General features: G+C 70.7%; 202 protein-coding genes, 2 tRNA genes, 4 pseudogenes and 2 riboswitches (2 of these 210 only partly in view). Of the genes and pseudogenes, 74 read left to right on the top strand and 134 right to left on the bottom strand.

Going from position 1 to position 228,990, the window contains the following annotated elements:
* Positions 1 to 321 carry the 5' portion of a DUF937 domain-containing protein gene (locus tag DRB89_RS02720; protein WP_112447116.1) on the bottom strand. It extends 285 nt beyond the left edge of the window, so only the first 321 of its 606 coding nucleotides appear in the window; its start codon is at positions 319 to 321; the stop codon falls past the left edge of the window.
* 298 nt (positions 322 to 619) lie between these two features.
* Between DRB89_RS02720 and DRB89_RS02715 the strand changes: the two genes are divergently transcribed.
* Together DRB89_RS02715 and DRB89_RS02710 are read left to right on the top strand one after the other, a co-directional pair.
* The gene (locus tag DRB89_RS02715) at positions 620 to 2,863 is read left to right on the top strand and encodes an ATP-dependent RecD-like DNA helicase (RefSeq protein WP_112447115.1); all 2,244 of its coding nucleotides are present in this window, start codon (positions 620 to 622) and stop codon (positions 2,861 to 2,863) included.
* Positions 2,864 to 3,046: 183 nt separating this feature from the next.
* Positions 3,047 to 4,336 (top strand): citrate synthase, encoded by a 1,290-nt coding sequence (locus DRB89_RS02710; protein WP_112447113.1) that lies wholly within the window; start codon positions 3,047 to 3,049, stop codon positions 4,334 to 4,336.
* Positions 4,337 to 4,756: 420 nt separating this feature from the next.
* Here DRB89_RS02710 and DRB89_RS02705 read toward each other — a convergent pair whose 3' ends face one another.
* Both DRB89_RS02705 and DRB89_RS02700 read right to left on the bottom strand, forming a co-directional pair.
* Positions 4,757 to 7,054 (bottom strand): heavy metal translocating P-type ATPase, encoded by a 2,298-nt coding sequence (locus tag DRB89_RS02705; RefSeq protein WP_112447112.1) that lies wholly within the window; start codon positions 7,052 to 7,054, stop codon positions 4,757 to 4,759.
* A 158-nt stretch (positions 7,055 to 7,212) separates the two neighbouring features.
* On the bottom strand, positions 7,213 to 7,446 hold the full coding sequence (locus tag DRB89_RS02700; RefSeq protein WP_112447110.1) for a heavy-metal-associated domain-containing protein: 234 nt from the start codon (positions 7,444 to 7,446) through the stop codon (positions 7,213 to 7,215).
* 188 nt (positions 7,447 to 7,634) lie between these two features.
* Here DRB89_RS02700 and DRB89_RS02695 point away from each other — a divergent pair, with 188 nt between their 5' ends.
* Entirely contained in the window at positions 7,635 to 8,942 is a 1,308-nt protein-coding gene (locus DRB89_RS02695) for a cation:proton antiporter (protein ID WP_112453217.1), read from the top strand.
* Here the strand turns inward: DRB89_RS02695 and DRB89_RS02690 are convergent.
* Positions 8,920 to 9,642, bottom strand: a complete 723-nt coding sequence (locus DRB89_RS02690) for a TetR/AcrR family transcriptional regulator (RefSeq protein ID WP_112447108.1) — start codon at positions 9,640 to 9,642, stop codon at positions 8,920 to 8,922. The genes DRB89_RS02695 and DRB89_RS02690 overlap by 23 nt on opposite strands.
* A gap of 131 nt (positions 9,643 to 9,773) precedes the next feature.
* Here DRB89_RS02690 and DRB89_RS02685 point away from each other — a divergent pair, with 131 nt between their 5' ends.
* Entirely contained in the window at positions 9,774 to 12,020 is a 2,247-nt protein-coding gene (locus DRB89_RS02685; protein WP_112447106.1) for an MMPL family transporter, read from the top strand.
* Between the two features lie 84 nt (positions 12,021 to 12,104).
* Here the strand turns inward: DRB89_RS02685 and DRB89_RS02680 are convergent, their stop codons facing one another.
* From DRB89_RS02680 to DRB89_RS02670, 3 genes are all read right to left on the bottom strand, one after another.
* On the bottom strand, positions 12,105 to 12,305 hold the full coding sequence (locus DRB89_RS02680) for a MerR family transcriptional regulator (RefSeq protein WP_112447104.1): 201 nt from the start codon (positions 12,303 to 12,305) through the stop codon (positions 12,105 to 12,107).
* A gap of 240 nt (positions 12,306 to 12,545) precedes the next feature.
* Positions 12,546 to 13,559 (bottom strand): Gfo/Idh/MocA family oxidoreductase, encoded by a 1,014-nt coding sequence (locus DRB89_RS02675; RefSeq protein ID WP_112447102.1) that lies wholly within the window; start codon positions 13,557 to 13,559, stop codon positions 12,546 to 12,548.
* Between the two features lie 55 nt (positions 13,560 to 13,614).
* On the bottom strand, positions 13,615 to 14,529 hold the full coding sequence (locus DRB89_RS02670) for a sugar phosphate isomerase/epimerase (protein WP_112447101.1): 915 nt from the start codon (positions 14,527 to 14,529) through the stop codon (positions 13,615 to 13,617).
* 66 nt (positions 14,530 to 14,595) lie between these two features.
* Here DRB89_RS02670 and iolC point away from each other — a divergent pair, with 66 nt between their 5' ends.
* A complete protein-coding gene (iolC, locus tag DRB89_RS02665) occupies positions 14,596 to 15,606 on the top strand; it encodes a 5-dehydro-2-deoxygluconokinase (protein WP_112447099.1) in 1,011 nt (336 codons plus the stop codon).
* Here the strand turns inward: iolC and DRB89_RS42670 are convergent.
* Both DRB89_RS42670 and rsmH read right to left on the bottom strand, forming a co-directional pair.
* Complete coding sequence (locus tag DRB89_RS42670) at positions 15,595 to 16,230, bottom strand: hypothetical protein (RefSeq protein WP_162688450.1); 636 nt, start codon at positions 16,228 to 16,230, stop codon at positions 15,595 to 15,597. The two genes, iolC and DRB89_RS42670, sit on opposite strands and share 12 nt — an antisense overlap.
* Positions 16,227 to 17,186 carry a 16S rRNA (cytosine(1402)-N(4))-methyltransferase RsmH gene (gene rsmH / locus DRB89_RS02650; protein WP_112452654.1) on the bottom strand — a complete coding sequence of 320 codons (960 nt, stop codon included), beginning with the start codon at positions 17,184 to 17,186 and terminating at the stop codon, positions 16,227 to 16,229. The genes DRB89_RS42670 and rsmH overlap by 4 nt, the downstream gene beginning before the upstream one ends.
* A 278-nt stretch (positions 17,187 to 17,464) precedes the next feature.
* Here rsmH and DRB89_RS02645 point away from each other — a divergent pair, with 278 nt between their 5' ends.
* The 4 genes from DRB89_RS02645 to DRB89_RS02630 all read left to right on the top strand — a co-directional run bounded on the left by DRB89_RS02645 (position 17,465) and on the right by DRB89_RS02630 (position 23,057).
* Positions 17,465 to 18,052 carry a carbonic anhydrase gene (locus tag DRB89_RS02645; protein WP_112452655.1) on the top strand — a complete coding sequence of 196 codons (588 nt, stop codon included), beginning with the start codon at positions 17,465 to 17,467 and terminating at the stop codon, positions 18,050 to 18,052.
* A 156-nt stretch (positions 18,053 to 18,208) separates the two neighbouring features.
* A complete protein-coding gene (locus tag DRB89_RS02640) occupies positions 18,209 to 19,219 on the top strand; it encodes a MoxR family ATPase (RefSeq protein ID WP_112452656.1) in 1,011 nt (336 codons plus the stop codon).
* Positions 19,219 to 20,628: a DUF58 domain-containing protein gene (locus DRB89_RS02635; protein ID WP_112463195.1), complete on the top strand. Its 1,410-nt coding sequence runs from the start codon at positions 19,219 to 19,221 to the stop codon at positions 20,626 to 20,628. The genes DRB89_RS02640 and DRB89_RS02635 overlap by 1 nt, the downstream gene beginning before the upstream one ends.
* Positions 20,625 to 23,057: a DUF3488 and transglutaminase-like domain-containing protein gene (locus DRB89_RS02630; RefSeq protein WP_112451248.1), complete on the top strand. Its 2,433-nt coding sequence runs from the start codon at positions 20,625 to 20,627 to the stop codon at positions 23,055 to 23,057. The genes DRB89_RS02635 and DRB89_RS02630 overlap by 4 nt, the downstream gene beginning before the upstream one ends.
* Positions 23,058 to 23,528: 471 nt before the next feature.
* On the opposite strand, the gene DRB89_RS02625 is transcribed toward DRB89_RS02630, so the two are convergent.
* Genes DRB89_RS02625 through DRB89_RS02615 form a run of 3 tightly spaced genes read right to left on the bottom strand, consistent with a single transcriptional unit; the run spans position 23,529 to position 27,060 of the window.
* Entirely contained in the window at positions 23,529 to 24,161 is a 633-nt protein-coding gene (locus DRB89_RS02625; protein WP_239515989.1) for a TetR/AcrR family transcriptional regulator, read from the bottom strand.
* A gap of 36 nt (positions 24,162 to 24,197) precedes the next feature.
* Positions 24,198 to 26,282, bottom strand: a complete 2,085-nt coding sequence (locus tag DRB89_RS02620) for a YhgE/Pip domain-containing protein (RefSeq protein WP_112451246.1) — start codon at positions 26,280 to 26,282, stop codon at positions 24,198 to 24,200.
* Positions 26,254 to 27,060: an ATP-binding cassette domain-containing protein gene (locus DRB89_RS02615; protein WP_112451245.1), complete on the bottom strand. Its 807-nt coding sequence runs from the start codon at positions 27,058 to 27,060 to the stop codon at positions 26,254 to 26,256. Before DRB89_RS02615 ends, DRB89_RS02620 begins: the two co-directional genes overlap by 29 nt.
* Positions 27,061 to 27,299: 239 nt before the next feature.
* On the opposite strand from DRB89_RS02615, the gene DRB89_RS02610 reads away from it, so the two are divergent.
* From DRB89_RS02610 to DRB89_RS02590, 5 genes are all read left to right on the top strand, one after another.
* Positions 27,300 to 27,797 (top strand): SAV_6107 family HEPN domain-containing protein, encoded by a 498-nt coding sequence (locus DRB89_RS02610; protein ID WP_112451244.1) that lies wholly within the window; start codon positions 27,300 to 27,302, stop codon positions 27,795 to 27,797.
* A 98-nt stretch (positions 27,798 to 27,895) separates the two neighbouring features.
* Positions 27,896 to 28,654, top strand: coding sequence for a methyltransferase (locus DRB89_RS02605; protein WP_112451243.1), 759 nt, complete (start codon positions 27,896 to 27,898; stop codon positions 28,652 to 28,654).
* Positions 28,655 to 28,970: 316 nt separating this feature from the next.
* A complete protein-coding gene (locus tag DRB89_RS02600) occupies positions 28,971 to 29,372 on the top strand; it encodes a DUF3040 domain-containing protein (RefSeq protein ID WP_112451242.1) in 402 nt (133 codons plus the stop codon).
* Positions 29,373 to 29,513: 141 nt separating this feature from the next.
* Positions 29,514 to 30,128, top strand: a complete 615-nt coding sequence (locus tag DRB89_RS02595) for a DUF4126 domain-containing protein (RefSeq protein WP_112451241.1) — start codon at positions 29,514 to 29,516, stop codon at positions 30,126 to 30,128.
* Between the two features lie 10 nt (positions 30,129 to 30,138).
* Positions 30,139 to 31,557, top strand: coding sequence for an NAD(P)/FAD-dependent oxidoreductase (locus DRB89_RS02590; protein ID WP_112451240.1), 1,419 nt, complete (start codon positions 30,139 to 30,141; stop codon positions 31,555 to 31,557).
* Positions 31,558 to 31,595: 38 nt separating this feature from the next.
* Here the strand turns inward: DRB89_RS02590 and DRB89_RS02585 are convergent, their stop codons facing one another.
* The 5 genes from DRB89_RS02585 to DRB89_RS02565 all read right to left on the bottom strand — a co-directional run bounded on the left by DRB89_RS02585 (position 31,596) and on the right by DRB89_RS02565 (position 36,161).
* A complete protein-coding gene (locus tag DRB89_RS02585) occupies positions 31,596 to 32,513 on the bottom strand; it encodes a hypothetical protein (protein WP_343234707.1) in 918 nt (305 codons plus the stop codon).
* 55 nt (positions 32,514 to 32,568) lie between these two features.
* Positions 32,569 to 33,483 (bottom strand): methylenetetrahydrofolate reductase [NAD(P)H], encoded by a 915-nt coding sequence (metF, locus tag DRB89_RS02580; RefSeq protein WP_112451238.1) that lies wholly within the window; start codon positions 33,481 to 33,483, stop codon positions 32,569 to 32,571.
* 122 nt (positions 33,484 to 33,605) lie between these two features.
* The gene (thiE, locus tag DRB89_RS02575; protein ID WP_112451237.1) at positions 33,606 to 34,256 is read right to left on the bottom strand and encodes a thiamine phosphate synthase; all 651 of its coding nucleotides are present in this window, start codon (positions 34,254 to 34,256) and stop codon (positions 33,606 to 33,608) included.
* Between the two features lie 113 nt (positions 34,257 to 34,369).
* Positions 34,370 to 34,735, bottom strand: a complete 366-nt coding sequence (locus DRB89_RS02570) for an Rv2175c family DNA-binding protein (RefSeq protein WP_112453836.1) — start codon at positions 34,733 to 34,735, stop codon at positions 34,370 to 34,372.
* A 142-nt stretch (positions 34,736 to 34,877) separates the two neighbouring features.
* Entirely contained in the window at positions 34,878 to 36,161 is a 1,284-nt protein-coding gene (locus DRB89_RS02565) for an FAD-dependent oxidoreductase (RefSeq protein ID WP_239515988.1), read from the bottom strand.
* 127 nt (positions 36,162 to 36,288) lie between these two features.
* A riboswitch (TPP riboswitch) is annotated at positions 36,289 to 36,401 on the top strand.
* Between DRB89_RS02565 and thiO the strand changes: the two genes are divergently transcribed.
* From thiO to DRB89_RS02540, 5 genes are all read left to right on the top strand, one after another.
* Positions 36,399 to 37,586 carry a glycine oxidase ThiO gene (thiO, locus tag DRB89_RS02560; RefSeq protein WP_112446339.1) on the top strand — a complete coding sequence of 396 codons (1,188 nt, stop codon included), beginning with the start codon at positions 36,399 to 36,401 and terminating at the stop codon, positions 37,584 to 37,586. It overlaps the preceding riboswitch by 3 nt.
* Positions 37,583 to 37,783 carry a sulfur carrier protein ThiS gene (gene thiS / locus DRB89_RS02555; protein WP_112446340.1) on the top strand — a complete coding sequence of 67 codons (201 nt, stop codon included), beginning with the start codon at positions 37,583 to 37,585 and terminating at the stop codon, positions 37,781 to 37,783. The genes thiO and thiS overlap by 4 nt, the downstream gene beginning before the upstream one ends.
* A 23-nt stretch (positions 37,784 to 37,806) precedes the next feature.
* Positions 37,807 to 38,610, top strand: a complete 804-nt coding sequence (locus DRB89_RS02550; protein ID WP_112453125.1) for a thiazole synthase — start codon at positions 37,807 to 37,809, stop codon at positions 38,608 to 38,610.
* Between the two features lie 122 nt (positions 38,611 to 38,732).
* Positions 38,733 to 40,634: a Stk1 family PASTA domain-containing Ser/Thr kinase gene (gene pknB, locus DRB89_RS02545; protein WP_112446341.1), complete on the top strand. Its 1,902-nt coding sequence runs from the start codon at positions 38,733 to 38,735 to the stop codon at positions 40,632 to 40,634.
* Positions 40,635 to 40,643: 9 nt separating this feature from the next.
* Entirely contained in the window at positions 40,644 to 41,516 is an 873-nt protein-coding gene (locus DRB89_RS02540) for a deoxyribonuclease IV (RefSeq protein WP_239515987.1), read from the top strand.
* 92 nt (positions 41,517 to 41,608) lie between these two features.
* Here DRB89_RS02540 and DRB89_RS02535 read toward each other — a convergent pair whose 3' ends face one another.
* Positions 41,609 to 42,241 carry a sulfite oxidase-like oxidoreductase gene (locus DRB89_RS02535; RefSeq protein ID WP_112446343.1) on the bottom strand — a complete coding sequence of 211 codons (633 nt, stop codon included), beginning with the start codon at positions 42,239 to 42,241 and terminating at the stop codon, positions 41,609 to 41,611.
* 173 nt (positions 42,242 to 42,414) lie between these two features.
* On the opposite strand from DRB89_RS02535, the gene bfr reads away from it, so the two are divergent.
* Positions 42,415 to 42,891 (top strand): bacterioferritin, encoded by a 477-nt coding sequence (gene bfr / locus DRB89_RS02530; RefSeq protein WP_112446344.1) that lies wholly within the window; start codon positions 42,415 to 42,417, stop codon positions 42,889 to 42,891.
* A gap of 42 nt (positions 42,892 to 42,933) precedes the next feature.
* On the opposite strand, the gene DRB89_RS02525 is transcribed toward bfr, so the two are convergent.
* The gene (locus tag DRB89_RS02525; protein WP_112446345.1) at positions 42,934 to 43,200 is read right to left on the bottom strand and encodes a (2Fe-2S)-binding protein; all 267 of its coding nucleotides are present in this window, start codon (positions 43,198 to 43,200) and stop codon (positions 42,934 to 42,936) included.
* Between the two features lie 164 nt (positions 43,201 to 43,364).
* Positions 43,365 to 44,720 (bottom strand): 3-deoxy-7-phosphoheptulonate synthase class II, encoded by a 1,356-nt coding sequence (locus tag DRB89_RS02520; protein WP_112446346.1) that lies wholly within the window; start codon positions 44,718 to 44,720, stop codon positions 43,365 to 43,367.
* A gap of 288 nt (positions 44,721 to 45,008) precedes the next feature.
* Here DRB89_RS02520 and DRB89_RS02515 point away from each other — a divergent pair, with 288 nt between their 5' ends.
* Positions 45,009 to 46,919, top strand: coding sequence for an anthranilate synthase family protein (locus DRB89_RS02515; protein ID WP_239516726.1), 1,911 nt, complete (start codon positions 45,009 to 45,011; stop codon positions 46,917 to 46,919).
* Positions 46,920 to 47,063: 144 nt separating this feature from the next.
* Here DRB89_RS02515 and DRB89_RS02510 read toward each other — a convergent pair whose 3' ends face one another.
* The 5 genes from DRB89_RS02510 to DRB89_RS02490 all read right to left on the bottom strand — a co-directional run bounded on the left by DRB89_RS02510 (position 47,064) and on the right by DRB89_RS02490 (position 52,041).
* On the bottom strand, positions 47,064 to 48,056 hold the full coding sequence (locus DRB89_RS02510) for a 2-hydroxyacid dehydrogenase (RefSeq protein ID WP_112446347.1): 993 nt from the start codon (positions 48,054 to 48,056) through the stop codon (positions 47,064 to 47,066).
* Between the two features lie 83 nt (positions 48,057 to 48,139).
* A complete protein-coding gene (locus DRB89_RS02505) occupies positions 48,140 to 49,168 on the bottom strand; it encodes a 6-phosphofructokinase (RefSeq protein WP_112446348.1) in 1,029 nt (342 codons plus the stop codon).
* A gap of 162 nt (positions 49,169 to 49,330) precedes the next feature.
* Positions 49,331 to 49,975, bottom strand: a complete 645-nt coding sequence (locus DRB89_RS02500; RefSeq protein ID WP_112453127.1) for a response regulator transcription factor — start codon at positions 49,973 to 49,975, stop codon at positions 49,331 to 49,333.
* A 50-nt stretch (positions 49,976 to 50,025) separates the two neighbouring features.
* Positions 50,026 to 51,234: a DUF5931 domain-containing protein gene (locus tag DRB89_RS02495; protein WP_112446349.1), complete on the bottom strand. Its 1,209-nt coding sequence runs from the start codon at positions 51,232 to 51,234 to the stop codon at positions 50,026 to 50,028.
* A gap of 39 nt (positions 51,235 to 51,273) precedes the next feature.
* On the bottom strand, positions 51,274 to 52,041 hold the full coding sequence (locus tag DRB89_RS02490) for a lysophospholipid acyltransferase family protein (RefSeq protein WP_112446350.1): 768 nt from the start codon (positions 52,039 to 52,041) through the stop codon (positions 51,274 to 51,276).
* A gap of 387 nt (positions 52,042 to 52,428) precedes the next feature.
* Between DRB89_RS02490 and DRB89_RS02485 the strand changes: the two genes are divergently transcribed.
* Positions 52,429 to 53,208, top strand: coding sequence for an alpha/beta fold hydrolase (locus DRB89_RS02485; RefSeq protein ID WP_204358133.1), 780 nt, complete (start codon positions 52,429 to 52,431; stop codon positions 53,206 to 53,208).
* Complete coding sequence (locus DRB89_RS02480; protein WP_112446352.1) at positions 53,201 to 53,809, top strand: hypothetical protein; 609 nt, start codon at positions 53,201 to 53,203, stop codon at positions 53,807 to 53,809. The genes DRB89_RS02485 and DRB89_RS02480 overlap by 8 nt, the downstream gene beginning before the upstream one ends.
* Positions 53,810 to 53,829: 20 nt before the next feature.
* On the opposite strand, the gene DRB89_RS02475 is transcribed toward DRB89_RS02480, so the two are convergent.
* From DRB89_RS02475 to DRB89_RS02450, 6 genes are all read right to left on the bottom strand, one after another.
* Entirely contained in the window at positions 53,830 to 54,582 is a 753-nt protein-coding gene (locus DRB89_RS02475) for an endonuclease/exonuclease/phosphatase family protein (RefSeq protein WP_112446353.1), read from the bottom strand.
* Positions 54,583 to 54,656: 74 nt separating this feature from the next.
* Positions 54,657 to 55,598 carry an ROK family glucokinase gene (locus DRB89_RS02470; protein WP_112446354.1) on the bottom strand — a complete coding sequence of 314 codons (942 nt, stop codon included), beginning with the start codon at positions 55,596 to 55,598 and terminating at the stop codon, positions 54,657 to 54,659.
* A 61-nt stretch (positions 55,599 to 55,659) separates the two neighbouring features.
* Positions 55,660 to 56,196 (bottom strand): DUF5304 domain-containing protein, encoded by a 537-nt coding sequence (locus tag DRB89_RS02465; protein ID WP_112446355.1) that lies wholly within the window; start codon positions 56,194 to 56,196, stop codon positions 55,660 to 55,662.
* 89 nt (positions 56,197 to 56,285) lie between these two features.
* Positions 56,286 to 57,425: an ArsA-related P-loop ATPase gene (locus DRB89_RS02460; RefSeq protein WP_112446356.1), complete on the bottom strand. Its 1,140-nt coding sequence runs from the start codon at positions 57,423 to 57,425 to the stop codon at positions 56,286 to 56,288.
* 119 nt (positions 57,426 to 57,544) lie between these two features.
* Positions 57,545 to 57,985 carry an SRPBCC family protein gene (locus DRB89_RS02455; protein WP_112446357.1) on the bottom strand — a complete coding sequence of 147 codons (441 nt, stop codon included), beginning with the start codon at positions 57,983 to 57,985 and terminating at the stop codon, positions 57,545 to 57,547.
* A 91-nt stretch (positions 57,986 to 58,076) separates the two neighbouring features.
* The gene (locus tag DRB89_RS02450; protein WP_112446358.1) at positions 58,077 to 58,859 is read right to left on the bottom strand and encodes a metallophosphoesterase; all 783 of its coding nucleotides are present in this window, start codon (positions 58,857 to 58,859) and stop codon (positions 58,077 to 58,079) included.
* 229 nt (positions 58,860 to 59,088) lie between these two features.
* On the opposite strand from DRB89_RS02450, the gene DRB89_RS02445 reads away from it, so the two are divergent.
* Entirely contained in the window at positions 59,089 to 60,885 is a 1,797-nt protein-coding gene (locus DRB89_RS02445) for an AMP-dependent synthetase/ligase (protein ID WP_112446359.1), read from the top strand.
* 15 nt (positions 60,886 to 60,900) lie between these two features.
* Here DRB89_RS02445 and DRB89_RS02440 read toward each other — a convergent pair whose 3' ends face one another.
* From DRB89_RS02440 to DRB89_RS02410, 7 genes are all read right to left on the bottom strand, one after another.
* Positions 60,901 to 62,517 (bottom strand): GMC oxidoreductase, encoded by a 1,617-nt coding sequence (locus DRB89_RS02440; RefSeq protein ID WP_112446360.1) that lies wholly within the window; start codon positions 62,515 to 62,517, stop codon positions 60,901 to 60,903.
* Between the two features lie 121 nt (positions 62,518 to 62,638).
* Positions 62,639 to 63,781, bottom strand: a complete 1,143-nt coding sequence (locus tag DRB89_RS02435; RefSeq protein ID WP_112446361.1) for a glycosyltransferase family 4 protein — start codon at positions 63,779 to 63,781, stop codon at positions 62,639 to 62,641.
* Positions 63,782 to 63,793: 12 nt separating this feature from the next.
* Positions 63,794 to 64,951 (bottom strand): hypothetical protein, encoded by a 1,158-nt coding sequence (locus DRB89_RS02430; RefSeq protein ID WP_112446362.1) that lies wholly within the window; start codon positions 64,949 to 64,951, stop codon positions 63,794 to 63,796.
* Positions 64,952 to 64,976: 25 nt separating this feature from the next.
* Positions 64,977 to 66,029 carry a C40 family peptidase gene (locus tag DRB89_RS02425; RefSeq protein WP_112446363.1) on the bottom strand — a complete coding sequence of 351 codons (1,053 nt, stop codon included), beginning with the start codon at positions 66,027 to 66,029 and terminating at the stop codon, positions 64,977 to 64,979.
* Between the two features lie 249 nt (positions 66,030 to 66,278).
* Positions 66,279 to 67,301 (bottom strand): C40 family peptidase, encoded by a 1,023-nt coding sequence (locus DRB89_RS02420; protein ID WP_112446364.1) that lies wholly within the window; start codon positions 67,299 to 67,301, stop codon positions 66,279 to 66,281.
* Positions 67,302 to 67,554: 253 nt separating this feature from the next.
* Positions 67,555 to 68,919, bottom strand: coding sequence for an NYN domain-containing protein (locus DRB89_RS02415; protein ID WP_112446365.1), 1,365 nt, complete (start codon positions 68,917 to 68,919; stop codon positions 67,555 to 67,557).
* Between the two features lie 40 nt (positions 68,920 to 68,959).
* Positions 68,960 to 69,199: a hypothetical protein gene (locus DRB89_RS02410; protein WP_008738811.1), complete on the bottom strand. Its 240-nt coding sequence runs from the start codon at positions 69,197 to 69,199 to the stop codon at positions 68,960 to 68,962.
* Positions 69,200 to 69,321: 122 nt separating this feature from the next.
* Between DRB89_RS02410 and DRB89_RS02405 the strand changes: the two genes are divergently transcribed.
* Together DRB89_RS02405 and DRB89_RS02400 are read left to right on the top strand one after the other, a co-directional pair.
* The gene (locus tag DRB89_RS02405; protein ID WP_112453128.1) at positions 69,322 to 70,044 is read left to right on the top strand and encodes a rhomboid family intramembrane serine protease; all 723 of its coding nucleotides are present in this window, start codon (positions 69,322 to 69,324) and stop codon (positions 70,042 to 70,044) included.
* Complete coding sequence (locus tag DRB89_RS02400; RefSeq protein WP_112446366.1) at positions 70,041 to 70,322, top strand: Lrp/AsnC ligand binding domain-containing protein; 282 nt, start codon at positions 70,041 to 70,043, stop codon at positions 70,320 to 70,322. Before DRB89_RS02405 ends, DRB89_RS02400 begins: the two co-directional genes overlap by 4 nt.
* Positions 70,323 to 70,461: 139 nt before the next feature.
* Here DRB89_RS02400 and DRB89_RS02395 read toward each other — a convergent pair whose 3' ends face one another.
* The 10 genes from DRB89_RS02395 to DRB89_RS02350 form a co-directional block, all read right to left on the bottom strand.
* On the bottom strand, positions 70,462 to 71,904 hold the full coding sequence (locus DRB89_RS02395; RefSeq protein WP_239515986.1) for an aminotransferase class V-fold PLP-dependent enzyme: 1,443 nt from the start codon (positions 71,902 to 71,904) through the stop codon (positions 70,462 to 70,464).
* Positions 71,905 to 72,132: 228 nt separating this feature from the next.
* Positions 72,133 to 72,249: riboswitch (SAM riboswitch) on the bottom strand.
* Between the two features lie 118 nt (positions 72,250 to 72,367).
* Positions 72,368 to 73,432, bottom strand: coding sequence for an anthranilate phosphoribosyltransferase (gene trpD, locus DRB89_RS02390; RefSeq protein WP_112446367.1), 1,065 nt, complete (start codon positions 73,430 to 73,432; stop codon positions 72,368 to 72,370).
* A gap of 211 nt (positions 73,433 to 73,643) precedes the next feature.
* Positions 73,644 to 75,014 (bottom strand): cytochrome P450, encoded by a 1,371-nt coding sequence (locus DRB89_RS02385; RefSeq protein ID WP_112446368.1) that lies wholly within the window; start codon positions 75,012 to 75,014, stop codon positions 73,644 to 73,646.
* Positions 75,011 to 76,414 carry a cytochrome P450 gene (locus tag DRB89_RS02380; RefSeq protein ID WP_112446369.1) on the bottom strand — a complete coding sequence of 468 codons (1,404 nt, stop codon included), beginning with the start codon at positions 76,412 to 76,414 and terminating at the stop codon, positions 75,011 to 75,013. The genes DRB89_RS02385 and DRB89_RS02380 overlap by 4 nt, the downstream gene beginning before the upstream one ends.
* A gap of 11 nt (positions 76,415 to 76,425) precedes the next feature.
* Positions 76,426 to 77,313 (bottom strand): hypothetical protein, encoded by an 888-nt coding sequence (locus tag DRB89_RS02375; protein WP_112446370.1) that lies wholly within the window; start codon positions 77,311 to 77,313, stop codon positions 76,426 to 76,428.
* Positions 77,310 to 78,356, bottom strand: coding sequence for a polyprenyl synthetase family protein (locus DRB89_RS02370; protein ID WP_112446371.1), 1,047 nt, complete (start codon positions 78,354 to 78,356; stop codon positions 77,310 to 77,312). The genes DRB89_RS02375 and DRB89_RS02370 overlap by 4 nt, the downstream gene beginning before the upstream one ends.
* 179 nt (positions 78,357 to 78,535) lie before the next feature.
* Entirely contained in the window at positions 78,536 to 80,164 is a 1,629-nt protein-coding gene (locus DRB89_RS02365) for a ubiquinol-cytochrome c reductase cytochrome b subunit (protein ID WP_112446372.1), read from the bottom strand.
* Positions 80,161 to 81,219 (bottom strand): Rieske 2Fe-2S domain-containing protein, encoded by a 1,059-nt coding sequence (locus DRB89_RS02360; protein WP_112446373.1) that lies wholly within the window; start codon positions 81,217 to 81,219, stop codon positions 80,161 to 80,163. The genes DRB89_RS02365 and DRB89_RS02360 overlap by 4 nt, the downstream gene beginning before the upstream one ends.
* Entirely contained in the window at positions 81,216 to 82,025 is an 810-nt protein-coding gene (locus tag DRB89_RS02355) for a c-type cytochrome (protein ID WP_112446374.1), read from the bottom strand. The genes DRB89_RS02360 and DRB89_RS02355 overlap by 4 nt, the downstream gene beginning before the upstream one ends.
* A 77-nt stretch (positions 82,026 to 82,102) precedes the next feature.
* The gene (locus DRB89_RS02350) at positions 82,103 to 82,723 is read right to left on the bottom strand and encodes a heme-copper oxidase subunit III (protein WP_112446375.1); all 621 of its coding nucleotides are present in this window, start codon (positions 82,721 to 82,723) and stop codon (positions 82,103 to 82,105) included.
* A 199-nt stretch (positions 82,724 to 82,922) separates the two neighbouring features.
* Here DRB89_RS02350 and DRB89_RS02345 point away from each other — a divergent pair, with 199 nt between their 5' ends.
* Positions 82,923 to 83,324, top strand: coding sequence for a hypothetical protein (locus tag DRB89_RS02345; protein WP_112446376.1), 402 nt, complete (start codon positions 82,923 to 82,925; stop codon positions 83,322 to 83,324).
* 148 nt (positions 83,325 to 83,472) lie between these two features.
* Here DRB89_RS02345 and DRB89_RS02340 read toward each other — a convergent pair whose 3' ends face one another.
* From DRB89_RS02340 to coxB, 4 genes are all read right to left on the bottom strand, one after another.
* Complete coding sequence (locus DRB89_RS02340; RefSeq protein WP_112446377.1) at positions 83,473 to 84,717, bottom strand: Ig-like domain-containing protein; 1,245 nt, start codon at positions 84,715 to 84,717, stop codon at positions 83,473 to 83,475.
* A 151-nt stretch (positions 84,718 to 84,868) separates the two neighbouring features.
* Positions 84,869 to 85,267, bottom strand: coding sequence for a cytochrome c oxidase subunit 4 (locus DRB89_RS02335; RefSeq protein WP_112446378.1), 399 nt, complete (start codon positions 85,265 to 85,267; stop codon positions 84,869 to 84,871).
* Positions 85,264 to 86,994: a cytochrome c oxidase subunit I gene (gene ctaD / locus DRB89_RS02330; RefSeq protein WP_112446379.1), complete on the bottom strand. Its 1,731-nt coding sequence runs from the start codon at positions 86,992 to 86,994 to the stop codon at positions 85,264 to 85,266. The genes DRB89_RS02335 and ctaD overlap by 4 nt, the downstream gene beginning before the upstream one ends.
* Complete coding sequence (coxB, locus tag DRB89_RS02325) at positions 86,991 to 87,965, bottom strand: cytochrome c oxidase subunit II (RefSeq protein WP_112446380.1); 975 nt, start codon at positions 87,963 to 87,965, stop codon at positions 86,991 to 86,993. The genes ctaD and coxB overlap by 4 nt, the downstream gene beginning before the upstream one ends.
* A 294-nt stretch (positions 87,966 to 88,259) precedes the next feature.
* Between coxB and DRB89_RS02320 the strand changes: the two genes are divergently transcribed.
* Positions 88,260 to 89,639: a cysteine desulfurase/sulfurtransferase TusA family protein gene (locus tag DRB89_RS02320; protein ID WP_112446381.1), complete on the top strand. Its 1,380-nt coding sequence runs from the start codon at positions 88,260 to 88,262 to the stop codon at positions 89,637 to 89,639.
* Between the two features lie 54 nt (positions 89,640 to 89,693).
* Here the strand turns inward: DRB89_RS02320 and DRB89_RS02315 are convergent, their stop codons facing one another.
* Complete coding sequence (locus tag DRB89_RS02315; RefSeq protein WP_112446382.1) at positions 89,694 to 90,671, bottom strand: carbohydrate kinase family protein; 978 nt, start codon at positions 90,669 to 90,671, stop codon at positions 89,694 to 89,696.
* Between the two features lie 131 nt (positions 90,672 to 90,802).
* Between DRB89_RS02315 and DRB89_RS02310 the strand changes: the two genes are divergently transcribed.
* Complete coding sequence (locus DRB89_RS02310; protein WP_112446383.1) at positions 90,803 to 91,015, top strand: hypothetical protein; 213 nt, start codon at positions 90,803 to 90,805, stop codon at positions 91,013 to 91,015.
* Between the two features lie 135 nt (positions 91,016 to 91,150).
* The gene (locus DRB89_RS02305) at positions 91,151 to 92,620 is read left to right on the top strand and encodes a hypothetical protein (protein WP_162688449.1); all 1,470 of its coding nucleotides are present in this window, start codon (positions 91,151 to 91,153) and stop codon (positions 92,618 to 92,620) included.
* Positions 92,621 to 92,714: 94 nt separating this feature from the next.
* Here DRB89_RS02305 and DRB89_RS02300 read toward each other — a convergent pair whose 3' ends face one another.
* Complete coding sequence (locus DRB89_RS02300) at positions 92,715 to 93,071, bottom strand: iron-sulfur cluster assembly accessory protein (protein WP_112453130.1); 357 nt, start codon at positions 93,069 to 93,071, stop codon at positions 92,715 to 92,717.
* A gap of 328 nt (positions 93,072 to 93,399) precedes the next feature.
* Here DRB89_RS02300 and nadA point away from each other — a divergent pair, with 328 nt between their 5' ends.
* Positions 93,400 to 94,587 (top strand): quinolinate synthase NadA, encoded by a 1,188-nt coding sequence (gene nadA / locus DRB89_RS02295; RefSeq protein ID WP_204357606.1) that lies wholly within the window; start codon positions 93,400 to 93,402, stop codon positions 94,585 to 94,587.
* A gap of 84 nt (positions 94,588 to 94,671) precedes the next feature.
* Here the strand turns inward: nadA and DRB89_RS02290 are convergent, their stop codons facing one another.
* The 6 genes from DRB89_RS02290 to DRB89_RS02265 form a co-directional block, all read right to left on the bottom strand.
* Entirely contained in the window at positions 94,672 to 97,803 is a 3,132-nt protein-coding gene (locus DRB89_RS02290) for an efflux RND transporter permease subunit (RefSeq protein ID WP_112446386.1), read from the bottom strand.
* A gap of 168 nt (positions 97,804 to 97,971) precedes the next feature.
* Complete coding sequence (locus tag DRB89_RS02285; protein WP_239515985.1) at positions 97,972 to 98,697, bottom strand: response regulator transcription factor; 726 nt, start codon at positions 98,695 to 98,697, stop codon at positions 97,972 to 97,974.
* A 34-nt stretch (positions 98,698 to 98,731) separates the two neighbouring features.
* Positions 98,732 to 100,552 carry a glycosyltransferase gene (locus DRB89_RS02280; RefSeq protein ID WP_112446387.1) on the bottom strand — a complete coding sequence of 607 codons (1,821 nt, stop codon included), beginning with the start codon at positions 100,550 to 100,552 and terminating at the stop codon, positions 98,732 to 98,734.
* A gap of 53 nt (positions 100,553 to 100,605) precedes the next feature.
* Positions 100,606 to 101,397, bottom strand: coding sequence for an adenosylcobinamide-GDP ribazoletransferase (locus tag DRB89_RS02275; protein WP_112463193.1), 792 nt, complete (start codon positions 101,395 to 101,397; stop codon positions 100,606 to 100,608).
* A 517-nt stretch (positions 101,398 to 101,914) separates the two neighbouring features.
* Positions 101,915 to 102,226, bottom strand: coding sequence for a (2Fe-2S)-binding protein (locus DRB89_RS02270; protein ID WP_112446227.1), 312 nt, complete (start codon positions 102,224 to 102,226; stop codon positions 101,915 to 101,917).
* Positions 102,226 to 102,432, bottom strand: a complete 207-nt coding sequence (locus tag DRB89_RS02265; protein WP_112446226.1) for a hypothetical protein — start codon at positions 102,430 to 102,432, stop codon at positions 102,226 to 102,228. Before DRB89_RS02265 ends, DRB89_RS02270 begins: the two co-directional genes overlap by 1 nt.
* Before the next feature lie 103 nt (positions 102,433 to 102,535).
* Between DRB89_RS02265 and DRB89_RS02260 the strand changes: the two genes are divergently transcribed.
* Complete coding sequence (locus DRB89_RS02260) at positions 102,536 to 103,549, top strand: helix-turn-helix transcriptional regulator (protein WP_112446225.1); 1,014 nt, start codon at positions 102,536 to 102,538, stop codon at positions 103,547 to 103,549.
* 79 nt (positions 103,550 to 103,628) lie between these two features.
* On the opposite strand, the gene DRB89_RS02255 is transcribed toward DRB89_RS02260, so the two are convergent.
* A complete protein-coding gene (locus DRB89_RS02255) occupies positions 103,629 to 106,853 on the bottom strand; it encodes a DNRLRE domain-containing protein (RefSeq protein WP_162688448.1) in 3,225 nt (1,074 codons plus the stop codon).
* Positions 106,854 to 107,224: 371 nt separating this feature from the next.
* On the opposite strand from DRB89_RS02255, the gene DRB89_RS02250 reads away from it, so the two are divergent.
* Positions 107,225 to 114,133, top strand: coding sequence for a ricin-type beta-trefoil lectin domain protein (locus DRB89_RS02250; protein WP_239515984.1), 6,909 nt, complete (start codon positions 107,225 to 107,227; stop codon positions 114,131 to 114,133).
* A 4-nt stretch (positions 114,134 to 114,137) separates the two neighbouring features.
* Entirely contained in the window at positions 114,138 to 114,389 is a 252-nt protein-coding gene (locus DRB89_RS02245; RefSeq protein ID WP_162688447.1) for a hypothetical protein, read from the top strand.
* A 121-nt stretch (positions 114,390 to 114,510) separates the two neighbouring features.
* Here the strand turns inward: DRB89_RS02245 and DRB89_RS02240 are convergent, their stop codons facing one another.
* From DRB89_RS02240 to dnaK, 4 genes are all read right to left on the bottom strand, one after another.
* A complete protein-coding gene (locus DRB89_RS02240) occupies positions 114,511 to 114,963 on the bottom strand; it encodes a helix-turn-helix domain-containing protein (RefSeq protein ID WP_112446222.1) in 453 nt (150 codons plus the stop codon).
* A gap of 1 nt (position 114,964) precedes the next feature.
* Positions 114,965 to 116,158: a molecular chaperone DnaJ gene (gene dnaJ / locus DRB89_RS02235; RefSeq protein WP_112446221.1), complete on the bottom strand. Its 1,194-nt coding sequence runs from the start codon at positions 116,156 to 116,158 to the stop codon at positions 114,965 to 114,967.
* Positions 116,159 to 116,230: 72 nt separating this feature from the next.
* Positions 116,231 to 116,911 carry a nucleotide exchange factor GrpE gene (gene grpE, locus DRB89_RS02230; protein WP_112446220.1) on the bottom strand — a complete coding sequence of 227 codons (681 nt, stop codon included), beginning with the start codon at positions 116,909 to 116,911 and terminating at the stop codon, positions 116,231 to 116,233.
* Positions 116,911 to 118,761 carry a molecular chaperone DnaK gene (gene dnaK, locus DRB89_RS02225; protein WP_112446219.1) on the bottom strand — a complete coding sequence of 617 codons (1,851 nt, stop codon included), beginning with the start codon at positions 118,759 to 118,761 and terminating at the stop codon, positions 116,911 to 116,913. Before dnaK ends, grpE begins: the two co-directional genes overlap by 1 nt.
* Positions 118,762 to 118,955: 194 nt before the next feature.
* Here dnaK and DRB89_RS02220 point away from each other — a divergent pair, with 194 nt between their 5' ends.
* Positions 118,956 to 119,477, top strand: a complete 522-nt coding sequence (locus DRB89_RS02220; RefSeq protein WP_112446218.1) for a sugar transferase — start codon at positions 118,956 to 118,958, stop codon at positions 119,475 to 119,477.
* A 139-nt stretch (positions 119,478 to 119,616) separates the two neighbouring features.
* A complete protein-coding gene (locus tag DRB89_RS02215) occupies positions 119,617 to 122,040 on the top strand; it encodes a (Fe-S)-binding protein (protein WP_239515983.1) in 2,424 nt (807 codons plus the stop codon).
* Between the two features lie 84 nt (positions 122,041 to 122,124).
* Here the strand turns inward: DRB89_RS02215 and DRB89_RS02210 are convergent, their stop codons facing one another.
* Positions 122,125 to 123,225, bottom strand: coding sequence for a hypothetical protein (locus DRB89_RS02210; protein ID WP_162688446.1), 1,101 nt, complete (start codon positions 123,223 to 123,225; stop codon positions 122,125 to 122,127).
* Positions 123,226 to 123,477: 252 nt separating this feature from the next.
* On the opposite strand from DRB89_RS02210, the gene DRB89_RS02205 reads away from it, so the two are divergent.
* The gene (locus tag DRB89_RS02205) at positions 123,478 to 124,401 is read left to right on the top strand and encodes a Yip1 family protein (RefSeq protein WP_112446216.1); all 924 of its coding nucleotides are present in this window, start codon (positions 123,478 to 123,480) and stop codon (positions 124,399 to 124,401) included.
* Between the two features lie 68 nt (positions 124,402 to 124,469).
* On the opposite strand, the gene DRB89_RS02200 is transcribed toward DRB89_RS02205, so the two are convergent.
* On the bottom strand, positions 124,470 to 124,982 hold the full coding sequence (locus DRB89_RS02200) for a phosphoribosyltransferase (protein ID WP_112446215.1): 513 nt from the start codon (positions 124,980 to 124,982) through the stop codon (positions 124,470 to 124,472).
* A complete protein-coding gene (gene dcd / locus DRB89_RS02195) occupies positions 124,979 to 125,566 on the bottom strand; it encodes a dCTP deaminase (protein WP_112446214.1) in 588 nt (195 codons plus the stop codon). The genes DRB89_RS02200 and dcd (DRB89_RS02195) overlap by 4 nt, the downstream gene beginning before the upstream one ends.
* A 467-nt stretch (positions 125,567 to 126,033) precedes the next feature.
* Here dcd (DRB89_RS02195) and DRB89_RS02185 point away from each other — a divergent pair.
* A tRNA-Gly gene (locus DRB89_RS02185) sits at positions 126,034 to 126,104 on the top strand.
* A 245-nt stretch (positions 126,105 to 126,349) separates the two neighbouring features.
* Here DRB89_RS02185 and DRB89_RS02180 read toward each other — a convergent pair.
* The 10 genes from DRB89_RS02180 to DRB89_RS02135 form a co-directional block, all read right to left on the bottom strand.
* Complete coding sequence (locus DRB89_RS02180) at positions 126,350 to 127,075, bottom strand: hypothetical protein (RefSeq protein ID WP_037793166.1); 726 nt, start codon at positions 127,073 to 127,075, stop codon at positions 126,350 to 126,352.
* Between the two features lie 110 nt (positions 127,076 to 127,185).
* Positions 127,186 to 127,623, bottom strand: coding sequence for a hypothetical protein (locus DRB89_RS02175; protein WP_112446212.1), 438 nt, complete (start codon positions 127,621 to 127,623; stop codon positions 127,186 to 127,188).
* A 142-nt stretch (positions 127,624 to 127,765) separates the two neighbouring features.
* Positions 127,766 to 128,395 carry a DUF305 domain-containing protein gene (locus DRB89_RS02170; RefSeq protein WP_112446211.1) on the bottom strand — a complete coding sequence of 210 codons (630 nt, stop codon included), beginning with the start codon at positions 128,393 to 128,395 and terminating at the stop codon, positions 127,766 to 127,768.
* Positions 128,396 to 128,482: 87 nt separating this feature from the next.
* Complete coding sequence (locus tag DRB89_RS02165) at positions 128,483 to 128,911, bottom strand: DUF6153 family protein (RefSeq protein ID WP_239515982.1); 429 nt, start codon at positions 128,909 to 128,911, stop codon at positions 128,483 to 128,485.
* A gap of 49 nt (positions 128,912 to 128,960) precedes the next feature.
* Entirely contained in the window at positions 128,961 to 131,354 is a 2,394-nt protein-coding gene (locus DRB89_RS02160; protein ID WP_239515981.1) for a heavy metal translocating P-type ATPase, read from the bottom strand.
* A gap of 254 nt (positions 131,355 to 131,608) precedes the next feature.
* A complete protein-coding gene (locus DRB89_RS02155; RefSeq protein WP_112446209.1) occupies positions 131,609 to 131,848 on the bottom strand; it encodes a DUF2933 domain-containing protein in 240 nt (79 codons plus the stop codon).
* A 52-nt stretch (positions 131,849 to 131,900) separates the two neighbouring features.
* A complete protein-coding gene (locus DRB89_RS02150; protein WP_037793232.1) occupies positions 131,901 to 132,164 on the bottom strand; it encodes a hypothetical protein in 264 nt (87 codons plus the stop codon).
* A 185-nt stretch (positions 132,165 to 132,349) separates the two neighbouring features.
* Entirely contained in the window at positions 132,350 to 133,501 is a 1,152-nt protein-coding gene (locus DRB89_RS02145; protein WP_112446208.1) for a site-specific integrase, read from the bottom strand.
* The gene (locus DRB89_RS02140; RefSeq protein WP_037793234.1) at positions 133,501 to 133,719 is read right to left on the bottom strand and encodes an excisionase family DNA-binding protein; all 219 of its coding nucleotides are present in this window, start codon (positions 133,717 to 133,719) and stop codon (positions 133,501 to 133,503) included. Before DRB89_RS02140 ends, DRB89_RS02145 begins: the two co-directional genes overlap by 1 nt.
* Before the next feature lie 202 nt (positions 133,720 to 133,921).
* Positions 133,922 to 134,413: a helix-turn-helix transcriptional regulator gene (locus DRB89_RS02135; RefSeq protein ID WP_112446207.1), complete on the bottom strand. Its 492-nt coding sequence runs from the start codon at positions 134,411 to 134,413 to the stop codon at positions 133,922 to 133,924.
* A 308-nt stretch (positions 134,414 to 134,721) separates the two neighbouring features.
* Here DRB89_RS02135 and DRB89_RS02130 point away from each other — a divergent pair, with 308 nt between their 5' ends.
* From DRB89_RS02130 to DRB89_RS02110, 5 genes are all read left to right on the top strand, one after another.
* Positions 134,722 to 136,230: a DnaB-like helicase N-terminal domain-containing protein gene (locus DRB89_RS02130; RefSeq protein WP_239516725.1), complete on the top strand. Its 1,509-nt coding sequence runs from the start codon at positions 134,722 to 134,724 to the stop codon at positions 136,228 to 136,230.
* Positions 136,231 to 136,570: 340 nt separating this feature from the next.
* Positions 136,571 to 137,368 carry a DUF2637 domain-containing protein gene (locus DRB89_RS02125; RefSeq protein WP_343234495.1) on the top strand — a complete coding sequence of 266 codons (798 nt, stop codon included), beginning with the start codon at positions 136,571 to 136,573 and terminating at the stop codon, positions 137,366 to 137,368.
* Positions 137,369 to 137,433: 65 nt separating this feature from the next.
* On the top strand, positions 137,434 to 138,033 hold the full coding sequence (locus DRB89_RS02120; protein ID WP_343234494.1) for a plasmid mobilization relaxosome protein MobC: 600 nt from the start codon (positions 137,434 to 137,436) through the stop codon (positions 138,031 to 138,033).
* The gene (locus DRB89_RS02115; protein WP_112446204.1) at positions 138,030 to 139,730 is read left to right on the top strand and encodes a relaxase/mobilization nuclease domain-containing protein; all 1,701 of its coding nucleotides are present in this window, start codon (positions 138,030 to 138,032) and stop codon (positions 139,728 to 139,730) included. Before DRB89_RS02120 ends, DRB89_RS02115 begins: the two co-directional genes overlap by 4 nt.
* 358 nt (positions 139,731 to 140,088) lie before the next feature.
* Complete coding sequence (locus tag DRB89_RS02110) at positions 140,089 to 140,469, top strand: hypothetical protein (RefSeq protein WP_112446203.1); 381 nt, start codon at positions 140,089 to 140,091, stop codon at positions 140,467 to 140,469.
* Between the two features lie 68 nt (positions 140,470 to 140,537).
* Here the strand turns inward: DRB89_RS02110 and DRB89_RS02105 are convergent, their stop codons facing one another.
* From DRB89_RS02105 to DRB89_RS02085, 6 genes are all read right to left on the bottom strand, one after another.
* Positions 140,538 to 140,975, bottom strand: a complete 438-nt coding sequence (locus DRB89_RS02105; protein WP_112446202.1) for an NUDIX domain-containing protein — start codon at positions 140,973 to 140,975, stop codon at positions 140,538 to 140,540.
* A gap of 28 nt (positions 140,976 to 141,003) precedes the next feature.
* Entirely contained in the window at positions 141,004 to 141,834 is an 831-nt protein-coding gene (locus tag DRB89_RS02100) for a hypothetical protein (RefSeq protein WP_112446201.1), read from the bottom strand.
* Positions 141,815 to 142,708, bottom strand: coding sequence for an aldo/keto reductase (locus DRB89_RS02095; RefSeq protein ID WP_112446200.1), 894 nt, complete (start codon positions 142,706 to 142,708; stop codon positions 141,815 to 141,817). Before DRB89_RS02095 ends, DRB89_RS02100 begins: the two co-directional genes overlap by 20 nt.
* Positions 142,705 to 143,889, bottom strand: a complete 1,185-nt coding sequence (locus DRB89_RS02090; protein WP_112446199.1) for a cupin domain-containing protein — start codon at positions 143,887 to 143,889, stop codon at positions 142,705 to 142,707. Before DRB89_RS02090 ends, DRB89_RS02095 begins: the two co-directional genes overlap by 4 nt.
* Positions 143,890 to 143,908: 19 nt before the next feature.
* A complete protein-coding gene (locus DRB89_RS45865) occupies positions 143,909 to 144,040 on the bottom strand; it encodes a hypothetical protein (protein ID WP_258054030.1) in 132 nt (43 codons plus the stop codon).
* A 201-nt stretch (positions 144,041 to 144,241) separates the two neighbouring features.
* Positions 144,242 to 144,469, bottom strand: a complete 228-nt coding sequence (locus DRB89_RS02085; protein ID WP_112446198.1) for a hypothetical protein — start codon at positions 144,467 to 144,469, stop codon at positions 144,242 to 144,244.
* A 237-nt stretch (positions 144,470 to 144,706) separates the two neighbouring features.
* Between DRB89_RS02085 and DRB89_RS02080 the strand changes: the two genes are divergently transcribed.
* Complete coding sequence (locus DRB89_RS02080; protein ID WP_112446197.1) at positions 144,707 to 145,990, top strand: helix-turn-helix transcriptional regulator; 1,284 nt, start codon at positions 144,707 to 144,709, stop codon at positions 145,988 to 145,990.
* Here DRB89_RS02080 and cutA read toward each other — a convergent pair.
* Positions 145,987 to 146,304, bottom strand: a complete 318-nt coding sequence (cutA, locus tag DRB89_RS02075) for a divalent-cation tolerance protein CutA (protein WP_112446196.1) — start codon at positions 146,302 to 146,304, stop codon at positions 145,987 to 145,989. The genes DRB89_RS02080 and cutA overlap by 4 nt on opposite strands.
* A 176-nt stretch (positions 146,305 to 146,480) precedes the next feature.
* Here cutA and DRB89_RS45860 point away from each other — a divergent pair, with 176 nt between their 5' ends.
* On the top strand, positions 146,481 to 146,609 hold the full coding sequence (locus tag DRB89_RS45860; RefSeq protein WP_275431876.1) for a hypothetical protein: 129 nt from the start codon (positions 146,481 to 146,483) through the stop codon (positions 146,607 to 146,609).
* Positions 146,610 to 146,664: 55 nt separating this feature from the next.
* On the opposite strand, the gene DRB89_RS02070 is transcribed toward DRB89_RS45860, so the two are convergent.
* A complete protein-coding gene (locus tag DRB89_RS02070; protein ID WP_112446195.1) occupies positions 146,665 to 147,333 on the bottom strand; it encodes a metalloregulator ArsR/SmtB family transcription factor in 669 nt (222 codons plus the stop codon).
* A 38-nt stretch (positions 147,334 to 147,371) separates the two neighbouring features.
* Here DRB89_RS02070 and DRB89_RS02065 point away from each other — a divergent pair, with 38 nt between their 5' ends.
* Entirely contained in the window at positions 147,372 to 148,784 is a 1,413-nt protein-coding gene (locus tag DRB89_RS02065; RefSeq protein ID WP_239515980.1) for an MBL fold metallo-hydrolase, read from the top strand.
* Positions 148,781 to 150,049, top strand: coding sequence for an MFS transporter (locus DRB89_RS02060; protein WP_112446193.1), 1,269 nt, complete (start codon positions 148,781 to 148,783; stop codon positions 150,047 to 150,049). The genes DRB89_RS02065 and DRB89_RS02060 overlap by 4 nt, the downstream gene beginning before the upstream one ends.
* 119 nt (positions 150,050 to 150,168) lie before the next feature.
* Here the strand turns inward: DRB89_RS02060 and DRB89_RS02055 are convergent, their stop codons facing one another.
* Entirely contained in the window at positions 150,169 to 151,416 is a 1,248-nt protein-coding gene (locus tag DRB89_RS02055; RefSeq protein ID WP_112446192.1) for an NAD(P)/FAD-dependent oxidoreductase, read from the bottom strand.
* Between the two features lie 459 nt (positions 151,417 to 151,875).
* Here DRB89_RS02055 and DRB89_RS02050 point away from each other — a divergent pair, with 459 nt between their 5' ends.
* Entirely contained in the window at positions 151,876 to 152,739 is an 864-nt protein-coding gene (locus DRB89_RS02050) for an MBL fold metallo-hydrolase (RefSeq protein WP_112446191.1), read from the top strand.
* Positions 152,740 to 153,337: 598 nt separating this feature from the next.
* On the opposite strand, the gene DRB89_RS02045 is transcribed toward DRB89_RS02050, so the two are convergent.
* On the bottom strand, positions 153,338 to 153,613 hold the full coding sequence (locus tag DRB89_RS02045) for an isoamylase early set domain-containing protein (RefSeq protein ID WP_112446190.1): 276 nt from the start codon (positions 153,611 to 153,613) through the stop codon (positions 153,338 to 153,340).
* A 206-nt stretch (positions 153,614 to 153,819) separates the two neighbouring features.
* On the opposite strand from DRB89_RS02045, the gene DRB89_RS02040 reads away from it, so the two are divergent.
* The gene (locus DRB89_RS02040; protein ID WP_112446189.1) at positions 153,820 to 154,020 is read left to right on the top strand and encodes a hypothetical protein; all 201 of its coding nucleotides are present in this window, start codon (positions 153,820 to 153,822) and stop codon (positions 154,018 to 154,020) included.
* Positions 154,021 to 154,066: 46 nt separating this feature from the next.
* On the opposite strand, the pseudogene DRB89_RS02035 reads toward DRB89_RS02040, so the two are convergent.
* Positions 154,067 to 156,141: pseudogene (locus DRB89_RS02035) on the bottom strand (SpoIIE family protein phosphatase).
* A 386-nt stretch (positions 156,142 to 156,527) separates the two neighbouring features.
* On the opposite strand from DRB89_RS02035, the gene DRB89_RS02030 reads away from it, so the two are divergent.
* The 4 genes from DRB89_RS02030 (at position 156,528) to DRB89_RS02015 (ending at position 157,984) form a co-directional block, all read left to right on the top strand.
* Positions 156,528 to 157,106 (top strand): DUF5994 family protein, encoded by a 579-nt coding sequence (locus tag DRB89_RS02030; RefSeq protein ID WP_112446188.1) that lies wholly within the window; start codon positions 156,528 to 156,530, stop codon positions 157,104 to 157,106.
* A gap of 5 nt (positions 157,107 to 157,111) precedes the next feature.
* Positions 157,112 to 157,300 (top strand): hypothetical protein, encoded by a 189-nt coding sequence (locus DRB89_RS02025; RefSeq protein ID WP_162688445.1) that lies wholly within the window; start codon positions 157,112 to 157,114, stop codon positions 157,298 to 157,300.
* 95 nt (positions 157,301 to 157,395) lie between these two features.
* On the top strand, positions 157,396 to 157,662 hold the full coding sequence (locus tag DRB89_RS02020; protein ID WP_204357598.1) for a hypothetical protein: 267 nt from the start codon (positions 157,396 to 157,398) through the stop codon (positions 157,660 to 157,662).
* Positions 157,663 to 157,711: 49 nt separating this feature from the next.
* The gene (locus DRB89_RS02015) at positions 157,712 to 157,984 is read left to right on the top strand and encodes a hypothetical protein (protein WP_112446186.1); all 273 of its coding nucleotides are present in this window, start codon (positions 157,712 to 157,714) and stop codon (positions 157,982 to 157,984) included.
* A gap of 489 nt (positions 157,985 to 158,473) precedes the next feature.
* Here DRB89_RS02015 and DRB89_RS02010 read toward each other — a convergent pair whose 3' ends face one another.
* The gene (locus DRB89_RS02010) at positions 158,474 to 159,193 is read right to left on the bottom strand and encodes a hypothetical protein (RefSeq protein WP_162688444.1); all 720 of its coding nucleotides are present in this window, start codon (positions 159,191 to 159,193) and stop codon (positions 158,474 to 158,476) included.
* Between the two features lie 1,332 nt (positions 159,194 to 160,525).
* On the opposite strand from DRB89_RS02010, the gene DRB89_RS46240 reads away from it, so the two are divergent.
* On the top strand, positions 160,526 to 160,777 hold the full coding sequence (locus DRB89_RS46240) for a creatininase family protein (RefSeq protein ID WP_112453105.1): 252 nt from the start codon (positions 160,526 to 160,528) through the stop codon (positions 160,775 to 160,777).
* Here the strand turns inward: DRB89_RS46240 and DRB89_RS02000 are convergent.
* The 3 genes from DRB89_RS02000 to DRB89_RS01990 all read right to left on the bottom strand — a co-directional run bounded on the left by DRB89_RS02000 (position 160,713) and on the right by DRB89_RS01990 (position 163,822).
* Positions 160,713 to 162,593 carry a glycoside hydrolase family 15 protein gene (locus DRB89_RS02000; protein WP_112446184.1) on the bottom strand — a complete coding sequence of 627 codons (1,881 nt, stop codon included), beginning with the start codon at positions 162,591 to 162,593 and terminating at the stop codon, positions 160,713 to 160,715. The genes DRB89_RS46240 and DRB89_RS02000 overlap by 65 nt on opposite strands.
* 92 nt (positions 162,594 to 162,685) lie before the next feature.
* Positions 162,686 to 163,366: a GAP family protein gene (locus DRB89_RS01995; RefSeq protein WP_112446183.1), complete on the bottom strand. Its 681-nt coding sequence runs from the start codon at positions 163,364 to 163,366 to the stop codon at positions 162,686 to 162,688.
* A gap of 21 nt (positions 163,367 to 163,387) precedes the next feature.
* Positions 163,388 to 163,822 (bottom strand): hypothetical protein, encoded by a 435-nt coding sequence (locus DRB89_RS01990; RefSeq protein WP_112453104.1) that lies wholly within the window; start codon positions 163,820 to 163,822, stop codon positions 163,388 to 163,390.
* Positions 163,823 to 164,256: 434 nt separating this feature from the next.
* Between DRB89_RS01990 and DRB89_RS01985 the strand changes: the two genes are divergently transcribed.
* The 3 genes from DRB89_RS01985 to DRB89_RS01975 all read left to right on the top strand — a co-directional run bounded on the left by DRB89_RS01985 (position 164,257) and on the right by DRB89_RS01975 (position 168,171).
* Positions 164,257 to 164,472, top strand: a complete 216-nt coding sequence (locus DRB89_RS01985; protein ID WP_162688443.1) for a hypothetical protein — start codon at positions 164,257 to 164,259, stop codon at positions 164,470 to 164,472.
* Positions 164,469 to 166,175: a SulP family inorganic anion transporter gene (locus DRB89_RS01980; RefSeq protein WP_112446181.1), complete on the top strand. Its 1,707-nt coding sequence runs from the start codon at positions 164,469 to 164,471 to the stop codon at positions 166,173 to 166,175. Before DRB89_RS01985 ends, DRB89_RS01980 begins: the two co-directional genes overlap by 4 nt.
* Before the next feature lie 172 nt (positions 166,176 to 166,347).
* Entirely contained in the window at positions 166,348 to 168,171 is a 1,824-nt protein-coding gene (locus DRB89_RS01975) for an alkyl sulfatase dimerization domain-containing protein (RefSeq protein WP_112446180.1), read from the top strand.
* Positions 168,172 to 168,223: 52 nt separating this feature from the next.
* Here DRB89_RS01975 and DRB89_RS01970 read toward each other — a convergent pair whose 3' ends face one another.
* The 4 genes from DRB89_RS01970 to DRB89_RS01955 all read right to left on the bottom strand — a co-directional run bounded on the left by DRB89_RS01970 (position 168,224) and on the right by DRB89_RS01955 (position 173,501).
* Positions 168,224 to 168,727: a hypothetical protein gene (locus tag DRB89_RS01970; protein WP_239515979.1), complete on the bottom strand. Its 504-nt coding sequence runs from the start codon at positions 168,725 to 168,727 to the stop codon at positions 168,224 to 168,226.
* A gap of 627 nt (positions 168,728 to 169,354) precedes the next feature.
* Positions 169,355 to 170,128: a hypothetical protein gene (locus DRB89_RS01965; RefSeq protein ID WP_112446179.1), complete on the bottom strand. Its 774-nt coding sequence runs from the start codon at positions 170,126 to 170,128 to the stop codon at positions 169,355 to 169,357.
* Between the two features lie 2 nt (positions 170,129 to 170,130).
* A complete protein-coding gene (locus DRB89_RS01960; RefSeq protein ID WP_162688442.1) occupies positions 170,131 to 170,871 on the bottom strand; it encodes a helix-turn-helix domain-containing protein in 741 nt (246 codons plus the stop codon).
* 488 nt (positions 170,872 to 171,359) lie between these two features.
* The gene (locus DRB89_RS01955; protein WP_239515978.1) at positions 171,360 to 173,501 is read right to left on the bottom strand and encodes an FUSC family protein; all 2,142 of its coding nucleotides are present in this window, start codon (positions 173,499 to 173,501) and stop codon (positions 171,360 to 171,362) included.
* Between the two features lie 99 nt (positions 173,502 to 173,600).
* Between DRB89_RS01955 and DRB89_RS01950 the strand changes: the two genes are divergently transcribed.
* Positions 173,601 to 175,286, top strand: a complete 1,686-nt coding sequence (locus DRB89_RS01950) for a peptide MFS transporter (protein ID WP_112446176.1) — start codon at positions 173,601 to 173,603, stop codon at positions 175,284 to 175,286.
* A 726-nt stretch (positions 175,287 to 176,012) separates the two neighbouring features.
* Positions 176,013 to 176,084 (top strand): annotated as a pseudogene (locus DRB89_RS44145) (deaminase); the annotation flags it as partial.
* A 58-nt stretch (positions 176,085 to 176,142) separates the two neighbouring features.
* Here the strand turns inward: DRB89_RS44145 and DRB89_RS01940 are convergent.
* Entirely contained in the window at positions 176,143 to 177,144 is a 1,002-nt protein-coding gene (locus DRB89_RS01940) for a hypothetical protein (protein ID WP_112446175.1), read from the bottom strand.
* Between the two features lie 1,012 nt (positions 177,145 to 178,156).
* Between DRB89_RS01940 and DRB89_RS01935 the strand changes: the two genes are divergently transcribed.
* On the top strand, positions 178,157 to 179,743 hold the full coding sequence (locus DRB89_RS01935) for an ice-binding family protein (RefSeq protein WP_239515977.1): 1,587 nt from the start codon (positions 178,157 to 178,159) through the stop codon (positions 179,741 to 179,743).
* 246 nt (positions 179,744 to 179,989) lie between these two features.
* On the opposite strand, the gene DRB89_RS01930 is transcribed toward DRB89_RS01935, so the two are convergent.
* The 4 genes from DRB89_RS01930 to DRB89_RS01915 form a co-directional block, all read right to left on the bottom strand.
* Positions 179,990 to 180,922: a helix-turn-helix transcriptional regulator gene (locus DRB89_RS01930; RefSeq protein ID WP_112446173.1), complete on the bottom strand. Its 933-nt coding sequence runs from the start codon at positions 180,920 to 180,922 to the stop codon at positions 179,990 to 179,992.
* 1,341 nt (positions 180,923 to 182,263) lie between these two features.
* Complete coding sequence (locus DRB89_RS01925) at positions 182,264 to 183,589, bottom strand: hypothetical protein (RefSeq protein WP_239515976.1); 1,326 nt, start codon at positions 183,587 to 183,589, stop codon at positions 182,264 to 182,266.
* Between the two features lie 467 nt (positions 183,590 to 184,056).
* Entirely contained in the window at positions 184,057 to 184,500 is a 444-nt protein-coding gene (locus tag DRB89_RS01920) for a hypothetical protein (protein ID WP_112446172.1), read from the bottom strand.
* A 197-nt stretch (positions 184,501 to 184,697) separates the two neighbouring features.
* Positions 184,698 to 185,756 (bottom strand): phosphotransferase, encoded by a 1,059-nt coding sequence (locus DRB89_RS01915; protein WP_112446171.1) that lies wholly within the window; start codon positions 185,754 to 185,756, stop codon positions 184,698 to 184,700.
* A gap of 180 nt (positions 185,757 to 185,936) precedes the next feature.
* Between DRB89_RS01915 and sigJ the strand changes: the two genes are divergently transcribed.
* Both sigJ and DRB89_RS01900 read left to right on the top strand, forming a co-directional pair.
* Positions 185,937 to 186,893: an RNA polymerase sigma factor SigJ gene (gene sigJ / locus DRB89_RS01910; protein ID WP_112446170.1), complete on the top strand. Its 957-nt coding sequence runs from the start codon at positions 185,937 to 185,939 to the stop codon at positions 186,891 to 186,893.
* A gap of 118 nt (positions 186,894 to 187,011) precedes the next feature.
* The gene (locus tag DRB89_RS01900; RefSeq protein WP_112446169.1) at positions 187,012 to 187,500 is read left to right on the top strand and encodes a DUF1772 domain-containing protein; all 489 of its coding nucleotides are present in this window, start codon (positions 187,012 to 187,014) and stop codon (positions 187,498 to 187,500) included.
* Here the strand turns inward: DRB89_RS01900 and DRB89_RS01895 are convergent.
* Both DRB89_RS01895 and DRB89_RS42665 read right to left on the bottom strand, forming a co-directional pair.
* Positions 187,484 to 188,263: an ATP-binding protein gene (locus DRB89_RS01895; protein ID WP_239515975.1), complete on the bottom strand. Its 780-nt coding sequence runs from the start codon at positions 188,261 to 188,263 to the stop codon at positions 187,484 to 187,486. The two genes, DRB89_RS01900 and DRB89_RS01895, sit on opposite strands and share 17 nt — an antisense overlap.
* The gene (locus DRB89_RS42665) at positions 188,260 to 189,342 is read right to left on the bottom strand and encodes a hypothetical protein (protein WP_112450649.1); all 1,083 of its coding nucleotides are present in this window, start codon (positions 189,340 to 189,342) and stop codon (positions 188,260 to 188,262) included. Before DRB89_RS42665 ends, DRB89_RS01895 begins: the two co-directional genes overlap by 4 nt.
* A 565-nt stretch (positions 189,343 to 189,907) precedes the next feature.
* Between DRB89_RS42665 and DRB89_RS01885 the strand changes: the two genes are divergently transcribed.
* On the top strand, positions 189,908 to 190,762 hold the full coding sequence (locus tag DRB89_RS01885) for a helix-turn-helix transcriptional regulator (RefSeq protein ID WP_112450650.1): 855 nt from the start codon (positions 189,908 to 189,910) through the stop codon (positions 190,760 to 190,762).
* Positions 190,763 to 190,800: 38 nt separating this feature from the next.
* On the opposite strand, the gene DRB89_RS01880 is transcribed toward DRB89_RS01885, so the two are convergent.
* From DRB89_RS01880 to DRB89_RS01870, 3 genes are read right to left on the bottom strand one after another with little or no spacing between them, the layout of a single operon-like run.
* Complete coding sequence (locus DRB89_RS01880; RefSeq protein ID WP_112450651.1) at positions 190,801 to 191,976, bottom strand: amidohydrolase family protein; 1,176 nt, start codon at positions 191,974 to 191,976, stop codon at positions 190,801 to 190,803.
* A 26-nt stretch (positions 191,977 to 192,002) separates the two neighbouring features.
* Complete coding sequence (locus tag DRB89_RS01875; RefSeq protein WP_112450652.1) at positions 192,003 to 193,112, bottom strand: MAB_1171c family putative transporter; 1,110 nt, start codon at positions 193,110 to 193,112, stop codon at positions 192,003 to 192,005.
* Positions 193,112 to 193,444 carry a hypothetical protein gene (locus DRB89_RS01870; RefSeq protein WP_239515974.1) on the bottom strand — a complete coding sequence of 111 codons (333 nt, stop codon included), beginning with the start codon at positions 193,442 to 193,444 and terminating at the stop codon, positions 193,112 to 193,114. The genes DRB89_RS01875 and DRB89_RS01870 overlap by 1 nt, the downstream gene beginning before the upstream one ends.
* A gap of 915 nt (positions 193,445 to 194,359) precedes the next feature.
* On the opposite strand from DRB89_RS01870, the gene DRB89_RS01865 reads away from it, so the two are divergent.
* The gene (locus DRB89_RS01865) at positions 194,360 to 194,779 is read left to right on the top strand and encodes a TIGR03618 family F420-dependent PPOX class oxidoreductase (protein WP_112450654.1); all 420 of its coding nucleotides are present in this window, start codon (positions 194,360 to 194,362) and stop codon (positions 194,777 to 194,779) included.
* A gap of 515 nt (positions 194,780 to 195,294) precedes the next feature.
* On the opposite strand, the gene DRB89_RS01860 is transcribed toward DRB89_RS01865, so the two are convergent.
* The 8 genes from DRB89_RS01860 to DRB89_RS01825 all read right to left on the bottom strand — a co-directional run bounded on the left by DRB89_RS01860 (position 195,295) and on the right by DRB89_RS01825 (position 200,865).
* A complete protein-coding gene (locus DRB89_RS01860; RefSeq protein WP_112450655.1) occupies positions 195,295 to 196,038 on the bottom strand; it encodes a hypothetical protein in 744 nt (247 codons plus the stop codon).
* A complete protein-coding gene (locus tag DRB89_RS01855; RefSeq protein WP_112450656.1) occupies positions 196,028 to 196,702 on the bottom strand; it encodes a pentapeptide repeat-containing protein in 675 nt (224 codons plus the stop codon). The genes DRB89_RS01860 and DRB89_RS01855 overlap by 11 nt, the downstream gene beginning before the upstream one ends.
* 62 nt (positions 196,703 to 196,764) lie before the next feature.
* Positions 196,765 to 196,983, bottom strand: a complete 219-nt coding sequence (gene amcA / locus DRB89_RS01850) for a multiple cyclophane-containing RiPP AmcA (protein WP_112450657.1) — start codon at positions 196,981 to 196,983, stop codon at positions 196,765 to 196,767.
* Positions 196,961 to 198,079, bottom strand: coding sequence for a cyclophane-forming radical SAM peptide maturase AmcB (gene amcB / locus DRB89_RS01845; RefSeq protein ID WP_112450658.1), 1,119 nt, complete (start codon positions 198,077 to 198,079; stop codon positions 196,961 to 196,963). Before amcB ends, amcA begins: the two co-directional genes overlap by 23 nt.
* An 88-nt stretch (positions 198,080 to 198,167) precedes the next feature.
* Complete coding sequence (locus DRB89_RS01840; RefSeq protein WP_112450659.1) at positions 198,168 to 198,377, bottom strand: hypothetical protein; 210 nt, start codon at positions 198,375 to 198,377, stop codon at positions 198,168 to 198,170.
* Positions 198,374 to 198,781 carry a hypothetical protein gene (locus DRB89_RS01835; RefSeq protein WP_162688441.1) on the bottom strand — a complete coding sequence of 136 codons (408 nt, stop codon included), beginning with the start codon at positions 198,779 to 198,781 and terminating at the stop codon, positions 198,374 to 198,376. Before DRB89_RS01835 ends, DRB89_RS01840 begins: the two co-directional genes overlap by 4 nt.
* A gap of 58 nt (positions 198,782 to 198,839) precedes the next feature.
* Positions 198,840 to 200,075, bottom strand: a complete 1,236-nt coding sequence (locus tag DRB89_RS01830; RefSeq protein WP_112450661.1) for a helix-turn-helix transcriptional regulator — start codon at positions 200,073 to 200,075, stop codon at positions 198,840 to 198,842.
* A 130-nt stretch (positions 200,076 to 200,205) separates the two neighbouring features.
* Entirely contained in the window at positions 200,206 to 200,865 is a 660-nt protein-coding gene (locus DRB89_RS01825) for a 2'-5' RNA ligase family protein (protein ID WP_112450662.1), read from the bottom strand.
* A 277-nt stretch (positions 200,866 to 201,142) separates the two neighbouring features.
* On the opposite strand from DRB89_RS01825, the gene DRB89_RS01820 reads away from it, so the two are divergent.
* Both DRB89_RS01820 and DRB89_RS01815 read left to right on the top strand, forming a co-directional pair.
* Complete coding sequence (locus tag DRB89_RS01820) at positions 201,143 to 201,718, top strand: hypothetical protein (protein WP_112450663.1); 576 nt, start codon at positions 201,143 to 201,145, stop codon at positions 201,716 to 201,718.
* A 256-nt stretch (positions 201,719 to 201,974) separates the two neighbouring features.
* Positions 201,975 to 202,886, top strand: a complete 912-nt coding sequence (locus DRB89_RS01815) for a hypothetical protein (RefSeq protein ID WP_162688440.1) — start codon at positions 201,975 to 201,977, stop codon at positions 202,884 to 202,886.
* Between the two features lie 19 nt (positions 202,887 to 202,905).
* Here DRB89_RS01815 and DRB89_RS01810 read toward each other — a convergent pair whose 3' ends face one another.
* From DRB89_RS01810 to DRB89_RS46235, 5 genes and pseudogenes are all read right to left on the bottom strand, one after another.
* A complete protein-coding gene (locus DRB89_RS01810; protein WP_112450665.1) occupies positions 202,906 to 203,727 on the bottom strand; it encodes a PIG-L family deacetylase in 822 nt (273 codons plus the stop codon).
* Positions 203,728 to 203,791: 64 nt separating this feature from the next.
* Positions 203,792 to 204,952, bottom strand: a complete 1,161-nt coding sequence (locus tag DRB89_RS45855) for a bifunctional class I SAM-dependent methyltransferase/NUDIX hydrolase (protein ID WP_112453715.1) — start codon at positions 204,950 to 204,952, stop codon at positions 203,792 to 203,794.
* 29 nt (positions 204,953 to 204,981) lie between these two features.
* Positions 204,982 to 205,566, bottom strand: a complete 585-nt coding sequence (locus DRB89_RS01800; RefSeq protein ID WP_239515973.1) for a class I SAM-dependent methyltransferase — start codon at positions 205,564 to 205,566, stop codon at positions 204,982 to 204,984.
* Positions 205,563 to 206,858 carry an MFS transporter gene (locus DRB89_RS01795; protein ID WP_112463188.1) on the bottom strand — a complete coding sequence of 432 codons (1,296 nt, stop codon included), beginning with the start codon at positions 206,856 to 206,858 and terminating at the stop codon, positions 205,563 to 205,565. Before DRB89_RS01795 ends, DRB89_RS01800 begins: the two co-directional genes overlap by 4 nt.
* Positions 206,859 to 207,039: 181 nt before the next feature.
* A pseudogene (locus DRB89_RS46235) lies at positions 207,040 to 207,192 on the bottom strand (hypothetical protein); the annotation flags it as partial.
* A 73-nt stretch (positions 207,193 to 207,265) separates the two neighbouring features.
* On the opposite strand from DRB89_RS46235, the gene DRB89_RS01785 reads away from it, so the two are divergent.
* The 5 genes and pseudogenes from DRB89_RS01785 to DRB89_RS01765 all read left to right on the top strand — a co-directional run.
* Positions 207,266 to 208,834 (top strand): site-specific integrase, encoded by a 1,569-nt coding sequence (locus DRB89_RS01785; protein ID WP_112448084.1) that lies wholly within the window; start codon positions 207,266 to 207,268, stop codon positions 208,832 to 208,834.
* Positions 208,835 to 208,926: 92 nt separating this feature from the next.
* A complete protein-coding gene (locus DRB89_RS01780; protein ID WP_239515972.1) occupies positions 208,927 to 210,726 on the top strand; it encodes a hypothetical protein in 1,800 nt (599 codons plus the stop codon).
* Positions 210,723 to 212,867, top strand: coding sequence for a site-specific integrase (locus tag DRB89_RS01775; protein ID WP_112448086.1), 2,145 nt, complete (start codon positions 210,723 to 210,725; stop codon positions 212,865 to 212,867). The genes DRB89_RS01780 and DRB89_RS01775 overlap by 4 nt, the downstream gene beginning before the upstream one ends.
* Complete coding sequence (locus DRB89_RS01770) at positions 212,864 to 213,301, top strand: hypothetical protein (protein WP_112448087.1); 438 nt, start codon at positions 212,864 to 212,866, stop codon at positions 213,299 to 213,301. Before DRB89_RS01775 ends, DRB89_RS01770 begins: the two co-directional genes overlap by 4 nt.
* A 151-nt stretch (positions 213,302 to 213,452) precedes the next feature.
* A pseudogene (locus DRB89_RS01765) lies at positions 213,453 to 213,557 on the top strand (IS5/IS1182 family transposase); the annotation flags it as partial.
* Between the two features lie 9 nt (positions 213,558 to 213,566).
* Here DRB89_RS01765 and DRB89_RS01760 read toward each other — a convergent pair.
* Positions 213,567 to 214,544 (bottom strand): winged helix-turn-helix domain-containing protein, encoded by a 978-nt coding sequence (locus DRB89_RS01760; protein WP_112448088.1) that lies wholly within the window; start codon positions 214,542 to 214,544, stop codon positions 213,567 to 213,569.
* An 89-nt stretch (positions 214,545 to 214,633) separates the two neighbouring features.
* Here DRB89_RS01760 and DRB89_RS01755 point away from each other — a divergent pair, with 89 nt between their 5' ends.
* A complete protein-coding gene (locus DRB89_RS01755) occupies positions 214,634 to 215,950 on the top strand; it encodes an MFS transporter (protein ID WP_112448089.1) in 1,317 nt (438 codons plus the stop codon).
* Positions 215,951 to 216,155: 205 nt separating this feature from the next.
* Positions 216,156 to 216,371, top strand: coding sequence for a hypothetical protein (locus DRB89_RS42660; RefSeq protein WP_162688439.1), 216 nt, complete (start codon positions 216,156 to 216,158; stop codon positions 216,369 to 216,371).
* 49 nt (positions 216,372 to 216,420) lie between these two features.
* Here the strand turns inward: DRB89_RS42660 and DRB89_RS01750 are convergent, their stop codons facing one another.
* Together DRB89_RS01750 and DRB89_RS01745 are read right to left on the bottom strand one after the other, a co-directional pair.
* Positions 216,421 to 217,008 carry a phosphotransferase gene (locus DRB89_RS01750; RefSeq protein WP_239515971.1) on the bottom strand — a complete coding sequence of 196 codons (588 nt, stop codon included), beginning with the start codon at positions 217,006 to 217,008 and terminating at the stop codon, positions 216,421 to 216,423.
* Positions 217,009 to 217,150: 142 nt separating this feature from the next.
* On the bottom strand, positions 217,151 to 219,040 hold the full coding sequence (locus tag DRB89_RS01745; RefSeq protein WP_162688438.1) for an ABC transporter ATP-binding protein: 1,890 nt from the start codon (positions 219,038 to 219,040) through the stop codon (positions 217,151 to 217,153).
* 576 nt (positions 219,041 to 219,616) lie between these two features.
* On the opposite strand from DRB89_RS01745, the gene DRB89_RS01735 reads away from it, so the two are divergent.
* Positions 219,617 to 219,997 (top strand): HIT domain-containing protein, encoded by a 381-nt coding sequence (locus DRB89_RS01735; RefSeq protein ID WP_112448091.1) that lies wholly within the window; start codon positions 219,617 to 219,619, stop codon positions 219,995 to 219,997.
* Between the two features lie 2 nt (positions 219,998 to 219,999).
* Here the strand turns inward: DRB89_RS01735 and DRB89_RS01730 are convergent, their stop codons facing one another.
* The 11 genes from DRB89_RS01730 to DRB89_RS01680 all read right to left on the bottom strand — a co-directional run.
* Positions 220,000 to 221,094: a UDP-N-acetylglucosamine--N-acetylmuramyl-(pentapeptide) pyrophosphoryl-undecaprenol N-acetylglucosamine transferase gene (locus DRB89_RS01730; RefSeq protein WP_112448092.1), complete on the bottom strand. Its 1,095-nt coding sequence runs from the start codon at positions 221,092 to 221,094 to the stop codon at positions 220,000 to 220,002.
* Between the two features lie 68 nt (positions 221,095 to 221,162).
* Positions 221,163 to 221,237, bottom strand: a tRNA-Ala gene (locus DRB89_RS01725).
* Positions 221,238 to 221,410: 173 nt separating this feature from the next.
* Positions 221,411 to 223,078, bottom strand: coding sequence for an aminoacyl--tRNA ligase-related protein (locus DRB89_RS01720; RefSeq protein ID WP_239515970.1), 1,668 nt, complete (start codon positions 223,076 to 223,078; stop codon positions 221,411 to 221,413).
* The gene (locus DRB89_RS01715) at positions 223,071 to 224,180 is read right to left on the bottom strand and encodes a glycosyltransferase family 4 protein (RefSeq protein WP_112448093.1); all 1,110 of its coding nucleotides are present in this window, start codon (positions 224,178 to 224,180) and stop codon (positions 223,071 to 223,073) included. The genes DRB89_RS01720 and DRB89_RS01715 overlap by 8 nt, the downstream gene beginning before the upstream one ends.
* Complete coding sequence (locus tag DRB89_RS01710) at positions 224,177 to 224,911, bottom strand: WbqC family protein (protein ID WP_112448094.1); 735 nt, start codon at positions 224,909 to 224,911, stop codon at positions 224,177 to 224,179. The genes DRB89_RS01715 and DRB89_RS01710 overlap by 4 nt, the downstream gene beginning before the upstream one ends.
* Positions 224,908 to 225,627 carry a PIG-L deacetylase family protein gene (locus tag DRB89_RS01705; RefSeq protein ID WP_239515969.1) on the bottom strand — a complete coding sequence of 240 codons (720 nt, stop codon included), beginning with the start codon at positions 225,625 to 225,627 and terminating at the stop codon, positions 224,908 to 224,910. Before DRB89_RS01705 ends, DRB89_RS01710 begins: the two co-directional genes overlap by 4 nt.
* A gap of 5 nt (positions 225,628 to 225,632) precedes the next feature.
* Positions 225,633 to 226,160, bottom strand: coding sequence for a dCTP deaminase (dcd, locus tag DRB89_RS01700; RefSeq protein ID WP_112448095.1), 528 nt, complete (start codon positions 226,158 to 226,160; stop codon positions 225,633 to 225,635).
* Positions 226,157 to 226,699 (bottom strand): deoxycytidine deaminase, encoded by a 543-nt coding sequence (locus DRB89_RS01695; protein WP_112448096.1) that lies wholly within the window; start codon positions 226,697 to 226,699, stop codon positions 226,157 to 226,159. Before DRB89_RS01695 ends, dcd (DRB89_RS01700) begins: the two co-directional genes overlap by 4 nt.
* On the bottom strand, positions 226,696 to 227,496 hold the full coding sequence (locus tag DRB89_RS01690) for a TauD/TfdA family dioxygenase (RefSeq protein WP_112448097.1): 801 nt from the start codon (positions 227,494 to 227,496) through the stop codon (positions 226,696 to 226,698). Before DRB89_RS01690 ends, DRB89_RS01695 begins: the two co-directional genes overlap by 4 nt.
* Entirely contained in the window at positions 227,493 to 228,671 is a 1,179-nt protein-coding gene (locus DRB89_RS01685; protein WP_112448098.1) for a metallophosphoesterase, read from the bottom strand. Before DRB89_RS01685 ends, DRB89_RS01690 begins: the two co-directional genes overlap by 4 nt.
* A 5-nt stretch (positions 228,672 to 228,676) precedes the next feature.
* Positions 228,677 to 228,990, bottom strand: the 3' portion of a protein-coding gene (locus tag DRB89_RS01680; RefSeq protein ID WP_162688437.1) for an rRNA adenine N-6-methyltransferase family protein. The gene runs 292 nt beyond the window's last position; 314 of the gene's 606 nt are visible here — the last part of the coding sequence; the start codon falls outside the window, past its right edge; its stop codon occupies positions 228,677 to 228,679.

Raw genomic sequence — 228,990 nt, 5'->3', positions numbered from 1 at the left:
GGCGTTGGCCACGGGCTTGCTGACCTTGGCGAGGACCCCGGCCATCATCCCGCCGCCGAGCATGCCGCCGAGGCCGCCGCCGAGGGTGGCCACGCCTTCCAGCGGGGCCTCGGTCACCTCGGCGAAGGCCTGGCGGACCTCGTTGCCGTCGTCGTCATCGGCGTCGGCCTTCTGCTGGAGGTCGCCGGTCATCGCACCGACGGTGGCCGTGACGGTGTCGCGGGCGCCGTTGGCGTCGGTGCCGAGGAGTCCGGCGATCTCGGTCAGCCGGTCGTCGCCGAGTTCGCTCAGCACGTCGTCCTGGAATGAAGGTTCGCTCATGCCTGAAACGCTACTTCTGTGGCGATTTACCGGCACCTTGGGTCGCGCCGGGATCACCCTTGGGTAATGGAGAGGTAAAGGTGTGCATCCGCGTGCAACCACCGGCGGGGGTCGCGGGTCGTATGGTGCGTCGGCACTTCCGGGGAGGGATCTGGGGGGATCGGGAAGTCCGACGAGGGAGGGGTAACCGTGAGGGGGTCCGGCCGGAAGGTCGGACCTCCTTTTGGTTTCCGGGGCCCGTCCGGGAGTTGTCCACAGGGGCCGCGGGCTGTCGGCGCCGGACGGTAGCTTTCGTGCCATGACTACCAACGCGGCGGTGTCGTCGGCAGTGGTCGAGGGGGTGCTCGAGCGCATCACCTACGCCAATGAGGAGAGCGGCTACACGATCGCCCGGGTCGACACCGGCCGGGGCGCGGGCGATCTGCTCACCGTCGTGGGCTCCCTGCTGGGGGCCCAGCCGGGTGAATCGCTGCGCATGGAGGGCCGTTGGGGCTCCCACCCGCAGTACGGCAGGCAGTTCACCGTCGAGAACTACACGACCCTGCTGCCCGCGACCATCCAGGGCATCCGGCGCTACCTGGGCTCCGGCCTGATCAAGGGCATCGGCCCGAAGATCGCCGACCGGATCGTGGAGCACTTCGGCACCGACACCCTGGACGTCATCGAGGAGCAGCCGAAGCGGCTGATCGAAGTGCCCGGGCTCGGCCCCAAGCGGACCAGGATGATCGGCGCCGCCTGGGAGGAGCAGAAGGCCATCAAGGAGGTCATGGTCTTCCTCCAGGGGGTCGGCGTCTCCACCTCCATCGCGGTCCGCATCTACAAGAAGTACGCCGACGCCTCCATCTCCGTGGTGAAGAACCAGCCGTACCGGCTCGCCGCCGACGTCTGGGGCATCGGCTTCCTCACCGCCGACCGGATCGCGCAGGCCGTCGGCATCCCGCACGACAGCCCCGAGCGGGTCAAGGCGGGCCTCCAGTACGCCCTGTCCCAGTCCACCGACCAGGGGCACTGCTTCCTGCCCGAGGACCGGCTCATCTCCGACGGGGTCAAGCTGCTCCAGGTGGACACCGGGCTGGTCATCGACTGCCTGGCCGAGCTCGCCGCCGATCCCGAAGGGGTCGTACGGGAATCCGTACCGGATCCGGCGGGCGGACCGGACCTCACCGCGGTGTACCTGGTGCCGTTCCACCGCGCCGAGCTGTCCCTGGTCGGCCAGGTGCGCCGGCTCCTGAACACGGAGGAGGACCGGATGCCGGCCTTCCAGGACGTGGACTGGGACAAGGCCCTGGGCTGGCTCGCCGGCCGGACCGGCGCGAAACTGGCCCCCGGGCAGCGGGACGCGGTCCGTCTCGCCCTCACCCGCCGGGTCGCGGTCCTCACGGGCGGGCCGGGCTGCGGCAAGTCCTTCACCGTCCGCTCGATCGTGGAGCTGGCCCGCGCCAAGAAGGCCAAGGTGGTGCTCGCCGCCCCCACCGGCCGCGCGGCGAAGCGGCTGGCCGAGCTCACGGGGGCCGAGGCCTCCACCGTCCACCGGCTGCTGGAACTCAAACCCGGCGGGGACGCGGCGTACGACCGGGAGCGGCCGCTCGACGCGGACCTCGTCGTCGTCGACGAGGCCTCGATGCTCGACCTGCTGCTGGCGAACAAGCTGGTCAAGGCCGTGGCACCAGGCGCCCACCTGCTGCTCGTCGGGGACGTGGACCAGCTGCCCTCGGTCGGCGCGGGGGAGGTGCTGCGCGATCTCCTCGCCGAGGGCGGGCCGGTCCCCGCCGTCCGGCTGACCACCATCTTCCGCCAGGCCCAGCAGTCCGGCGTGGTCACCAACGCCCACCGGATCAACACCGGCCTGCCGCCGATCACCGACGGGCTGCCCGACTTCTTCCTCTTCCCCGAAGAGGACACCGAAGAGGCCGGAAAGCTCGCCGTCGACGTCGCCGCACGACGTATTCCGGCCAGATTCGGGCTCGACCCGCGGCGCGACATCCAGGTCCTCGCCCCCATGCACCGGGGCCCGGCCGGCGCGGGGAACCTCAACGGCCTGCTCCAGCAGGCCATCACCCCCGCCCGGCCGAACCTGCCCGAGAAACGGTTCGGCGGCCGCGTCTTCCGGGTGGGCGACAAGGTCACCCAGATCCGCAACAACTACGACAAGGGCGCCAACGGCGTCTTCAACGGCACCGTCGGCGTGGTCACCGGCCTCGACCTGGACGAACAGCGCCTGACGGTGCGCACGGACGAAGACGAGGAAGTGGCCTACGAGTTCGGCGAGCTCGATGAGCTCGCCCACGCGTACGCCGTCACCATCCACCGCTCCCAGGGGAGCGAATACCCGGCCGTCGTGATCCCCGTCACCACCGGGGCTTGGATGATGCTCCAGCGAAATCTGCTCTACACGGCGGTGACCAGGGCGAAGAAACTGGTCGTCCTCGTCGGGTCCCGCAAAGCCCTTGCCCAGGCGGTGCGTACGGTTTCCGCAGGCAGGAGGTACACAGCCGTCGCCGCTCGGCTCTCGGGACGCATACCGGTGGGAAACATCACCTAGATGATCGATCATTTGGGGTATCCGGCACCGGTGCCGAGGGGGCAGGATGAGCAGCTTGAAGGCACTCAGTGCCGTCAAAAACACCAAACCCCGACCCCGAGTGCACTCACCTGTGCCAAATGGGGGAAGGTAGAGGCAGTCAGGGCACCTCGAAGAAGAGGCACTACGTCGGTGAGGGATGACGTGAGCGACAACTCTGTAGTACTGCGGTACGCGGACGGTGAATACACCTACCCGGTGGTCGAGAGCACCGTTGGCGACCAGGGCTTCGACATCGCGAAGCTCCGGGCTCAGACCGGGCTGGTCACCCTGGACAGCGGCTACGGAAACACCGCCGCCTATAAGTCCGCCATTACCTACCTCGACGGTGAGCGGGGCATCCTGCGCTACCGCGGGTACCCGATCGAGCAGCTGGCGGAGCGCTCGACCTTCATCGAGGTCGCCTACCTGCTGATCAACGGGGAGCTGCCGACCGTCGACCAGCTCGCGTCGTTCCGCAACGAGATCACCCAGCACACGCTGCTGCACGAGGACGTCAAGCGGTTCTACGACGGCTTCCCGCGTGACGCGCACCCGATGGCGATGCTCTCCTCCGTGGTCAGCGCGCTGTCGACGTTCTACCAGGACAGCCACAACCCGTTCGACGAGAAGCAGCGCCACCTCTCGACGATCCGGCTGCTGGCCAAGCTCCCGACGATCGCGGCGTACGCGTACAAGAAGTCGGTCGGCCACCCGGTGGTCTACCCGCGCAACGACCTCGGCTACACCGAGAACTTCCTGCGCATGGTCTTCTCCGTGCCGGCCCAGGAGTACGACCTGGACCCGGTCGTGGTCGCGGCGCTCGACAAGCTGCTGATCCTGCACGCGGACCACGAGCAGAACTGCTCGACCTCCACCGTGCGCCTGGTCGGCTCCTCGCAGGCGAACATGTTCGCCTCGATCTCCGCCGGCATCTCGGCCCTGTGGGGCCCGCTGCACGGTGGCGCCAACCAGTCCGTCCTCGAGATGCTCGAGGGCATCAAGAACGACGGCGGCGATGTCGACGCCTTCATCCGCAAGGTGAAGAACAAGGAAGACGGCGTCCGCCTCATGGGCTTCGGACACCGCGTCTACAAGAGCTTCGACCCCCGGGCGAAGATCATCAAGGCTGCGGCGCACGACGTCCTCTCGGCGCTCGGCAAGGACGACGAGCTGCTCGACATCGCGCTCAAGCTGGAAGAGCACGCGCTGGCCGACGACTACTTCGTCGAGCGCAACCTCTACCCGAACGTGGACTTCTACACCGGTCTGATCTACCGGGCCATGGGCTTCCCGACCGAGATGTTCACCGTGCTCTTCGCGATCGGCCGGCTGCCCGGCTGGATCGCCCAGTGGCACGAGATGATCAAGGAGCCCGGCTCCCGCATCGGCCGTCCGCGCCAGATCTACACCGGCGAGGTCCTGCGCGACTTCGTCCCGGTCGAGAACCGCTGACCCGAGTCTCCCCGCCGCGGCGCCCCCCCCGGCGCCGCGGGACCGCGCATCCGCGGCCTCACAAGGAAAAGCGCCCCGCCATCGATCCCCCCACGGGTCGAAGGTCGGGGCGCTTTCCTTGCCCCGGAACGGATTCCCCCCACGGGACCCGGACCGGGTGTCTGTGTGGAGCGCGCGGGGCGCGCTCCGTCGGGTGTCTGCCGGGACCCGTACGGGTCGGGAGGGCCGCTCAGAGCTTCCCCAGGGCACGCGTCCCGGCCGGCCGATGCCGCAGGCGTCCCCCAAGACCCCCGAGAACGCCCCCCAGACGTTCCTGGCATCGCCCCATTAGACCCACGGGCCTGCCCGATGGTTACGTTGCGATCGCTGTGATCTGCGTCTCGTGTGAAGGAATCGTGTGGGACCCGCGAAGGGCGCCCACTAGCGGAAGGACCGCAGCCGCAGGCTGTTGGTCACCACGAAGACCGAGGAGAAGGCCATCGCGGCCCCCGCGATCATCGGGTTGAGCAGTCCGGCGGCCGCCAGCGGCAGCGCCGCGACGTTGTAGCCGAAGGCCCAGAACAGGTTGCCCTTGATGGTGGCCAGGGTCCGGCGGGAGAGCCGGATCGCGTCCGCCGCGACCCGCAGGTCGCCCCGTACGAGGGTCAGGTCCGCGGCCTCGATCGCCGCGTCGGTCCCGGTGCCCATCGCCAGGCCCAGGTCGGCCTGGGCCAGCGCGGCCGCGTCGTTGACCCCGTCGCCGACCATGGCGACCGTACGGCCCTCGGCCTGCAAGCGGCGTACGACGTCCACCTTGTCCTGCGGGAGGACCTCGGCGATGACCTCGTCGATGCCCACCGCGCGGGCCACCGTCTCGGCGACGGCCTTGTTGTCCCCGGTCAGCAGGACCGGGGTCAGACCCAGGGCCCGCAGCCGGGACACCGCCTCGGCGCTGGTCTCCTTGACCGCGTCGGCCACGGTCAGCACCCCGCGCGCCTCCCCGTCCCAGGCGACCAGCACGGCGGTGGAGCCGGCGGCCTCGGCGGCTTCCTTGGCGTCCGCGAGGGCGGCCGGCAGGGCGATCGACCAGTCGGCCAGCAGCTTCTCGCGGCCCACCAGCACGGCATGGCCGTCGACCACGCCCTGGACGCCGAGGCCGGCGACGTTCTCGAACCCCTCGGGTACGGGCAGTTCCCCGGCCCGCCCCGCGGCTCCCGTGGCGATGGCGCGGGCGATCGGGTGCTCGGAGGCGTGCTCCAGGGCGCCGGCCAGCCGCAGCAGTTCGGTCTCGTCCACACCCTCGGCGGCGTGCACGCCCGACAGGGTCATCCGGCCCGTGGTCACGGTCCCGGTCTTGTCCAGGACGACGGTGTCCACGCGGCGGGTGGACTCCAGCACCTCGGGTCCCTTGATCAGGATGCCGAGCTGCGCGCCCCGCCCGGTGCCGACCATCAGCGCGGTCGGGGTGGCCAGGCCCAGGGCGCACGGGCAGGCGATGATCAGGACGGCCACGGCGGCGGTGAAGGCGGCCGTCGGGTCGTCCGTGAGCAGCATCCAGGTCACCCAGGTGCCCAGGGCCAGGAGGAGGACGATCGGCACGAAGACGCCGGAGATCCGGTCGGCGAGGCGCTGCACCTCGGCCTTGCCGTTCTGCGCGTCCTCGACGAGCCGGGCCATCCGGGCGAGCTGGGTGTCGGAGCCGACGCGGGTGGCCTCGACGACCAGGCGGCCCGACGTGTTCACGGTGGCGCCGGTGACGGTGTCGCCCACGGCGACCTCGACGGGGACGGACTCGCCGGTCAGCATGGAGGCGTCCACGGCGGAGCTGCCCTCGACGACGGTGCCGTCGGTGGCGATCTTCTCGCCGGGCCGGACGACGAACCGGTCGCCGACGGCGAGCGAGCCCACGGGGACGCGCACCTCGGCGCCGCCGCGCAGTACGGCCACGTCCTTGGCGCCGAGGCGCATCAGGGCCTTGAGGGCCGCGCCGGCCTTCCGCTTCGAGCGGGCCTCGAGGTAGCGGCCGAGCAGGATGAAGGCGACGACCCCGGCCGCCACCTCCAGGTAGATCGCCGAGGAGCCGTCGGCGCGCGAGCCGGTGAGGTCGAATCCGTGCCGCATGCCGGGCATCCCGGCGTGGCCGAAGAACAGGGCCCACAGCGACCAGGTGAAGGCGGCCAGCGTGCCGACGGAGACCAGGGTGTCCATGGTGGCGGCGCCGTGCCGGGCGTTGGTCCAGGCGGCCTTGTGGAAGGGCAGGGCGCCCCAGACGACCACGGGGGAGGCGAGGGTGAGCGAGAGCCACTGCCAGTTGTCGAACTGCAGGGCCGGGACCATCGCGAGCAGGACGACGGGCAGGGCGAGCGCGGCGGAGACCAGGAGCCGCTCGCGCAGCGCGGCCAGCTCGGGGTCCCGTGCCTCCCGCGACTCGGCGGCCTGCGGCTCGGGCCCGGTCTCGGGCTCCGGGGGCGGGGGCTCCTCGGCGGTGTAGCCGGTCTTGACGACGGTCGCGATGAGGTCGGAGACCTGCACTCCGCCGCCGTAGGACACCTTGGCCTTCTCGGTGGCGTAGTTCACCGAGGCGGTGACCCCGTCCATCCGGTTCAGCTTCTTCTCGATGCGGGCCGCGCAGGAGGCGCAGGTCATCCCGCCGATGGTCAGCTCGACCTCGGCGGGGCCGGCGGCCGCTGCCGCCGCTGCTCCCGCTATGGGTCCGTCGTGCACGGTGCTGCTGCTCATGATCCGGGCTCCAGGGGGTGGGCCGGGCCGTACGGAACCAGTATGAGCTGGCCGGTACGGCCCGGCGGGGCTGTGCCGAAGAGATGCGTGCCGAAGGGGCGTGGCAAGGGGACGTGCCCGAGGGGCGTGCCCGAGGGGCGTGCCGAGGGGGAAGGTGCTCAGGCCTGGTCGGCGAGCTCGTACCCGGCCTCGTCCACGGCGGCGCGCACATCGGCCTCGGCCAGCGGGGCGGCCGAGACCACGGTGACCTCGCCGGTGGCCGCGACGGCCTTGACCGAGCTGACGCCCGCCAGGGCGGAGAGCTCGGTGGTCACCGCGCCCTCGCAGTGCCCGCAGGTCATGCCCGTCACCCGGTAGACGGCGGTGGTCTGGGTGTCCGTGTCGGCGCTCATGTCGTTCTCCTCTTCAAGGGCGTTTCCGGGCGCCGGAAGGCGGCGGATCGTTCCACCGTCCTCCCGACTCTCGAAGACTATACCCCTAGGGGGTATCGAAGCGAGCACCCCGGGGATCTTTTGCCGAGACCCTCGCGCGCGGGGCTGTGGAGTGGACAATCCGGGTGAACCGTATGTAAATGGCACGCATGGCGCACTCGGGGATCACTCTCATCCTGATCATGTCGATCGCGGTGCTGGCCCCCGTGCTGGCGTACGGCATCGCGCGCTGGCTCCCCGTACCGCTGGTGATCTTCGAGATCCTGCTGGGCGTCCTGGTCGGGCCCGATGTCCTCGGCTGGGCGCAGACCGGCGAGGTGATCGACGTCCTGAGCGAGCTCGGCCTTGCCATGCTGATCTTCCTGGCCGGCTACGAGATCCAGTTCGACCAGGTCAAGGGCGACACCCTGAAACGCTCGGTGTGGGCCTGGGTGATCGCCCTCGGGCTGGGGCTCGGCGTCGGGATCCTGCTCGCGAACGGCGGGGGATTCGACCAGGGGGTCTACATCGGCACGGCGCTCACCAGCACGGCCCTGGGGACGATCCTGCCGGTCCTGCGGGACGCGGGGGACCTTAAGAGCCGGTTCGGCTCCGTGATGATGGCGGTGGGCGCGGTCGGCGAGTTCGGGCCGATCATCGCGATGGCGCTGCTGCTCAGCGGGCGGGCGCCGGGCCGCTCGGCGGCGCTGCTGATCGCCTTCGCGGTGCTGACGGCGGCGGCCGTGTTCTGGGCGCTGCGGCCCAGGGCGCCCTGGTTCTCCCGCGTCATCGCCAAGACCCTGCACAGCAGCGGACAGTTCGCGGTGCGGCTGGTGGTGCTGGTGCTCGTGGCGTTCCTGGCGCTGGCCGAGGTGCTCGGCCTCGACGTGCTGCTCGGGGCCTTCGCCGCCGGACTGATCATCCGGCTGGTGCTGAACGGGGCCGCCCCGGAGAGCAGCGGGGCCGTGCTGTCGAAGGTGGAGGCCATGGGCTTCGGGTTCCTGGTGCCGCTGTTCTTCGTGGTCACCGGGATCGAGTTCGACCTGGACGCCCTGCTCAGCGGCGGCCGGGTGCTCCTGCTGCTGCCGGTCTTCCTGTTGCTGTTCCTCCTCGTGCGAGGACTTCCCCTGTGGCTGCTGGCCCCCCGGGACCTGGGGCGCGGGGACCGGTCGGCGCTGGTCCTGTTCGGCTCCACGGCGCTGCCGCTGGTGGTCGCGATCACCACCCTGGGGGTGCAGGACGGGAAGCTGGGCTCGGGTGAGGCGGCGGCGCTGGTCGGGGCCGGGATGGTCTCCGTGCTGGTGTTCCCGCTGGTGGGGCTGAGGCTGCGGGCGGGTTCCCGTTCCGGCTCCGGCTCCGACTTCGACTCCGGCTCCGGCTCCGGCTCCGGCTCCGGCTCCGGCTCCGGCTCCGGCTCCGGCTCTGGTTCGGGCTCGGCCGGGGCCGGGGGGCGGGTCAGCGAGGAGGAGGCGTGGTGATCACCGGGTCCAGGTAGCGGAGCAGGACGGTCTTCAGCTCCGCGACGTACGCGGCCCGCTCGTCGCCCTCGCTGGCCAGGATCAGCTCGAGCGCAGTCTTGACGATGCCGAGCACCATGTGGGCGACGTGGGTGAGGTCGGCGGGGTGACCGGCCGGGGTGGCCGGACCGGCGGGGGCCCCGGCCGCGGCGGGTGTGACGCAGGCCCGCAGCACCTCCTCGACGCGGGTCAGCATCCCGGTGTGCAGCTCGTCGTGCTCCTGGGCGATCCCGGGGACGCCGGAGCCGTGCATGAGCGCCCAGAAGGCCGGGTTCTCGCAGTTGAAGGCGATGACCGGGTCCAGGACCGCGTCGAGCAGCTCGGGCAGCGGCCGGTCCAGGTTCTCGGGGAGGAAGGCCTGGCCGTGCGCCTCGTGGGCGCGCTGGAGCAGCTGGCCGCCCAGCTCGACGGCGATCGCCTCCTTGTTCGGGAAGAACTGGTAGAGCGTGCCCGGGGACACGCCGGCCTCGCGCGCGATCGCGTTGGTGCTGGCGGCGGCGTAGCCGGTACGGCAGAACACCCCGGCGGCGGCCGCCAGGAGCTGGGCGATCCGGCGCTCTCCGCGGGCCTGGCGGCGGCGCGGCGCGGGTTCGGCGGCAGCCCCTTCCGGAACCGATTCACCCGCTTTGTCCGCGCTCGTGGTCCGAGAGCTCTCCCGCATGTCCAATCCCTTGCTTCCCGTGGGTGATTGACAAACACGAGAGGTCGCTCGCATTCTTGGGTAACGCGAGCGACTGCTCGTGTTTGCCAGTCTAAGTGGCCTGGCAACCACGGTGAAGGGGACACCGAGACATGTCCGAAGTCAAAAAACCGCCGTCGCCCGTGGAGGGCGGCCGGTGGACCCGGTTCGTCACCGCACGGCCGAGGCTCTCGCTGCTCCTCGCCCTGGTGGTCACGGCACTGGCCGTCTTCGCGGGCGGCGGAGTCGCCGACCGCCTGGGCAGCGGAGGCTGGGAGGACCCCGGAGCGCGGTCCACCTACGCCACCGAGGCCCTGGAGCGCGAGTTCCCGGGGTCCCAGTCCAATCTGCTGCTCCTCGTCGACGCGGGGGCCGAGGTGGGGCCGGCCGGGGTGGACGACCCCGCCGTCGTCGCCGAGGCACAGCGGCTCGCCACGGAACTCGCCGCCGAGCAGGGAGTGATCGGCGTCGGCTCGTACTGGCAGACGCGGCTGCCCGCCCTGCGCTCCACGGATGGCAGGCAGGCGCTCGTCGTCGCCCGGGTGCCCGGTGACGACAAGGCCGTCAACGCCGTGCTCGACCGGATCGCCCCGCACTACCGGGGCGAGCACGGCCCCGTGAAGGTCTCCCTCGGCGGACCGGCCGCCGTCCAGCGCGAGGTGACGACCACCATCCAGGAGGACCTGCTGCGCGCCGAGCTGATCGCCCTGCCGGTGACGCTCGTCCTGCTCGTCCTCGTCTTCGGCAGTGCCATCGCAGCCCTGCTGCCCCTCGGCGTCGGCATCGTGGCCATCATCGGCACCAATGCCGTGCTGCGCGGCCTCACCGAGCTCACCGACGTCTCGGTCTTCGCGCAGAACCTCACCACCGCGCTCGGGCTCGGACTCGCCGTCGACTACGCCCTGTTCATCGTCCGCAGGTTCCGCGAGGAGCTGGCCGCCGGGCGCGACCCGGTGGCCGCCGTCGGGGTCACCCTGCGCACCGCCGGGCGCACGGTGCTGTTCTCGGCGCTGACCGTCGCCGTCTCCCTGTCGGCCATGCTCTTCTTCCCGATGTACTTCCTGCGCTCCTTCGCCTACGCCGGGGTCGCGGTGGTCCTGCTCGCCGCGGCGGCCGCGCTCATCCTGCTCCCCGCCGCGCTGGTGCTGCTCGGGGACCGGGTCAACTCCCTGGACCTGCGGCGGCTGTGGCAGCGCGGCCGGCCGGCCCGGGGACCCGCTTCCCCGGCCGAGGGCGGGCGGGGATGGGCCCGGCTGACGGCCCTGGTGATGCGCAGGGCCCCGCTGTTCGCGGTGGCCACCACGGCCGGACTGCTGCTCCTAGGGCTGCCGTTCCTCGGGGTGAAGTTCGGCACCGTGGACGACCGGCAGCTGCCGAAGACCGCCGAATCGCATGTGGTGCAGCAGCAGATCCGCGAGGGCTTCGCGGGCGCCCCCGGAGGCGCTCTGACCGTACTGGCCGAGGGTGCGTCCGGTCCCGCGCTCGACGGCTACATGCGGGAGGTCGGAGCCCTGCCCGGAGTGGTCCGGGTGGACGGGCCCGTGAGCTCGCCCTCCGGCGGCGCGTACGCCTACTTCTCGGTGCTCACCGAGGGCGAGGCCGTGGGGCAGGAGGCCCAGGACCTGGTCGGCCAAGTGAGGAAGGTGGAGGCGCCCTTCGAGACCGCCGTGACCGGACAGGCGGCCGTGCTCGTCGATGCCCGCAAGGCCATCGCCGATGAACTGCCCCTGGCCCTGGCCCTCGTGGTGGCGGCGACGCTGCTCCTGGTCTTCCTGCTCACCGGCAGCCTGCTGATACCGCTCCAGGCGGTCCTGCTCAACGCGCTGAGCCTGACGGCGATGTTCGGGGCCGTGGTGTGGGTCTTCCAGGAGGGGCACCTCTCCGGACCGCTCGCCTTCACCTCCACGGGAGACATCGAGACCACACTTCCCGTGCTGATGTTCTGCATCGCCTTCGGACTCTCCATGGACTACGGGGTGTTCCTCATATCCCGGATCAAGGAGGAGTACGACCGGACCGGAGACCACGAGGGCTCGGTGCGCGCCGGACTGGCCCGCACGGGCGGACTGATCACCGCGGCGGCCGTGATCCTGGCGGTGGTGATGGTCGCCATCGGCAGCTCGCGGGTGACCAACACCAAGATGCTGGGCCTGGGGATCGCGCTGGCCGTGCTCATGGACGCGATGGTCGTCCGGAGCCTGCTGGTCCCGGCGGTCATGAAGCTGACCGGGAAGGCCACCTGGTGGGCGCCGGCCCCGCTGCGCAGGGCGCACGAGCGGTTCGGGCTGAGCGAGGGGGAGCCCGCCGTGCGCGCACCGGAGGCCGAGGAGCCGGAGCGGATACCCGCGGCCAGCCACTAGCCGCCGGCTGCGGGCTGCGGGCCGCACGGAGCCTGTGCGGACGGGGCCCGGGAGGGTCCCGTCCGTGGCCCGCGAACGCCGGGGTCAGTCCTCGCGGCGTCCCCGGTTGCCGGGCCGACGGGCCACCCAGGTCCGGATGGTGTCGGCGTACCAGTAGGGCTTGCCGCCCTCCACATGGTCGGGCGGCGGCAGCAGCCCGTGCTTGCGGTAGGAGCGCACGGTGTCCGGCTGTACCCGGATGTGGGCGGCGATCTCCTTGTACGACCACAGCTGTCGGTCGCTCATCCTCGACACCTCCTTGTCCACGCCGCGGGGGCCGGCCGGGAGGCCGTCGGGGGAGCCGGCGCGTGGACACTGACGATCACTCAGGTTGTGCCCGGAGAACGACGCACGGTGAGGGCAGGGGAGGGCCTGTCGACCGGCTGTGACGGAAAACCCGCGTAATGGGGACATGCGTGACAGAAGGGGGATCCCTGTGACACGCACGGCACACAAGGCACATGCGGCACACGCGGCGCGTGCGGCTCAGCGGTAGAGGGCCGGGCGCTCCACCTGCTCCACGAGGGTCCGTACGCCGCTGCGCGCCGCGGCCAGGCCCGCCTCGGAGACGGCCGCCGCCGCGTAACCGTCCCACGCGTCGGGGCCGTCCACCCGGCCCCGCGCGGCCGCGGTCACCCAGTGCCTGAGCTGGCGGTCGTAGGCGTCGGAGAACCGCACCGTGAAGTCCTGGTCGATCTCCCCGCCCCACCGGCCCGCCGCCTGGACGATCATCGCGTGGCCGTCGCCGATCCGGGCACTGCCGGACTCACCGACCGCCTCGCACTGCACCTGGTAGCCGAAACCGCAGTTGACGAAGATCTCCACGTCCACGACGGCGCCGCCCGAGGTCTCCATGAGGACGAGGCGCGGATCGCGCAGCCCCTCGGGGGCGGCGGAGGTGGGCGTCGGGGAGAGCACGGTCACGGCGGTGATCTCCTGCCCGAGCAGCCAGCGGGCCGCGTCCACCTCGTGCACGACCGAGTCGCTGATCAGCATGTCGCTCGTGAAGAAGGACGGTGAGGCGGCGTTGCGGTGCCGGCAGTGCAGGAAGAGCGGCCGCCCGATGCCGCCCGCGTCGAGCAGCTCCTTGAGCCGCGCGTACTCGGCGTCGTAGCGCCGCATGAAGCCGACCTGGACGAGCCGGCGGCCCAGCCGCGCCTCGGCCTCCATGATCCGCAGGGCGCCCGCCGGATCCGGGGTCAGCGGCTTCTCGCAGAGCACCGGCAACTGCCGTTCCAGCGCGTGCAGGATCGCTTCCTCGTGGGCGGGCCCGGGCGAGGCGATCAGTACGGCGTCCACCCCAGGCGCGGCTATCGCGGCCGCCGGATCGGTGTGCGCGCCCGCCCCCTCCAGCCCGGCCGCGACCTCCTTGACCCGGTCCCCGTCGGGGTCGGCCACGGCCACCACCCGGGCCCCGCCCACCGTCCGTCCGAAGCGGCGGACGTGGTCGGACCCCATCTTCCCGGTGCCGATGACGGCGATGCCGAGCGTGCTGGTCATGTCGTGTTCCTCCGTGGGGGATCTGGTCGGCGCGGGTTCGGTCAGCGGGGTTCGGTCAGCGGGCGCCGCAGGAGCGCAGATGGGCGCGGGTGCGGCGGGCGATCGGCAGCGGGCGGTCGGGCGGGCACGGGTACATGTCCTGCTCCACGATCGCGAACAGGTCCACGCCGAGCCGCTGGGCGGCCGCCAGCACCGGCTCCAGCGCGGGCACCCCGGCGGGCGGCTCGCACATCACCCCGCGGGCCACGGCCGGCCCGAAGGGCACCTCGTCCGCGATGACTTCGGCGAGGATCCGGGGATCCACCTGCTTGAGGTGGAGGTAGCCGATCCGCTCCCCGAAGGCCTCGATGGCCTGGACGCTGTCGCCGCCGCAGTACGCGTAGTGCCCGGTGTCCAGGCACAGGGAGACCAGCTCCGGATCCGTCGCGTCGAGGAAGCGGGCCACGTTCCCGGGGGTGTCGATGTGCGTGTCGGCGTGCGGGTGGACGACGATCTTCAGCCCGTAGCGGTCCTGGACAAGCCGCCCCAGCCGCTCCGTCTGCGTGGTGAGTTCACGCCAGCCGGCGGGGGTGAGCGTGCGGTCCTCCAGCACCTCGCCGGTCTTGTCGTCCCGCCAGAAGGACGGGATCACGACGAGGTGCGCCGCGCCCATGGCGCGGGTGAGCTCCGCGATCCGCGACACGTGCTCCCAGGTGTCCTCCCACACGGCGGGCCCGTGATGGAGTCCGGTGAAGACGGTTCCGGCCGAAACCCGCAGGCCGCGCTTGGCCACCTCGTCGGCGAGCCGGGCGGGATCGGTCGGGAGGTAGCCGTACGGCCCGAGTTCGATCCACTCGTACCCGGCGTCGGAGACCTCGTCGAGGAACCGCTCCCACGGGGTCTGCGCGGGATCGTCGGGGAACCAGACACCCCAGGAATCCGGAGCCGAACCGATGCGGATACGGGTCAACGCGGGCGGTGAGGACGTCATGCGGCCACCTTAAAGTGCGAGGCTCGGAGGAACGGGGAGCGTGCGGTCGGCAGGAAGGGTGTGGTGATGGCTGGGGACGCGGCGGCTTTCGACCTGATCACGATGGGACGGATCGGGGTGGATCTCTACCCGCTGAAGACGGGCGTACCGCTGGGGGAGGCGGACACCTTCGGGAAGTTCCTGGGAGGTTCGCCCACCAACGTGGCGGTCGCGGCCGCCCGGCTGGGGCGGCGGACGGCGGTGATCACCCGGACCGGTGCGGATCCCTTCGGGGCGTACCTCCGCGCGGAGCTGCGCGGGTTCGGGGTGGACGACCGTTGGGTGGGGGAGGTGCCGGCCTACCCGACGCCGGTGACCTTCTGCGAGATCTTCCCGCCGGACGATTTCCCGCTGTACTTCTACCGCTACCCGAAGGCCCCCGATCTGGAGATCGGCGCGGCGGAGCTGGACCTGGAGGCGGTCCGGGCGGCGCGCGTGTTCTGGATGACCGGTACGGGGCTCAGCGCGGAGCCGAGCCGCACGGCCACGCTGGCCGCGCTGGAGGCGCGCGCGAAGGCCGGCACCACGGTGTTCGACCTGGACTGGCGGCCGATGCTGTGGCCCGCCGGGGCCGGGTCCGGGTCCGGGTCCGGGTCCGGTGACGGGGCCGGGAGCGGGGACGCGCAGCCGGGGGAGTGGTACCGGCGGGCGCTCGGGCTCGCAACGGTGGCCGTGGGCAACGCCGAGGAGTGCGCGATCGCCACCGGCGAAAGCGAGCCGTACGCGGCCGCGCGGGCCCTGCTCGCGGCCGGGGTGGAGCTGGCGGTGGTGAAACGGGGCCCGCGGGGCGTGCTCGCCGTCCACCGCGACGGGACGGTGGTGGAGGCCGCGCCGGTGCCGGTGACGGTCGTCAACGGGCTCGGGGCCGGAGACGCCTTCGGCGGCGCCCTGTGCCACGGACTGCTCGCGGGATGGGAGTTGGAGCGGACGGTCCGCTTCGCGAACGCGGCCGGGGCGATCGTGGCCTCGCGGCTGGCCTGTTCGACGGCGATGCCGTTCGAGGGAGAAGTGGAGGAGGTGCTGTCGTCATGCCGGTGACCGCTTCGCACGCGATGGAGTGGACGAGGCTGCTCGTGCTCGACCTCGCGCCGGGGGAGGCGTACGCGCACGCGTGCGGGGACGCGGAATGGATCGTGCTCCCCCTGGCCGGCGCCTGCGAGGTCCGCTGCGCGGAGCCTTCCCCCCGCCTCGACCGTGCGGTCGTACTCGGGCCCGAGCTGATCCCGAAGGGGCCGGCGCCGGGGAGCCGGCCGGGCTGGGTACGGCTCCGGCCGGTGCGGACGAGGCCGGCGGAGCGGACGGCGGGGGCGGCTCCGCCGCGGGGGACGCGGCGCCGGCGACCTTGCCGTCCGGGCCGATGAAGACCGGGCTGCCCCCGGGCACCAGGCCCAGCTCGTGCGCCCGCCGCTGCAGCGCGTCCGGCGCCGAGTAGCCGTCCACGTCCCGCTGCAGCGCCTGCTCCTCGTCCGTGAGCACGGTGGTCTCCTTGCGCAGCTTGCTCAGCTGGAAGGAGCCCTGGTTCAGTGCCGAGTTCAGCAGCAGCAGGCTGATCAGCCCGCCGCCGAGCAGCGCGACCACCAGCAGGACGAACGGCGTGCGCGCCGCCTGTCCGGCCGGGCTCCCGGCCAGGACCCGCCCGAAGCGTCCCCCGCGTGGACTCACAGCCGCGCCTCCCGGATCCGTTCCACCCCGCGGAAGCGGGCCGGCGCGGCACGCCGGTTCTCCGCGATCTCCTCCTCCGTCGGCAGTTCCGCGCCGCGCGTGAGGAGCTTCAGCTTCGGCTGGTACTTCTCCGGTACGACCGGCAGCCCGGGCGGGGCCGTGTTGGCCGCGCCGGCCGCGAAGACCTGCTTGACGAGGCGGTCCTCCAGCGAGTGGTAGGAGAGCACCGCGATCCGCCCGCCGACCGCGATCCGGTCCACCGCGGCCGGGATGGCCCGCTCCAGTCCGGACAGCTCGCCGTTGACCTCGATGCGCAGCGCCTGGAAGGTGCGCTTGGCGGGGTTGCCGCCGGTCCGCTTCGCCGCCTGCGGGAGGGAGTCGCGGATCAGTTCGACCAGGCGCGCGCTGTTGGTGAAGGGGTTTTTGTCCCGCTCGCGCACGACGGCGGACACGATCCGCTTGGCCTGCTTCTCCTCGCCGTACTGGCGCAGGATGCGGACCAGCTCGCCGGGCGCGTAGGTGTTGAGCACCTCGGCCGCGCTGATGCCGGTCGTCTGGTCCATCCGCATGTCCAGCGGCGCGTCCTGCGCGTAGGCGAAGCCGCGGTCGGCCTCGTCCAACTGCATGGAGGAGACGCCGAGGTCGAAGAGGATGCCCTGGACGGCGGGGATGCGCAGGCCGTCCAGTACGTCGGCCAGGTCCGCGTAGATGGCGTGGACGAGGGTGGCCCGGTCGCCGAAGGGCGCCAGGCGCTCCCCGGAGAGGCGCAGGGCCTCCTTGTCGCGGTCCAGGCCGATCAGGTGGGCCTCGGGGAACCGGGTCAGCAGGGCCTCGCTGTGGCCGCCGAGGCCGAGGGTGCAGTCGACGACGACGGCCCCGGGCCTCTCCAGTGCCGGGGCCAACAGGTCCAGGCACCGCTGGAGCATCACCGGGACGTGTCGGGACTCGCTAGTCAAAGCGCCCTCTCAGATAACGGCGCGGCAGGCATACGCCGCGCCGCGCACGCGGAGTCTTACCAAAGTGGCCGGGCGGCCGCTTTCGGGCCGGGCTCCGGCCGGTTTCGCGTCACTTTAGTGCAACGGTCGCCGCGGTCAACGAACCGCCCCGCGCGCCGTGCGCCGCTCTCCCGACGAACCGGCGAACGCCCCGAATCACCCGGATGGGCGCCTGCCCCTCACCCCTGTGGGTTAGCTCACAACAAGGCGTCGTGACCTTCTTTGTCCACCCTCACTCAATGCCCGGACGTGCTGTGACCACTAACGTCGTACCCATGACGACTTCCGTACCCGTGCCCGCCGAGTCCGCCGTCAAGGTCACCGGCGACCGTTCCGTCACCGACCGGCTGGTGGCATCGAACCGCGACTACGCCGCGGAATTCACCGATCCCGGCATGGACGCCCGCCCCGTCCTCCACGTGGCCGTCGTGGCCTGTATGGACGCCCGCCTCGACCTGCACGCCGCCCTCGGCCTGGAGCTTGGTGACTGTCACACGATCCGCAACGCCGGCGGCGTGGTCACCGACGACACCATCCGCTCCCTCACCATCAGCCAGCGGGCGCTGGGCACCCGCACGGTGATACTCATCCACCACACCGGCTGTGGCCTCGAAAGCCTGACCGAGGACTTCCGCCACGAGCTGGAGGACGAGGTCGGGCAGCGCCCCGCCTGGGCCGTCGAGGCCTTCCGGGACGTGGACCAGGACGTCCGCCAGTCCATGCAGCGGGTCCGCACGAACCCCTTCCTCCCCCACAAGGACGATGTGCGAGGCTTCGTCTTCGACGTGCACACCGGGCTCCTGAGGGAGATCGATCCCACCTCGTGAGTGACACGGGACCGCAACGCCGTCAAGAATGCGGGGAGACGTCACCCGGAGGACCTCCGGGCCGGTGTCCGCACTCTCGCTTTTCTGAGGTGTTTCGGGGTGGGCCGGTCCGTGCCATGCGCGCGTCGGCCCTGGGATTGGGTCGAGGAGAACCAGGTGACCACGTATGACGACCGAGCGAGCCTCGCGGATCTGACGAGCACGGCGCAGCGGGTGCGGGATTCGGTCGAGAGCGTGATCGAGGGCAAGCCCGAAGTGGTCCGCCTCGCGCTGACCGTCCTGCTCGCCGAGGGCCACCTGCTGATCGAGGACGTGCCGGGCGTCGGCAAGACCATGCTGGCCAAGGCGCTCGCCAAGTCCATCGACTGCTCGGTGCAGCGCATCCAGTTCACGCCGGACCTGCTGCCCTCGGACATCACCGGCGTCAGCATCTACGACCAGCAGCGCCGGGAGTTCGAGTTCAAGCCGGGCGCGATCTTCGCGCAGATCGTCATCGGCGACGAGATCAACCGCGCCTCCCCCAAGACCCAGTCCGCGCTGCTGGAGTCGATGGAGGAGCGCCAGGTCACCATCGACGGCACCACCTACACGCTGCCGACCCCCTTCATGGTCGTCGCCACGCAGAACCCGGTGGAGATGGAGGGCACCTACCCGCTGCCCGAGGCCCAGCGCGACCGCTTCATGGCCCGGGTCTCCGTCGGCTACCCCAGCCCCGACGCCGAGCTGCGGATGCTCGACGTGCACGGCGGGCTCTCCCCGCTGGAGGACCTGACCTCGGTCGCGCACGCCCACGACATCGTCAAGCTCATCGAGGCCGTCCGCGAGGTGTACGTGGCCGCGCCGGTCCGGCGGTACGTCGTCGACCTGGTCTCCGCCACCCGCAGCCACCCGGACCTGCGCCTGGGCGCCTCGCCCCGCGCCACCCTGCACCTGCTGCGCGCCGTGAAGGCCTCCGCCGCCCTGGCCGGCCGGGACTACGTCCTGCCCGACGACGTCCAGGCGCTGGCCGGTCCGGTCCTCGCGCACCGGCTGCTGCCGACCGCGCAGGCCCAGCTGAGCCGGCGCACCGCCGAGCAGGTCGTCTCCGACATCCTGCAGCGCACCCCCGTGCCGGCCGCGCCCGCGCGCGGCGAGATGCCGCCCGGCGCGGGCATCCGGGGCTTCTGATGAGCGCCGGTGCCCCGCACGGCGCCGGCGGCCCGGACGCGCGGGAAGGCGGCGGGTTCCGCGCGTCGCTGGCCGGGCTGACCACCCGCGGCCGCTCCTTCCTGGCCGCCGGGGTCGCGGCCGCGCTGTGCGCGTACGTCCTGGGCCAGTCGGAGCTGCTCCGGGTCGGCCTGCTGCTCGCCGTACTGCCGCTGATCTGTGTCCTGGCCCTGCACCGCACCCGCCACCGGGTCTCCGGCAGCCGCCGGCTGAACCCGATGCGGGTGCCCGCCGGTGCCGAGGCCCGGGTGCAGCTGCGCGTGGACAACACCTCCCGGATGCCCACCGGCCTGCTGATGCTCCAGGACCGGGTGCCCTACGTGCTCGGCCCGCGGCCCCGCTTCGTCCTGGACCGGGTGGAGCCGGGCGGCCGCCGCGAGGTGTCCTACCGGGTCCGCTCCGACCTGCGCGGGTGCTATCCGCTGGGCCCCCTGCAACTGCGCCTCTCCGACCCCTTCGGGCTGGTCGAGCTGACCCGCTCCTTCTCCGCCTACGACACCCTCACGGTCATCCCGCGCACCGAGGCGCTGCCGGTGGTCCGCTTCACCGGCGAGTCCTCCGGCTACGGCGACGGCAGCCGCCGCTCGCTGGCCCTGGCCGGCGAGGACGACGTGATCCCGCGCGGCTACCGGCGCGGCGACGACCTGCGCCGGGTGCACTGGCGCTCCACGGCCCGCTACGGCGAGCTGATGGTGCGCCGCGAGGAGCAGCCGCAGCGCAGCCGGGCCACCGTGCTGCTGGACACCCGGCGCCTCGCCTTCGAGGGCGCCGGCCCCGACTCGGCCTTCGAGTGGGCCGTCTCGGGCACCGCTTCGGCCCTGGTGCACCTGTTGGAGCAGGGCTTCTCGGTGCGGCTGCTGACCGACACCGGGGACTGCGTGCCCCGCGAGGGCGGCGGCTTCACCTCCGGCGGGCAGGAGTCCGCGGAGGCCGCGGGGCTGATGATGGACACCCTCGCGGTGGTCTCCCACTCCGACGGCGCCGGGCTGTCCCGCGCGTACGACGCGGTCCGGGGCAGCGGGACGGGCAGCGGTTTCGGCGGAGCCGGCGGTGACGGGCTCCTCATCGCCTTCTTCGGAGACCTGGACGACGTACAGACGGAACTGGCGGCCAAGATGTGCCGCCGCAGCGGAGGGGCCGTGGCGTTCGTACTGGACTCCGCGGACTGGTCCGGGCGGCCGCCCGGGCTGGCCTCAGTGATGGCGCAGGGGCTGCCTCCGCTCCAGGAGCGCCTCGGCAGGCTGCGGGACGCGGGCTGGACCGCGCTGGCCGCCCCGCCCGGGGTGGCCTTCGGGGAGCTGTGGCGCCAGGCCGGCCACGCCCCGATCGGGACGGGCGGCGGTTCGGGTTCGGCGGGGGGCTGGGGATGAGCGGGCGGGCGAGACTGACGGTCTTCGCGGCTCTGGCGACGCTGTTCACCGCCTGGTCGCTGAATCCGCTGGTGGAGGCGGGCAGCTGGCTGCCGCAGTCGGCGGCGCTGCTGGCGCTGCAGAGCGGCGTGGGCGCCGGGGCGCGGCGGGTGCCGCTGGCCCGGTCGCTGACCGTGGCGGCGCAGCTGCTCGTATCGCTGCTGGCGCTCATGCTGCTGTTCGGCGGGAAGGCGCGGACCTCGTCCGGCGACGGGCTGCTGTCCTACCTGGTGACGGACTTCGGAGCCCTGTTCGAGCAGGGCTTCCGGGACGTGAACGAGTTCGCGATCCCGGCGCCGCTGACGGACGGGATCCGGCTGCTGCTGGTGTGCGGGGTGCTGCTGATCGGGCTGCTCGTGGACCTGCTGGCGGTGACGCTGCGGATGGCCGCGGCGGCCGGGCTGCCGCTGCTCGCCCTGTACTCGGTGGCGGCGGGCCTGTCGGGCGCGGCCTCGGCCTCCGGGGGCGCCTCCTGGTTCACGTTCCTGCTGGCGGGCTGCGGCTACCTGCTGCTGTTGCTGGCCGAGGGCCGCGACCGGCTCGCGCAGTGGGGCCGGGTCTTCGGCGCGGCTGCGCCGTCGTCACGCGGCAAGGTCGCGGCGGGTTACTCGAGCGGCGGGCAGGCGCTCGCGCCCGTGCGGACCGGGCGCCGGATCGGCGCGCTCGCGCTGGGTCTGGCGCTGGCGGTGCCGGCGGTGCTGCCCGCGCTGGGCGGGGGCGTGCTGGGCACGGGCGGTACGGGCGAGGGCGAGGGGACGGGGGTCGGTCCCTCGATCCAGGCGGTCAATCCGCTGGTCTCGCTGCAGTCCAGCCTGAACGCCCAGGACAACCGGGTGGTGCTGAAGTACCGCACGAACAGCCCGCAGCTGAGCGAGCAGTACCTGCGGATCCTTGCGCTCGACGAGTTCAACGGCGTCAAGTGGGAGGCCTCGGGGCGGGCCCTGACGGACGTTCCGAAGCGGATGCCGAACCCGCCGGGGGTGAGCGGCCCGGTGCTGGCGGACGCGACCGAGGTGGTCACCAGCGTCTCCTCGGCGCAGACGTACGCGCAGCGCTACCTGCCGATGCCGTACCCGGCGACGCAGGTGGACATCGGCGGCAAGTGGCGGTTCGAGCCGGTCGGGCGGACGCTCGTCGGGGACCAGCTGGGCAAGGACAACTTCCAAAACGCCCAGGGCGCGCAGTACACCGTGCGGAGCCTGCTGCTGAAGCCGACTTCGGACCAGCTGCGCAAGGCGCCCGCACCGAACCCGGCGATCAAGGCCGAGTACACGAAGCTGCCGGACAACCTGCCGGAGATCGTCGTCAAGACGGCCCGCGAGGTCACGCGGGGCGCGCCGGACGACTACACGGCGGCGGTCAAGCTCCAGGACTACTTCGCGGTCTCCGGCGGCTTCCGCTACGACACGAAGGTGTCCTCGGGCACGGGTTCGCAGGCCATCGCGCGGTTCCTCGCCGACAAGGAGGGCTTCTGCGTCCACTTCGCCTTCTCGATGGCCTCGATGGCGCGCTCGGTCGGCATCCCGGCGCGGGTCGCGGTCGGGTTCACGCCCGGCGAGAAGCAGTCGGACGGCAGCATCAACGTCTCCATGCGGGACGCGCACGCCTGGCCGGAGCTGTACTTCGAGGGCGTGGGCTGGACCCGCTTCGAGCCGACGCCCCGCTCGGGCATCACGGTGCCGGACTACAGCCGGCCCGAGGCCCCGCAGAACGAGCCGTCGGCGCCGGCGCCGGCGCCGTCCGCGAGTGCGGCGCAGCCCTCGGCCGGGCCGTCGAAGGAGGAGGACTGCCCGCCGGACCAGAAGAAGCTGGGCGAGTGCGGTCCGGCCGCGCCGGGCCAGAACGCGGGCGCGGGCGGCGACGGCCCGTCCGCGGGCACCGTCCTGGGCTGGACCGCCGCCGGTCTGCTCGTCCTGGCGCTACCGCTGCTCCCGTTCGTGTGGCGGGGGCGGCTGCGGGCGCGGCGGCTCGGCGCGGGCGACGTCCTGGCCGCCTGGCACGAGCTCGGGGACGCGGCCTGGGACGTGGGGATCCCGCCGGACGAGGCGCTGTCCCCGCGGGGTGCGGCGGACCGGCTGGTGGAGCTGGGCCGGCTGGAGCCGGAGGCGGCCGCTGCCGTACGCCGCCTCGCGGGCGCGGTGGAGCACGCGCTGTACGCCCCGCCGGGCGCGGAGCCCTCGTACGGGGCCGCGGGGCCGGACGTGCTGCTGGCGCGGGCGGGCCTGCTCGCCGGCGTCTCCCGCACGACCCGGCTGCGGGCGCTGTTCCTCCCCCGCTCGGGAGCCCGTGTGCGCTGGGCCGCCTCGGCCCGCTGGACGTCCTTGACGGGGCGGGCCGCATCCTGGGCGACCCGGACCAGGGCCCGCCTTCCCCTGCGGGACCGAGGCTGACGGCGGGGCTGGATTTTCAGCCCCGCCGGCGATGGAGGCGCGGGGGTCCGGGGGCCGGCCCCCGGCAACGGCGCCGCACACGGTAACGACGGCATGGCAGGCCGGGCCTCGTACCCCGAACGAAGAAGCGGCCAGCGCCGGGGCTCGATCCCCCCGAGCCCCGGCGCCCGCCGTGTTCCCACCCCACCGGTCAGAGAGACCCGGTCCGCACCTGCCGCCCCGTGCCGGCGGTGCGAACCGGGTCCCTGTCCGTCGCCCCCAGTCTGTCGTCCCGCAGGTCGGGGCCCATCCGCGCGCGTACTCATTTCCGCGCCTAGGTACGGATACTCAGCCGGCCCACCGGTTCGCCGCACCGGTTCGCCGCACCGGTTCGCCCCACCGGTTCGCCCCACCGGTTCGCCCCACCCTTTCGCACCACCCTTTCTACGCGGCCGCCGCGTCCCGGCGGCACCGCCGATCGGGTCTCACCCGTCAGCGGTTCCCGCTCACCCGCCCCCGCAGCAGCAGCGACAGCGCCGAGTGCACGTCGTCCAGCGACCGCTCGCTCTGGAACGACTGCCAGTCCAGCGCCGCGACCAGCACCATGCCCACCAGGGCGGCGGCGGTCAGCGGGACGTCGATCTCCGCGCTCAGCTCGCCCCGCTCCACGCCTTCGCGCAGCACCGTCTCCACGACGGCGACCGCCTCGCGCCGGACGACCATCAGGGTGGACTGCCAGGTGCGGTTGGTCCGCCACAGCTCGGCGACGTAGAGCTGGGTGAAGGCGGGGTACCGGTCGATGAACACCAGTCCGGCCCGGATCATCGCGTCGAGCGCCTCGACCCGGGTCCCGCCCCGCTCCTCGGTGGATTCCGCCGCGGTCCGCAGGGACTCGGTGAGCAGCCCGACCCCGTGCCGCAGCAGCTCCTCGAAGAGGTCGTTCTTGCTGGCGAAGTTGTAGTAGACGGTGCCCTTCGCCACGCCCGCCCGTTCGGCGATCTCGTCGACCGTGGTCGCCGAGAACCCCTGCTCCGCGATGAGGGTGACGGCTGCTTCGTAGAGCTTCTGCCGTGTGGCCTGGCGGCGGCCGCCGCCCGCGGCCGTACCGGTGTTGCTGCTTTCCATGGCGCTGATTCTCACAGGTCGGCCGCTCTTCACCGGCTACAGGCTCAGTTCCGGATGCAGCCGGTCCATCGTCCACACCTGCTTGCCGCGGGCGGCGAGCGCGGTGAGGGCGAGGGCGCCGACCGTGAAGGCCGTCAGGACGGCGCAGCCCTGCCAGACCGGGGCGAGGTCGCCGCCGGTGATGAGCCGGCGCAGGCTCTCGACCACGTACGACATCGGCAGGTAGGGGTGGATGGCGTTGAAGAACTCCGGGCTGGTCTGGACGGGGTAGGTGCCGCCGGCCGAGGTCAGCTGGAGCATCAGGACGGCCAGCACCAGGATCCGCCCGGCGGCGCCGAACTTGGCGTTGAGCCACTGGACGATCGCGGCGAAGCAGCCGGTGACCAGCATCAGGAAGGCCACGGTGAGCGCCGGGCGGGCCATCTCCAGGCCGAGCCCCCAGTGGAGTACGGACATCAGCGCGGCCACCTGCGCGGCGCCGAGCCCGGCCACGGGCAGCCAGCCGGCGAGGGCGATCCGCCAGGGGGAGGCGCCCGCGGCGAGCGCCCGCCGGTTCAGCGGGGCGATCAGCATGTAGGCGACCATCGCGCCGACCCACAGGGAGAGCGGGATGAAGTACGGGGCGAAGCCGGTGCCGTAGTTGGGTGCCTTGTGCAGGGACTGGTTGGCGAGGCGGACCGGGTCGGCCATCACCTCGGTGCGGGTGTCGCGCTGCTGCTGGTCGTAGTCGGGGATCCGGCCGGCGCCGTCGTGCAGGCCGCCGGCGAGCTCGCCGTTGCCGTCCACGAGCTTGACCAGGCCGCCGTCGAGGCTGTGGGCGCCGTCGCCGAGCTTGCCGACGCCCTCACCGAGGGCGCCGGAGCCGTCCGTGGCGGTGCCGATGCCGGTGTGCAGCTTGGCCATGCCGGTGGCGACCTTGTGGGCGCCGTCGTTGAGGGCGTTGACCTGGGTGACGGCCGCTTCGAGGTCGGCGGAGAGGGCAGGGGCCTTGGCGGCGACCTTGCGGGCCTCGCGCTCGAGGTCGGCGAGCTGCTTGCGGAGCGTGCCGAGGTCGCCGCCGGTGTCCTTGACGAGCGTGTTGACGTCGCCCGCGAGCTCGGCTGCCTCGGCGGCGTCGTCCTTGAGCTTCTTGAGCTGAGGGCAGGTGGCGGGCACCGGCGTGGCGCCGGGGGTGCAGGTCTTCGCGTAGACGTCGGCGGCTCCGGTGGAGACGCGCTGGGTGACGGTGGCGGCGGCGGGGGCCGCCTTGGCGAAGGTGTCGAGGTGGTTGCCGACGACCTTGGCGGTGTCGGCGACGAGTTCGGCGCTGTCCGCGAGCTGCTTGGGGTCCTTGAGGAAGGGGCGGGCCGTGTCGGCGACGCCGCCCACCTTGTCGGCGAGCCGCTGGGTGCCCGACGCGATGTCCTTCGTACCGGTCTCGAGCTGTCCGGCGGCGCCGTTCAGCTTCTTCAGGCCGCCGGTGATCTCGCCGTTCTTCTCCTTCGCCGTGTCCAGGCCGTCGGCGAGGTCCTTGGCGCCCTGCTGTGCCTTGCCGGCGCCGTCGGTGAGCTTGTCGGCGCCGTCGGCCGCCTCGGCGGTCTTGTCGTGGAGGTCGGAGAAGTTGACGAAGATCTTGTCGAGGAACCCGCGGGAGGCGTTGGTGGACGCCGCCGAGCGGACCTCGGAGAACACGGTGCGCGAGATCGAGCCGACGATGTAGTTGTTCGCGTCGTTCGTGCGGACCTGGAGGGCTCCGGTGGCGGGGTCCTCGCCGCCGCTGGAGGCGATCTTCGTGCTGAAGTCGGCGGGCATGGTGAGGGAGAGGTAGTAGGTGCCGTTCTCCAGCCCCTTCGCCGCTTCCTCGGCGCTCACCTCGCGCCAGTCGAAGGTCTTGCTGTCGTGCAGTTTGCGGGTGATCTCGTCGCCCGCCTCCACCCGCTTGCCGTCGACGGTCGCGCCCTGGTCGGAGTTGACGAGGGCGACGGGCACCTTGTCGAGGCGGCTGTAGGGGTCCCAGAAGGACCACAGGTACAGCGCCCCGTAGAGCAGCGGCAGGAGCAGCAGCGCGACGAGGGCGGCCCGGGGCAGCTTCCCCCGCCCGAACCGCTTCAGCTCAAGCGCGGCCAGCTTCGGCGAGCGCATCGTCGTCCCCCTTCGTGTGGTCGTTCTTCTCTTCGTCGTGGGGCCGGGGCACGGTGACGGGCTCCGCCGCCGGATCGGCGGTGGCCGGGACGGTCCGCAGGACCGTCGCGTCGGCGGGTGCCTCGCCGCACACGGCGAGGACGGTGGTCCCGCGGGCGGCGAGGGAACGGAGCAGGTCCCAGGCCTCGGCGCGCTCGGCGCCCGAGAGCTTGAGGTCGAGGTCGTCCACGGCCAGCAGGCGCGGCGAGCCGAGCAGCGCGAGGGCCACCGACAGCCGTACGGACTCCAGCCGTTCCAGGTCGCGCACGGAGGTGCGCGGGCCCTTGGGCAGGGTCGCGACGTCCAGTCCGGCGGCGGCCAGGGCGCCCTCGATCCGGGCCGCGGCGGAGGCGCGGCGCTCGCCGCGCGGGCGGAGCAGGGCGCGGACGGGGCCCTCGTAGCGGCGCTGGAGGAGCGCGCCCTCGCGCAGCTGCTCGGCGACGGTGAGGGCCTGGTCGAGGTCGTTGACCCCGGGCACCGGGCCGAGGGCGGCGACGCGGCGGACCGCGGCCATCCTCTTCGGCAGCCGGTGGCGGCCGATCTCGGCGTGGCCCTCGGTGGCCTTCATCCGGCCGGTGAGGGCGAGGAGCAGACAGGTGCGGCCGCTTCCGGAGGGGCCTTGGACCGCGATGAGCGAGCCGGGCGCCGCGTCGATCCCGATGCCCCGGAACACCCAGCCGCGCGGGCCCTTGAGTCCGAAGTCCTCGGCTTTGACGGCCGCGCCGTGCGGGCTGTCCACACCGTCCTCCTTCTTTTGAACTGACCAGTCAGTTCAAAAACTAGCATCTTCGGTGACATCCGGTGTGCGGTGGGGGGCAGTTGCCCGCCCGACCCCCGGATACGGGGGCGAAAGCCCAGGTCAGAGCGATTGTCAGTGGCTGCCGTCACGATGGGGACACGTACAGAGGCAAGACGGCACAGACCGCACGGAGCCACACCAGGCAGCGCAAAAGCGCACGCAACGACAGGAGGTTCGTCATGGCCACACCGTCCCCGTCCCCTGTCCACCCCGTCCCGCGGAAGTCGGCGGCACCCCCCGCCGCTCTCGATCTGCTCGTCAAGGCCCACGAGGGCCTGGCCGAAGCCGCCCGGCTGACCCGGTCCAACGAGCGGTACGCCACCGCCCATCTCGCCGCGCTGCGCGCCGCCGCGGCCGTGCTCGCCGCGCGCGGGCGGCCCGAGCCGGTGAACCCGCGGCGCAGGCCCCGGATCCGCAGCGCGTGGGAGGTGCTCCCGGAGATAGCGCCCGAACTGACCGAGTGGAGCGCCCTCTTCGCCTCCGGCGCGGCCCGCCGCGCGCGGGCCGAGGCGGGGATAGCGGGCGCGGCCACCGGCCGGGACGCGGATGATCTGGTGCGTGCGGTGGAGATGTTCCTGCGCCTGGTGGAGCGGATGCTCTCGCTCCGGCCGGTCTCGCCCGCGGGCCCCCCGCAGGGCCTGCCGCTGCCGCGCACGGAGCGTCCTGACGCGGGATGACCTGCCCGGCAGCCGGAGGCCATAGGGTGGGCACGGACCGCTCACCCTCCCCCGGCTGCCGCCGGGAGGTGCCCCCCTACGCCGAGGAGCCATCAGCCGTGTCGGACACTTCCCGCCCCCGCGCCTCCCTCCGCACCGCCGTGGTGTGGGAGGTCCTCAAGGAGGCGCTCGACCGCCGGGTGAAGGCGACCGGGCGGGACGTGCTGGACGTGCTGGACACGGGCGGCGGCACCGGCAAGTTCGCCGTGCCGGTGGCCCGCCTCGGCCACCGGGTCACCGTGGTCGACCCCAGCCCGAACGCACTGTTCGGGCTGGAGCGCCGGGTCGCCGAAGCCGGCGTGGCCGACCTGGTCCGCGGTGTGCAGGGCGACGCCCAGGGCCTGCTCGATGTCGTCGATCCGGGCGCGTACGACGTGGTGGTCTGCCACGGCGTACTGGAGTACGTGGACGATCCGGCCGAAGGCGTGGCCAACGCGGTGGCGGCCCTGCGCCCCGGCGGCATCCTCAGCCTCCTGGGCGCCGGGCTCGGCGGGGCCGTCCTGGCCCGCGCGCTCGCCGGGCACTTCACCGAGGCCCGTACGGCCCTCACCGACCCGGCCGGCCGGTGGGGAGCGGGCGACCCGGTGCCGCGCCGCTTCACCGCCGAGCAGCTCTCCGCACTCGTGGGCGACGCCGGTCTGACGGTCGGCGCGGTCCACGGCGTCCGGATCTTCGCGGACCTGGTCCCGGGCGTTCTGGTGGACACCGAGCCCGGCGCCGTCGAGGCCCTGCTGCGCCTCGAAGAGGCCGCCGCCGAGCTGCCCGCCTTCCACGCGGTGGCCACCCAGCTGCACGTCCTGGGTGAGAAGCCCGCCTGATCTGCGAACCTTCCGTGAACGCGGTGCGCCACTCACCCTACGAATCGGCGCCGTGACCCGTATGATCGGGGTCAGCGACCGGCATGCCGAGCGGACCTCCGGGGAATAACGCCCTCAAGGACCGCTCGCAGGGCGGTACGGCTTCGCGCAACACAGGCTTCAAGAGGGCACTGCGCTTTCCTCAGGCAGTACTTTTTAAGGGCAGTGTTTTTAGAACGTGGCGTAGAGGGCGGGTATCACGGGGGCGATTCCCCGCCTATCCTGAAGGGGACCCCTGGTCGCTACCCCCCGCGACCGACGGATGAGGAGGACTCCCGTGCCGCTCTCGGAGCACGAGCAGCGAATGCTCGAGCAGATGGAGCGAGCGCTGTACGCCGAAGATCCCAAATTCGCTACAGCGCTTGAGGGAAGCGGACTGCGCACGTACACCCGGCGACGGGTCTACCAGGCAGTCGCAGGCATCGTGGTGGGTATCGCGCTCCTCATGACCGGTGTGATCGTGCCGAACGTGCTCTGGATCAGCGTGGTGGGGTTCCTCGTCATGCTGGGCTGTACGGTTCTCGTGGTCACCGGTTGGCGCAAGGCACCCAGGCCTGGTGAGCAGCCCGCCTCCGGTAGTGCAGGCGGTTCGGCCCAAGGCCAGAACCGGCAGCGTCGGTCGATGATGACCCGGATCGAGGAACGGTGGCAGCGCCGCCGTGACGAACAGGGGCAGTAGGCCCCGGTGAACAGACTCGGGTGAGGGGACGGCCGCCGGAAGGCGGCCGTCCCCTCACCGCTGTCCGCGCCGCCCCGCACCGCGCCCCGGCCCTCCTCCTGCTTCCGGCCGCCGGGCGCCCCCGTGCGGCATGATGACCGGGTGAGTGTCCTCCCCCTGGTCTTCACCAGCGGCTGGGCCAGCGGGGTCAACGCCTACGCGGTGGTCCTCCTGCTCGGCATCTTCGGCGCGACCGGCCTGACCGACGAGGTCCCCGCCTCCCTGCAGCGCACCGACGTGCTGATCGTCGCGGCGGTGCTCTTCCTCTGTGAGGCGGTGGCCGACAAGATCCCGTACGTGGACTCCGTCTGGGACGCGGTCCACACCGTGATCCGCCCGGTGGCCGGAGCGGTGGTCGGCGCCCTGCTGGCCGGGCAGAGCGGCTCGCTCTCCGACATCACCGCCGGCGCGGTCGGCGGCACCACCGCGCTGGCCAGCCATTTCGTCAAAGCCGGCACCCGCATGGCGATCAACACCTCGCCCGAGCCGTTCAGCAACGTCGTCATGAGCACCGCCGAGGACCTCGGCGTGGGCGGGATCATCACCTTCGCGATGTTCAATCCGCAGGCCGCCGCGATCATCTGCGCCGTCCTGCTGGTCACCGGACTCGCCCTGCTGATCTACCTCTGGGCCCGGATCCGCCGCTTCCTGCGCCGCCGGGCCCAGCGCCGCGAGGAGAAGCGACTCGCTTCCGAAGTGGCCCGCGTCGCTCGATAGGCTCACCCGCATGGCAGGAATTGCGGTGATCGGCGCCGGGATGGGCGCGATGGCTACGGCGGCCCGGCTGGCCGTGGCGGGGCATCAGGTGACGGTGTACGAGCGCGGGGCGACCTACGGCGGCGCCGTCGGACGCCACGAGCGCGACGGCTTCGTCTTCGACACCGGCCCCGGGCTGCTGCACCTGCCCGCCGTCTACCGGGATCTGTTCGTCAAGACCGGCAAGCGGCCGCTGGAGGAGTGCGCCGAGCTGGTCCAGGTCGACCCGGCCGTCCGGCACGTGCTCCCGGACGGCCGTACCGTCACCCTTCCGGGCGCCTCGCACGGCGGCGCCGCGGCCGTCCTCGACGAGGCCTTCGGCCCGGGCGCGGGCGAGCGCTGGAGCGCGGTCCTGGGCCGGGCCCGGGACGCCTGGGACGCCACCCGCCGCCCGCTGCTGGAGGAGCCGCTGCTCCCCGACCCGCGGGCACTGGGCCGCGACCCCTATCCCGCGCTCCGCGGCAGCGGGCTGCTGCGCCGCCGGCCTCCCACCCTGGCCGAGGTCGCCGCGCGCGAGCTCGGCGGTGACGGCCTCGGCGGACTGCTCGCCGAGCGGGTGCGCGCGTACGGGATCGACCCGCGGACCGCGCCCGCCTCCGCGGCGGTGCTGCCCTACATGGAGCAGACCTTCGGCAGCTGGTACGTGCGCGGCGGGATGCGGGAGCTGGCCACCGCCGTGTACGAGCGGTGCCTGGAGCGCAAGGTCGGCTTCGTCTTCGGCGCCGAGGTCCGGGAGGTGCTCGTACGCGAGGACCGCGCGGCCGGGCTGCTGCTCGCCGACGGCGGCGCGGTGGAAGCCGACCGCGTGGTCTGCGCGGTCGACCCGGGGCCGCTGCGGATCCCCCTCGGCCCGGGCGCCGCGCCCGGCCGTCCGGCCGGATCCGCCCGCTGGTACACCCTGTTCGCCGGGCTGCGCGGGGCCCGCGAGGACGGGGCCGCGCACCGGACGATGCCGGCCGGTCCGCAGCCCGACCGGACGGTGACCGTGCTGCGCCCCGACGACCCCGCCACCCGGCCCGACGCGGACCACGAGGCGGTCACCGTGCACGCCGTGGTGACCGGCGGGGGGCCCGCCCCGTCCGCCGAGGAGCTGCTGGACGCGGCCGCCCGCGCCGTCCCCGGGCTGCGGGAGCGGCTGCTGTGGCACGAGCTGCGCACCCCGGCCGACATCGAGGCGGCCACCGGGGCCGCGGCGGGCGCCGTACCCGCCCCTTCCCTGGCCGGGGCCGGGGGCCGGCTGCTCCACCCCGCGAACACCACCGCCGTGCCGGGGCTCTACCTCGCCGGCGGCTGGGCGCACCCCGGCGGCGGGCTGGCGCACGCGGGCATGACGGGGGCCCTGGTGGCCGGACTGATCGTGGAGGGCGCGGAGTTCCGCGGCTCCCGCTAATGCTGTGACGGGGGCCCCGGCAGGGGCCCTTGCGGGGTCTAGTAGCGGTACTGCTCGTACTCGCCGGTGCCCTGGTACGGGTACTGCTGCTGCTCGTCCTGCGGGTAGGGCTGGCCGGCCCCGTCGGTGGAGCGCTGCTGCGGGACCCAGACCCCGCCGGGCGGGGTGTCCATGGAGTACTGCTGATCCTGCTGCTGGGAGGCCGCGTACGGGTCCGGGGCGTAGCCGCCGTACGGGGTCTGGTCGCCGTACGGCGGCTGGGGGGCGACGGCCCCGCCGGTGCCGATGTACGGGTCCGAGTAGGCGGCGTAGACCTGCTGCTCGCCGGGGGCCGGATAGCCGGTGGTGTAGTCGTAGCCGCCCTGGCCCTGCGGGTCGTAGTAGGCCGCGTACTGGTGGGCGTCCTGCTCGGCCGTGGTGAACGGCGAGGCGAAGGCGGCGGTGCTCTGGACGCTCTGGATCCCGTACGAGCCGGTCTCCTCGGGCACCGGCTGCGTGGCGTAGAACTCCTGGGCCCCGGCGCCTTCGGAACCGGCGCCGGACGCGGCGGCGGACTCGGCGAACTCCGCGTACCGCTCGGGGTCGCCGTCCCCGTCGGCCGCCGTCTCGGGGCCGTACTCCAGCGCGGTCACCTGGAGCGCGGGCTCCTTGCGCGGTCCGCCCGCGGCCCGCCGGCGCCGGTTCTGCGGCGCGGCGGCCGCGGGCTTGTCCCGGCGCAGTGCCCAGCCGGCGACGAAGCCCTTGCGGAAGGAGAGGGTCACCAGGGTCTGGCCGATCGCGAACGCGACCGCGCCGGCGCCGATGACGAGCACGGACGGCAGGACGACGCCGGCCACGACGCAGACGAAGCCGGCGAAGGCGAGCAGGCGCCAGCGCAGTCGGGCCTTGTACTGCATCAGGACCTCGGCAAGCAGCCACAGCGCGACGAAACCGAACGCGATGTAGAGGACCGTCATTCCCACGCGGGGCCCCTCTCGGTGCGGCCGACCACCCAGGAACGGGGTCGGCCGATCAGGCCCGCTGGTGCAGGCCCAGGTTCTCGTAGATCTCGAGAGTCGCCGTGGAGTTGTTCAGCGTGATGAAGTGCAGCCCCGGGACACCCTCGGACAGCAGCCGCGCGCAGAACTCCGTGGCGAACTCGATGCCAATGGAGCGTACAGCGGCCGGATCGTCCTTGACGGCGAGCATGCGCTCTTTCACGGCTGCGGGGAAGACCGCGGTACTGAGTTGCGGAAGCCGGTCGAGCTGCTTGATGCCCACAACAGGCATGACCTCGGGGATGATCGGGGTCTCGCAGCCCGCCTTCTCGACGCTGTCGCGCAGCCGCAGATAATTCTCCGGGTGGAAGAACATCTGGGTGATCGCGTAGTCGGCGCCCGCGCGGCACTTGTCCACGAAGTGCCGGATGTCCGTGTCCCAGTCCGTGGAGCGGGGGTGCATCTCGGGAAAGGCCGCGACGCCGACGCAGAAGTCGCCGGACTCCTTGACCAGCCGGACCAGGTCGGCCGCGTAGTGCACCCCTTCCGGGTGCGCCACCCACTCGCCCATGGGGTTGCCCGGCGGGTCTCCGCGCACGACGAGCATGTTCCGGATGCCCGCGTCGGCGAACTGCCCGATGACGTTGCGCAGCTCGGCGATCGAGTGGTCGACGGCGGTGAGGTGCGCGACCGGGGTCAGGGTGGTGTCCGCGGCGATCTGCTCGGTGGCCCGGACGGTGCCGCCGCGGGTGGACCCGCCGGCCCCGTAGGTGACGGAGACGAAGCTCGGGGCCACCGCCTCGACCCGGCGCAGCGCGTTCCAGAGGTTGCGCTCGCCCTTCTCCGTCTTGGGGGCCCAGAACTCGAAGGAGTACGAGCGCCCGGACGCGAGGAGGTCTCGGACCGTGTGCGCACGATCCGACCAGCTGGAAGCGGTACCAAGGGCCATACCGGCAGGTTAGACGCGGTCATGTGGACGCCGAAGCGGTGTCCACGCTTTGGACACGAAAATGAGACGGCCGCTCGGTGAAGTGGCCGGAGTGACGTCTTGAGGGGGACCTGGAGGGGGACCTAGGCGAGCCGGGCGCGGACCCGCTTGGCCAGGTCGGCGGCGGCGCCGCCGGGGTCGGAGGCCTCGGTCAGGGCGCGTACGACCACGACGCGGGAGGCTCCGGCGTCGAGCACCTCGTCCAGGTTCGCCGCGTCGATCCCGCCGATGGCGAACCACGGCCGGGCCTGCGCGAGCGAGGCCGCGTGGCGCACGAGGCCGAGTCCGGGGGCGTGGCGGCCGGGCTTCGTGGGGGTGGGCCAGCAGGGGCCGGTGCAGAAGTAGTCGACGCCGGGCTCGGCGGCGGCCGCGTCGACCTCGGCCTCGGAGTGGCAGGAGCGGCCGATGAGGACCTCGCCGCCGAGGATGGCGCGGGCGGCGGGCACGGGGATGTCGCCCTGCCCGAGGTGCAGCACGTCGGAGCCGATGGCGTGCGCGACGTCGGCGCGGTCGTTGACGGCGAGCAGCCTGCCGTGGCGGCGGGCCGCGTCGGCGAAGACCTGGAGGTGCTCCAGCTCCTCGCCCGCCTCCATGCCCTTGTCGCGGAGCTGGACGATGTCGACGCCGCCGGCGAGCACGGCGTCGAGGAACTGGGGGAGGTCGCCCTGCCGCTTGCGGGCGTCCGTGCACAGGTAGAGCCGGGCATCGGACAACTGGGCGGCGATGGCGGACATGGGTACCCCCGGGTGGTGTGTCGTACGAACGCGGTGCGCGGACCCGGTGGGGGCCCGCGCACCGCGCGTGGCGTCGTGCCGCGTGTACGGCTGCTGGTTGCTGCGGAATCAGGTCAGATGGCGAGCGCCTGAGCGCGACGCTTCACCTCCGTGCCGCGATTCTCGCTCAGCGCCTGCACCGGGGTGCCGGGCAGGGTGTCGTCGACGGTGAACAGCCACTCCAGGATCTCCGTGTCGGTGAACCGGTCGTCGCGGAGCACGGTCAGCAGGCCGACCAGGCCCTTGACGATCTTGTCCCCGTCGATGAAGGCGGCGGGTACCTGGAGGGAGCGGTTCTCGCCGCGGCGCACCGCGAGCAGCTGACCTTCCTTGACCAGCTGGCGAACCTTGGTCACTTCGATGTCGAGCATCTCCGCGATGTCGGGGAGGTACAGCCAGGCGGGAACAAGGGCATCGATCTTTGCGTCAATCTCGGTCACGGGCACAAGCCTGCCATCTCGGACTCGCTGCCGGTACCCGGGCGGCCCCGTCCGGGGGTCCGCCGGGGGTCCGCCCGGGTCCGCCGGGGGGCCGGCGCCCCTTTCCCCGCCCGCTCCCCGGCACCCCGCCCGCCCGTTTCCGCTACGGCTGGAGCACCGTCGACTTCAGCGCGACCGCCGGGTCGGCGACCTTCGCCGGGTCCACCCGCGCGCCCGACTCGACGAGGCGGCGGCCCTGGGCCAGGTCGCGGGGGCGGCCCACCGCGAGGACGGCGACCAGCCGGCCCTCGCGCAGCCAGCACACGGACCAGGTGGCGGCGGCCGGGTCGCCGCGCCACAGCAGCGTGTCCGCGGCGCCGTGGTGGCCGGCGTACTGCACGAACCGGCCGAACTGCTCGGACCAGAAGTACGGCACCGGGTCGTAGCTCTGCTCGCCGGCCGGCGGCTCGGCCGGGTCCGCACCGGCCGGGTCCGCACCGGCGGGGGCCGCGGCCATGATGTTCGCCGCCACCGCCCGCGGCCCCTGCAGCGCGTTGTCCCAGTGGTGCACGAGCAGCCGCTCCCCGTACCGCCCGGAGGGGAACGACGCGCAGTCCCCCACGGCGTACACCCCGGGCACCGAGGTGCGCAGGTGCTCGTCGGCGACGACCGCCCCGTCCGGGCCCAGCTCGACCCCCGAACCCGCCAGCCAGTCCGTCGCGGGCCGGGCGCCGATGCCCACCACGACCGCGCCGGCCGGCAGTTCCCGCCCGTCCGCCAGCAGCACGCGGCCCGCCTCGACGGAGGCCACCCGCGCGCCCGTCAGCAGCGCGGCGCCCGCCTCGGCGTACCAGCGGCCCATCGGCTCGGCGACCTCCGCCGGCAGCGCGCCCGCCAGGACCCGCTCGGCCGCCTCGACCACGGTCACCTCGCAGCCGGCCTCGCGGGCGGCCGTGGCGAACTCCGCGCCGATCCAGCCCGCGCCGACCACCACCACGGCGGAACCCGCCGCGAGCACGGGCCGCAGCCTGGCCGCGTCGTCCAGGGTGCGCAGCAGGTGCACGCCCGGGACGCCCTCCGCTCCGGGCAGGGTCAGCGGCCGCGCGCCCGTCGCCAGTACGAGGGCCCCGTACGGGACCGGGCCCGCGCCGGTGTCCACCTCGTGCGCGGCGGCCCGCAGGCCGGTGACCTCGACGCCGAGGCGCAGCTCGATGTCCAGCCCTTCGAAGTCGACGTCGAAGGCCGAGTCCTCGGCCTTGCCGAGGAGCACCGCCTTGGACAGCGGCGGCCGGTCGTAGGGCTGGTGGGGTTCGGCGCCCAGCAGGGTGACGGGGCCGGTCCAGCCCTGTTCCCGGAGGGCGACCGCGGTCTGGACGCCGGCCATGCCGGCGCCTACGACGACGACGCCGCGTCGCACGTGTTCCGTCTGTTGCGTCTGCTCGCTCACACGGCCCAGCCTAATCATCTGACGGTCCGTCAGGAATAGGGGGCGGGGACCGGGTGCGGACGGACCGCCCGCCCCGGCAGCGGGGAGGCAGCCTTACCCGCCGTCGGGCTCGGCGTTACTCTGGCACCGAACCTATCGCGGGAGTCCGGGCGCACCGGGCTGAGAGGGAGGCTGGCCGGCCTCCGACCGTACGAACCTGATCCGGGTCATGCCGGCGAAGGGAGGGGCTGGACGCCCATGCATTCATCCAGGAAGAGCCGGAGTCCCGGCTACGACGTCCTCGTCATCGGGGGCGGCATCATCGGCCTGGTCACCGCCTGGCGGGCGGCCCGGAGCGGGCTGCGCACCGCACTGGCCGATCCGGCGCCCGGCGGCGGCGCCGCCCGGGTCGCGGCGGGCATGCTCGCCGCCGTCACCGAGCTGCACTACGGCGAGGAGACGCTGCTCGGGCTGAACGTGGCCTCCGCCGCGCGCTACCCGGATTTCGCCGCCGAACTCGCCGAGGCCAGCGGCGGCATGGACATCGGCTACCGGGCCTGCGGCACCCTCGCCGTGGCCCTCGACGCCGACGACCGCCTCCACCTGCGCGAACTGCACGCCCTCCAGCGCCGCTGCGGCCTGGAGTCGCAGTGGCTGACCGGCCGGGAGTGCCGCCGCCTGGAGCCGATGCTGGCCCCGGGCGTACGCGGCGGCCTGCGCGTGGACGGCGACCACCAGGTCGACCCGCGCCGCCTCGCGGCCGCGCTGCTGGCCGCGTGCGAGCGGGCCGGGGTCGCGATCCACCGGGCGAACGCGGCACGGCTGCTGACCGCCGCCGACCGGGCCTCGGGCGCGGTCCTCGACGACGCCGGAGCCACGGAGCTGCTCGCCGACCAGGTGGTGCTGGCCGCGGGCTCGCTCAGCGGGCGCCTGGACGGCGTACCGCCCGAGGTCGTGGCGCCCGTACGGCCGGTGAAGGGCCAGGTGCTGCGGCTCGCGGTACCGCCGGCGTACGCGCCGTTCCTGTCCCGGACGGTACGGGCCGTCGTGCGCGGCAGCCACGTCTACCTGGTGCCGCGCGAGAACGGCGAGCTCGTCGTCGGCGCCACCAGCGAGGAGCTCGGCTGGGACACCACCGTCACCGCGGGCGGGGTCTACGAGCTGCTGCGCGACGCCCACGAGCTGGTCCCCGGCATCACCGAGCTCCCGCTGGTGGAGACCCGGGCGGGGCTGCGGCCCGGCTCGCCGGACAACGCCCCGCTGCTCGGCCCGACCGAGCTGCCGGGCCTGCACCTGGCCACCGGGCACTACCGCAACGGGGTCCTGCTGACCCCGCTGACCGGGGACGTCATGGCGGAACTGCTGACCACCGGCGAACTCCCCGAGATCGCCCGCCCCTTCACCCCCCGTCGTTTCGCCCGCACGCGGCAGGAGTCGTACGCATGACCATTTCCGTCAACGGCGAGCAGCGCGAGATCGCGGCCGGAACCACCCTCGGAGCGGTGGTCGCCACCCTGACCCAGGCCACGAAGGGGGTCGCGGCGGCCCTGAACGAGACCGTGGTGCCGCGCGGCCAGTGGTCCCTCACCTCGGTGCGCGACGGCGACCGCGTCGAGGTCCTCACCGCGGTCCAGGGAGGCTGAGCCCGATGGCCTACCTGCCCGACATGCCCGATGCGCCCGACGACGCCTTCACCCTGGCCGGCCGGACCTTCTCCTCGCGCCTGATCATGGGCACGGGAGGGGCGCCGAGCCTGGACATCCTGGAACGGGCGCTGGTGGCCTCCGGCACCGAGCTCACGACGGTGGCGATGCGCCGGCTGGACCCGACGGTGCAGGGCTCCGTCCTGTCCGTCCTGAACCGGCTCGGGATCGCCGTACTGCCGAACACGGCGGGCTGCTTCACGGCGGGCGAGGCGGTGCTCACCGCCCGGCTGGCCCGCGAGGCCCTCGGCACGGACTGGATCAAGCTGGAGGTCGTCGCGGACGAGCGGACGCTCCTGCCGGACGGGGTGGAACTGCTCGACGCCGCCGAAGTGCTGGTGGACGAGGGCTTCACGGTCCTGCCCTACACGAACGACGACCCGGTGCTCGCGCGCAAGCTGGAGGACGTGGGCTGTGCGGCGATCATGCCGCTGGGGTCTCCGATCGGCTCCGGGATGGGCATCCGCAACCCGCACAACTTCGAGCTGATCGCGGAGCGGGCCGGGGTTCCGGTGATCCTGGACGCGGGGGCCGGGACGGCCTCGGACGTGGCCCTGGCCATGGAACTGGGCTGCTCGGCGGTGATGCTCGCCTCCGCGGTGACCCGTGCGCAGCTGCCCGTGCTGATGGCGGCGGCGATGCGGGACGCCGTGACGGCGGGCCGCCTGGCGCACCGCGCGGGACGGATCCCGGAGCGACGCTTCGCGGAGGCCTCCTCCCCGGTGGAGGGCCGCGCCGCCCTCGACCCCGAGCGCCCGGCGTTCTGAACCGGTGCCGCGGGCCGGGACGGCGCCCGGCGCCGGCTCGGCCCCGGCGCCCACGTCACAGCTGCGCTGCAACGGACGGGGACCCTGGTCCGACCCGGGCGGGGCCCTCGTAGAATCGCCGGGTGGACACGACCCTGGATGACCCGCTCGTCGGGCAGACGCTCGACGGCCGCTACCGCGTGGACGCCCGTATCGCGGCCGGCGGCATGGCCACGGTCTACCGGGCCGTCGACACCCGCCTCGACCGGGTGCTCGCGCTGAAGGTGATGCATCCGGCGCTCGCCGCCGACGGCTCCTTCGTCGACCGGTTCATCCGGGAGGCGAAGTCCGTGGCGCGCCTCGCCCACCCCAACGTGGTGGCCGTCTTCGACCAGGGCACGCACGGCCCGTACACGTACCTCGCCATGGAGTACGTCTCCGGCTGCACCCTGCGCGACGTGCTGCGCGAGCGCGGCGCGCTGCAGCCGCGCGCGGCCCTCGACATTCTGGAGCCGGTCCTCGCCGCCCTGGGCGCCGCGCACCGGGCCGGCTTCGTGCACCGCGACATGAAGCCCGAGAACGTGCTGATCGGCGATGACGGCCGGGTCAAGGTGGCCGACTTCGGGCTGGTCCGATCGGTCGGCTCCGTCACGAACACCACCGGCTCCGTCCTCGGCACCGTCTCCTACCTCGCGCCCGAGCAGATCGAGAACGGCGTCACCGACACCCGCGTGGACGTCTACGCCTGCGGTGTCGTGCTCTACGAGATGCTCACCGGCTCGAAGCCGCACACCGGCGACAGTCCCGCGCAGGTGCTCTACCGGCACCTGGGCGAGGACGTCCCGCCCCCGTCGGCGGCCGTCCCCGGGCTGCCGGCCGCGCTGGACGAGCTCGTCGCGTACGCCACCGCGCGCAATCCCGAGCTGCGGCCCCACGACGCCGCCGCCCTCCTCGGGCTGGTCCTGGAGGCCCGCGCGCAGCTCGGCGAGGCCGAGCTGGACGCCGTGCCCCCGCAGGCGCGCACCCAGGAGCGGACCGCCGCCGAGGACCGCACCAGCGTGATCCCGCGGCCGGTCGCATCGCACTCCGAGCCCCTGTCCCACACCTCCCGGCTGGCGTCCCCGCCGCTGCCCCCGGCCCCCTCGCGGCGGCGGCCCCGTCGGCGCGGGCTGCTGCTCGCGGTGGTCGGCGTCCTGCTCTGCCTGGGTCTCGGCACGGGCGTCTGGTACATCAGTTCCGGCCAGTTCACCCAGGTCCCGAATCTGCTCGGCAAGACCGAGGCGGACGCCAGGTCCCGGCTGTCGGACGCCGGTCTCGGTGTGAAGCGGGTGGACCGCAAGTTCAGCGACTCCTTCGCCAAGGGGACGGTGATGAACACCGATCCCCCGGGCGGCAAGCGCGTCCGCGGCAACGGCGCGGTGTCGCTCACCATCTCGCGCGGGCCCGAGGTCGTCGCCGTGCCCGACCTGAAGGGCAAGCCCCTGGAGGCGGCGAAGGCGGAGCTGACCTCGGCCGGCCTGGCCGTCGGGGCGCTCACGCAGGCCTTCAGCCAGGACGTCGCCCAGGGCTCGGTGATCAGCACGGACCCGCCGGACGGCCAGAAGCGGCCCCTGGACACGGAGGTCAAGCTCCTGGTCAGCAAGGGCCGACCGGTGCCGGTGCCCAGTGTGGCGGGCAAGCCCGTCGACCAGGCCCGCTCCCTCCTGGAGGACCTCGGGCTGAAGGTGGCGACGGCCCCCGAGCAGGTCAACTCCCCCTCCCCCGCCGGTGCGGTCGCCAACCAGTCGGTCGCCGCCGGGAGCCAGGCCGCGACCGGTGACACGGTCACGCTCACCGTCTCCAAGGGCCCGCGCCAGATCCCGGTGCCGGACGTCACCGGCCAGGAAGTGGACGCGGCCCGCAAGACCCTGGAGGGGCTGGGCTTCAAGGTGAGGGTCGAGAAGCCCTTCCTCTCCTTCAGCAGCACCATCGACGCCCAGTCGGTGCCCGCCGGCCAGAACGCCGCCGAGGGCAGCACCATCACCATCAGGACCAAGGGGCTGTAACACCACGCCATGAGCAATTCGATGAGCCGCAATCCCGTGGGCGGGCACGTCCCCGTCGCCGGCGGGCTCGCCTCGGTCGGGCTGGCCTACGCCCGCGAGATGGGCGCGGAGGCCGTGCAGGTCTTCGTCGCCAATCCGCGCGGCTGGGCCACCCCGCTCGGCAATCCGGCGCAGGACCAGCTGTTCCGCGAGGCGTGTGCCGCCGAGGGGATCCCGGCGTACGTCCACGCGCCGTACCTGATCAACTTCGGCTCGCACACCGAGGCGACCGTCGAGAAGTCGGTGGAGTCGCTGCGGCACTCGCTGCGCCGGGCCCGCGCGATCGGCGCGCTCGGGGTGGTCGTGCACACCGGCTCGGCGACCGGGGGCCGCCCGCGCGAGGCGGCGTACGCGCAGGTCAGGGAGCACATGCTGCCGCTGCTGGACGAGCTGACGCACGATGACGACCCGTTCCTGCTGCTGGAGTCCACGGCCGGGCAGGGCTCCTCGCTGTGTTCGACCGCCGAGGAGTTCGGCCCGTATTTCGACGCCCTCGACCGCCATCCGATGCTCGGGATCTGCCTGGACACGTGCCACATCTTCGCGGCCGGACACGACCTCGCGGAGCCGGGCGGCACGAAGCAGACGCTGGACCTGCTGGTGGACACGGTGGGCGAGGGCCGGCTGAAGCTGGTGCACGCCAACGACTCCAAGGAGGGCGTGGGCGCCCACAAGGACCGGCACGAGAACATCGGGCAGGGCCACATCGGCCGGGACGCCTTCGCCGAGCTGTTCACGCATCCGGCGATGGAGGGCGTGCCGCTGATCACGGAGACGCCCGGCGGCAAGGAGGGCCACGCGGCGGACGTGGCACTGCTCAAGGAGCTCCGCGGGCCCGCCTGACGCGTTGGGGATCCGCGCGGCCGGCGTGGACCTCCGTACGGCCGTCCGGATGCGGCCGGCGGCGGACGCGGTCGTCCACCCGCACCACCGGGCTACAGCTCGGGGCCGTCCCCCGGCTCCTCCTGGTAGGAGTAGCGCTGCTCCCGCCAGGGGTCGCCGATGTTGTGGTAGCCGCGCTCCTCCCAGAAGCCGCGGCGGTCGGCGGTCATGTACTCGATGCCGCGGACCCACTTGGGGCCCTTCCAGGCGTACAGGTGCGGCACGACGAGCCGCAGCGGGAAACCGTGCTCGGCGGTGAGCAGCTCACCGCCCTCGTGGGTGGCGAAGACGGCCCGCCCGGAGGCGAAGTCGGCGAGGCGCATGTTGGAGCTGAAGCCGTACTCGGCCCACACCATCACGTGCGTGACCTGCGGGGACGGCGGGGCGAGGTCGAGGACGGTGCGCGTGAGCACGCCGCCCCACTCGGCGCCGGGCATGCTGAACTTCGTCACGCAGTGCAGGTCCGCCACGACGGACTCGAACGGCAGCGCCGCGAACTCCTCGTGGTTCCAGCAGTGCTTGTCACCGTCGGCCGTCGCGCCGAAGACGCGGAACTCCCAGCGGTCCGGCTTGAACTTGGGAACGGGCCCGTAGTGGGTGACCGGCCAGCCGCGCTGCAGCCTCTGCCCCGGGGGAAGCTCCAGTTGTTCTGATCCCGGAGATTCCCGGCTTTCCGGCTGACCCATACCTCCATGGTGACAGACTTGGCAGGGTGGTCATGACCAGGTACGGCCCGATTCGGGCAAGTCACGGCAACTCCCACTAAGGAGGCACTTACTGGACGGCTTCCTGCGGCGGTGCAAGGATGCGCGCACCTGCCCCGTCACATTGCTGACATTGCCTGGAAGGAGCCTCTGCGATGCAGGGCGACCCCGAGGTCCTTGAGTTTCTCAACGAGCAGCTGACCGGCGAGCTTACGGCCATCAACCAGTACTGGCTCCACTACCGGATCCAGGACAACAAGGGCTGGACGAAGCTCGCCAAGTACACGCGTGAAGAGTCCATCGATGAGATGAAGCACGCGGACAAGATCACCGAGCGCATCCTGATGCTCGACGGTCTCCCGAACTACCAGCGCCTCTTCCACGTGCGCGTGGGCCAGACGCTGACGGAGATGTTCCAGGCGGACCGACAGGTCGAGGTCGAGGCGATCGACCGCCTCAAGCGCGGCATCGAGGTCATGCGCGGCAAGGGTGACGTCACCTCGGCGCGGCTCTTCGAGGAGATCCTGGAGGACGAGGAGCACCACATCGACTACCTCGACACCCAGCTGGAGCTCATCGAGTCCATCGGCGAGGCGCTCTACATCGCGCAGCTCATCGAGCAGCCCAGCTAGCAGCCCGGCCGGCGGGCGCGGGCCGCGCGGTACGCGAGGGCCCTACGCGGCTTCGGCGAGCTCCGCACCGACCGGTACCAGCGGGTCGGCGGCGAGCACGGTGGCCACCTCGCCCTTCTCCAGCAGCTCCCGGCGGGGGCACGCACCGCGTCCGAGAAGACCCTGGATGGTGCGCACGCAGGAGCCGCAGTCGGTGCCGGCCTTGGTGGCCGAGGCGATCTGGCGGGGCGTGCAGGCCCCGGCGGCCGCGTGGTCCTTGACCTGCCTGTCGGTGATCCCGAAGCAAGAGCAGACGTACACGCGGTTCACCTCCCTGGCGAGGAATGGTTCGGCCAGCCATCCCCTATTCGGTGAGGCTTACCTAACCATACCCAAACTTAGGGTCCCCTAAAAGGGCCGGATACGACGATGGGGCGCGGATCACATTCGATCCGCGCCCCACCGTCATGAGGTGCTCACAGCGAGCTGTCCGCCTACTGGTCCCGGTACATCTCCGCGACCAAGAACGCCAGGTCCAGGGACTGGCTGCGGTTCAGGCGCGGGTCACAGGCCGTCTCGTAGCGCTGGTGGAGGTCGTCGACGAAGATCTCGTCGCCGCCGCCCACGCACTCGGTGACGTCGTCACCGGTGAGCTCGACGTGGATGCCGCCCGGGTGGGTGCCGAGGCCCTTGTGGACCTCGAAGAAGCCCTTGACCTCGTCGAGCACGTCGTCGAAACGGCGCGTCTTGTGGCCGGAAGCCGCCTCGAAGGTGTTGCCGTGCATCGGGTCGGTGACCCACGCGACGGTCGCGCCGGAGGCGGTGACCTTCTCGACCAGCTCGGGGAGCTTGTCGCGGACCTTGTCGGCGCCCATGCGGACGACGAAGGTCAGCCGGCCCGGCTCGCGCTCGGGGTCCAGGCGGTCGATGTAGGTCAGCGCCTCGTCCACCGTGGTGGTGGGGCCGAGCTTGATGCCGATCGGGTTGGCGATCTGCGAGCAGAACTCGATGTGCGCGTGGTCCAGCTGGCGGGTGCGCTCACCGATCCAGACCATGTGGCCCGAGGTGTCGTACAGCCGGCCGGTGCGGGAGTCCGTACGGGTGAGGGCGCCCTCGTAGTCGAGGAGCAGCGCCTCGTGGGAGGCGTAGAACTCGACGGCCTTGAACTCGGCCGGGTCGGTGCCGCACGCCTTCATGAAGTTCAGCGCGTTGTCGATCTCCCGCGCGAGCTGCTCGTAGCGCTGCCCGGACGGGGAGGACTTCACGAAGTCCTGGTTCCAGGCGTGCACCTGGCGCAGGTCGGCGTAGCCGCCGGTGGTGAAGGCGCGCACCAGGTTCAGCGTCGAGGCGGAGGCGTGGTACATCCGCTTCAGCCGCTCGGGGTCCGGGATCCGGGCCTCTTCGGTGAAGGGGAAGCCGTTGACGGAGTCGCCGCGGTAGGTCGGCAGGGTGATGCCGTCGCGGGTCTCGGTGTCCTTGGAGCGCGGCTTGGAGTACTGGCCCGCGATGCGGCCGACCTTGACGACCGGCACGGAGGCCGCGTACGTCAGGACGGCACTCATCTGGAGCAGCGTCTTCAGCTTGGCGCGGATGTGGTCGGCGGAGACGGCATCGAAGGCCTCGGCGCAGTCGCCGCCCTGCAGCAGGAACGCCTCGCCCTTGGCGACGGCTCCCAGACGGGCGCGCAGCTGGTCGCACTCACCCGCGAAAACGAGCGGAGGATACGACTCGAGGTCCGCGACGACAGCGCGCAGGGCCTCGGCATCGGGGTACGAAGGCTGCTGCGCCGCGGGAAGGTCTCGCCAGGTCGCCTTGAAGGCGGGGGCTTGGGTTTCAGCGTTCACGGTCACCCCACACACATTACGGCGTCACACGGCACGCCCGGCCCGACGACCACTACGTGAGACGGATGTCTCTCACTGTGTTACCCACCCGTTCACCCGCACCAGTGGGCTAGGGTTCACGCCATGTACGCGCACTCGAACAAGAACTGGTGGTGGCCCGCTCCCGGCGGCCCACTTCTCGCGCGTACCTGAAGACACGAGCGAAGCGAAGGCCGCCCCGAGGGGCGGCCTTCGCTGTTTTCGCGGAGCCCCGGCCGTCCCTCCACCACCCGGAAGGACGCCCCCTCCATGTCGATGCCCATGGACCCCAGCCGACTGCTCGACCTGCACGCGCTGCTGGACGACTCGGCCCCGCCGTTCGCCCTGCTGCGCCGCCGCACCCCCGGCCGCGACCACGACACCGTCGAGGTCCTGATCGGCCCGGTCCACGAGGCCGAGCACCTCGCCGACCTCCCCGTCGGCGAGCGGCCCGCGCTGGCCCTCGTCCCCTTCCGCCAGATGCGGGAGCGCGGGTTCGACGTGCGCGACGACGGCACGCCGCTGAGCGTGCTGGTCGCGGACGAGGCGTACGAGATCCCGCTCGCCGAGGCGCTGGCCGCCCTCCCGGACCACGAGGTGCGGGTCGACGGAGGCGGCTTCGACGTCCCCGACGAGGAGTACGCGGCCACCGTCCGGCGCGTCATCGAGGACGAGATCGGGCGGGGCGAAGGCGCGAACTTCGTCATCCGGCGCACCTACGGGGGCCGGATCGAGGGCTTCGGCCGCGCCGACGCGCTCGCGCTGTTCCGGCGGCTGCTGGAGGGCGAGCGGGGCGCGTACTGGACCTACGTGGTCCACACCGGGGACCGCACCCTCGTCGGGGCCAGCCCCGAGGTGCACGTGCGGATGTCCGGCGGCACCGTCGTGATGAACCCGATCAGCGGTACGTACCGGTATCCGGCCGAGGGCCCCTCCGTGGAGTCCGTGCTGTCCTTCCTCGGGGACCGCAAGGAGACCGAGGAGCTGTCCATGGTCGTCGACGAGGAACTGAAGATGATGTGCACGGTCGGCGACATGGGCGGGGTCGTCGTCGGGCCCCGGCTCAAGGAGATGGCGCACCTCGCGCACACCGAGTACGAACTGCGCGGCCGGTCCTCACTGGACGTGCGGGAGGTCCTGAAGGAGACCATGTTCGCGGCCACGGTGACCGGGTCGCCGGTCCAGAACGCCTGCCGGGTCATCGAGCGGTACGAGACCGGGGGCCGGGCCTACTACGCGGGCGCGCTGGCCCTGCTGGGCCTCGACGCCGCCGGCGCGCAGACGCTGGACTCGCCGATCCTGATCCGCACGGCGGACATCGCCGCGGACGGCGCGCTGCGGGTGCCGGTCGGGGCCACGCTGGTCCGGCACTCCGACCCGGCGGGCGAGGTCGCCGAGACCCACGCGAAGGCGGCGGGCGTGCTCGCGGCGCTGGGGGTGCGCCCGGCGGCGGTCCGGCCCTCCTTCGCGGGGGCCCGGCTGGCCGACGACCCCCGGGTCCAGGCGGCACTGGCGGCTCGCCGCGAGGACCTGGCGCCGTTCTGGCTCCGGATGCAGGAGCGGCCGGCCGCGGTGACGGGCCACGCACTGGTGGTGGACGGCGAGGACACCTTCACCTCGATGCTGGGGCACGTGCTGCGGGTGGCCGGGCTGGAGGTGACCGTACGCCGCTACGACGATCCGGGTCTGCGCGCGGCGGCCCTGGCCTGGGACGGGCCGATCGTGCTCGGCCCCGGCCCGGGCGACCCGGCGGACTTCGGGGATCCGAAGATCCGCACGATGCGCGAGCTGACCGCGGAGCTGCTGGCCGGGCACCGGGGCGGGCTGCTCGGGGTCTGCCTGAGCCACCAGCTGCTGGCCGCCGAGCTCGGGCTGCCGCTCGTCCGCAAGGCCGAGCCCGCGCAGGGGGCGCAGACGCGGATCCCGTACTTCGGCGGGGCGCAGGAGGTCGTCGGGTTCTACAACACGTACGCGGCGCACTGCTCCGCGGAGCGGGAGCGGTCCCTGGCCCTTCGGGGCATCGAGGTCTCCCGGGACCCCGCCACGGGCGAGGTCCACGCGCTGCGCTCCGCGGCGGGGGGCTTCGCGGGGGTCCAGTTCCACCCGGAGTCGGTCCTGACCCTCCGCGGCGCGGAGCTGGTCCGCGACCTGATCGCGGGCCTCCGCGTGGCCGCTGCCCGCGGATAGCCCCGGACCCGCTGCCCGGACCCGCTGCCCGGACCCGTCCCCCGGGGCTCCGCCGGACGGAGTCCGGCGCAGCGCCGCGAAGCCGGAGAGGCCCCCCGGGGCCGAACCGCGCGAGCGGCGCGTCAAGAGGGAGAGTGCGGCGCGTCAAGAAGGAGAGAGGGTGTTCTCCGAGCGGCGGCCCGCCAGGTAGTCCGCGACGTTGGCGACCGTGGTGTCGATGATCTGGCCCACCGCGTCGCGGGTGTAGTACGCCTGGTGGGAGGTGACGACCACGTTCGGGAAGGTGATCAGCCGCGCCAGGGTGTCGTCCTCGACCACCACCAGGGACTTGTCCAGGAAGAAGAGCCCCGCCTCCGCCTCGTACACGTCCAGACCGACCCCGGCGAAGCGTCCGGACCGCAGCTCCGTGACCAGCGCGTCCGTGTCCACCAGGCCGCCCCGGCTGGAGTTCACCAGGATCGCGTCGTCCTTCATCGTCTTCAGCGCCTCGGGGCCGATGATGTGGTGCGTGGACTCCAGCAGCGGGACGTGCAGGCTGATCAGGTCCGAGGACGCGAACAGCTCGTCCTTGTCCACGTACTTCATGCCCAGCTCCACGCACGCCGGGTTCTGCGCCACGTCCCAGCCCAGCAGGTTCATCCCGAAGCCGTGCGCGATCCGGGTGAACGCCTCGCCGATCTTGCCGGTTCCGAGGACGCCCACGGTGCGGCCGCGCATGTCGCGGCCCATCAGGCCGTTGAGGCGGAAGTCGAAGTCCCGCGTCCGGTTCGAGGCGCGGACGATCCGCCGGTTCACGGCCATGGCCAGGGTCCACGCGAACTCGGCCACCGAGTACGGGGAGTAGTACGACACCCGGCTGACCGTCAGGCCGAGCCGGCGCGCGACCTCCAGGTCGATGTTGTTGAAGCCGGTGGAGCGCTGGGCGATCATCTTGGTGCCGCCCGCCGCCAGGGTCTGCAGCACCCGGCCGTTCAGGTCGGCGTTCACGCTCGAGGACACGATCTCGTACCCGGCCGCGATGGGGGCGGTGTCCTCGCTCAGGAAGACGTCCAGGCAGCGCACCTCGTGCTGTCCCGCGAAGGCCTTCTCGATGAGCGGCTTCTCGTCCCCTTGCACCCCGAATGCCAGGATTTCCACGTTCGCTCCCGTGCTGCGCCAAAATGCTCGGACCATGGGTCGTCTGTCACCATACGACCCACGGTCCGCCTTCGCGCTCCGGCTCAGCCGAAGAACACTCCGGCCTCCTTGTACAGCGCCGGGTCCACCGTCTTGAGCTTCGCCGTGGCCTCGGCGATCGGCACGCGCACGATGTCCGTCCCCTTCAGCGCGACCATCTTGCCGAAGTCCCCGTCGCGCACGGCGTCGATCGCGTGCAGCCCGAACCGGGTCGCGAGCCACCGGTCGAACGCGCTCGGCGTGCCGCCCCGCTGGACGTGCCCGAGCACCGTCGTACGGGCCTCCTTGCCGGTCCGCGCCTCGATCTCCTTGGCCAGCCACTCGCCCACGCCCGACAGCCGGACGTGCCCGAAGGAGTCCTTCGTCCCGTCCTTGAGCACCATCTCGCCGTCCTTGGGCATCGCACCCTCGGCGACGCACACGATCGGCGCGTAGCTCGCCTTGAACCGCGAGGTCACCCAGGCGCACACCTGGTCCACGTCGAAGCGCTGCTCGGGGATGAGGATGACGTTGGCGCCGCCCGCGAGCCCCGAGTGCAGGGCGATCCAGCCGGCGTGCCGGCCCATCACCTCGACGACCAGGACGCGCATGTGCGATTCGGCGGTGGTGTGCAGCCGGTCGATGGCCTCGGTGGCGATGCCGACCGCGGTGTCGAAGCCGAAGGTGTAGTCGGTGGCCGACAGGTCGTTGTCGATGGTCTTCGGGACCCCGACGCACGGGATTCCGTACTCCTCGTACAGTTTCGCGGCCACGCCCAGGGTGTCTTCGCCGCCGATCGCGACGAGCGCGTCGACCTCGTACTTGGCGAGGTTCTCCTTGATCAGGCGGACGCCGTCGTCCAGCTTGAACGGGTTGGTGCGCGAGGAGCCGAGGATGGTGCCGCCGCGCGGCAGGATCCCGCGGACGGCGGGGATGTCGAGCGGGACGGTGCGGCCCTCGACCGCGCCGCGCCAGCCGTCCCGGAACCCGACGAACTCGTAGGCGTACTCCTGCACGCCCTTGCGCACGACGCTGCGGATCACCGCGTTGAGTCCGGGGCAGTCCCCGCCGCCCGTCAGCACTCCGACCTTCATGGAATTTCCCTTCGCCACAGGGCCCGCTGAGGCCGCAGGGCCCGCATGACGGTCACGCTAGTGGTGACTCAGGTCACAGCAAGACCTGAGAAAGGGTCAATTCCGGTGGAATTACGGGATGTTGCGTACGCCTGTTCACTCGTACGAGGAATTGTTCACCCCTTACGCGTCGTCGAGGCCCCGCTCGATCGCGTAGCGGACGAGCTCCACCCGGTTGTGCAGCTGGAGCTTGCCCAGGGTGTTCTGCACGTGGTTCTGCACCGTGCGGTGGGAGATGACGAGGCGCTCCGCGATCTGCTTGTACGAGAGTCCCTTGGCCACCAGCCGCAGCACCTCGGTCTCGCGGTCGGTCAGCTGCGGGGCCTTCGGCTCGTCGGCGGCGGCCGGCGCGGGGTCGGTGGCCAGGCGCCGGTACTCGCCGAGGACCAGGCCGGCCAGGCCCGGGGTGAAGACGGGGTCGCCGGCCGCCGTGCGGCGGACGGCGTCGATGAGCTCCTGGGCCCCGGCCGACTTCAGCAGGTAGCCGGTCGCGCCGGACTTCACCGCCTCCAGTACGTCGGCGTGCTCGCCGCTCGCGGACAGGACCAGGACCCGCAGCGCCGGGTCGGCGCCGACCAGCTCCTTGCAGACCTGGACCCCGGGCATGCCCGGCAGGTTGAGGTCGAGGACGAGCACGTGCGGGGCGGCGGCGCGGGCCCGGCGCAGCGCCTCCGGGCCGTCGCCCGCGGTGGCCACCAGGTCGAAGCCGGCGGCGGCCAGGTCGCGGGCGACCGCGTCCCGCCACATCGGGTGGTCGTCGACGACCATGACCTTGATGCCGGCGTTGTCGCCGCCCCGGCCGGTCTCGCTGTGCTCGATCACTGGGTGCTCCCCCTCGGTACTTTCAGTTCCACTTCGGTGCCCTGTCCGGGGACGGACACCAGCTCGGCGCTGCCGCCGAGGTCCCGCAGCCGGCCCCGGATGGACAGGGCCACGCCCATCCGGCCCTCGCCCTCGGCCTGGTCGAGCCGGCCCGCCGGGATGCCCGGGCCGTCGTCGCGGACGGTCACGATCACCTCGTCGCCCCAGTCCTCGACCAGGATCCAGGCGCTGGCCCCCTCGCCGGCGTGCTTGCGCACGTTGTCCAGGGCCGCCCCGACCGCCGCGGCCAGCTCCTTCGCCGCGGGCACCGGCAGCGGCACCGGGGCGCCCGGCTCCGCGAAGCTCACCCGGGAGCCGGCGTGCGGGGCGAGGAGCGTCCGCAGGTCCAGCTCGCCCTCGTCGGCGCCGGGTTCCTCCACCTCGTACGCGGCCACGAGCGCGCCGAGCGACTCGTCGCCGGAGATCCTGGAGGGCCGCGCCAGCCCGCTGGAGACCAAGGTGCGCAGCGCGACCTCCTGGTCCCCCGCCATCCGGCCGAGCTCCGCGGCCTCCCCGCCCAGTTCGGTGCCCCGCCGCTGGACCATGGCGAGGACCTGGAGGACCCCGTCGTGGATGTCGCGGGCGAGGCGTTCGCGCTCGCGGGTGGCGGCCTCGATCTCCAGGGCACGGGCGAGCGTGGCCTCACTGGCCCGGGCGACCTCGACGACGTAGCCGATGGCGACGGAGGCGACCCAGACCAGCAGCACGTTGTGCAGGGTGTCCCGGGTGGGCTCGCCCCGCTGGACCAGGTTGGCGGCGGCGACGAAGGTGGAGGCGAAACAGGCCCAGCGCCAGCCGCCCTTGATGGCGAAGGCCAGGACGGCGCCCGCCGTCCATATGGACGGCAGGGTGGGTCCGCCGGCCGCGATCCGCTCGTGGGTGTCCGCGAGCGGGGTGAGCAGGATGCCCACGCAGGCGACGGTGAGGTCGGCGCACAGGAACCGCTTGGTGCAGCTGGCGGCGTTCGCCACCTTGGGGGAGGTGAGCAGGGTCCAGCCGGCGAGGACGGCGAGATAGCAGACCGCGATCCAGGGGCGGTCGAACTTGTTGTGGGCGAAGGCGAACAGCAGTACCGCGTAGACCATGGTGAGCAGCCGGTAGGCCGTCAGGGCACGCCACAGCGGCTGTTCGACCGACATGCGTACGACGCGCTCGCGCTTCGCCATCTCCCCCACCCCGTACGGGCGGTGCGCGCCCGCGTGCTGTTACTTGTCGGTGTCCGCGGCCTTGTCGGCCGCGTGCGCCTTCTCCGCCTTCTCGGCCTTCTCGCTCTTGGCCACGGCCTTCTCCGCGTCGGCGATCTGCCGCTTCGCGGCCGTCGCGTAGATGTCCACGTACTCCTGGCCGGAGAGCTTCATGATCTCGTACATGACCTCGTCGGTCACCGAGCGGAGGATGAAGCGGTCCCCGTCCATGCCCTGGTAGCGGCTGAAGTCCAGCGGCTTTCCGATCCGGATACCCGGACGCATCAGCTTCGGAACCACCTTGCCGGGCGGCTGGATCTTCTCCGTGTCGATCATCGCGACGGGGATGACGGGCGCACCGGTGGCCAGCGCCACCCGGGCGAGCCCGCCGGGCTTGCCGCGGTAGAGCCTGCCGTCGGGTGAACGCGTCCCCTCGGGGTAGATGCCGAACAGCTCCCCGCGCTCGATGACGTCGATGCCGCTCTTGATCGCGGCCTCGCCGGCCCCGCGCGCGCCGGAGCGGTCCACGGGCAGCTGGCCGACGCCCTTGAAGAAGGCCGCCGTCAGCCTGCCCTTGACCCCCGGGGAGGTGAAGTACTCCGCCTTCGCGATGAAGGTCACCTTCCGGTCCAGCACGGCCGGGAGGAAGAAGGAGTCGGAGAAGGACAGGTGGTTGCTCGCGAGGATCGCCGGCCCCTCCGCGGGAATGTTCTCGAGGCCCTCCACCCACGGCCTGAAGGCGAGCTTCAGGGAACCGCCGATCGAGAACTTCATTGCGCCGTAGATCAACTCGAAAGCCTTCCTGTGTCTGTCGAACAGACCTTAACCGTTCCTGGCGATGTCGGCCGCTGCCGGTCGAGTCGCCGCAAGCCGGGCCGGGCCGGCCGTCTCCCCGCGAGCCGGCGACCGCCGACGGCGATCGCCGGACGCCCGGCCTCGATCCGTCGCTCCACTCCGGCCGGACGCGCGGTCGAGGATCTGCAACCGGCACTGCTTCCGAGCACGTTCGGCCCGGCTCGGGCATCCCCGTACACCACCCGCCCGACGGCCGCGGGGCACGGATGCCCGGGCCCGCGCCCGCAGCGGCCCGACGACCCTGGTCGGTGCCACCCCTGTCGCGTACGGTGAAGTCACACAGCGCTACGCACCCCCCACCCCCCTTCGAAGGAGACCCTGGTGCCCGTCCTCCCTGGAGCCGAGCCGTTCCGCCACGAGGGCGGAAAGGTCGGCGTCCTCCTCTGCCACGGCTTCACCGGTTCCCCGCAGTCGATGCGCCCCTGGGCGGACCATCTGGCCGCGCGAGGTCTGACGGTGTCGCTGCCCCTGCTGCCCGGGCACGGGACGCGCTGGCAGGACATGCAGCTCACGGGATGGCAGGACTGGTACGCCGAGGTGGACCGCGCGCTGCGGGAGCTGCTGGAGAGCTGCGAGCAGGTGTTCGTCTTCGGGCTGTCCATGGGCGGCGCGCTGACGCTGCGGCTGGCGGCGAAGCACGGGGACTCGATCAGCGGGATCGTTCTCGTCAACCCGGTCAACAAGGTCCACGACCCGCTGGCCGTCGCCCTTCCGGTGGTCAAGCACTTCGTGCGGTCGACGCCGGGCATCGCGAGCGACATCGCCAAGCAGGGCTCGGAGGAGGTCGGCTACGACCGGATCCCGACCCGGGCCGCGCACTCGCTGCGCAAGTTCCTGCAGATGCTGGACACCGAGCTGCCGCAGGTGACGCAGCCGCTGCTGCTCCTGCACAGCCCGCAGGACCACGTCGTACGCCCGGCCGACTCGGCGCGGATCCTGGCGCGGGTCTCCTCCACCGACGTCACCGAGACCCTGCTGGAACAGAGCTACCACGTCGCGACGTTGGACCATGACGCGGAGCGCATCTTCGCGGACAGTTACGCGTTCGTCGGTCGACTGGCGGAGAGCGTGGGCAGGGAGGGGGCGGCCAGCGGTGGCTGAACACGAGGAGTCCGCCGGGGGCGTACCCCCGCTGGACGAGGAGGCGGCGTGGGCGGCGATCGTCGCCGGGTACGGACAGGAGCCCGCGGACCCGCCGGGCTCGAGACCGTTCCGGCCGATCGAGAACCTGCTCCTGCCGGAGGATGACGTGGCACCGCTCGAAGCCGGGAGCCCCGGCGAGCCGAAGGGTCCGGAAGTCCAGGAGGCCGAGGAAGCCCCCGACCCCCCAGAGGCCCCGGCGGCCCCGGCGGCCGCCCTGGGCAGTTCCGTGGTGTTCGCCCCGGGCGTCGGAATGGCCGGGCCGCGGGACCACTCGCTGGCCGACCCGGACGACCTGCCCGACTCCGCCAAGGACGAGGGCCACTTCGTGCCCCCGGAGCCGGACCTGCCGGAGGCCGACGCGACCTCGAAGTTCGCCTGGCTCGCGGTGGTGGGCGGACCGGTGCTGCTGCTCCTGGCGGTGCTGCTCCAGTGGGACATGACGTGGTGGCTGACCACTCTGGGCATCGGCGGCTTCCTGGGCGGCTTCGCGACGCTGGTGGCGCGCATGTCCCAGGGTGACGACGAGGACGACGACCCGGGCCGCGGCGCGGTCGTCTAGTCAGGGACGGAGGAGCCGGCCTACACCGCCGGGAGGCGGAGGGCGGCCAGGACCGGGAGGTGGTCCGTGGCCGCCAGCAGGTCCGCGGACGTGACTCCCGGCAGGCCGGCCGGGACACCGCAGGCCAGTACCTGGACCCCCCGCGTGGCGAAGACCGCGTCGATCCGCCGCGACGGCGCCCCCGGCGGGAACGTGGCCGCGCCGCCCCACGGCGCCACCGCCCGGCAGTCCTGGAGCGCCTGCGCCAGCCGCCCGAACGCGGCGCCGTCCGGGCCCTCGTTCAGGTCGCCCGCCGCGATCGCGTACGGGGTGTCCATCGAGGCGACCCGGTCCAGCAGCAGACCCGCCTGGGCCTGCCTCTCCCGCCTCTCCAGCGACAGGTGGGCGCTGACCACGCCCACCCGGGCCGCCCCGAAGCGGACCACGGCGGTCGCGAAGCCCCTGCGGTGGCGCCCCGGCGTCAGGGGCAGCAGCACGTCCTCGGTCCGCTCCACGAAGGCCCGCAGCGAGCACAGGAGCAGCGGCCCCGCCGCCGTCGCGCCGCCCGACAGGACCACGAGGCCGCTCTTCTTGGCGAGCCGCGCGGCGTGCTTGCGCCACCGGAAGAACCGCGGCGCCTCCTGTACGCACACCAGGTCGGGCGCGCAGGCGCGGATCACCCGGGCCAGCGCGTCCTCGTCGTCGCGCAGCGAGCGGACGTTGTAGGAGAGCACCCGGATCACGGCGGAACCATCGGCTTCGGTACGGGAGTTGGGCAGCTCGGCGAGTTCCATACCGGGAAACATAACCAGACTGCCCGCCGCACCCGGGAGGGCACGGCGGGCAGCGGGGCGAATCGGGACGGGGGTCAGCCCTGGCGGGCCAGGTCCGCCGCGCCGACCAGGCCGGCTCGGCCGCCCAGCTGCGCCGCGAGCACCTGGGCGTGCGGCCGCCAGGCGCCGCCGATCAGCCAGCGCTTGAAGGACTTGCGGATCGGGTCGAGGACCAGGTCGCCCTCGTCGGAGACGCCGCCGCCGACGATGAACGCCGAGGGGTCGAAGAGCGAGGCCAGGTCCGCGAGGCCGGCGCCGGCCCAGCGGGCGAGTTCGCGGAAGGAGTCGACGGCCACCAGGTCGCCCTGGCGGGCGGCCTCGCTGATGTGCTTGCCCTCGATGCCCTCGGGGGTGCCGTCGCCGAGTGCGAGCAGGACCGTCGCGTTCTCGGGGGTCGCGTTGGCGCGCTGCTTCGCGTACCGGACGAGCGCCCGCCCGGAGGCGTACTGCTCCCAGCAGCCCTGGCTGCCGCAGCCGCACAGCAGGCCGTCCGGGACGACCCGGATGTGGCCGAATTCGGCGGCGACGCCGAAGCGTCCGCGCCGGAGCTTGTTGCCGATGATGATGCCGCCGCCCAGGCCCGTGCCGAGCGTGATGCAGATGACGTCCTCGTGGCCCTGGCCGGCGCCGAAGCGGTACTCGCCCCAGGCCGCGCAGTTTGCGTCGTTCTCGACGACCACGGGCAGGCCGATGCGCTGCTCGACCTTGTCCTTGAGCGGCTCGTGGCGCCAGTTGATGTTCGGCGCGAAGAGCACGGTCGCGCGCTTGTCGTCGACGTATCCGGCGGCGCCGATGCCCACCGCGTCGATGGTGTGGTTGCTGCTGACCTCGGACACTGCGGCGCAGATCGCGTCCGTCACTCCGTCCGGTGTCGGCGGGGTGGGCACCTTGTACGTCTCAAGGATGGTGCCGTCTTCGTCGACCACGCCGGCCGCGATCTTCGTGCCGCCGATGTCGACGCCGATGGTGAGTCCCATTAGTCCCTCGGTTTCCGGTCAAACCCCGCCGCCGCCAACGGTACCCGAGTGGGGAAGAGGATCAGTCGAGATCGATGCGCTCGGCGGGGGCGCCGCCGCCCTCGCCCTCGTCCTTGCCCTCGTCCTTGCCGCGGGGCCGCTCGCCGGACGGATTGCCCGACGGATTGCCTGGGTGGTCGCCGGAGGGCTTGCCCGGCCGGTCGCGGGGCTCCTCGCGCGTCCAGCGGCGCTCGTGGCCCTCGACCGCCGAGCGGTAGGCGGCGAGCAGCTCCGAACCGGCGGCCGCGAGGTGGTCGAAGACCTCGGGGTTGCGCTCGATGACGGGCTTGGCGGCGGTCTTCGCCTGGTTGACGAACTGCCGGACGGCGCCCTGGGCGGCGACGCCGAGGAGCGGGTTGTTCAGCGCCGAGACCTTGTCGGCGACGGCCTCGAACAGCTTGAAGAGCTCTTCGGCGGCGGTCCCGTTCCCGGCCCCGGATCCGGCGCCCTGCTCCGACCTGCGGCGTTCCTTCTCCGCGGCGAGGTCCTCGGCGCAGGCCTCCGCCCAGGCGTTCTCGTCGGCGGAGGCGTCGGTGGGTCGGTCGGTGGCCTCGCTCATGGCGGACTCTCCTGCGGCGGCGGCTGGGCGTGCGGGTGCGTACTACCTTCGACGGTACCCGAACGGCGGTACGGGGCCGCGTGCCGGTGTCAGCCCGTCCGCGGCCACAGGCCGGGGTCCGGGGTGAAGCGGATGCGGAGCTCGCCGGCGGTGAGGGCGGCGCCGGAGACCGTGCAGCGGCGCAGCACCGCGGGCAGCGGAACGATCCTGCGGTACGGGCCCACCGTGAGCAGCAGCTCGTCGCCGCGCCGGATCAGGTCGAGCTCGGGCTTCTCGGCCCGGGGCAGGGGGATGCTCCAGAGCAGCACCCCGTCCTCGGCGAGCCGGTCCTCGACGGCCCAGTCGGGGCGCGGCGCCGTGGCGGCGGCCGGGGCGGGGGCCAGGGCCGCCAGGTCCTCGGGGCCCCGCGGGTCCCGCCCGAGGTGGGGTACGCGCAGCACCGGGAGGCCTTCCTCGCCGGCCCACCGGGCGGCGTACTCCTCCTGCTGGGCGGCGAGTCCCGCGAGCCAGGGGTCGGCTGACCCGCCGGGCAGCATCCGGTTGGCCACGAGCGCGGAGACGGGCAGCTGCTGCAGCGCGAGTCCGAGCCGGCCGAGGCGCAGCGCGGCGTCGGCGGCGGGTCCGGGCTCCGCGACGAGCCGGACCGAGGTGGTGGGCGCCTCCACGACGGCCTGGACGGCCGCCAGCTCCTCGTCCCAGCGGGCGGCGGCCTCGTACAGCCACTGCGCGGGCATGGGCACCCCGGCGAGCTGGGCCAGTACGGGGCGCAGGGCGCGGGCGGCCTGGCGCTCGGCGGGGAGCAGCCGGGCGAGGTAGCGGCGCAGCTGGGCGGGGAGGGCGAGGGTGGCCACCGCCTGGTGCAGCGGGGGCATGTCGACGACGACGAGGTCGGTGCCGGGCTCGGCGGCGGCCCGGCGCAGGGCGCGGAGCAGGGCGAACTGTTCGGCGCCGGGCAGTTCGGTGAGCTCGTCGGCGCCGAGCGGGCGGGCGCCGAGCATCCCGAGGAGCGCGGAGCCGCGCTCTTGCAGCGAGACGAGCTCCTGGCGGAACTCCTCGCCGGAGTCGACGCGGGCGACGCGCAGGCTGCCCTGGGGGGCGGCGGGCGGGTCGCCCGGGTCGGCGCTGAGCAGCAGCACGCGGTGCCCTTGCCGTGCGGCGGCGAGCGCGGTGGCGGCCGCGACGGTGCTCCGCCCCGCCCCTCCGGGGCCGGTGACGAGGAGGGTGTGCATGGTGCTCCTAGTGCTGTGGCCGGGGGGCCGGCCCGGACCCGCGCCTCGAGCGCCGGCGGGGCTGTGTTTCAGCCCGTCCGGCGTGTGAGGACCGGGTCCGGGCAGCGCCCGGGGAGGTGCTACGCGGCCTCGACCCGCTTCTTCAGGCCGGCCAGCGCCCGGTCGATGATGACCTTCTCCGCCTTGCGCTTGATCATGCCCAGCATCGGGATCTTGACGTCCACGGTCAGCTGGTAGGTGACCTCGGTCCGCGTCCCGTCGCCCAGCGGCGCCAGCAGGTACGAGCCGTCCAGCTGCCGCAGCATCTGGGACTTGTCCAGCGTCCAGCTGACCACGTTCTCGGCCGGCCAGGTGTACGCCAGCGTGTGGTCGTCCTTGATCGCGCCCGCGTCGAGCAGCAGCCTGACCTTCTGGGCCCGGCCCTCGGCGTCGGTGCCCAGCACCTCGGCCTCCTTCACCTCGCCGGTCCACTCGGGGTAGCGGGCGAAGTCGGCGATCACGGCCATGACGTCGGCAGGTGACGCCTCGATCGTGATGCTCGAGCTGGTGTGTTCCGCCATCGCGGTCGCTCCTCCGGGGAGTGTTCGAGGAAGTGTGCGGACGGCCCCAGGGGCCCAGGCCGCCGCGTGAAGGCTATCGCGCGGCCGGGCTTCACCACTCCAGGGCCCACGGCCTTCCCGTGGCCGCGAAGTGGCCGACGTTCACGCACTCGGTGGAGCCGATCCGCATCCGCCGGGCCAGCGGCTGGTGGACGTGGCCGAAGAGGGCGTACCGCGGCCGCATCCGGCGGATCGCGGCGAGCAGCGCGCCGCTCCCCCGCTCGAAGCGCCGGGCCACCGTGTCGTAGCAGAGCTCCGGGACCTCCGGCGGGATGTGCGAGCACAGCACGTCGACGTCGCCCAGGGCCTCCACCTTGGCGGCGTACTCCTCCTCGGGCACCTCGTACGGCGTGCGCATCGGGGAGGGCAGCCCGCCGCCGACGAAGCCGAAGACCCGCCCGCCGATCTCGGCGCGCTGCCCGTCGAGCACGGTCAGGCCGGGGCCCGCGTACTCGGCCCACAGGGCGGGGATGTCGACGTTGCCGTAGGTGGCGTAGGTGGGCCGGGGGAAGGCGGCGAACATCTCCGCGTACTGGCGCCGCACCGCGCCCTCGACCAGCCGTTCCCGGTCCAGCCCGGCCCACAGCCCGCGGGCGAACTCGCGGGCCTCCTCGAAGCGGCGCGCGGTGCGCAGTTCGACGATGCGGTCGGCGTTCTCGACGCCGAAGAGGTCGGGGAAGATGCCGCGCGAGTGGTCGGCGTAGTCGAGGAAGAGGACGAGGTCGCCGAGGCAGATCAGCGCGTCGGCGCCTTCCCCGGCCCGGGCGAGCGCCTCGGTGTTGCCGTGGACGTCGCTGACCACATGGATCCTTGTCCCGCTCTTCGTGCCACCCATGCCCGCCACCCTAGGGGCGCTTGGGCGCGGCTGGTGGCGAATCGGGCCAGGCGGCCGGACCTGCGGTTACTTCCGAGTCGCAAACGGGGTCGACTACTGTCGGCAGGACACGGCCGCGGCATGTGACGGAGGGAACATCTGGCCGGTTCCCTCTATCCGGAACCCACTACCGGTGGGTAACGTCCGGTCGGTCCACATGGTGGCGATGGCGCCCAGAGGAGCAGCAGTCTTGCGCGAGTTCAGCCTTCCGGCCCTGTACGAGGTCCCGTCGGACGGGAACCTGACGGATCTCATCCGCCGCAACGCCGCTCAGCATCCCGACACCGCCGTCATGGCGCGCAAGGTCGACGGCAAGTGGCAGGACGTCTCGGCGACGCAGTTCCTCGCCGAGGTCCGCGCCGCGGCGAAGGGTCTGATCGCGGCCGGCATCCGGCCCGGCGACCGCGTCGCCCTGATCTCCCGCACCCGCTACGAGTGGGTGCTGGTCGACTTCGCGATCTGGAGCGCGGGCGCCGTCACCGTCCCCGTGTACGAGACCAGCTCCCCCGAGCAGATCCAGTGGATCCTCGGCGACTCCGGCGCGGTCGCCGCGATCGTCGAGAGCCCCGGGCACAGCGCGGCCGTGGAAGCGCTGCGCGACCGGCTGCCGGAGCTGCGCGAGGTCTGGGAGATCGAGCGCGGCGCGCTGGCGACGCTGGAGAACGCGGGCGTCGGGGTCACCGACGCCGAGGTCGACGAGCGCAGCGGCCTGGCCAATGCCGACGACCCGGCCACCATCGTCTACACCTCGGGCACCACCGGCCGCCCCAAGGGCTGCGTGCTGACCCACCGCAACTTCTTCGCCGAGTGCGGCAACGCCGTGGAGCGACTGAAGCCGCTGTTCAAGACCGGCGAGTGCTCGGTGCTGCTCTTCCTTCCGGCCGCGCACGTCTTCGGGCGCCTGGTGGAGGTGGCGGCCGTGCTGGCGCCGATCCGGCTGGGCTGCGTACCGGACATCAAGAACCTCACGGACGAGCTGCAGTCCTTCAGGCCGACGCTGATCCTCGGTGTGCCGCGGGTCTTCGAGAAGGTCTACAACTCGGCGCGCGCCAAGGCGCAGGCCGACGGCAAGGGCAAGATCTTCGACGCGGCGGCCGAGACGGCGATCGCGTACAGCCGCGCGCTGGACACCCCGCGCGGGCCGTCCTTCGGGCTGAAGCTCAAGCACAAGGTCTTCACGAAGCTGGTCTACAGCAAGCTGCACGCGGTCCTCGGCGGGCGCGGCGAGTACGCGATCTCCGGCGGGGCCCCGCTGGGCGAGCGGCTCGGGCACTTCTTCCGGGGCATCGGCTTCACGGTGCTGGAGGGCTACGGCCTGACGGAGTCCTGCGCGGCCACCACCTTCAACCCGTGGGACAAGCAGAAGATCGGTACGGTCGGCCAGCCCATGCCGGGCTCCGTGGTGCGCATCGCGGACGACGGCGAGGTGCTGCTGCACGGCGAGCAGATCTTCCAGGGGTACTGGAAGAACGAGACGGCCACCGCCGACGCGCTGACCGACGGCTGGTTCCACACGGGCGACGTCGGCACGCTCGACGAGGACGGCTACCTCACGATCACCGGGCGCAAGAAGGAGCTCATCGTCACTGCGGGCGGCAAGAACGTGGCGCCCGCGGTGATCGAGGACCGGATCCGGGCGCACGCGCTGGTCGCGGAGTGCATGGTGGTCGGCGACGCGCGGCCGTTCGTGGCCGCGCTGGTCACCATCGACGAGGAGTTCCTCGGCCGGTGGGCGGCGGAGCACGGCAAGCCGGCCGGTGTGACGGCGGCGGAGCTGCGGGAGGACGCGGACCTCATCGCCGCCGTCCAGAAGGCCGTGGACGACGGCAACGCGGCGGTTTCCAAGGCGGAATCGGTGCGGAAATTCCGCATTCTTCCCTCCCAGTTCACGGAGGAGTCCGGGCACGTCACGCCTTCGCTGAAGCTGAAGCGGAATGTCGTGGCGAAGGACTTCGCGGACGAGATCGAAGCGCTCTACCGGGGCTGACGGCCCGGCGGGGGCTTAGCGCGGGTCCTCGGCGAGGACCCGCGCCATGTTCCGTTCCGCAAGCGCGGTGACGGTCACGAAGGGGTTCACGCCGAGCGATCCGGGGATCAGCGAGCTGTCGGTGGCGTAGAGGCCCTGGTAGCCCTTGACGCGGCCGAAGTCGTCGGTCGCGTCACCGAGGACGCAGCCGCCCAGCGGGTGGTAGGTGAAGTCGTCGGCGAAGTTCTTGTTGTCGCCGAACAGGTCGTAGCGGTAGATGGTGAAGTTGGCCCGGTTGATCCGGTCGAAGAGTCGCTTGGCGGCCTGGACCGACGGGGTGTTCTGGTCCCGGGTCCACTGGAGCTTCGCCGAGTCGCTGGCCGCGTCGTAGGTGAAGCGCCCGCGCTCCGGGTTCTTGGTGATGGCCAGGTACATCGAGATCCAGTGCTCGAACCCCATCGGGAGCGGGGCGATCTCGGCGAAGACCGGGTTCGAGGCGTTGTCCCAGTCGTCGATGCCGAGGGCGGGCATGGTGGCCTGGTTGGCGCCGACCGTGTCCCACAGGTGGTTGGCGCGGGCGGTCATGACGTTGCCGTTGGGGCCCCAGCCGAGGCCCACCTTGTCGTTCAGGGCGGGCAGCGTGCCGGTCTCGCGGGCGCGCAGCAGGATCTCGGTGGTGCCGAGGCTGCCGGCGCCGAGGAAGAGCTGCTTGCAGCCGAGTTCGCGGACCTGGGTGACGCGGCCGGTGAGGTCGCTGGTCTGGACGGTGAGGACGTAGCCTCCGGCCGGGTCCTGCCGTACGCCGACCACGCGCTGCATGGTCTCGATGGTGACGTTGCCGGTGCCGAGGGCGGCGGCGAGGTAGGTCTTGTCGACGCTCTTCTTGCCGTGGTTGTTTCCGTAGATGACCTCGCCGGCGAGCGCGGACTTCGCGGCGGTGCCGGCGGCCTCGCGCTTCATGTACGCGAAGTCGTAGACGTTGGGGACGAAGGTGGTCCGCAGACCGGCCTTCTGGGCGTGCTTGCGGGAGATCCGGGCGAAGCGGTACCACTCGGTGGACTCGAACCAGGCCGGGTCGATGTCGTTGACCCCGAGCATGGCGCGGGCGCGGGGGTAGTACGTGCCGTACATCTCGTCGGCGTCCACCCGGGGCATGACCTCGGTGAAGTACGAGCGCTTCGGCGTGGGCGCCATGCCGCCGTTGACGAGGGAGCCGCCGCCGACGCCGCGGCCCACGTACACCGACATGTCCCCGTAGTTCACGCGGTCCAGGACGCCGGGGTACGGGCTGATGTTGCGGTTGACCACGTCCAGCCAGAGGAACTGGGCGAGCGGGGCCTCGGTGCGGTTGCGGAACCACATGGAGCGCTGGTCGGGGGCGGAGGTGGAGGGGAAGACCTTCCCGTCGGGCCCGGGGGTGTCCCAGAGCCGTCCCATCTCCAGCACGACGGTCCGCACCCCGGCCTGCCCGAGGCGCAGCGCGGCGACGGCCGAACCGTAGCCGGAGCCGACGACGATGGCGGGGGCGTAGTGCGCGGCCGCGGGTTCGGCGGCGGCCGCGGACTGCAGGCCGATGCGGGTGAAGCCGAGGGCCGCCGCCGTCTGCAGGGCGCCGATCCCCAGAAGATGACGGCGCGTCAGTTTGGGTGTCATGGCGGCATGATGGGGCGGATGCCCCGATACCCCCAGAGTCCGTGCTGACATATATCTGAGTGACGGTCAGCCATGGCCGGTCCTCACCCCTTCTGCTACCGGAAGGGCCCTGGGCGGGCTCTCAGAGCAGCTCGCGCAGCCGGTCCGCCAGCAGGTCCCAGCGCCACTTCTCCTCGACCCAGGCCCGGCCGCGCTCGCCCATGCGGCGGCGCAGGTCGGGGTCCCGGAGCAGGGCCACGACGCGGTCCGCCGCGTCCGCCGGGGCGCCGCCGGGCACCACCCAGCCCGTCTCCCCGTCCAGCACCGCGTCCGGGGCCCCGCCCGAGTCGCCCGCGACCACGGGCAGGCCCGTCGCGGAGGCTTCGAGGTAGACGATGCCCAGGCCCTCCACGTCCAGCCCGCCCCGCCGGGTGCGGCACGGCATCGCGAAGACGTCGCCCGCGCCGTAGTGGGCGGGCAGTTCCGACCACGGGACCGCGCCCGTGAAGACCACCGAGGAGGCGACCCCCGTGGCGGCGGCCAGCTTGCGCAGGTCCGCCCCGTACGGGCCGCCGCCCACGACGAGCAGCACCGCGTCGGGCACCGCCGCCAGGATCCGCGGCATCGCCTCGATCAGGGTGTCCTGGCCCTTGCGGGGGACGAGGCGCGAGACGCACACCACGACCGGCCGGTCCGACAGCCCGAGCCGGGCCCGGACCGCGTCCCCGCCCGACCCGGGGTGGAAGGTCTTCTCGTCGACTCCGGGCGGGAGCTGCGCCATCCGCGCCGCCGCCCGGTCCGTCACGGCCGAGGCGATCCGCGAACGCGTGTACTCGCCCAGGTAGGTCAGCGTGTCCGTGCCCTCGCCGATGCGCCGCAGCAGCTGCCTGGCGCCCGGCAGCTGGGCCCAGCCCGCCTCGTGCCCGTGCGTGGTCGCCACGATCCGCCGGGCGCCGGCCCGGCGCAGCGCGGGGCCCATCAGGCCGAGCGGGGCCGCGGCCCCGAACCACACGGACTCGCAGCCGTGTTCGCGCAGCAGGCCCACCGCCCGCCGGGTCACCCTCGGGGTGGGCAGCAGCATCGTCGTCCGGTCGCGCACGACCTGGAAGGGCTGCTCCGCGTCGAAGGCGGCGGTGGCTTCCCGGCCCTCGGCGGAGTGCTTCCAGGTGGAGGCGTAGACGACGACGCGGTCGGGGTCCAGCCGCAGCGCCATGTTGTGGAGGAAGGCCTGGATGCCCCCCGGCCGCGGCGGGAAGTCGTTGGTCACGATCAGCGTCTTGTGCATCGCTTCGCGACCCTACCGGAGCTCGCGGGCGAGCTCGCGGCGCCAGGCTCCGGCCAGCCCGTCGGCGTCCGTCCCGAGGACCTCCTCCAAGGCCGCGGGCAGCGGCTCGCTCCCGGCCTTCGCGTACAGGTCGACGAGCGCGGCGTCGCCCCACGTGCCCGCGATGAGCCGGCAGGCCATCCAGGAGCCCTCGTACGCCCTCGCCAGCGCCTCCGCGTCCCCTCCGAAGGCGAAGGCCCCGTCGGCGGGGAGCGCGCCCGGCAGGTCCCCGCGCCGCACCGCCCGGGCGAGCGCCGGGGCGGCCTCGGCGGGGGTCCGCTGTCCGCCCCGGTACGCCGCCCAGTCCGCGAAGCCCTCGGAGAGCCACAGCGGGGTCCGCCCCGTGGTCGCGGCGCGGGTGGCGACGTGGGTGGTCTCGTGGGTCAGGATGACCTGGCGGCCCTCCGCCGTGAGCTGGGCGTACCCCTCCGGGTTGACGACGACCCGGTCGGCGGGGGCCGGCCCGGGGCCGGTCCGCCCGGTGGTGACGGCGCCCAGGCCCCGGTACTCGGCGGCCGGCCGGCCCAGCAGCGCCGCCATCGCGTCGAGGGTGCCGGGGACGAGCACCACGACCCGGCCGGCCCACGGCCGCGGCCAGGCGGCGCTCGCGGCGGGCACCGCCACGTCGGCCTCCCGCGCGATCGCGGACAGGGCGGCGGAGCTCTGGCCGGCCCCGCCGAGCACCAGGGCGTACGTCCCGCGCTCCACGGTCACCGGACCCTGGTCCCACAGCTGGGGCGCGGCGCCCGGGGCGGGCCGGTCGGCCACCACCTTCCAGGAGTCCGCGTCCCGGGCGAGCTCGACCTCGCGGTCCGATCCGGCGGGGGCCGCGGTGTCGTAGCCGGTGAGCCGGTAGCCCAGCCGGGCCCGCGCGAAGGCCCGTACGCCTTCCTCCCGGACCGAGGTGACCTCGTAGGACCAGTCCTCCAGCGGGACCGCCGCGAGCCGCTCGGGCGGGGCCGCCGACCAGGCGGCGACGGCGCCGCGCACCGCCCGCTCCGTGGCGCCCGCCGGACGGGAAGCGGAACCGGAAGCGGAACCGGAGTCGCAGCCGGCGAGCGGCACGCACAGCAGGAGCAGCGGCAGTGCGCGCGGAAGGAGGCGGCACAGCCGGCCAAGGCCCGGGAACATCACCCGATCGTACGCAGGAGGACCCTCAGGGCCGCGTCACCGAGGACACCGGCATCATCCCGACCGGGTCGTAGCGCACCCGCGCTCCCGGGTACGGGGCGTGCACCACCTGGCCGTTGCCCACGTACATGCCGACGTGGCTGGCGTCCGAGCGGTACGTCACGAGGTCGCCCGGGCGCGCCTCCGAGAGGGAGACCCGCTGCCCGGCGTGCCGCTGCGCCTGCGAGGTGCGCGGCAGTGCGACGCCCGCCTGGCGGTAGGACCACACCATCAGCCCGGAGCAGTCGAATCCGGTGGGGCCGGTGGAACCCCACACGTAGGGCCGGCCGACGGCGGAGCGGGCCGCCATCACGGCGGTGGCGGCGCGGCCGGAGGAGGGGCCCTGGGAGGCGGCGCCGGGCAGGTCCGGCAGGCCCTCGGGACGGCCGCCGGAGCGCGAGGCGCGCTCGAAGTCGGCGCGCTCCTCGGTGGGCATCGCGTTGAGCAGCCGGCGGGCGGCGGCGAGCTTGGCGGTGACGGCGCGCTTCTCCTTCGCCACCTCGGCGCGCAGGGCGTCGAGTTCGGCGAGTTTGCGGGAGGCGTCCTGGCGCTCCTGGCCGAGCCGGCGCTGCTCGGAGCGCAGTTCGTCCAGCCGGCGGGCCTGGCGGCCGGTCAGCCGGTCGAGGGCGGAGGCCTTGGCGAGGTACTCGTCGGGGTCGTCGGAGAGCATCAGCTCGACCGCGGGGTCGATGCCGCCCGCCCGGTACTGGGCTCCGGCGTAGGCGCCGAGCACCCCGCGCATGGTGTTGATGCGGTCCTGGCCGCGGGCCACCGCGTCCTGGACCCGGCCGACTTCGGTGCGCAGCCCGTCGGCCTTCTCGCCCGCCTGGTTGAAGCGCTCGGTGGCCTGCTCGGCCTCCTCGAAGAGCCGGTCGACCTGGGCGCGGGCGCCGGCCGGGGGCTCGAGCGGGAGGCCCGGGGCCGCACTCGCGGGTGCGCCCGTCATGGCGACCGCCGCTCCTGCCGCGGCGGCGGTGAGGACGGTGACCTTCGTGTTCCGGTCGAGGACGCTGGGCCCGGACCGGCGATGGGACGCCACGTGAGAACCGCTCCCTTCCGCTGCGCGGGACCGGGTCCGCCCCCCGTGGACGGCCGTGTGCCGGGTTCCGCGGTGGCAGACAGTAGCGGCGCCGGAGGGTGCCGGCCAACGTCCTCGACGGGCACGCACAGTGACGCCCCGCCGGAGACGCAGGTCACCGGCGGGGCGTGTGGTCAGATCGGGGCTCCGTAATTCGCCCGGATGGGCGGTGTGCGGCGCGTCCCCCGCGGACCGGGGGCGGGGCGGGCGTCAGCTGCCGACGCGGACCCCGTACGCGAATCCGCTGAGGGATCCGTACAGGACGCCGGCGCTGGGGTTGGCGGCGTGGAAGACCTTGCCGTTGCCCGCGTACAGCCCGACGTGCTGGAGGTTCGAGTAGAAGACCAGGTCTCCGGGCTGGAGCTCGCTCAGGCTGATCTTCGGGCCTTCCTTGACCTGGTCGAAGGTGGTGCGGCCGATGGTGATGCCGGCCTGCTTGTAGGCCCACTGCGTGAGGCCGGAGCAGTCGAACGCGTTCGGGCCGGTGCCGCCGCGGACGTAGGCCTTGCCGTTCTTGGTCACGGCGGCCCGCAGCGCGTCCGCCGCCCGTCCCGAGCCCTTCACGTTGCTGAGCTCGGCCTGCTCGGCCGCGCTGCCGCTCTCCTTCTTGGCCTCCTCCTTGAGCTGCGCGCGCTCCTGCGCGGTCAGCGAGTTGAGGAGGGCCTGGGCCTCGGCGAGCTTGTCCGTCGAGACCTTCTTCTTCTCGGCCAGCTCCTTGCGGGTGGCGTCGAGGTCGGCGAGCTTGCCGGCGGCCTCCTGGCGCTGCTGCGCGAGGCTGCGCTGCTTGGCCTGGATCTTCTGGACCGACTCGACCTGCTTGCCGCTCAGCTGCTCCAGCGTGGAGGCCTTGTCGAGGTAGTTGTCCGGGTCGGCGGAGAGGAACAGCGCGAGGGACTGGTCTATGCCACCGGTGCGGTACTGGGCGTTGGCCATCGAACCTATGGTGCCGCGCAGGGTGTTGAGCTCGCCCTGGCCGCGGGCGACCTGGTCCTGGAGCTGCCCGATCTCCTTCTCGAGGGCGTCCTGGCGCGTCTGGGCGCCGTTGAACTTCTCGGTCGCCTGCTCCGCCTCTTCGTAGAGGGCGTCGACTTTGGTCTTGACCTCGTCCTTGCTCGGCTTCGCCGGGGCGGCGTTGGCGGCCTGGCCGGAGAGGACCACGGCGGCGGCGGCGGTGACGGTGAGCACGGTCGCGCGAGTGCGGGTCGGCTGCTTGGGTCGACGGTGGGACGCCACGAAGGCGAGCTCCTTCTTCCTCGAGCCGCCGAAGAACGCAAGCTCGGCGACACCTTCGCTGTCACCCCGAATGAGTGAACTACCGCACGAAGGTTTGAGGTGACCCTAGTGACCCTTCTGTGATCAGTTCAAATCCTGCCGGGAAAAATTTCGCCCTCCGACCAGCTTCTTTACCAAGAGCGCACGCTCTGTGCCGACGACTTGACGGTCCGTCCCCCCGATCACATGCCAATTCCGGCATCAGGGCCACCCGTTACGAAACGCGCGAAAGCCGCTTCAGCAACAAGGCGGACGTCACCGGCCGCGCACCCGCCTTGGCCACCCCGTCGGCGACCTCCCGGTCCGTGGAGACCACGACCACCGGCCGGCCGGGCGGCTCGGCACGCACCAGCTGGCGGATCAGCTCGTCCGCGGTCACCCCGGCCTTGGAGAACAGCACCCGCACCCCGCGCGGCGGCGCGAGCAGCACCGGGGCCGCCAGCTCCGCCCCGTCGAAGACACAGGTCATCTCGGCGCCCGTCTGCGCGGCGAGCATCGACAGCCCGCCCAGCAGCCGCAGCCGCTGCTTCTCCAGCGGCATCGTCGGGTAGCCGGTCTTGGTGACGTTGTAGCCGTCGATCACCAGGTGCGCCTGGGGCAGCGCCAACAGCTGGTCCAGCAGCGCCGGGTCGGTCTCCGACAGGGCGCGCGCCGCGATGTCCTTGGGGGTCATCCGGCCCGGCTCCACCGCCTCCACCGTGTCGGCGGGCCGGGTGGACACCGGCGGCAGTGCGAGCTCCCGGCGCAGCCCCGCGGCCGCGTCCAGCACGGTGTCCAGCAGCAGCCGCAGCCGCATGTCCTCGATGCTGCGCCCCTCGCGGGTGGCCCGGCGCGAGGTCTCCAGCGCCGTCTCCACCTCCGCGAGGCGGGACTTGAGCCGCCGGCTCTCGCTCTCGGCGGTGATCACCTGCGCGGCCGCCTCGGCACGGATGCCGTCGATCTCGGCGTTGAGCTTGCGCAGGGCCGCGTCGCCCCGCTTGACGTCGCTCAGGGCGCTGCGCAGCTTGCGCTGAAGCGATTCCGCTTCCTTGCGCGCCGCGTCCAGATCGGCCCGCACCTGGTCGCCGCCCGCGCGCTGCGACTCCCGTACGTGGGCCAGCTCCTCGCGGAGCCGGTCCATCTCCCGGCGCGCCTCCTCGTCGACCCGCTCGGCGTCGGCGCGCTGCGCCTCCTCGCCGGCGGCGGCCACGAGCTTGGCCCAGCCGGCCGGCCGCAGGACGTAGGCGGCGGCCGCCACGTCCAGCGGGTCGGCGGCGGCGGGCGGGGCGCCCGACTCCAGCGCCCCGGCCAGCTCGGCCTGCGCCTCGCGGAGCTTCTCGGCGACCCGGCCGCGGAAGACGGGGTCGCTCTCCACGGCCGTGGCCATGGCATTGCCCGCGAACTTGGCGCGCCGGGTCGGGGTGAACCGCGCGTACTGGCGCAGTTGCGCCGGGAGGTCGGCGACCGTCAGACCGCCGAAGGCGTCCGAGACGAGCGCGACGACCCGGCGCCGCACGCCTTCCGGCAGCGGGCGGTCGAGCACCTCGGCGGCGTCGCCGGCCGCGTCGGCCGGCTCAGCGCCGCTTGCTGGCTCCACAATCCGTCACCCCTACCGTCATTCACCTGAGGGCGGGGCTCCGTCAGGAGTCCGCGCCCGGCCTGTCCACGAGCTCGATCTGGTCCACCGCGTTGCACCAACGGCAGCGCACCGACTCGATGGTCTCATTGACCACCTCGCGCTCCTCGACCTTGGGCTCCCCGGCGAGGTCCAGGTGGACGTACTCGACGACCTTCGACGAACGGGTGACGTCGAAGCGCGTGAGGTTGCCGCACAGGGTGCAGCGCCACCGGGTGGTGTCGGTCGGCAGGGGAACCGTCATCAGGCCGTTCTCTCCTTCGGTTCGCGCACACGGCCGCGCCGTGTGCGCGCGTGCGTGCGTAGCTCGTAACCCTACGGCCTGCCGCGCTCGCGGGCGGGCCCGGCTGGGTCATGCTCGGTCGCATGATCGTAAGGTGGCGGGCCGTACGCGAGGCCGCGCGGGGACCGGTGGTCACCCACGCGCTGATCGCCGGCTGCTGTGTGGTGTTCGTGCTGAGCCCGGCGTCGGGGCTCAATCCGGTCTACGGGACGGATGATGAGCTGCTGGCGACGGGGACGGCGTACTTCCGGCGCTGGGGCGTGGTCCCGGACGAGCTGTTCGCGGGCGGCGGCAGGGCGCTGCTGACCCCGCTGACGGCCCTGTTCGTGCACGGCAGCTGGCTCCACCTGCTGGGCAACATGCTCTTCCTCTTCGTCTTCGGGGCGATGACGGAGCAGCGCATGGGCCGGGCGGGGTTCCTCTGCTTCTACGTCTGTACGGGCTACCTGGCCCTGGCCGCGTACGCGGCGGCGAACGCCTCCTCCGACCAGACCCTCGTCGGGGCCTCCGGGGCGATCTCAGCGGTGCTGGGGGCCTTCCTGTGCCTGTTCCCCGGGGCGCGCGTGACGAGCCTGTTCCCGTTCCTCTTCTTCGTGCCGCTGCGGTTCCCCGCGTGGATCGTCCTACTGTTCTGGTTCGCCCTGCAGTGGCTGGCGGCGCACCGGGCGGGAAGCGGTCCGGGCGTGGCCTATCTGGCCCACGTGGTGGGCTTCTCGGTGGGCTTCCTCTACGCGTGGGTGCGCTACAGGCGTGGGGCTAGAGTGAGGCGGACAGTGCCCGCAGGCGAGGGAGACAGCCAACCGTGATCACCGCACTCGTGCTCATCAAGACCAGCGTGGACCGGATCCCCGAGATCGCCGAGGCCATCGCCGCGCTGGAGAACGTCAGCGAGGTCTACTCCGTGACGGGCACCTACGACCTGATCGCGCTGGTCCGCGTGGCCCGCCACGAGGCCCTGGCGGACGTCATCCCGGGCCGCATCAGCAAGATCCCGGGCGTCGAGGCCACGGACACGCACGTCGCGTTCCGCACGTACTCCCAGCACGACCTGGAAGCGGCCTTCGCGATCGGCCTGGACGCGTAGCGGTTCGCCGTCCGGCGGCTCACAGTTCCGGCAGGGACCAGGCCCTGCTCACGAGGTCGCCCGCCACAGGGGCAGCGGCTCGCCGACGGAAGCCCGCAGGGTCGGTATCGGGTCCCAGTACGTCATGCCCGGCAGCCTGTCAGACGGCCGGGACGCAGCGGCCCTCTTCGGTGCGGTACTGCCACTTCGCGCCGTCCGCGACGAGCTCCTTGACCGCGCGGACGAAGCGCTCCACGTGCTCGTCGGGGGTGCCGGCGCCGAAGCTGACGCGGATCGCGTTCAGCGAGCGCTCCCCCGGGGCCGCCTCCGGGGCGCCGCACTCGCCCGGCTCCTGCGGCTCGCTGCCGAGCAGGGTGCGGACCAGCGGGTGGGCGCAGAACAGACCGTCGCGCACGCCGATCCCGTACTCGGCGGAGAGCGCGGCGGCGAAGTGGGAGCTGTTCCAGCCGTCCACCACGAAGGAGATGACGCCGACGCGGGGGGCGTCGTCGCCGAAGAGGGACAGGACGCGGACCGCCGGGACCTCGGCCAGGCCGTCCCGGACCTTGGCGATGAGGTGCCGCTCGCGGGCGACAAGGCTGTCGAAGCCCGCCTCGTTCAGCGCCTTGCAGGCGGCGGCGATGGAGTAGACGCCGATGACGTTCGGGGAGCCGGCCTCGTGGCGGGCGGCGGTGGTGTGCCACTCGACGTCGACGCCGCCGGCATCCTCCCCGCTGACGCGTCGCGTCACCTTGCGGGAGGCGCCGCCGCCGGCCAGGTACGGCTCGGCCTGCTGGAGCCAGTCCGCGCGGCCGGCGAGCACGCCCGAGCCGAAGGGCGCGTAGAGCTTGTGCCCGGAGAAGGCGACCCAGTCGACGTCGAGGTCCTGGACCGAGACGGGGTGGTGCGGGGCCAGCTGGGCGGCGTCCAGGACGATGCGGGCGCCGTGGGCGTGGGCGACGGCGGCGAGCTCCTTGACGGGCCACAGCTCGCCGGTGACGTTGGAGGCGCCGGTGACGCAGACCAGGGCGGGGCCGTGGCCCCCTTCAATTGATGCGGTGCGGTCGGCGAGCGCCCGCTCCAGGGTGGCGACGGCCTCGTCCGGGGTGCGGGGGGCGTTGAGGTAGGTGACCTGCGCGTTCGTCCAGGGCAGCAGCGAGGCGTGGTGCTCGGTCTCGAAGACGAAGACCTGGCAGTCGGCGGGCACGACGGCGGCGAGCAGGTTGAGGGAGTCGGTGGTGGACCGGGTGAAGATCACCTGGTCGGTGGGGCGGCAGTCCAGGAACTCGGCGACGGTGACGCGGCTCTGCTCGAACAGGTCGGTGGAGAGCTGCGAGAGGTACCCGGCGCCGCGGTGCACGCTGCCGTAGTACGGGGCGTAGGCGGCCACGTCGTCCCAGACGCGCTGCAGGGCGGGGGCGCTGGCCGCGTAGTCGAGGGCGGCGTAGGTGACTTCGCCGCCGGTGACGAGCGGCACGGTGACGTCGCGGCCGAGGACCGGAAGCGGCTCGGCACAGGCGGGGTCGACGGTGACGGCGGTGGTGACGGCGGCGGCGGCGGTCGCGATGGTGCTGGTCGCGGCGGCGTTCAGGGTCGCGGACATGGCGGTATCTCCCGGCAGGCAGGGGTGAATGGCTTCGAAAATGCCCGTACGCGGGTACGGCGCTGCGGCCGTCCGGGGGTACGGGAGTGCCTCGGAGTCGGGTGGCGTACTCGGGGTACGCAAAAGTGACCCTGTTCCGAGGGTTTAAGAAGGGGCTGAGTCGCCCTATCGCATTCGCTTGCTCACGGAAAACGCTCCTCGAGAGACCAGGACCCCTGGTGTTCGAGGGATCCGCGCTTGCCGTAGACCTCACTGCCCACGACCTGGTCATCACCCGGGGCACCCCGCCACGGAAGGAGGGTTGCCGGACAGCAAGCCGGGGCCAAAACGCTGTCACTCGTGACCTGCTGAGCATCCTGCCACAAGATCCCGCCGACGCAAGACCCCGGTCCACATGGCGGACCGGGGTCTCCTGTTCCACGCCGTGCTCGGAGCGCGAACCCGCGAACCCCGCGCCGGCCGCTCAGGCGTTGCTCGCCGCCACCCAGCGCGCCAGCGACTCGCGGGCCGCGCCCGAGTCGATCGCCCCGGCCGCCCGCGCGACGCCCGCCGCGAGCTGCTCCTCCAGCGTGCCCGTGCCCGGGTCGAGGGCGACCAGGGCAGCCGCCGAGTTCAGCAGGACCGCGTCGCGGACCGGGCCGGGCTCGCCGGCCAGCAGGCGGCGGGCGACGTCCGCGTTGTACGAGGCGTCCTCGCCGCGGAGCGCGGAGACGTCGACCAGTTGGATGCCGATGTCGCGCGGGTCGAAGGACTGCTCCGTGACCCCGCCGTCGCGGACCCACCAGACCCGCGAGGTAGCCGTGGTGGTGAGCTCGTCGAGGCCGTCGTCGCCGCGGAAGACCAGCGCCGAGGAGCCGCGCTCCGCCAGCACGCCCGCCACGATCGGGGCGATCCGGGCGTCGGCGACACCGGTGGCCTGCGCCCGCACCTTGGCCGGGTTCGTCAGCGGGCCGAGGAAGTTGAAGGTCGTCCGGATGCCCAGCTCCTTGCGGGCCGCGGCCACGTGCCGCAGCGCGGGGTGGAACTTGACCGCGAAGCAGAAGGTGATCCCGGCCTCCTCGACGACCTCGGCGACCCGCGCCGGGGTCAGGTCGAGGTTGACGCCCAGCTTCTCCAGGACGTCCGAGGACCCGCTGGCCGAGGAGGAGGCCCGGTTGCCGTGCTTGACCACCTTGGCGCCCGTACCGGCCACGACGATCGCCGACATGGTGGAGATGTTGACCGTCTTGGCGCCGTCGCCGCCGGTGCCGACGATGTCCACCGTCCGGCCCGGCACCTCGATCAGGTTCGCGTGCGCGTACATCGCCCGGACGAGGCCGGTGATCTCCGCGACCGTCTCCCCCTTGGCCCGCAGCGCGACCGCGAAACCGGCGATCTGGGCGTCGGTGGCCTCTCCCCGCATGATCCGGTCCATGGCCCAGGCCGAGTCGTCGGCGCCGAGGTCCCGGCCGGACAGCAGGGCTTCGAGCACACCCGGCCAGCCGCGGGCCGCCACGCTGTCGCCGCCTGCCGGGGTCACCACGTTCATGGTCCGCTCCTGCTGCTGGTCTGGATGCCCAGTCGAATGGGAAGGCCTTCAGCCTATCCAGCCCCGGAGACCGCAATGAGCCCCGTCCCGAAGGGCGGACACGCGGGACCGGAACTCGGCCACCGCGCACGCGCGCGAGCCGGGCCCCGTTCTCCGGGGCCCGGCTCGCCTTCGCACACCGCGGTCAGCCCGGTCAGTGCGGCCAGTGCGGTCAGCGCGGTTCCACCCGCATGGGCAGGGGCCCGGTGGACAGGCTCATGTGCGGCCTCGGCTTGACGCGCGTGCCGGGCACGGGGCGCAGCCGCCACTTGGACGCGATGGCCGCCAGCGCCAGCGTGGCCTCGGTGATGCCGAAGACGTCGCCGATGCACTTGCGGCTGCCCGCGCCGAACGGCACGTAGGCGCCGCGGGCCACGTCCTTGGCCCGGTCGGGGAGCCAGCGGTCCGGATCGAAGTGCTCCGGCCGGGGGAACAGCCCGGGGATCCGGTGCACCACGTACGGGCTGATGATGATGTCGTCGCCCGGCATGAGCGGGACACCCCCCAGCTCGGTGGCCGTGGTCGTGGTCCGGGTGTAGATCCAGGCCGGCGGGTACAGCCGCAGGGTCTCGGTGAAGACCCGCTGCGTGTACCGCAGCTCGGGGATGTCCTTGAACTCGGGGAACCGCTCCCCCGGACCCCCCAGCACGTGGTCCAGCTCGGCGTGCAGCCGCGACTCCGCCTCCGGGTTCTGCGCGAGCAGGTGCAGCGCCCAGGTCAGGGCGGAGGCCGTGGTCTCGATGCCGGCCAGCAGCAGGGTCATGACCTGGTCGTGGACCTCCTGGTCGGAGAGCTTCTCGCCGCTCTCCGGGTCCTCGGCCGCGAGCAGGGCCGACACCAGGTCGCCGCGGTCCCGGTCCGAGGTGCGGTAGTCCTCGACGATCCCGTCGATCAGCTCGTGCATCTGCTCCAGCGCCCGCGCGAACTCCCGGTTGGCCGGGGTCGGCAGCTTGCCCAGCAGGCCCGTCGGATCCACCGCGTTGCGGTAGGCGCCGCGGACGATGACCGGCAGGCAGTGCTGGATGACCGCGACCGCGTGCGGGGCGATGTCGAGGGCGAACAGGGCCCGCGCCGTGATCCGGGCGGTCAGCGCCTGGGTCACCTCGTTGACGTCGACGACCTGGCCGGCCGTCCACGTGCCGGCCTGCGCCTCCACCTCCTCCTGCATCACGTGCGCGTACGTGGCGATGCGGGCCGGGTGGAAGGCCGGCTGCACCAGCCGGCGCTGGCGCTTGTGGTCGGCCCAGTCCGAGGTGATCAGGCCGTTGCCGAGGATCGGCCGGGCCTTCTCCTTCATCGGACCGCCCGTGTCGAAGACGCGGGCGTTCAGCAGCACCTGCTGGATGAGCTCCGGGTGGCAGGGCAGGAAGGTGCGCTTGCCGCCGATCCGCAGTTCGACCAGGTCTCCGTGGCGCGGCAGCGAGGACAGGAACCGGACGGGGTCCCTGCCCATGGACAGCGCGTTGCCGAGCAGCGGGAGCGCGCCCGGTGCCCGGGCCACCCGCCACTCGCGGGTCGCCGTCTTGTCCCGCAGCGTCTTCATCCGTCGGTGTCCTTCGTCGTGCGGCGGCGCGGTTCGCACCTCATGGGCAGGGGCCCGGGCTCCAGCGTGGCCTTGGGCTGCGGGCGCAGTTCCGTACCGGGTACGGGCCTCAGGCGCCAGCCGTTCGCGATGGTGCTGACGATGAGCGTGGTCTCGGCCAGCGCCAGGACGTCCCCGATGCACTTGTGGGCGCCGTGGCCGAAGGGCACGAGCGCACCCCGGGGGACCTCCGCGAGGCGGGGCGGGAGCCAGCGCTCGGGGTCGAAGCGCTCCGGGTCGGGGAACAGCTCCGCGTTGTGGTGCAGCGCGTAGGAGCTGTACATGATCATCGTTCCCTCGGCGATCCGGTGGCCGCCGATCTCCACGTCCTGCGCGGCCACCCGCATCGACAGCCAGGACGGCGGGTAGAGCCGCAGGGCCTCGGTGATGACCCCCTTGGTGTACGGGAGGTCCGGCAGGTCGTCGAAGAGCGCCGGGCGGCCGTCGAGCACCCGGTCGATCTCGTCCTGCATCCGGCGCTCCGCCTCGGGGTGGCGGCCCAGCAGGTGGAAGACGAAGGCGAGGGTGGAGGCGGTCGTCTCGCTGCCCGCGACGAGGAAGGTGACCACCTGGTCGAGGATCTGGGCCTCGCTCAGGCGCTCCCCGGTCTGCGGGTGCTCCACGTTCAGCAGGATGGAGAGCAGGTCCTCGTCCCCGCCCTCGTGGCCCCGCCGCGCCTTGATCATCTCGTCGACGATCTCCCGGAGCCTGCGGTTGGACTCGTCGTAGCGCCGGTTGCCGGGCGTGGGCAGTTTCTCCATGACGCCGACGGGCGCGACGGTCCGCTTGTAGATGCCCTGGGACACGGTGCGCAGGCACTCGCGGGCCTCGTCCGTGGTGGCGTCGTCCAGCCCGGCGGAGAACAGGGTCCGCGCGGCGACGCGCATCAGCAGGACGTGCATCGCGTCGGAGACGTCCAGGACCTGCCCGGGCTCCCACGACTCGATGGTCCGGGCCGTGTCCGCGGCCACCGAGTTCGTGTACGCGGCGAGCCTGGCCGGCTGGAACGCGGGCTGGATCAGGCGGCGCTGGCGGCGGTGCTCCTCGCCGCGGGAGACCGAGAGGCTGTTGCCGAGCAGCTGCCTGGCCTTGTCGAACACGCCTCCCTTGTCGTACGTGCGGGGGCTGAGCAGGATGTGCCGGACCAGGTCCGGGTGGCAGGCGAGGTAGGCCCGCTTGGGCCCGAGCCTGAGCTCCACCAGGTCGCCGTGGGCCGGCAGGGACGCGAGGAAGCCGAGCGGGTCCTTCCAGAGCGCGAGGGTGTGCCCGAGCAGGGGGACGGCGCCGGGCGCCTTGGCCACGGTCCAGTCGCGCGTGTCCGCGGCGGGCGCGTGGGAGACCGAGGGGGCCGGGGCCGGCATCTGGACGCCTTTCACTGGATCCGCGAGTTGACGTCGTTGACGGCCGCCTTGTAGCGCTTGTTGCTGGTCGTCCAGATGAAGTTGCCGTAGATGAGGTCGAGCATCACGTCGCGGGAGACCGGGTCGAACTCCTTGATGCACCGGACGTCCTCCTCGATGTCCGCGAGGCGGGCGTCGAAGAACTCCTTGAACGCGCGCTCGTCGGCGACGTCGCAGAGCCGGAAGCAGTTGGTGACCTGCCCGAGGGCGATCTCCCTGTCGTAGGAGTAGAAGTCGTTGACGATCGCCAGTCCGCGCGTGGTCATCCGGGCGGCGAGCCCGCTCTTGGCGTGCTCGGAGAAGTCCGCGTGGCGGTAGATCTGGTAGGACATCTTCATCCAGAAGTCCACGCCGACGTCGGTCACCCGGAACCGGAAGTACTGCTCGGGGGAGGTCTCGCACAGGACCCGTTTGATGTCCGAGTCCCGGAACATGTTGTCGCTCACGACGAAGGCGCGGGCCGCCTCGTAGGCGAACCAGACCTCGTCCGGCTCGTAGTAGTGCTCGCAGATCTTGCGGATCTCCGGCAGGAAGGCGTCGAAGTCGTGCAGGGCCGGGTCCATGTCGTCCCACACGAAGGTCACGCAGTTGAGGATGCAGACCGCCTTGAAGGCTTCGACGTCCTGCACGTGGCGGGCGCTCTGGGACCAGCGGACCACGTCCATGTACGAGATCCAGCGCTCGTCCGAGATGTTCTTCCCGAGCGGCGCCACCGCGCGGTTGCACGCGTCGATGACCTCCCGCAGCTGTGCCCCGTCGAGCTCGACCATGGTGGGCCGGTGGTCGAAGTCGCGGGCGAAGAGGTCGCGGAAGCGCTCGGTGCTCTCCGCCCAGTAACGCATCATGCTGGTGGTCGTCATGAGTTCCTCGCAGTGGCCGTACCGGCGATGTCCGTCAGGTCGCGGATCGCCTCCTGGGTGAACGGAGATCCTTCGAGGGCGGCGACCGCACGGGCGCGGCGCTCCTCGATCATCTGCTCGACGCCCTCGCGGGCACCGGTCGCGGCGAAGAGCGCGCGCGCTTCCTCCGCGTCCGCCTCGTCGAGCAGCGGGTTGCCGATGAGCGCCCGCAGCCGGGCCTCCTGCTCCGCGTCCGCGGCGCCCAGCGCGAGGGCGACGAGCGTGGTGCGCTTGCCCTCGCGGAGGTCGTCGAGCCGGGACTTGCCGGTCAGCCGCGGGTCGCCGTACACGCCGAGGAGGTCGTCGCGCAGTTGGAAGGCCTCGCCCAGCGGCAGGGCGTAACGGGTGAAGGCCTCCATGGCCGCGGCGTCCGCGCCGGCCAGGGCCGCGCCGATGTGCAGGGGGCGCTCGATGGTGTACTTCGCCGTCTTGAACCGGTTGACCAGCAGCGTCGCCTCGACGTCGGTGCTGAGTTCACCGGTGGCCCGCAGGTCGAGGTACTGGCCGAGCATGACCTCGGTGCGCATCTCGGCGACGACCCGCAGCACGGGCAGGAGCCGGTCCTCGGCCGCCGCGCCCTTGAAGAGCAGTTCGTCCGACCAGATCAGGGCGAGGTCGCCGACGAGGATCGCGGCGTTCTCCCCGAGCCGGTCGCGCCGGCCCGGTTCCCGGTCGCCGTGGCCGGAAGCCAGGGCCTGGTGGATGGTGGGGCGTCCCCGGCGGGTGTCGCTCTGGTCCATCACGTCGTCGTGGATCAGTGTGAAGGCGTGGAACATCTCCAGAGAGGCCGCGACGCGGAACAGTGCTTCCGTGCCGGCACCGCCTCCGACAGCCTTCCAGCCGATCGCGCAGAGCAGCGGGCGCAGGCGCTTGCCCTCGGAGGTGAAGTCCCGGAGCAGCTCCGCCAGGCTGCGCAGTTCCGGTCTGTCGTTGGCGTTGCCCTTGGCGGTGAGGAAGTCCTCCAGGACTGCGCCCACCGCCGTGCGGACCGTGTCCGCGCTCATGGGCGTGTCGGTGGCTATCGGAACAGTGATGGGACTGCCCCCTCTCGTGTCTCTTGGCAGGTTCTGGTGCCGTGAGAAGCCTGGGGGCAGGCGCTAAAGCGGTGACGAAGCCATGGAAAAACACGCGTGCCCCGCTGGAAACCAGCGGGGCACGCGTGCGTCTGTGGCGACTGGGGAGGTCAGTGGTGGCCGTGGCCGCTCTGGATCTCCTTGTACTCCTCCACGGTGGGCTTCTGGATCTGGCTGCCCTCCGCGTAGAACCCCTTGCTCAGCTTCGCCTTGAGCTTCTCGAGCGGCTTCACCTTGCGCTCGACACCGTTCTCGTCGACCGTCGGGCCGAGCTCGATCGGCGCGTACTGCTCGTGCGCGGTCAGCTGGTGCAGCTTGCCCTGCGAGAGCGGCTCGTGGATCTCGACGAACTCACCGTGCGGCAGGCGCTTGATGACGCCGGTCTCGCGACCGTGCAGCACCTTGTCGTGGTCCCGGCGCTGGAGGCCGAGGCAGATCCGCTTGGTGACGATGAAGGCGAGGACCGGGACGACGAAGAAGCCGATCCGGACGAACCAGGTGATCGAGTTGATCGACAGGTGGAAGTACTGGGCGAACAGGTCGTTGCCGCCGCCGATGAGGAGCACGATGTACTCCGCGATCCAGGCGACACCGAAGGCCGTACGGGTCGGGACGTTGCGCGGGCGGTCCAGGATGTGGTGCTCGCGCTTGTCCCCGGTGACCCACGACTCGATGAACGGCCAGACGGCGATGGCGCCGAGCACCAGCGGGAAGAGCAGCAGTGGGATGAACACGCCCAGGACGAGCGTGTGGCCCCACAGGTTGATCTCCCAGCCCGGCATGGCACGGATCAGGCCTTCGGGCATGCCCATGTACCAGTCGGGCTGCGCACCGGTGGACACGTGGTCCGGGCGGTACGGGCCGATGGCCCAGATCGGGTTGATCGACGCGATCGCCGAGACGGCCGCGATGATGCCGAAGTTCAGGAAGAAGAAGCCTCCGGCCTTGGCCGCGTAGACCGGCAGCAGCGGCAGGCCGACGACGTTCTTCTCGGTCTTGCCCGGACCCGCGAACTGGGTGTGCTTGTGGTACACGACGAGGATCAGGTGGGCCACCAGCAGGCCCATCATGATGCCCGGCAGCAGCAGGATGTGGACCGAGTAGAACCGGGAGACGAAGTCGCCGCCCGGGAACTCGCCGCCGAAGAGGAAGAACGAGATGTACGTGCCGACGACCGGCACGGACAGGATCGCGCCCTGCATGAAGCGGACACCGGTGCCCGAGAGCAGGTCGTCCGGCAGGGAGTAACCGGTGAAACCGGTGAACATGCCGAGGACCAGCAGGAGGAAGCCGAAGATCCAGTTGATCTCGCGCGGCTTGCGGAACGCGCCGGTGAAGAACACGCGCATCATGTGCACGAGCATCGCCGCGACGAAGATCAGCGCCGCCCAGTGGTGGATCTGGCGCATGAGCAGACCACCGCGGACGTCGAAGCTGATGTCCAGCGTCGAGGCGAAGGCCTCGGACATCGTGACGCCCTGCATGGGGACGTACGAGCCGTGGTAGACGACCTCGTTCATGCTCGGGTGGAAGAACAGCGTCAGGTACACACCCGTGAGGATGATGATGATGAAGCTGAACAGGCAGATCTCACCGAGCATGAAGGACCAGTGGTCCGGGAAGATCTTGCGCAGGCCGGCCTTGCCCAGGCTGTGAATGCCCATCCGGCCGTCGATCCAGTCGGTGACACGTTCACCGGCCGGAGCCTTGCGCTCGTTGGTTTCTGTGGCAGTGCTCATCCGCGCTCCCAGAATGCAGGACCGACGGGCTCTTCGAAGTCGCTGAGCGCCTCGAGGAAACCTTCGTCATTGACGCCGATCCGCAGCTGCGGGAGCGCGTGACCAGCCGGGCCGAAGATGACTCGGGCGCCGTCGGAGAGGTCGAAGGTGGACTGGTGGCACGGGCAGAGCACGTGGTGCGTCTGCTGCTCGTACAGGCTGATGGGGCAGCCGACGTGGGTGCAGATCTTGGAGTAGGCCACGATGCCGTCGTGGGACCACTCCAGTTCCTGCTTGTCCTTGATGTCCTCCGGCTTGATGCGGACGATCATCAGGGCGGCCTTGGCGATCTGCACCTGGAAGTCGTGCGCGTCCTCCTCCAGGCCTTCCGGCATGGCGAAGGTCAGCGAACCGACGAGCACGTCCTCGGGACGCAGCGGCTCCATCGTGTTCTGGTTGATGAGCAGCTTGCCCTTGGCCCAGATCGTCTTGCGGAGCTTGTCCTCGGGCAGCGGGCCCAGGTCGCGCAGGATCACGACGGCGGAGAGCGGCAGCATGGCCAGCGCACCGAGCAGCGTGTTGCGGATCAGCGGCCGACGGCCGATGCCCGACTCGCGGGCGCCGTCCTTGAAGTTCTGCTTGGCCTTGGCGCGCGCCTCGGGCGTGGCCGCGATGTTGTGGCGCTCTTCGGCGATCTCCACGTCGGACATCAGGGTGCGGGCCCAGTGGACCGCACCCGCGCCGATGCAGAAGAGCGCCGTGCCCAGGGTCATGCCCAGGGCGAAGTTGAGCGCGCTCACCTTCCCGATGGGGAAGATGTAAACGATCTTGTCGACCGGGAGGATCACGAACGAGGCGATGAACCCGATCGTGGCCAGCATCGACAGGGTGAACAGCATGGCCACCGTGCGCTCGGAGCGCTTCGCGGCCCGCTCGTCGATGTCCTGGATGCGCGGCCTGTGAACCGGCAGACCCGGGTCCGCGAACGGATCGTCCGCCACTGCCACGCCACCGTGGTGCGCGTCGCCCTGCTCGCTCGGCAGGTGCTTCTCTTCGGGAATGTCTTGGCTACTCATGACTTCTTGGCCTTAGCGGTGTGGGCCGCGACCCAGACGGCGACAGCGATCAGCGCACCCAGAGCGAAGACCCAGCCGAACAGGCCCTCGGAGACGGGGCCGAGGCCACCGAGCTTGAGGCCGCCGGGGTTGGTCGACTTTTCGCCGTTGACGTTCTGGAGGTACGCGATGATGTCCTTCTTCTGCTTCTCCGGCATGGTGCTGTCCGGGAAGGAGGGCATGTTCTGCGGGCCGGTGAGCATGGCCTCGTAGATGTGCTTCGGCTCGACGCCATCGAGGTTCGGGGCGTACTTGCCGTTCGTCAGCGCGCCGCCCTCACCGGTGAAGTTGTGACACTGCGCGCAGTTGTTGCGGAACAGCTCACCACCCTTGGCGATGTCGGCGCCGGCCGGGTCGTACTGCTTCTCGTGCGGCGTGATCGGACCGGCACCGAGGGACGCGATGTACGCGGCCAGCTGGTCGGTCTGCGCCTGCGTGTAGATGACGGGCTTCTTCGGCACCTGGGCGCCGGGCTGCTGGGCGGGCATGCGGCCCGTGCTCACCTGGAAGTCGACGGCTGCGGAGCCGACGCCGACCAGGCTCGGGCCGTCAGAGGAACCCTGACCGCCGGTTCCGTGGCAGCTTGCGCAGCCGACGGCGTAGAGCTTCTGGCCCTCCTCGATGGCGAGGGACTGGGCGGTTTCGTCGGCCTGCGCATTGCCCGCGGGCGCGAAGGCGGCGTACAGCCCCCCAGTGACCGCCAGCGCGAAGAGTAGAACGACGACCGCCGCCAGCGGATGGCGTCGTCGTGCGGAGAGCTTTTTCACGGATTACCCCGGGTGTCAGGATCTTCTGCGTCGGTGTTTCTGGATGGAGTGCCGGGTCGGGCCCGGCGACGTTCTCGCTACTTGATCAGGTAGATCGTCGCGAAGAGGCCGATCCAGACGACATCGACGAAGTGCCAGTAGTAGGACACGACGATGGCCGACGTGGCCTGTTCGTGGGTGAACCTCTTGGCCGCGTACGTCCGGCCGAGGACCAGCAGGAAGGCGATGAGACCGCCCGTCACGTGCAGCCCGTGGAACCCGGTGGTCAGGTAGAACACCGATCCGTACGGTCCGGACGAGAGGCTCATGCCCTCGTGCTTGACCAGCTCGGTGTACTCGAACACCTGGCCGCCAATGAAGATCGCACCCATGACGAACGTGATGATGAACCACGTCCTGAGCTTCTTCACGTCACCCCGCTCGGCGGCGAACACGCCGAGCTGGCAGGTGAGCGAAGACAGCACCAGGATCGTCGTGTTCGTCGCCGAGAACGGAAGGTTCAGGAAGTCAGCCTGTTCCTTCCAGTACTCGGGTCCTGTCACGGATCGCAGGGTGAAGTACATCGCGAAGAGGGCCGCGAAGAACATCAGCTCGGAACTCAACCAGATGATGGTTCCGACGCTGACGAGGTTCGGCCTGTTGACCGTCGGGTGCGCGTGCCCGGTATCTACTGTCGTTGCTGTCGCCACGACCGACATTATGTCGGTCCCTTATCCCGCCCTCACCCCGGGGGGTGCCGTTCGGAGTGTCAGGGCCGTGTGCAAGGCCCGAACGGCCCATCAGATCGCCCCCGAACGTCTGATCACAAGGGTGTGCGAACCGATGTTGACCGCGGGTCGGACGGAGTAGCATCCCGCGCAACATCAGCGTTTTTCACGGGACACGTGGAGGAACGAAATGCGGGCGACTGCGCGGGTTCTGGTCTACAGCGACGACGCGGGCACCCGGGAGCAGGTGCGGCTGGCGGCCGGGCGCAGGCCGGCCTCCGACCTGCCGCCGGTGGAGTTCCTGGAGTGCGCGACCCTTCCGGCCGTCCTCAAGGAGTTGGACGCGGGCGGCATCGACGTGTGCGTCCTGGACGGCGAGGCGGTTCCGGCCGGGGGCATGGGCGTGTGCCGGCAGATCAAGGACGAGATCTTCCGGTGTCCGCCGGTGCTGCTCCTGATGGGCCGTCCGCAGGACGCCTGGCTGGCCACGTGGAGCCGTGCGGACGCCGCCGTCACCCTTCCGGTGGATCCGGTGGACTTCGCGCAGGCCCTGGCGGGTCTGCTGCGCGCGCGGCTGTCTCCGGCGGCTTAGGCCGTCCCTTTCGGATCTCGCAGGGCCCGCGGGCCCTGCGGGCCCCACAGGGGCCGTACGGGCGCAGGACGGGGCGCGGGAGCCCGTACGGTCCGTACGGGCTCCCGCGCCCCGGTGGCGGACCCTGGGGGCCCTCCCGCCCCGGTGGTTACACCTGGGGGCGCAGCCGGGCGTGGTCGATCGGGCTGCGGCCCTCCTGGGTGCCCTTGAGGAGGGCGCTGCCCTGGCGCCAGTCCTTCCAGTCGACGTTCCAGTCGCCGAAGCCGTTGCCGAAGTTGTCCATGTCGTCGCCGATGCTGTTGATCACCTTGACGATGTCGCCCTCGGTGATGTTCTCGTAGAACCAGGCGGCGTTGCCCGTGCTCATGCCGGTGCAGCCGTGGCTGACGTTCTCGTAGCCCTGGGAGCCGACGGACCACGGCGCGGCGTGGACGTATTCACCACTCCAGGTGACGCGAGTCGCGTAGTAGACGGGCAGGTTGTAGTACTCGCTGCCGCCGATGCCGACCGTGTCGCCGCGCATCTGGACGTAGTACTGCTTGCCGAGCACCACCTTGACGCCGTTGCGGGTGGAGAAGCCCGGCTTTCCGGTGGTCACCGGAATGGTGTTGATCACTTCTCCGTTGCGCCTGAACGTGAGGTAGTGCGAGGAGGCGTCCGTGGTGACCTCGACGCGGTCGCCGATCTCCAGCTTCAGCGGCTTGGCCGCGGCCCCGTGGAAGTCGTCGGAGATCTTGACGCCCTCCAGATTGCTCCGTACGGACACCGTGGTGTTGGCGGGCCAGTACTCCTTGGGCCGGTAGTGGACCGTCTTGTCGTCCACCCAGTACCAGGCGCCCTCGACGCCGGAGGGCGCGTCGACGACCAGGCCCCGCTCGATGATCGCGCGGGCGGCCTTGTCCTTCACGGGTTCGTCGAGCGTGGCCGTCAGGGGCTGTCCGACGCCGTACTTGCCCTCGTCCGGGCCGAACTCGACCTTGAGGACCTTCTTGGCCGGAGTGGTGTCGAAGGTGAGCGTGCGCTGCCCCGGGGCTCCCCGGTCGTCCTCCGTGCTCACGAGGACGGTGTAGCGGACGCCCGCGGCCATCGGGACGGTGCTGTGCCACCGGTCTCCCGAGGCGGACAACTCCCCCGCCAGGCGGCGGCCGTGGGTGTCCACGGCGCTCACGTCGGTGATCCGGCCGTCGCCGCTCTTGGCGGTGACCTCCAGGGGCCGGTCGGGGTCGACGGGCCGACCGCCCGAGGACTGGTTGAAGGCGACCAGATCGCCCGCGTCGTGAGGGCGGGCGGACAGCGGGTTGTCATCGGACCCGCATGCGGTGGCGCCGGCCCCGAGGGACGCGACCAGCAGGGAGCAGCCGATGACCGTCCAAAGACGCGGTGATTGCTTCATGGGTCCAACGCTATGAAGATATGACAATTACGGCGCGCGGGGTGACTGCAAACGAGGGGCCCGGACTCCTCCGTTAGAGGTGTCCGGGCCCCACGTGTCAGGCTGCGGTCTCACGTCGCGCCGGCGCGGTGGGCGGCGGACGCGGGTGCGGCTACTGGTTCTGGTTCTCGCCGCGGTAGTACTCGTACACCCAGCCCCACAGGCCGATCAGGATGATCGGGGCCGAGAAGTACATGAGCCACCATCCGAAGATGACGCCCATGAAGGCGAGCGCTCCGCCGATGCCCAGGGAGAGCGGCTGCCAGCTGTGCGGGGCGAAGAACCCCAGCTCGCCGGCCTCGTCGGCGACGTCGGCCTCCAGGTTGTCCTGGGCCATCTCGTCCACGCGCTTGGCCGTGAAGGCCAGGTAGTAGCCGATCATGACCGTCAGACCGAAGGTCAGGAACAGTGCGGTGGTGCCGACGGGCTCCTTCGACCACACGCCGTACACGACGGCCATGATCAGAACGAAGAAGGAGAGCCAGAGGAACATCTTGCCCTGGATCTTCACTTGCCGGCCTCCTTGCCGCCGGTGACTGCCTTGGTGCCGGCGTCGTGGTCCGCGAGGTGGTCGAGGGCCGCGATCTCCGGGTGGTGCAGGTCGAACGCCGGGGACTCGGAACGGATCCGCGGCAGGGTGAGGAAGTTGTGCCGCGGCGGCGGGCAGGACGTCGCCCACTCGAGCGAACGGCCGTAACCCCACGGGTCGTCGACCTCGATCTTCTTGCCGTACTTCGCCGTCTTCCAGACGTTGTACATGAACGGCAGCATCGACAGGCCCAGCAGGAACGAGCTGATCGTGGAGATCGTGTTCAGCGCGGTGAAGCCGTCGGCCGCGAGGTAGTCCGCGTAACGACGCGGCATGCCCTCGACACCCAGCCAGTGCTGCACCAGGAAGGTGCCGTGGAAGCCGACGAACAGCGTCCAGAAAGTGATCTTGCCGAGGCGCTCGTCCAGCATCTTGCCCGTGAACTTCGGCCACCAGAAGTGGAAGCCGGAGAACATCGCGAAGACCACGGTGCCGAAGATGACGTAGTGGAAGTGCGCGACGACGAAGTACGAGTCGGAGACGTGGAAGTCCATCGGGGGCGAGGCCAGGATGACGCCGGTCAGACCACCGAAGGTGAAGGTGATCAGGAAGCCGACGGCCCAGAGCATCGGGGTCTCGAAGGACAGCGAGCCCTTCCACATGGTGCCGATCCAGTTGAAGAACTTCACACCGGTCGGTACCGCGATCAGGAAGGTCATGAAGGAGAAGAACGGCAGCAGCACACCGCCGGTGACGTACATGTGGTGGGCCCACACCGTCACCGAGAGGCCGGCGATCGAGATCGTCGCGGCGATCAGGCCGATGTAACCGAACATCGGCTTGCGCGAGAAGACCGGGATGACCTCGGAGATGATGCCGAAGAACGGCAGCGCGATGATGTACACCTCTGGGTGTCCGAAGAACCAGAAGAGGTGTTGCCACAGCAAGGCGCCGCCATTGGCCGGGTCGAAGATGTGCGCACCGAACTTCCGGTCGGCCTCCAGCGCGAAGAGCGCGGCGGCCAGCACCGGGAAGGCGAGCAGGACCAGGACACCGGTCAGGAGCACGTTCCAGGTGAAGATCGGCATGCGGAACATCGTCATGCCGGGGGCGCGCATGCAGATGATCGTGGTGATGAAGTTGACCGAGCCGAGGATCGTGCCGAAGCCCGAGAAGGCCAGACCCATGATCCACATGTCGGCGCCGATGCCCGGCGAGCGGACCGCGTCCGACAGCGGGGAGTAGGCGAACCAGCCGAAGTCGGCGGCACCCGAGGGGGTGACGAAGCCGGCCACCGCGATGGTCGAGCCGAAGAGGTACAGCCAGTACGCGAACATGTTCAGCCGCGGGAACGCCACGTCGGGCGCGCCGATCTGCAGCGGCATGATCCAGTTCGCGAAGCCCGCGAAGAGCGGGGTGGCGAACATCAGCAGCATGATCGTGCCATGCATGGTGAACGCCTGGTTGAACTGCTCGTTCGACATGATCTGCGTGCCCGGACGGGCCAGCTCGGCGCGCATGAAGAGCGCCATGATCCCGCCGATGATGAAGAACACGAACGACGTGATCAGGTACATCGTGCCGATGGTCTTGTGGTCGGTCGTGGTCATCCACTTCACGACGACATTGCCCGGCTGCTTGCGCCGTACCGGCAGCTCGTTCTCATACGAGTCGGCGGCGGCACCCTGGGATTCGTTGAGGATGCTCACAGTTTGTTCACTTCCGCATTCCGGGCCGGGTCGGTCTGCTGGATGCCGGCCGGGAGGTAGCCGGTCTGACCCTTCTCGGCCAGCTCCTTCAGGTGCGCCTTGTACGCCTCCGGGGAGACGACCTTGACGTTGAAGAGCATCCGGGAGTGGTCGACGCCGCAGAGCTCGGCGCACTTGCCCATGAAGGTGCCCTCTTGGGACGGGGTGACCTCGAAGACGTTGGTGTGGCCCGGGATGACGTCCTGCTTGAACAGGAAGGGGACCACCCAGAAGGAGTGGATGACGTCGTTCGACGACAGGATGAAGCGGACCTTCTCGCCCACGGGCAGCCAGAGGGTCGGCCCCGGGTTGTTGGTCTCCGGGTTCCGGTCGCTGGGGACGCCCTTGGTGTAGACGCCTTCGGCGCCCGCGGGGAAGTCCTTGGTGAAGCGGTCCGGGATGGAGGCGAGTTCCTTCGGAACCTCGCCCGCCTTCGGGGTCGCCGGGTCGCCGTCGACGTCCTCGACGTAGTTGAAGCCCCAGCTCCACTGGTAGCCGACCACGTTGATCGTGTGGTCCGGCTTGGCGGAGAGGGAGAGCAGCTTCGACTCGTCACGCGCGGTGAAGTAGAAGAGCACCGAGACGATGATGAGCGGGACCACGGTGTACAGCGCCTCGATGGGCATGTTGTACCGGGTCTGCGCGGGGACCTCGATCTTCGTCCGGCTGCGCCGGTGGAAGATGACGGACCACATGATCAGGCCCCACACCAGGATGCCCGTGATCAGCGCGGCCGCCCAGGAGCCCTGCCAGAGGGAGAGGATGCGCGGCGCCTCCTCGGTGACCGGAGTGGGCATTCCGAGGCGGGGGAAGCTTTTCCAGTTGTACGAGCAACCAGTGGCGGTCGCCAGAACCGCGCCCGCAGTCAGCGCCTGCAGCAGCTTCCGCCGCATCGGGCGCCGCGGCGAGCGGTCGGAGCCGTAGGGACTCACGTAGCGCCTTCCCGAGAGTCTCGGCCCGCGCGGCCGGCCGCGGCCGTGTTCAGGTCGGTCGCCGGCCCTGACGCAGGCAGGGGTTTGGATGTTTATGCGGACCAAACCCTACTGGACGCTATTTGGGGTCGCGCGGGGAGGGTGCCCAACGCGCCGTTACTGACCCCGAAGGGATGGATCCGCCGTACGGGGGACGGCCCAACCGGCCCCGAATGGCGGCCTCCCGAGGACAACTGACGCCCCCTGACCTCGGCCGACGGCCGGGCCGGCGCGGCCGCCGGTTAGCGTGGCCGGATGCCGTACTTCGACACCGCGTCCGCCGCCCCGCTGCACCCCGTGGCACGCCAGGCCCTCCAGGCCTCCCTTGACGAGGGCTGGGCCGATCCGGCCCGGCTGTACCGCGAAGGGCGGCGGGCCAGGCTGCTGCTGGACGCCGCGCGGGAGGCGGCGGCGGAAGCGGTGGGATGCCGCCCCGACGAGCTCTCGTTCACTCCTTCGGGGACGCACGCGGTTCACTCGGGCGTGGCGGGGGTGCTCGCGGGACGCCGGCGCGTCGGCGGGCATCTGGTCGTATCGGCGGTCGAACACAGTTCTGTACTGCACGCGGCGGAGGTTCACGCGGCGGGCGGCGGGACGGTCGACGAGGTCCCGGTGGACCGGCTCGGCCGGGTGGCCGCGGCCGGCTACGGGCAACTCCTGGGCCCGTCCACGGCGCTGGCCTGCCTCCAGTCGGCCAACCACGAGGTGGGCACGGTCCAGCCGGTGGCCGAGGTCGCCGAGGTCTGCGCCGCCGCCGGGGTCCCGCTGCTCGTGGACGCGGCGCAGTCGCTGGGGTGGGGGCCGGTTCCGGCGGGCTGGTCCGTCCTGTGCGCGAGCGCCCACAAATGGGGCGGCCCGCCCGGGGTGGGGCTGCTGGCGGTCCGCAAGGGTGTCCGGTTCTCGCCCCAAGGCCCGCTCGACGAAAGGGAGTCGGGGCGCTCCCCCGGCTTCGTCAACCTTCCGGCGGTCGTCGCGGCGGCCGCCTCCCTGCGGGCGGTGCGCGCCGAGGCGGACGCGGAGGCGGCCCGCCTGCGGGTGCTGGTGGACCGGTTGCGCCGGCGGGTCGCCCGCCTGGTGCCGGACGTGGAGGTGGCGGGCCACCCCGACCTGCGCCTCCCGCACCTGGTCACCTTCTCGTGCCTGTACGTCGACGGCGAGACGCTGCTCCACGAGTTGGACCGCGCGGGCTACTCCGTCTCCTCCGGCTCCTCGTGCACCAGCTCGACCCTGACCCCGTCCCACGTCCTGCGGGCGATGGGGGTGCTGTCGGAGGGGAACGTACGGGTGTCCCTGCCGCCCGGTACGACGGCGGCCGAGGTCAACGGCTTCCTGGAGGTCCTGCCGGGGCTCGTGGCGGGGGTCCGCAGCCGGCTCGGCGCCGTGGAGGAGGCGCCGGCCGCGCCGGACGCGCAGTCGCTGGAGCTGGACGCGCTCGGGCTGCGGTGCCCGCAGCCCGTCATCGAACTGGCGCGGGCGATCGGCCGGGTGCCGGTGGGGGGCACGGTGACGGTGCTGTCGGACGACGAGGTCGCCCGGCTGGACATCCCGGCGTGGTGTTCGATGCGGGGTCAGGTCTACGTGGGCGAGAGCGCCCGCGAGCGGGGCGTCGCGTACACGGTCCGTCGGGCGGTGTGACCGCGGGCGGGGCCGGAAGCATCCGGCCCCGCCCGCAGCACTAGGCGTGCGGGGCTACGCGGCGAGGTGCGCCTGGACCTCCGCCGCGGCGGAGTCCCCGTAGGCCTTCGTGAAGCGCTCCATGAAGTGCGCCCGGGCCAGGGTGTACTCCTGCGTGCCCAGGGTCTCGATGACGAGCGTGGCCAGCATGCAGCCGACCTGCGCCGCGCGCTCCAGGCCGACGCCCCAGCCCAGGCCGGTCAGGAAGCCCGCGCGGAACGCGTCGCCGACGCCCGTCGGGTCCACCTTCGCGGTCTCCTCCGGGCAGCCCACGACGATCGGGTCGTGGCCGACCCGCTCGATCCGGACGCCGTTCGAGCCCAGCGTGGTGACCCGGGTGCCGACCTTGGCGAGGATCTCCGCGTCCGTCCAGCCGGACTTCGACTCGATGAGGCCCTTCTCGTACTCGTTCGAGAAGAGGTACGTCGCGCCCTCCATCAGGGTGCGGATGTTCGCGCCGTCCATGCGGGCGATCTGCTGCGAGAAGTCCGCGGCGAAGGGGATGCCGCGCGTGCGGCACTCCTCCGTGTGGCGCAGCATCGCCTCGGGGTCGTCCGCGCCGATCAGGACGAGGTCCAGGCCCCCGACCCGGTCGGCGACCGCCTTCAGCTCGATCAGGCGGGCCTCGCTCATCGCGCCCGTGTAGAAGGAGCCGATCTGGTTGTGGTCGGAGTCCGTGGTGCACACGAAGCGCGCGGTGTGCAGCACCTCGGAGATCCGGACCGACGCGGTGTCGACGCCGTGCCGGTCCAGCCAGGCGCGGTACTCGTCGAAGTCGTAGCCGGCCGCGCCGACGAGGACCGGGCGGGTGCCGAGCTGCCCCATGCCGAAGCAGATGTTCGGGCCGACGCCGCCCCGCCGTACGTCGAGGTTGTCGACGAGGAAGGAGAGGGAGACCGTGTGCAGCTGGTCCGCGACCAGCTGGTCGGCGAAGCGGCCGGGGAAGGTCATGAGGTGGTCGGTGGCGATGGAGCCGGTGACTGCGATGCGCACGGCGTGGATGCTCCTGCGGAGGACGGCGAGGGGACATTCAAAACTACCCGGTCGGCGGCGTGCGGCCGACCGGCAGAAACTACCCCGTAGTAGGCCTTTCTTCGCCCGCCGTGCCGTGCCTACCGTGCCCCATGACCTACACCGATGGCTTCGGGTACGCCGATCTCGCCGACGCGCGCCCCGGTTTCGCCCGGCTGCTGGGCGACTGCGCCCGGATGGCCCCGCACTGGCGGGTCTCCGCGGACCCCCGCCCCGCCCGGGTGGCGCCCTCCCAGATCCACGGGATCCGCGTCCCGGCGGCCTCGGCGCGCCTGATCGCCTCCACGGCGGCCTACGGCGACTGAGCCGGGCCCGAGCCCGGATTTTGGAGCCGGATTCGGAGTCCGGAGCCCGGAGTCCGGGGCTCCGGTGGAACCGGATCCGCGCCTGTTCCGTCACACCCGCATCACCCACGGCGGGACGGGCAAAGGAGCGATGCGGTGACCAGCGAACAACCCGGCACATCCGGCACACCCGACACGACACGCGCCACACCACGGCGGCCGGCCTGGGTGGTCGGCTCGATCGCCGCGGCCGTCCTGCTCACCGGCGGCGGCACGGCGTACTGGGCGTCGACCGCGCACGGGGACGGGCGCAAGGGGGACAGCGCGGCCTCGGCGCCCCGCGACGCGGCCGCTCCGACCGGGCCCGGCATCGCACCCGGCGAGCCCGACCCCGCCGGTGACGGGGTCACCTACACGGCCGACGTCACACTGCCCGACGGCCCGGGGACCGCTCCGGCCTTCGCCGCGCGCGGCGAGGTGGCCTCGGCCGAGGTGGCCCGGCTCGCCGCGGCCCTCGGGCTCTCCGGCGCGCCCCGGCTGACCGGTGAGCTCTGGCAGGTCGGGGAGGGCGCCGACGGGTCCGGGCCCCTGCTCACGGTGAACCGCAAGGCTCCCGGAACCTGGAACTTCTCCCGCTTCCAGGTGGGCGGGACCGGGGACGACTGCGTGCGCGGCAAGGACACCTGCGGCCCGGCCACGCTCCCCCAGGGCGGGGCCGCGGACTCCCCCGGCGCCGCGGGCTCCCCCGGCTCCGCCGCGGGCAGCCCGGTCTCCGAGGAGGCCGCCAAGGCCGCCGCCGCGCCCGTGCTGGCGGCGGCCGGCCAGGGCGGGGCCAGGCTCGACGCGCGGCTCGTCCAGGGCTCGGTGCGGGTGGTGAGCGCCGACCCGGTGGTCGGCGGACTGCCCACGCAGGGCTGGTCCACCCGGATCGGCGTCGGGGCGGACTCCAAGGTGGTGACGGGCAGCGGCGAGCTGACGGCCCCCGTACGGGCCGCCGAGCAGCCGGTGACCGGCGCGGTCGACGCACTGGCCCGGCTGAACGACAAGGGCAGGGGGGCCGACGGCACCGGCCCCGGCCCCAGCGCGTGCGCCACGAGCGTGCCGCTGGCTCCGGACACCCCGGTCGGCGCCACGGACACGCTGCCCTGCAACCCGGAGCCGCGGCCGATGAAGCCGCCGCGGACGGAGTCGGTGCGGGGCGCCGAGCTCGGGCTGGTGGCGGGCACGGTCGACGGGGGCCGGGGGCTGGTCCCGGCCTGGCTGTTCGAGGTGGCGGGCAAGGACGGCGGTCCGGGCCGCACGGTGGCCCAGCCGGCGGCCGTGGCCGAGGATCCCCCGGCGTCGGCACCGCCCGCGGCGGGGCGGACCGTACCGGGATTCTCGTACTCCGAGGCCGACCGGACGCTGACGGTGAACTTCTGGGGCGGGGTGTGCAGCACGTACGCCCTGGAGGTCCGGGAGCAGCCGGAGACGGTGATGACCAGGATCACGGACACCCCGAACAAGCCCGGCCAGTCCTGCATCATGATCGCGCAGGAGATGACGGTGACGGCGAAGCTCCAGCAGCCACTCGGGGACCGCAAGGTGATCGACGCGACCACGGGCAAGCCGCTGGCCCGGCAGTAGCCCGCGGACGCCGGCGCCGCAGCCACGGCACGCACGAGAGGGGCCCGCCGCCGGATGTCTCCGGCGGCGGGCCCCTCTCGCGGTCCCGTCAGGCTTAGCTGAAGGAGTCGCCGCAGGCGCAGGAGCCCGTGGCGTTCGGGTTGTCGATCGTGAAGCCCTGCTTCTCGATGGTGTCGACGAAGTCGATCGACGCACCGTGGAGGTAGGGGGAGCTCATCCGGTCGGTGACGACCTTGACGCCGTCGAAGTCCTTCACGACGTCGCCGTCGAGGGAGCGCTCGTCGAAGAAGAGCTGGTAGCGCAGGCCCGAGCAGCCACCGGGCTGGACGGCTACGCGCAGGGCCAGGTCTTCACGGCCTTCCTGCCCCAGCAGGGTCCTGACCTTCTCGGCGGCGGCGTCGGACAGGAGGATGCCGTCGCTCACGGTGGTCTTTTCGTCCTGTACGGACATCTGCATTCACTCCCGAAGTGGGCGGCTCCCCGCGCGGCGGCGGGGAAACGTCGGACTCTTGCCGTCGGTGGCAACGAGCGGGACCTCGGATTCATTCCGGGGCCCGACGCTTGTCTCAGATATTCCATGCTCGCACACCGCCGCGCGGCGGGGACCCCTATCGCGGGCGAGTGCCCCCCACCCCCGGCGGGCGAATTCGTCACATCGACACTATCGGCATCGTCAAAGTGACGTGAAGCGGTTATGATAGATAACGTCAAATAGACGAGAAGTCGCAGTGATGTCGAACGCGATGTCTTCAGAAGTCCCTTGTCGCAGAACAGAAAGGGTGCGTGTCGTGACCACCGCCCAGCCTTTGGACGTCCAGCCGACGCCCCTCGCCTTGCTGCTGCTCGGCCGCGAAGCCGACCCCAAGAGCGAGCGCGGGGTGGAGTGCCCCGGCGATCTGCCTTCGCCGTCCGACCCGGACCTGGTGGCGCGCGCCCGCGCCGCCAAGGAGAAGCTCGGGGACAAGGTCTTCATCCTCGGCCACCACTACCAGCGTGACGAGGTCATCGAGTTCGCCGACGTCACCGGCGACTCCTTCAAGCTCGCCAAGGACGCGGCCGCCAGGCCGGAGGCCGAGTACATCGTCTTCTGCGGCGTCCACTTCATGGCCGAGTCCGCGGACATCCTCACCTCGGACGACCAGAAGGTCGTCCTGCCCGACCTCGCGGCCGGCTGCTCGATGGCCGACATGGCCACCGCCGAGCAGGTCGCGGAGTGCTGGGACGTGCTGACCGAGGCCGGCGTCGCCGGCAGCACGGTCCCCGTCTCGTACATGAACTCCTCGGCCGACATCAAGGCCTTCACCGGCAAGCACGGCGGCACGATCTGTACGTCGTCCAACGCCAAGAAGGCCCTGGAGTGGGCGTTCGAGCAGGGCGAGAAGATCCTCTTCCTCCCGGACCAGCACCTGGGCCGCAACACCGCCGTCCGCGACATGGGCCTGTCGCTGGACGACTGCGTGCTCTACAACCCGCACAAGCCGAACGGCGGCCTGACCGCCGAGCAGCTGCGGAACGCCAAGATGATCCTGTGGCGCGGGCACTGCTCCGTGCACGGCCGCTTCTCGGTCGACTCGGTGAACGACGTGCGCGCCCGCATCCCCGGCGTGAACGTGCTGGTCCACCCGGAGTGCAAGCACGAGGTCGTGGCGGCCGCGGACTACGTCGGCTCCACCGAGTACATCATCAAGGCGCTGGAGGCGGCCCCGGCCGGCTCCAAGTGGGCCATCGGCACCGAGCTGAACCTCGTACAGCGCCTGGCGAACCGTTTCGCCACGGAGGACAAGGAGGTCGTCTTCCTCGACAAGACGGTCTGCTTCTGCTCGACGATGAACCGCATCGACCTCCCCCACCTGGTGTGGACCCTGGAGTCCCTGGCCGAGGGCAACCTCGTCAACCAGATCCAGGTCGACAAGGAGACCGAGAGCTTCGCGAAGCTCGCCCTGGAGCGGATGCTCGCGCTTCCGTAGCCCGCGGCCCGCACGCCGTGACGCCCGAAGGGCCGCCCCTCCGCGGAGGGGCGGCCCTTCGGCGTGTACGGGTTCCCGCGCGGGTCAGACCTTGACGGGGCTCTCGTCCTCCGAGGAGGCGGACGGGGCCGGGACCACGGTCAGCCGGGCCGTCTTCTTCGCGCTGCGGCGCTCCTTGCGGAGCTCCAGCATCGTGTAGAGGGTGGGCACCAGGAGCAGCGTCAGCAGGGTGGAGCTGATCAGGCCGCCGATGACGACCACCGCGAGCGGCTGCGAGATGAAGCCGCCCTCGCCGGTGATGCCCAGCGCCATCGGGAGCAGCGCGAAGATCGTCGCCAGTGCCGTCATCAGGATCGGGCGCAGTCGGTGCCGGCCGCCCTCGACGACCGCCTCGACCACGCCGTAGCCCTGGGCCCGGTACTGGTTGACCAGGTCGATCAGGACGATCGCGTTGGTCACCACGATGCCGATGAGCATCAGCATGCCGATCATCGCCGGGACGCCCAGCGGGGTGCCGGTGATCAGGAGCAGGCCGAGCGCGCCGGTGGCCGCGAACGGGATGGAGACCAGCAGGATCAGCGGCTGCACCAGCGAGCGGAAGGTCGCGACCAGCAGCATGAACACGATCGCGATGGCCGCGAGCATGGCCAGGCCCAGCTGCCCGAAGGCCTCGCTCTGGTCCTGTCCGACGCCGCCGATGGAGGCGGTGGTGCCCGCGGGCAGGTCCAGGGCGTCGATCTTCGACTGCAGGGCGGCGCTGATGGCGCCGGTGTTGTCGCCGACCGGCTTCGCGGTGATGGTGGCGGCGCGGGCGCCGTCGATCCGGGTCATCGCGACCGGGCCGGGGACCTCCTTGACCTCGGCGATGTCGCCGAGCTTGACCGGGCCGACGGGCAGCGCCTGCAGCTGGGCCAGGGTGGCGGCCGGCTGCGCGGACTTGATGACGATGTCCCGCTCGGTGTCGTCCAGTACTGCCTTGCCCGCCGGGTTGCCCCGTACGGCCTGGCCGACGATGGCGCCGAGCGCGGCCTGGTTCAGGCCGAGTTCCGCGGCCTTGGGGGTCGCGGTGACCGAGATCCGGGGCACGGACTGGGACAGGTCGCTCTGGACGTCGGTGACGTCGTCGAGCTCGGCCACCTCGGCGCGGACCTGCTCGGCCGCCTGGGCCAGGACGGCCCCGTCACCGGCCTTGACGACGACGCTGAGGTTCTGGCTGCCGAAGCCGTCACCGGCCGCGATGGTGGTGTCGCCGATGCCGTCGAGCCCCTTGAGGGCGGTCTCGATGTGCTTCTTGGCGGCGTCGGCGTCCTCCGCGCTGTCGAGCGTGACCTGGTAGGAGGCCTGGTTGGAGCCCGTACCGCCGCCGAAGGCGGCCATGAAGCCGGAGGAGCCCACGGTGACCTGGTAGTCCTTGACCCCGTCGGTCTCGGAGAGGACCTGCTCCACCTTGCGGCTCGCCTCGTCGGCGGCGGCCAGCGAGGTGCCCGGGGGCAGCTGCTGCTTGATGCTCAGGACTTCCTGCTCGCCCTGGTCGAAGAAGTTGGTCTTGAGCAGCGGGGTCATGCCCAGCGTCGCGACGAGGACCACGACGGCGACGGCCAGGGTGGCGAGCCGGCGGCGGGTGACCAGGCCCAGCGCCCGTACGTAGAACTGCTGGAGCTTGCTGCGGGACTCCTTCTCCTCGGCCTCGCGGCGGGCCTTGTCGATGCTCGCGGCGTCCCCCTCGGTGACGCCCTTGGGCGCGCGCAGGAACCAGTACGAGAGCACCGGCACGACCGTGAGGGAGACGATCAGCGAGGCCAGCAGGGCCGCGGTGACGGTGATCGAGAACGGGCCGAAGAACTGGCCGACCATGCCGCCCACGAAGGCGATGGGCAGGAAGACGGCCACGGTGGTGAGCGTGGAGGAGGTGACCGCGCCGGCCACCTCCTTGACCGCGGTGATGATCGCGCTCTGTCGCTCCTCGCCGTAGCCGAGGTGGCGCTTGATGTTCTCCAGGACCACGATCGAGTCGTCGACGACGCGGCCGATGGCGATGGTCAGCGCGCCGAGCGTCAGCATGTTGAGGGACAGGTCGCGGGTCCACAGCACGATCAGCGCGAGGACGACGGACAGCGGGATGGAGACCGCGGTGACCAGCGTCGAGCGCAGCGAGCCGAGGAAGACCAGGATCACGATGACCGCGAAGACCAGGCCGAGCAGGCCCTCGGTGGTCAGACCCGAGATGGACTTGGCGACGGGCGGGCCCTGGTCGCTGACCACGGTCAGGTCGGCGCCGGAGCCGAGGGTGGAGCGGAGCTCGGGCAGCTTGTCCTTGACCGAGTCCGAGATGGCGACGGCGCTGCCGTCCTTGTCCATGGTCAGGACCAGGGCGAGGCTGGGCTTGCCGTTGGTGCGGGTGATGGAGTCGGCCTTGGCCGGCTCCTGCTTCACGCTCGCCACGTCGCCGAGGCGGACGGCCGGCTTGCCGGGTCCGGGGGTGAGGCGCAGGTCTTCGAGCTGGGCGAGCGAGGTGTAGCCGGAACCGACGCGCACGGTGCGGTTCTTGCCCGCCTCGTCGAAGGAGCCGGCGGGGACGGTGGCGCCGCCCGCCTGGAGGCCCTGGGCCAGGGCCGAGCCGTCGAGGCCGGCGGCGGCGAGCTTGGCGTCGTCCGGGGTGACGGTGACCTGGAGGTCCTGGACGCCGTTGACGGTGACCTGGCCGACGCCCGCGATGTCCTCCAGGACGGGGATGACGGACTTGTTCAGCTGGTCGGCGAGCGCCTGCTGGTCCTTGTCGGAGGTGACGGCGAGGACCACGGTCGGCATGTCGTCGGTGGAGCCGGCGATCACCTGCGGGTCCACGGCGGCGGGCAGCCGGACGCGGGCCCGGTTGACGGCCTGCTGCACGTCGGCGACGAGCTGCTTGGTGCCGTCGTCGCCGTACTCGAAGGTCGCCATGATGACGGCGTTGCCCTCGCTGGCGGTGGAGGTGATGCCGGTGATGCCGTCGACGCCCTTGAGCATGGCTTCGATCGGTTCGACGACCTGCTTCTCCACCACGTCGGGCGAGGCGCCCTGGTAGGGCGCGAGCACGGACACCATCGGCAGGTCGATGGAGGGCAGCAGCTGCTGCTTGAGCTGCGGGATGGCTATGGCGCCGAAGAGGAGCGCGACGAGCGACACGAGGCCGATCAGCGCCCTTTGGGCCAGGCTGAAGCGGGACAGCCGGAACATGGGTATGGGGATCTCTCTGCAGTGACGTGGGTGACGTCTGTGAAGTCATGCCGTCGGGCACACTCGAAGCCCCCTCAGCTTTTCGTGTGCGCGGGCACCACAGCGTCGGCCCCAGGTCCCGTCCTTACCCGGGGCATACCGCGTCCGCAGTAGGCGGGGCTACTGCGACTACTCAGCCCTGGGCCGGACTAGTCCCGATTCGTACGCGATGACCACCAATTGGGCACGGTCGCGGGCGCCCAGTTTCGCCATGGCCCGGTTCACGTGCGTCTTGACGGTGAGCGGGCTGACCTCCAGCCGGCCGGCGATCTCGTCGTTGGACAGGCCCGCCGCGACGAGGACCAGGACCTCGCGCTCGCGTCCGGTCAGCGCGGCCAGCCGCTTCGCGTGCGCGGCGGTGGCGATCGTGTCGGCGGCGCCGCCGCCCTGGGCGAGGAAGGTGGCGATGAGCCCCTTGGTGGCGGCCGGGGAGAGCAGTGCGTCGCCGGCGGCCGCGACGCGGATGGCGTTGAGCAGCTCATCGGGCTCGGCGCCCTTGCCGAGGAAGCCGGAGGCGCCCGCCCGCAGGGCCGCCACGACGTACTCGTCGACCTCGAAGGTCGTCAGCATCACCACGCGTACGGCGGCCAGTTCGGGATCGGCGCTGATCAGGCGGGTGGCGGCGAGGCCGTCGGTGCCGGGCATCCGGATGTCCATGAGCACGACGTCGGGCTGCAGCCCGCGCGCCAGCTCGAAGGCCTGCGCGCCGTCGGAGGCCTCTCCGACGACGCACATGTCGGGCTCGGAGTCGACGAGCACCTTGAACGCGCTGCGCAGCAGTGCCTGGTCGTCGGCGAGCAGCACCGTGATGGGCGCCAGGTCCGGGGCTGGGGTCGGGGGCGGGGTCTCTTCCACGCCCCGACCCTACGTCGTCCCCGCGCGGCCGGGCTCAGCCCAACCGGGTCGGAGCCTGCCCGGGGAGGTGGCCGGCGCCCTGCGCCGGGACGTAGCCCATGGCCGGCTCCGGGACGTAGCCGGCGGTCAGCGCGGGGGCGTGGCCCATGGCCGACACGGGGGCGTAACCGGCGGTCTGCGCGGCGACGTAGCCCATGGCCGGCTCCGGGACGTAGCCGGCGGTCCGTCCCGGGGCGGAGACGGCCACCGGTACCGCGGGCGCGGTCTCGGCGGGGGACGCGGCGGGCAGCGGGAGCCTGCGGACCACCTCGACGCTGACGTTCTCGAACTTCGCGGTGAAGAACACGGTCGCGGCCAGTTCGGTCCCCGAAGCCTGGCCCTGGGCGACCACCCTCGGCCGGCGCGCCGTACGGTCCACCCCGGGCACCGAGTTGCGGCCGAACCGGACCGAACGCATCACGCCGTCGGCCCGGATGTTCAGGAAGAGGTCCCAGGTGCCGGGGAGGATCGGCCCTCCGTCGATGGCCGCGAAGTCCACGCCCACCTCGAAGCCGCCCGGGGCGGCGCCCGAGGTGGCGCCCGGCTCGGACGCGGGGAGCGCGGTGACCGGAACCAGGTGCTCCAGGCCGGTCTCGCGCTGCCTCAGCACCAGTTCGGTGCCCATCTGCCCGGTCCCGATGGGGGCGATGCGCCCGTGGCCTGTGAGGTGGAGCCGGCTGCCCTTCCACGCCACGGAGTCGAGCCGGTGCACCACCTTGAGGGTGTCGGTGATGTCGTAGAGGGCATCCGGGAGCCCTACGGCGGCGTCGCGGAAGAGCGGGAAGAGGCGGTACACGCGGTCGTTCTCGGCGAGGTGCCGCGGCGGGTTCTTCTCCGGGTTGTGGGCGGCGAGGTGCTCGAAGGCCTCCATCGCCCCGTACAGGAAGCAGTACATCCGGATCCGGTCGATGTGCGGGAGCTCCGCGTACATGTCGGGGGTCCAGTACGCGTCGCACATCGCCTTGCAGCGCCAGTACACCTCGGCGGCGAAGTCGGGCCGGGCCGCGCGCGCCCGTGCGGCCGCCGCCATCGGCCTGCGGACCAGGGCGCGGAAGTGGCGCCCCAGCATCCTGCGGCGTCCCACCGGATCCTGCACCGCGTCCGAGACCATCCGCATCGCGCGATCGATGTACTCGACGGTCTCCCACGCGGTCCGGGGCCTCGCGGAGATGTTGCCGCCGTCCGGGCGCTTGCGCAGGAAGTAGCAGTCATAGTCCCCGACCACCGATATCTTGCGCGCGGCGAGGAACGCGGCGGTCATGAAGATCTGGTCCTCGCCGTACCAGAGGTCCTCCGGGTAGCGGATCCGGCCGCGCTCCAGGACCTCGCGCCGGATGAGCTTGAAGGTCCGCAGGTCCCGGTACACCTCCGAGGTGTACAGGTCCGCGCTGTCGGTGTGCCGGTACGCCTTCTCCGAGACGGCCCGGCCCAGTCCGACGTGCCGGCCCACGACCACGTCGCTGTCCTGGCGGTCGGCCGTGGCCACCATGCGCTCCAGCGCCTCCGTGCCGAGGTAGTCGTCGGCGTCGACCACGTGGACGTAGCGGCCGCGGGCCATGCCGAGGGCCCGGTTGCGGGGCGCGCTCGCGCCGCCCGAGTTCGCCTGGTGCACGACCTGGATCTGCGGATGGCGGGCGGCGTAGCGGTCCAGCTCGGCACCGCTGCCGTCCGTGGAGCCGTCGTCGACGACGATCAATTCGATGCGTTCGAGGCCGATGCTCTGGGTCACGACCGATTCGAGGCACTCCCCGAGGTACGGCATCGCGTTGTAGACGGCGATGATCACGGATACGTCGGGGGTGAACTCTCGGTGCATATTGAAGGACTATAAACGACCAATAAGGTTCACCTACGGGTACCCCAAGGGCTTCACCCCAGGGCCAGGACCACCAGGGCCGTCGTGGCCGACAGCTCGGCCAGGGCTCCGAAGACGTCGCCCGTGACCCCGTCGAAGCGGCGTACGCAGCGGCGGAGCAGGAGCTCGGCCGCCAGCAGGGCCGCGAGGACCGCCGCCGCGTACTGGCCGGCGTGCGGCAGGCCCAGCGGGAGCGCGGCCGCGGCGGCCAGCACCACCGTGACCGCGGCGATCGCGGCGGCCGCGGCGCGCGGGACCGCGCCGGCGACGGCCGCGCCGAGCCCGCCGGGGCGGGCCGGCGGGACTCCGTCGCGGGAGGCCAAGGTCATGGCGAGGCGGGCCGTGACGGCGGCGACCACGGCGGCGAGGGCGCCCCGGACCCAGCTGTCGGCGTAGACGTTCGACAGCGCCGCGACCTGCACCAGCAGGACGAACACCAGGGCCACCACCCCGAAGGGCCCGATGTCGGACTGCTTCATGATGCGCAGCGCCGCCTCGGCCGGCTTGGCGCTGCCCAGTCCGTCGACCGTGTCGGCGAGGCCGTCCAGGTGCAGGGCGCGGGTCAGGGCCGCCGGCACGGCGACGGTGACGGCCGCGGCCAGCAGCGGGCCGCCGCCGCACAGCAGCAGGAGCACGCCGGGCACGGCGGCGAGGAGTCCCACGACGAGCCCGGCCAACGGGGCGCAGGCCATGCCGGTGCGGGCGGCCGGGCGGTCCCAGCGGGTGATGCGGGCGGGCAGCACGGTGAGCGTCCCGAAGGCGAAGCGCACCCCGTCGAGCAGGGAGGCCCGGTCCGGGGGAGGCATGGGAGGGGACACTGCGTGATTCGTCGGAGACCTAGGAGTTAATAGACAGAAGATTGGAGTAGGCGCGCCACAACCCGGGCACCGACCTCGACGAGGCCGTCGGCGCCCCCGCCCGGCACCCCGAGGGCAACCTGACCCGGGACGTCCCGCGGCGCTACGGCGACCCGGAGGCCACCGGCGAGGTCGTCGTCGAGGGCCTCTACCGCATCGGCCGGCAGAACCCCGCGGCCGGCGCCTTCCCCGACGTGGAGTCGATGCGGGGCATGCGGCCCCGCGCCGTGGAGTGGGGGCGCGGGTGGGACGCGCGGGTCGGCGGGGGGCGGGGGCGAGAGGCGGTGGGCCACGAAGGCGGGGGTGCCGGGCCGGGCGGCCGGCGGCGGGCATCACGGCCCGCGCGACCTTGTCCGGTTCAACCACTGGACACGGACATCACAACGACGCCATCGTGGTCAGGTCCACGATGGCGTCGCTGTGTGGGGGTAGCGCCTGAGCGATCTGCGACGACGGGGGAATCGCTTCAGGCACTGCGGGGGGTGGCTGCGGATTCGGGCTCGAATAGCTGATGATCACGCTGGTCCAGATTGACGAAGACCATGCCGTACCGGATTTCGCAGCGGACGGGCTGCGGGGCGCCGCGCGGGCGACGCAGACACCGGTAGGCCCGGACGTCCTCGTCTTCCTCTCGCACGACGATGATCGGCTGACCGAAGAGGGTGACCTTCAACGAGTCACCGGCATAGGGAATGGCACTGGTGAGATCGATGAACTGCCAGCCTGAGCGGTACGCTGAGGCCATCTCGCGGCGGAAGCCGCTGTCGTCGGGGGTCATCAGTCCCAGCCAAGGTCGTGGGTGGATGCGGCGGAGGCCGTACCGAGCTCGTGGGGAGTGGTGTCCCAGCCGAGATCGGGCCTGCCTATCGTCCCCGCTGTCGTCTCGGTGCCCCCCACGTCCCCGCCGACGGCGCTGACTGCCCCAAAGACCGCAACGGCGGAGAACCCAATGGCAAGTACCGAGCGAAGCATTCTCTTGTACATGGTCGGCTTCGTCCTCACTTGATGGAAATCTTCTCCCCCGCGTGTCAGACGATGGCTCATTCGGGCACGTCACTGCCACAGGGACGATGCATCATGTTCTTGCATGTTCAGGACCCTGGGGGGTGGAGATTTGCCCAGAAGCGACACAAAACCGACACATCCCCACCCCGTCACGTCCATGTGCGCCGAGGGGACGCGGCTCTACACGGCGGCGCTGAGCACCGGCCGGGTGGCTCGGACCGAGGTGGAGCACGCCCCCTGCCTGCTCGAATTCGCTCTCCTGAGACCCGACCCGGATGACGCGAACCAGCTGCGCGCGGTTCCCCCGTCCGTCGCACTCGCACAACGACTGCACCCGCTCGAACGGGAAATTCAGGACCGGCGCCGGGACACCATAGATCTCACCGACGCATTCGAGCCGTTTCTGACCATCAGCGCCCAGAGCCCCTCGAACACCCACGCCATCACCGTGCTGGAGGGTTTCGACCAGATCCACGCCGCCCTGGACCTGGCCACCGCCGAGTGCCACACCGAGGTGCTGACCGTGCAACCGGGCGGGGCCCGGTCCACGTCCGTCCTCACCGAGGCACTGGAGCGCGCCGCCCCCCTGGTCAACCGCGGGGTCCGGATCCGGACGCTCTACCAGCACACGGTGCGGCACAGCCAGGGCACGCTCGCGTACGTGGACCGGATCTCCGCCGGGAAGGTGGAGATCCGCACGCTCGAAGAACTGATAGAGCGTCTCATGATCTTCGACCGCACGGTGGCCTTCATCCCGACGAGCGACGACCGCCGCACGGCCCTGGAGCTGCGCCACCCGGGGCTGGTCGACTACCTCATCAAGGTGTTCGAGCAGCTGTGGCACCGCGCCGTGCCCCTGACGGCGGAGGTGACGTACCGGCACACCCCCGGTGGCATCTCCGGCGTGCAGCGCTCCATCGCCCAGCTCCTCATCGAGGGGCACGTGGACGAGGCCATCGCGCGCCGGCTGGGGATGAACGTACGGACCTGCCGGGCCCACATCGCCAAACTGGCGGCCTCCCTGGGCAGCGGCAGCCGGGCCCAGCTCGGCTTCCTCATCGCCCAGTCCGGAATCCTGGAGGACCACGACCTCTGAGGAACGCGAGCGGCGCCCCGCCCCGGCTTCTCGGCCGGGGCGGGGCGCCGCTTCGTGGTGCGGTCGTCTTCGGCTCCCGCTATCCGATGCCGAGGAAGGTGTGCCAGTTGTCCTCGTCCCGGCCGGCCGGTCCGCCGACGACGGCCGCCCCGCCCTGGATGAGCCACTGGTTGCCGGTGGTGCCGACGCCCCAGATGTCGGCGATCCCGTCACCGTTGGCGTCGGGGCTGCCCAGGACGCGCGGGTACTCGGCGCGGCCCCATCCGGTGGTGGCGTACGTGTGGTCCACGCCGCCCTCGGCGTTCGCCGCGAACTGCAGCGAGGTCAGATCGGCCCCGCCGTTGACGCCCGCCTTGCCCTTGCGCAGCGCCAGACCGCGGTTGGCGTTGGCGTTGTCGCGGAAGAGCAGGTCGGGGATCTTGTCGCCCGACACGTCGCGGACGCCGACGATGTCACGGGCCGCCCAGCCGGTGGCCATCTTCCGGTACGAGGCGAAGCTCGACCCGGTGTAGCCGGAGAACGCCCAGAAGCCGTCCGCGTCCAGGGCGAACAGGTCGCCCAGGCCGTCGCCGTCGATGTCCTCGGTGACGACGATCTGCCGGAAGGTGGCCGGATCGGGCGCGCTGATGGGGAGCTGCATCTCCTGGCGGCGGCCCACGTCGAACTGGCCGGTGCCGGTCCCCGGGTAGATGTACATCTTCCCGTCGGGCATCACCGCGATCAGGTCGGTCAGGCCGTCGCCCGGGTGCCAGTCGGTGGCGTGCCCGATCAGCGCGGCCTTGCCGGTGGCCGCGTCCTTCCAGTAGCCGGGCGCGACCGGCTTGCCGTTCTCCACGGCGCCCGGGATGAAGGCGTCGGTGTCGCCCTGCTTGTCACCGGCGTAGGTGCGCAGGTTGCCGTCCTTGTCGATGGCCAGCAGGTCGGGCGAGCCGTCACCGGTCACGTCGCCGGGGGTGTCGGTACCGGGGCGGGCCTGGACGTAGAAGAGGTACTCGGTCGGCACGGAGATGTTGCCGGCCTTGTTGACGGTGCGGACGTACAGGACGTTCGGTCCGGCGGTGTCGACCTGGAGCTTGATGGAGGCCAGGTCGTTCTGCCACGGCGTGACCTTGTTCTCCCAGGTGGGGTGGTTCAGGCTCCACTGGTACTCGCGGATGTCCGCGGCCGCGGTGCCGTTGCCGAGGACCTCGATCAACTGGTCGGGAGTGCTCGCCGGGTTCAGGCTCCACTCGGCTCCGTCGGGTCCCGGCGCGGGGAAGTGGGAGGAGCGGACGGCCGGGTTGGCGGGCGCCGTGTGGTCGATGGTGAAGGTGCACCAGCCCGGGGAGCCGGAGTCGGCCGGACCGGAGCCCGGCGACCACCATCCGTCCGCGTCCTGGGCGCGCGCCAGCCAGTAGTACTTGCGGCCCGAGGTGAACTTGGCGAAGGGCACGCTGCGGGTGACCACGCCTGAGCTGTTCACCTGCATCCACTCGTTCCAGACGTTCGCGCCGCTGACCGCGTCCCAGACCTCCAGCTGCAGCAGCTTGAGGTTGCCGTCGCGGTCGCTGCCCTTGATCTGGAACGACACGTCCGTCTTGCCGATGCTCGTCCCCGTGCCGCTCGTCAGGCACGGGCCACCGGGCGAGGTGCTCATGTTCGTCGCCACCGGGGTGTCCGGCCGGGAGTTGTACGTGATCTCGATGTACGGGGCGCTCTCACCGTTGGCGAGGATCTTCTTCCAGTAGTACGAGTCCGACTCGTTCGGCGCCTTGAAGCCGAGCGCCAGCTGCGTCCAGCCGCTGCTCGCCGCCTGCGTCACCAGGCCCTTGATGTCCGGGGCCACCCAGTTGTCCGGGCACGAGGAGTTGTAGCCGTAACCCGCGTCCTCTTCCGCGACCTTGTTCCCCCACCAGCCGGTGGTGTTGTTCCAGTTCGACGACGAGGTGACCAGGTGCGTCGAGTAGATGTCCATCTTCTTGCGCGAGCACGACCACGAATAGGTCTGCAAGGCGCGCACGGTGGCCGTCTGGATACCGGCGCCGTGCAGCTCATTGCCGAAGGCGAAGTTGAAGATCGAACGAGAAGTGCCGCCGGAGTCCGCCTCGTATCCGACACGGGCCTCGTTCGTGCCCGACGCGTTGTAGTTCTGTCCGTTGTAGAAACTGGTGCTTCCCGCCGTCTTGTAGAGCAGCGACCAGGCGTTCTTGCGCCCCTTGAACGAGGGGTCGACGAACACCGGGAACACGGTGTCCGCGGCGTTCAGCAGCGTCGTATCGGGCTTCAGCGACAGCGTGCCCTCCGCGAAGGAGGCCGCGGCGACCGAGAGGTGCGCGCCCTCCGCGCCCGCCAGGCCGGGCAGGCCCAGGGTGGGGTGGTCCTTCGCGGCCGCCGGGGCCTTCCACGCCGGGACGTCGTCCGTGGTGCGGACCTTGCCGGAGGAGTCCCACATGAGCGGGGACGGCGAACCGGCGACCTCTTCGCCCTTGTCGTCGCGCGCCGAGAGCGAGCCGGACTCCGCGTCGAGCTGGAACGACAGGTCGGGCGAGGCGAGCCGGTAGTTCAGCTCGGCCAGCAGCGGGTCCGCGGCCGCCTGCTTGTCCTTGACCACGAGGAGGTGCGAGTAGCCGCCGTCCTGGGCGGTCATCAGCAGGTCGATGCCGGGGCGCACGTTCTCGTACAGGGCGCGCGGGCCGTCGACGACCGGCTCGGGCAGCACGCCCGGCCAGCTCACCGTCATCTCGTGCCCGTCCACGCCCAGGCGCACCAGCTCCGTCCACACCTGGCCGGGCGCGTCCACCGTCAGGGCCGATCGCACGACGCCGCGCGAGGCCCGGTCGTCGCCGGCCGCGGCGCCGGCGGTCCCGGCCGTCCCGGCGGTCCCGGCGCTGAAGACGACGCTCCCGTTGACGGCTTTGGCGGCGTAACCGGCCGCGGTCTTGCCGAGGTTGGTGTCGATGGACTTCCACTGGTCGCCCACCTTGGCGCGCACCGCGGAGCTGGAGATGTTCTTCCTGAACACGCCGTCGGGCTGCGCCCAGGTCGTCGTGTTGGAGCTCCGGTCCGCCGTGACCTCGACGTCCTTGCCGCTCTCCGCGGCCCGCTCGCGCGCCTCGGACGCCGTGACCGGGGCACCGGCCCCCCGGGCGGCGGGCTTCTTCCCCCGGTCGCCGTCCCCGCCCACCTGCACGCCGACCGGTACGGCCACCGCCAGCGCGAGCAGCGCGGCCATTCCGCCCATATTCCGGCGGCGCCGGAACCACCGGGGTTTCGGTGGTTCGTCGGCCACGACCGCCACCTCGGTCTCGGAATCGCTGACAAGCATTTCTACTTCTCCCCCTCGGGCGCCAAATCGAACGCACGCATTCCACTTTGCCGTTTGATGACAAAAGTGCGACCCGATCATGGACTATCCATCGGCGCAAAACACCCCCCAACTGGCCGACTTCCAGAGGCCGGTGACACTGAATCACCCGGTTTTCACCAACATATGAATCTCATTGAGTGATTAAGGCCACTCCAACCCCGGTTGCGGTGGACTTCGGCCGACCAATCCCTCCAAGATCTGCTGGCAATTTGTCAATCCTTTGCCGTCCGGGTGTCCGATAACCGGACGGCAGCGGTATGGGGGGAAACATGTCGCCCTTTGCGGCGCGTAATTTGCGCCTGCCCGGAAACGGGAAGGCGCGCAAACACATGGCACGCACCGGAGTCACGCTCTCCGTGGTGCTGCTGGCCACTCTGCTGCCGGCGCAGGCCTGGGCGGCGACGCCCGGCCCACGCTCGGGAGTCCAGCTGCCCGACCTTCAGGCCGATCTGAAGGCCAAGCTGGACAAGGTCGAGGCCGCGAAACTGGAGGGCTGGGCGGGCGCCCCCGGGCAGCCCCCGGCGGGGTACGAACCTTCCAAGGTGACGCCTCCGGCGGCCGGTTCGGCCGACGTCGCGCTCAGCGCCGGCAGCGGAACCGCCCTGGTGAAGGCGGGCACGCTGCCCATCAGCATCGGCAAGGCCTCGCCCACGGAGAGCAACCCGACCCCGCCCGCCCCATCGGGCACCTGGGCGGTGTCCGTCGAAGCCCGCACGGCCACGGAGGCCGCCGGCCTCGACGGCGCGATCATCAAGGTCACGCCGCCGGCCGAAGGCTCGACCCCGGTCGACGTGCAGCTGGACTACAAGCAGTTCGAGGACCTCTACGGCACCGAGTGGTCCACGCGTCTGGAGCTCAAGCAGCTCCCCGCGTGCTTCCTGACGACGCCTCTGGTTCCCGAGTGCAGCGCCGCAAAGCACATCCCCAGCACCAACGACCCCGCCACGGGCACCGTCCGCGCGACCGTCGATCCGGCCACCGCGCCGGGCCAGGGCATGCGCACCATGGCCGTCGGCGGCGGCGGTCCCACCGTGCTGGCCGCCACGGACTCCGCTTCCGGCGCGGGCGGCACGTACAAGGCCACCTCCCTCTCCCCGTCCGGCACTTGGACGGCCGGCGGCAGCGGCGGCGGTTTCTCCTGGAGCTACCCCCTCGGTGTCCCGGCGCCCCCGGCGGGCCCGGAGCCGAAGATCTCCCTGTCCTACGGCTCCCAGGCGGTGGACGGCAAGACCTCCGTCGCCAACGGCCAGGCCTCGTGGATCGGTGACGGCTGGGACTACCACCCGGGCTTCGTCGAGCGGCGCTACCGCTCCTGCTCGGCCGACCTGAAGAACGCGCCGAACAACGACAACAGCACGGACAAGAAGAAGAACGACCTGTGCTGGGCCGGCGACAACATGGTGATGTCGCTCGGCGGCAGCAGCACCGAGCTGGTCCACGACACGGCCACCGGCGCCTGGATCCCCGCCAACGACGACGGCTCCAAGGTCGAGCGCAAGACCGACGCGAACGTCGCCAACGGCGCGAAGGACGGCGAGTACTGGCAGGTCACCGCTCGCGACGGCACCAAGTACTTCTTCGGCCGCCACGACGTGGACGGCGCCGGCACCCGGGCCGTCACGGACTCGGTCTTCAACGTCCCCGTGTTCGGCAACCACACCGGCGAGCCCTGCCACGCGACCGCGTTCGCGGACTCCTCCTGCAAGCAGGCCTGGCGCTGGAACCTCGACTACGTCGAGGACGTCCACGGCAACGCCCTGATCATCGACTGGAAGCGGGAAGAGAACCGCTACTCCAAGAACGAGAAGGTCAAGGAGAAGAACAAGGACCAGGTCGGCTACATCCGCGGCGGCTACCCCTCGCAGATCTCCTACGGCCTGCGCTCGGACAACCTCTCCGGCCCCCCGGCCGCCAAGGTCGAGTTCACCGTGGCCGAGCGCTGCAAGGCGGAGGGCGCCACGAAGTGCGAGGACGCCGAGTTCACCTCGAAGAACTACGAGCTCAAGCAGCCCTGGTGGGACACCCCGTCCACGCTGAACTGCACGTTCACCGATGAGACCTGCTACGTCTCGGTCCCCAGCTTCTGGACCCGCAAGCGCCTGACCGGCATCACCACCTACGGCCAGCGCACCGAGGGCACCACCGACCTGTCCAAGGTCGACACGTGGACGCTGGACCAGTCGTTCCCCAAGCAGCGCACCGACACCCACCCGCCGCTGTGGCTGGAGTCGATCACGCGCACCGGCTACGGCACGAAGAAGGACGAGAACGGCAACCAGCTCAGCGCCTCGCTGCCGGCCGTCTCCTTCCTCGCCAACGTCCAGGACATGCCCAACCGCGTCGCGAAGAGCGCCAACGACGCCACCCCGGACTACGACCGCCTCCGTGTGGAGACCATCCGCAACGAGACCGGCGGCGAGGTCTACGTCGACTACTCCGCCCCGTGCGCGGTCGGCACGACCCACCCGAAGCCCGAGGAGAACACCACCCGCTGCTTCCCCAACCACTGGTCCCCGGACGGTGAGCTGGAGACTCCGCCGCTGGAGTGGTTCAACAAGTACCTCGTCGACAGCGTCACCGAGAAGGACCGCGTCGCCCGGCAGCCCGACGTCACCACCAGCTACACCTACGAGGGCGCCGCCGCCTGGGCCAAGGACGACGACGAGTTCACCAAGCCCGAACTGCGCACCTACAACCAGTGGCGCGGCTACGCCTCGGTCGTCACGACCAAGGGCGTCACCGCGAACGCGGGCATGGCGGACGCCACCGAGCAGTCCCAGTCCCGGAGCCGCTACTTCCGCGGCATGTCCGGCGACGCGGGCCGCGCGGTGATCACCGTCAAGGACTCCACCAACACCGAGACCCTCGGTGAGGACCTGTCCCAGTACCAGGGCAAGGTCGCGGAGACCATCACGTACACCAAGGCGGGGGCGGGCGCCACGGTCGCCGGCCGCGACCTGACCTGGTACGAGTTCAAGAAGACGGGCTCGCGGCCGCGGGACGGCACCACCCCCCTCGAAGCCTTCCGCGTCGACACCTCGCGGACCGACGGGTACGAGGCGATCAGCAACGGCGGGATGCGCCTGACGCGTGCCACCGACACCTTCGAGCCCACCTACGGCCTGAAGACCACCGCGCAGACCGAAGTCATGACCTCGAACGGCTCCGGCGGCTGGACGGTGAACGACCAGAGCTGCACCACCACCGAATACGTCCACAACACGGCCAAGCACCTGATCGGCCTGCCGCAGAAGGTCCGCGCCACGTCCGGCACCTGTGCGCAGGCGGCCACGGGCACCGTCCTGTCCAACACCCGCACCTCGTACGACGCCCTGAACGCCTTCGGCACCGCTCCGGTCAAGGGCCTGCCCTTCCAGACGGACACCCAGGACGGAGCGGGCACCGGCTGGATCAACACGGGGCGCTTCGAGTACGACGCCCTCGGCCGCGTGGTCAAGTCCTACGACCCCGCCGGCAACGCGCTCAGCACGACGTTCACCCCGGCGACCGGTCCGGTCTTCACCCAGACCTCAACCAACACGCTGACCCACAAGTCGTCCACGAAGTTCGACCCGGGCCGCAGTGCGGTCCTGGAGGTCACGGACCAGAACAACCGCAAGGTCACCACTCAGTACGACCCCCTGGGCCGTACCTCCGCGGTGTGGACGCCGTCCCAGAACCCGGCCATCGACAAGGCCCGGCAGACCTTCGAGTACCAGATCACCGAGCACGACCCCCCGGCCGTGACCTCTCGCACCCTGCGGGACAACGGCACCTACGAGAGCTCCATCGAGATCTACGACGGCCTGCTGCGCCCGCGTCAGACCCAGACGGAAGCCATCGGCGGCGGCCGCGTGGTCAGCGACAAACTGTTCGGCGAGAACGGCACCGTCCGCCGGGCAAACAACGGCTACTACGCGGTGGGGGAGCCGGACAAGAACATCTTCGTCCCGGAGACGGACTTCCACGTCCCCAACGCCACCGTGACCGCCTATGACGGTCAGGGCCGCCCGGTACTCAACACCACGCTGTACGAGGGCACTGCGCACCACTCCGACGTCATCACGCACGGCGGTGACTGGACCATCACACGCAGCGGGATGTCCGCCAACGGTTCCGCTCCGCTGGCGGGCAGCCAGGCCACCAAGACCTGGACCGACGTGCTGAACCGCACGACGCTGGTCCAGAAGTACACGGCCACCGATCTGACCACCTGGAACGACACCGCGTACGCGTACGACGTGCGCGGCAACCTGAGCAAGGTCAGCGACTCGGTCGGCAACGACTGGACGTACTCGCACGACGCCCGTGGCCGCTTGGTCGCATCCACCGACCCGGACATGGGCAGTGCCTCGTTCGGCTACAACGACCTCGACCAGGAGATCTGGGCCGAGAACGCGGCCGGCAAGCGGACCTACAGCACCTACGACAAGCTCGGTCGCAAGACCGAGTCGCGCGAGGACACCGCGACCGGACTCCTGACGGCATCGTGGACCTACGACACCCTGACCGGAGGAAAGGGCAAGCCCGTCTCGGCCACGTCGCACGTCAACGGGGCGGCGTACAAGACCGAGACCACCGGCTACGACAGCGAGTACCGCCCCACCGGGACGAAGCTCACCATCCCCGACACCGCCGCCACCAAGGGACTGGCCGGCACCTACGCCTACACCAGCACCTACACCCCCACGGGCCGGCTGCAGTCGACGACTCTTCCCTCAACCCCGGGTGGCCTCGCGGCCGAGAAGCTGATCACCCGGTACAACGCCGACGGCCTGCCCGAGACCATGTCGGGCCTGTCCTGGTACACGGCGGACACGGTCTACAGCCCCTTCGCCGAGGTCCTGCGCACCGCGTCGGGCAAGGCCCCTAACCGGGTGTGGACGACCAATCTGCACGACCCGAACACCGGTCGCGTCACACAGTCGATCTCCGACCGCGAGACGCCGGGCGATCACCGGCTCTCGGCACTGTCATACACCTATGACGTGGTGGGCAACCCGACCTCGATCACGGACACCCGGCCGGGTGGCTTGATCGACCGGCAGTGCTTCTCCTACAGCCCGATGGGCCAGCTCACCAAAGCCTGGACCGGCAAGACCGCCGCGTGCACGGGGCCCTCGCTCAGCGACGTCACCGCCGGCCCGGACGGTGACGGGTACTGGCAGGAGTACGAGTTCGACAAGATCGGCAACCGCACCAAGCTGGTGAACCGCAACCTCACCAACTCGGCACTGGACCAGACGTCGACGTACACCTACGGCGTCGATCCCCCCGGCGGCAGCCAGCTCCTGTCCAAGACCCGGCCCCACGCCCTCACCAAGGTGGAGAGGAAGCAGGGCACCACGCTGCTCTCCCAGTCCACCTACGAGTACGACGCCACCGGAAACACCAAGACCCGGAAGATCGACGCGGACACCCAGACCCTGAACTGGGACCGCAGCAACAAGCTCACCTCGGCCACCAGCCCGGGCATCGGGGCCGTCTCCGTCACCGGCCTGGCCGGCAAATGCCTCGACGTGGCCGAAGGCTCCAACGCGGACGGCACCGCCGTCCAGCTGTACCCGTGCAACGAGACCCGCGCCCAGCAGTGGCGCCTGACCGGCGACACCGTTCGCGCGCTCGACAAGTGCCTCACCGCGGACGGCCTCTACGCCCGCCTGTCCACCTGTGACGGGAGCCCCAAGCAGAAGTTCACGTACCGCGCCGGCGACAAGTCGCTCTACAACGCGGCGGCCAACGCCTGTATCACCGTCCCCAACGACAACCCGGTCGACGGCAACGACCTGCACGTCTTCACCTGCACCGCGAACGCCGCCGCCCAGCAGTGGACCTTCACCGACAGCACCACCACCTACATCTACGGCGCGGACGGAAACCGCATCATCGAGGAGACCGGCAGCAGCCGCACCCTCTACCTCGGCGAGACCGAGGTCACCGTCAACAAGGCCGGCGAGGCGGTCGACGCCGTCCGCTACTACGGCAGCGCCGGCGCCCCGACCACGGTGCGCCAGACCCGCGGCAGTGCCACCGCCCACAAACTGACGGTCCTGCTGGCCGACCACCACAACACCGCCACCATCTCGGTCGAGCAGAAGACCGGGCAGCCGGTGACCCGGCGCAAGTCCGACCCGTACGGCAACCAGCGTGGTGCGATGGCCACCAACTGGTCCGGCAGCCGCACCTTCCTCGGCACCGGTGTCGAGGACAGCACCACGGGCCTGACCCACATCGGCGCCCGCGAGTACGAACCGACCACCGGACGCTTCATCTCCGTCGACCCGGTCATCGACATCACCAACCCGCTCCAGATGAACGGGTACAACTACGCCAACAACAACCCCGTCTCGCAGATGGACCCGACCGGGCTCGAAAGCTGCTACGGACACGGGTACTGCGGGGGCGGCGGCGGAACCAACGGAGGGTACTACGAGGACGAGCCCGACGATCCAGAGGACGTCGAGCCCGTGGAAGCCGCCGTCACTGTCACCGTCGACAGCTACGGCGACACCCACCTCAACGGTGGGCGCCTCCCGTCCGCGAAGGAACTGGCAGTCCGCTACGCGGGGGACAAGAAGACCTACCAGGAGCGGCTGAAGTTCTGGCTGAGCACATCGCGGTGCTTCAACATCGACAGCCAGGACTCCTTCTGCGACGGCGCTGCGGCTCTCGGCCTGTTCTCGTACGAGAGGTCCCCCGGGGCGGCTCTCGTCGGCGACTTCCTCCTGCTCGTCATCGCCCCCGACGCGGCCGCTTGGGTGGCCTGTGCCACCCTGTCCGCGAAGGGCTGCTTGACCGCTGCGATGGACCTGCCTTGGGCGAAGTGGGCCAAGGCGATCAAGATCATCGGTGAGGCGAGGAGGATGGACAAGGCGATCGCCTTGGACAAGGCCGGCCCGCCGAAGCCACGAGCCGCCGCTGCCGGAGCGGAGGACTTCATCAAGCTCAAGATCATTGCCAAGCGCTACGGCGGAAAGAGCCTTGACGATGCCTTCGGCAAGGGAAAGCTGTGGGGCAACAACAAGAAGAGGACTAGCCCCGACGGGGTGCCGGGCAACGAGGACCTCATGAACCCGGAGCAGCTCGCGAAGGTCAAGAAAAACTACCTTCGCCGGGACATCGAGGCTGTCCGCGACGGCTACCGAAAGATCGCGAAGGACTCCAAGGATGCCGGCCGCGAAAACCCGAGCGCCAAACCCCGGGCGGACTTGATGGACTACTACCTGGAGAACTGGTGACCAAGTGCCGACTGTGAAATTCATCGTCCAAGCCGGACCGAACACCCCGCTCACGGTCCAGTTCGAACCCCAGGGAACGGAATTCGAACTCGCTCCCGGTGACTACCTCACCGTCGAATGGCCCGTTCCCGGGAAGGGCGGGCTGCTGGGTGGAGTGACCCACGAGCCGGACCGCCTGACACTCAGCGAGCCCGAGGGCGGCACGGCGCGGCTCTGGAACTCTCGCGGCAAGGAACTCCCGGTCTTCGGCTACTAGCCGAGGCCCAGCGGAGGGCCCCGAGTCCGCATGGCAGTCCCGTAAGCGAGAAGGCCCCGCCCGGATCATCCGGGCGGGGCCTTCTTCGTGCGTGCTGCGCGCGCGTGCGGGCGGGCCGCGCTCAGTCCAGGGGGCGCTTCGGGGTCGGGCGCCAGACCACCAGGGCGCTGCCCGGTGCCGGGGCCTGGTACGGGACCAGGTCGCGGCGGTACGAGGCGTGGACCTGGGCCTCGCGCTGCTGCAGGACGGCGGCCGCGCCGTCGACCGCGCTGGAGAGTTCGGCCACGCGCTGCTGGAGCGCGGCGACCTGGTTCTCCAGCTCGATGATCCGCTTGATGCCAGCCAGGTTGATGCCCTCGTCCTGCGACAGGGCCTGCACCGTGCGGAGCAGTTCGATGTCGCGGGCCGAATAGCGCCGGCCGCGCCCGGCCGTGCGGTCCGGCGAGACCAGGCCGAGGCGGTCGTACTGGCGCAGGGTCTGCGGATGCAGGCCCGAGAGCTGGGCGGCCACCGAGATCACGTAGACCGGGGTCTCGTCCGTGAGCTGGTAGTGGCTCCTGCGGCGGCCGTCCATGTCATGCTCCCTTCGCGGACTCGAACAGCGCGGAGCGCGGGTCGTGCGACGCCGTCGCCTCGCGGTACAGCTCCAGGGCCTCGCGGGCCTTGTCGTTGAGCTCGGCCTCGGCCGGGACCGCGACCTCCACCGTGACGAGCAGGTCGCCGCGGGTGCCGTCCTTGCGGACCGCTCCCTTGCCGCGGGCCCGCATCGTACGGCCGCCCGGGGTGCCCGGGGGCAGCTTCAGCGTCACCGAGGGGCCGTTCAAGGTCGGAACCTTGATCTCGGCTCCCAGCGCCGCTTCCGCGAACGTCACCGGGACGGTCACCGTCAGGTTGTCGTCCTTGCGGCCGAAGACCGGGTGCGCGTCGACGTGCACGACGACGTAGAGGTCGCCGGAGGGGCCGCCGCGCTCGCCCGGAGCGCCCTTGCCGCGCAGCCGGATCCGCTGGGAGTCGGAGACCCCCGCCGGGATCCGGACCTGCATGGTCCGGGAGGACCGGGCCCGGCCGCTGCCCTTGCAGACCTCGCAGGGGTGCTCGGCGATGAGCCCGCGGCCCTTGCAGTCCGCGCAGGGGTCGGTCAGCGAGAAGCCGCCGCCGCTGCCGCGCGAGACCTGGCCGGTGCCGACGCAGGTCGGGCACACGCGGGGCGTGCCGTTCTTGTCGCCGGTGCCCGAGCAGGCCTTGCAGGGCGACTGCGAGGACATCCGGAGCGGGACCGTGGCCCCGTCCACCGCCTCCGTGAAGGAGAGGGTGACCTCCGACTCGATGTCCTGGCCGCGCCGCGGCTGGACGCGGGTCCCCGCGCCGGCGCTCGCGCCGCCGCGGTTGAAGAGCCCGCCGAAGACGTCGCCCAGGCCGCCGCCGAAGCCGCCGCCCGCGCCGCCCGGCTGCTGGCCTCCGAAGAGGTCGCCGAGGTCGAAGTTGAACGAGCCGCCGCCGGCCCCGCCGGGGCCGGGGCGGAAGCCGCCGTTCCCGAAGAGGGCGCGGGCCTCGTCGTACTCCTTGCGCTTCTTGGCGTCGCCGAGGATGTCGTTCGCCTCGGAGATCTCCTTGAAGCGCTCCTCGGCCGAGGCGTCGCCCTTGTTGGCGTCCGGGTGGAACTCGCGGGCGAGCTTCCGGTACGCCTTCTTGATCTCGGCCTCGGTGGCGTCCTTCGGGACACCGAGGACCTTGTAGTAGTCCTTCTCGACGAAGTCCTTCGTGCTCATCCCCGGTGTCCCTCCTCTCGTGCCTCTTGTCCTACTGGTCCTGCTGGTCCTGCTGGTCCCACGTGTTCAGCGTCAGCCCTCGTCGGGGGCATCCGCGTCCTTGGCCGACAGGTCCGACGGGTCCGACGGGGCCTGGGCCTCCGCCGCCTCGGACTTCGGCGCCGTGCCCGGCTGGGGCTCGGCCACCGCGACCCGCGCGGGGCGGATCGTGCGCTCGCCGATCCGGTAGCCCGGCTGCAGGATCGCCACGCAGGTGTCCTCGGTGACGTCCGGCGCGTACGAGTGCATCAGGGCCTCGTGGATCGTCGGGTCGAAGGGCTCGCCCTCCTTGCCGAACTGCTGCAGGCCCATCTTGGCCGCGGCGGTCTCCAGCGATTCGGCCACCGACTTGAAGCCGCCGACCAGCTCGCCATGTTCCCGCGCCCGGCCGATGTCGTCCAGGGTCGGGAGCAGTTCCGTCAGGAGGGACGCGACCGCGATCTCCTTGACGGCGATCCGGTCCCGCTCCACGCGACGGCGGTAGTTCTGGTACTCCGCCTGGAGCCGCTGCAGGTCCGCGGTGCGCTCACCGAGCGCGGTGCGGGCCTGGTCCAGCTGGGCGAGCAGTGCCACATCCGCGCTTACGTCCCCGGCCGGAGCCGCCGACTTCTCCTTCGAGGAGTCGGCGGTCTTCGGCTCGGCGGCCGCGTCGTCCGCGCCCGCGCCGGTGGGGACTTCGGGCTTCTCGTCGAAGCCCGGGGTCTCCTCCGACATCAGGCAGCGCCGCCCTTCGGCTTCTCGTCGTCGACGATCTCGGCGTCGACGACGTCGTCGTCGGCGGCCTTGGACTCGCCCGCGTCACCGGCGCCGCCGGCCGCGCCCTGGGCGGCCTGCGCGTCGGCGTAGATCGCCTGGCCCAGCTTCTGGCTGACCGCTCCGAGCTTCTCGGTCGCGGTGCGGATCTCGGCGGTGTCCTCGCCCTTGAGCTTTTCCTTCAGCTCGTCGATGGACGCCTGGACCTCGTCCTTGACCTCGGCCGGGACCTTGTCCTCGTTGTCCTTGACGAACTTCTCCGTCTGGTAGACGAGCTGCTCGCCCTGGTTGCGGGACTCGGCCGCCTCCTTGCGGCGGGAGTCCTCGTCCGCGTACTGCTCGGCCTCCTGGCGCATGCGGTCGACCTCGTCCTTGGCGAGCGAGGAGCCGCCGGTGACGGTCATCTTCTGCTCCTTGCCCGTGCCGAGGTCCTTCGCGGTCACGTGCATGATGCCGTTCGCGTCGATGTCGAAGGAGACCTCGATCTGCGGGACGCCACGCGGGGCCGGCGGCAGGCCGGTCAGCTCGAACATGCCGAGCTTCTTGTTGTACGCCGCGATCTCGCGCTCGCCCTGGTAGACCTGGATCTGCACGGACGGCTGGTTGTCCTCGGCCGTCGTGAAGATCTCGGACCGCTTGGTCGGGATCGTGGTGTTGCGCTCGATGAGCTTGGTCATGATGCCGCCCTTGGTTTCGATACCGAGGGACAGCGGGGTCACGTCGAGGAGCAGGACGTCCTTGACCTCACCCTTGAGAACGCCCGCCTGGAGGGTCGCGCCGAGGGCGACGACCTCGTCCGGGTTGACGCCCTTGTTGGCGTCCTGACCGCCGGTGAGCTCCTTGACGAGCTCGGCGACGGCCGGCATGCGGGTGGAGCCGCCGACCAGGACCACGTGGTCGATCTCGGACAGGTTGATGCCCGCGTCCTTGATGACGTTGTGGAACGGGTTCTTGCAGCGGTCGAGCAGGTCCGCGGTCAGCTGCTGGAACTGGGCGCGCGTGAGCTTCTCGTCCAGGTGCAGCGGGCCCTCGGCCGAAGCCGTGATGTAGGGCAGGTTGATCGAGGTCTCCGTGGAGGAGGACAGCTCGATCTTCGCCTTCTCGGCGGCCTCGCGCAGACGCTGGAGCGCCATCTTGTCCTTGGCCAGGTCGACGCCGTGGCCGTTCTGGAACTGCTTCACCAGGTAGTCGACGACGCGCTGGTCCCAGTCGTCGCCACCGAGGTGGTTGTCACCGTTGGTGGCCTTCACCTCGACGACGCCGTCGCCGATCTCGAGGAGCGAGACGTCGAAGGTGCCGCCACCGAGGTCGAAGACGAGAATGGTCTGGTCGTCCTTGTCGAGGCCGTACGCCAGGGCGGCGGCGGTCGGCTCGTTGACGATGCGAAGGACGTTCAGACCCGCGATCTCGCCGGCCTCCTTCGTCGCCTGGCGCTCGGAGTCGTTGAAGTAGGCCGGGACGGTGATGACCGCGTCCGTGACCTTCTCGCCCAGGTACGCCTCGGCGTCGCGCTTCAGCTTCTGCAGGATGAAGGCGCTCATCTGCTGCGGGTTGAAGTCCTTGCCATCCAGGTTGATCTTCCAGTCAGTGCCCATGTGGCGCTTGACGGAGCGGATGGTCCGGTCCACGTTCGTGACCGCCTGGCGCTTGGCCACCTCGCCGACGAGGACCTCGCCGTTCTTGGCGAAGGCGACGACGGACGGCGTGGTCCTGGCGCCCTCGGCGTTGGTGATGACGGTGGGCTCGCCGCCTTCCAGAACGCTGACGACGGAGTTAGTGGTGCCCAGGTCGATGCCGACCGCACGTGCCATTTTGATTCCTCCAGCTGACTTGAGTGGAACAGGCTCAAGAATGCACCAACCCGGACCGCCCGTCAACAGAGCTGAGTCGAGGGGGCTCAACCTTTAGGCGTTCCTTACGCGCAAGGCGGCCGAGCGGGGGACCCTCGCGGAACCGCGCAGCGCGGCGCACCGGCTTCCCCCGGCCCGTGGGGCACGGTGCCCCCATGCACCTGCCGATCGCCGTGCCCGTCTGGCGGGCCCCCTCCGCCAAGCGCACCCTCGACCTGGCCGGCGCGCTCCTCCTGCTGGCGCTGCTCGCGGTGCCGCTGACCCTGCTCGCCGGCCTGCTGTACGCGGCCCAGGGCGCGCGGGTCCTCGTACGCGAACCGGCGGCCGGGCTGGGCGGGCGGCCGTACCGGACCTGGCGGTTCCGGGTCGGCAAGGGCCGGGCCGGGGCGGCGCTGGAACGCTGCGCGCTGGACGGGCTGCCCCAGCTGATCAACGTGGCGCGCGGGGAGATGTCGCTGGTCGGGCCGCGCCCCGGGAACAGCGCGTCGGACCGGCCCGACCGGCTCCTCGTACGGCCCGGGATGACCGGGCTGTGGCAGGTGAGCGCGCGTTCGGACCTGCCGTGGGAGGAGATGGACCTGCTGGACCGGCACTATGTGGAGAACCACTGGCTGGGGATGGACCTGGAGATCCTCGCGCAGACCCCGCGGGCGGCCTGGCGGCACAGGCGGGCCTGAGACCCGGGGAGTGCCCGAGGTGCGGGCGAGCGACGCAGATCACCGCGCGCTCGGCTACATTGCGGCGTCGGGACTGGGTAACCTCAAGCCTTGACTGGATAAGTTACCGCTTAGTAAGTGCCGCCCGAGGAGCCCTTCCATGCAACTCGCCGCGATCATCGTGTCGCTGGTCCTGACCGTGGTCGGTGTCGCGCTGCTCGCCCGAGCCGTGGCGCAGATCTACCGCTTCGTGAAGCTCGGACAACCCGTACCGGCCGGCAGCCGTACGGACGATCCGAAGGCACGAACGCTCACCCTGGTCCGGGAGTTCCTCGGCCACAGCCGGATGAACCGCTGGGGCCTCGTCGGCTTCGCGCACTGGTTCGTCGCGATCGGCTTCCTGACCCTGCCGCCCACCCTGGTCCAGGCGTTCGGACAGCTCTTCCAGGCGGACTGGCTGCTGCCGATCGTCGGCGACTTCCTGCCCTTCGAGCTCTACACCGAGTTCATCGGCCTGATGACGGTCGTGGGCATCCTCGTGCTGATGGCGATCCGACTGCTGTCGCTGCCCTCCCGGGCCGGCCGCAAGTCGCGCTTCGCCGGCTCGAAGTCCTGGCAGGCGTACTTCGTCGAGTACGTCATCCTCACCATCGGCCTCGCCATCCTGTGCCTGCGCGGCCTCGAGGGCGCGATCCACCACGTCGAGGGCTACGAGCCCGCCTACTTCGCCTCGTACCCGCTGGTGCTGGCCTTCAAGGGCCTCACCTTCAGCGGACTGCAGCACGCGATCTACATCACCGCGATGATCAAGATCGGCGTCTCCATGATCTGGATGATCGTGGTCTCGCTGAACACCAACATGGGCGTGGCCTGGCACCGCTTCCTCGGCTTCCCGAACATCTGGTTCAAGCGCAACGCGGACGGCGCCGTGGCGCTCGGCGCGCTGCAGCCGATGACCAGCGGCGGCAAGGTCATCGACTTCGAAGACCCGGGCGAGGACGACGTCTTCGGCGTCTCGCAGGTCGAGCAGTTCTCGTGGAAGGGCATCCTCGACTTCTCCACGTGCACCGAGTGCGGTCGCTGCCAGTCGCAGTGCCCGGCCTGGAACACGGGCAAGCCGCTGTCCCCGAAGCTCCTGATCATGTCGCTGCGCGACCACGCGCACGCCAAGGCCCCGTACCTGCTGGCCGGCGGCGGCAAGGACATGGAGGGCAACGAGAAGGCCACGGCGGAGCAGCTGAAGGACGTCCCCGCGGCCGCCCTCGCCGAGGCCGAGCGCCCGCTGATCGGCACGGCCGAGGAGAACGGCGTCATCGACCCGGACGTGCTGTGGTCCTGCACCACGTGCGGCGCGTGCGTCGAGCAGTGCCCGGTCGACATCGAGCACATCGACCACATCGTCGACATGCGGCGCTACCAGGTGATGATCGAGAGCGCGTTCCCGTCGGAGGCGGGCACGATGCTCAAGAACCTGGAGAAGAAGGGCAACCCCTGGGGCCTCGCGAAGAAGCAGCGCGTCGAGTGGACCAAGGAGGTGGACTTCGAGGTCCCGATCATCGGCAAGGACGCGGAGGACCTCTCCGAGTTCGACTACCTCTACTGGGTCGGCTGCGCCGGCGCGCTGGAGGACCGGGCGAAGAAGACCACGAAGGCCTTCGCGGAGCTGCTGAACATCGCGGGCGTCAAGTTCGCGATCATGGGCGGCGACGAGAAGTGCACGGGTGACTCCCCGCGCCGCCTGGGCAACGAGCCGCTGTTCCAGCAGCTCGCGCAGGAGAACGTCGCGATGCTGAACATGGCGTTCGGCGAGGATGACGAGGACCCGGAGACGAAGAAGCCGAAGTCGGCGAAGCGCATCGTCTCCACCTGCCCGCACTGCTTCAACACCATCGCGAACGAGTACCCGCAGCTGGGCGGCGAGTACGAGGTCATCCACCACACGCAGCTGCTCCAGCACCTGATCGACGAGGGCCGCCTCACCCCGGTCACCCCGGTCGACGGGCTCATCACGTACCACGACCCCTGCTACCTGGGCCGGCACAACAAGGTCTACACGCCGCCGCGCGAGATCATGTCGGCCGTGCCGGGCCTGCGGCAGCAGGAGATGCACCGCCACAAGGAGCGGGGCTTCTGCTGCGGCGCCGGTGGCGCGCGGATGTGGATGGAGGAGCGGATCGGCAAGCGCATCAACAACGAGCGCGTCGACGAGGCCCTGTCCCTGAACCCGGACATCGTGTCGACGGCGTGCCCGTTCTGCCTGGTGATGCTGACCGACTCGGTGAACGGCAAGAAGAACGACGGCCAGGCGAAGGAGCACGTCCAGGTCGTGGACGTGGCGCAGCTGCTGCTGGAATCGGTGAAGATCCCGGAGCCGGTGGAAGAGCCGGAGCCGGTGGCGGAACCGGTGGCTGCGGAGGCGGTTGCTGCGGAGCCGGTGGCCGAGGCGCCTGCGGCTGCGGCTGCGGCTACGGCTGCGGAGCCCGTGGCAGAGGCGGAGCCGGAGCCTGCGGCGAAGCCCGAGGCGGCTGCGAAGCCCGTCGCGGAGGCCCCGGCCGAGCCGGGGACCGAAGCCGGGGCGAAGTAGCCCGCGCGGCGACGTACAGCGGAACGGCCCGCCCCCTGTGGGGGCGGGCCGTTCCGCTGTACGGGGTCCGGGGTCCGGGGCGGATCAGGACCGGTCGCTCCGGCTGCGGCGCAGCATCGCGAAGCCCAGGCCCGCGGCACCGAGCGCGGCCATGCCGCCGCCGGCGGCGAGGAGCAGCGAGTCGTCACCGGCGGCGGCCACCGGCATGACACCCTCCGCACCGGCCTTCACGCCGCCCTTGGGCACGACCCGGTCGCCGGCCTTCGCCGTGTCGGCCGCCGCGTCCGTCACCACGGGCTGGACGACGGGCTTGACCACGGGCTGAACCACGGGCTGGACCGCAGGCCGCTTGGCGGGCTGCTTCCCGTCCTTGGCGACCTCGTACCTCTCGATCAGCTTGCCGGTGGCGAAGTCGTACACCCAGCTGTTCCCGCCGTTGTTGCCGTCGATGACGACGAACTTCACGCGCTTCCCGTCCTGGACGAGCTTGTACGTCCAGCCGTCGTTCACCGCGTTCGGGTGCTTCAGATCGATCGTCCCGAGGAGGTTCCCGTTCGGCATCGAGATCTCGACGCGCTTGCCGTTCGGACTGTCGATCAGCCTCGCGTTCCGCCCGTCGGGCATGGCGACCTGTACCGAGTTCTCCACCTTCTCCACCGGCTTCGGCTTCGGCTTCGGCTTCGGCTTCGGCTTGGGCGTCGCACCCTCGACCCACGAGGTGACGGTGCCGTTCGGCTGGAGGACCACGTGCAGGCCGTTGTTCTGGCCGTACGCCGCCGCGCCGCCCTTGCTGACCAGGGTGTCGAGCTTGACGTCGCCGGAGAAGACGTCGGCCTCGAAGTGGCCGTCGCCGAACTTGTACACCTTGGCGACCGACCCGTCGGCCAGCTTCACGGTCGTGACGTACGCCCGGACCGACGGCGTCACGGTCGGCGTGGTGGGCGGGACGCTCGGGTCCACCTGCGGGTCCACCTGCGGATCGACCTGCGGGTCCACCCGCGGCTGGTCGGCGCCGGCGCCGGGCACGGCCTGGGGCTCCGGGGCGGCCGGAGAGTCCGCGAAGGCGGATCCGACCGGAAGGGCCAGGACGACGGCCGCACCGGCGACGACGGCGGCGGTACGGAGGGTGGTGCGGCGGCGGGGGCTGCGCATTTCGGGGCTCTTCTCATGCTCGTACGTGCTCATACGCACCCATACGCACTCATACGCACTCGTGCGTGCTTCGCGGGCTGCGGCGACACCAACGAAGCTACGGGCCCGGTATGTCCGTATTCCATCGAGCGTGTAACGGGGATCAACAGACTGCCGCGCAGCCGCGTAACCCACCCTGAGAAGCCTCTCCAGGACCCCCTAGGGGATGTCACAGGTCAGCCGCAAAGGGGGCCACTTCCGGCACCTCGGCCACCGGGCCGCTCCGGAGCGGGTACTTTCGATCACGTGGCTGGATTCAGGATCGGACGCGGCCGGGACAACAACCGCACCCCGCAACAACCCCCGCGGCAGCAGCCGTACGGTCAGCAGCAGGCGCCCCACCAGGCGCCCCAGCAGCCCGCACCGTACGGCCAGCAGCCCTACGCCCCCCAGCAGTGGCCGCAGCAGGCCGCCCCCGGGGGCCACGGCGAGCCCGAGTACTTCGACCCGCACGCGGGTCCCGGCCCGGGACCCGGCTACGGCCAGGACCCCGGGTACGGGCACGGCGGCGGAAACCCGGGCGACGCCCCGGGGCACACCCGCGCCTTCGTCTTCGGCGAGGACCCGTACCCGTACAACCAGGGCGGGACCTACCAGGCCGGCGCGGCCCAGGCCGCCGCCCCCACCGGTCCGCGGCTGCCGTGGAAGGAACTGCTGCGCGGCATCGTGACGCGGCCGGGGCCGACCTTCCTCCAGATGCGTGACTACGCCGTCTGGGGGCCGGCGCTGATCGTGACCTTCCTCTACGGGCTGCTCGCGGTCTTCGGCCTCGACGACACCCGCAAGGACGTCCTCAACGCGACCCTGCCGAACGCCATCCCGATCGTGCTGTCGGCGGGCGTGGCCTTCGTGATCTGCGGCCTGATCCTCGGCACCGTCACCCACACGCTGGCCCGCCAGCTGGGCGGCGACGGGGCGTGGCAGCCGACGGTGGGCCTGTCGATGCTGGTCATGAGCCTCACCGACGTGCCTCGCCTGCTGTTCGCGATGTTCCTGAGCGGCGACAACATGCTCGTCCAGGTGCTGGGCTGGGCCACCTGGGTGGCGGCCGGCGCGCTCTTCACCTCGCTCGTCGCCAAATCGCACGACCTGCCGTGGCCGAAGGCGCTGGGCGCGTCCGCGATCCAGCTGGTGGCCCTGCTGTCGATCATCAAGCTGGGCACGATCTGACGTGACCGTGACGAAGGGGCCCGCCACGCTTTCCGGCGCGGCGGGCCCCTTCGCACGAACATCAACCCTCAGGCGTCGAGAACCTGACCCTCACGCTTCACGACGGGCGGTTCGACCGACCAGGGGAAGTTGATCCACTCGTCGGTCTTCTTCCACACGTACTCGCACTTCACGAGCGAGTGGGACTTCTCGTAGATGACGGCCGACCGGACCTCGGCGACGTGCCCGAGGCAGAAGTCGTGGACCAGCTTCAGCGTCTTGCCGGTGTCGGCGACGTCGTCGGCGATCAGCACCTTCTTGTCGGTGAAGTCGATCGCCTCGGGCACGGGCGCGAGCATGACCGGCATCTCCAGGGTGGTGCCGACGCCGGTGTAGAACTCCACGTTCACCAGGTGGATGTTCTTGCAGTCCAGCGCGTACGCCAGCCCGCCGGCGACGAACACCCCGCCCCGGGCGATGCTCAGGATGATGTCGGGCTCGTAGCCGTCGTCGGCGATGGTCTGCGCCAGCTCGCGCACGGCCCGCCCGAATCCCTCGTAGTCAAGGTTCTCGCGCACTGCGCCACTCACTCCGTCACTCATGCCTCGTGCCTCACCTGGGTCCGGTGGAAGTTCTGGAAGGACCGCGAGGCCGTCGGGCCGCGCTGGCCCTGGTACCGCGATCCGTACCGCTCGCTCCCGTACGGGAACTCCGCGGGCGAGCTGAGCCGGAACAGGCACAGCTGCCCGATCTTCATACCCGGCCAGAGCTTGATCGGCAGCGTGGCGAGGTTCGACAGCTCGAGGGTCACGTGGCCGGAGAACCCGGGGTCGATGAAGCCGGCGGTCGAATGCGTCACCAGACCGAGGCGGCCCAGGCTGGACTTCCCCTCCAGTCTGGAGGCGATGTCGTCGGGCAGCGAGATGACCTCGTAGGTCGAGGCGAGTACGAACTCACCCGGGTGGAGGATGAACGCCTCGTCCCCGTCCGGCTCGACCATCCGGGTCAGATCCGCCTGCTCGGTGGCGGGGTCGATGTGGGCGTAGCGGTGGTTCTCGAAGACCCGGAAGAACCGGTCGAGACGTACATCGATGCTGGAGGGCTGCACCATCGACTCGTCGAAGGGGTCGATGCGAACCCGTCCGCAGTCGATCTCGGCCCGGATGTCTTTATCAGAGAGAAGCACGTCCCGAGGATACGCAGAGCGCGCGGGCCGCCCCAATCGAGGCGGACCCCCGCGCGCCGGTGTCTACCGCTTCGCCGCCGCTCCCACGGGCACGGCGTGCCGCAGGCGCGCGCAGCGCGGACACCGCAGCAGCCGACCCGGCCCGATCCGGCCGGCACCGAGGTGCTGCAGCGGGAACGAAGCGGTGCTGAATACGTGCCCTTCGGCACAACGGACGACGGTGTGCTCCATCGAGTCCCTTTCCCCAACCAGCCGTACTGCGACGAATCGCCACATTAGGGGATGAACGAGACCCACTCCAGCCGCCACTCCAGCGGTCGCCGCGCACGCATACGGTACGCCCCAACTCCCGCCCCCACGACCCTCCGTGCACCCCACACGCGAAGGCGACCCCGCGGTGAATTCACCGGGGGCCGATCATGGGGTAGGGTGAGGAACGATACGGCTCCGGACAACTGGACCGATATGCGGATGTAGTTTAATGGTAGAACATGAGCTTCCCAAGCTTATAGCGCGGGTTCGATTCCCGTCATCCGCTCTTACAAGAAGGCCCAGGTCAGCGACCTGGGCCTTCTTCGTTGTCTAGACCTCTCAGCCCTTGCCGTGCCCTCCGCGTGCCCCAACTCGCGGGAATCGCCTGCTCGGAGGGGTCGCGGCGCACCACATCGGCCACCTCAAGCCCAGGTCGTCTCGAATCGCGAGACGCCTTTCGTGTGACCTGCACCACACTCGGGCGGCTTTGTGTGAATTCGCTTCCACAAAGCCGCCGTTGGCGGCAAGTCCCTAGTGGGCATGCCCGTCGTTGTGGGTCGGTGCAGGCGAAGAGGGCTTCGGCGTGGGAGAGGCGCCCTGGGCAGGGGTAGTCGGTACGGGTGCGGTCGGTTCGGGGGCGGAGCCGTGGCTGTCTGCCGGTTCCCCTTCGGTTCCATGGCTGTGCCCGCCGCCCGGGGCGCCTTCCATCGAGGCGGCGACCTCGCGCAGGCCGAAGAGGGCGAGGGCCGCCACGGCGAGGACGGCGAGTCCCACAAGGCCGAAGATCCGGTGCCAGGGCGTGTCTGCGTCCTTGATGACGTAGGCGACGAAGGAGACGACCAGACCGGCGGGGACGAGGACGGCGCCGCGGGCAGGGAAGTCGTCGAAGTGCTGGAGGCCGCCGCTCAGCATGCCGATGCCGAACGAGAGCAGCAGCGAGGAGCCGATCACGGCCAGCATGCGCGGGAGCCCGGGACGCTCCCGGGTAAGGAGGAACTCGTTGAGGACCGTCGCCGCGAGGAAGACGAGGGCGCCGTAGACGGCGATTCGGGTGTAGCGGTCGGGGTCGAGCGGGTGGTGGACGACCGCGCCGCTGATGAGGCCGGCGCCGACGAAGTAGCCGACGTATCCGAGGTAGCGGGCGGCGAACGACCGCTTGCGGGAGGAGTGCTGCTTGCGCCGGGCGGCCCGCCCCACGGCGGGAGGGGCGGGCGCGGCGTCTGGGGTCCGGGCGCCGAGGAGCTGGGTGGAGGTCATGTGCGAGTTCCTTGGGTGCTGCGGGCGGGGCTCATCGCTGACGAACCCGCTGTGGGGCGGGCCGGGGTCGACAACGAGAGTCAGGGCAGATCAGGGCAAAGCGCCCAGATCTATACCTGTTGCACCACTGAGCCGAGGGAACTGTGCAAGGAAGGAAGGCTTGCCGGGAAGGTCCGGCACCAGGACTGCGGCGTCGTCCCGGCGTCGGCGGGAGCCAGCTCCGCGAGGGGGACCAGTGGCGGGCCGGGCAGGTCGCAGCCCTGCTGCAGGTGGATGGTGGCGCACGCCGCGGCGGGGTGGGAGTGCCCGCTGTCGTGGTCGCGCCCGTCGGACGTCTCGTCGTGGTCGGGCCGGGCACCTTCGGTCTCCGCGAGCGCCGGGTGGGGCACTGCGACGCCGCCACCGGTGACATGCGCGGAGGCGCTTTCGGCTCCGGCGGCGTGCGTGTAGAGGAAGGCGAACAGCAGGGCGGCCAGCCACAGCAGCCGCAGCGGGCCCGCCGGGCGGCGGGTCCGCCTCGTGCTGAAAGCAGCCCGGGCCGTGACCATGCCGGGACCCTATCCGGCTGTCATCTCCCACTGTCCGGCAGCCCCGTTGTTGATCACACGAATTGGGGATCTTGTCCGGTTCAGGGAACCGCGGTGCTCGGCCCTGATGGAGCAGGGCGGCGAGGTCGCCGCCCTGCCGCTGTCAGCCTGTCTTGAGCATGGTGCGCATCTGGGCGATCTCGGCGGTCTGGGAGGTGATGATGTCGTCGGCCAGGGCCTTGGCGGGGTTGTAGGCGCCCTGTTGCTTCTCCGTCTTGGCCATGTCGATGGCGCCTTCGTGGTGCTCGATCATCATGGTCAGGAACATGGTGTCGAAGGCGTTGCCCTTGGCGTTGCCGAGCTGGTTCATGTCCTGGTCGTTCATCATCCCGGGCATGCCGGAGTCGCCGTGGCCCATGCCGTCCATGCTGGTGCCGGTGGGGACCTTCTCGCCCCACTCCTTGAGCCAGCCGGACATGGTCTCGATCTCCGGGGCCTGGGCCTTCTTGATTTTCTCCGCGAGTGTCTTGACGTCGGCGGAGGCGCCGTGGGTGGCGACCATGTCGGACATCAGGATGGCCTGACGGTGGTGGGGGATCATCCCCTGCGCGAAGGTGACGTCCGCCTGGTTGTGCCGGTCGGCCTCCGTCGACGCCGGGGCGGTCGTGGTCGCGGGAGTGGTTCCGGCCGTGTTCGCGCTGTTGTCGCTGCCGCACGCGGCCAGGACCAGGCCGGCGGCGACCGCGGTGGCCGCCAGGGCCGCGCGGTGCGGCAGGGATCGGTTCGTGTTCATTTCGTTGGGCTCCAGTGATCGGATGCGGGAAGGAAGGGCTGGGCCGTCCGTGGCCTGCGCCTCGGGCGCGTGCCACAGGAGGAGCCCCTATATCCGCAGGATCTGGAGTTCGGCGAGCATGGGTGGCGCCCGCCCGCCAGCGGGCTCGTAGGCCGGCGCGAGCGGCAGCGCGGCCGAGGCGTCGGCGATGCCGCTCGGCATGCCGGTGAGGGGCGCGGTGTCCGGCGCGGCGATGCCGGGGGATCCGGGCAGGGCCGCGGATGCGCACATCTGGTCCGCGTGTCCGCCGTGGCGGGTCGGGCCCGGGTCATCGTCGGGGCACAGGTACTGCGGGCCGGCCTGCGCCGCCGCCACGTGGTGGGACATGTGCTCGGTGCCGCCCGTCGACGGCAGCGCGGCGGCAGTGCCCAGAGCGTGCATGCCGAGCAGCCCGAGGGTGAGTCCGAGAACGAGCAGCAGCCTGAGCCGCGGCATCGGCTGGGGCTGCGGCGGGGTGCGGGGCTCGCGGACGGTCACATTTCCCACCGTAGGCCGCACTCGTACCCGGCGCGCGACCTGGGCCAGGTCACCGGCCATTGCCATCACCTCCATCCGCCGGGGCCGTAGGGGCCGGGCGTGGCAGGTGGAGGCGTTTGAGGGCGAGGGCGTTGACGGCGACGATGATGCTGGATCCGGACATGGACAGTGCCGCGATCTCGGGGCGCAGGATCAGGCCGGTGGCGGGTTCGAAGACGCCTGCGGCGATGGGCAGGGCGATGGCGTTGTAGCCGATGGCCCAGCCGAGGTTCTGGCGCATCTTGCGCAGGGTGCCCCTGCCGATGCGCAGGGCGGTGGGGACGTCGAGGGGGTCGGAGCGCATCAGGACGAGGTCTGCGGTCTCGATGGCGACGTCGGTGCCGGCGCCGATGGCGATGCCGAGGTCGGCCTGGGCGAGGGCGGGTGCGTCGTTGACGCCGTCGCCGACCATGGCGACCTTGCGGCCGCCGTGCTGGAGCTCGGCGATGGTGGCGGCCTTGTCGCCGGGCAGGACCTCGGCGATGACGGTGTCGATGCCCAGGCGCTGCGCGATCCGTTCGGCGGTGGCCTGGTTGTCGCCGGTGAGCATGACGACCTCGATGCCGAGGGCGTGCAGTTCGCGTACGGCAGCCTGGGAGGTCTCCCGGGGTGCGTCGGCGATGCCGATGAGGGCGGCGGCCTGGCCGTCGACAGCGGCGATGACGACGGTGCGGCCGGTGGCCGCGAGGTCGTCCCGCCGGGCGGCCAGAGGACCGAGGTCCACGCCTTCGCGTTCGGCCAGCCGGCGGTTGCCCACGGCGACCCGGTGGCCGTCCACCACGGCGGTCGCCCCGTGGCCGGGAACGTTCTCGAAGTGCCGGGCCTGCGCCGGCCCGACGCCGCGCGACTCGGCGTGGCGTACGACCGCCTCGGCCAGCGGGTGCTCGGACTCCCGCTCGACCGCCGCGACCAGCCGCAGGATCTCGTCCTCGTCTCGGCCGGGTGCGGTGATCACCTCGGTGACCTCGGGTTCGCCCTTGGTGAGGGTGCCGGTCTTGTCCATCACCACGGTCTGGATCCCGGCGGACGTCTCCAGGGCCATCGCGTTCTTGAACAGAACTCCCCGCTTGGCCCCCAGGCCGGTGCCGACCATGATCGCGGTGGGAGTGGCCAGGCCCAGCGCGTCCGGACAGGTGATGACGACCACCGTGATCGCGAAGAGCATCGCGCTGCTGAAGGGGCGGTCGGTGGCCAGCAGCCAGACGGCGAGGGTGAGCGCACCGCCGATGAGGGCGACGAAGACCAGCCAGAATGCGGCTCGGTCGGCGAGCCGCTGGCCCGGCGCCTTCGAATTCTGGGCCTCCTGGACCAGCTTGACGATCTGGGCCAGTGCCGTGTCCGCGCCCACCCTGGTCGCCCGTACCCGCAGGGTGCCGTTGGCGTTGAGGGTCGCACCGACCACGGCGGAGCCCGGCGCCTTGTGCACCGGCAGGCTCTCCCCCGTCACCGTCGACTCGTCGACCTCGCTCTCGCCCTCCTCCACGACCCCGTCCGCGGCGATCTTCGTTCCGGGGCGTACGAGCAGCAGGTCACCGACGGCCACCTCGGCGGTGGCGACCTCGACAGGTTCGCCGTCCCGCAGGACGACGGCCTTGGGCGGGGCGAGGTCCAGCAGGGCGCGGATCGCGTCGTTGGCGCCTCCGCGGGCGCGCATCTCGAACCAGTGGCCGAGCAGGACGAAGGACGCCAGCACGGTGGCGGCCTCGTAGAAGACGTCCCCGCCGCCGGTGAGCGTGACGATGAGGGAGTACAGCCAGCCCGCGCCGACGGCGACCGCCACCAGCACCATCATGTCCAGCGTCCGGGCGCGCAGCGCCCGTACGGCGCCGACGAAGAAGATCGAGCACGAGTAGAAGATCACCGGCAGGCTCAGCAGGAGCGCCCACACGTCCTGGCGGAGCCCGAACGGCACGGGCACGTGCCAGCCGAAGACCTCCTCGCCGATCGGGGACCAGATCACGATCGGAATGGAGAAGATCACCGCGACGAGGAAGCGGTTGCGCATGTCGGCGGCCATCGCCGCCATCGACATCCCCGCATGGCCGCCATGACCGTGATGGCCGTCATCCTCCACCGTCGCCTCGTGGGGCGAGTGCATGACCTCTGGCTCGTGCCCCACGTGCGCGGGCCGCACGGCTTCGGGCGCTCGCGCGGGGCCGGGCGGGTCAGGCTCGTCCATCGGGTCGCAGATGTGCGACGGCACCGACTGGCCGGCGCAGTGGTAGCCGCACTCGGTCACCCAGCCGCGCAGCTCGGCCAGTGAGGTCCGCGTCGGGTCGAAGACGACGGTGGCCGACTGCGCCACGGGGTTGACCTCGACGTCCAGGACCCCCGGCCGGCGGCCCAGAACAGCGGCGACGGTGTTCTGCTGACTGGCACGCACCATGCCCCGCACGTCCAGCACCGCCGTGCTCCGATCCTTTCGCGGATCGCTTGGTCCAAGTCCTGGCGGGTGCCTCATGCGCGTTCAGCTCCTGGGCGCGTACGTGCTCATCCATGTAAACGGTTCGCCTGCCAGCAGCCTGCGGCGGTCGCAGCCGCGCCGCAACGGCTGATACGGCACGCGGGCGCATGACGGCGCGGAAGGGGAGCAGGGCGACGTTCCCGTGACAGCGGTGTCAGTCGGGACGTGCCCGCCTCCCGCCCCCTGCCAGGCGGTCACTTCCGTCGGGGCCTGGGATGGTCGTCGTGCCTGCGGTCCATGTCCTCCATTTCCTGCATGTCGTGGCCGTCCCTGTTGTCGCGCATGCCTCGCATCATGAAGAACATCATCAGCGGGCACATGGCAATGATCGCGATCCAGGCCAGGGCCGCCAGCGGGATTCCCAGTGCGAGGGCTCCGACCAGAACGATCGCCGCGGCGATGGCGTATAGGCCGTAATTGCGGTTGGTGTTCACGGCGTCTCGCTTTCCTCGGGGGAGGGCGGGAGCGTGCTGTGCCCGCGCGTCCTCATGGTTGAGGGTCGGGACCGGCCCGGCGCAGGGCGCCGAGGCGGCGACGGTAGTCGTCCTCGTCGATCTCGCCACGAGCGAGCCGGGCGGCAAGGACCTGCTCGGGACTCGGCGTCGCAGGCACGTGGGTGTGCTCGTGGGGGCGGGCGATAGCCCGGAAGAGCAGCACCGCAACGGTGATGATCAGCGCCCAGAACAGGATCATGCCGACCGACATCGCGAACCAGCCCCAGCCGCTGACGTCGTGGTTGTACCAGAACATCACGACCGATCACCTCCCGACGGCCACGAAAGCCTTCACTCACATCGTCCAGCGCCGCCCCGCTCCTGGCATGGGCCGAATGGTCCCTGACGACGGGCCACGCAGTCCCTTGAATGGGTTCCGATGCCGAGTGGCCTCGCCGACGCACGGGGCGGAGGCAATTCCCTTGCCTCCGCCCCTGCCGGTCATGCTTCCCGCGCGAGCTGCGGCTTCGGCGGCGCCTTCTGGCGGGCGGCGCGGACCCGTGCGTCGATGCCTCCGGCGACCTCCTGCTGACGTTCGTCGTCGGAGTGCTGGTAGATCATCGCGGCCTTCTCCGAGGACTGGCCGGCGCGGACCATCGTGTCCTTGAGGGTCGCGCCGGACTGCGTGGAGAGGGTGTGGCCGGTGTGGCGCAGGTCGTAGAAGCGGAAGTCCTTCGGCAGTCCGACCTTCGCGCGGGCCTTGGCCCACTTGCGGCCGAAGGACGTGCGCCGGAACGGTGCTCCCTTCTCCCCCACGAACAGCAGGCCGTCGGGCTCCTTCTCCGCGAACCAGTCCAGGTGCCGCTTGACCTCCATGTAGAGGAAGGCCGGCAGGTGGATGGTGCGGACGCCCGCCGCCGACTTGGTGTCGCCCTCGACGCGGCGGCCGGTGTTCAGCTCCGGGGCCGCCTCCGTGATCCGTACGGCGAGGGGGTCCAGGGTGACCGAGGTCCGGCGCAGGGCCGCCTGCTCCTCTGGGCGCATCGGGCCGTAGGCGCAGAAGTAGACCATCAGCCGCCAGCGCGGGCCCATGGCCTCGGCGAGGGCGTCGACCTGGGCGACGGTCGCGGTCGAGCGCTCCTTGGCCTGTTCGCTGCCCGCGCCCCTGATGCGGCACGGGTTGCGGCGGATCAGCTCGTCGTCGGTCGCCGTCTCCATGATGGCCCTCAGTAGCCGGTAGCACTTGGCCACCGTCGTGGCGCCGGTGACGGTCAGGCGCTCGGCCCGCCAAGTTCGCACGGTCGGCGGGGTGATCTCGTCCAGGTCGAGGTCACCGAAGCCGGGGAGGACGTGCAGGCGCAGGAGCCGGCGGTAGAGCTCGTCCGTGGTGGCGGCGAGGCCCCGCTCGTCCACCCACTTGAGCGCGTACTCCTCGAAGTTGACCTTGCCCACGTCGGGGTCGGTCCAGTGGTTGCGCTGGATGTCCGCCTTGGTGAGGGTCAGCCAGTCCTGCGCGTCCGTCTTCGTCGCGAAGGTCTCCGGAGCCGTGCGCCGACTACCGTCGGGCGCCCAGTACCGGGCCTGCCAACGGCCGGACGGGAGCTGGCGGGTGGTGCCGAATTCGCGCCGCCGCTGCGGCTTGCGGGCCGCCATCAGGCCGCCTTCCCGAAGCGGGAACGGGCGTCGCGGAGGGTGGGGACGGTGCTCGCGTCGATGTACGCGGACAGGACGCTGTCGGCGATGCGGACGTGCTTGCCGAACTTGGCGTAGCCGATGCGGCGTTCCTGGATGAGGCGCCGGATGAAGCGCACACCGGTGCCGAGGCGTTCGGCGGCCTGCTCCACGGTGAGGAAGGTGTCGGGGGTGGTCACCTCCTTCGCGGTGCGCGGGCGCTGGGTGGAGGTGTGGGGTATCGCCTGGTGGCGCAAGCAGTGCTCCGGTTTCTGGCCGGGCTGGGCGGGGGCGGCAACCCCCTGAGCCGGCCGGTGTGTCGTTCAGGGATGGGATGGGCGGTACTACGGCTGCGACCTGGGGGTTTGCGGGCCCAGGGCAGCGGAGTGGAGAGGGGTGCGGCTACGCGCCGGGAGGTGGCCCGTACCGCTCCGTGTTGATCTTCACCAGCTCGGCGGCGATGGCGTTGGAGACCATCGCGTCGGCCTCGGCGCTGATCTCCGGATGGTCGGCCAGGTATGCGGAGAGCTCGTCCCGAGCCTTAGTGGCTTCGGAGCTGGCGCGCGCGGAGGCCCGATAGGTGGCCACCACGTTGTCGATGAGCTCCATGGCGCGGCCCATGGCCGCCAGGCTCGGCGGCCCGACGAAGTTGCTGAGCGGGACGCCGAAGATCTCGGCGAAGCCGATGGCCTCGTCGAGGTTGATCCGGCGCTTGCGGTTCTCGATGCGCCAGACCGCGGACGGATTCATGTCGAAACCCGACTCGTTGAGCAGGTCGGACAGCGCGGTGGTGCTCCAACCGCGCTTCTCTCGCTCCAGCTTGATCCGCACGGCGGCGTTCTCCTCGCCGCTGAGCAGCACCCCCTCGGGGGCGTCGCTCTCGTCGTCCGGCATCACCCCTCCTTCCTGTTGCTGCGGCGGCCACAGTTTCGCGGCATGCCAAAACCATACATCACCTTCTGCGGTTCGCATAGATCTCTGCGAACCGCATAATCTGTGGTACGATTCGATCATCCCCAGAAGACCGCAGCGATCCCCTGGAGCCCGCCATCCCGTAGCCAGACATGCAAAAAGCCCCCCGGTGGTCCAACACCGAGGGGCCCAAAGCGCAAACCTCACGCCGCCCATCCCTGAACGACTGACCTGCGAGGCCGGGATTGCCGTCCCATGTGGCCCGCACGTAGAGGAGCTTCTTGTCCAGTATGGACGACCCCGCGCCGAACCCGCCACACCTCGCCGCGACCGACATGACCGCCGTGCCGCCGTACGACTCGGACGCGGAGGCCGCGGTCTTGGGCGCCTGCATGTTCAGCGCCGACATCATCGACGCGGTCCGCAACCTCCTTGAGGGGCCGGACTTCTACCGCCCCGCGCACGAGACTGTGTGGCGGGCGATCCTGGCCCTGCGCAGCGAGGACAAGCCGACCGACCCGATCGTGCTCGCCGACCGGCTGCGGGAGCAGGACGACCTGAATCGCATCGGAGGCGCGTCCTACCTCCACCAACTCGCGCAGGCCACACCTTCGGTCGGCGGCGCGATCCACTACGCCGGGATCGTGCGGAGGAAGGCGGACCTGCGGCGCCTGCGCGCCTCCGGCATGCGCACCGTGCAGCGGACTATGGAGCCGGGCGCCGACCCCGACTCGATCCGCAGCGAGGTCGCGGCCGAGGTCCGCGCCGAGGGCGAGCGCGCCCTGGCGTCCGGACAGGGACGGCTATCCCGGTTCATAACCGACGGGTGGAGCTTCGTCACCGAATCCGGTGCCGACACCGACCCGCTGTGGGGCACCCGCGAGCAGACCGCCTGGTCCTCCGGGGAGAGCCTGATGATCGTCGGCGCTCCCGGCGTCGGCAAGACGACCCTCGCGCACCAGGTGATCTTCGCCCGCCTGGGCCTGGCCGACAGCGTCCTGGACATGCCGGTCGCACCGGGCAAGCGGGTGCTGTACCTGGCGCTGGACCGGTACAAGCAGATCGCCCGCGCCCTGGCCCGCCGCATCAAGCCCGAGCACGAGACGCGGTTGCGCGACGGGCTGGCCGTCTGGCAGGGCCCGCTGCCCGCGACGCTCGACAAGGAGCCCGACCTCCTTGCCGACCTCGCCAATGCCCACGGGGCCGACACGATCGTGATCGACAGCCTGAAGGACGCGGTGAGCACCCTGGTCGACGACGCCCTCGGCGTCGCGTACAACAACGCCCGCCAACGGGCCATGCGCGAAGGGGTCGAGGTCCTGGAACTGCACCACCAGCGCAAGGCCGGCGAGGGCACACCGCGCGCCCAGAAGCCCACCCTGGACCGGGTGTACGGCTCCACGCACATCGTCTCCGGCGCGGGCAGCGTCCTGTACGTGGGCGGAGAGGCCGGCGACCTCGCCGTCACGCTCCACCACCTCAAGACCCCCACCGGGGAGATAGGCCCGCTCCAGGTCATCCACGACCACGAGCGCGGCACCACCAGGGTCGACCCCGCGCTGGATCCCGTCGAGATCCTCCGGGGGCGCCCCGACGGACTGACCGTCCGCGAACTCGCCCTCATCCAGAGCGGCGAGAACAACCCCGACCGCGCCGCCACCGAGAAGGCCCGTCGCACCCTGGACCGCCTCGTCAAGACCGGACTCGCGGTCAAGGCCGAAGGCGCCGCAGGCGGCAGCGGAGGCGGCCAGCAGGCCCGCTACCGCGCCTCCGTCAGGCACATCGGCGCCGTCTCCTAGCTCCGCGGTCGGGGCCTGCGAACCGTGCACGGGGGCGTACACGCGCCCCCGGGGCACGCCCCCGCCCACACGGTTTCGCCGACGTACACGATTCACACAAACCCGCAGGTCAGACGATCACGCACGCGTACGCCGTACACGTGCCAGAGCGTTCACGCGCGAGCCCCCCTTTAGAAGGGGGCTCGCGTGTACGCCCCCTCCGTGAACGCCGTGATCGCCTCCGCAGAAACCCACACGGAGCACCCTTCTGAGCACCAACAACGCCCCCGTCTCCCACCCCCGCTCCAGCACCCAGGCTGCCGGGAAGTACGTCCTCGTCGTAGCGGGAGCATTCATCCTCGTGCTGACCGCTGCCGCGTTCTGGCTCTCGTACGCGCACCTGGCCGAGGTCGCCGGACGCCACGGCCTGGCGGTCTCCCCCATACGCCAGTGGGCCTGGCCGGCGACCCTGGACACCTTCATCGTCATCGGCGAGCTGCTCATGCTCCATGCCGGCCTTCGCCGGGAGCCGGACGGCTGGGCGATCGCGCTGACCGCTGCCGGGTCGGTGGGCTCCATCGCGCTCAACGTGGCCGGGGTCAGCGGCAGCGGGGACACCCCGGTCCCCGTCCTCGACTACGTGGTCGCCGCCGTCCCGCCGACTGCTGCGCTGCTCGCCTTCGGCGTCCTGATGCGTCAGGTGCACCGCCTCGTCGCAATGCCGGATCCGGGTGCCAGCAGCCCGCCCGAGGTCTCCCTCCCCGACGCCACAAACTCTGTGGTCAACCGCGACAACCCCTTGGTGGACTCCGGAACCGCCCCCCTACCCGAGTCCCCCTCGTCCGCTCCCAGCGGCCTCCGCCACGGTGAGAGCACTCCCACGGAACAAGCGGCCGTCAGCACAGTGGCGCAAGGCGTCGAGCAAGTGGCGGAATCCCGGACCCCGCCGAAAAAGCGCGCCGGTCGCAAAGCCACCGTCCCGCTCGACGAGCTCCTCGTCATCGCGCGCAACGCCCCGACCGGACGCAATGGCCGCGCCTCCAGCCGCCACATCGAGAAAGCCGTACGCGCACACGGACTGCCCATCGGCCGGGACCGCCGGGACGAACTCACCCTTCAGGTACAGGCCGAGCTCGACGAGGCAACCAGCACCACCTGAGGCATACCCGACTGGCCCCGAACCAGCCGGTCCGACCACCTCCACGACAGGAGCAGCACCCGCACATGCACGACTACGAGAAGCCCCCACTCATCGGCCAGCAGCCGACCCCCACCCCAGCAAACAGCGCAGCAAGTTGGAGGTTCGGACACTCCCCCGTCGGGGGCGCGTCCGAACCGGAGCCCGCCCCGGGGGTGGCGGGCTCCGTCCCGCGCCAGGGGGCACGGGACGGAAAGGCGGCGGCCGAGGGCGGACCGCAGCCTGCCAAGCGCCGGGGCAAGCCCCGGCCCCGAGCCAGCGAGCAGCGCCTCGCACGAAGCGTCCGCCTCAGCGAGCCAGAGCTCGCGCTCGCCTCCGCCGGCGCAGCGGCCGTCGGCATGACCCTGGCCGGCTTCCTCGCGCACAGCACACTCGCCGCTGCCCGCGACCTGAGCCGCACCGCTGCCGTCATCGCCACCGAGCAGGACGTCCTCACCACCCTGTTCGCACTGCGCCGCCAGCTCGGCATCGCGAACAACAACCTCAACCAGACGGCCAAAGCCCTGCACCTGGGCATCGCCCCCGAAGGACTCGACGACACCATCGCCGCCGTCCGCCGCGCCGTCGAGGACATCCGCCAGCTGACGACCCGCATGATCAACCCCGAAGGAACCCAGACCGCTTGATCCCCTCCATCCACAAGCAGGGCGGCGACACCGCCGGTCTGCTCGCCTACCTCTTTGGCGCCGGCCGGACCGAGGAGCACGTCGACCCTCACCTGGTCGCCTCCTTCGACGGCCTCGCCCCTGACCCCGGCCGCGACCTCGGCGCCACCGAGGAGGATCTCCAGCAGCTCCTCGACGAACCCCTCCACCTGCTCCCTGCGGGCACCCGACCGGACAAGCACGTCTGGCACGCCTCCGTCAGAAGCGCCCCCGGCGACCGCACGCTCACCGACGCCGAGTGGGCGGACATCGCCCGCCGCGTCATCGCCGCCACCGGCATCGACCCTGGCGACGGTGCGGGCTGCCGTTGGGCGGCCATCCGCCACGCCGACGACCACGTCCACCTCATCGCCACCCTCGTACGCGAAGACGGCCGCAAGCCTGACCACCACCGCTCCGGCAAGCGCGCCCAGGCGGAATGCCGTCGCATCGAGGCCGACTACGACCTCTACCGTGTGGCGCCCGGGGACGGGACCGCAGCCAAGCGCCCCACCAGCGCCGAACGCCACAAAGCCCAGCGACAGGGCCGGGACCGTACCGCCCGCGAGGAACTGCGCGAGACCGTCCGCCGCGCTGCAGCGGGTACCGGGTCGGAGGCGGAGTTCTTCGACCGCGTCGCCTCCGCCGGCCTCCTCGTCAAGCGCCGGATAGCCCCCTCCGGCGACACCCTCGGCTACACCGTCGCCCTGCCCGAGGACCGCAACAAGGACGGTGCGCCCGTCCACTACTCGGGGTCCAAGCTCGCGCCCGACCTCTCCCTGCCCCGCCTCCGCGAACGCTGGACGGGCGCACAGGCCCGGCCTACGCCCGCCCAGGCAAGCCGTCCCGCATCCGCTCGTCGCCGCGCCACGGGAGCTGTCTGGCAGGCGGTGCTCCTCATCGATCACGGTGACGACGGAACCGTGGCCGCCCAGCTCGCCGCCGCCGGCGAAGTCCTCGACGCCCTCGCCAAGACCTCCGCCGCCCACACCCGCACCCAGCTGCGGCATGCGGCCACGGCCTTCGAGCGGGCGGCCCGCTCCCACGTGCGCGCCGAACGCGGCCAGGACGAGGCCCTGCGCCAAGCTGCCCGCGATCTCGTGCACAGCGGTCCGGCCCTGGGGCGGGGCCAGGACGGTGCCACGGGCGCGATGCTGATCGACATGGCGTTCTTCCTCGCCGTAGCGGCCTCCGCCTGGCACGCCAAGAAGAACCACGCCCAGCAGGCCGTCGCCGCCCTCCAGGCAGCCGACCACCTCCGGGCCGCCTACGAAGCCGCCGCGGCCCAGCCCATGACCCTCCTCCAGCAGCGGGGCCGCCACATGTCCCGGCCCCTGCAAGACCGGCAAGCAGCGGCCCTGCGCCACGCCATCCCCGACCTGGCGGAACAGATCCTGGCCGAACCCGGCTGGCCCGGCCTGGCGGCCACCCTCGCCTACGCCCAGGCCGCTGGCCACAGCCCCGCCGACCTGCTCGCCGAAGCAGCCCAGCAGAGGGAGTTGGGCAGCGCCACCTCTATCAGCGAAGTCCTCGTCTGGCGGCTTCGGCACCTTGCGCAGCTACCCGCCGACCCCGTCACCGCGCCCTCCGGCATCGCGCGCACCGGCAGCGTCCAGGCCCCGCCGTCCACCACACGGACGACCGTCAAGGCCGCCGGCGACAACGCTCGCCGTCGCTGAGCCGACCCATCGCGGCGCCGCTTATATCCGACGATCCAGGATTATCGAATTCCCGGATCCTGCGGAGCATTGAAGGCACCACCAGCAATCGCCCCGCAAGGAATCCTCGTATGCCCAAACCAAATTCCGACCCGGAATCATCGTGCCCGAAGCGCGGCACGAGCATCCAGGCTCACCCCGCTGCTCCCACCTGGCCTCTCGGCACAGGGCGGCCGACCGCCCAGGCTGCACACCGCTTCCGTCACCGCTGACCGGAGCGCGCGGCGCAACATAGCCGACGATCCCCGGTCAGCCAAACCGGGGAATCTCCAGACACTTGAAACAACGCCCTTCCCGCACACTTTCGAGGAGCACTCGCATGCCTGAAACCGAAATCCGACCCGCCGTCGTCGCCCTCCTCTGCGACTCGGACTTCAAATACCGGCGCGACACCAAAACCTGGTCCCACATAGACGGCCGCCCCTTCACCAAGGAGGAGCAGACCACCGCCTTGCACGCCACGCGCGACGAGTTCGAAGAGTTCGCCGCGCAGCACACTCGCTACATGGAGTACCTGCGGACGACGGAGGAAGCCCCGGAAGCCCTCCAGCGGTTCCTCGCCCCGTTCATGGATCAACTCACGAAGAAGACCCTCGGCAATGCCGTCGAGCTCACGGGTGAGGCCGAAAGGGCCCAGCTGGACCAGCTGCTTGGCCGAATGACCGAGCCCCCTCGCCGCTTCACCGCGTACACCTTCTGACCAACACCACCCACCGGGGCCAACGCGATTCCGCGTTGGCCCCGGTGGCATGTCCGCATGGCGTACGGCTAGGCCACGACCCCAGCTCCGAGCGTGCCGGCGCCGATGGCGCCCCGTAGGACGCGGGCGATCTCCTCGGGCTTGAGGTCGATGCCGTCGAGCCCCTCCACGGTCAGCGGGATCTCCTCCAGCGCGTACTCGCCACGGCCCTCGGCGGTGAACTCGGGGCCGGTCCGGTCCTCGAAGGACCATGTCGCGATGCGGGCGAGGTAGAAGAGCTGACGCTCGGTGTCGGACTCCGTCGTGTGCAGGAGGCGGACGATGTCGGCCTTCCCCGCGATCTCTTCGTGGATCTCCCGGTGGAGGGCGGCCTCCCGGGACTCGTCGCTCTCCTCGACCCCGCCGCCGGGGAGCACCCAGTACATGGGGATTCCGGGCTTGGTGCGGCGGATGACCAGCATCGTGTCGGCCGCGGTGACGAGGACGGCTCGGACTCGTTCGATCATGTTGGTCTGTCTCCTTGGTTGTTGACGCTCAGCGAGGAAGGATGCCCGTCACTTCCTCCGCGCGCTGGCGCAACAGTGGAGCCAGCTCCCTGTACCAGCCGCGGCCGACGGCCTGGAGCATTTCGGCGAGGGCGACCTGTTCGCCGATCCGGCCGGCGGGTGTGTCCAGGACGTCGGCGAACTCGGTGCGGATGCGTGCGGCGACGGCGGGGACGCGGAGGCTGTTGACGTAGAGCATGGCCGGGTCGTAGCCGACAGGAACGGCGCCCCAGCGTTCCCAGTCGAGGATGACTAGGGGGTGGTGGGTGAGGTTGGCCCACTGGAGATCGGCGTGCCCGGTGACGCGTTCGGTGATGGTCGGCGCGGGGATGCCGAGGAACTCGGGGAACACGCGGTCCGCCCAGGACTGACGGATGGTCTCGCGGGGCGGCTCGGCAGCGCTGAGGGCGTCCAGGCTCTCCCGCAGCGTCGCCCACCAGGAGCCCGGGAGACCTGGGTCCTCCGTGAGGTCGGGGGTTTCCGGGGAGATGACGGGCTGGGCGATGTAGTCGATCAGCTCGGCCTCGAAGACGTACTCCCCACCCTCCCATCGGTACAGGTCGTGAAGGTGGGGGCGGGACACCTTGTCCGAAACCCGTTCCTCGGCGAGCGCGATGCCCTCGTTCCGGGTGGTGGGGGTCTTGGCAGCTTCGCCGCAGTGGACGCGGAGCCAGTGGCCGTTCTCGGTGCGGGAGCCGACGGTCCGGCCGAGCCATCCCCAGGACAGCGGGCCCGTCGGAGCGGTGGCCAGATGTGAGGATGCGGTGGCGAGGGCGTCCTCCATGCGGGCCCTGGTGATCTCATCCTTGGGCGAGTACATCGATGACCCTCCTGAGCTGGTCCGGTTCGAGCGGCGAGGCGATGGCCTCCTTGGCGGCCTTCCAGTGCTGCGGCGTACTGGCGGACAGCAGTACCACGTCCAGGCTCGGGCAGGACGCCGCAGTCAGGAGGCAGGCGGCGGCCGTGCTGGTGCCGGGTCGGATGAACTCGGCGAGTTCGGGTGTGGCCAAGTCGAGGAGTTCGCCGCCATGCAGGGGTGAGGAGCCGAATGTGAGCAGGCCGGCGGCGCGAGCCTGGACGAGCGGGCCCCGCCCGCCGAGGGCGAGCGCGATCGGGCGGACCATGACGAGGCTGACCGGCTGCTGGATCGCGCCGAGGTGGTGTTCACCCGATCCGGCGGCCTCTTTGGCCAGGCCGAGGAGTTCGGGGACGGTGAATGCCTCGTGCTGGAAGCCGGACCAGGTGGCCACTCCGTATCCGGCGATGCGGCCTTCGGCGGCGTACTCCTCCAGCTCGCAGAACACGTCGCGCAGCCGGGCGTGCAGCACCCCACGGTCCTGGTGGGCGTGCTCGGGGTTGTGGACGAACACGATGTCGGCGCGGCCCAGGGTCGCGAGGGAGCGATCGGTCTGCCAGCGGGCGAAGCCGGGGTGGAGGCTGTGGCCGACTGCGGCTTCCCCGGGTGGGAGGACTCCGGCCGCCACTGCGGCCTCGCCTTCCTGCTGGGTGAAGAAGCCAGTCTTCGTCGCGATCATGGCGCGGGGGTGGTCGGCGATGACCGGGCCGAGTGCCTGGTGGGCCGTGGCGTAGTTGGGTGCGGTGTCCAGCCACACCAGCCCGTCGGAACACGCCGCGCGCGCCGGCTCCTCGACAGCGCGCACCCGGTACGTCCCGAGGCCGAGGGCGGCGGTCACCTGGGTGCCCCGATCACGGCGGCGGCCTGTCCGCCGACCAGAGCCGAGACGATCTCAGCGCTCTGGGCGACGGTGAGGCCGGATGCGGCGGCGAGGTCCCCGAGCGTGACCGGCGGCCCGCCGGCCAGGCGGTGCAGCAGCGGTGCGGCGCGCAGTGCGAAGGTCCACTCGCGCCCGGCGCCGGAGAAGGTCACCGCCTCGGCGTCCTGGTCCACCCGGGCGCGGGGCACGGTGACCTGGACGGTGATCCCGGGCTCGGGCGGAACGGTCGCCAGGTGCGGCAGGGAAAGGCGCGGGTGCCCCGGGTGTGTGGTGTCCAGCGACCTCTCCCACCGGTCCAGAACCGCCGGGTCCTCCAGAGCGGACAGCACCTCCTTGCGTACGGCGCCCAGGTAGTCCGCCCGCTTTTCGGGCGTGCCGAAGCGGGGGACGTCGGAGCGGACGGTTGCGCTGGTCCGGAGGTCGTCGCACAGCCATCCCAGGAACTCCGCACCGGTCTGCGTGGCCAGCCCGAAGGTGAGGTGGAGCGATGCGGTGCCCTGGTCGGCGCTCACCGCGTGCCACCAGCCGCGCGGGAGGTAGAGGAGATCGCCGGGCGTCAGGACGATGTCCGCGATCGGCTCGCCCGTCGGGGCCTCGGGAGCTTCGACGTCGCGCCAGGCGGGGGCCTGCCGGGTGGGTCCGTAGATCTTCCACCGCTTGGAGCCTTCGAGTTGGAGGACCACGACGTCGTGGTCGTCCCAGTGGGTACCGAAGCCCTCTTCGGACGTCCAGGAGGCGTACGCGTTGGCCTGGACGGGGGTCCGGAAGAACCGTTCGAGGCCGGCGGCGGCTGCCCGGACGGGCGGGTGGATCTGGTCGATCGCGTCGATGACGAGGGACGCCCCCTCGGCGAGGCGCGCGTGGAACTCCGTCGGCTGAGGCTGGTACCAGGACACCCCGCGCCGGTTCGTGCGCAGGACGGAGTACGCCGTCGCGGGGACGGCCTCCCCCGCGCGGGAGAGTCGCATGCGGGGCGGCTCCAGCCGGTGCGCGGCGACGATCTCGTTGATGTCGTCCCAGGTCAACAGGGTGGGAACGGCGGCGCCGGCTGAACGGATCACTGCGTGGGCGCGGAAACACGTCTGGGCGAGGAACGTGTCCCCGCCCAGACGCTGCGCCCACGATGCGGAATCAATCACCGTGGGTCTCCTCGGTCGATCAGGTGTCGTTCATGTCCGACTTGCCACCGGTGTTGTCCGAAGCCTCTTCGGCGCGCGACCGCGCCGCGTTGATCCGGCGGACACCGATCAGCAGACCACTGGCCTGCTCGGTGGGAGCGTTCTCGTTCATCCCGTACTCCTTCCTGATCCTTGATGTGGCCCGCAGGGGTTCCTGCGGGAAATCTGGGGGCGGGGATGGTGCTGCGCGTGCACCCGCGGTGTCAGGGCGCGGTGTCGCCGGCGAGGGCGAGAGTGACCACCAGGACGCAGGTGGCCGCGATGTAGATCAGGACTGCGAGCTGCTGGCGCCATCCCCGCAGGGCCCTGCGGTTCAGCCTCGCTCCAGGCTGGAGGGGTCCTTGACGATCCACTCCGAGCCTCCGCCCTCGGGCCGGGCGAAGACCGCGTTCGCGTACGAGACGCGGGTGGCCGGGTCTTCGTACTCGCCGATGAACTGGACGATGCCCCGCCGGTTCTCCAGCGGGTCGAAGACCGGCGTTCCTTCGCTGACCCAGCCGGGCATGGTCTGACGCTGGCGCGGACGGATCTGAGGGGCCACGGCTCTCTCCTTGGGCTCGGGCTGGCTCTTCGCTCCGGGGGACGCAGCGGGCCGCAGGTGCGACATGGGGTACGGCCTTGCGGCCCGCTGCGAGGGGGAGGCCGCCTTTCCCGGGCGGCTGTGACCAGTCAACTGCCGTACGCGTTTGGATGGATGGGCCAGAAGGCATGGCCATTCCGGGGACATGGCCAGGTTTTATGGCCAGGCTGGGATCAGGGCTCTGCCGACGGTCGGGGGATGGCGATGATGACCACGAACGAGGGCGACGGTGTGGAGCCGATCGGGCCGCTGCTGCGGCGCCTGCGCATGGCCGGCGGACGCACGCAGGAGGGTCTGGCGGCCGATCTCTCCGTGCGCCGGGGGTACCCGCTGGAGCAGGGCGCGGTCTCCAGGTGGGAGACCCACGAGCGGCTGCCCGACCCGGCTTCACGGGCGCTGCTGGCCGCGGAGTTCGGCGTACCGGAGGAGGAGCTCCGTCGGGCTGTCGCTCTCGCCCGACGCCTTCGCCGACAGGAGCAGAAGGACCAGACCGACCAGGAGAACGAAGTGTTCGACCGCCGCGGATTCATGACGGCTTCGGCCGGCGCCGGGATCGCCGTCATACAGCCCTCTTCTCTGCTCTCATCAGGACGGAGGATCGGAGCAGACGTCCCACGGCAGTTGAGCCAGCGCACCGCCCGGCTCCGGCGCCTCGACGACTTCGTGGGCGGTGGCGACACCTACCAGATGTACGTCCGCGAGCTGGCGACCACGACCCGTCTGGCCGACGAGGGGGTCTACAGCGAGGCGACCGGCAGGGGACTGCGGGGAATCATCGCCGAACAGGCCCAACTCGCAGGCTGGGCGGCATACGACGCGGGCCAGTACGAGGAGGCCCGCGGGCACTACATGACCGCCCTGGCCGCATCACGCACGGCCCAGGACAGCTCCCTGGAAGGCAACTCGCTGGCCTTCCTCGCGTACCTGGAATGGACCGTGGGCGGCGACTCCGGGATCCGCTTCGCCACGGCCGCGTACGAGGCGCTCGGTCCGGGGACGGCACCCGTCGTACGGGCACTGCTGGCCGACCGACTGGCCTGGCAGCACGCGACCTCGGGGAACGCCCGGGAAGCGGACTACGCCCTGGGCCTCGCCGAGGAGGCGATCCACGAGCCCGGCGACGAGCCGGGCCCCGACTGGGCGTACTGGGTGGACCACGACGAGATCGCGATCATGACGGGCAGGTGCTGGTCGGAGCTGCACCGGCCCCTGCGGGCGATCCCGGCCCTGGAGGACGCCCTGGGCCGGTACGACGACTCCCGGTCCCGAGACAAGGCGCTCTACCTGTCGTGGCTGGCGGCGGCCTACCTGGACGCCGGCGAGATCGAGCACGCGACCGTGATCACGACCCGGGTGTTCGACCTCTCCGAGGGACTCGCGTCGATCCGGCCGATGGTGCGGGCCCGCCTGATGGTCAAGCGACTGGAGCCCCACCGGTCCATCGCCCCGGTCGGTGCGCTGCTGGAACGGGCCAAGGGCTAGCGGGTGGCCCGCGTGATCCAGTCCAGGTACTCGGCACGGCCGGCGTCGATGGTGAAGGCGATGACCTCGGGCGAGTCGTAGGGATGGTTGTCCGCCAGGTGCTTCTCCAGCGCTTCGCGCCGGTCACCGGCCGTACGGAAGGTCACCTGGAACTCAGTCCCCTCGGAGACCTGTCCGAGGTGCCGGTACGTCGTCTCGATGGGCCCGGTCACCTGCCCGGAAGCGGCCAGATTCGCCTCCACTGCTGAGCGCGACAGCTTCCGCGCGGCGTCCTGATTGTCCACGGTCGTGATCACGATCAAGAAGTCAGCCATGGGGGCAACGTACCTGGCCTGACGCTGCGTTGGCTTGCACAGGCCATTGATTCCGGCGAGATCGACGAGAACCGATCACGCCGGGCGCCCCGCACGACCCCAGCACCTTTACGCGCTCCTGGCCAAACGGGTGACGCGAGCCTTTACCGCGCCTGCCGGAACCCTACTTTCGGAGCATGTACCTGAAGAACGGGAAGAACGATCACCGCATGACCAACCCCGGCATCGACCTCGACGCACTCCCTCCGGACACCCTCGTCACCCAGAAGGCCTGGCCAGTTCCCGCCTCGACTGCGACGCCATGAGCCGGTACAGCCCCCAGCGGAGCGCGTGACTCGTGGGACGGGTGCAGGCAAAGGATCAGGCGGCGGCCTCCGCCTCGACAGGCAGGTCGGCCAGACGCCATTCCAGCATGCCGTCGGTGAGTCGCAGGGCCTTGCGGCCGTGCTGGTGGAGCAGGCGTACGGCGTCGTGGGCGAGGACGCAGTAGGCGCCGCGGCAGTACGCGACGACCTCGACGTCGTCCGGTAGTTCGGCGATGCGCTCGGCGAGTTCCTCGACCGGGATGGAGATCGCGCCGGGAATGTGGCCTGCGGCGTATTCCTCGGCCGGGCGGACGTCGAGGACGACGACTTCGCCCGCTTGGGCGCGGGCCCGTAGTTCCTCTCGGTCGACCTCTTCCGCTGCGTCCGTGCCGAGGTATGCGGTGCGAGCCGGTTCGACGGCGGCCTGGTGGGTTTGGGCGACCTGGCGCAGGAGGGCGTAGAGGGCAGCGACGTCGTCGCCGGCGAGGCGGTAGTGGATCCGTACCCCCTCTCGGCGGGTGGCGACGAGTCCGGCCTGCTTGAGGGTCTGCAGGTGCGCCGAGGCCGTGGTCAGGTTCAGTCCGGCCGCCTTGGCGAGCGCGTCCACCGTGCGCTCGCCCTGCGCCAGCAGGTCGAGCAGTTCCAAGCGCTTCCCGCTGCTCAGTGCCTTGCCCGTGAGGGCGAAAGCGTCGTACAGGGCCGACTTGCGTACGGCATCTCCCATGGCATCCTCCATAGATCCATGGAATATTGTATCCGTGGATGGGCGCTGGAACCACCGAGCCCCTACCGTGTCACCTGGAGGACCTGATGGGCTTCGCCGACGATCAATTGATACCGCTGGTCGACGAGGGGCTGGGAAACAGCTCCTACCTCGTCGACCTCGGTGACGGACGCGCCCTCGCGGTGGACGCGAGCCGGGACCTGCGCGCACTGCGGGCCGCTGCCGGACGGCGGCGGCTGCGGGTGGCGTACGCGGCCGACACCCACCTGCACGCCGATTTCCTCTCCGGCGCCGTCCAGCTCGCGCACGACGACGACGCGACGGTCCTGGCCTCGGCAGCCGGCCACCGCGCCTTCCCGCACACGCCCCTCGCCGACGGCGACGAGACCGACCTCGGCGGCCTGACCCTCCGCGCGCTGGCCACCCCCGGCCACACCGACGAACACCTCTCCTTCCTGCTCCTGGACGGCACCCGCGAGCTGGGCGTCTTCACCGGGGGTTCGCTGATCGTCGGCTCAGCCGCGCGCACCGACCTCCTCGGCGCCGACCGCGCCGAGGAGCTGGCCCGTGCCCAGTACCGGTCGTTGGGGCGCCTGGCCGAGCTGCCGGACAGCACGGCGGTCTGGCCCACCCACGGCGCGGGCTCGTTCTGCTCCGCCCCTCCCGGCGCCGAGCGCACCACAACCATCGGTGACCAGCGTCGGGCCAACCCGCTGCTCGCTGCGCCGGACGAGGACGCCTTCGTGCGGCAGCTGCTGGGGAGTCTCGGTTCCTACCCGGCGTACTTCGACCGGCTCGGTGAGGTGAACCGGCGCGGGCCCGCGGTCCTAGGGTCCGCGCCCACGCTCGCCCCGCTCACGGTGGCCGAGGTCCGCGGCCTCCTCGGCCAGGGCGCTCAGCTCGTCGACGTCCGCTCCGTCGCCGATTTCGCCGCAGGCCACATACCCGGCGCGATCTCCAACCCGCTACGCGGGCAGTTCGCCACCTGGCTCGGCTGGCTGCTGCCCGACGACAGCCCGCTCGTGTTCGTCACCTCCCCCGGTCAGGACCTCGCGGAGCTCACCTGGCAGGCCCTGAAGATCGGATACGAGCGGCTGGCCGGGCACCTCGAAGGCGGCATGGACGCCTGGACCACCGCCGGGGGACAGCGCCAGAGCATCGAACTGCTCACCGCCGACCGCATCGGGGGCCGGCCCGTACTGGACATCCGCCAGCGTGCGGAACACACCGCGGGGCACATCGCTGACGCGGTCCACATCGAACTCGGCGATCTCGCAGCCCGCTCAGGCGAGGCTCCGGCCGGCGCCGTGGTGGCCTGCGGTCACGGCGAGCGCGCCATGACGGCCGCCAGCCTCCTGCAGCGCGCCGGGCAGCGGGATCTCGCCGTCCTCGACGGCGGCCCGGGTGACTGGGCCAAGGCCACCGGCCGCCCCCTGCAGGAGGGGGCGTGAGCATCCACGCAAGCGGCGATTCCAGTACCGGCATACGGCTCGGACTGCGGGCCAACCTCCCCCAGTTCGCCCTGCTCGTCGCGGTCAACGCGCTCGTCGGCGGGATGCTCGGCCAGGAACGCACCGTCCTGCCACTGCTCGCCGACGACGTCTTCCACCTCTCCGCCTACACCGCCGCCCTCACCTACATCGTGGCGTTCGGCGCGACGAAGGCCGTCACCAACTTCTTCGCCGGGACCTGGTCGGACCGGTACGGCCGCAAACCGGTCCTGATCGCCGGATGGCTGATCGCCCTGCCCGTGCCCGCGATGCTGGCCTGGGGCCCGTCCTGGGGCTGGATCATCGCCGCGAACATCCTGCTCGGCATCAACCAGGGCCTGACCTGGTCCACCACCGTCATCATGAAGATCGACCTGGCCGGCCCCGAACGCCGGGGACTCGCCATGGGCTTCAACGAAGCCGCCGGATACGGCGCCGTCGCCGCGACCGCCATGGCCACCGGCGCCATCGCCGAACACGCCGGACTACGCCCAGCACCGTTCCTGCTCGGGGCCGCCTACGTCGTCCTGGCTCTGGGCCTGTCCGTCTTCGCCGTACGCGAGACCCGCGACCACGCCCGCCTCGAGGCCGACCGCCACACCAACCCCACGGGCGGCGGCCACGACGGGGAACTCACCACCGGGCAAATCGCCCGCCTGACCAGCCTCCGCGACAAAGCCCTTTCGGCCGCAAGCCAGGCCGGCCTCGTCAACAACCTCAACGACGCCCTCGCCTGGGGCATCTTCCCCCTGCTCTTCGCCGCCCACGGCCTGTCCATCGCCCAGATCGGCATCCTCGCCGCCCTCTACCCCGCCGTCTGGGGCGCAGGACAGATGCTCACCGGCTGGTGGTCCGACCACATCGGCCGCAAACACCTCATCACCGCGGGCATGCTGCTCCAGGCCGCCGCCATCGCCCTCGTCGCCGCCGGCACCACCTTCGGCGTCTGGGCCACCGCGCAAATCCTGCTGGGCATCGGCACCGCCCTGGTCTACCCCACCCTGCTCGCCATCATCGGCGACGTCGCCCACCCCGCGTGGCGAGCCCGCGCCGTCGGCGTCTACCGGCTCTGGCGGGACGGCGGCTTCGCCGTCGGCGCCCTCCTCGCCGGCGTCCTCGCCGACGCCTACGGCCTGACCACCGCCATCTACGCCATCGCCGCCCTCACCGCCGCCTCCGGCCTCCTCGTCGCCGTCCGCATGTACGAAACACACCCCCGCACCTGACCACCACACCGTCGAGGTTCCCCAGCCACACGAGGCGCCGGGGCACCTGTCGGCGTCGCCGCACCTCCCGGTGACGACACGCTACGCCGGGGCGCGTGCCACTACGCCGGTCAAGGCGGTCAGGCCGCGTTCCCCGTATGGCCGCTCATCCGTTCCTCCATGTGTCCGAAGAACACCTCGGGCGGCGTCACTCCAGCCGTCACCCTGGCGAACTCGTCCTGCGCCGACGGGCTCTGGGACACCGCGAGGAGCAGCTGCTCCATCTCGGGAGGCGGCGGCTCCAACGTTGCGAACTCCGCCGTGAATTCGTACATGCTCATGACCTGGGCATCCCTCGCCTCCTGGGTCGCCCGCATGGCTTCGTCGAAGGGCTGCCGTCCGTCGAGTGTGTCGCCCAGTGCCCGGGCGCACCGCTCCGCATCCCGGAAGGCGTCCTGGATGCCCTGGGCGGTGATGGGGTCCTTCAGGTATCCGGCATCGCCGACCAGCACCCAGCCTGGGCCGTAGGGCTTGCGGAAGTAGTTGGGGATGGCCATGCCCAGGAACCGCTCGGCCCGGGTGGCGGCCGAGACCCGCTCGGCGAAGGCCGGCGCCAGGGCCAGCGTCGCACGGTAATTGCCTTCGACGTCCGCACGGTTGGCCTCGAAGTCACGCATCGGCCAGGCGCAGATGAGCAGTGTCAGATCGTCGTTGGTGGGCCAGGCGGCGAAGGCCCGGTCCCCGCGGTCGTACGCCTCGAACGTCCCGCGCATCGGAAGCCCGGACCAGTAGGTGTAGTAGTAGGCGTTGATCTTCGGTTTCTCCGCGTAGCCGACGGCGCCCACCGCCTTCGCGACCGACGAGTGGAGTCCGTCCGCGCCCACGACGAACCGGGCGTACTCGGTGACGGTCCTCCCGTCCTTGCCGTGGCCCTTGATACCGGTCACCGTGTCCCCGTCGGTCAAGATCTCCTCGACGGTGAACCCCTGGCGCACCTCGGCACCGGACTCCGCCGCAGCGTCGATGAGGATCTCGTCCAGGACGGTGCGTCGCGGTGCGTACGAGGCGTCGAAGCCCTCTCCGGCCGGCGAACCCGTGATGGTGAAGGGGCCGAGGTCAAACGCGTAGGTGTCGATGGGCGGGCAACCGGTCTCGACCACCCGATCCAGCAACCCCCAACGCTCCAGCGCGGCGAGGCCCGGCGGGTGGATCAGATGGGTGGAGATCGTGTCGCTCGGAAACGTCGCCCGGTCGACCAGGAGGACCCTGTGTCCGAGGCGGGCGAGAAGCATGGCGGTCGGTGCCCCTGCGCAGCGTCCACCGACGACGATCACGTCGTGGTCGCGGGTGCCGGTGTCGGTGCCAGTCGCGCCGGCTGCACTGGACATGGCCCCACCTGCCCATCGGTCGGCACCGCCCTCCCGGCTCCTGATCCGGTCGATCAGGAGCCGGGAGGCCCACCCGTCGTCGCGATGCGGTTTCGGCCCCCTTCCACGCTAGACCAGGCTCGGCTTCGGGGCCCGCCGGAGCACGTCGAGGAGGTTGCGGAGACCTTCACCGCGATCCCGTCAGTGGTGTCCCGGAAACACGGGAGCTACGCGGACGAGCAGCCCGCATCGAGGGCTGAACACGCCGGCCTGTGCCTACGTGACCGGTGACAGGCCTGGACGCCGGACGGCGGCGGGCTGGTGGTCGTGTTGCGGATCGGATGCGAGCCCGCAGGATGGGTCTTGGAAGTCGGGTCGGCAGCTCGTCGAGTCCCGGCCCTGGGTCCGAGGCCAACCTGGCGCCCGACCAAGCCGGATGTGTTGGCCTGGATCTCGACGAGAGTGGAAGGTAGCCACTACATGCCGGAAGCCACATCAGCGCTGCGGTACGAGACGTTGTGCTTGCGCCGGTCAGGTCTGACCCGCGACCTGCCGGCCGGCACTCCGCCAGAGCTCCAGTGGGTGGTCAACACCGCGACACTGATCCTCGGTGAGCGTGACGCCGCGCTGGTCGACACGTTCCTCACCGTCGAACAGAACCAGCAGCTCGTCGACTGGGTGAAGGCCCACGACCGCAACCTGGCCTACGTCTACATCACGCATGGCCATGGCGACCACGGCTTCGGCGTGAAGCAGCTCCTCGAGGCATTTCCCGAGGCCAAGGCGATCTCGACCGCCGCAGCCGTGGCCAAGGCGAGGTTCGAGGGCACACCGCCCTACGTCGACACCTTCTGGACCTCGCGTTTCCCTGGGCAGGTCCCGCTGCCCCAGGTCTTCCCGGAAGTCCTTGAAGGCGACACCTTCACCCTCGAAGGCCATGAGCTACGGGCAGTGGAGACCGGCTTCACCGACTGCGAGGGCAGCACCGCGCTGTGGGCGGCGGACCTGCGGCTGGTCGTCGCCGGCGATGTCGCCTACAACGGCATCCACCAGTACCTGGGCGAGACCACCACCGCGTCACGCGAGGAGTGGATGCGCGCCACCGACACGCTCGCCGCACTCGACCCCGCCTACGTCGTCGCCGGCCACAAGAACCCCGACCTGCCCGACGACCCGAAGATCCTGGCCGAGACCAAGCAGTACCTGGCGGACTTCAACCGGCTCGACGCCGAGACCAAGACTGCGGCCGAACTGTACGAGGCGATGCTCGCCCTGTACCCGACCCGGGCGAACCCGGGCTCACTCTGGGGTGGAGCAAAGCGGGCCAAGGCGTCATCGCAGTAACGTCACGCCCGGCCAACGACAGACTGCCGACGCTCAGACTCGCCTGCCGGGGCCACTCGGGAGCCGAAGCCCCTGACCCAGAGACCAGCCCTCGGCATCGCACAGGTCGAGCCGCCCAGCGAAGCAGCGATTGCGCTTGCAAGGTCCCCTCTCGGGCATGCCGTCGTTGGGCCTCGGCATCGCCGGTATCGCCACCTGGGTCGAACCCTCGCCGGGCGTGTGCCGGGTACATGCCCCAACCGTGCCCTTAAGGACGGTCAGCAGCGGTCAGAAGGGGATCGCGGAGGGGCTCTACGAAGAACACCCCAGGAACTGTTTGTGCAGGTCAGGTGCCATCTCCACACGCTCCGCGCAGTAGATTCCCAAGCTTATAGCGCGGGTTCGATTCCCGTCATCCGCTCCACAGCAAAGCCCCAGGTCAGCGACCTGGGGCTTGTTTGTTGCCCAGATTCTGTTGGGCTCTTACCATCAGTGCCCTCGCGGGACGTCAGGTTGGGCCCCAAGGACCTACTCGATGTCGAGTGGCTGCCGTCAGTCGTCTTCCACAGGGAGGCCGACGTGCCGCGCCAGCCGGTGTCAGGTCACGCCGCTGGGTCCATCAGGTGTGCAGACGGCTGTTGGGTCCGTCCTGGTCGCCGGCGCTCTCGTCGTTGAACCAGTAGTCACCGGCGGCCAGGTACCGGAAGGAATGCGTGCTCTTGCTCGGCAGTTCGACCGTGACGGCCCGTTTTCCGTCTTTGCGCGGCCGCAGGGTGTGGGTACCGGGCTGCCAGTCGTTGAAGTCGCCCACCACGCTGACCGGGCCGGGCGGGGTGTCGGCGGGCAGGACGAAGGTGACCTCCGTGCGGTCCTTGCGCAGCGTGCGCTCCAGCATGAGACGGGCTCCTGACAGCAGGGGGCGGGTGGGAATCGCGCCCATCCTCGGCGCCGAAGGGACGGCCCGCCTTCCGACGCCGCCACACCGAGGACGGGTGTCACCCGTAAGCCACACCAGGTAGGCGAGATGATGCAGATTGTCACTATGCGTGTCAGCGTGATCCGCGAGGAATCCAACCCCACGGATCTGGAGGAGTCTCTGTCATGGGCGATTCACAGGACAGGCATCAGGAGCCGGGCAAGGGCCGCGAGGCGCAGGAGCATCATCGCCCCGGTGACCCCGCGCACCCCCAGCCGGGCAAGGCGTCCCGCGAGCAGGGACAGAAGCAGGGCCGGAAGGAGACTTCGCGCCGCCGCGAGGACGACCTGTTGCGCGAGGAAGACCTGCACGACGAGTCGCTCTGACCAGAGCACCACTCACCCACACACCCAGAGCCCGGCCGCGGGAGTGTCAGGGCTGGACCCGGGCGATGAGCAGGGCGACGTTGTCGTGGTCGCCGGGGCGACGCAGGGCGTGGAGGAGCATGTCGCAGGTCTCCTCCAGGGATCGCGGCGGCGTTGCGAGGAGGGCGAGGAGGGCGTTCAGGCGTTCGTCGATGGCCTGGTCGCGGGTTTCGACCAGGCCATCGGTGTAGAGGACCAGTTGGTCGCCCGGGTACAGATCGAACGTGGTGGTGTGGAAGAGGATCCCGCCGACACCGAGAGGGACCGCGGTGGGCAGTTCCAGTAGTTTGGGCGGCCGTCCGCGACGCATCAACACGGGGGGCATGTGCCCCGCGTTGGAGATGAGGCAGCGGGTGTGGCGGGGGTCGTAGACCGCGTAGACGCAGGTCGTGATGGTCTGCCCCATGGGTTCGGTCAGGCGGTCGAGGTGACGCAGTACCTGCGCGGGGTCGAGGTCGAGTTCGGCCAGTGTGCGGGTCGCGGTGCGGAGCTGACCCATGGTTGCGGCGGCGCTGATGCCGCTGCCCATGACGTCGCCGACGACGAGGGCGGTCTTGTCGCCCGTCAGGGGGATGACGTCGAACCAGTCGCCGCCGACCTCGTCCGCCGCTTGGGCGGGCTTATAGCGGTAGGCGATGTCCAGGCCGGGCGGGTCCGGCGGCTCCTGAAGGAGGAGGCTGCGCTGGAGGGTGAGGGCGGTTTTGCGTGCCTGCTGGTACCAGCGTGCGTTGTCGATGCACACGGCGGCCCGCGCGGCCAGCTCGCCGGCCAGGACCTCGTCGTCGGCCGTGAACGGTTCCGGATTGCGCAGGCGCTTGAGGTCGAGGGCACCGAGGACTTCGCCGCGGGCGATGAGCGGCACGGCCAGGTAGGAGTGGAGGCCTGCGGCGGCCAGCATGCCGACGGCTTCGGGACTGCGGGCGATGCGGATCAGGTCATCGGCGTCCACGCGCGGCACGCGGACCGGGCGGCCGGTGTTCACGCACCGGGTGACCAGCCGGTCGGCGTCGTAGCGTGCCACCTCACCCGGCGGATCGGCCGCGCGCACCGCGTCGGTGGGGTACGCGGCAGCCACGGCCAGGGCCCTGAACACCGCTGACCCTTCGTGTACGGCAACGGCTGCCCGGCTGTGCAGGATGCTGTCGAGCACGTCCACCGCGGCCACGTCGGCCAGCTCCGGCACGGAGACCTCGGCGAATTCGCGGGCGGTCTGGTCGAGATCGAGCGTGGTCCCGATGCGCAGGGAGGCATCGGCTACGAGCGCGAGGCGCTGCCGGGCCCGGGCGGCCTCGGCTTTGTCGCGATGCCGCTCACTGACGTCGACGACGGACGTCGCGACGCCGAGCACCTTCCCGTTGGAAGCCTCCAGCCGGTAGAAGGACACCGACCACACGTGCTCACGGTCGGGGTCGGCCGGGGTGCGCAGCTTTGGACTCGCGGTCAAGGATCGGGATTCCGTCGGCCAGAACGTCACGCATCGCGGACTCGATGGCCTCGGCGTCCAAGAAGGGCAATGCCTCGCGGACGTTCCGGCCGACGTGCTCGGCAGCCGGCAGACCGTTGATACGTTCCAGCGCCGGATTGACGGTCACGTACCGCAGATCGGTGTCTATCACCGCCAGCCCGATCGGGGACTGCGAAATCAGCCGGGTGGACAGCGCCAGATCCCGCTCCACCCGCCGCAACGTCGCCTGGTCGGTGGCCAGGCCCAGGGCATAGACGCCTTTCCGGCCGTCCTCCAGCCGCATGTTCCGAACTCCACCAGCCGCGTGCCGCCATCCTTGTGCCGCACGGGAAACACGCCCGCCCAGCTCCCCCCGCCCGCCATGACCCGAGCGAACAGGTCGACCACCAGCTCCAGGTGCTGCTCGTGGACCGTAGCCGGCCCGCGAACCGGCCGAGAGCCTCAGCAGAGGTGTATCCGAACAGCTCCTCGGCCTGCGGGCTCCACAAGGTGATCCGCCCGTCCGCGTCGAGCACCACGGCCGCCACCTTCAGGACATCCAGTAGCCCACCGGGCTCGGGGGAATCACCATCCGACGGCTGGCCGGGGTAGGCCGGGAAGGGTTCGGTTGCGCGCATCCCGGGACTCCTTCCACCCGCTGCCCGCGACTCCCATCCTCCCTCCCCCACAGCCGACCCCGCACCTCTGTACGAGCAGCGAGGCGGAGTCAGCCATCTGAGTCCGCCCGTTCACGGGGTGCAGCCGCACCTCACCGCTGTTCGGTGCCGATGCCGACGCCGGTGCCCGGTCGGCGAGCTGCGCGAGCCCGCCGTTTCGCGAAACTCCGGCCGCCCGGTGCACCGCCCGCCGGAAAATGGCTGGTCACGCCGGTCAGACTCCACCGAACGGGCGTACAGTGAAAGCACTGGGAGTACTTCGCGCACCGGCTTTCACGCGGGTGTCGTTCCTGGCGATCGCCTAATGTCCGGGCTGCCGACGGGCAGTCCGGAGGCAGGTCCGCATCATGACCAAGACCCTCGACCGGACCGCGCCCCGCAACCTCGCCACAGAGCTCCCGGCCCGCTTGTCCCTCGCACCGAAGACCATGCTCGCCGGCCAGCTGGACGGGGCCTGGTGGCCCCACTCCCGCGACCTCACGACCGAGCTCCCCGCGCTGGCCGCCGCCCTGGAGGAACCCTGGGGACGCATCACCCGCGTCACCGTGAACCCCGTCCACTGGGCTGCGGTACCGCACACGGTGCCCGCTGACGGGCGCACGCTGCACGTGGGCTGGTTCACCGAACAGGACCCCGACAAACTGATCCTGCTCTCCTACACCGTCGGGCGCTGGGACCTCCTCGTCATCCCGCCCGAGACCGAGCCCGCCGCCGCGGCCCGGCTCATGACCGCCGCCGCGATCCCCGGCAGCGACCTCACCGCGAGCGTCCTGATGGCCAACGAAGCCGCCATCGGGCGCGGTATCCGCGACGACGCCCGGCGCCAGGAAGCCGGCTGGGAGAGCGAAGGCGGAGCCTGCATGTCCCCCTTCGGAAATCCGATCGACCGCCGCACCCTCCCACTGCCCGGGAACGGCTGGAGGTGAGCTCCGTGGAGACCCTCGTCCTCATCGCCGTGACCATCCTCGCGGCCGGCATCGGAATGCGCCTGATCCACCTGCTCAACGCCCAGCACGACGCCCGGATCGAGGCCTACAACTTCAGCGACCCCCTGCCGAGGCCTCCCGGCCTGCCGGACGACACCAGTCGTCGAGCCCACCACACGGATGCCGACCGGTGAGGAACAGACTTTCCTCCGACCAGGGGCAGCGGACGGGGGCGCCACGGCGCCCCCACCCGCCGGCTCCTCGCCCACCACGAAGGGAACACGCCCACGTGAAGTACATCGAGACCCAGACACTGCCGTCGCTCGGGCACGCCGAGGTACGGATCATCGCGCACGCGCCCGAAGCCGCCCGAGCGGTCGCAGAAGCACTGCGCGGCTGCTTCGCCGGCGCGGAACAGCGCAGCTATCCCGGCCTCGACGGCAACACCCGCCTCCACCTCACCGTGGACACGGCAAGACCCGCCGGCCCCGCCCGCTCCTGGCTGGCCGCCAGCCGGACCCCCGTCTGCACCGGCACCCACTCCGACGAGACCTGAGAACCCCACGGACCCCGGAGTCCACCCCCGCACACGAGAGGACGCGGTCATGGCCACACTGCGCGAACGCAAGACCTACCGCGACCAGGTGCTCCGGGTCCTGTACGAAGCCGTCGAAGGCAACCGCCTCCTCGGCATCACCGGAGCACAGCTACGGCGCGACCTCCACGTACCGGAACAGGACCTGGCCGCCGCCTGCACCTACCTGGCGGGCGAAGGCCTGATCACCGTCGACTGGGAACCGGGCAACACCCCCTCGATGGTCACCCTCACCCACGAAGGAATCCGACACATGGAATCCGAGGAGGAAGAGCACGGCTGAACCCCTCGCACACGTGAAGAGGGTCTGGCGCCTGGGTACGGGAACTTCAGTTCCGCGTCCCCCTCACAGCCGGAAGGTTCCACGGCATCAAGCCGACGGATACGTGCCCCATCCGTGCCCTTCGGAGGGGTGAACAACGGTCACCACGGGGCAGGACGGACCCTCGCCACAGGTCGCTCATCAGGGTGTTTTCGCAGCTCAGAGCCCTACAGATGCGCTGCGCATCATAGATTCCCAAGCTTATAGCGCGGGTTCGATTCCCGTCATCCGCTCCAGGACAAAGCCCCAGGTCAGCGACCTGGGGCTTTGTCGTGCACAGACCTGTCTAGCCTCGCTGGGCTTGCTCATGACCCCGCTCCTGCACATGCCCGAAGACCTGGCCAACTGGGCCGCCTGTACGCATGGTTCGGAGCCACCGCCCACCCGCCGGCCCGAGCACGGTCGCCGGCAGCCCCCTCCGGCCTGCATGACGGCGAAGAGCGTGCATGCTCAGCTTGTGGGGAGCGGGAGCCTCAGCCGGATCGGGGGACCTTCACGGGTCGGATCGTCCAGGACGAGTACAACGGCGGTCGGTCGGCGGTCCGCGGTGGCGGTGACGGCACGGTATTCATCGAAGTGCGGGGGTGTGCCGCTTCCTCCGCCGGAGATTTCCTCGGGGTCGTCCGTGTCGGGAGCGTGCTCGAAGAGAAGTCTCAGGGGCTGCCGCGGCCAGGGATCGGGGAAGTCGGATGCGCCCGGGCGGCGCGTGGCGTGGGCGGCGACGTGGCAGCCTCCGGGGGAGGACACGACCCCGCTGTGCCGAACGGTCCACTCGGCGTCCTCGTGCACGACAGCCCCCGGGAGCAGGAGGCGCAGGCAGGCGCCCGGTTCGGTGTCGGGTTCGGCGAGCCCGTTGAGTGCGTACTGCTCGTCTCGGTCGGGGAGCAGGATGCGGGCGGCGCTTCCGGGAGTGTCCGGGAGGATGAGCTGGGACAGACGGGCCCGCGGTGGGCCGAGGAGGGTCAGCTCGTCGGCCGCGATCGGGGCCGCGTCCGGGACGGGTACGAAGCAGACGGGCTCCGGGGCCCGGTCAGGATCGGCGGCCACTACGGATCCGACGAGGAGTTCCGTCCCTGAGGGCGTCTGCTCGGCGAACAACCAGACGGCGCCGTCCGCCCCGTCGGCCGGCGGCCGGAGCCACCCCAGCCCCTCAGATGTGGGCGTCGTCAATTCGAGCACCCCAGCTTCGCCGGAGATGACTTGCCGCCCCCATGGAAGGCACCGTTCTGGACGTAGGCCCTTGCCTCCGTCACGTACCACCGAGCAGCGGAACTCTTCTTGCAGGGCGTTGCGAACCAGATACGGGAGACCCTCCAGTTGTCCTCCTTACGGTCGCTTCGGCGCCAGACGGTCACCTCACGGTCCGCACACCGCTCGCAAGCCCGGCTCAGGAGGCGGACCTCCAGCCACTTCGGGGCCCAGTCAGGGCGTGAGTCGCACGTGTGATCCGCATAGCCGTGGATCCGCCCCTCGGCATCCAGCGTCGGAGCGTACTCGTTGACTTGGCAGATGAACTTGCCCGCACGGGGCTCAGGGGGTGACGGTTCCGCGTGGACGGTCCCACTCAGGGACGAGACGAGCAGGACTGTGGTGGCGAGGGCCAAAACGCGTCGCATGGGCAGTGCGTCCTCATCATCGAGAAGCCGATTCCCGGACCCTAGCGTCGCTTCGAGACGAAAAAGTAGGAATCTACCCGGATGGCCCCGTACGTGCTGCTCGGCATCTCGGCAGGACCGTGCCACAACGTGCCAGCAGGAGCGGCAACCAGCGGTCAGCAAGGGCTACACCGGAAGCAGTCACACCAGACAGAAGATGGGCGTTCGCGCAGGTCACGGGGTTGGCCGGGGCCAAGTGTCGGGTGATTCCCAAACTTATAGCGCGGGTTCGATTCCCGTCATCCGCTCTTGCAAGAGGGCCCAGGTCGGCGACCTGGCCCTCTTCGCTGTCTAGACCTATCCGGCCTCGCCGCACCCTCCGCATGCCATAAGTGCCCTCACAGGACGTCAGATTGGACCCCGAGCCGCCACTGAGTGCGGCGGGGGGCCGAAGAGTCCCGAATGCCGGGACGGAGATTCATGCGACTTGGGCCACACGTCGAGGCTGCGGTCCCGGGCGCCTACCCGTGGTCGGCCTCGGCAGCGCGCAGCCAATAGCACGATTCATTCGTAAACGGGGAGTTCCCGCGATTCCCCTCCCCGCAGGTGAGCGGGCCAGGGAGAGTCCTGAGCCATAATCGATCTTGCAGGACCTACGGAAGAGCCTTCAACTGCGCAGGATCAGCCCGTGGCCGCTGCTGCACTCCGCGCTCCGCAGGGACACGGGCGCACTGGCCCGCCCGTGGCTGGAGCGGCCCGCCTGGCTTCTGTCGCCTTCCGCTGGGGCCCCGTCTCACCCCGACGTCGCGGATGCCGCCCTGGTGGCCGACGTACGCGGCGCGGTCGCCTGCATCATCGGCCAGGAGATCGTCAACGCCACCCCGTGCACTTGCTCCCGCCGATCACGATGTCATGCAGCCACGAGCACGCCGCGCTCCCCGGCACCGCCAGCATCAGCCCGAAGACCCTCTACGCCGTGATCGACAAAATCCGGGCGTCCCTCGCCCGCTCCGGCATCACCAAGCTCGTGATCACCAATGGCCACAGATTGGGGCTCGACGCCGGCGAAAAGGTGGCGGATCTAGATCATTTCGTTACGAATTCTGAGTGCGGCTTGTGGCCTGGTCGATCTCGGTATCGAGTGCCAAGGCGGCCGTGATGAGGGCGAGGTGGGTGAAGGCCTGGGGAAAGTTGCCGAGCTGTTCGCCCGTGGGGCCGATCTCCTCGGCGAACAGGCCGACGTGGTTGGCGTAGGTGAGCATCTTGTCGAAGGCGTACCGGGCCTCTTCGAGTCGTCCCGCCCTGGCGAGGGCATAGACGAACAGGAAGCTGCACAGGGAGAAGGTGCCTTCGGAACCTCGCAGGCCGTCGGGCGAGGCGGCTGGGTCATAGCGGTAGACGAGGCTGTCGGAGACGAGTTCGGTGGCCATGGCGTCAAGGGTGGAGAGCCAGCGCGGATCCGTCGGTGCGATGAAGCCGACGAGCGGCATCAGCAGCAGAGAGGCGTCCAGGACGGTGCTGCCGTAATGCTGGACGAACGCCCGGCGTTCCTCGCTCCAGCCACGGGTCATGATCTGGTCCATGATCGTGTCGCGTGCCGTCGTCCAGCGGATCAGGTCCGCGGGCCGGGCGTTGGCCGTGGCCTGGCGGATGCCGCGGTCGAAGGCGACCCAGCACATGAGGCGGCTGTAGGTGAAGTCCTTCTGGCCGCCGCGGGTCTCCCAGATGCCCTCGTCGGGGCGGTCCCAGTTCTCGCAGAGCCAGTCCAGCAGGCCTGCGAAGCGCTGCCAGCCGTCGTAGCCGACGACGTCGGAGACCTGACCGGCCTGGGCGAGGGCGTAGACGGCCTCGCCGTAGATGTCTAGCTGGAGTTGGCCGACGGCGCCATTGCCCGCGCGGACGGGGGCCGAGGCACGCCAGCCTTCGAGGTGGTGGAGGACCTCCTCGTCCAGGTACGGGTCTCCGTCGAGGCGGTACATGATCTGCAGGGGTTCGCCGTTGGGGGCGGGGCCGTCCTTGAGCCGCTGTCCGAGCCAGCTGCGGAAGGCGTTCGCTTCTTCGGTGAAGCCGAGGTCGCGCATGGCACGGACCGAGAGGGAGGCGTCGCGGACCCAGGTGTAGCGGTAGTCCCAGTTGCGCTCGCCGCCCTCCTGCTCGGGCAGCCCCATGGTGGCGGCGGCGATCGGTGCGCTGGTAGGAGCGTAGGTGAGGAGCTTGAGGGTGATGGCGGAGCGGTTGACCATCTGCTGCCACCGGCCCCCGTAGCGGCTGCGTCCGATCCAGCCGTGCCAGAAGCGGCGCACGGCTGTGAACTTCTCCACCATGTCGGCCATGGTTACCAGCGGTGGGGCTGCACTTCGAGTGTCACAGACCGTCAGGGTGACGGCTGCGTGCTCGCCGGCTTTCAGGGTGATGGTGGCGCGCACATCGTCGCCGTCGGCCTCCAGCGGCACGGGCCCGACGGCCTGCAGGTGCGCGGTGGTACCCGGTCCCTCGAAGTGCGCGGTGGCCCCGTCCAAGGCCAGGCCGTGCGCTTGCCGTCCGTAGTCGAAGCGCGGGCGGCACTCCAGCGTGAAGCGTACGGTCCCTCGTACGACCCGCAGGAAGCGCACGACCTGGTGGCGGTCGGTGACGGTGTGCGGTTCGTGCACCGGCATGAAGTCGACGACCTCGCCTACGCCCTCGGGGGTGAGGAAACGCGTGATCAGGACGGCGGTGTCGGCCAGGTAGAGCTGGCGGGTGGTGACGCCGGGCTGAGCGGACGCGTTGCCGGGGTCGTCGCCGGTGAGGGCAGGGGCGTCCGCGGTGATGGCGAAGTATCCTCCGCGGGCGTGGTCGAGCAGGCCGGCGAAGATGCTGGGCGAGTCGAAGCGCGGCGAGCAGAACCAGTTGAGTACGCCCGAGGAGGAGACGAGAGCGCAGGTCTGAAGGTCTCCGATGAGGCCGTGCTCGGCAATCGGCGGGTAGTGGCGCATCGGCTCTCCAAGGCTGACAGGGGCTGCCCGGCCGGGCAGCGGCGGGAGTGGGGTCGGGCACGCGGTGGCGAGGATGACGAGGGAGAGCGCGGCTATGCGCTGAGCCCGCTGAGGGCGTCGCCTGTGTACTTGGTGCCGAGGATGACCAGCACGGTGGTCATGATGGCGGTGTTGTGCCGGGCCATCCCTTGCTTCCAGTCGGCGAGTATCCGCGTGGCCTTGTCTCCGCCGAGGAGGTAGACGGCCACGGGCAAGGTGGTGCACACGGACGCGATGAGCACCATCAGGACGGCCGCGACGGCCTTGCCACCGCTGTCGGCGGTGCTGGAGGCGACGGACACGGCGCCGCCGACGGCGAGGACGAGGTTCTTCGGGTTGGCCACGGCGAGTGCGGCGGCGAGACCGGCGGATTTACCGGGTGTGAACCGGTCGATCGTCTTCATCCAGCCGGGCGGTTCGGCTTCGTGGCCTTCCCGGGGCCGCTTCCTCCACTGCTTGAGGCCCATGAGGAGGAAGAGCAGACCCAGGGCGAGCTTCAGCCACAGGGTCCAGGTCGCGGCCCCGCCGCCGGCTCGCACGGACTTGGCGCCTACCGACGCCAGCACGATCGCGGTGACCAGTACCGCGAGGGAGAAGGTCCATCCAGCGGCGAACGCGACGCCGTTGAGGCGGCCCCGCGGTGTGGTGAGCATGAGGATGACGGCGATCAGCGGCAGGGGCGAGATGGCGATGCCGACGGCGGAGGTCAGCATCTGCCCGATGGCGTCACCCACGGCGGGCTCCTTCTCCTTCGGTCAGACTGCGCGGGAGCCGGGGCGGCTGCTGTCGGTACACAGGGCCCAGATGACGAAGACGCCGATGGCGATTGAGACGATGGCCCAGATCGGCGTGTAGGGCAGCCACATGAAGTTCACGACCACGCTGAAGGCGGCCAGCGCCACGCCCATCGCGCGTGCCCAGCCAGCACCCTTGAGGAGGCCGGCACCGACGATGACCAGGACGACGCCGAGGATGAGGTGGATCCAGCCCCATGCCGTCACGTCGAACTTGAAGACGTAGTCGCCCAGGCGGGAGTAGACGTCGTCCTCGGCGATCCCGGCGATCCCCTTGATCACACCGAGGACACCGTCCACGAGAAGGAGGACAGCGGCGAACACCGTTCCGCCTGCCGCCCAGACGCTCTGACTGTCGTAGGGCCGGTTGGAGGCGGGGCTGGGGGGCTGGGGGATCGTCTGCTGGGCCACGGGAAGCTCCTTGGCCTGAGGGAACGCCAGTTCAGGCGCAACCTCATCCTCCAGGGTGGGTGGGGGAGGTGATACCGAGGCGCGGCCGTTCGGGTGAATTTTCCCCCAGTGCGGCAGTTCCTGATTCCGTGGGGCTGGCTGTCACGCATTGGGCCCACCCCGGGGTGAGTGCCCACCGTCGGGCGTAGCTCACAGGGCGCGCCGAGGCGACGCAGCCTCGATCGTGACGCCAAAACCACCAAACCGGGCATATTCGTGTGAATCGGGTTCTACTGGATGAGCGGTCGGGCGCCATCGCCGGGGCGGGAAGAGGGCTGCGGGACGACTTCGCGGCCCGACCAAGGAGGAGCAGACAGGTGGACGTACCCACCAGGGAACACCCCCCTCCCATCCCCAACTCCCCTGCCGGTCCTCCACCCGTGCTGCGAGCGGTGGCCCGGTGGAGCGCTGTGCTGCCGCTCGTCGCCGGGCTCGTGGCCGCCACCGTCGTAGTCGCCGCACTGTTGCGCTCAGCCGTGGTCCCCCTACTCCTCGCTGCCCTGATCACAGCGCGACTTGAGCCCGCCGACCGCTTCCTGCGCCGGGCCGGCCTCGCCCCGGGGATCCCGAGACGACAGGAGCTGGTCGACAGATGAAGGGCACGCCGACCCCCGCGGCGCGGCCGGTCGCCTCCTGGCTGCCGGGCTACCGCAAGAAGTGGCTGCGAGGCGACACCCTGGGGGCGCTGACGGCGTGGGCGCTGATCGTCCCCGAGTGCGTGGCGTATGCCCAGATCGCGGGAGTGCCGCCGCAGAACGCCTTCTACGCCGCCCCTGTCGCCCTGCTCGTCTATGCCCTCGTGGGGCGGTCCAATTTCCTCGTCGTCGGGGCGACCTCGGCGGCCGCGGTCCTGTCCGCGGCGACGGTCGCCGAGATCAGCGCCGATCCGGCTGACGCCGTCGGCCTGTCTGCCGCGCTCGCGGTCATCGTCGGCGCCGTGCTGCTGGTCGCGGGGCTCGCCAGACTGGGCTTCATCACCAATTTCCTCGCCGAGCCGGCCCTGGTGGGCTTCCTGTTCGGGATGGCCCTGACGATCGTCGTGCGCCAGGCCGCGAAGCTCACGGGCGTCTCCAGCGGGGACGGGAACTTCTTCGAACGCCTGTGGACCGTTCTGCGCCAGGCCCCGAAATGGTCACTGACAACCCTGGCGGTCGCGATCGTGGCCCTGGTGCTGCTGTTCCTGCTGGAGCGCTGGTTGCCCCGGCTGCCGGCCGCCTTGATCGTACTGATCCTGGGGCTGGCAGCGTCGTCCCTGCTGCGGCTGGACGACCACGGGGTGGAGACGGTCGGGAAGATCCCCGCGGCCGTTCCCGTGCCGCACCTGCCCGGAGTTCCGGCCGAGGACTGGATCGCCCTGGCCGGCGGGGCACTCGGCGTCGCCCTGGTGGTCTTCGCCGAAGCCTTCAGCATCGCCAACCGCTTCGCCCGTGAGCACGGTCAGGAAGTCGATGCCAACCGCGAAATGGCCGCCGTGGGCCTCAGCAACATCGCCGTCGGCTTCGTACGCGGCTTCGTCGTCTCGGGCAGCGCCTCGCGCAGCGCCGCGGCTGCGGGGGCCGGCGGCCGCACGCCCATGGTGTCGGTCATCGCGGCCGCCCTGATCCTACTGACCGGCGCCTTCCTCACCCCGCTCTTCACCGACCTGCCCGAACCCGTACTGGGCGCCATCGTCATCGTCGCGGTCCGAGGATTCCTGAAGACCTCGGAACTGCGACGCTACGCACGCCTGGACCGGCCCAGCCTCTGGGTTGCCCTCACAGCCCTCCTCGGAGTCCTCCTCTTCGACCTCCTCCCCGGCCTCCTCCTGGCAGTCGCACTCTCACTGATCCTGTTCATCGCCGCCGCCAGCCGCCGCAACCTCGCGGTCCTCGGCACGCTGCCCGGAAGCACGCTGTACGTGGACACCGCCGAACACCCCGACGCGACGACCGTTCCCGGAGTGCTCGTCGTCCGCCCGGACGGCAGCCTCTTCTTCGGCAACGTCAACCGCGTCCGCCTCGCCGTCAGGGACCAGCTGGGGGAGGCGGACCCCGCTCCTCGCGCCGTCGTACTGGACCTGTCGGGCAGCTTCCAGCTCGGCATCCCCGTCCTGGACACCCTCGACGAACTGCGCGAGGAACTGGAACGGCAAGGCGCCGGCCTGCACGTGGCGCACCTGCGTGCCCGCGCCGCCCAGGAGTTCTCCCGGCATCCCCTCCACGACCATCTGGGACCCGGGCGCATCCACCGCACCGTGGACGACGCCGTCACGGCTGCCGGCGGACCGCAACAACGGGGGACCGGTCCGCCCGGTCCGTAGCACCCGAGAAGGCGTCCGGTTCCGCGGCCACCGTGACCGCAAAGCCGCCTGAGCACGTGCGAACACATTCGCGGCATGTCAGTTTTGTGGAGAAAAGATCCATCGCGCCGATCATTTCGAGCTCAAAGCCGACAGCGCCAACCGGAGACCTCCCGAAGAACGGAAACGACGCATGAGCACCCTGCCCTTCGAGGACATGACGGACTTCGACAACGCAGACCGGGGCTTCATCGCCTCCCTGACCCCAGCCGTTGTCACCGCGGCCGACGGCCGTGTCGTCTACGACAACGACGCTTACGCCTTCCTCAAGGGCGACTGCCCCGACACGGCGAACCCCAGTCTTTGGCGTCAGGCCCAGCTCTGTGCGAAGCAAGGCCTCTACCGGGTCACCGAACGCGTCTACCAGGTCCGGGGACTCGACCTCTCCAACATGACGATCGTCGAGGGTGAACGTGGCGTCATCGTCATCGATCCCCTGATCTCCGCCGAAACAGCCGCCGCGGCCCTCGCCCTCTACCGTGAACACCGCGGCGACCGCCCCGTCACCGGCCTCATCTACACGCACTCCCACGGCGACCACTTCGGTGGCAGCCGCGGCGTCCTTCCGGCCGGACTCGAAGAAGGGGTCCCCATCCTCGCCCCCGCCGGCTTCCTCGAACACGCGGTCAGCGAGAACGTCTACGCCGGCAACGCCATGACCCGCCGCGCCGTCTTCATGTACGGCGACCGCCTGCCCAAGGCGCCCGACGGCCAGATCAGCGCCGGCCTGGGCATGACCACCTCCACCGGCACCATGACCCTCATCCCGCCCACACGCGACATCACCCGGACTGGCCAGGAAGAATCGGTCGACGGCGTCCGGATCGTCTTCCAACTCACCCCCGGTACCGAAGCACCGGCGGAAATGAACTTCCTCTTCCCCGACCTGCGCGCCCTGTGCCTGGCAGAGAACGCCACCCACAACATGCACAACATCCTGACGCTGCGGGGCGCTGTGGTCCGCGACGCCCGGATCTGGGCCCGCTACCTGGACGAGGCGATGGACTACTTCGAGGGCCGCTACGACGTCGCCTTCGCCTCGCACCACTGGCCCACCTGGGGCCAGGCGAACGTCGAGGCATTCCTCACCGCCCAGCGCGACCTGTACGCCTACCTGCACGACCAGACCCTGCGCATGCTCAACTCCGGCCTCACCGGACCGGAAATCGCAGAAGAGATGAAGCTCCCACCGGCCCTCGAGAACGCCTGGCACGCGCGCGGGTATTACGGGTCCCTCTCCCACAACGTCAAGGCCATCTACCAGCGCTACCTCGGCTGGTTCGACGGCAACGCCGCCCACCTCTGGGAACACCCGCCCGTCGAACTCGCCAAGCGCTACGTCGACATCGCGGGCGGCCCGGAACAGGCACTGGCAAAGGCCCGTGCCTACGTGGAAGCCGGGGACCTGCGCTTCGCGGCCACCCTCCTCAACCACATCGTCTTCGCTGACGCCACCAACAGCGACGCGAAGGACCTGCTGGCCGGGGTCTACGACACGCTCGGTCAGGGTGCCGAGAACGGTACCTGGCGCAACTTCTACCTCACCGCCGCACTCGAACTGCGCCAGGGCGAGAGCCCCATCCTGCTGGACATGTCGAACCCCGAAATGGCGGTCGCGCTCACCACCGACATGCTCCTGGACTCCCTCGCCGTCCGCATCTACGGCCCGAGCGCCTGGGAGGAGGACCTCACCATCGACCTCGCCCTCACCGACGAGGGCAACCGCCACCGCCTCACCCTCCACAACGGCGCCCTGACCCACCGCAGCGCCCCGCTCGGTGATTCCCCCAAGAGCCCCGCGGCCCTCACCCTGACCCTCACCAAGCCCGAGCTCCTCGGCATCCTCGCAGGCAGGGGTCTCGCCGGGGGCGGGACGACAGGAGACCCGGCAGTCCTGGAGCGGCTCTTCTCCCACCTCACGGAACCGGACAGGTCCTTCCCCGTCGTCACGCCGTGACCACGGCGAGCACCCGGACCGCCCCGTGCGGTCCGGGTGCTCGTGCCCCGCCTCAGTAGCGAAGCGCCGTACCCGTCTCCGCCACGACCGTGCCGGACAGCTTGTGTGTACTGCGCGCGGACGCCTGCGCCACGCCGTTCCCGGGCACATCCGAGACCGTCACCACGACCGTGTCGAGCAGGTTTCCGCTCTCGTCCTTCATGTTCACCTGCACTGCGAACGACTTCGTCGAACCGTCCGTGTTCTGCACGGAGACGGGGACCGTGGCGTAACCCTCCCCGTCCGTCGAGGGCGCACCCAAAGTCACCTCCTCCTTCGCGTCCACACCGTCTTTGATCTGCCCGAGCTTGTCCTTCGCCACGGCGGCGGCGGACGCCGCCGCGTCCGAAGCCTCGGACGCGGCGGAGGAGACCACACCCCCGGCGGACGCCACAGCCGATGCCGCCTTCGACGCCGCACTGCCCGGATCGCTGTTCTCACCCGAGCATCCCGCCGCACCAAATGCCAGCGTCGCCACGACCACACCGGTCAGGCCACGCATCCAGACAATCGTCATCAAGCCTCCCAAGCTCTTCGTCCAGCCCAGTCAAGGCTCTGACCGCCCCGATGCGGGGTACTACATGCGAGGCATCCGAGTGACGGCGCACTGACGCGGCGGGATCCGGCCGAATCGAGGCGGCCGCACTTGTGCGGCATGGTGCAGCTCTCTGACCAGGCGTTGCCGGACCTCGGCGGACCGAGCGGGATGGCCCGGCACGATCTTGCCTGGACTATTTATCCGCCGGTTGTCCGACCGCTTGCGGACGCAACTCGAAAGCCGGTCCGCTGGTCGGGGCTGTTCCTTGGCGGTTTTCGGCTCAGGTGAGACGACGCTATGGCCGTACGGTCAGGGCCGTGCCCCAGTCGTGCCCTTAGGGGCGGTCAGCAGCGGTCAAAGCCGGTTGCCAGAGGCTCCCCCGGCGGGACCCTTCAGGATAGGAAATCGCAGGTCAGAGACCATGTGAGCCAGCCGCGCGCCATAGATTCCCAAGCTTATAGCGCGGGTTCGATTCCCGTCATCCGCTCCATGACAAAGCCCCAGGTCAGTGACCTGGGGCTTTTGTGTTGCCTAGACCTATTCAGGAGTCCCGCACCACTTGTGCACCACCTTGACGGCGACGAGGTCGCGGGCCTTCGGCTGTTCTCACGTCGTCGCAGGCGGAGACAAGAACGCGTACATGGCCTGGCCGTCCGCCCGGGCGCCCTCGTCGGCCAGTTGACGCCAAGCTGCATGCTGCGGCTCGCTCAAGGCCTTCGCGAACGCGAGCTTCTTACGGTCGCCCTTGTCGAGTTGATCTCTGAGTTGCAGCGGATTGGCGGGCAACGAGAGCAAGAACGCCAGATCGCGGTAGTGCCGCTCCGGTGAAGCGGTCTTGATGCTCACCGCTGCAGCCTTCGCCACGATCGCCCCCAACAGGCTGGGGCGACGGATCCGGCCGGTCCGCGGCCCCAGTTGCACACTCACAGCCTCGGTTCTCCGCGCAGCCTGACGGCCCCCTGGCACCTCCAGCGTGCGACCGGGCGGCGTCGTTGTGAGGTCTGCACGGGGGCCGAGGTTGTCAGGCGCCAGCAGATCCACCACCAACCGCTGTGGCTCCACACCGCGCTGATAGCGGTGCAACAGATTGCCCTGCGGCGACATGCCGGCGGGGGAGAATCCGAGCCGTTCCAGCGCCGCAACCAAACGGCGCAAGCTCTGCTGGTCCGACTGCACGTCAGCCAGGACATCCAGGTCGGCGCTCGCCGCCGGTGGGGTCCGACCGTGCTCCAGGCCGTGCAGGAGCACCATCTGCCCACCGATCAGCGACCAGGCGTCCGGCACCTGCTCCGCAAGGTCGAACAGCACGCCCCACAACTCCACCAGCGGGCTGGTGAACAGGTCCGACTCCAGTCGTACGTCGGGCAGATCAGCCGCCATGATCACACCTTCCGAGGCTGCGCGTAGCGAGCCAGCAGAGACTCAAGCAACCCGGCTGCGGCAGCGTCGGCTCGGCCCTCATGGCGGTCCAGCAAGTCGGCCGCCACCACTGAGGCGGGGACGTCACGGCCCTGCCCGGGCGTTTCAGACCTTGAGGTCAGGAACGGCCACATCTCCGCCGGGGGGATTCGGACCGAGACATTGCCCCGCTCTTCGTCACGGACCATGCCGAACTCGGCTTCCAGCTTGTCAAGCCTGTCGGGATGTACGTAGATCTCCGCACGCCCGAGAGCGACGTAGTCCGCCCCCGCCTGCGCCGCGGCGCTCGCTCCCCCCCTCACCACATCCTGAGCGGCGAGCAGAACCGGCAGTACGCCTGAATGAACGCGGTACGAGCGAACCTCGGCGCGGGCGGCAAGAAGCTCCTGGAGCAGGTCCGGAGCCAGTTGCCCGTGGGCAAGGAGATTCCGCAACCGCATCCGCACCCGGGACTTCTCGGCATCGGACAGACTCACCGGCTGATGGCCGTCCAGCACCGCCAGAACGCCCCAGGCATTGCGGGCCGACAGCGGTCTCCGCGAACGAGGGCCACGGTCCTTGCGATCCCGGACGCTGTCCCCTGCGACCAGCCAACGACCACCGACTCGTTGCCCTTGGAGCTTTCCGTCATGCAGCAACTGACGAACACGGGAGTCGTCCACCCCGAGCAGGGCCGCAGCCTGTTTCACCGACAGCAATTCCATGACCACCTCCTTGCGCCTCCTCTCACGGACCAAGGAGAGAACACGCAACCAGTCTCTCGCCCCGGTCCCCTTGCGTCAACTCTCACGGTTTCGGGAGGCAAGGCGCAATCACCGACGCGGCGACGCACGATCTACCTCTGTGGCACGTGGCCCTCAGCAGCACCGCACTCCCCGATTGCGGGCGTGACGTGGGCCCCGCCGCGAAGTGTCGAACCCTTGGCGATTCGCCTACCGAGTGGGGGAAGTGCCCCATCCCGCCAATCCGGCAGACACGTGCCCCATCCGTGCCCTGCGGAGCGGTGAACAGCGGTCCATACGGGCACGCGCAGACCCTCGCGGCAGCTCGCTCAGCGGGCTGTTTTCGCAGGTCAGGCGCCTTACAGATAGCCCGCCCGCCATAGATTCCCAAGCCTATAGCGCGGGTTCGATTCCCGTCATCCGCTCTTGCAAGAAGGCCCAGGTCAGTGACCTGGGCCTTCTTCGTTGTCTCAATCCTTCAGGCCTCGCCCCGGAGTCCGGGTGGCCCAACTCCCGGGAAGGCCCGGGCCGTTTGCCGGGCGACGGGGTTGGGCCAAGGCGTGGGACAGGTCGTTGAGGTGGTCGAGGGCGAGGCCGGCTCCCTGGCGGGCGGGCTGGTCAGGTGGTTCCTCGGTGTCCCAGGCGGCGAGGGCCTGTTCCAGGTCCTGCCACTGGGGGACCCGGTGCGCGAGGAGTGCTGCGCGGCCCTGTTGCGTGGTGTGGCGGAGGGCTTCGGCGAGGTGGGCGGCGGCCGGTACGGGGTGTTCGGGGAGCTGGGCTTCGATGAGCATGGCGGTGCGGCCGAGGCGGCGCAGGGCGTGGGTGGCCTCGTCGGCCGCCGCGTCGGACAGGCCGCGGTGGCGTACCGGTTCGAAGGTGGCCTTGGCGAGGGCGTCCCGCCAGGCGGCCCAGGCCGTGCGGACGTCGAGCAGGGCCCGGGTGAGCTCGGCAGGGGGGCGTCGGGGGTCGGCGTGGTGGTCGAGCGCGGCGGCGGCGTACCGGCCGGCGGCGTCGAGCCAGTCCGCGAGGCGGGCGTGCAGTGCGGGGGTCTCCCAGGCCGGGTAGAGGGCGTAGGCGGCCATGGCGAGCGCGCCGCCGAGCACGGTGAGCAGGACGCGGTCCGGGACTGTCTGGGTCCAGGGCTCGCCGGCCATGGCGAGCAGGAAGACGACGTAGCCGGAGGCGCAGGCGAGTACGAGGCCGTACCCGGAGTACATGAACAGGTAGACGAGGCCGGCGCAGATGACTGTCAGGATCGCGCAGGCCGCGGTGCCGGGATGGGTGAGCTGCACGATGCCGGTGGCCAGTGCGGCCCCGACGAGCGTGCCGCCGATGCGTCCGATGGCGCGGGAGTAGGTGAGCGAGAACTCCGGGCGCATCACCATGAGGGAGGCCAGCGGGGCCCAGTAGTTGTGGCCGAGCGGGAGTTGGGCGCTGATGACGTAGCAGAGCGTCACGACGGTGCAGAGGCGGATCGCGTGGCGGAGGACCGGTGACGCGGGGCGCCGGAACTGGTCGCGCATCTGGCGCAGGGCGGCCGGGACGCGGCGGTGCAGGGCGGGGCGCAGTAGCGGTTCCTCCGCCCCGGCGGTGTGCCGGCTGTCGGTGGTCTCGACGAGGTCGGTGAGGAGGGCGACGAGGCGGGCGGCGGTGCGGCGGGCTGCTCCGGGGAGCGGATCGTCGGCGGTGTCCGGGCTCGTGAGGGCGGTCCGCGCGGCGGGCGGGACGCGGACGGGGCCGCTCCGGCGGACGGCACGGGCGGCGGCGTCCAGTACGAGGCCTGCTCCATCGAGGAGTTCGCGGATCCGGTCGCGTGCGGCTCCCCGCCCGGGTACGCCCGGGGCCGGGTCCGCCAGTGCGGCGAGGACCGGGCGGAGGCGTTCGGCGAGGGCCAGGGTGCCGTGGAGTTCGGCGGGCCCGCGGCGTGCCTCCCGGGGGGTGACGGCGACGGCGAGCCGGGCGGTCATGAGCGGCTGCGGGTCGTTGAGGGCTACGGGGTCCTCGCGCAGCCGTCGGGCGTAGTCGGCCTCGGAGGCCAGCGCGTCGGCGAGCGCGTCGCGGCGGGCGCCCCAGCGGCGTACCGGGAGCAGGAGGGTCAGCAGGACGGGGACCATCCCGCCCAGCGCGGTCATCGCGGCCTGGCCGGTGGCGTGGGCGAGCGAGCCGGCCAGGGTGGCGGGGACCAGCATGACCGCGACGGTCGGCGTGGCGATCCCGCCGACCGTGGGCCCTGCGGCCCAGGACAGGCCGGCCAGGAACGTCCACACCGCCAGGACCAGCGGGAACAGCGGTGACTCGGCTCCGACGAGATGGCCGAGGAACACGGCGGCGGCCAGCGAGATCCCGGAGGCCAGGGCCAGCACGGGACTGGGCCGCCAGCTGCGCTGATAGGTGGCGATGGAGCCCAGGAACGTACCGAGTCCGGCGCTCAGCGCGACGGCCTGGTCGAAGAGAGCGAGGCTGACGGCCATGACGGCTGCCAGCCCGGCGGCGTCACGCAGGACGCGGACGGGTTCGAGGCGCCTCCGCTCGGCCCGCAGGCCCGTATGGGCGGTCGCCTTCAGCGCGCGCAACCAGTGCGGGGAGCCGGGGCTGTCCTCGATACCGGGCAAGGCGACCTCTCGGACGGACGGCCGACGTGGGTTGAGCAGTACGGCCAGTTGAGTACGGCCAGTTGAGTACGGCCGGGCAGCTTCTTCGTTCGGTTTCGGATGATACCTGTGCATTTACGCATCACCCGGACGTCGCGGCGCCGCACATGCCTCCCGCGTGAGTGGCGCACCACCCGCCGGAGCACGGCCTCGGGGGCGTCCAGCCCTGCCGTCCGGCCCACGAAGTCAGGACTTGAGGCTAAACGAAAACGGTTTCCAATAGTGTTGAGTGGTGAGGTGAGCCAAGCCAAAGATGCGCAGCATGCCGGCCGCCGCCGTCACCCCCGCGGCCTCGCGACCCTTGCCATGACCGAGATGTGGGAGCGATTCAGCCTGTGCGGCACGGTCGCGATCCTCGTCCACTTCCTCTCCGCCTCCGCTTCGCACGGCGGCATGGGGCTCGCCGAGGGGACCTCCGAGGCCGTCGAGGGCGTCTACCTGGCGATGATCGCCCTGCTCGCCCTGCCCGGCGGCTGGATCGCAGACCGGCTCCTCGGCGCCCGTCGCGCGGTCCTGTGGGGCGGCCTCGTCATCATGGCCGGGCACCTTTCCCTGGCCGTCCCCGGCCGCGCCTTCGTCTGGCCGGGCCTGGCCCTGATCGCCATCGGCACGGGCCTGCTCAAGGCGAACATCTCCACCATGGTCGGCCGCCTCTACGCACGGGAGGACGACCAGCGCCGCGACGCCGGCTACGCGCTCTTCTACATGGGCATCAACGTCGGCGCGGTCATCGCGCCGCTGGTCGTGGGATACCTCGGCGAGGAGGTCAACTGGCACCTGGGCTTCGGCGCCGCCGCCGTCGGCATGGCGTTCGGCCTCGCCCAGTACGTCATCGGCGGACGCAAGGTGCCCGCACTGCGGGACGAGCCCGTCGACCAACTCACGCCGGCCGAGCGCCGCAAACTCGTACGCGGCGTCGCCTACGGTCTCACGGGTGCGGGCATCCTCTTCGGGACCCTGGTCCTCCTGCACGCCTGCAGCATCGACAACGTCACGTTCCTGCTCACGGTGCTCGCCGTGGCCGTCCCGGCGGGCTACATCTTCTCGATGCTCCGCAGCCCGAAGATCACCGCCGCCGAGCGGATCCGGTTCAAGGGGTACATCTGGCTGTTCGTCGCGGCGGCGCTGTTCTGGGCGGTCTACGTACAGATAGGCAACGAGCTGAACCTGTTCGCCGCCAAGAAGACCGACCTCAGCCTCTTCGGCTGGCGCATGCCGGCGAGTTGGACCCAGTCGCTCCCCTACCTGTTCGTGATCCTGCTCGCCCCGCTCTTCGCCTCCTTCTGGGTGCGCAGGGGCCGGCGGATGAGCACGCCGCTGAAGTTCGCCGTCGCGCTGATCCTGGCGGGCATCTCGTTCGTGGTGATGTCCGCGGCCTCCTCGATCGCCTCCGGCGGGGTGCGGGTATCGCTGATGTGGCTGGTGGGCGTGTACGTCATCCAGGTCACGGGCGAGATGTGCCTGAGCCCGGTCGGCCTCTCGGTGACGCCGAAGCTGGCACCGAAGGCCTACGCCAACCAGATGATGGGCGTGTGGCTGCTCGCCATGGCGAGCGGCCAGGCCATCGGCGGCCAACTGCCGCGCCTCGCACACTCGGTGATGAGCCAGAGCGCGAACTTCCTCTGGCAGGGCGGCCTGCTGGTCGTGGCGGGCGCCACGATGTCGCTGTTCACCCGCCGCCTGAAGCAGCAGATGGGCGAGAACCCCCCGGCTGCCGGAGCCGCCCCACTGACGGCAGCGGCCTGACGGCCGGGGACCCGGCCCGACTCCTTGCCGCAGCAATCCCGGGCGCAGCCGCGTACGGCCGATGGCACCTCGCAGACGGTCCGGCGGCTCAGATCCCTTCACGGGGGCCACCGTGAAGGACGTGCCCCAACCGTGCCCTTAGGGGCGGCCAACAGCGGTCAAGACCGGAGCACGGATAGGCCCCGATGGAAACCCAGCAGGGCCGATTTTCGCAGGTCAGGAGCCGTACGAGAACGTTCCGCGCATGGATTCCCAAGCTTATAGCGCGGGTTCGATTCCCGTCATCCGCTCTTGCAAGAAGGCCCAGGTCAGCGACCTGGGCCTTCTTCGTTGTCTGGACCTCTCCCGGCCCGCGTGCCATTCGCGTGCCATAACTGCCCTGACGGCGCTCCAGATTGCTCGCCGAGTCGCTGCCGGCCGGAACCGACCGGGCGGACCGGGCCTCTCCGACTGGCACCTCCCGCCGTCCTACGGCGCCGCCGAAACCGGGTCGGCGCTTGCCCCGCACCGTGCCGGCCGCACCGCCACCCCGGCGCTCCTGGATTCCCGGCGCGCCGACGGCGGCCTGCTGGAATTCCACCCCGGACACCCTGGCCTCGACGACCTGGACAGCGCAGTCTCCCGGCGCGCACACCACCGTCGGGGCGAGGACTACCCGAGTGACACTCCAGCCGACCGCCCGGGGGCGTGCCCCATCCCTGCCTTCAGAGCGGTGAACATGCCGAGGGTGATGAGCCGCCGTTGCACTCCCCGGTGTTCGTCATGACCCACCACCGGCGTCCTTCGTTCACACTGAACCGCAGTTGTTCCGGCGGGCCGGAGGCCAGCTCAGGGAGCGGTCTGTGCACGACCGCACCTAGCTCGCGAGCGCCTTGAACAGGCCGCGGATCTCGTCCTCGTCCGCGATCACCGGCAGGGTGTCGAAGTAGAGCTCCCACTCGCCCTTCGGGCCGATGCGCTCGACGATCCCGAAGGGGATGTCGGTGCCCTTGGGGTCGGTGCCCTTGGGGTCGGTCATCGTGCCGTGCCACTCGATGTAGGTGGTGGTGCGGCCGAAGGCGACCTGGCCCGCCTTGAACTCGACGTCGGCGTTCTCGAACAGTCGCTGCAGGTAGGCGGTCTTGCCCTCCCGGGTGGTCAGCGACCGGTCCAGGCCGGGCCCGGCCAGCTTGGCGTTGCCGGTACGGGCGGCCAGCGCGGCAGCGTCCCCGCTGTTCCAGGCGGCGAGGCGGGCGGGGATTTCCTGGGCGTGGAACCGGTCGGGGGCCGCTCCGCGCGGGCCGGGGCCGGCCGGGTCGGCGATGCCGGCGAAGAGGGGGCGGGGCCGCTGAGACTCGGGCAAGACCTGGAACAGCTCGTAGCGGTCGTAGTAGCGGCGGGCCTGGATGGTCTTGCCGTCATCGCCGAGGACGTTGCGGGCGATCTGCGGGTAGCTGACCTTGTGGCCCTTGAGGGTGACCGTGTTCTGCTGGCCGAACATCATCACGGCGCCGTCGGCGACCACGTTCGTGCCGCGGTAGCGGAGGTCCGGCACAAGGCGGAGTGAGTTGCTGATCGAGGCGCCGATCACTTCGTGGCCGCGCTGGGGCTTGCCGCCGGCCTCCCAGAGGCTGGCCTCCTCGTCGAAGATGTCCAGGTAGGTCTGGAGGCTGGGGGCCTCGCCGAAGACGATCTGCCGCTTCATGAATGCGCAGGCGTTCGGGGTGATCCGCCCTTCGAGCCGGTCTACCTTCTCGCGGACCTCGGCGCACTCGCCGCCCTCGGCGGTGGCGGTGGCCGGCGCGGCACCGATGGTGAGGCCTGCGAGGAGAGTGGCCGCCGCGAACACTCCGGTGCGCGTGTACCGCCGCATGTTCATGTCGTTCCCCGTTCGTGATCGCTTGATCGCTTCGATGGACCAAGCTTCTTCGAGGGCGCCAGAGAGAACGATTACCTCAGGGGTAATGACGGGCAGTTGACAGTGCGGATGACGACCGACCACGGATGACAGGCACGGGCACGGACCAGGTTCCGGTAGGTGCGTCCAGGCCGAGCCGACCCGCCGACCCGCCGACCCGCCGACCCGCCGACCCGCCGCCACCGGATACCGGCATACGACACCGGAGGTGGCGGCCTTCGCCTGCCCCGGCGGCCCCGCCATGGACATCCACGGCCTCGACCGCCGCCGCACCCTCGCCAGCACACCTTTTGGTGGGCCTCACTTGACGACAGGCGACCCGCACAGCTTCTGGTGGAGGCCGAGGCCGGCCAGGCCTTCTGGCTGCGCGGACTCGGTGACCAAGAAGGCTGGGACCCCATGGCCCGGTCGCAGCGACTCCCTACGGAGCGCCACCTGCGCCCGCGTCACGGGCTTCCGGATGCGAAGCCGCCGATCCCACAATCCCGTCCAAGCAGTTCGGGCCCGGCCCGACGCGCCCTGTCCGCTTTGACGGCGCGACAGATTCGCATGTGCGTGCGAGACGTTTCCACCTTCCTGACATTCCGTCACCCATGCAGACCTATTTTTCTGATATACGGCCTATTGCTCTGAAATATGCGTGAGTACTACCGGGTAACGGCGTATCACTACCTCTGGCAGGGAGCCGCTCGGCGGCCCCTGCTCAGGGTGAGCCTTCGCGAGGGATCGCAGGTAGGGGGCCCTCCGCCCTGGCCAGTGATCGTCACGAGCGGCCGTGGTTCTCCTTCGGGAGGACTGAGGCGCCAAGCAACAGAAAGGTCCTGCTATGGCATTGGATGCCATTCGGTCGGATCCGCCCGACCGAACGCCTCAACGCAGAGTGCTCAAACGGGGAGCCATCTTCCTGCTGCCCACCGCGCTCTTTGCGGCGGCCACCCTGGTCCCGAGCTTCGCTCACGCCGCGGAAGCTCCCGTGGGGCTGGGGACCGCCACCAACTACGCGGTTCTGGCCGGTTCGACGGTCACCAACACGAACACCCCCACCATCATCAACGGCGACCTGGGACTCTATCCGGGCACATCGGTGACCGGCTTTCCGCCCGGCATCGTCAACGGAGTGCAGCGCATCGCCCCCAACGCCGCCGCCCTTCAGGCGAAGAACGACCTCGTCACCGCCTACAACGACGCGGCAGGCCGGGGACCAGGGAACGTGCTCGCTTCGGCCGAGATCGGCGGACTCACGCTGGCGCCCGGCGTCTACACAGCCCCGTCGACCGTGGGCATCACCGGCACGGTCACTCTCGACGGCCAGAACGACCCCGCCTCCGTCTTCATCTTCCGGATCCCCTCGACCCTGATCACGGCTCCGGCGAGTGTCGTGGCCTTCATCAACGGAGCGAACGCCTGCAACGTGTTCTGGCAGGTGGGCAGCTCCGCCACCATCGACACGACCTCCCAGTTCAAGGGCAACATCCTGGCCCTGGAGTCCATCTCGGTGAACACCGGCGCCGTGATCGAAGGCCGCGCCCTCGCGCGCAACGGCGCGGTCACGCTGGACAACAACACCATTACGAGGGCGGCTTGCGCCGTTGGCCCGCCGGGGCCTCCCGGACCGACAGGTTCGCCCGGCCCCACGGGTTCGCCCGGCCCCACGGGTTCGCCCGGTCCCACGGGTTCGCCCGGACCGACCGGCGCTCCTGGCCCTGACGGCTCGCCCGGTCCGACCGGCTCGCCCGGCCCTGACGGCTCGCCCGGCCCGACCGGCCCGCCCGGCCCTGACGGCTCGCCCGGCCCGACCGGCTCGCCCGGCGCCCCTGGCCCGACCGGCAGCCCTGGCCCGATCGGCAGTCCCGGCCCGACCGGCAGCCCCGGTCCGACCGGCAGTCCCGGCCCTGACGGCTCGCCCGGTGCCCCCGGCAGCCCCGGCCCGACCGGCGCTCCCGGCCCCACCGGCAGCCCCGGACCGGCCGGCTCGCCCGGCCCGGTCGGCAGCTCCGGACCCGTCGGCGCACCCGGACCCGCAGGACCCGCTGGGCCCGCCGGACCCGCCGGACCCGCGGGACCCGCAGGACCCGCCGGACCTGCAGGGCCCAAGGGGCCGCGCGGCGACAAGGGTGGAAAGGGTGACCACGGCGAGCACGGCCACGGGCACCACGACCACGACCACGACGAGGGCGGACCGGGCCACGGTCACGACGACGAGGACGAGGACGACGGCGAGCACGGCCACGGCCACGACGGGCCCGACGACGGCGGACCCGGCCACGGTCACGGTCACGGCAACCACGGCAAGCCTCCAGGGGCCGGCTTCCTGCCGGGCAACCTCGACGGTGTTCTGGGCCCCATGGGTGCCGGCCACACGGCCAAGAGCGTCAACTTCGCCCACGTGAGCGCCGCTACCCGCCAGCAGCCGGAGGGAGCATCGCCCGTACTCGCCGCGAACCACGCGAGCAGCGGGCTCGGCATCTTGCCCGTCTCCGCAGCCGCCCTCGCCTTCCTCGGAGTCTCGGTCCTCTTCACCATGAAGAGAGTCCGACGTACGGCGACTCGACAGGACTAGCCCATCGCGGACGTGACCACCTCACGCCCTGAGCCATCGGAGGCCTGGGCTGACGCTCGGTCACGCGCACGCGGCGCCCTGTCAGCCGTTCGGCGGCTGAGCCCCTGGACTCGTCGTCCAGGGGCTCGGTGACCCTCGGGGGACCCAGGTCCGGACCCAGGTCCGGCGGCTCAGAACAACCCGCGCAGGGAGAGGAGTTGGAGGTGAGGAATCATCCGGCGGCCGGATTCACGGACGGACTGGCCGTCAGGACATCGAGGGGCAGGGTGCCTGCACGCACTGAACTCCCTGCCCTGGCCGGCGGGGGTCAGGCCGGAATTCCGTATGGCCGTACGTCGTGACGACTGCGGCGACGAAATGCCGCGTACGGTCCGGGCCCAGCGCCTGGGCCTGCAAGTGCGCATACATATCGCTGTAGAGCCGCACGTCGGATCGTTTCTCCAGATAGAGGTCGCTGGTGAACCTTTCCAGATACACCACGCTCACATCGGTGGCGTCGGCAAATTCGAGCAGCGCGAACTGTCCCGAGACACCCGGATGCGCACCCACATCGTGAGGGAGGACCTGCAGGGTGATGTGCGGCTGGGCGCTGAGGTTGATCAAATGGTCCAGCTGTTCGCGCATGACCTCACGACTGCCCACGACGCGCCGCAGCGCCGATTCGTCCAGTACGGCCCATAAGCGCAGCGGGTTGCGCAGGGCATCCAGCCGGCTCTGACGCCGCAGCCGCACCTGGAGACGCGTGGCGGCCTGTTCGGCCGTGGCGTGAGGGATCGTTCCTGCGATGACCGCCTGGGCGTAGGCGGGAGTCTGCAGCAGGCCGGGGATCACCATGGGCTCGTAGACACGGATCGCGGCCGCCTCGGCCTCCAGGCCGATGTAGGCGCCGTACGAGATATCGCCGTAGGAGTTCCACCAGCCCTGCTGACCCGATTCCTTGGCCAGTTGCATCAGGTGGTCAACGCGCCGCTGGTCCTGGACTCCGTACAGCCCGCAGAGATCGCGCACGTCGCGCGGCTTGATGAGTCGGCGGCCGTTCTCCAGCAGGCTGATCTTGGGCTGGGAGATCAGCAGGCGTTCCGCCACCTGCTGCGTCGTCATTCCGCTGATCTCCCGAAGCCGGCGCAGCTCCGACCCCAGTCGGCGTCTGCTGACGGTGGGATTCACAGTGACGCCCACGGGACGCGTACCTCCGCTCCAAAAAACCTTGCACTGGCGAACAGACTGCCACGGCCGGGGCCGCCGGATCCGCCTTGGCTCCGTGTCGTACACGGTGATTCACGTCGAGCGAAGAACGACCATAATTCTCATTCTCCGCACCCGGCCGGCCATATTTTCCGGTTCAAATTAACAGGAATCCGAATACCGTCTCGAGGCGACCCGGATAATCGAAAATCCCCCCGAATCGGCCGCACCCCGATGCAGCTTTCTGCGCAATATGCCAGCGGCAGAGAGCCCGCCCCGCATGATCGCGGCCCACTCACGGGAGTTGGCACCTCGATCACGCCAAATGTCACCGCTGCCCAGGCCGACGCGGCCGCACCGCACGACATCAGGGCCGTGGCCGTGGCCAGCTCCAAGCACGGCGCCCCGTATTCCTACGCGCCGGGACCCGAGCGCTTCGACGGCTCCGGCCTGCCGCTCTACGCCTTCCGGTACACCGGCCAAGGCTGCCTCGTCCGCAGTCATCGCGGAAGCGTCCGCTACGGGGCGCTGCCTGATCTCGCCGGCTTCGGCGAACCCGCTTCGGCGTTGCCCTTGTCACGATCGCCGTCACGCCCATGTCCCTGATGCCGGAAGTTCGCCACAGGCATAGCCTGATAGATGGGTCATTGCACTCTCACGTGCCGCGGCCCGGAAGGGCGGCCCCGGCGTGTGAATGTGCCGGGGCCGTTGTGTCACCGTCGCCGCGCCACAGGGAGCACCGGCCGCGACGTTCTGCAACCGTGCCCCATGCATGCCCTTCGGAGCGGTGAACAGCGGTCAATTCGGGTATGGATGGACCCTGGCGACACACCTCTCGCCCAGGTCAGCGACCTGGGCCTTCTCCGTTGTCCAGACCCATTCAGGAGTCCCGCACCACTTGCGCCCCACTTGACGCCTGACCGGCCTGGTCAACGACCTTCCGCCGAGCGGCCCGCACCATCCCATCCAGCCCACCGGTGACCTCCCTCTGACGCTCGTGGTCCGAGTGTTGGTGGATTCGGCGCGGCCTTCTCCGAGGACTGCGACGTGGCAACCGTGGTCGGCGTATTCGGCGCCGCCGGATGGTGGGATCGCCACTCACGGATGTGGGGCGGAGTGAGCTGGTCAAGGTTCCAGCTCCCCCGGGAACAGCACCAGGTGCAGTCGGCAGTAGCCGCGGTGCAACTCCTCCGTGAGCAAGCCGACTCTGGGTTCGGCAACGCGCTTCGTTACGTACTCCTCGGAGGTGACCGCTCCGGGTCCGGGTCCCGCCGGGCGCCCCGGCGTCAGGTCTGCCTCGGCCTGGGAGAGAGCCACGCCTCTGCGACGCCTGCGTCAGTGGGCGGGATGGCCGATGGTGGGGCGTTGTTCGAGGGTGATGTCCAGGCCGCGGACGCTGTAGTGGTCGGCCGGGGCGAAGCCGGCGCGCTTGAGGAGCTGTTCTTGGACGGCAGTGGTCTGGATGGCGGCTTGGCGGGCGTCGGCGGAGAGGTGGTTGCAGGTGATGCGCCAGACGCGGGAGGTGTGGGCCAGTCGCCGTTGCAGGACGGCCGGGTCGGCGGGGAGGTGGTTCAGGGCTCCGAGTTCGGCGGCTGTCCGAGTCGTGCCCAGGTCGGGGTGGCCCGTGAACGCCTCCTTGAAGGCGATGCCGATCAGCCCGCACCGGCCTCCGCTGAAGAGGACGGCGTCGCCGGGGGTGTCGTGCGTGCGCAGGGTGCTGATCACGGCGTGGCTGTCCCAGGGGCGGCTGCCCTCCTGGCGGATGGCGAGGTGGGACGCGGCGAGGGGGACCGCTGCGAGGAGCGCGAACAGCAGTCGTAGGCGGGAGGGGGCGACGGCGAAGGCCGTCGCGAGCAGGAGTGCCAGGGCCGGCAGGCAGAACAGCAAGTAGCGGTAGGAGAAGAGGGGGTGGCCGAGGGAGACGGCCGCGAGGAGCAGCGGGGGCACGACCAGCCAGGGCACGCCGACGGCGAGGGCCAGGGGCGGGGCGTTGCGCCGGCGGACCACGAGGAGGATCAGGGCCGTGAGGGCGGTGCAGGTGAGCAGGAGCTTCAGTGCGGAGGGGAGGGTGTCCTGGCCGGGGGTGAGGAGCCAGGTGAAGTAGTTGAACGGGGTCCCGGCGGTGACCGGCGCGGCTTCGCCGACGGCGGAGCGCTGGGCGGAGGCGAGGATCAACAACGGGACGACGGCGGCGATGCCCGCGGCCTGGGCCAGCAGGAAGCGTACGACGCTGCGGCGGCCGGGGCGCCGCAGGGCGATGGTGGCCGCGTGGGCGGCCACCAGCAGCAGTCCCAGCACGTTCAACCAGCCGAGCAGGGCGATCAGCACGGCATAGCCGGCCGGCCGACGGACCCGCGAGTCACTGGACAGGGCCTTCACCAGGGCACCCGTGGCCAGTACCGCCACGGCCATGACGAAAGCGAAGGAGCGGGCCTCCTGCGCGTACCGCGACGCGGTGGGCAGTACGGCGAGCAGCAGCCCCGCGCAGAGTCCGAGGTGGGGGCCGCCGAGCAGCCGTCCCAGCCACGAAAGGCCCGCTGCCGCGACGGCCACCGCCACCGCGGAAGGCAGCCGCATCGTGAACTCGCTGACCCCGGCCACCTGCCCGACCAGGTACATCAGCACGTAGTGCAGGCCGTGCACCGCATCGACGTGCCCCATCAGCTCCATCAGTTGCGGCCAAGTCCGCCGCGCCACATCGATGGTGACGATTTCATCGGTCCACGCGGAGGGGTCCGTGTTCCCCCATGCCCGAGGCCGAGCCCGACGACCGGGGGCGCCCACCCGGCCGCGCGCATCCAGAAGGCACGGCCGGCGGACGCGCCGGGTATGACGGGCATGGCGGGTTGGGGCGAGGTGGCTGTCACGGTGACGCTTTCGTCGCTGGTACACCCGCACCCGGCGGTGCTGGGACGGGCGGCGAACAGCGTCACGTGTGACACCGGGCAGGATGCACCCCCACAGGCGGTACATTATGTGCAAAACGGATCTTACGGCCAAAATGGCAGTGGGGTGCGCCCCTCGCCCCCGGGGACCGGCTCTGGAACGTCCCCGTGCGGTCCGGGGCGTAGACGCCCGTGCCCGGTCAGCTGCCGGAGTACGTTTTCGCAGGTCAGGCGCCAGATGACCTAGATGTTGGCACGCCGCCGCGCCACGTAGCGGAGCAGGGACCAGATCGCCGCGGCGTTGGCCAGGGCGCTGACCAGGATCACGGCGCAGAAGCCGAGTCCGACCCACATCGAGGGGTCGTCGGCCATGGAGGTGTCCGGGGCCACCCAGTCCGCGGGGAGCGGGTCCGACTCCGAGGGGAAGTCCGTGGGCAGCTTCGCGGGCGGCTCGGAGCCCTCGTACTGGGGGTCGAAGGGCGTGTCCGAGTCCGGGGCGTCCGGCGCGGGTACGAGGAACGAGAGCAGCAGGAGGCTGACCGGCGCCGTGGCCAGGATCGGGAAGACCCCGAACATCCCGCTGTCCCCGTTCCACTGGCCGATCGCGAAGTAGACCAGCAGCGCGGCCACCAGTGCCAGGTACGCACCGGGCACCCACATCTCAGCCTTCGACCAGCGCCGCACCATGACGTTCCCCGTTCCCGTTCCACGTTCCGCTTCGTTCGTTCTGTTGCCAGTCTCGAAGCTGCCGGGTCCCGCCACCTGAGTACGCCTACTCATCCTGATCGGCCCTGAGTACCTGGTCAGAGCCGTGCACGGAGCGGGCCGCCACGCCGGGGACGCCGCGCACCGCATGTCCTTCCGAGCGCGCCCTAGTACCAGCCCTAGTACCAAGGGCGGGCGTCGGGGGTGGGCAGCGGGCGGAGGTTCGTCCAGCGTGCGAGCAGGCGGTCGGCCAGGGCGGAGCTGAGGCGGCCGACGGCGTGCAGGTGGTCGTGGTCGCGGGTCATGTCGGCGACCACGCCCAGGCGGTGGACGAGCCGCTCGCGGGCGGAGACGTAGCCCCACTTGAAGTCCTCGGCGGGGACCCGGGCGAGCTGGTCGGCCGTTCCGCGGTGGGCCCGCTCGACGAGCGCGTCGCCCTGGATCAGCCAGCCCGCGCACGCGTCGGCGAGGTCACCCGGCACGTCCTTCCCGGTGAGGCCGCGCCAGGTGGTCCGGTAGACGTCCTCGACCTCCGTGAGGGGGGCCGCGGTGACCGACATGGCACACCAGCAGGTGGGGAAGCCGATGCGGAAGTAGGCGAGTTCGATCAGGCCGTTGCCGAGCGAGGCCCGCTCGAAGTCGACGAATCGGACGCCGTCGGCGGTGCGCAGATCATTGCCGGGGCAGGGGTCGCCGTGCAGCAGCGCATGGTGTGGTGCGGGGTCCAACCGCTCCAGGAGACCGCCGAGTTCATCGGGAACCGTGGACGGTACGGGTACGTCGAGCGCCCCGACCAGGGCGAGGAAGGACTCCGCGTCGGTGGCCGTGGGCCCCGACGAGACCGGTAGCGCGCCCGCGTCGGCGGGTCCGGTCAGGGCGTGCAGCCGGGCGAGCGACTCGGCGTACCCCGGCATCCAGTCGGCCGTCTTGCCGAGGTCGTCCAAGTGCTCGAGGACCATGACCCGCGAGGACGGGTCCGTGGCGAGGACCGCGGGGGCCACGGCGGGCCCGGCGGCCCGACCCGCCAGGCGAAGCCCGGCGAGCTCCCGCGCGAAGCGCGTGTTCGCGTCGGCGCCCGTGTCCCCGCCGTCGGTGATCTGCTTGACGATCACCAGCCGCTGGTCGGCCAGCCGCACCCGCCACACCCGTGACCGCGGACTGCTGTCCAGGAGCTTGGCCTGCTCGGGGGTGCCCACGGTGGAGCGCAGCGCCTCGTTGAACGGAAGACGGTTCGGCATGCCGACGAGCGTAGCCGCAGCTTCGCACGCGCGAGCGGGCGCGCGGCGGAGGGCGGGCGGCGGAGCGCGGGCGCCGGTCGGCCCTCCGGGGGACTCACAATCCGGTGCGGTGTTTCGTCGAAGTTCCGAGGGCCGGAGCGGGCCAGGGGAACCAGGGGGAACCAGGGGGCGGTCGCAGCCATGAGCAGCACATCCGGGGCAGGGCACGACGGGGCCGATCCGGACCTGAGCGCGGTCGTCGAGGAGCGGCGCCGGCTGATCAACCTCGGCTACCGGCTGCTCGGTTCGCTGGCCGAGGCCGAGGACGCCGTGCAGGAGACGTACGCGCGCTGGTACGCCATGTCGCGCCGGCAGCAGGAGGCCGTCGAGTCGCCCGGAGCCTGGCTCACGACGGTGGCCGGCCGCATCTGCCTGGACGTGCTCGGCTCGGCGCGGGTCCGGCGCGAGCGCTACGTCGGCTCGTGGATCCCCGAGCCGCTGCCCGACCGTACGGAATGGTTCAGCGGGCGGGCCGGTGGCGGCGGCAGGGGCGAGCAGGCCGATCCCGCCGACCACGTCACCCTGGACGAGTCGGTGGGCATGGCCTTCCTCGTCGTACTGGAGTCGATGACGCCCGCCGAACGCGTGGCGTTCGTCCTGCACGACGTCTTCCGGTACCCCTTCGCCGAGATCGCCGGGATCGTCGGCCGCACTCCGGCGGCCTGCCGGCAGCTGGCGTCCTCGGCCCGCCGGCGCGTGCGCGCCGCACGGGCTCCGGCGGCCGCGACGGCCGGACAGGCCGTCGTGGTACGGCACTTCAAGGAGGCGTGGGAGGCCAAGGACATCGAGGCCCTCGTCAGCCTCCTCGACCCCGACGCCACGATGACCTCCGACGGCGGCGGCCTGGCCGGCACCGTCCTGCACCCGGTCGAGGGCAGCGAGCGCATCGCCGAGTACCTGATCCACATCGCCGAGAAGGCGCCCGGGCTGACGCTCCTGGAGCGGACGGTCAACGGCGGGCCGGGCCTGGTGGCCCAGCACGCCGGGGTCACCGTGACCGTGGCGGCGTTCAGCCTCGCCGGCGACCGCGTCACCCGCATCTGGGCGGTCCGCAACCCGGAGAAGCTCCGCCCGTGGACCGGGAACGGACAGAGCTGACGTTCGGCGCCGACTCCCCCGTTCATGCCCCCCGTTCATGCCCCCTGCCCACGTCCGCCGCCACGTCCGCCTCCACGTTCGCCGCCACCTTCACGTCCACGTATGGGAGCCATCGCACATGCGCATACGACTTCTCCAGGGGCTCGCCCTGCTCGCCACCGGCCTGCTCGCCGGCGCGTTCGGCTACGGCGCGGCCAACCTCGTCCCCACCTTCAACGCGGTGCCGCTCGACATGCGCCTGTCGTTCCACGCCGAACTGATGAAGATGAACGGCATCACCATGCAGGCGGCGATGGCCGTGTCGACGCTGAGCTCCCTCGCCCTCGCGACCCTGACACGGGGCCGCCCCCGGCTGATCGCGGGGGCGGCAGGTCTGCTGACCCTCTCGTCCTTCCTGATCACCCGGTTCGGCAACGTGCCGATCAACGGCCGGATCAAGGAATGGGCCCGCACCTCGGCACCGGCCGATCACGCGGAAACCCTGCGGCTCTGGGAACTCTTCAACAACCTGCGTACGTTGACCGCGCTCACGGCGTTCGTCCTGCTGATCGCCCTCGCCCTGTGGCAGTCACCGACGGCCCGGCCCGGGATCAGCCGCTGCCCATGACGGGGGTCTCACGTGATCGGTTGCGGCCGATCGCGCAGGTGCGGGAGCCGAGCCGGCCACTTCGGCGCTGCCCGCGCTGCCCGCGCTGCGGCGAACCGCTCACCATCGTCGGTTGCGCCGTCACCCCCGCCCCGGGTACGGGCGCGAGGTTGGTGGTGACCAGGGTGGGGAGGTGGTGCTCACCGCGCCAGGCCAGCAGCCGGAAGGTGATTTCCTCGTTCCACTCGGACGACTTGCCGGCGCCGAGGTCGTCCAGGAGCAGCAGCGGCACCCGGGCGATGTCGCGCAGGAGCCATTCGACGTCCACGCCACTGCGCTGGCGCATCTGTCCGAAGAGATCGACGGCCTTGATGGCGTGCCAGCGGACCGCGCACCCCGCGGCGGTGAGCGAGCGGATCGCCCCGTATGCCTGGCGGGTCTTGCCCGCGCCGGTGTTGCCCCACAGCAGCAGCGAAGGCCCGCCGGCGATCACACGGCGCCCGCCGCTGCCCCAGTGGGGGTTGTGATCATCGGCGTTCGGCGCGGTCGCCCTCTCGGCGATGGTCCGCACCCAGGTCATGACCGCCGGGTGGTCTGCGAATGCGTCCCGGTAGTCGGCCGGGATCCGCCGCTGCGCTGCCTCCAGAGCCGGGATCGGCTCCGGGGTGTCCGGTAGGGCCGGAGTGGTGGCATCGATGCCGCGGGCGGCGAGTTGGGCGGCGAGTCGGGCCTGCAGGCGGTCGGAGACGGCGGGCTGCGGGTCGGCGAGACGGTAGCGGCTCACAGGCTTCCTCCGAACGTGGTGGGCGCGGGCGCCGGGTTGAAGTAGGGCCTGTAGGCGGATCCGGTGCTGGCCCATGGCCCCGCGCCGGAGGCGGACGATGACGGAGAGCCTGCGTGCTGCGGTGAGGCGTTGACGACCTGGTTCACCAGGCTGGGCAGCACGCTGGGATGCAGGCCCTTGTCACGCAGCAGGCCCATGGCGGCGCGGATGTCGCTGGGCGCGAAGTCCTCGTCGAGGAGCATCTTGATCTTCCGGCCGAGCAGTCCTCGTATGTCACTCGGAGGCTTCTGCCGGCAGTCCTTTACGTACTCGGCCACCAGGTCCTTGGCGGACACCTTCTCCGAGACGCTGCCAGCCGCTGGCGCCTGGCGCCCCGTAGGTACAGATCCAGGATCCAAGATCCTAGATCCAGACGACGAGCCCTCGCGCATTTGTGTCGAGCCCTCGTCGAAACCCGCCTGACCTGCGGTTTTACCGGAGAGGTCGGAAAGCGTCTCCTGCCGGGGCTCCGGAGCGGATCGCGGTGCGGTGCCGACGCCGGCGGGTGCGGGGTCTGGCTCCGCCGCAGGCGCGGAATCGGGCGAAACCGGCTGATCGAGTACTCGACGAGTATTCGTCGAATCCTGCGAGGCGCTACCGGAAAGCCCGGCGGCCGTGGTCGGCGCCGACGCCCTGGCGGGCGAGGGGGAGGCAGGGCAGGCCGCGCTGCCGCACTCGCTGCACAGCCGGTCGGCCTGGTGCACGGGGCATCGGGGCATGCGCGACGCGGAGGGCCGGTCGATCTTCTGGTGCTTCTCCCACTTCACGAAGTGCAGGTAGTCCTTGTCGTCGCACCCGGTGTAGCGGCAGATGATGCCGGCGGCGGCCAGCTGGTCGAGGTCCCTGGCCACATGGGCAGGCGTGTGCTCGATACGCAGTGCCCACACGAATCCGGCGATGATCGCCGGATGGGCGAGGAACCGTCCGCTGTCATCGGCCTGGGTGAGCAGTCCGGCGAAGGTCACCATCGCGGTGACATCGCACGAAGCGAGGTCTTCCGACCAGAACATCTCGGGCTTGATAGTTCGGATGCGGGCCATCAGGCAGCACCCCCCTGCTGGCGGGTTGCGGGGTCGGCCGTATGCTCCGGTCTTTTGCGCGCGGCGGTCGCCATGCGACACTCTCCTCTGGTGTGACCCGCCGTACCGGTGTGCCCGTGAGAAGGTCCGGTTCGGCGATGTTGGGTGGCTGTCCGCTCATTCGTGGGCGGTCGTGCTGCCAGAAGCGTCCGGCGTCTGAGAGTTCCCGCTCTCGGGCGCCGTCGCTGTTTCTGGGCTCAGCCAGCCCGTAAGGTCCATCCGCTGCGCATCCAGTCCCCCCTCCAAGTCCTCTGCCGGGCCTGGTGACCGGCGAGCGACGACGAACATACGTAGAACCAGCCGGAATACCTAGACATTGCTCTAGAACTCCTCACAGGTCACGACATGCATCCTGACCAGCGCCGATCTCCCGGATGACAAGACAGTCACGGGACTAGGCGACCTGGCCGGCGGCCGGTACCGTTCGTTGAGTCGAAGTTATCCGCGTTCGGCGAACCGCACAAGTGGCTAAAACTAGGTTTCCTGAATACAGTGAACCCAGGACGGGATCGAAGGGAGGAGGGGCATGCCGGCACGTATCTTCGATGGACAGCGTGTACGCGCGCTCCGTCGCTCTGCCGAGCTGACGCAGGAGGCTTTGGCGACCGTGGTGGGAGTCCAGGGAACCAGCGTGACCGCGTGGGAGAGGGGTACGAGTCATCCGGATCCGGAGAGGCTCCCCGCTCTCGCTCGTGCGCTGGGCCAGCCGCTCGGAGACCTGTTCCCGCGTGATGGCCTGCCGACCTTGGCGGACCTGAGGGCCGATGCCGGGTTCTTCCAGAACGAGGTGCCGGGGCTCCTGGGCACCAAGTCCGCTGGCCCTGTGGCGAACGCGGAGCGGGCCAAGCGGCGGCTCTCGGGTGTCTTTGTTGAACCGCTGGCCAAGGCGTACGGCGTGAGTGTCGAGCAGCTGATGGCAGCGCAGGAGCGCTCGTTCGGGATCGAGGTGCCGGAGCCTCACCCCGAGGTTCCCACGAGCCTGGCCGAGAAGATGCGGTATCTCCTGGAGAACCCGGACGACGGCAGCACGCCACCCTCGGATGCGCAGATCGCGCGCGCGGTCAACGCCTACGTGGGAGCCCAGGTGCTCTCTGCGGCCGGAGTTGCGGACCTGCGGAACGGCGTGGTGACCGAGGCGTCCCCACCGGTGCTGGAGGGACTGTCGGCTGCCTTCGGAGTCAGCGCCCTCTTCTTCCGGAGCCGCGATGTGGTCAAGAGGCAGGTCGCCGAAGGGCTGACCCTGCTCGCGAACGTGCAGGCCGGCAAGATCCGCGGTTTGAAGGGGCGACAGATGGGGCCCGAGGGGCTGCCCACCGAAGTCATGGCCCTGATCAACAACATCGTCGCGGAAATCGAAGAGCGGGGCCTGCCCAGCGCCTGACGGCGCCGGGCAAAGCCCCGCTTGGTAGTTCCCTGCGTCTAAGCGGCCTGGTGCTGGCGGCCGTTGGTGAAGACGGCACGTACCGCGCTCAGGGCGGACAGCTCTTCGAGCGGGTTGCCGTCGACCAGGAGGAGGTCGGCGCTGTAGCCGGGGGCGATGCGGCCGGTCTGGTCACCTACGCCGAGGGCCGCCGCAGCCTCGGTGGTGGCCATGGCCAGGATTCGGTCGCGGGAGACGCCGAGGTGCTCGTAAAACCCGAGGGCGCCCACGATCCCGTCGAATCCGGCGCGCTGGACGCCGGCGTCGGTGCCAGCGATCAGACGGGCTCCTGCCTCGGCCATCCGCTGCACGAGCGCGAACATGGCGGCGGCCTTCTCCTCGCCGAAGAAGCGGGGGAGCATCCGCCAGTGCGGGCTCACGGCCGGGCAGACGTAGATCCCCTTCTCGACGATCTGTGCCAGGACGTCCTCGCGGAGGTCGAAGCCGTCCTCGGTCATCCAGGTGCAGTGCTCGATGGTGTCGACACCGGAGGCCACCGCGTCGGTGATGGCATCGGTGCCGTGCGCGTGCGCGGCCACCTTCAGGCCAGCCTGGTGGGCCTCTTCGACTACGACGGCGAGCTCGTCTGCGCCGAACTGGCTCTTCCAGCTGGGGGCCCCGCCCTTGGTGAGTCCGCCGCCACCGGCCATGACCTTGACGACCTTGGCACCGTCGGCGACGTTGCGGCGCACGAGGGCGCGGGCCTCGTCGGCGTTGGAGACCTCGCCTCCGAGGAACCAGCAGTGTCCTCCGGGCGGAGTGACGGGGGCACCGGCTCCGATGATGCGGGGACCCGTCGCGGTGCCGGCGGCGATTTCCTGGGCGAGGCGCAGCGCGAGGCCTCCGCGGTCGCCGAGGTCGCGGGCCGTGGTGACGCCGGTGGCCAGCAGCTGGTCGGCGCGCTTGCGCATCCCCTCCAGCAGGTCCTCGTCGCTGGCTTCCTGCATGGTGGCCACGGGGTCCGCGCCGGCGTCGAAGACCAAGTGGACGTGGGCGTCGATGAGGCCGGGCAGCAGGGTGGAGTCCGGGAAGTCCTGGCGCGGCTCGTCGCTGCCTGCCTGGGCTTCGATGTCGGCGCGCAGGCCGACGGCCGTGATGATGCCGTCCCGGACGAGTACAGCGCCGTCGGTTACGTCGGCGTCTCCGGTGAGGATGCGGCCAGCTGTGATCAGCATCGGGATTCTCTTTCCGTGAAGGGTGGTCAGGCGGCGCGGAGGGCGTCGGAGAGGGCGAACAGGTGGGCGGCGTCAGCACCGGCGCTGTCGATCTCGGGCACGGCCAGCGGAATCACCGGCTGGGCTTCCTCGGACCCGTGGACGTCTGCGGCCGCTGCCGAGCGGAGCCGGTTGGCCAGGATGGTCGCGTCCATGGCCAGGAGGTCCTCCGTCGTCAGGTCGCCCATGAGGGGGCTGATACGGACCAGCCCGTCTCGACACTCGACCACGCGGCGGTGGTAGAGGCGGTGCACGCCACGCACACCCCAGGTTTCGAGCACAGTCGCCCGCGAGCCGAGGACGGTCTCGGGGAACCGGTCGGACAAGAGCACCCAGAGGGGTTCGAGGCGCCGGTACCCGCGGCGGTGCTGCCGCCACACCCGCAGAGCCGACAGGCGGCTGCGGGCGCCGGAGTACGAAACGCCGACGACGAAGAGGAGGATGGACAGGACCAGCAGCATCGCGACGACGGACATCAGTCCCTTCGGCACGGTGCCGCCCTGCCACCGGGTTGCCACGAAGACCGCGCGGACAGCACAGGCCGCGGCCATGGCCAGCAGCCCGACCGCGGTGATCCAGAGGCCGGTGGAGTGCGGACGCGGTGAAAGCCGGGCGTAGCGGACCGTCCAGATGCCTGCGGCGCCCAGGGCGTAGGTCAAGTACAGGCCGGCGACGCCGTAGAACGCGGCGAGCTGGGTGATCGTCATGTCCGCGGTCGAGAAGGATCCGGCGAACACCTCGTGGGGCACCGTCGTGGCCGAGATGATGAGAACGGCCGCGACCCCGAGTACGAGGAGCGCCTCGCGACGTGCCCGACGCCTACTCGTTGTCCGGTCGGCCGATGAGTAGAGGTAGAAGCACATCAGGAAGTACACCGTGCCGAGCAGCAGGATGTTCTGGATGAGCTTGGCCGCGCCGTGGCCGGCGACGGTGTCCACGCCACTGGCTCCGCCCGGCATCGCCACCGGATAGGACAGGGCCGCGCACACGAGGCACAGGGTGACGGAGCGTAGGGCGCCATCCCGGGGTGCCTTCGTGAGCTGGTAGACCTTCCACGCAACGGCGGCGGTGAGGACGAGGAGGAACAGGATCGTCATCACAGCCACCCCTGCCGGTCACCCAGGGCCAGGTTCACGCTGCGCACGGCCGGATCGGCGGCCGGCGGAGGACCGACCTGCTCCAGGACGGACGCCCACTCCATGATGATCGTGGCCGCCTTCTCCACCTGACACTCCTCCTTGTCGAGGTACGAGCACCGCCCGCCCTCCAGTCCAAACCCTGGGGTGAGGTCTCCCCAGGGGGAGGCCTGTGGTCCGTCGGCCTTTAGGTGACACAGCTCGTGCAGGATGATGTGGTCCTGGTGGAGCTGGGTCGTGCGCTCCTGGACGACGATGACGTCGGCGTCCGGGAGGTCGAGCCAGAACCCCACGGGCCCCGGCATCGGTAGCGGAACGCGTCGAATCAGAATGGGTCGATCGCGCTGGGCTGCCAGCGCGCTCCGAAGCTCGTCGATGCGCAGCGGGGGCTGCACGCCGAGCTCTTGGAGCTCCAGGCGGATCCGCTTACGAAGCTGCCTGTCCGCCACGCGGTCCGCTCGCCCTGCAAGGGTGAAGGCCCCTGGTCGGCGCAGAGGCCAGGGCCGCACCTGGCGATCGGTGTTGCTGTGGGGACGTGTGTCCCCGGTTCGCCACCACATAGGTCCCTCGTCAGCCAGTGGTCGTCCGCCACACCCGCAGGCGTGGCGATCGACACCGGTGCTATCGCTTGTATGTTCGATATCCGAGGCGGACGCCACAGCAGTGGGGGTACGGCTCGGTTTTGTCCTGCTGTCTGAGGGGCGGGGTTCGCCGCCGGTCAAGCGGTACCCCTGCGCCCTGCGAGCCTCTCCACCCAGCGACTCCGCTGGGCTCGTGCTCGGGGTTCTGCGGAAGACGCATCTCCGCATGGCCTGGCCGGTGGAGGTCACGGAAGAAGGCCCTGCTGAACCCGTGATTCCACCTGCTTGATCGAACCGTACGTCATCTCTGGAGTGGATTGATCACCGGCTTCGGGGAGGGCAATAGGACCCGAAAAGCCAGGCAAGATCGAAAACGCCTATTCGATCATCGAATCCCATGGAGCATGCCGTAGTGAAACCTATCTGACCTGCCGTTATTTGACGGATGGCTTGGCAGGTTCGCGGAAAGTGTGCACCAGTGGATTCGTTATGAATCCGAAACAGGGCACTCCCGGGGCCTGCTGTTGAAACGGTGCGATTCGGGCATAGTGGAACCTTTGTGGTGATCTCGAATTGCGTGACACAGGTCGCATCCACATGAATGTGGAAGTGAATTAACCTGACGTCATGGCTACCGCGATCACCGAAACCGAAGCCTTCGCTGGCTTCTGGTCTGAATACCACTTGGCCACGCTGACCACGTTGCGTTCTGATGGAACTCCGCATGTAGTGCCCGTTGGTGTGACTTACGACCACGACGCGGGCGTCGCGCGTGTCATCACGCGAAAGAGCAGCGTGAAAATCGCCAACATCCTTGCCGCGCTTCCGGGAGAGGCGAGAGTCGCGATATCGCAGGTAGCGGGTCCGAGATGGCTGACCATCGAGGGTGTAGCCGAAGTTCGAACTGCAGAAGATGAGGTTGCGAACGCTGTCGATCGCTATGCGGATCGATACGGTCGCCGCCCCGCTCCAGACCCTGAGCGCGTGCTGGTAGAGATAACCCCTGTGCGCGCCATGGGGCTGCTGGAGATTCCATCCCGTCCGTGAGGCCCGCGTCGCTTCCCCCTACGTGGAGGTGGCGTTCCCCCCCATTTTCCTGGCGGGATTTCTTGGATCTCCGGTCGTGCGGCGCTGCTTGAGATTTGCGACAGGGGTCGATTCGTGGGGGCGATCTGTGGAATCCGCGGTTTCTAGGGCTACTTGGTCACGCAATCAGCTCAAGATTCCTGATGCGAAGTCGAGATGCAGGCAGTTCGCGATCCCCTTGCGGCGGGTGGGTGTTCGCCGCGTCCGCCCCGGTCGGTCTGGTGCTACCTCAGTCGGCGTAGGCCAGCGGATGTCCGATGGGTACGTGCACGTTCCCGTCCTTCGCCGAAGCGTTCCACGGTATCGACAGCCCCGCCGAGACAACGCCGGGTCAACATTCAACACCTGTTCGAGTGAGGTGTATTGGCGCTGTAGTCGTCAGCCCGGAGCGAACCCGCACCGGGAGGGATGCCTACCTCCGGCGCCCCACATCCGCCCGGTCTGCACGGCGGTACGTCCCTCCTGGTCACCCAGGGTCAGGCCAGCGATGGCAGGATGCCGCAGGGCCACCGTCCGAGCCAGAACGCGGCGGCCGAGGGATGGTTCTCGGCTTCGGTGGAGCCGTCGTGCAGCAGGTACTCGGTGGGGGCCACATAGCCCTCGCCGGGAGCGAGGCGGATCCGGAAGACGCGAATGGACCGGCCGCTTGCGACGTAGGAGCGGTAGTCGTCCGTGTGGGGATAGCGTTGGGTGGAATCGGCCGGGTGAACGGCCCGGCACACTGCTTGAGCGTCGATGTTGCCGAGGATGATGTATCGAGTGCCGGGGCCAAGGTTGAGACAGAGCCTCCGGCGCCCGGTGTGCTTCTCGGCGTACGGGAGTTTGTCCCAGTTGTCGAGGTGGAGCCCGAGCAGCCGACCGGTCGCGTAGTTCTCGGTGGTAGTGATCATGTCGGGCTTGGCGAGGGCCTGGCCGAGGTACACCGCGTCCGGATCGCCCAGGGAGCGAGGCAGGTCTTCGAGCGGGAGTCCTCCCCGGTACGAGGGCTGGACGATCTCCACCAGGGTGCTGTCCAGGGGTCGGCGCGGCGCGGTGACTGCCCTGATGTCTGCATCGGCCATGGGGCGCCACTGCCCGGTGGGGACGACCGCACCAGGTTCGTGGCTGGTCTCCTCGGGGCGGGTGGTGCGGACGGTGGAGACCTCGCAGCGGGCACGGAGCGCGGCTGGGTCGCGGAAGGCGATGTGCAGGGGCACGGGGTCCTCCCGGTCAGTCGTCACCGATGGTGATGTCGAGTTCGTTCACGAGGGCCTCGGCGAGGTGGGTCTGCTGACCGGCGTCGATGCGTACCTTCGCGAGGTTGGCGACGCCGCGGATCTGGGAGAGGTCGTTCTCGCGCAGGTCAGCGCCTCGGTAGCGGCCGGCTCGGAACTCGGTGAGCCTGAACTGGCAGTCGGAGAACACGACGTCGGACAGGTCGCAGTCGGTGAACGTGGCCTCGGTGAGGACGCAGCCGATGAAGGCGACGGGGCCGGTGGCGCGCACCCTGTCGAAGGTGGCGTAGTCGAACTTGCAGCCTTCGAACAGGACGTCATCGAGGACTAGGCCGTCCAGGGCGGCGCCCATCAGCTTGGTGTCGCGGACGTGGACGCGGGTCAGCTTGCTCTCGGCCCAGCGTGCCGAGCCGAGGTCGCTCCCGGTGATCTCGACGCCGTGGAGGTTGACCGACTCCAGCTCGGTGCGCTGTGCGTGGATGCCGGTGATCCGACCGGTGATGAGGTGGGTCTCCGCGAGGTCGAGTGAGCGCAGGCTGGCGGCGCCGTAGGCGAAGTCCTGGACGGTGCCGCGGGTGCTGTTGAGGCTGTCGACGTTGCTCAGGTAGAGGCCGGGCTCGTCCAGCTCGGGCAGGGTGATCGTGGTGCGGCCGAAGGCGCGGGTGGCCATGGTGCTCCTTGTCGTTGGGGCGGCCCCGCGCTGTGGCAGGACCGCCCCGGTACGTGGTGGGGCTACTTGCTCTTGCTCCAGTCGTCCCAGGTGGGCCGGTTGTCGAAGGCCGGGGTTGGGTTGTCCCAGGTGGGGCGGTTGTCGAACGTGGCGAGGGGCAGGGCGGGGGTGTTCTCCCAGCGGGCGACGGCCGAGGTGCCGGCGGCCTCCAGGAGGGATTCGAATCCCTCCGCCAAGTCCATCACGAGCGAGGCGGCGTCAGTGGGCGTGTGTACGGACATGTCGCGTGACTCCTTCGAGTAGGGCGATTTTGGCGGTGGTGCAGTACTGGGTCCTGGTCCCGTCGAACCGGCCGTCGTGCTCGAAGTACCGGTTCGCGGCATGGGCGCCCCCGCAGAAGGCAAAGGAGGGACAGGCGGCGCGGCACGCGTCCACGCCCTGCCAGAACTCGGTGATCCAGGGCGTGCGTGCTTCGGCCTCGGCCACGAGGACGTCCAGGCCGTCTTTCAGGACGTTGCCGGTGGTGAAGTCACCGAACCGGGTGTCGGTGAAGCCGGCCAGCTCGGGAGAGAGCAGGACCACCCCGCCGTCATAGGCGATGGTGGGCATCGGATCCCAGGGGGCTGAAGCCGGCGTGGGGGGCGTGGCGTGGCCGCCGAGGACGGCGCCGGCGAAGTTGAGGACCCGCTGGATCTCCCGTAGCCGGATTGCCGGGTTGGCCCGCCAGGCGTCTGCGAGGGCGGCCCAGAACTCGGTCGCGCGCACGGGGTCGGGGCCCTTGGCCCCGCGGTTGACTCCCTCTTCCTCTTCGACGTTGACGCCGAGGGTGGTGACGCCCAGGTCGGCGAAGAACTCGTAGAAGCGGGCCGCGTTCTCGGGGTCGGGGTCGGAGACAACCGCGATGGCGGAGACCGGGATGCCGTGGTGGCGCAGGCGCTCGATGCCCCGCATGGTGACGCGGAACCCGGGGTGGCCGGCAAGGGTGACCCGGTGGGTGTTCATGTCCTCGGGCCCATCGATGCTGACGCCGACGCGCACCTGGTGCTCCAGCAGGAACTCGCACCACGCGTCATCCACCAACGCCGCGTTCGTCTGGACGCTGTGCTTGACGCCCTTGAAAGGGGCCATGAGTGCGGCCAGGTGGGTGCGGCCCGTGGCGAGGGGCTCTCCGCCGTGCCAGACGACCTCGAAGGCCGGATCGTCGGCCGCCCAGGCGTTGACCGGCTTGGCCACCGCCTCCGCGACCTCGACCGGCATCAGGTGACTCATCTTGCGGAACGGCAGGTAGCAGTACGTGCAGTCCATGGGGAGGCATTTCGTCGTCGGCTGCATGATCACGGACCGGGGTCGGGTCGCGAGCCGTAACGCACTGTGCATGGTGCTCCTCTCGATCGGGTTCGAGTGGTGCGGCCCCGCCCGGAGGGATCGTGCAGGCCGGGGTTCCGGGCGGGCAGTCACGCGAGCTTCAGCGGGCGTCGGCCTGACGGAGGGCCTGGTGGTCGGTGACGACCCACTCGGCGCCGCCCCCTTCGGGCCGCAGGAACACGGCGTCGGGGACGATGCGATGGGTCCGGGGGTCGTTCCACTCGCCGACGAACTGCACGACCGCTTCGCAGTCCTTGGAGGGGTCGTAGATCCGGGCGCCCTCGAAGAGCCATGCCGGGCGCCGGCTCACGCCGTGCCGTCCGCGGCGGCGTCCCGCAGGAACCGCTCCAGGCCGCGCTCGGCGCGGGCTTGCAGGGAGGGGCTGGGGTCGGGGATGTCGAACGGGTCGTCCCACGGCGCGTACTCGGGCTGGTGCCGCACCGCGCTGTCCGTCGTCCCGGCGGAGAGCCGGGCGGGCACGTCCTCGGCTGGCATGAGGGTGGTGAGCGAGGCGGTCCAGCCGTCCTCGCCTCCGCCCTCGGGGCACAGGCGGTAGACCGTGGTTCCCGTGTCCTCAGGGACGTCTATGACCACGCCCGTGCGAGAGGTGGCGGTGTCGTACGCGAGGTCTCCGCGCAGGGGCCAGCGAGGGTCGGGATCGTCAGGCTGCTGTCGTCGTACGCGGTCATGGTCAGTGCGACGCGTAGAGGTCATGTTGCGGACCGTAGGTGGCCCGCTACAGGTGAATATGATTCCGTGGAATACCCGCAGGTCAGTCCAGGGAAAAGCGGCTGGTCATGCCGCGTAGCCGCTGGCGGGTAGCTACCCGCTCGGCATAGATGATCTTACGCAACGTTGCCCGCGCGACGGGATGGTTGCGGACCAGCTGCGGGGCGATGCGCTCAGCGGCCTCCAGCTCGGTCAGGGCCTGATCGCGGTTGCCGTCCCAGAGCCACGCGCGGGCGAGGTCCATGTGGTGGTGGCCGAGGCGGGAGTTGGGAAGGACCGCGATGTGTGCGGGGTCTGCCTCCCGGTTCAGGCGAAGGGCCTTCGTCTGGTCGCTCATCTCCAGGGCCGCGCTGACACTGTGGATGATCACGTTGCCGAGGCTGAACGTCACCGAGTGCCGGTCGTGGATCTCCGGCCCGACGTAGGCATTGACCCGCTCGCCCGCCGTACGCGCCAGGGCCAGGCGCTCGTCGGATCCGGCCACGTTCCCGCCGCGCGCGTACGAGATCGCGGCCCGCAAGTGCAGGGCGCCCCACATCCGCAGAGCGAGAGGGTCGCCGGCCTCGTACTCGGCCTCGATGCCGGCGAGGGCCTTGTCCCCGAGGGCGAGCGCGTCGTTCCAGTCGGCGGAGGCCCAGGTGTCCCACATCCGCATCCACAGAGCCATGGCGGGCATCACCGGGTCTCCGGAGAGCTGCGCGGACCACGTGGCCCGCTCGCAGGCCATCGCGACCAACTCAGGATGGCCGAGAGCGTGGGCGGCGGTGTGGGCGAACTTGCAGGCCACCGCGTAGATCGCGTAGGCCTCTTCGCGCTCGTGGCCGGTGGACGCCTCGGCGAGGGCGCGGGCTTCCCGCAGCATGTCCGGGAGCTCGCTCAGCACTGCACCGTTCGCCGCGGCGTCGCGCAGGCGGAGCAGGCGCTTCATGTCGTGCCACAGCACCTCGGAGGGGCGCGGGGTCCCGTCGAAGACGGGCGCCAGGTCGTACCGGCGCAGCTCGCGCAGGATGGAGGCGGCGGACACCTGCCACTTCGTCTCGGCCCCGCCCCCCGTGTACGGTCGCTCGATCAGAGTGTTCGGATGGCAGTGCAGTGCGGCGGCCACGGCGTTGATCAGCCCGGCCCGGTCCAGCTCGATCCGGCCCTTCTCCAGCTTCGATACCCAGCCCTGCGTCCGGCCGAGCGCGGCTGCGAGATCGGCCTGGGTCATCCCGACGGAAAGCCTCTGACGCCGGACCCGCTGCCCGATCCGCTCCTGCTCCTCGATGTACCCGCTCACACCCACCACCCCGATCTGCGACCGCCTCTGACGCGAAGGTACCGCCGAGACACGGTACGAGGCGGCCTTTGGCCAAGGGATCCCACACCGCGAGAAGCTGTATCGGGATGCGCAGAACACCCGTTTGGTGTCAGCCGGCGAGCGGGATCTCCGCGAGGGACTCCCAGGTCATGCGCCAGCCTCCGGTATCCGGTGCGATGTCGTAGCGGACGTTCAGCAGGTGGACGGCATCGACTCGCAGCGAGGCGCGACGGGGGGTGATGGTGTTGCGGAGAGTGCTGTTGAGGGTGTCGGAGTCGGCGGAGTCGTAGGAGTAGCCGAGGGACATGTGTGGCCGCCCGCCGTTGTGCTGCAAGGCCGCGGCTCCCCGGGTAGTGCGGATCGCGGAACGTACGCGTTCCGTCAAGGCGATGAATTCCTCGTCGGGCCACACGTCGAGTACCGCGCCAGCGACGTTGCCGATGGGCGGTCCCACCTCGGTGTCGAAGGGAGCCACCGTGGCGAGTTCCTTGCGCAGGGCAGCGATTAGGTCCCGCCGCCCGGCTGCGCTGATGCCGGCGGAGGCCGTGTCGGCGATCATCTCCACGGTGAGGTGCAGGGTTCCGGGGTCACCGGCCTGAGCCGGGCAGGCAGGATCGATGGGGTGGTCCATCAGCACGGGGCGGCAGGCGTGGGCCAGGGCCAGCAGGTCCTCGTCCATGCCGGAGCGAGGCAGTACGTAGACGTGGAGGACTCCCATCCCTTCGACCCACTGCTCCCCGCCACCGAACTTGGGCGTGAACCGGCGCATGAGACCTCCAGCTACTTCGTGGCTTGCACTCCCCAACAGGGAACCTATCGGCCGCCGTGCCCGGTGCGGTGGCTCCTGCCGTAATGGCCGGAATCACCCACGTGGGTATCGACCTGGTGCGCCAGACCCCGGCACGACCAAGGGGCCAAGCCCGAAGGTGGAGCACTGCTTGGGGGTGCGGGCCGACGGCTCGCTGAGACGCGCCGCCTTCTCCAGCAAGGCGGTCACCGATCAGCGAAGATGATCGACTGTCAGTGCCGGCTGCGACGCTGGTGGCATGCCACGCATGCAGAGAAAGGGCTTCCACGACGCCCTCATGGCGCAGTGGGCCGAGGGAACTGACACCGAGGCGGCACGCGCCAAGGCCATAGCCGATCTGCGGGCCGGCGCCGTGCCGCCGTGGGGGCACAAACACGAGGAAATCGTCCTGACGTCCTACCTGGTCAGGGAGCGGCTGCGCAGGGAGCTGCCAGACCCGGAGCGCGAGGGCGGCCGACTTTACGTCCTGGGATTCCAAGGCCTCCGCCCTGTGGTGAAGGTCGGAACCACCAGCAACCCCGAGCGGCAGTTCAACGCGTACGAGATCCAGGCGCGCAACCTCGGCTTCGCTCTCGTTGACGGGTGGGTCTCGGAGCCCCTGGGAACGAGGAAGGAGGTCTTCGGGCAGGAGGCGTACATCCTTGAGAGCCTGCACTTCGTCCTGAACGGACACCTCATCGGCGGCCGCATCTTCGAGTGGTTCCATGGCCACGACTTCCAACGGATCAAGGAACTCGTACAGGAACCGGACCAGCTCGTCATGGAGCGCTTCGGAGCACCAGCCAAGCCCACGGCACCGGGGCCCGGTGAGTGAACGATCGGTGACCTAGCCCCCGGAGGGCTACGGGGGTATTGGCTTCGCACAGCTGCGAGTCAGATGAAGCGCGCTGCTGGAGACTCGTGGACCGATTTCCCCTCTTGCGGTTCCGTCGGCGAAGGGCTTCTCGCGGTCGCCACGGAAATCCGGGCGATGAGGTCGAAGAAGCTCTCTATCTGATCATTCCTCGCAGTTGGGCCGGATGTTTGTGGATGCCTGCGGCCCACACCGGGGGCCCGGCAAGATGAGGCCCATGTCTGACAACGCGAGTCCCTGCCTTGACCTGGAGATGAGCCTCCTGCTCCCTTCCTCGGCGCCGGCCACCTGGGGGGCTGCGGTCCACGAAGCAGCGCGACTTTTGGTCGGAATCAACTATCCAATTCATCAAGGCAGTTGGGACCTGCGTGCTCTGTCCTTCGTCCTGTACTCCCGAACGTACGCTGGACGGCCTCCCCAGGAGGTGGCCCTCAGTGATCTTCGCGCGGCGTTCTCCGGCCCCGCCGACCGTGAGCCGGGGATCATTGGGGAGATCGACGAGGCGCTCACGGCGACGGGGCAGGGCTACGACACTCGCGCCCACAAGAGCATGCCGCTATGGAGCATCTTCCGAGAGATCTGTGACCGGTACGGCGACCGCATCCGCGGGAGCGCGCTGGCCGACGATATCGAGCCCCCAGTGCCCGGTCCGTCCCCGATGCGTGCCGCCGCCCAGCGCCTTGCCGAGGTCTTCGCCGAATACCCGGCGAAGGCCCGCGACGCGGCTACTGTCCCGGAGATCGCCTCTGCCCCCCTCCTCCTGGAGTCCCAGCGGATCCAGGTCGTGACGGGCAGCAGCGTCAGACGCCTCTCCTGCGCCCAGGGCTGCGAGATCGTCGCTCTGCGTGTGGACGGCCCCGAGGCGATCCAGGTGTGCAGCCAGGGGCACGAGTCGAGAGATTGGGAGCTGGACGCCGTCCGGGCACGGTTGGCGTTTGCACGCACCACTGGTGCCCTCCCATCCGCAGCTGGCACCTTCCAGGTTCAAGAGCTGCGGATCGCGTCTACGACGCTGCCCCGGGACAGCGACCCGGAGGAGATCAACGTGTTCCTCCGTCCCCAGCCCGAGCTCTTCGGACGTGAAGGCGTCCTCGATCGGCTGCGGCGCCTGGTGGATCGCCCCTCATGATCCCTCGGCCCGACCTGACTCAGAGGGGCCGGTGGTGCACCACCGGCCAGTCCTCGGCGCCCAGGCTCGGCTCGCGCTGGCCGAGATGCGGAGGGTAGGCGCTCAGACGGATGTAGTACTCCGTGGAGATGATCGACTCCCGTACGTCTGCGGGGAGGCGGGCGAGGATCCCGGGCAGAGGGCGCTCGCGGGCCACCTCGCTGCGGTGGGAGAGAATGGCCGCCCACTTTTCGGTGAGGAAGCCGCTCACATCGACGGTTGCCGTGATGTGTCCGTCCGGTACCGACAGCACCTCCTTCCCGACCCGCGACAACAGCGCGCCCAGCTCGCCCACCCCCGAGTCGGGGTGGGTGGCCGCGTACAGGGCGGCAGGCTGCCACGGGGCGCCCGCCTCCGGGTACTGGTGTTCCAGGCCTGCTGCGTGGAAGGCCAGGACGGCCGCTTGATGGGTGCGGATGTGGTCGGGGTGGCCGGTCAACTGGCCGTAGGCGTCATGGGTCAACACCAGCTGTGGCCTTACGGCGCGGATGTGTCCGACGAGCATCCCCACGACCTCGTCGATGGGGGCGTCACACAGCCTCGGCCGGCCGGGTGCGGAGTCGGGGATGCGGGCGTCGGCGTAGCCGAGCATCCGGGGCTCGCCGGCGCCCAGAACCTTCAGTGCGTCGGCGAGTTCGGCGGCCCGGTGACTGTCCGGGGACCAGGTCGCGGTGACGACCGCGGTGTCGGCACCGGCTGCGGCGTGCTGCGCGAGCACGCCGCCGGCGAGGAGTGACTCGTCGTCGGGGTGGGCGAAGACCCCGAGGAGGGACGGCTGCCACAGGGCGGGCGGTGAGTTCATGGGCGTAGAACCCTTCTGGAACGTGTGACTCGGCGTGGGTCTGACACGGGCGGGAAGAATCCGGTTATGCAGTCCCGGGGCCGGAGGGGTGGAAGGCGGCCGCGGCTGGATGGTCGAGCGGGAGGCTCGGATTCCACGCGGTCAGGCACTGAGCGCTCGGCACGAACAGAGGCTGCGGCAGCGCGTCCCGGGGCCAGAACCTCCAGGCTCCGATGGTCTCTTCGCGCTGCAGCGGTACGCCGGACCACCGGGTGACCAGGACGGGCACTGTCACCCGGACGATGTCACCCACCCGGTCCAGGAGGGTGCCCAGCACGACGGTGTCGGCGACATCGGCCACGAGGCCGGCCTCCTCGTGGAGTTCGCGTACGGCGGCCTCGGCGAAGGTCTCGCCGGGCTCAACGGATCCACCCGGCATTTCGAAGGTCCCACCCTGGTGTTGGCCTAGGAGGACACCATCCGGACCGTGGATGATCACGCCGACCCCCACGACCGCGCGCGGAGGCGGTGGAGTGCTGGTGCGCTGGCGGCTCGGCACCCTCTGTGGCCGCCGGGCCTCGTACAGCCGGTAGGAGGCCTGGTTGTCCGGCTGCGGCGCGTCGATCGCCGTGGCCTTCTCCAGGGTGAGGCCGTGCTCGACCAGGAGGTCTTCCCACAGCTGGGTGGTCAGGACCCACATGTGGACGGGGTGGGTCTGGTCGGTGCCGGGCAGTCGCAGGATCTCTGGGCGTGGGGTGGCGGCCGTGGAGGGTCCGGCCCCAGCGGAGTTGGTGTGCAGTGCAGAGAACAGGAGGCGCCCACCGGGCTTCAGGGCATTGCCCAGCGCGGGCAAGAGCCGGTTGGGGTCCAGGAAGGGCAGGCCGTTGACGGAGTAGATGAGGTCGTACGGGGCTGCGTCCCGTAGGTGGGCGACGGCGTCGGCGCACACGAAGCGGAGCCCGGGAGTGGTCGGGTACCGGGTGACGGCGCGCTCGTGCTGGGTGGGGGAGGCGTCCACGCCGGTGACGTCGGCGCCCAGGGCGGCCAGGCGGGCGGCGTGCCGGCCCACTCCGCTGCCGAGGTCGAGGATGCGGAGCCCTGCCACGTCCCCGAGGCTCTCGATGCCGGGCCCGGTGTCGGTGACGCCCCAGTCCCACCGCTCGATCTCCGGCAGGTCCGGGCGGACGGTGAGCTGGTGCGCCCCGTAGGTGGTCCAGGTTTCGACGGTCTGGTTCTCGATGTCCATCAGCATGTCCTCCAGCAGGGTGGGGTGGGTCAGGGGTGCAGGGCGTAGCAGCGGAGTACGTCAAGGTCGTGTGTGCGGACGACGGACCAGCCCGCGGTGAGGATCTCGGCCTCGGCCGGGCTGATGCCGAGGCTTTGGAGCGGGTCGTTGTTCTCCCGGCGGCCGGTGATCTCGGCGACGACCCAGAAGGTTCCGCCGGGTACCAGGAGGCGGCGGACTCGGTTGACGAAGGCGGCCTTGTCGTCGAGCCACCGGTAGACCAGGCGGCAGGTGATGACCGCGTACGCGGGATCCGGCAGACAGGTCAGGTCGTCCGCCCCGACGTCGACGCATCTCCACAGCGGTCCGGGCATCTCCGGGGAGTCCTGGGCAGCGGCGAGGGCGAGGGCACTGGGGGAGCAGTCGATCCCGGTGGTCTGATAGCCCCGCTGGTGGTGGAGGTGGCGGGTCAGGGTGCCGTCGCCGCAGCCGATGTCGAGGGCCGGTCGCCCCCGGCCGGGTCCCAGGCGCTGGTCCATCAGCCGGGTCTCGGCGTCGTCGAGCTGTCGGTAGCGGCGGCCTTGGGCCCAGTGGGGGTCCCAGTACGCGGCGGTCGAGGTCGAGGTCGTTGTCACGGACATCCTTCGCGGGCGGAGGGCAGGGCTGGGCGCGGGGGCGGGGCGGGCATGTCCCGCATGGTGCGGACAGGGGAGAGGAGCAGGATGGCGACGGGGACGAGTTGGAAGAGCGCGCCGATCGTGAGGGTCGTGCGTACGCCGAGGTAGAGGGCCAGGGCGCCGGCGGCCGCGGCGGCGAGCGGGCGGATGCCGGCGGTCATCGTGGTGCTGGCGGCTTGCATCCGCCCTTGGAAGCCGGGCTCGCAAATGGTCTGCCGGAGGGAACGTTGACTCGTTCCGGACGCGGTGGCCCAGAAGAGCTGGACGGCTAGGACCAGGGCGAGGGCGGTCTGCCAGCGCAGGCCGGGCCCGGCGAGCAGGAGGGGTACTTGTGCCAGGGGGCTGACGGCGAATCCGATGATGATCGTCGGCCCGATGCCGATGCGGGAGGCGATCTTCGGGGCGAGGAGCGCTCCGGCCAGACTGCCGACCCCTCCAATGCCCATGATCACGCCGAACGCCGTCGGGGTGACGGCGAGGACGGCGAGCAGGTAGTACGCCCAGTAGGTGTTCATGATCGCCAGCCCGAAGCTGAGCGTGGACAGCGCTGTGATCACCGTGCGGATGGTCGGCTGCCCGGCCACGTAGTGCAGTCCCTCACGGATGTCCCGTGCGAGGCTGCGCCGGCCCTGGGGCCGCGCGGTGGCGGGCTCGGGGGTGCGGATGCGCCAGACCAGGAAGGCCGAGACGAGGTGGGACAGGGCATCGACGATCACCGAGCGGGCCGCGCCGACGGCGGCGATCAGCGCGGCGCCCAGGTTGTTCCCAATGCTGTCGGCGACCGACGAGGCAGCGCCTAGGCGGGAGTTCGCGCGCTGGAGGAGGTGGGGTTCGACGAGGACGGGCAGGTAGCTGATCGAAGCCGCGCCGTGCACGATCTTGGCGATGCCGAGGACGACGGCGACCGCGTACAGCTGCCCGATGGTGAGCATTCCGGACACGGCGGCGGCCGGGATGGTCGCGAGGGCCAGCGCGGCCGTGATGTCGGCGCCGATCATCTGGGGGCGCTTGCGGTGGCGGTCGGAGAGCGCGCCGGCCGGGAGCGCGACGATCGCGTTCGGCAGCTGGCCGAGGAAGGCGAGGACGGCGATCTGGAGGGTGGAGGCGTGCAGCACGAGCACGGCCAGGGTGGGGATCGCGACGGCGCTGACCGCCGATCCCGACAAGCTCGCGCATTCGCTCGCGACCAGCAGCCGCAGGGCCGGCGAAGTCCACCGCGGGGCCTTCACCATCTGGGCGGGGGTCGTCACCGGCCTCCACCGTCCCGGAGGCTTTGGGGAGCCTTGCTCATGATCCGCTCTCCCTCATCAGCCGGTCCAGGGTCCGCCGGCCCCGGGCCGTGACGAGCTCGTCACCGTTGTCCGGGCCCCAGGCCAGGCAGTTGACCGCGTCCAGCACGGTCAGGCAGCGCAGGGCGTGCCGCTCGCCGTCGGTGAGGGCGCGCCCGTAGGACGAGAGGAACGCCCGCTCGCGGTCCGGATGGTCGACCCACTGGGTGACCGCCAGGATGGCCAGGTCCTGGACACGGGCGGCAGGCCGGGTCCTTTCGAAGTCGATGAGGACCAGACCGGATGGGGACCACAGCCAGTTCCTGGGCTTTCACTAGGCTTCCCAGAGTTGTCGGGTAATCGGCTCATGGCTCGCCCTTGGAGAAGTGATGTGGGATCGCTGGAGTGTCGAGTTCTACGACTTTCTGAAGCCGCCGCCGTCCTTGGGTGAGGGCATGCTCGGAGGATTCGGTGATCTGCACGACCGGGCGGCGAGGAACGGAGCTCAGCATGGCACGCCGGTCCTGTTCACTGTCTCGGGCTTTGCCGATCCAGGCGTGAATCTGTTCTTTCGCGTCTCGCCGATGAAGGGGCGCGGGGCCCGGACTTGGAAGCGGTACGCGTACACGCTGGTCGTGTGGTTGAACTTCCTGCAGGTGTTCGGAAAGGGCTGGCGGGAGGCGACAGCGCGGGACGTGGAGGCGTTCAAGGACTGGCGCCTGACCGATGTACGCAATGACGACCGGATCAAGGCGGCCAGCTTCGACACGGACCGTGCCGCTCTGAACACCTTCTACACCTGGGCGTTCGGGAAGTACGGGGTCCAGAACCCGGTGTCCGGGGTCGCCCTGGCATCGAACTCCGGCGGCCGTTCTGGACAGGGGGTCGGTCCTGGAGGAGAGCGGCGCGATGGGCTCCGGCCAGCGGGTTCACGTGGTCGGCAGGTGAAGTGGATGCTGCGTGCGCCCTTCGAGCAGTGGCGGGACATCGGTCTGCGCGGCTACGGCTTCGACGGGTTGCGCAGAGCTGGCTGGTCGGGACCGAACGAGGACCGGGATGCGGTCTTCATCGACGGGTTGTACGGCACGGGGCTGCGCCTTCAGGAGTGGGGAAGCGTCCTGGACGTAGAGATGCCATGTTCCGCTGGAGGCCGTCTTGCGCGGGCCTGGTTGGCGGCGGCGTGCGTGAAGGGCGCCAAGGAGGGGCGGTGGTACCGAATACCGAGGGCGGTGCTGCGGGAGATCGAGGGCTACGCCGACCCGTTGGAGGGTTCCCGGACGCAGGCGATACGCCGAGCCCAACGGCGAGGGACCTACGAGAAGATCCCGTATAAGCGGGTGGTCCGTGGCTACAACGCCCGAAGCCGGCTGCTGTATCTGGAGAGCGAGGGATCGCTCTCGGTAGACGTGCTGGGCCCCGACGAGCGCCGTCTGCTGTTCCGGCGCACCGCGTCTGGGCTGGAGCCGTTGGCACTGTGGCTGTCGCCGAACGGGATGCCGAAGAAGTTCGAGGGCTGGGAGGACACGTTCACGGCTGCCAACGAACGGATTCAGCGGGTCTGGGCGCAGGCGGGGGGTGAGGGGCTCGTTCCGTTGTGGTGCCGACCGCACATGTGCCGGCACTCCTTCGCCCTCAAGTGGTATTCGCTGCTCTCGACGGTGTGGCAGCCCCAGCTGGACGGGTTCACCGAGCAGGAACTTCTCGACATCCGGGAGATGTTCGGCGGCGTGTGGTACGCGCTGTCCCTCATGTTGGGGCACGCAGACCCGTCCACAACGCGGGACACGTACCTGGAGCCGTTCACCGCGCTGCAGGTCGACTACTTGATGGAGTTGCTGGACAGCGAGGAGACCCAAGCGGTCGAGGCGCTGATCCGCACCGTGGCGGAGCAGGGTGGACGGACGCTGACCAGCGTCGCTCGTCCGGCCGCCCACGTTCAGACGGGGGGCCGGGCGTGAGCGGGGGAGGGCGCGGCGGGCGCCAGGCGGGCATGCCGCCGAGCGACTGGCGGCCTCCGGAGCGGCTGCTGGAGGCATCGGGGGGTACTGCGGTGCGCGTCATCGAGGAGTCCGGCGCCCGGTCGCGGGTCTTCGACTTCGCCAACATCCAGGACCCCAAGGGGAAGCGAGTCGTGATTGATGAGGGCCTGCAGCGCTGGTTCGCCTCCGCCTTTGCGGAACGTACTTCGCCGCGTTCGGGCGTGAAGCGGGTGAGAGGGGCCGAGAGCCTCTACTCGGTACTGTCCTGGCTCGCCCGCTACTTCTCCGTCCAGAGTCCGACCGTCCGGGGGCCGGGCGACGTCACTGAGGCGCACGTGCTGGAGCTGTGGACGCACACGGAAGGACGAAACGCCGCCTCGCAGTGCACCCACCTTCATCGGCTCCGGCAGCTGTGGCGCGATGACGAGAAGCTGTCGAAGGAGGTGCGAGACGCGCTGTACAAGGAGCGGATGCCGGAGGTGACGGAGCTTTCCGACGTCCCGGAATATGACGACGACGCCATGCAGCGGATCATGGTCGCCCTGCGGCACGACATTCGGGTGGCGCGGGACCGCATTCGGGCTGGCCAGGATCTCCTGGCCCGTTACCGAGCCGGACAGGTCGGATCAGGGCATCCAGACCACGAGCTCGGCATGCTGCTGGACGTCTTCGAGCGCACTGGTGATCTTCCACGCGCGCCTGGAGGCACGATGGTGAGGGTGGTGTGGAAGCTGGGAGGAACCCAGGAGATCACTCGGCGGTTGTGCCTTTCCTCAAGGGAGTTGACGGCGTTCGGCCTGTTGCTGACGGCCTTGACCGCGGAGAACTTCGGCACGGTGGCGGCTTGGCCCGCCGCGCACTACCGTCCAGATGGTGGAGTCGAGGGAGTTCCCCAGATCGCGCTGATCGAGGCATCCAAGCCCCGGCGAGGCCCGGAGCGCGAGCACATGGTGACACCCGTGGAAGATGTGCCGGAAGAACTGGCCGTTCTGCTGGTCGCCGATGATCCAGAGCCCCGACTGTTTCGTTCCCCGCTTCGGGTCTACCAGCTGCTGTTGGACCTGACTCAGCTCGCCAGGCGTCACGGCGGCCACAGCTCGGCCTTCGCCGGATTCCGGACGCAGACATCCGGAGCGAAACGCTGGACGCGTGGGGCCGACGCCAAGAACATCGCCCGATGGTCCGTTCAGCACGGATTTCCTACCAAGGAGCCCACGAAGGACGGAGTCGAGCCGGTGGAGGCGCGGCGGCTGCGGCAGACCGGCATCGAGCGCAAGCGGCGCCCGGTGGCCCACACCCGGTCCACCATGAACGACCTCTACCTCGCCCGCAGCAAGGATGTCGCCACCCAGTCCCGCGTCGTCGTCGCGGACGCACTGCGCTCCCAAGTCGCCGCTGCCCGCAAGCGACGCAGTATCGCCGTACTGCCGGCCGCGCTGGTTGCCCGGGCGGCCTCCGATCTGGAGGGCGCTGCCCGGGACGCCGGGCTGGATCCTACGGTCCTTCAACGTCTGGTCTCCGGTGAACAGGACACCGTCCTGGCGGGGTGCACCGATCACCTCAACAGCCCTGGGGCCCCTCCGGGCGAACCCTGCGCGGAATCGTTCCTGGCTTGCCTGGGATGCGAGAACGCCCGCGCGCTGCCCCACCAACTCCCCTTGCAAATAGCCGCTCTGGACCAAATGAGCATCCTGAAGGTTCACACCGATGTGGCGACGTGGAACGCGCGACACGCGGTGCACCATGAGCGACTCGAGGACCTGGTGGGGCAGTACCACCAGTCCGAGCAGGACCAGGCACGCCGGCGGCTCACCGGGCGCCAGTCGGAAATGATCAACGACCTGATGGCCGGACGGATGGACCTGCGATGACCACGGCCAATGACGGTGCCGCTACCTTGCCGTCGCTACTGAGCGAGCTTGCGGACAGGGAAGTGCTCCATACCCGGTCTCTGCGGCACGGAACCGACCGCGCGGCACTGTCGAGGGTCGGGGATCGCGTCTGGTCGCTGGCGGAAGCGCAGCCGGACCAGCACACCCAATCGATCACGCTCCATTGGTCGACGTACCCGAACCTGCTGGAATACGACTTCCGGGTCTTCATCCTGGCGACCCTCGACAGCCCGTACCCGCCCGCTCTGGGCAGGTTCACGGGGATCGACCAGGCGAGCGTCTCCACGGTGAGCAATTGGTTCAAGCGCCTGCGCGTCTTTGCGACCTGGCTGCGGCATCGTGGCATCGATCGGCTCTACGAAGTGAACGACCGTGATCTCGACCTGTATCTGGATCATGTCCGGTCCATCCAGGCCAGCACGGGCACGCGCCGTCAGCTCTTCAGTGCGGTTCGGGCCGTGTGGGCCTATGCGCCGTATTTGCCTCCGGAATGCCGTATGTCCGTCGCGGAGCCGTGGCAGGGGCGCTCTCCGGGCGAGCTCGCGGAGGACATCCAGACCGGCCGCGGCAACAAGACCGCGAGGATCGCGGTGGACACGATGATCCCCCTGCTGGACTGGGCCCTGCGGATCGTCGAAGACATCGGCCCGGATGTCCGTGACGCCTGGCGAGAGTTCCGTCAGCTGTACACCGGAACCCATCCCGGGCAGGCGCGGTTCGCCGGGCTGCCGCGCACCGAGCGCATGAACCTCTTCCTCCGAGATGCGCACCGCACGGGTGTCGCACTGCCAGGAGAGCCCGAGGACCCCGGCGCGATCGACTACAAGTACCTGGCCTGCCTCCTCGGGCTTCCCGTGCTGTCCAATTCCCTCGGCCTCGGGCCACGTTCGATCGCCGAAGCCTCCGGGATTCCGGTGGCCGGGGGCTTCTTCGTCGGTAGTGTCACTGGTCAGGTCGACGGGCGCCCGTGGAGGGACAAACCGATCACCGCGTCCGAACTCCCCGAGCTCGTCTGGGTGGTGACGGCGGCATGCTTCGTCATCGTGTCCTATCTGTCGGGTATGCGCCCCGGGGAAGTGTCCAATCTCCGCCGCGGCTGCCGTGCGGAGGATCCCGATTCCGGGGAGCTGCTGGTGCTCGGGCACCGCGGCAAGGGCCACAACCGCACCGCGGCCGAGTCACACAGACCGGCCAGCCGCCCCTGGGCCGTCGTCCGCCCCGTACACCAGGCCATCGACCTGCTGGAGACGCTCCACGCAACCGACCTGATCTTCCCGACCCGCCTGCCCGGCAGCAGCGGCCGCAAGAGTCGTCGAATGGGCACCCTGACGTGGGGCTCCAGCAAGACCATCCGTGAACTGCAGAGGCTCCAGGACTGGGTGAACTCCACCTTCACCCCCGCCGATGGCACAGCGGCAATTCCTCCAGATCCCATCAAGCACCTGCACGGGTCGCGCTTCCGCCGCACCCTCGCGTACTTCATCGTCCGCCGACCCCGCGGCCTCATCGCCGCCGCCCTGCAGTACGGCCATCTCAAGACGAAAGTCACTCTGAACTACGCTGCCACCGGCGACGATTCCTGGCTGGACGACGTCGCTGTGGAGCGACTGGAGATGGTCCTCGAACAGTCCGAGGACGACTGGACCCGTCTGGATGAGGACAACGAGCACGTCAGCGGTCCGGCCGCAGCCGAGTACCGGCGCCGCACCGCTGGCGCAGCGACCTTCCTCGGCCGCACCGTACGCGCGCAGGCGAGCGTCAAGCGGCTCCTTGAACAGAGCGACACCGACATTCATCACGGCGAAGCCATGACGTGCGTTCATCGTGCCGAAACCGCCGAGTGCCGCAAGGAGAAGCTGCTGCTGGGCCTGCCCGCCGACGATGGGCCCGACGAATCGCTGTGTCACAGCACCTGCGCCAACCTTGCCTACACCGACCGGGACATCGCCGATCACCGCAGGCGACTGCCCGTCCTGGAAGCCGAGGCTCATGACCCGATGACGCCACGTCCGCGCCGGGACCGAGCTGCCGCAAAAGCGGCGCAGATCTGCGCGGTGATCGAGCGGCACGAGACGTCACGTCCGGAAGTTACGCACATGGAAGGCGGTCGGGTCGCATGACGCGGAAGAACCGAGACCGGGAAGCCGAACGTCAGGAAATACGCGCCGCCGCAGAACGCCTTCTGGCTGGGACGCCCCTGCGCTCGCCCGTCGGAAAGCTCACGGGGACAGAGCTGATCGCCGAGTGCGGGCTCCGGCGCGACGTCGTCTACGGCGATCACAAGGAGCTCGTGGACGAGTTCCGGGCACGGGCCAAAGCGCAGAACTTCACTCCGCAGGTTGTCCAGAGCATGGCCGACGAGAACATCGTGCTGCGCGAAGCCCTGGCGAAGATCAAGGCGGAACTCGCAGCGGAGCGAGAACGGGTTCACGCCCTGGTACGCGCTGCCACCGAGCTGTCCCTGGAGCTGGAGCAGACCCGCGAAGAGCTCGCAGCGGTGCAACAGGTCACCCGGCTTCCGGGTCCGCGAGGAACTGGACGAATTCCCGGCTGAAGCTCGGCACATTCCACGGTGCGGTCAGGTTGGGCAGCGTCGGGCCACGGCGTCGGGGACCTCGCGGGTATTCGGGCTTGGTACATCGGTACAGCGGCTATCGGTGAGATTGATCACGGTCCGGGCGGCCTTCGCGCTTCTGCGCTGGTTGCGTCGGCTGCGTATCCGCTGGGACATCCGCGCCGACATCCACCAGGCCTTCCTCACCCTCGGCTGCGCAATCATCTGCTGGCGGCGCCTCAGAAAACAGTGCTGATCTGAGCCCTCAGCCCGAACCAGCGACCAGTGCCTCGCCGAGCGGGGTGCGCCGGTAGAGCACCGACCGTCCGGACCGGGCGCGAACGAGCAGCCCCGCGCCTCGCAGGATGGCGAGGTGGTCTCCTACCGCGCCGGGTGCCATGGCGAGGCTTCGGGCGAGATGGCTGGTACTGGCCGGGGCGTCCAGCGCCAACAGCAGCCGGGCTCGGGCCCGGCCGACCAGAGCGGTCAGCGCGTCCGGTTGGGGGACGCTCTCCTGTTCGCCCCACAGGGCGGCGGTGCCGCGGGCACGGTAGACCAAGGTCCTGGGCCAGGGGTCTTCCATTTGGGCGGCGATATGCCCGACGATGGCCGAAGGGATCAGCAGGAGCCCGTCGCCGGCGAGGCGGACTGTTCCGCCTCGGAAGAAGCCGATCTCGATACCGCCGGCGCGCCAGGCGACGCCCGAGTGCAGGCTCTCGATGGCCGCGGCCCATCCGTGTTCGCCGATCACACCCACCCGGTGCACGACATCGCGCTCACAGATCGCGCGCAGCTGCGGCCAGTCCGCGGCGAGCAGCTCGTGCCACGCCTGGTCCATCGCCTCGGCGATCCTGGAGACGGCATCCGCCGAGTCCAGCACTGCGCGTACGCGGGGATCACGGGCGGACGGGCCGGTCGCGGTGGCGGCGAATTCGTGGCGGGCCGCTTCCAGCGGTGTGGCCCGGATCACGGCCAGGTCGTCAGCCCAGGTCTGGATGAGGCCGCGCGGGGGCGGGGCGACGAAGTTCGGTCCGCCTTGCGGGGCCTGCAGCGCGAGGGCGGCGTCCAGTTCGGTCTCGCGGCGAAGCCGTTCAAAGGCCGGCATGAGCCGGGCGGCCCAGGCTCGCGGCAGCGGCTGGCCTTGGCCGGCGAGCGAGCGCAGCAGCAAACAGAGGTCCAGTGCAGGCGACAGCGCGAAGCGGCTGCGCAGCAGGTCCTCGACGGAGACTTCGAAGCGCAGCACCCTGCGACGCTACCGCAGGACGTCCGTTCCGATTCGTCGAGCGACGAATCATTGTTGGGTGGGGTGGGCGCACGGCGAGGCTGGGCGTCATGACCCCAACCGCCGAGCCCGCGCAGGGCAACCACCGTGCCACCTACCGGGAGGTGCTGGCCGAGCCGCGATTCCGGCTGCTCTTCTCAACCCGCACCGTCGCGATCACTGCGGACGCGCTGCGTATCACCACGTTCTCGGTGCTGGTCTTCTCGGCCACCGGCTCTGCGCTGCTGAGCGCACTGGCCTTCGGCATCGGCTTCATCCCGCAGCTGTTCGGCTCGCTGCTGCTGGGCTCACTGGCCGACCGACTGCCGCCCCGCGCGCTCATCACCGGCGGCTACGCCTTGACGTGCGCCGCCGCCCTGCTGCTCGCCCTCGTGCGGATGCCGATCGCGGCAAGCCTCGGTGTCGTGGCGCTGGTCGCCCTCGCCACACCGGTGTTTCACGGCGCGTCGAGTCGGCTGGTCGCGCAGTCGCTGGAGGGCGACGCCTATGTACTGGGCCGCTCACTGAACAACATCGCCTCCTCCGGCGCGCAATTGTTCGGTCTGGCGCTGGGAGGCGCGGCCGTTGCGGTACTCGGCCCACACCGGGCACTCGCGGTAAGCGCCGCCCTCTACCTCGGTTGCGCGCTCGCTATCCGCATCCGGCTACCCCGGCTGCAGCCGGGAGAGTTCGGCGTCACACCCGGCAGCGCTCGGGGCGACGGCGGGGCCGTCCGGGCAAGCCTGCACGGTGCCGGCCGGCTGCTGCGCGGACGCACGGTGCGACGACTGATGCTGGCCCAGTGGCTACCGACCGGCTTCGTAGCGGGCGCGGAAGGTCTGATCGTCGCCTACGCAGGAGGACGCCACTTCGCGCCCGGCTGGTACGCGGTGCTGATGGGCTGTCTGCCGGTCGGCATGCTTGTCGGCGACCTGCTGGTGGGCCGACTCCTCCGGCCACTCACCCGGGAGCGACTGGTAGTCCCGTTGATTGCGCTGATGGGACTGCCGCTGGTCGGCTTCGCTGCCGAGCCCGGAGTGGGCGTCTCGTCCTGTCTGCTGCTGCTCTGCGGCTTCGGATTCGCCTATGGTCTCGGCTTGCAACGGCCGTTCCTGGATGCCCTGCCGCAGGATGGTCAGGGCCAGGCCTTCGGTCTGCTCGGCTCCGGCGGCATGACGCTACAGGGCGTCGGGCCGGCGTGCTTCGGGTTGGTGGCCGCAGGCATCGGAACAGGCGGCGCAATCGCCCTGGCAGGTGGCGCGGCGGCGCTTACCGCCGGCTGGATTCTCACCTGGCACCCGCCCACCTCCCCGGTCCCCGTCCCGAACTACTCAACGGGATCGGAGAACGGCACCGAACAGCATGCGTGTAGTTCTCCTGCGCAGTAACCGCCGCAGGTCGAGTCACCACCACACCCGTCGGTCACGCCCAGGCCCTCAGCCTGATCACCGCCCCCGAACTGCGCCAGAGCCTGTACGACGTCCACGCCCACGCACTCACCCTGTATCCACCCCGAGCTCTGCGGCCTAGCGCATCTCGCTGCTACCCCGCCAACCGACGACACCAGCCGTACGGGCGTGCGAGGCTCGCACCATGACGACGGAGAGCAGCCAGGAGTACGGGAAGCACAAGAAGTTCCGCCAGTTTGTCGACTGCCCGCGCTGCGGCTACACCGACTTTCCTCCCGGCCAACTCAATGAGGAACAAACGATTGAGACCCGGACGTGCGAGGACTGCGGCACGGAGGTAGAAACAGAACCATTCTTTACCGCGCCTCCAGGCGAAGCCACCCACACCTTCGATAGCTGAGATCCCTGGGCCAAAGTCCCGACAACTTCGAACCCGACAGTCGACTTGCCTAATGAAGGTACTGGTTGTCGCCGTGGATGTATCCGACGGGAACCGGCCCGACGTGGCGCAGCTGGGCGGCGTGGTCGCGGACCAGCTGCTGCTCGCCGTCGGTGAGTCTGTCTCCGGCGCGGGTCAGGTACTTCTCCGCCCCGTCGGCGGCGGCCTCCAGAGAGGCTTCGGCTTCCACCCGATCGGCACGGCAGAGCTCCCCGGCCTCGTGCAGCCGGGCACACAGCGCCCCAGCTTGCTGGTGGACGGCCCGCCAGTCGCCGGCGGACAGGCTGAGCGCCTTCGCCGGGGTACCGGGGACCGCGGTGAGCAGCAGGGCCAGGTCCTCGGCCCGGCTGTCGATGAGGCTGGGTGCCCGGCTGTGCCCGAGGGCGGGGACGACATGCCTGTATGCGCGGGTCTCACGGGTGAAGAACTTCTCGCTCGGCGAGACCTTCACGTACCGGTGCACGCCGTCAGCGCCCTCCACCTCCCACACTCGGGAGCGGTCCCAGTCGTGCGAGGCGTCGCGTACGGAGACGATGGACCCGATCCGCTGCTCCGCCCACCCCCGCACCGCCGGCGGCAGTAGCTTCGGCTGCCTCATCGGACGGACCTCCTACTGGGGCGCTCGGATCCCGAAGGGCCGCATGCAGGGCCGTCGGATGTGGTGAGGTGGGGGAGCAACGAGTTCTCCTTGCTGGGTCGGCCACGACGGACGACGGTGGGTCGGGCGGGGGTGGAGCCGGTCAGCGGTCCTGGGAGAGGGCGAGGAGCTCGGCGAAGGTCCCGCCGCCGTGGACAAGATCGTCGTAGCGGCCCTGTTCGGAGATCCGACCGTCTTCCAGCACGATGATGTGGTCCGCGATCTTCGTGTTTTCCAGCCGGTGGGTGACCATGATCGTGATCCGGTCGGCGGCGATGGCCTTGATCTGCTCGAAGATCAGATGCTCACCACGCGGGTCCATCTGAGAAGTCGGCTCGTCCAAGATCAACAACTCGGGCTTGCGGTACAGGGCCCGGGCGCACGCCTCGCGCTGCCACTCCCCGCCGGAGAAAGTGATGCCTCCCCAGATATCGCGGGCCTGGAGGGTGTTCAGCCCGTTGGGGAGGTCTTCGACGGCTTTGCGCAGGCCGACCGCGTCGATGGCCTCCCATACGGGTCCGTCGTCGTGGGTGTGCGGCTGGCCGAGGGTGATGTTCTCGCGAACCGGCCACGGCCACTTGGCGAACTCCTGCGGCACCAGGCCGGTACGTGCCCAGACGCTGGCCGGGTCGGTGTCAGCGAGGTCGCTACCGTTCCAGGTGACCCTGCCCTTGTCGCAGAGGTAGATACCGGTGATCAGGCGCGACAGGGTCGACTTCCCGGAGCCGTTCGCTCCGACGATTGCGAGGATCTGGCCGCGCTCCAGGGTGAGGGAGACGCCGTCGACCGCAGGCTTGTCCTTCCCGGGGTACTGGTAGGAGACCTCTTCGAGCCGGATCTGCTGGACCGAGCCGGTGATCTCGCCCGGTCCGCGCTGGGGCGTAAGGGCGGCGGCCTCGTCGAGGAAGGACTGCATGTCGGTGAGATAGAGGCTGGTGTGGAAGATGGCGGCGCCGTTGATGACAACCTGGGACAGGGCGGCGAGTGCGGTCTGGACGGCGATGACGGCCGTGGCGGCGATGGCGGGTTCGATCCGGCCGGTCACGGCGAGCCAGGCGAGCGCCCCCCACGTTGCGAGGAGGAAGACGCCGCCGGCCAGCGCGGAGAGCAGGGAGATCCGCAAGGTCCGCGGTGCGGCGGCCAGGTTCCGCCGGTCGCACCGGTCGGACAGGGCCCGGTACCAGTAGACGAGGTAGTCGGTCATCGAGTTGGCACGAACCTCGTCCCCATACTGGGATGCGGTGGCCCACCAGCGCATCATCCCGCGCACGTTGCGGTCGGAGATGTTCGAGTAGTGGATCTCGTAGTCGACACGGGCGGTCAGCACAGCTCCGATGCCGGCGGGGAGTACGGCGAGGAGCAGCAGGGGCAACATCATGACGTTGAGCAGGGACAGGACGCTGCCGGCGGTGACCAGGCGGATCAGGGAGGACATGAAGCGCTGGGCGTCGGTGACCATCACGTGGGTGCGGACCACCCCCATCTCGGCCGCCTCCTGCCGGTCGGAGAAGCCGTCCCCGGCGTAGGCCGAGGCCTCGACCCGGCAGACCGCCTCGACCAGGGCGCTGTCCGTCTCCGAGGTGAGCAGCGGGGTGATCCGTCGGGCGGCGTAGGTGGCCACGGCCCCTGCGACGCGGTTCATCGTGGCGGCGAGCGCGACCACGAGCAGCGCGGGCAACGCTCCGTGAAGACGGTCGCCGGCACTGCCGGCGCCGAGTACGGGCCCCATCGCGCGGGCGGTGGCGGCCAGCAGCACCGCGGCGGATACGCCCGTGATGACCTGGCACCCGATCAGGAGCCGTACGGCCTGCCGGTCGGTCTGCCACGACAGCCGGCCGATGCGGGCCAGGACCGACGGGAGCGTGGCGCACAGCTTCTGGAAGGAGACCTCGGCGAGTGGGTTGACGGAATACTGCCCGCTGTAGGTGATCTCCGCCGGAGGCGGCGGAGGCGGAGCACCGGCCGGTTTGCTGTGTGCTTCGGACGTGGTCATCGGGTCCCCCTGGATCGCCGGTCGGACGCTGTCGGAAGCTCAACGACAGCCTCCATTTTTCGAACACACGTTTTTCGGTCGGCCCCGAACTCCCGGAATAGAGCGCCGGGCGGACCGTGGGAACTACACCGATCCGCTCCCGACAACGGCGCTGCCACCAAAGGTGGTTGGCCGAATCGCCGACGTTTCCAAGCGCCGCAAGGCCACGGGTGAGTTGGAGCGGATCGGGCTGGGCTCGCTTGTAGGGTGCAGGGCCTCTCGACGGCCACGGCCCCCTGGGGAGCTGACTGCTCGCCCGAGCGGGCGCGGCGTTGGGCTTCCGATTCGCCCGCTCACCCATTTGGGGTATCGCTCGGAAATGGTTCTGCATGACGGAAAGCGAGTTGTCGGGGTGCGGAATGACGCTGCGGTCGGCAATGCGCTGACGTGAGTACCGGCTTCGGTCGGGGTGCCGTGGCCGCCCAGCTCTGCACGCAACGGATAGGGGAGAGGCGAGAGCCGTGAAGTGAACCAGGGGACATTTCCAAGCCTGTACTCTGACGCCCAATCTCCCCCTGACAACAAAGGTGACGCACTGTGAAGACCGAAGCGCCGGTGAGCGACTTCTACTGCAACAAGGTCCTCAGCGGGCTGGTGGAAATCCAGCCGGTGGTCGAGACGGAGCGGGTGCTCGCCTTCCACCACACCAACCCGTCGTATCCAGTGCACATCGTGGTGATTCCGAAGGCGCACGTTCCCTCGCTCACGGACCTCGGCGACGCGGACCCCGGCTTGGTATACGAAGTGGTCGAGGTGGTCCGTGAAGTCGCGGCCATGGTGGAGAAGGAGCACGGTTCGTGTTCCGTCAACACGAACCTGGGGCTCTACCAGGAGTCGAAGCACATGCACTGGCACGTGTACTACCGCGGGGAGAGCGAGAGCGAGATCCTCGGCATGTACGGCCACCACGACCGCTGACCTCAGCGCCGTACAGCGGCTGGCCTTGCAGCGGCCAGGGTCAGCCGGGCAACCGCGGAGGCGGCTTCACGGGCATGGCGTGCCATGTCGTCCGGGTCCGCCCCGCGCGCGGTTCCCCGGAGCTTGCCGCAGGCCTGTACGAGAGGCTGCCCGTCGGCCAGGGCCTCGTCGGCTACGACGACGCAACGGGCCGGATTCCGTTCGGCGTACGCGGCGGCGTTTTCGATCTGGTCGCCGCGGCTGACGGACGTGGGCAGCGGCACGAGCACGGCCGGGATGGCGAGAGCTTCGAGTTCGGCGAGGGTGGTTGCGCCGGCGCGGCCGATGACGGTGTCGGCCAGGTGCAGGGCGTCGTTCATGTCCTGGTGCAGGTATTCGAACTGCCAGTACCCGGCCCGTCCTTCGAGGCTGGGGTTCAGGTTGCCCTTGCCGCAGATGTGAAGGACCGCGTACTGGTCGCGCAGGGCGTCGAGTTGGGCGCGGACGGCCTTGTTGACGCGCTGGGAGCCGCTGCTGCCGCAGAAGACGAGCAGCACCCGGGTGCTCCCGGGTACCCCGAGGCGGTTGCGGAGGCCGGCGGGGTCTGCCGTGGTGAGGTCCGATCGGAGCGGGAGCCCGGTGATCTCCGCCTTGGCGGATAGCCAGCGCGGGGTTTCGGGGGCCGGCGTCGTGCTGAAGCAGACGGTGTCGGCGAGGCGCGCGAGAATGCGGTTGGCGAGTCCGAGGGAGCGGTCGGACTCGTGGATCACGATGGGGACCTTGCACAGCCAGGCGGCCACGCCGACCGGGACCGACACGTACGAGCCCTTGGAGAACAGGGCGTCGGGGCGCTCCGAGCGCATCACGCGCCAGGCGGCGGCCACCCCGCGTGCGACGGTGAGGGGCATGAGGAGGTTGCTCCACGAGCGGTGGCGCTTCAGCCCGGCGGCGGGCACTGCCCGAAAGGGCAGGCCGGCGCGCTCGGCGTACTCGCTTTCGATGCTGCCGCTGCGGCCGATGAACACGAGCTGGGCTCCGGAGGCGGCGAGCTGGTCGGCCACGGCCAGGGCGGGGACGACGTGGCCGGCGCTCGCGCCACCGGTGATAGCGATCTTCACAGTATTCCCATTCGAGTTCTGTGCGGCACGCTGCAGCCGCACCCACCGGCAGAATTGAATTGTGTGTCTGGTCGGGTCGACTGGATTCGAACCAGTTCCTCGACAACGCTTTTGCCGTGCTCCACCAGTTGAGCTACGACCCGTTTGAGTTGCAACGATGGCGACTATATGGCTGGCTATCTCGGCACGTCAACGGTGGGATGGGAATTGACTGGCGTGAATGTCGGAGGGTCCTGATAATTCGAGGCAGCCCGAATTGGCGTCGCTCGTAATCGGAATTCGAGCGACGCCACGTTCGGTTAGTGGCCTGTTTGCTCTATTGGCGTGTGCTGCAGATTTGGTGAACGGTGCTGGGTTCGGTGGTTGTGGTGCGACCGGTCCAGCGGTTGGTGATCTCGACTTCGTCGTCGTTGTGTCGGGGGGAGATCAGGGCGTGGTGCGGCAGGCCCAGGAGTCGGGCGTAGCGGAGCTTGTCGCCGGCGGGCAGGTGCCGGTCGTCGATGAGCAAGCTCACTCCGTGGGTGCGGAGTTGGCGGACGAGCTGGTCGGTGCGTTCGCGCATGGCGGGGAGGTCGGCGCGCAGGACGGTGAGGTGCAGGTCGGCGGGTCCGGTGCCGGCCTTCCAGCGCAGGCCGTGGTGGTCTCGGTGGATTTCGGCGGTGGTCTGGAGGCAGCGGGTGATGCCGATGCCGGAGCAGGCCATCCAGGGCGTCTGGGCGGCGCCGTGCTCGTCGGTGAAGGCCAGGTTCATGGGGGCGGAGTACTGGCGGCCGAGTTCGAAGACATGGGCGACTTCGACCGCGTGGGTGTCGCTGTACTGGCCCTGGTGGCAGCGCACGCAGGTGGATCCGGGCGTGGCCTGGTGGAGGTCGGTGCCCGAGGGCGTGATGGCCAGCAGGCCGCGCCCGCCGTCCCAGGACATGGAGGTGCGCAGTCCGTCGGCCCCGTCGGAGATGGCGAACTTCTCCAGGGTGCTGACGGAGGTGTCGAAGAGGAGGACGGTGCCCGGGGCTCGGGCGGCGGTCCAGGGGGTGAGGGTGCCGGCCGGGGTGCCGTACAGCTCCGGAAGTAGGTCGGGGTCCAGGAGGGTGACGTGGGTGGCGCCGGTGGCTTCGGCGAGTTTGCGGGCGCTGACCTGGAGGTCGGAGCGGATGGCGACGGCGGTGGGCCGGCGACTGCCGTCGGGGCCGGTCGCGGCGAAGACGATGACGTTGACGACGGGTTCCCCCGTGTGGGGTGCGGGCTTGGAGCTGAGGACGGCGGCGTCTCCTCGGTTGCCGCAGTGCCTGCAGGCCAGGATGGTGCTCTGCCCGCTGTCGCCGAGGAGGAGGTGCTCGGTACTGGGGCCGGCGGAGATGCTGCCCCCGTCGGCGGGGGCTTGGAAAGTGCCGGTCAGGCCCATTCCGGTGAGGGCGGCCGCGCACGCGTCGTTGAGGAAGCGGGTCGAAGTCCGCATCGCCTCGGGGCTGGCATCGAAGGTGTAGCAGTCGGCCATCGTGAACTCGCGGGAGCGCATGAGGCCGCCGCGGGGGGAGAGCTCGTCGCGGAACTTGGTGGTGCTGAGGAAGAGGCGGGCGGGCAGATCCCGGAAGGACCGCAGGCGGTCGCGGACCGTGGCGGTGGCGATCTCCTCGGAGGTCGGCGCCAGGCACATGTCCTCGCCGCTGCGGCTGCGGGAGGTCAGGAGGGCTCCCTCCCGCTGGTAGGCGTCCCAGCGCCCTGTCTCCTTCCACAGCCTGCTGCTCTGCAGGGTGGGGAAGGAGACCGTGTGGGCGCCGCGTTCCTCGAAGGCCCGGCGGGCGATGGAGGACAGGCGGTCGTGAACCCTTAGTCCGAGGGGCAGGAGGGTGAAGACACCGCTGGCGGCTGTGGCGGAGACGAGGCCGAGGGAGTCGAGGAGCTCCATCGTGGTGGATCCGGGGTCGGCGGCGCGGGGGCGGACCGGAGGCCACAGGGTGCTGGTGTAGAGGGGGGTGTCATGCACGGGTTGCTCCGATCACCGTGTCGGACAGGGCGCCGAGGCGGTCGGCGGTGGCGGCGATGTCGTGCTGGCGGCTGTTGTCGGCGGCGGACTGGCGGAGGATCGGGCGCAGGTGCGGGTTGGCGGCCACACAGTCGATGACCGCGGCCAGTGCATGGCTGTCACCCGGCGGGTAGGACAGGCCGCCGTGGCCGAGGGTGGCGCCGAGGCCCGGTACGTCGCTGTAGAGGATCGGGAGGCCGTGGGCCTGGGCTTCGATCGCTACGAGCCCGTACGCCTCCAGGGTGCGGGTCGTGAACACGAAGGCGTCGAAGGCCCGGAAGCGGGCCCACAGGTCGGCGCGGGGGGCGAAGGGTTCGAACGTGACCCGGTGTGCGAGGCCGTGGTGCTGCACGCGGGCCTGGAGCGCGGGCAGTTCGGGTCCGCTGCCGATGACGGTGAGGTGGTGCGGCTCCCGGGTGGCGGCGAGCGCGTCGATGGCGGTGATGGTCGACTTGTTGTCGTCCAGGCGCCCGGCGTGCAGGAGCCGCAGGACGCTGCCGGTGGTGGGCTCCGTGGTGGGGGCCGCAGGGAGCGGGATGCCCCACGGGACGGTGACCAGCCGGTCCGCGTACAGGTTCCCGGTCAGGGTGTTCACCTGGTCGGCCATGGCCTGGTTGGGGACGGCGACCGCCGTGCTGGCGGCGACGATCTCGTGGAGCACCGTGCGGGCCTGGCCAATCTCGGTGGCCACGATGATGTCCGTGCCGTGCGCGATCGAGATCAGGGGGATGGCGCCGGCCGCGCGGGCGAAGGCCAGGGCCAGGCCGAAGCCGAGGTGCTGGGCGTGGATGAGGTCCGGCTCCGCCCGGGTGAGGAGCTGGGCCACCTCGCTGGTCAGGGAGTCGGCGTACCGCTCGAAGCCGGGGCCGTACGGTGCCTTCTGGGAGGCGAGGGGGACGGTCTCTTCGAAGCGGTGCTTCCAGGTGCCGGAGCCGGGCAACGCGGCGAACGTGGTGTGGAAGCGGTCACTGAGGCGCGGATAGGTGTCGTTGCACCAGATAGTCGAGCCGCAGGAGGGCTCCAGCGGCAGGTCGATGCCGGTGAGGATGCGGTGTCGGCTCACGCGCTCGCTCCGGTGGATGCGGTCGGGAGGTAGGTGTCCAGTCCGGTGCGCAGCATCGCGGCCAGCCCGGCCCAGCCGGTCGCCGCTACCGCGTCGATGAACGAGAGGCAGGGGATGAAGCCCTGCTGGGGCCATGCCTGTCCGTACTGGGGGTGCCGGTCTGCGAACTCGTTCCAGACCACGGAGATGCCGTGCCCGGCCAGGGCGTCGGTGTCGAGGTAGCCGCGGGTGCCCGAACCGGCCCACAGCACGTGCTCGTCGGCCTGGGCGGCGATCTGGGCCAGCCGCACCGACTTGCCGCTGTCGGCCGTCGTGTCCATGTCGGAGGTGAGCCGCAGGCGGGCGTGGGAGCCGAGCGCGGTCGCGATCTGGTTGATGAGGTCGACGTTCAGGTCCAGGAGCCAGCGGTGGCCGCCGCCGAGGGCGGGACCAAGGACGTTCAGCGCCTCCTCGACGTACGGGGTGCGCGCGTAGGCTAGGCGGACGCGGCGCAGCAGGCTGTCGGGGTCGAAACTGTCGGCAAGGCGGGTGTCGCGGATCAGCTGGCCCGAGGCGCGGACGACGGGGACCGTGAGCCAGGCCGGCCCGTCGGGGGTCTTGATGCGGTTGCGGTTGAGGAACCCGCCCTCGGTGTACTGCACGTCGTCGAACAGGGCGACGGTGGTGCAGCCGAGGAGGGCTTCGCAGAAACCCAGCCACGGGGCGAACCCGGGCTGCTCGATGTAGATCACGAAAGCTCCAATCCGAGGGCCGGGTGGGAGAGGGTGAGCAGCGGTGTCTCGAACGCCTCGAAGGAACGGCCCGCCGCAGCGGCGGCCGGGCGCAGCCGCCACCCGGCGTCGGCGGCGCGGTGGCGGGTGTACTCCTCGCCGAGGTACCAGCGTCCGGCCTGGCTCTGATGCGCTTGCAGGGCCTTGATCTTGTCGTCGAGGACATCGGTGATGTCGACGAGGACGGTCGGCGCGAACTGGGATCGCGGTGCGTGGGGTTCGCCGTACAGGACGGTGCGGCACGTGCTGACCCGGGTGGCCGCGTTCGAGGCCGCCACAGCTACCGCGAGGTGGTCTTGGTGGTCGTTGGCCACCCGTGGGCTGTGGGTGATCAGCGTGGTGCAGCCGGATCGGACGAGCTCCCCTTCTAGGAGGGAGATCATGTGCCGGTCCGCGGTCAGGGCCCCGTCTTCCAGGCCGAGGCCGGACAGCTCGATACCGGTACCCGCCCATGCCGCAGCGGATTCGACGGCGCGGTCCTCCGGCCTCAGCCGCCGTCCCGCCTCGCTGTCCGCGACCGAGACGCCGTTCGCGCCGTGGGTGGCGGTCAGGATGCTGACGCGGGCGCCGGCCTGGCGGAGCCGAAGGAGGGTTCCACCACAGAGCAGTTCCGCGTCGTCGGGGTGGGCCACGACGGCGACCACGTGCTCGCGCGCATCGCCTTGGGGCCCGGGCACGGCGGTCACCGGTCCTCGAAGTCGCGGTAGGACTGGGAGGGCATGGGCCCGGTGCTGTTCTGGTACTTGCCGTCGTAGAGGACGATCTCGCCGGTGGTCTCCCAGAAGGTGACCTGGCCGATCGGCATGCCGGGATAGATCAGGACCGGGGCTCCCGAGCAGTGCAGTTGGAGGGTCAGCTGACCGTAGGACCCGAGATCGATCAGGTCCGCGGTCACATGGACGAACAGTCCCAGGCGCGCGATGGAGGATTTGGCGCGGATGATGGGGACCACGGTGTCGCTGCCGATCCGCTCCAGCGTCGGTGCGAGGTAGATGCGGTCCGGGGACAGCACCATTCCGTCCGTGGGGATCGGGTGTACTTCGAAGGCGTTCTCCCTGGCGCAGTCGAGGACTTCGGCGGTGTACCAGCCGATGGTGTCCCCGAGGTGGAAGTCCAGGCTGTTGGGCTGGATGAGGGTGGGGTCGTAGGGCGAGACCTTGATCTCGCCGCGTTCGATGCGGGCATGGATCTCGGGGCCGGTGAGGATCACGCGGCGACCTCCCGTACGTGGGTGCCGGCGGCTGCGTGGGGCGAACAGGGGGAAGGCTCGCTGAGGGACCCGTAATAGCCGCCATAGGGCACGATCCGGCCCCGAGGCCGCCAGAAACTGACCTGCCCGATCCGCATGCCCGCGTACACGCGCAGCGGCTGCACGACGACGATCTCCAGGGTCCACTGGTGGATGGCGCCGAGCTGGCCGAGGTCCGCGGAGACCTGGAGGTAGGTGCCGAGCCGCCCTATCGAGGAACGGCCGATCAGACTCGTCACGAACTCGGCGCTGCCGATCCGCTCCACCGTCACGCCCAGGTAGAGGGTGCGGGGCTGCAGGACGTAGCCGCCGGGGCCGATCTCGATGCTCTCGGTCTCAGCTTCGCGGCGCGGGTCTACGGGGCTGCCGACCAGGGTCTTCAGCGTGCTGCCGAGGCGGTAGTTGTAGCTGTTGGGGTTCAGGAGAGCCGGGTCGAACGGATCGATGGTGATCGCCCCCGACGCGACCGCGTCCCGGACCGCGGGACCGGTGAGGATCACAGGACGCCTCCGACATAGGTCTGCTGCAGGAGCCGCCTCTCGTCCGGGGCGACCGTCTCCTGGCCCAGGCCGAGCGGCATGCGGCCGTGGGCGTAGCGGTGCTGGTCGAAGACGAGCAGCTGGCCGGGCAGCAGGCGCACCGCGATGCGCTGGTGCTCGACACAGGCGACGAGTCGGCCGAAGGCATCCGCAATGCGCCGCTGGTCGGCGTCGTTCGCCAGGAGTTCGCCCCGTTCCAGATGCGGCTGCATCTTCGCGGTGAACCGGACCGGCCCTTCCCCGCCGGCCGGAGGAAGGACCGCGAACCGCTCCAGGCTGGATCCGACTCCGTGTACGCCCTCGTCGGTGAAGTACGAGTAGACCGGCTCGGACAGCAGCCTGCGGTCAACGTCGGTGAGGCTCTCGACGGCCGCCCACATGTCGGCCAGGGCCGATGCGCCGCCGCCACGCGGGTCCGAGCGCACGCAGTACAGGGCGATATAGCGGGGCATCAGGGTCCGGTCGACGAGGTCGACGTGGAGCCGGTTCTCACCCACACCGTGCGTGCGCCCCGGGTCGGCGTCGGTGCGAACGCTCAGCGTGCTCCAGCATCCGTCCTGCGGGTACACCGCCAGAACCGGGCCCAGGGCGGAGAGCAGGCTGAGCCCCAGCTCCATGTTGAGGGCGTGTGCGGCCGGGTCCTCGAAGGCGATCAGGGCCCGGCCGTTCCCGGCCCCGGACAGGTGATCGGTGAAGTCCCGCGGAGCCGTCGCGCCCCGCGTCAGGTCTCGGCTCGGAAGAGGGCTGAAGTCGTTCATGGGGACGTCTCCTCGGTGAGGCGGGTGAGGATGCCGCGCAGGGTGCACGGCGGGTCGGCCGGCCGGTATGACAGGCCCAGCCGGTCGGCGAGGTAGCGGGTGGTGGAGACGACGGCCGGTTCTGCCGGCGGCGTCTCGGGGGCGCTCGTCACGTCCTCACCGAGCACGGAGGCCAGGTTGGCCAGAGCCCGCGCGTCCTGCAGGCCGTCGAGGACGACGATGTCGCTGTCGAAGGGCGCGCAGTTCAGCAGGTCGATACGCAGGACGTCCGCGGGCAGGCCGGTGCGCAGGCTGAAGGTGTTGACGAGGAAGGCGCCGGCCTTGGTTTCGCCCACGGCTTGTCGCGCGAGGGCACGAGCGGCGTGCTCGCGGTCCGGCAGCGGCATGGGCAGCGTGCCGACGCGGTCCGACCCCCAGCGGAGGAAGGCGTCGACATCCTCCGCGAGCCCTTCGGCCGGCTCGGTGCCGGAGCTGAACGTGTCGATCGTGACGCGGTGGGAGCCCACCTTGTCCAGGCCCAGGCGCAGCAGCCCCATGCCGGTCTCCGGCGCCTTGGCGACGTGCCGGCCGCGGGAGCACCAGTGGGAGGACGGGCTGTGGCAGTGGCCGGCGATGACCACCGTGAGGGGCCAGTCCTGGTCCTGGTCGGTGATGTCGTGCGCGAACCCGGAGTGGCTGACGCCGACGACGAGGTCCGCACCGGCCTCCAGGAGCCGGTCCCGCTCTGCCGCGATCAGCTCGGCGGTCGGCTCCGCGTAGGTGAATCCGGACCGCTCCGAGCGCGGGACCGCGTTGAAGGCCTGCCGGCCGAGGTAGCCGACGATGCCGATGGCCAGCTCGCGGCCGCGCAGCACCAGACCGCTCTCCCACCTCCCACGGAAAGACGCCGGCGGGCGCAGGTTCGCACAGACCAGGGGAGGGAACAGGTCAGGGCGGTCCAGGCTCATCAGGTCGGCGAGGTCGTGGTTCCCGGGCACGACCGCGTCGTAGTGCTCACGGAGGATCCGCTCTTCGACCCGGCCCCCGGAGAACTCGTGGAAGGCGTTGCCACCGAAGAAGTCGCCGGCGTCCACGACCAGGGCCCCGGCCTGCCTCCGCTCACGCAGGGCGGCCAGCATCTCGGCGCCGTCGGGAACGGAGGAGTGGAAGCAGCCGGTCGCGATCAGCTCTTGCATGTTCCTCAGCCCCGCTCGATCGCCACGACACGAAGAACGGACGGCGCCGACGGCCAGAAGTCGGAGCGGGAAATGCCATCGACCTCCTCCAGCCGAAGGCCGCCGCCTTCCTCGTCGAGCTGCGCCATGGTCTGCCGGGTGATCACGACCAGCCCCCGCTCCACCCGCAGCGACGTGAAGACGTGCCGGATCAGAGCTGTGGAGAGGTCGGCGTCGAAGGGCATGATCGCCAGGAGGTGCGTCCCGGCAGCCAGGCCCCCGTCCAGGTCGACGGCCCGGACATCGGCGATGGTCACTCGCGTGCCCTCGCCGAAGCCGG

The sequence above is a fragment of the Streptomyces sp. ICC4 genome (assembly GCF_003287915.1).
GTDB classification, from domain to species: Bacteria; Actinomycetota; Actinomycetes; order Streptomycetales; family Streptomycetaceae; genus Streptomyces; species Streptomyces tritrimontium.
Note: the sequence above shows the minus strand (reverse complement) of the source record. Positions and strands in the feature narration are given on the sequence as shown.

Coding starts and splice junctions, on each gene's coding strand:
- DRB89_RS02690 (WP_112447108.1), bottom strand. CDS start 9,642: ATGCGGGAGAGCTCTCGGACCACGAGCGCGGACAAAGCGGGTGAATCG.
- DRB89_RS02105 (WP_112446202.1), bottom strand. CDS start 140,975: ATGATCGAACGAGTCCGAGCCGTCCTCGTCACCGCGGCCGACACGATG.
- DRB89_RS01970 (WP_239515979.1), bottom strand. CDS start 168,727: ATGACGATTGTCTGGATGCGTGGCCTGACCGGTGTGGTCGTGGCGACG.
- DRB89_RS02120 (WP_343234494.1), top strand. CDS start 137,434: ATGCACGACTACGAGAAGCCCCCACTCATCGGCCAGCAGCCGACCCCC.
- DRB89_RS02045 (WP_112446190.1), bottom strand. CDS start 153,613: ATGCTGGAGCGCACGCTGCGCAAGGACCGCACGGAGGTCACCTTCGTC.
- DRB89_RS02200 (WP_112446215.1), bottom strand. CDS start 124,982: ATGAGTGACGGAGTGAGTGGCGCAGTGCGCGAGAACCTTGACTACGAG.
- DRB89_RS02280 (WP_112446387.1), bottom strand. CDS start 100,552: ATGCACCGAGAGTTCACCCCCGACGTATCCGTGATCATCGCCGTCTAC.
- DRB89_RS02620 (WP_112451246.1), bottom strand. CDS start 26,282: ATGCGCTCGCCGAAGCTGGCCGCGCTTGAGCTGAAGCGGTTCGGGCGG.
- DRB89_RS01775 (WP_112448086.1), top strand. CDS start 210,723: ATGACCACGGCCAATGACGGTGCCGCTACCTTGCCGTCGCTACTGAGC.
- DRB89_RS02145 (WP_112446208.1), bottom strand. CDS start 133,501: ATGGCGGCCCGCAAGCCGCAGCGGCGGCGCGAATTCGGCACCACCCGC.
- DRB89_RS02150 (WP_037793232.1), bottom strand. CDS start 132,164: ATGTTCTGGTACAACCACGACGTCAGCGGCTGGGGCTGGTTCGCGATG.
- DRB89_RS45865 (WP_258054030.1), bottom strand. CDS start 144,040: ATGAACGAGAACGCTCCCACCGAGCAGGCCAGTGGTCTGCTGATCGGT.
- DRB89_RS01900 (WP_112446169.1), top strand. CDS start 187,012: ATGCGCATACGACTTCTCCAGGGGCTCGCCCTGCTCGCCACCGGCCTG.
- DRB89_RS45860 (WP_275431876.1), top strand. CDS start 146,481: ATGTACCTGAAGAACGGGAAGAACGATCACCGCATGACCAACCCCGGC.
- DRB89_RS01965 (WP_112446179.1), bottom strand. CDS start 170,128: ATGGCGGCTGATCTGCCCGACGTACGACTGGAGTCGGACCTGTTCACC.
- DRB89_RS02470 (WP_112446354.1), bottom strand. CDS start 55,598: ATGGGACTCACCATCGGCGTCGACATCGGCGGCACGAAGATCGCGGCC.
- DRB89_RS01770 (WP_112448087.1), top strand. CDS start 212,864: ATGACGCGGAAGAACCGAGACCGGGAAGCCGAACGTCAGGAAATACGC.
- DRB89_RS02645 (WP_112452655.1), top strand. CDS start 17,465: ATGCCCGGACGTGCTGTGACCACTAACGTCGTACCCATGACGACTTCC.
- DRB89_RS01685 (WP_112448098.1), bottom strand. CDS start 228,671: ATGCAAGAGCTGATCGCGACCGGCTGCTTCCACTCCTCCGTTCCCGAC.
- metF (WP_112451238.1), bottom strand. CDS start 33,483: ATGGCCCTTGGTACCGCTTCCAGCTGGTCGGATCGTGCGCACACGGTC.
- DRB89_RS02000 (WP_112446184.1), bottom strand. CDS start 162,593: ATGCGCCACTACCCGCCGATTGCCGAGCACGGCCTCATCGGAGACCTT.
- DRB89_RS02240 (WP_112446222.1), bottom strand. CDS start 114,963: ATGGACGGCCGCCGCAGGAGCCACTACCAGCTCACGGACGAGACCCCG.
- DRB89_RS01810 (WP_112450665.1), bottom strand. CDS start 203,727: ATGAACTCACCGCCCGCCCTGTGGCAGCCGTCCCTCCTCGGGGTCTTC.
- DRB89_RS02130 (WP_239516725.1), top strand. CDS start 134,722: ATGGACGACCCCGCGCCGAACCCGCCACACCTCGCCGCGACCGACATG.
- DRB89_RS01940 (WP_112446175.1), bottom strand. CDS start 177,144: ATGAACATGCGGCGGTACACGCGCACCGGAGTGTTCGCGGCGGCCACT.
- DRB89_RS01690 (WP_112448097.1), bottom strand. CDS start 227,496: ATGAACGACTTCAGCCCTCTTCCGAGCCGAGACCTGACGCGGGGCGCG.
- DRB89_RS01975 (WP_112446180.1), top strand. CDS start 166,348: ATGAGCACCCTGCCCTTCGAGGACATGACGGACTTCGACAACGCAGAC.
- DRB89_RS02495 (WP_112446349.1), bottom strand. CDS start 51,234: ATGGCGAAGCGCGAGCGCGTCGTACGCATGTCGGTCGAACAGCCGCTG.
- DRB89_RS01815 (WP_162688440.1), top strand. CDS start 201,975: ATGTCTGACAACGCGAGTCCCTGCCTTGACCTGGAGATGAGCCTCCTG.
- DRB89_RS01950 (WP_112446176.1), top strand. CDS start 173,601: ATGATACCTGTGCATTTACGCATCACCCGGACGTCGCGGCGCCGCACA.
- DRB89_RS01880 (WP_112450651.1), bottom strand. CDS start 191,976: ATGCTGATCACAGCTGGCCGCATCCTCACCGGAGACGCCGACGTAACC.
- DRB89_RS02300 (WP_112453130.1), bottom strand. CDS start 93,071: ATGTCCGTACAGGACGAAAAGACCACCGTGAGCGACGGCATCCTCCTG.
- dnaK (WP_112446219.1), bottom strand. CDS start 118,761: ATGGCACGTGCGGTCGGCATCGACCTGGGCACCACTAACTCCGTCGTC.
- amcA (WP_112450657.1), bottom strand. CDS start 196,983: ATGTCCGTACACACGCCCACTGACGCCGCCTCGCTCGTGATGGACTTG.
- DRB89_RS02175 (WP_112446212.1), bottom strand. CDS start 127,623: ATGGTCACGGCCCGGGCTGCTTTCAGCACGAGGCGGACCCGCCGCCCG.
- DRB89_RS01980 (WP_112446181.1), top strand. CDS start 164,469: ATGAAGGGCACGCCGACCCCCGCGGCGCGGCCGGTCGCCTCCTGGCTG.
- DRB89_RS02290 (WP_112446386.1), bottom strand. CDS start 97,803: ATGTTCCGGCTGTCCCGCTTCAGCCTGGCCCAAAGGGCGCTGATCGGC.
- DRB89_RS02210 (WP_162688446.1), bottom strand. CDS start 123,225: ATGAGCACGTACGAGCATGAGAAGAGCCCCGAAATGCGCAGCCCCCGC.
- DRB89_RS02440 (WP_112446360.1), bottom strand. CDS start 62,517: ATGACACCCAAACTGACGCGCCGTCATCTTCTGGGGATCGGCGCCCTG.
- DRB89_RS01785 (WP_112448084.1), top strand. CDS start 207,266: ATGTGGGATCGCTGGAGTGTCGAGTTCTACGACTTTCTGAAGCCGCCG.
- DRB89_RS02080 (WP_112446197.1), top strand. CDS start 144,707: ATGGCGATGATGACCACGAACGAGGGCGACGGTGTGGAGCCGATCGGG.
- DRB89_RS02220 (WP_112446218.1), top strand. CDS start 118,956: ATGCACCTGCCGATCGCCGTGCCCGTCTGGCGGGCCCCCTCCGCCAAG.
- DRB89_RS02320 (WP_112446381.1), top strand. CDS start 88,260: ATGCCGTACTTCGACACCGCGTCCGCCGCCCCGCTGCACCCCGTGGCA.
- DRB89_RS02610 (WP_112451244.1), top strand. CDS start 27,300: ATGGCCACACCGTCCCCGTCCCCTGTCCACCCCGTCCCGCGGAAGTCG.
- DRB89_RS02180 (WP_037793166.1), bottom strand. CDS start 127,075: ATGACCTCCACCCAGCTCCTCGGCGCCCGGACCCCAGACGCCGCGCCC.
- DRB89_RS02170 (WP_112446211.1), bottom strand. CDS start 128,395: ATGAACACGAACCGATCCCTGCCGCACCGCGCGGCCCTGGCGGCCACC.
- DRB89_RS02275 (WP_112463193.1), bottom strand. CDS start 101,397: ATGCCTCCCCCGGACCGGGCCTCCCTGCTCGACGGGGTGCGCTTCGCC.
- DRB89_RS02380 (WP_112446369.1), bottom strand. CDS start 76,414: ATGCCGGCCCCGGCCCCCTCGGTCTCCCACGCGCCCGCCGCGGACACG.
- DRB89_RS02450 (WP_112446358.1), bottom strand. CDS start 58,859: ATGGGTGGCACGAAGAGCGGGACAAGGATCCATGTGGTCAGCGACGTC.
- DRB89_RS02435 (WP_112446361.1), bottom strand. CDS start 63,781: ATGCACAAGACGCTGATCGTGACCAACGACTTCCCGCCGCGGCCGGGG.
- DRB89_RS02505 (WP_112446348.1), bottom strand. CDS start 49,168: ATGAAGGTCGGAGTGCTGACGGGCGGCGGGGACTGCCCCGGACTCAAC.
- DRB89_RS02360 (WP_112446373.1), bottom strand. CDS start 81,219: ATGAGTAGCCAAGACATTCCCGAAGAGAAGCACCTGCCGAGCGAGCAG.
- DRB89_RS02695 (WP_112453217.1), top strand. CDS start 7,635: ATGGCGCACTCGGGGATCACTCTCATCCTGATCATGTCGATCGCGGTG.
- DRB89_RS02100 (WP_112446201.1), bottom strand. CDS start 141,834: ATGTACTCGCCCAAGGATGAGATCACCAGGGCCCGCATGGAGGACGCC.
- DRB89_RS01885 (WP_112450650.1), top strand. CDS start 189,908: ATGCCGGCACGTATCTTCGATGGACAGCGTGTACGCGCGCTCCGTCGC.
- DRB89_RS02040 (WP_112446189.1), top strand. CDS start 153,820: ATGGGCGATTCACAGGACAGGCATCAGGAGCCGGGCAAGGGCCGCGAG.
- DRB89_RS02685 (WP_112447106.1), top strand. CDS start 9,774: ATGTCCGAAGTCAAAAAACCGCCGTCGCCCGTGGAGGGCGGCCGGTGG.
- grpE (WP_112446220.1), bottom strand. CDS start 116,911: ATGTCGGAGGAGACCCCGGGCTTCGACGAGAAGCCCGAAGTCCCCACC.
- DRB89_RS02345 (WP_112446376.1), top strand. CDS start 82,923: ATGCGGGCGACTGCGCGGGTTCTGGTCTACAGCGACGACGCGGGCACC.
- DRB89_RS02630 (WP_112451248.1), top strand. CDS start 20,625: ATGAGCGGGCGGGCGAGACTGACGGTCTTCGCGGCTCTGGCGACGCTG.
- DRB89_RS02500 (WP_112453127.1), bottom strand. CDS start 49,975: ATGGTCGTCGACGACCACCCGATGTGGCGGGACGCGGTCGCCCGCGAC.
- DRB89_RS01825 (WP_112450662.1), bottom strand. CDS start 200,865: ATGCGCCGGTTCACGCCCAAGTTCGGTGGCGGGGAGCAGTGGGTCGAA.
- DRB89_RS01755 (WP_112448089.1), top strand. CDS start 214,634: ATGACCCCAACCGCCGAGCCCGCGCAGGGCAACCACCGTGCCACCTAC.
- DRB89_RS02365 (WP_112446372.1), bottom strand. CDS start 80,164: ATGAGCACTGCCACAGAAACCAACGAGCGCAAGGCTCCGGCCGGTGAA.
- DRB89_RS02540 (WP_239515987.1), top strand. CDS start 40,644: ATGAGCAATTCGATGAGCCGCAATCCCGTGGGCGGGCACGTCCCCGTC.
- DRB89_RS02635 (WP_112463195.1), top strand. CDS start 19,219: ATGAGCGCCGGTGCCCCGCACGGCGCCGGCGGCCCGGACGCGCGGGAA.
- DRB89_RS01915 (WP_112446171.1), bottom strand. CDS start 185,756: ATGCCGAACCGTCTTCCGTTCAACGAGGCGCTGCGCTCCACCGTGGGC.
- dnaJ (WP_112446221.1), bottom strand. CDS start 116,158: ATGAGCACGAAGGACTTCGTCGAGAAGGACTACTACAAGGTCCTCGGT.
- DRB89_RS02465 (WP_112446355.1), bottom strand. CDS start 56,196: ATGAGCGAGGCCACCGACCGACCCACCGACGCCTCCGCCGACGAGAAC.
- DRB89_RS02410 (WP_008738811.1), bottom strand. CDS start 69,199: ATGACGGTTCCCCTGCCGACCGACACCACCCGGTGGCGCTGCACCCTG.
- DRB89_RS02135 (WP_112446207.1), bottom strand. CDS start 134,413: ATGCCGGACGACGAGAGCGACGCCCCCGAGGGGGTGCTGCTCAGCGGC.
- DRB89_RS02455 (WP_112446357.1), bottom strand. CDS start 57,985: ATGGCGGAACACACCAGCTCGAGCATCACGATCGAGGCGTCACCTGCC.
- DRB89_RS02375 (WP_112446370.1), bottom strand. CDS start 77,313: ATGACGACCACCAGCATGATGCGTTACTGGGCGGAGAGCACCGAGCGC.
- DRB89_RS02395 (WP_239515986.1), bottom strand. CDS start 71,904: ATGTCCGCGACCCTGAACGCCGCCGCGACCAGCACCATCGCGACCGCC.
- DRB89_RS02110 (WP_112446203.1), top strand. CDS start 140,089: ATGCCTGAAACCGAAATCCGACCCGCCGTCGTCGCCCTCCTCTGCGAC.
- DRB89_RS01920 (WP_112446172.1), bottom strand. CDS start 184,500: ATGGTGCGGCGCTGGTCGAAGGCTGAGATGTGGGTGCCCGGTGCGTAC.
- DRB89_RS46240 (WP_112453105.1), top strand. CDS start 160,526: ATGTCATGCAGCCACGAGCACGCCGCGCTCCCCGGCACCGCCAGCATC.
- DRB89_RS02430 (WP_112446362.1), bottom strand. CDS start 64,951: ATGTTCCCGGGCCTTGGCCGGCTGTGCCGCCTCCTTCCGCGCGCACTG.
- DRB89_RS02550 (WP_112453125.1), top strand. CDS start 37,807: ATGCCCGATGCGCCCGACGACGCCTTCACCCTGGCCGGCCGGACCTTC.
- iolC (WP_112447099.1), top strand. CDS start 14,596: ATGGCTGGGGACGCGGCGGCTTTCGACCTGATCACGATGGGACGGATC.
- DRB89_RS01745 (WP_162688438.1), bottom strand. CDS start 219,040: ATGACCACGTCCGAAGCACACAGCAAACCGGCCGGTGCTCCGCCTCCG.
- DRB89_RS02215 (WP_239515983.1), top strand. CDS start 119,617: ATGCAACTCGCCGCGATCATCGTGTCGCTGGTCCTGACCGTGGTCGGT.
- DRB89_RS02705 (WP_112447112.1), bottom strand. CDS start 7,054: ATGAGCAGCAGCACCGTGCACGACGGACCCATAGCGGGAGCAGCGGCG.
- DRB89_RS02625 (WP_239515989.1), bottom strand. CDS start 24,161: ATGGAAAGCAGCAACACCGGTACGGCCGCGGGCGGCGGCCGCCGCCAG.
- DRB89_RS02670 (WP_112447101.1), bottom strand. CDS start 14,529: ATGACGTCCTCACCGCCCGCGTTGACCCGTATCCGCATCGGTTCGGCT.
- DRB89_RS02535 (WP_112446343.1), bottom strand. CDS start 42,241: ATGGGTCAGCCGGAAAGCCGGGAATCTCCGGGATCAGAACAACTGGAG.
- DRB89_RS02590 (WP_112451240.1), top strand. CDS start 30,139: ATGGCAGGAATTGCGGTGATCGGCGCCGGGATGGGCGCGATGGCTACG.
- DRB89_RS02055 (WP_112446192.1), bottom strand. CDS start 151,416: ATGTCCAGTGCAGCCGGCGCGACTGGCACCGACACCGGCACCCGCGAC.
- cutA (WP_112446196.1), bottom strand. CDS start 146,304: ATGGCTGACTTCTTGATCGTGATCACGACCGTGGACAATCAGGACGCC.
- DRB89_RS02310 (WP_112446383.1), top strand. CDS start 90,803: ATGACCTACACCGATGGCTTCGGGTACGCCGATCTCGCCGACGCGCGC.
- DRB89_RS02680 (WP_112447104.1), bottom strand. CDS start 12,305: ATGAGCGACCGACAGCTGTGGTCGTACAAGGAGATCGCCGCCCACATC.
- DRB89_RS02350 (WP_112446375.1), bottom strand. CDS start 82,723: ATGTCGGTCGTGGCGACAGCAACGACAGTAGATACCGGGCACGCGCAC.
- DRB89_RS02250 (WP_239515984.1), top strand. CDS start 107,225: ATGGCACGCACCGGAGTCACGCTCTCCGTGGTGCTGCTGGCCACTCTG.
- DRB89_RS02515 (WP_239516726.1), top strand. CDS start 45,009: ATGCCCATGGACCCCAGCCGACTGCTCGACCTGCACGCGCTGCTGGAC.
- DRB89_RS02585 (WP_343234707.1), bottom strand. CDS start 32,513: ATGACGGTCCTCTACATCGCGTTCGGTTTCGTCGCGCTGTGGCTGCTT.
- DRB89_RS01750 (WP_239515971.1), bottom strand. CDS start 217,008: ATGAGGCAGCCGAAGCTACTGCCGCCGGCGGTGCGGGGGTGGGCGGAG.
- trpD (WP_112446367.1), bottom strand. CDS start 73,432: ATGAACGTGGTGACCCCGGCAGGCGGCGACAGCGTGGCGGCCCGCGGC.
- sigJ (WP_112446170.1), top strand. CDS start 185,937: ATGAGCAGCACATCCGGGGCAGGGCACGACGGGGCCGATCCGGACCTG.
- DRB89_RS02340 (WP_112446377.1), bottom strand. CDS start 84,717: ATGAAGCAATCACCGCGTCTTTGGACGGTCATCGGCTGCTCCCTGCTG.
- DRB89_RS42665 (WP_112450649.1), bottom strand. CDS start 189,342: ATGGCCCGCATCCGAACTATCAAGCCCGAGATGTTCTGGTCGGAAGAC.
- bfr (WP_112446344.1), top strand. CDS start 42,415: ATGCAGGGCGACCCCGAGGTCCTTGAGTTTCTCAACGAGCAGCTGACC.
- DRB89_RS02700 (WP_112447110.1), bottom strand. CDS start 7,446: ATGAGCGCCGACACGGACACCCAGACCACCGCCGTCTACCGGGTGACG.
- DRB89_RS02385 (WP_112446368.1), bottom strand. CDS start 75,014: ATGAAGACGCTGCGGGACAAGACGGCGACCCGCGAGTGGCGGGTGGCC.
- DRB89_RS02255 (WP_162688448.1), bottom strand. CDS start 106,853: ATGCTTGTCAGCGATTCCGAGACCGAGGTGGCGGTCGTGGCCGACGAA.
- thiE (WP_112451237.1), bottom strand. CDS start 34,256: ATGTCCGCCATCGCCGCCCAGTTGTCCGATGCCCGGCTCTACCTGTGC.
- DRB89_RS02370 (WP_112446371.1), bottom strand. CDS start 78,356: ATGAGCGCGGACACGGTCCGCACGGCGGTGGGCGCAGTCCTGGAGGAC.
- DRB89_RS02065 (WP_239515980.1), top strand. CDS start 147,372: ATGGGCGCTGGAACCACCGAGCCCCTACCGTGTCACCTGGAGGACCTG.
- DRB89_RS45855 (WP_112453715.1), bottom strand. CDS start 204,952: ATGGACATCGAGAACCAGACCGTCGAAACCTGGACCACCTACGGGGCG.
- DRB89_RS02715 (WP_112447115.1), top strand. CDS start 620: ATGACTACCAACGCGGCGGTGTCGTCGGCAGTGGTCGAGGGGGTGCTC.
- DRB89_RS01820 (WP_112450663.1), top strand. CDS start 201,143: ATGCCACGCATGCAGAGAAAGGGCTTCCACGACGCCCTCATGGCGCAG.
- DRB89_RS02270 (WP_112446227.1), bottom strand. CDS start 102,226: ATGACCCCCGACGACAGCGGCTTCCGCCGCGAGATGGCCTCAGCGTAC.
- DRB89_RS02070 (WP_112446195.1), bottom strand. CDS start 147,333: ATGGGAGATGCCGTACGCAAGTCGGCCCTGTACGACGCTTTCGCCCTC.
- thiS (WP_112446340.1), top strand. CDS start 37,583: ATGACCATTTCCGTCAACGGCGAGCAGCGCGAGATCGCGGCCGGAACC.
- thiO (WP_112446339.1), top strand. CDS start 36,399: ATGCATTCATCCAGGAAGAGCCGGAGTCCCGGCTACGACGTCCTCGTC.
- DRB89_RS01925 (WP_239515976.1), bottom strand. CDS start 183,589: ATGGGGCACGTCGATGCGGTGCACGGCCTGCACTACGTGCTGATGTAC.
- DRB89_RS02260 (WP_112446225.1), top strand. CDS start 102,536: ATGTTCAGGACCCTGGGGGGTGGAGATTTGCCCAGAAGCGACACAAAA.
- DRB89_RS01855 (WP_112450656.1), bottom strand. CDS start 196,702: ATGGCCACCCGCGCCTTCGGCCGCACCACGATCACCCTGCCCGAGCTG.
- DRB89_RS02015 (WP_112446186.1), top strand. CDS start 157,712: ATGGCCACACTGCGCGAACGCAAGACCTACCGCGACCAGGTGCTCCGG.
- DRB89_RS01960 (WP_162688442.1), bottom strand. CDS start 170,871: ATGGAATTGCTGTCGGTGAAACAGGCTGCGGCCCTGCTCGGGGTGGAC.
- DRB89_RS02460 (WP_112446356.1), bottom strand. CDS start 57,425: ATGCACACCCTCCTCGTCACCGGCCCCGGAGGGGCGGGGCGGAGCACC.
- DRB89_RS01875 (WP_112450652.1), bottom strand. CDS start 193,112: ATGACGATCCTGTTCCTCCTCGTCCTCACCGCCGCCGTTGCGTGGAAG.
- DRB89_RS02265 (WP_112446226.1), bottom strand. CDS start 102,432: ATGTACAAGAGAATGCTTCGCTCGGTACTTGCCATTGGGTTCTCCGCC.
- DRB89_RS02030 (WP_112446188.1), top strand. CDS start 156,528: ATGACCAAGACCCTCGACCGGACCGCGCCCCGCAACCTCGCCACAGAG.
- DRB89_RS01835 (WP_162688441.1), bottom strand. CDS start 198,781: ATGACCTCTACGCGTCGCACTGACCATGACCGCGTACGACGACAGCAG.
- DRB89_RS42660 (WP_162688439.1), top strand. CDS start 216,156: ATGACGACGGAGAGCAGCCAGGAGTACGGGAAGCACAAGAAGTTCCGC.
- amcB (WP_112450658.1), bottom strand. CDS start 198,079: ATGCACAGTGCGTTACGGCTCGCGACCCGACCCCGGTCCGTGATCATG.
- DRB89_RS02405 (WP_112453128.1), top strand. CDS start 69,322: ATGATCGTAAGGTGGCGGGCCGTACGCGAGGCCGCGCGGGGACCGGTG.
- DRB89_RS02475 (WP_112446353.1), bottom strand. CDS start 54,582: ATGGAACTCGCCGAGCTGCCCAACTCCCGTACCGAAGCCGATGGTTCC.
- DRB89_RS01865 (WP_112450654.1), top strand. CDS start 194,360: ATGGCTACCGCGATCACCGAAACCGAAGCCTTCGCTGGCTTCTGGTCT.
- DRB89_RS02675 (WP_112447102.1), bottom strand. CDS start 13,559: ATGACCAGCACGCTCGGCATCGCCGTCATCGGCACCGGGAAGATGGGG.
- DRB89_RS02050 (WP_112446191.1), top strand. CDS start 151,876: ATGCCGGAAGCCACATCAGCGCTGCGGTACGAGACGTTGTGCTTGCGC.